Consider the following 188,339-nt stretch of genomic DNA (forward strand, 5'->3'; position numbering starts at 1 on the left):
CGCACCAGCAGCAGGTTGCCGAAGCCGCGCAACTCGTTGCCGGCGTAGACGACCACCCCGTTGTCGGCCGCCAGCACCGGCGTGCCGCGCGCCGCCGCCACGCGGTGGCAAGCGGTTCCTGTGGCCGGTGAAGGGGCAGGTGGTGTCGACCTACGGCGTCAAGCCGGACGGCATGCACAACGACGGCATCAACGTGGCGGCGCCGCGCGGCACGCCGGTGCTGGCGGCCGACAACGGGGTGGTCGTCTACGCCGGCAACGAGTTGCGCGGCTTCGGCAACCTGCTGCTGGTGCGCCACGCCGACGGCTTCATCACCGCCTACGCCCACCTCGACCGCATGGAGGTGGAGCGCGGTGCCACGGTGACGCGTGGCCAGCGCATCGCCACCGTCGGCCAGACCGGTTCGGTGTCGAGCCCGCAGCTCCATTTCGAGCTGCGCAAAGGCAGCCAGGCGGTCGATCCGCGCGGGGAAATGGAGGGGGCCTAGCCCCCTCCCGGCCGGTCAGGCCAGGGGCTTGCCCAGCCGGCCCGCCAGGTCCTGGATGAGCTGCCAGGCGACGCGTCCGGAGCGGCTGCCGCGGGTCACCGACCATTCCACCGCCTCCGCCCGCAGCCGCTCGGCGGGCATGTCGAGGCCGAAATGGGTGGCGTAGGCCTCGACCATCGCGAAGAAGGTCTGCTGGTCGCAGTTGTGGAAGCCCAGCCACAGGCCGAAGCGGTCGGACAGCGACACCTTCTCCTCCACCGCCTCGGCCGGGTTGATGGCGGTGGAGCGCTCGTTGTCGATCATGTCGCGGGGCATGAGGTGGCGGCGGTTGGAGGTGGCGTAGAACACCACGTTGTCCGGGCGCCCCTCGACGCCGCCCTCCAGCACCGCCTTCAGCGACTTGTAGTGGGCGTCGTCGTGGTCGAACGACAGGTCGTCGCAGAACAGCACGAAGCGCCGGTCCAGGCCGCGCAGCCGGGTCAGCAGCCGGGGCAGGGACGGGATGTCCTCGCGGTGGATCTCCACCAGGGCCACCGCCCCCGGCCGCTCGGCCACGACCTCGGCATGCACCGCCTTGACCAGCGAGCTCTTGCCCATGCCGCGCGAGCCCCACAGCAGGGCGTTGTTGGCCGGCAGGCCGGCGGCGAAGCGGCGGGTGTTCTCCAGCAGCGTGTCGCGCTGGCGCTCCACCCCCTGCAGCAGGGCGATGGCGACCCGGTTGATCCGCGCCACCGGCTCCAGCCGGTCGGGATCGGTGTGCCACACGAAGGCGTCGGCGGCGCCGACGTCCACCGCCGGGGCGGCCGGCGGGGCGAGGCGGTCGAGGGCGTCGGCGATGCGCGACAGCAGGGGAAGGAGCGGGGACTCGGACATCTCGGGGCTCGGGTTTTCTGTGGGGTGGCGGGGCGAGAGCGTAGGGGGGCGGCTGCGGAGCGACAAGGAAAACGCGACGCCGGCCCCGCCGCGGCGCGCCCGGCCCGTGCACCGGGGCGTTCCGGAGTGGGAACCCGTTGCATCCCTGCCACGGGCGGCTATAGTCGCCGCGTCCCCATGCCCCGCGGCATCGGCCAACGATTAGGAGCTTCAGGATGTTCGTTTCGACCGCCTACGCCCAGACCGCGGCGCCGGGCGGCGGCGCCGACATGTTCATGTCGATGCTGCCCCTCATCCTTATTTTCGTGGTCTTCTACTTCCTGCTGATCCGTCCGCAGCAGCGCAAGATGAAGGAGCACAAGACGATGCTCGAGGCGGTGCGCCGCGGCGACCGCATCGTCACTGGAGGCGGCATGATCGGCACCGTGACGAAGGTCGGCCCGGAAGACGAACTGACCGTCGAGATCGCCGAGAACGTCCGCGTGCGGGTGCTGCGCTCCACCGTGAACCTGGTCCTGGCCAAGGGCGAGCCGGCCAAGGGCGAGGCGGCCAAGGCCGGCGAGGGCGCCGCCACCGCGACCGTCGAGGCCGGCAAGCCCGAGGGCGCCGCCAAGACCCTGGGCCGGATGTTCGGCCGCAAATAGGCGGCGATCGGACGCTGCGGGCGCCGCGGCCGCGCGCCGCGGCGTCCATCGGTTCAAGTGCAACGAACGGGACAACCGGCCAAGGCCATGGTCTATTTCGCCAAGTGGAAGATCGTCCTCGTCCTGGTGCTGTGCGCACTGGGCGTGATCTACGCCGCGCCGAACCTGCTCAGCCGCGAGACGGCGCAGGAGCTTCAGGCCAGCCTGCCGTCGTGGGCGCCGAACCGCACGGTCAACCTCGGCCTCGACCTGCAGGGCGGCTCGCATCTGCTGCTGGAGGTGGACGTCCGCACCGTCCTCCAGGACCGCCTGAACGCCCTGCTGGACAGCGCCCGCAGCGAGCTTCGCTCGGCCAACATCGGCTATCTCGACCTGTCGGTCGAGGACACCGCCATCGCCTTCACCGTGCGCGACGCCGACCGGGTCGACGAGGCGCGCGAGGCGGTCCGCCAGGTCGACCCGCAGGCGCTGGAGACCTCGGTGGGCGAGGGCAACCGGATTCGCGTCGGCCTGACGCCGGAGGCGATCACCGCCCGCAACACCCAGGCCATCGAGCAGTCGATCGAGATCGTGCGCCGCCGCGTCGACGAGACCGGGACCAAGGAGCCGACCATCCAGCGCCAGGGCGAGGACCGCATCCTGGTCCAGCTGCCCGGCATCGACGACCCGGAACGGGTCAAGCGCCTGATCGGCCAGACCGCCAAGCTGACCTTCCAGATGGTCGACGAGACGGTGGCCCCGGCTGAGGCGCTGGCCGGCCGCATCCCGCCGGGGACCGAGCGACTGGCGATGGTCGAGCAGCCCGGGCAGCACCTGGTGGTCAAGCGCCGGGTCATGGTCAGCGGCGACACGCTGACCGATGCCCAGGCCACCTTCCAGGACGGCCGGCCGGTGGTCAGCTTCCGATTCGATTCGGTGGGCGCCAAGCGGTTCGGCGACGCCACCCGGGAGAACGTCGGGCGCCTGTTCGCCATCGTGCTGGACAACCGCATCATCTCCGCGCCGGTGATCCGCGAGCCGATCCTCGGCGGGGCCGGCGTCATCTCCGGCAACTTCACGGTCCAGTCCGCCAGCGACCTGGCGCTGCTGCTGCGCGCCGGCGCGCTGCCCGCCCCCCTCAACGTGATCGAGGAGCGCACCGTCGGCCCCGGCCTGGGCGCCGATTCCATCGAGGCGGGAAAGATCGCCGCCTATGGCGGCCTGGCCATGGTGGTGGCGTTCATCCTGGCGTCCTATGGGCTGTTCGGGGTCTTCGCGGTGGCGGCGCTGCTGATCAACATCGTGCTGATCTTCGCCGCGCTGTCCGCTTTCCAGGCGACCCTGACACTGCCGGGCATCGCCGGCATCGTGCTCACCATCGGCATGGCGGTGGACGCCAACGTGCTGATCTTCGAGCGCATCCGCGAGGAGCAGGCGGCCGGCCGGTCGGTGATCTCGGCGATCGACGCCGGCTACAACCGGGCGCTGACGACCATCATCGACAGCCAGCTGACGACGCTGATCGCCGCGGCGCTCCTCTACATCTTCGGCTCCGGACCGATCCGCGGCTTCGCGGTGACCTTGACCATCGGCATCGTCACCTCGCTGTTCACGGCGATCTGGGTCACCCGGCTCATGGTGGTGACCTGGCTGCGGCGGACAAAGCCCAAACTCGTCCCCATCTGAGGCGTTCGGGCCGAACCGCCCATCCGGGGAACAAGGACAGGCTATGGACATCACCCCGCTCATCCCCCACGACCGCTGCGTCATCGACGGCTACGGCGAGGGGCAGATCAGCGTCGCCGGCACGTGGCGCAGCGGGCCGGTCATCGTCTTCCCCCACCGCGCCGTCGAGTGGCCGGTGCGGGGCTTCGAGGGGCTGACGGTGGCGAGCTTCGAGGCCGTACTCACCGAGGAGCCCAGGGTCGAGGTGCTGCTGCTGGGCTGCGGCCTGCGCGCCCAGTTCCCGCCCAAGGAGGTGCGCCAGGGCCTGCGCGGGCGCGGCGTGACCCTGGAGCCGATGGACACTGGCGCCGCCTGCCGCACCTACAACGTGCTGATGGCCGAGGGGCGCCGGGTCGCGGCGGCCCTGTTCCCGGTGTGACCCGCCGGGGAGGGGGGCCGGGGCGTTCGTCGCCGGCGGGCCGGCCGCGACGCCCCGCGGGGGCCATCGCGGCGGTGGAACATCCGGATATCCATGCTATGAATCGGACGTCCTTTGCGCCGCAGCATGGAGTGATGCGATGTTCACCAACCCCTTCCTCGTCGACCCCGCGGACGCCCTGATGACGACCACGACGGCCCAGTTCGACAAGCTCCTGGAGAACGGGGTCGCCGGCGCCGCCATCACCGTCGGCGCGTACACCGCCGTTCCGCTCTACATCACCACCTTCGGAGTCGGTGCCGGCGGTGGATCGATGCTGGGCGAGGCCGTCGGTGGCGGCGGCGGTGGCGGCGTGATTCCCTGCGCCGTGCTGGTCTTCGGTCCGGACGGAGTCGAGCTGAAGCCGATGCCCCACGAGGCGACGGCGGCGGCGTCCCAGGCGGTGTCGCGGATGGTGTCCGAGGCGGCCACCCGGCACAAACGCACGCACACCGTCGGGGTGGTCGAGACGGTGGACTAGGCGCCCGGCGCCGCGCCGCCGAAGCCCCGCCGTTGGTGCCGGCATGCCTCGTCGGGAAGGTATATTCCAAGTTTTGGCTTGACACAATCCTTCCGGATATTTTTTGGGTTTTGGCTTGACATGATCCTTCGCCCTACTTTTAAAGAGTGGGCTTGGAAATCGTGAGGCGATTGTTGAACACAACCGCCTCGGCAAATGCAGCAAAAAGGATCTGCGGAATGGCTTTCGAACTGCCCTCGCTGTCGTACTCCTATAACGCGCTTTCCGAACGCGGCATGTGCCAAGAGACGCTCGAGCTGCATCACGGCAAGCACCACCAGGCCTACGTCACCGCGCTGAACGGCTTTGTCGAAAAGAACGCCGATCTTCAGGGGAAGAGCCTCGAAGAGATCATCGCCTTCTCCAACGGCAAGGCCGATCTCGCGCCGGTCTTCAACAACGCCGGCCAGCATTGGAATCACATCCATTTCTGGAACGCCCTGTCGCCGACGGGCGGCGCCATGCCGACCAGCCTGGAGCAGAAGATCGTCAGCGACTTCGGCTCCGTCGACGCCTTCAAGGACGCCTTCAAGGCCGCCGCGACGACCCAGTTCGGTTCGGGCTGGGCCTGGCTGGTCCAGGGCAGCGACGGCAAGCTCAAGGTCACCAAGACCCCCAACGGCTCCAACCCGATCGCCTCGGCGGAGGGCAAGCCGCTGCTCGGCCTCGACGTCTGGGAGCACGCCTACTACCTCGACTTCCGCAACCGGCGCCCGGACTACGTGACCAACTTCCTGGAGAAGCTGGCCAACTACGAGTTCGCCGCGGCCAACCTCGGCTGATCCGTCGTGTCCCTCCCCCGCCCATGGCGGGGGAGGGACACCGGCCTCAGGCCGTCGCCAGCGCCAGGCGCTCGGCCACGAACGCCCAGTTCACCAGCTTGTCGACGAAGATGTGCACGTAGTCGGCGCGGCGGTTCTGGTAGTCGACATAATAGGCGTGTTCCCACACGTCGATGGTCAGCAGCGGCCAATGGCCGTGGGCCAGCGGGCTGTCGGCGTTGGCGGTCCCGGTGACCTTCAGACGGCCGTTCACGATGCTCAGCCAGGCCCAGCCGGCGCCGAACTGGGCGATGGCGGCCCGCCGGAACTCCTCCTTGAAGCTCTCGACGCTGCCGAAGTCCGAGACGATGCGCCGCTCCAGCGCCTCGGGCAGCGCCCCCCCGCCATCCGTCCTCATGCACTGCCAAAAGAACGTGTGGTTCCACGCCTGACCGGCGTTGTTGAACAGCGCGGCCCGGCTGGCGTCGCCGGCGCTCTCCTTGATGAGGTCCTCCAGGCTGGCCTCGGCCAGCGGGCTGTCCTTCAGCAGGGTGTTCAAGGTGGTGACATAGGTCTGGTGATGCTTGCCGTGGTGCAGGTGCAGGCTCTGCGCCGACAGGTACGGCTCCAGGGCGTCGTGCGCGTAGGGGAGCGGCGGCAGTTGGAACGCCATCGGTCGGTGCCCTCTTCGTCGGTGGTCTGGTGGGGGTGGGCCTCGACCTCCAGGCGCCGGCCCGGGGGGCGGACCCCCATCTGGTCACATATGATGGCCGGTGCGGAAAGGGAAGGCGCGCCTGCGGCCGAGCACGGCGCGCGCCGCCGCGTCGCCCGAACGGATCGCCCCCTCCAGGGTCGCCGGCAGCCCGGTGTCGGTCCAGTCGCCGGCCAGGAACAGGTTGCGCAGCCGGGTCCGCGTCGCTGGTCGGCCGGCGGCGTGGGCAGGCGACTGGTCGAAGGTGGCGCGGTGCTCCTTCACCACCCGCGCCGGCGGCATGGGCCCGGCGCGGCCGAGGATGGCGGCGCAATCCGCCCACACCGCCGCCGCCACCTCGGCCGCCGGGCGGGCGGCCAGGGCGTCGGCGGCGCTGACGGTCACCGACAGCACGTCGCGGCGGGCGAACAGCCACTCCGCCGTGGCGCCGATCACCCCGAGGAAGGGCAGGCCGCCCGGCAGCGCCACCGGAGCGTCCAGGCGGAAGTGGGCGTTGACGATGGCGCGCCCCGGCGGCGGCGCGGCGAGGCCGGGCAGCAGGCGGGCGGCCGCCCAGGGCGGCACGGCCAGGACCAGCGACTCGCCGGCGCGAAGGGCGACCCGCCCGGCGCCGGAGGTGAACGCCGCGGCGCGGCCGTCCTCCTCCTCCAGCCCGTCGACCCGGCTGCCCACGCGCAGTTCCGCCCCCAGCGCGGCGAGCCGGTCGAGCGCCGGCTCGACCAGGGCGGCGGACAACCCGTCCGGCGCCATCAGCGCCCGGCAGGCGGCCTCGCCGCGCAGCAGGGTGTTCCGGAGGATGGCGCCGAACAGGCGGGCCGACACGCTGTCCGGCGCGCCGTTGAGGCCGGCGATGGCCAGGGGCGCCCACAGGCGCTCGTGGAGGGGGTCGCCGGGCGGCAGCACGTCGGCGACGCTGGCACCGGGGCGGGCCGCCAGGGTGCGCAGCGCCGCGGCGTGGGCCGCGGCGCCGCTTCCCGGCACCCGTCGCGCGGGGTCGAACAGCCAGAGGCCACCGGGGCGCAGGGTCCAGGCCTCGCCGGTGCGGCGGTCGACAAAGGGAAAGGCGGCCGGGCGGACGGGCGTCATGCGCCCGCCGGTGCGCGCCAGGAAGGCGACCAGCGCCCGGTTGCCGGTCAGCGCGAGATGGCTGCCGTTGTCGAGGGTGCGGTCGAGCCCGCGGTCGAAGAAGGAGCGGCAGCGGCCGCCGGCCTGCGGCGCCGCCTCGTGAACCACCACGCGCCGGCCGGCCTCGGCGACGCCGAGGGCGCAGGCAAGCCCGGCCAGGCCGGCGCCGACGACGTGAACGGTGCCCACCGCGGCGCCGGTCAGCGCGCCGGCGGCCAGCCGACCATGCAGCGCAGCGCCACCCAGGCGCACTCCCGCTTGCGCAGGCGCACCGGGCGGGCGGGCCGCGCCCAGCCGCGGGCGGTCAGGGCCGACAGCAGCCGCCGGTACAGCACCATCATGGCCACCGCGGCCCAGAGCGGGCCGCGGTCGCAGCGCGCGAGGTGGCGCTCGGCGTCGGCGAACGCCGCGCGCGCCCGCGCGGCGACCGCGTCGCAGGCCTGCGGCAGCGCCGGGTGGGCGAGCACGGCGGCGGGGTCGCGCTCCGCAATCCCCGCCGCGTCCAGCACCTCGGCCGGCAGGTAGAGGCGCCCCAGACCGGCGTCCTCGTCGAGGTCCCGCAGGATGTTGGTGAGCTGCAGGGCCTCGCCCAGCGCCAGGGCGAAGGCCTCGCTGGCCGGGTAGGCGCGGTCGAAGACGCGGATCGCCAGCAACCCCACGGCGCCCGCCACGCGGCGGCAGTAGAGGCGCTGGGAGGCCAGGTCGGGGCCGCGCATGGCGCCGCTGAGATCCATCGCCATGCCGTCGATCACCGCCTCCAATTCGGCCAGCGGCAGGCCGTAGCGGTCGATGGCGCCCTTCAACGAGGCGGCCAGGGGCGTCGCCGGCGGCGCGCCGGCATCGAGCCCGCGCACGGTGCGGCGCCAGGCATCGAGCTGCCGCCGTTTCTCCACGGGGTCGCCGGGCTCGTCGACGATGTCGTCGACCTGACGGCAGAAGGCGTAGACGGCGAACATCGCCTGCCGCTTGGCGCGCGGCAGCAGGAGCATGGGCCAATAGAAGGTGCTGCCCGACCGCCCGGCGACCGTGGCCGGCGTCTCGGCGGCTGCGCCCACGGCCGGGTCGGGCGGCGGGGGGGCGTCGCGCAGGGGCGCGTCGAGCAGCGGGGCGGTCATGGCGGAAGGCTCCTTGCACGCGCGGGGGCCGGGGCGGTGGGAACCGCCCCGGCCGGCCAACGCATAGCACAGGCCGCCCCGCCGGGTCAGCCGGCGATGCCGCGCGCGATGCCCCGGGCCATGGCGTACATCTTCTGGTGCGCGCCGAGCGCCACCCGCTTCTTCATGGGGTCGCGGGTGCGCAGGCGGGCGGCCAGGGACTCGGCCAGGCTGAGGATGACCGCCGATTCCATGCGCAGGCCGCGGTGCTTGACCAGGCCGGGCAGGGGGGCGGCGCGTTCCAGGAGCTGTTCGGTGTGGTCGACCACCCGGTCGAAGACGCCGCGCAGCTTGGGATCGGCCTGGGTCTCGACCAGCCGCTCGACGCTCAGTCCGGCTTCCTCGAACCAGCCCAACGGGATGTAGCAGCGCCCCAGGCCCACCCAGTCGTCGCGGGCGTCCTGGAGATGGTTGAGGATCTGCAGGGCCGAGCACAGGGCGTCGGCGGCCGGGCCGGCGTCCGGCCCCTCGCCGTGCAGCTCCAGCAGGTAGCGGCCGACCGGGTTGGCGGAGAACCGGCAATAGAGCAGGAGGTCGCTCCAGGTGTGGCAGCGCGCCCCCACCGAATCGCGGCGGAACGCGCGCAGCACCTGCCGGGCGTGGCGGTCGGAGACGCCCGTCACCTGCAGGCTGGCGCGCAGCTCCATCGCGGGCTTGAGGTAGGCGTGCTTGGCCTGGCCGGACGTCAGCGCGCGTTCAAGGGCGTCCAGGTAGGCGAGCTTGCTCTCCGCCTCCAGGTCCGGATCGTCGGCGATGTCGTCGCCGAGCCTGAGGAACTTGTAGAACGCCAGCACGTGCGGCCGCAGATGGCGCGGCAGCAGGCGGGAGGCGACCGGGAAATTCTCCCCGCTCGCGTCCTTGCGGGCAAAGGGGCCGGTCTTGGGCGTGGCGGTCGGCGCGATGTTGAACTCGGTCATGGCGGTTTGGCCTGCTCTGCTGCGCAACGGGGCTGGCGCGGTGACCTCTCCTGCCTAATATAAGGCGCGTCACGGCCTTGGCTTCTCCCCAACAGCATCCTCCACGAATTTTCCCGGCGAACCCCGATGGCGAATACGGCGACCGACCTGTCCTATTGCGGACAGGAGGTGCGGAAGTACGACAATGACCGGTTTCTGACCTGCCTGTTCGCACCGGCGGATCGGCGGGAAGGCCTGTTCGCGCTCTATGCCTTCAACCTCGAGGTGGCCAAGACGCGCGAGGTGGTGAGCGAGCCGATGCTGGGGCAGATGCGCCTCCAGTGGTGGCGCGACGCGGTGTCGGCGGCCTATGGCGAGGGCACCCTGCCGGACCATGCCGTGGCCCGCCCGCTGGCGGAGACGGTGGCGGCGCGCGGCCTCTCGCGCGACCATTTCGACCGGCTGATCGACGGCCGCGAGGCCGACCTCGACGACGAGACGCCGGCCAGTGCGGTGTGCCTGGAGAACTACGCCGAGGTGACCGCGGTTCCGCTGGTCCGCCTGGCGATGGAGGCGATGGGCGCCCATGGCGCGGCGGCCGGGCCGGTGGCCCGCCACGTCGGCGTCGCCTACGCGCTCGCCGGGCTGTTGCGCGCGGTCCCCCACCACGCCCGCCAGCGCCGCCTGATGCTGCCGGCGGACCGCCTGTCGGCCCACGGGGTGCGGGCGCGTGACGTGCTGGAGTTGCGCCCGGTGGCGGAGCTTCGCCCGGTCGCCCGGGAGGTGGCGGAGCTGGCGCGCGGCCATCTGGCAACCGCCCGCGCGCTGCGCCGCGAGGTTCCCCGATCCGCGTTGCCGGCGCTGCTGCCGGCGGTGGTGGCGGCGACCCACTTGGACGCGCTGGCCCGCGCCGGGCACGACGTCTTCGCCGTCAAGGTCCAGCTTCCCAACCCGCTGCGCCAGATCCGCCTGGCCTGGGCGGCCCTGCGCGGGCGGTATTGACCGGACCCGCGCCGACCGGGCGGCGGGCGGCTCAGAGGGCCGAGCCCGCCCAGCCCGCCAGGTCCGCCAGGGCGCGCTGCGAATAGAGGCGCTTGCGCTCCTTGCCCTTGATCCGGCCCTCGACCGGCGGGAACAGGCCGAAGTTGACGTTCATCGGCTGGAAGGTCTCCGCCTCGGCGCCGCCGGTGATGTGGCCGAGCAGGGCGCCCATGGCGGTCGTCGCGGGCGGCGGCGCCAGCGCCGTCCCGGCCCGCTCGGCGGCGGCGAAGCGCCCGGCCATGAGGCCGACGGCGGCGCTCTCCACATAGCCCTCGCAGCCCGTGACCTGGCCGGCGAAGCGCAGGCGCGGCAGCGCCTTGAGGCGCAGCGTGCCGTCGAGCAGGCGCGGGCTGTTGAGGAAGGTGTTGCGGTGCAGACCGCCCAGCCGGGCGAACTCCGCGCCCTCCAGCCCCGGGATCATGCGGAAGATGCGGCTCTGCTCGCCGTATTTCAGCTTGGTCTGGAAGCCGACGAGGTTGTAGAGCGTGCCCAGCGCGTTGTCCTGGCGAAGCTGGACCACGGCGTGGGAGCGGCGGCCGCTGTGCGGGTCGGTCAGACCGACCGGCTTCATCGGCCCGAAGCGCAGGGTGTCGCGGCCGCGCTCGGCCATCACCTCGATGGGCAGGCACCCCTCGAAGTAGGGCGTGTCCTTCTCCCAGTCCTTGAACTCCACCGTCTCGCCGGCCAGCAGGGCGTCGATGAAGGCCTCGTACTGGTCGCGGTCGAAGGCGCAGTTGATGTAGTCCTTGCCGGTGCCGCCGGGGCCGGCCTTGTCGTAGCGCGACTGGAACCATGCCTTGGACAGGTCGATGCTGTCGAAATGGACGATCGGCGCGATGGCGTCGAAGAAGGCCAGCGACTCCTCGCCGGTCACGCCGCGAATCGCCTCGGCCAGCGCCGGCGAGGTGAGGGGGCCGGTGGCGACGATGACGCTGTCCCAGTCGTCCGGCGGCAGGCCGGCGACTTCCTCCCGTGCCACGGTGACCAGGGGGTGTGCCGCCAACGCGGCGCCCACGGCCGCGGCGAAGCCGTCCCGGTCGACCGCCAGCGCCCCGCCGGCCGGCACCTTGTGCGCGTCGGCGCACCGCAGGATCAGCGAGCGGCAGCGCCGCATCTCCTCGTGCAGCAGCCCGACGGCGTTGTACTCCGCGTCGTCGGAGCGGAAGGAGTTGGAACACACCAGTTCGGCGAGCTGGTCGGTCTGGTGCGCCTCGGTGCGGCGCACCGGACGCATCTCGTGCAACACCACCGGGACGCCGGCCTCGGCGAGCTGCCAGGCCGCCTCGCTGCCGGCGAGGCCGCCGCCGACGACGTGGACGGGGCGGGGCGAATCGGTGGTGTGACGTCCGGTCATGCGGTCGGGTCCGTTGGCAGTGGGCGGGTGCGGCGCGGGAGCCGAAGACATAGACTCCGCGGCCCCACCGGGCAAGGCCGGGCAGGGGCGCCGCCCTTGCCGCGGCGCCACCCGCGCCTGTATATGAGGAACACCTCATGATCGGAGGCGGGGCGATGGACGACACGGTGCTGACGGTGGTGTTGGTTGGGGCGGCGGTGGCGGTCCTTCTGCTGCCGGCCCTTCGGGCGCGCCTCACCGGCGTGGCATCGGTGACGGCGCCGCAGGTCCAGGCGCGCCTTGCCGGTGGCGACGACATGCTGGTGCTGGACGTGCGCACCGCCGCCGAGTTCGCCGGCGGCCATATTCCCGGCGCCGTTCATGTGCCGTTGGCGGAGGTCTCCGGCCGCATCGCCGCGATGGGCGACGCCCTCGCCGCCCATCGCGACGCCGCGGTCGTCGTGGTGTGCCAGGGCGGGCCGCGGGCGGTGTCCGCCGCCACGGTGCTGAAGCGCCGCGGTCTTTGCCACGTCGCCATTCTGCGCGGCGGCATGGGCGCCTGGACGGCGGCCGGGCTGCCGACGCAGGGCGGCGCCTGACGCTCCCCCATCGGCGGACGCCGCCTATGGGGCGCTGGCCAGCGTGCGCACCGTGCCGTCGTCGGCGAAGGCGGGCGCGTCGGCCAGATCGGCGGCGCTGACGTCCAGGATCACGATCAGCGACGCCGCCTCGCCGGGGCCCGGCACTTCGGTCGCCGCGCCGATCCGCAGGCGGTCGACCGGCACCAGGACCAGCGTGGCGCCGAGGCCGAGCAGGCCGCCGCTGCCGATGACCGCGTGGTCGACGGTGCCGCCCGGACCGCCGAGGGTGAAATCCTCGATGGCGCCGGCGCCCTGGCGGTCGCGGGTGACGACGCTCCGGCCCAGCAGCGCCTTGGCTTCCGCGGCCCCCAGAGGGCGCCCGGCCGCCGGGGCCACCTCGGTGTGGTGGGGCGACGGCGTGGCCGGGGCCTGGGCCGCGGCGGTGCCCGCCGCCACGGCGCGCGCGGCGGTGCCCGCCGCCAGGGTGAGTGCGGCGGCCATCAGGAGGGCGGGGGCGTGGCGGTGGCACGGCATGGACGGGTTCCCGGATGGGCGATGCCCGAACAACACCGCACCCCGGGCCAGGGTTGCGCAGGGTGCGCCGATGCGGCGTTTTTCTACTGTCGCCGGGGCGTCCGGGTGGGAACCAAGCTTCCGAGGTCTCAACGTTTTCTTTGATTTTGCGACAAGCGCGGACTACTACTATCCGGCTCCGCATGACACGGTTTGGGCCAGATGCCGTCCTCCCACGCCTCCCTCGAAGACCTGCGCCGCGAGATCGACCAGATCGACGATGCGATCCACGACCTGCTGATGCGGCGTGCTCGCGTGGTCGAGCGGGTCGGCGTCACCAAGGAGCCCGACCGCAGCTACCTGCGGCCCGGGCGCGAGGCGGTGATCCTGCGCCGGCTGGCGGCGCGGCACACCGGGTCGTTCCCGCTGCCCGTGCTGATGCGCATGTGGCGCGAGATGATCACGGCGCTGACCCGCCTGCAGGGACCCTTCGCCGTCGCCGTCTACGCGCCGGAGGACCGGCGCGGCTTCTGGGACGTGGCCCGGGACCATTTCGGCAGCGTCGTGCCGATGACCGCGGTCAACACGCCGGTGGCCGCAGTGCGCGCGGTCAGCGACGGGACGGCGACGGTGGGGGTGGTGCCCTATCCCGCCGAGGACGACACCGACCCGTGGTGGCGCTACCTCGCCAACGACGATCTGCGGACGCCGCGGGTGGTGGCCCGGTTGCCCTTCGGCGGGCGCGGCAACGCCCGGGGGGAGGACCGCGACGCGCTGGTGATCGCCCAGGTCCCCCACGAGCCGACCGGCGAGGATCGCACCCTGCTGGCGGTCGAACTGGGCCAGGATCTCAGCCGCGGCCGGCTCAAGGACGCGCTGGAAGGCGCCGGCCTGCCGCCGACGGGGTTCTGCACCTGGCACGCCCGCGACGCCGGCGGCCCGTCGCTCCACCTCGTCGAGGTCGCCGACTACGTCGACCCGCACGACCCGCGCCTGGGCAACGTCGTCGGGCACCTGCCCGAGATGCCGGTGCGGGTCAACACCCTGGGCGGCTACGCCGTGCCCCTCCAGATCACCGCGGACGTCCGCAGACCGTAAGAACCCCGCCATGACCACGCCGAACGCACCGATTCCCCGCCCCGGCATCCTCGACATCGCCCCCTACGTGGGCGGAGAGGCGGCCGGGACGGCCCGCCTCGCCTCCAACGAGGGCGCCCTGGGCCCCAGCCCCCGCGCCGTCGAGGCCTTCCGCCGGATGGCCGGCGAGATCCATCGCTACCCCGACGGCGGCTCCCACGCCCTGCGCGCCGCCATCGCCGCGCGCTTCGGGGTCGACGCCGCGCGCCTGGTGTGCGGCAGCGGCTCCGACGAGCTGATCAGCCTGCTGGTGCGCGCCTACGCCGGCCCCGGCGACGAGGTGCTGTACAGCGAGCACGGCTTCCTGATGTACCCGATCGCCGCCAAGACGGTGGGAGCGACCCCGGTTACGGCGCCGGAGACCGGGCTGAGGACCGACGTCGACGCCATGCTGGCCCGGGTCACCCCGCGCACCAAGCTGGTGTTCATCGCCAACCCCAACAACCCGACCGGCAGCTATCTCTCGGCCGAGGAGCTGGCCCGGCTGCACGCCGGCCTGCCCGCGACCACGCTGCTGGTGGTCGACGCGGCTTACGCCGAGTACGTCAGCCGCAACGACTACGCCAGCGGCCAGGACCTGGCGGAACGGTTCGACAACGTGGTGATGACCCGCACCTTCTCCAAGATCTTCGCGCTGGGCTCGCTGCGCCTGGGCTGGGCCTATGCGTCGCCGGCGGTGACCGACGTGCTGAACCGGGTGCGCGGCCCCTTCAACGTGTCGGGGGCGGCGCAGGCGGCCGGTGTCGCGGCGCTGGAGGACACCGAGTTCCTGGAGCGCTCGCGCGTCCACAACGACGCCTGGCGGGGGTGGCTGTCCGACGCCCTGCGGGCGCTCGGTCTCACCGTCCACCCATCGATCGCCAACTTCGTCCTGGTCGACTTCGCCGGCCAGGCGGCGGACAAGGGCGGGGCCGAGGCCGCCCGCCTCTTCCTGAAGGAGCGCGGCATCCTGGTGCGCCAGATGCAGGCCTACGGGCTGCCGAGCTGCCTGCGCGTCTCGATCGGCACGGAGCCCGAGATGAAGGCGGTGGCGACGGCGTTGCAGGACTTCCTGCGCGGCTGACGCCGGCGGTGGCGGCGGCGTTTTCCCCTTGGTGCGATCCGGCGGTGGTGGTTTAAAGGCGGTCCCCGCGTCCTGACCTTCCGCTTCGGGTGCCGCCATGACCGAGACCGCCGCCCCCCTGTTCGACCGAGTCGCCATCATCGGCATCGGCCTCATCGGCTCGTCGCTGGCGCGGGCGCTGCGGCGCGGCGGCCTGGCCGGCACGGTGGTGTGCGCCGACCGGAGCGACGCGGCCTGCGCCAAGGCCGTCGAGCTGGGAATCGTCGACACCGCGACCACCGAGGTGGCGATCGCCGTCGAGGGCTGCGACCTGGTCGTCCTGTGCACGCCGGTCGGCGCCTACGCCGCCGTCGCCGAGGCGATGGCCGACCACCTCAAGCCCGGCGCCATCGTCAGCGATGTGGGATCGGTCAAGCAGACGGTGGTGCGCGACGTCGGCCCATCGCTGCCCGCCGGGGTGCATTTCGTGCCCGCCCATCCGGTGGCGGGCACCGAGCATTCCGGGCCCGAGTCCGGGTTCGCCGAGCTGTTCGAGGGGCGGTGGTGCATCGTCACGCCGCCGCCCGGCGCCCAGGAGGAGGCCGTCGCGGCGGTCGTCGCCCTGTGGCAGGCGGTGGGCTCGCGGGTCGAGGTGATGGAGCCCGGCCGCCACGACCGCATCCTCGCCATCACCTCGCACCTGCCGCACCTGATCGCCTACACCATCGTCGGCACCGCCGCCGACCTGGAGGAGGAGACGAAGTCGGCGGTGATCCAGTTCTCCGCCGGCGGCTTCCGCGACTTCACCCGCATCGCCGCCTCCGACCCGGTGATGTGGCGCGACATCTTCCTCAACAACCGCGAGGCGGTTCTCGAGGTGCTGCAGCGCTTCACCGAGGATCTGACCGCCTTGCAGCGCGCCATCCGCTGGGGCGAGGCCGACACCCTGCAGGACCGCTTCACCAAGACCCGGGTGATCCGCCGCGGCATCATCGACGCCAACCAGGCCTGACCCGGCCGGCGGCGTCGCCGGGCGGGCGTCCCTAGTGGGCCTCCGCCCAGCTGTCGCCGATGCCGGCTTCGGCGACCAGGGGAACGCCCAGGGAGGCCGCCCCCTCCATGGTCTCCTTGACGACCGCCGCCGTCGCCTCCGCCTCCGCCGCGGGGACCTCGAACAGCAGTTCGTCGTGGACCTGGAGCAGCAGCCGGGCGCCCGACCCGGCGCGGGCGAGCGCGCCGGGCACCCGGACCATGGCGCGCTTCATGATGTCGGCGGCGGTGCCCTGGATCGGGGCGTTGATGGCCTGGCGCTCGGCGAAGGCACGCCGGGCCGGGTTCTTGTCGTGGATGTTGGCCATGAAGCAGCGGCGCCCGAACAGGGTCTCGACATAGCCGTGGGTGCGGGCGAACGTCTTGACCCCTTCCATCCACGCCTTCAACTCGTGGAAGCGCTCCAGATAGGCCTTGATGAAGGTGTTGGCCTCCCCCGGGGGAATGCCGAGCTGGCGGCCCAGCCCGAAGCCGGAGATGCCGTAGATGATGCCGAAGTTGATGGCCTTGGCCTTGCGCCGGATGTCGGAGGTCATCCGCTCCAGCGGCACGCCGAAGACCTGCGAGGCGGTCATGGCGTGGATGTCGATGCCGTCGCGGAACGCCGCCTTCAGGGCCTCGATTCCGGCCATCTCGGCGACCAGGCGCAGCTCGATCTGGGAGTAGTCGACCGACAGCAGCCTGGCCCCCGGCGCGGCGACGAAGGCACGGCGGATCTTGCGGCCCTCCTCGGTGCGCACGGGGATGTTCTGAAGGTTGGGGTCGGTCGAGCTGAGGCGGCCGGTGTTGGTCAGCGCCATGGAGAAGGAGGTGTGGATGCGCGCCTCGGCGTCCGCCAACTCCTGCAGGGCGTCGGTGTAGGTGCTCTTCAGCTTGGCGAGCTGGCGCCAGTCCAGGACCTTCTGGGCGATTTCCGCGCCCTGCTCGGCCAGCCCCTCGAGCACGCTGGAATCGGTGGACCAGGCGCCGGTCTTGCCCTTCTTGGCGCCCTGCAGGCCCATCTCGCCGAACAGGATGTCGCCCAGCTGCTTGGGCGAGCCGACGTTGAAGGGGCGCGGCGCCAGCCGGTGCACCTCCGCCTCGATCTGGATCAGGCGTTCCGCGAAGTCCTGGGACAGGCGGCGCAGCTCGGCGCGGTCGATGCGCACCCCGGCGCGCTCCATGTCGGCGACGATCGGCACCAGGGGGCGCTCGAGGGTTTCGTAGACGGTGACCATGCGGGCGTCGACCAGGCGCGGCTTGAGCACCCGCCACAGCCGCAGCGTGACGTCGGCGTCCTCGGCGGCGTAGGCCAGCGCCTTGTCCAGGGGCACCCGGTCGAAGGTGATGCGCGCCTTGCCGGTGCCGCACACCTCCTCGTACTTCACGGTGGTGTGGCCGAGGTGCAGGTCGGCCAGCTCGTCCATGCCGTGGCCATGGACGCCGCCCTCCAGGACGTAGGAGATCAGCATGGTGTCGTCGACCGGGGCGACGCGCACGCCGTGGCGGGCGAAGAGCTGGTGGTCGAACTTGAAATTGTGGCCGATCTTCAGGATGTCGGGCCGCTCCAGCACGTCCTTCAGGGCTGCCATGGCGGCCGCGGCGGTGAGCTGCGTCGGGCCGTCGCCGCCCAGCGCCAGCTGCCCGGCCCCGTTGGGGTCGACGTGGCCGACCGGGACGTAGCAGGCGCGCCCCGCCGCGGTGGCCAGCGACAGGCCGCACAGCTTGGCGGTGGCCGGGGTGAGGCTGTCGGTCTCGGTGTCGACGGCGAGCACGCCGGTCTCCTCGACCTCGGCGAGCCATGCCGCCAGCGCGTCCACGTCCTGGATCAGCGTGTAGCGGGTCTCCGCCACGGCGGGAAGGGGACGCTCGGCCCGGGCGGCGGCCGCGGCCGGGGCGTCCGGCGGCGCGCTGGCGGCTGTGAGGCCGTGCGGGGGCGCGGCCCCGGACGCGGTGGCGCCGCCGTCGACCAGGGCGCCGTCCTTCTGCAACTCCGCCTCGACCCGGGTGACGATGGAGCGGAAGCCCTGGAAGCGCAGGAAGTCGATGAGCTTGCGGTGGTCGGGCTCGCGCACCCGCAGCTCGTCGATGGGGGTGGGCACCGGGACGGCGGCGTCGAGCTGCACCAGCCGCTTCGACACCCGGGCCTGGTCGGCGAAGTCGATCAGCTTCTGACGGCGCGCCGGCTGCTTGATCTCGCCGGCGCGGCCCAGCAGGGTCTCCAGGTCGCCGTACTCACCGATCAGCTGGGCGGCCGTCTTCACGCCGATGCCCGGCACGCCCGGCACGTTGTCGACGCTGTCGCCGGCCAGCGCCTGAACGTCCACCACCTTCTCCGGCGGCACGCCGAACTTCTCCATCACCTCGTCCGGCCCGATCATCCGGTTCTTCATGGGGTCGAGCATGCGCACACCCGGACCGACGAGCTGCATCAGGTCCTTGTCGGAGGAGACGATGGTCACCTCGCGCCCGGCCTCGCGGGCGAGGCGGGCGTAGGTGGCGATGAGGTCGTCGGCCTCGAATCCCTCCAGTTCCAGGCAGGGCAGGCAGAAGGCGTGGGTGGCCTCGCGGATCAGGGCGAACTGGGGCTTCAGCTCCTCCGGCGGCTCCGGCCGCTGCGCCTTGTAGGCCTCGTAGATGGCGTTGCGGAAGGTGACGCCGGAGGCGTCGAAGACCACCGCCACCGCCTCGGCGTGGAGATCGGCCAGCAGCTTCAGCAGCATGTTGGAGAAGCCGAGCACCGCGTTGACCGGCGTGCCGTCGGGCCGGGTCAGCATGGGCAGGGCGTGGAAGGCGCGGAAGATGAAGCCCGATCCGTCCACCAGGTAGAGCGGGGCGCCGGTGGGCCCGGGCGTGGCGGCTCCGGGGACGGCGGCCTCGGGAGCGGCTTGCGGTGCGGCGGCGGTGTCGGCGGTCATGGCTGTCTGGTCCCGTCCCTGGTTTGGGGGTAACTTGGCGGAAGGCGGGGGCGGAGTCGAGAGAGCGGGGGACCATGCCAGGCATCTGCCACGTCTTCGTGTGCGTCGAGCCGGAAAGCCCCGGGGTGGCCGGCCTGTCCGTCTCCTTTCGCCGCGACCACCCGGGGCAGGGGACGGCGAACCTGTGCCACGTCTTCGACAACGCCTATCTGGAACTGCTGTGGGCGACCGACCCGGCCGCTCTGGCCAGCCCGCCGGTCGCACCCACCGGATTGGCGCAGCGGCTGGCGTGGCGGGACACCGGCGCCTGTCCCTTCGGCATCGCCCTGCGCGGGCCGGAGCCGCCGCCCTTCGCGACGTGGGACTACCGGGCGCCGTTCCTTCCCGACGGCATGGCGATCCCGGTGGCCGAGGAGTCGCGGGATCCGGCGGTGCCGTTCCTGTTCCTCTCGCCGGGAACCACCCGTCCCGACGCCTGGACCGACGGTCGGGCGGGGGAGCGCCAAGGCGCCCGCGGATTCGCCGAGATCGTCCGGGTGCGGATCGCCGGACCGCACCTCGGGCCGGCGCTGTCGGCCCTTGAGGCCACCGGCGCGCTGGAGCTGGAGGCGGCGGCGCGGTGGCGCATGACGCTCACCCTGTCGCGCCGCGACGGCACCCCGCCGCACTCTCTCGTTTTGCCGATGGCAGACGGCGGCCGGCGGGACCACGTCTGTGTCGGGATCGATTCGCGGCCAAGGAGGCGGGGGGCATGCGCGACACGGTGAAGTTCGGCATTCTGATCGGCGCGGCCCTGGCCCTGGCGGTGATCGCCGTCGCCGAAGCGACGAGCCGCCGCGCCGCCCCCCTGACCTCGGTCGGCGACTGCCCGGCGGTGGCCGTCGCCCCGCCGGACGGCGATCCGGCGCTGCTGAGCGCGCCGGCGGCTCCGGGCTGCTAGGGCGCTGCGCGGCTGACGGTGGCGGGAGCGATGGCCGCCATCGGCCGGAACACCACGTCCTGGGGCAACTCGGGATGTTCGGCCAGGGCGGCCCTGGCCGCCGCGTCGTCACGGGTGATGGAGGCGATGCGTGGGGCAAAGGGCTGCGGTCCCCCGTATCCCCGCTCCAGCGACGAGGAGCCGCAGGCCGCCAGCTGCAGCGCGGCGCCGGCCGCGACCAGACGCGGGGGACGGATGGCCGGCCGGCGGCGCAGGGAGCGGGACGGCGTCAACCGGGCATCCTCGGCGCACGCCGCGGCTTGGCGGCCTTGGCCGCGCGGGCGCGCAGGGCGGCGTCCAGGGCCGGGCGGGCCCAGGCCAGCATCTCCACCCCGTCCTCCAGCGCCGCGTCGGGGGCGCGGTGGTAGGGCATGCGCATGGGCTTGTCGGGGAACGGCTGGAACACCGGCAACCCGGCCTGTTCGAACGCGGGCCGGGTGGTGTCGTCGGTGCGCAGGTGGAGAACCTCGTCCCGGGTGATCAGCGCGACCATCACGCCGTCGGCGTAGACGCCATACCCACCGAACATCCGGCGCGGCCGCACATCACCCAAGGGGGCCAGCAACTCGCAGACCATGGCGGCGAAGTCGCTGGTCCGGGCCGCCACGGGGCGCCTACTTCTTGCGGAACGCGTCGAGCGCCACGACCTCGCCCCGCTTCTCCTCGGCCGGGGCGCTGTCGGCCTCGTCCTTGCGGGCGGGCATCGCCTCGACCTCGGCGCCGTCCGCCGGCGGCGCCGGCTGGAACTGCAGCGCGAAGTTGACCGAGGGATCGGCGAAGGTGGCGATCGCCGCGAAGGGGATCACCAGGGTCTCGTGGTTGTTGTTGAAGCTCAACGTCACCGAGAATCCCGTCTCCGTCACCTCCAGCCCGTAGAACTGGAACTGCAGGACGATGGTCATTTCGTTGGGGTACTGGGCCCGGAGGTAATCGGGGACCTGCACGCCGGGAAAGCTGGTGCGGAATGTCAGGTAGAAATGGTGGTTTCCAGGCAGCCCGTTCTCGGCCACCTGCGACACGGCGTCGCGGACCACGCTGCGCAGGGCGGCTTCGACCATCCTGTCATAACGAAGCTGCTCTTTCGGCATCTGCGACGCGACTCCCGAGGCAATGTCCCAAACGAAGGAAGTGTGGGCCTTCTGTTGCTAGGCGGCCCACGAACCCCACCTTGAAGTGCTACCCCCAAGGGATTTGATTTCGATCACCTTACCGCATTACGCGGCGACGGCAACCGGAGCAACGTTGTCATTGGCAACTATTGCAATGGCCCGATAACGGCGGAACCATGCCGAGCGAAAATCCTGCCTTTACCACGCACGTCGATCCTGTTTCGCCCCCTCGAGGACCCTGCCGCCGTGCCGGAAGGCCGGCGGACGCGGGGTTTGGTGGAGGCGCCGGGTACCGCCCCCGGGTCCGTAACGCTTATTCCACAGAACGTTTATCGCCATAGTCGGTGCAACCGACGTCTAGGAATATAGAGCGGTGCGCAGCGCGATGAAAGGGGGGCGTCGCCACGCACCACGGAATTTTCGCTTCAGCGCCGTGGCGGACGGGGTAGAGTGCGCGCCGTCGAAGAGCGGAGTCCCCATGCCCATCACCCCCGAACAGCGCGCCGACATCGACCGGCTGCGCAGCGTCGAGAGCCCGACCCGGCGTGCCACCGTGCCGGCGCTCGAGGAGATCCTGTACGAGCCGCTGCCGGTGCTCGATCACGGCTTCGTGCGAGTCATCGACTACATGGGCGACGACGCCGCCGTGGTCCAGGCGGCGCGGGTGTCGTACGGCCGGGGCACCAAGCAGGTCAGCGAGGACGCCGGCCTCATCCGCTACCTGATGCGGCACCGCCATTCGACGCCGTTTGAGATGTGCGAGATCAAGTTCCACGTCAAGCTGCCGATCTTCGTGGCGCGGCAGTGGATCCGCCATCGCACGGCCAACGTCAACGAGTATTCGGCCCGCTATTCCATTCTCGACCGCGAGTTCTACGTGCCGGCGCCGGAACACCTCGGCGCCCAGGCGGTCAGCAACCGCCAGGGGCGCGGCGACGTGCTGGAGGGGGCCGAGGCGGAGCGGGTGCTGTCCTTGCTGCGCCAGGACGCCGAACAGTGCTACGCCCACTACGAGGAGATGCTGAACCTCGGCGCGGACGGCGCCCCTCTGGACCCGGCGCGCCAGGGCCTGGCGCGCGAGCTGGCGCGCATGAACCTGCCGCTCAACTACTACACGCAGTGGTACTGGAAGGTGGACCTGCACAACCTTCTGCACTTCCTGTCCCTGCGCGCCGACAGCCATGCCCAGTACGAGATCCGGGTCTACGCCGAGGCGATGCTGGAGGTCGCCCGGCGCTGGGTGCCGGCGGTCTATGACGCGTTCAGCGCGTACCGGATGGGCGGTGCCCATCTCTCCGAGGCCGGGCTGGCCACGGTGCGGCGGCTGCTCGCCGGCGAGGCGGTGACCCAGGAGGACAGCGGCCTGTCGAAGCGCGAGTGGCGCGAGCTGATGGACTCCCTCGGACGCGGGGGCTGATCGGCGTCTGAACCGCCGCCCCGGCCGGGGCGCGAGACGAACGGCAGGGGAGGGCGGCGATGACCGGCTCGGACGACACCCTTCACCGCCGGGGACTGGCCGCGGCCCAGCAGGGGCGCCTGGGAGAGGCGCGCGTCCTTCTGGAGCGGGCGGTCGCGTCGGGCGGGGCGGCATCCTGGCACGCCAACCTGGGGCTGGTCTGCGAATCCCTTGGGGATCGGCCGGCGGCCGCGCGCGCCTTCGCCGCGGCGCTGGTCCGCGCCCCGGAGCTTCAGGCGGCGCGCGAGGGGCTGCTGGAGGCGGCGGCGGCGCTGCGCTCGTCCGCGGCCTTCCGGGTGGCCTTGGCGGTGCACCCCGGCGACGCCGCGGCGTGGGCCAACCTGGGCGTGGTGCTGCGGGCCGAGGCGCGCCGGGACGCGGCGGCGGCCGGCTTCCGCCGCGCCATGGCACTGGACCCGACCTCCTGGGTGCACCCTTACAACCTCGGCAACGCGCTGGCCGAGTCCAACCGGCTCGAGGCGGCGGACGCCGCCTACCGCGCCGCCCTGGTGCGGGATCCGGCGCGCGCCGAGGCCCTCGCCAACCACGCCGCCAAGGCCCTGGCCCAGCAGGCCCGGATCGGCGAGGCGGTGGCCGCCGTCGACCGCGCCCTGGCCCTCCACCCCGCCGCCGACTCCCTTCACGCCATGCGGCTCTCGCTGCTGCAGTATGCCGACGGCACGACGGCCGACGCGATCGCCCGGGCGCACGCGGCGTGGGGCCGCCGACACCCGCGGCCGTCCGTCCCGGCGGTCGCGGCACCGGCGCCGCGGCTGAAGGTGGGCCTGGTGTCGCCGGACTTCCGGGCCCATCCCGTGGGCTACTTCGTCGAGCCGGTGCTGGCGGCGCTCGACCGCGCCGGAATCGCCCTGACCTGCTACGCCCACACCGCCAACCCCGACGCGACGACGGAACGGCTGCGCGGCCTCGCCGAGCGCTGGGTGTGGACGGCCGGGATGGACGACGACGCCCTCGACCGGGCGATCCGCGCCGACGGCATCCACGTGCTGGTCGACCTCGCGGGGCACACCTTCGGCAACCGGCTGCCGGTGTTCGCCCGCCGCCCGGCCCCGGTGCAGGCGACCTGGGCCGGGTACGTCGGCACCACCGGCCTGCCGGCCATCGACTATCTGATCTCGGATTCCCGCCAGAGCCCGCCGGGCGCCGAAGCCCTGGGGACCGAGGCCATCGCCCGGCTGCCCGACGCCTATGTGGTGTGGGCGCCGCCGGAGGCCGCGCCGCCGGTGGCGGCATCGCCGGCCGGCCGCCGCGGGCACGTCGCCTTCGGCTCCTTCAACGCCCTGCCCAAGCTGAGCGACGCGACCGTGGCGCTGTGGGCCGGCGTGCTGGCGGCGGTGCCCGGGGCGCGGCTGGCCCTGCGCACGCCGCCGCTCGGCGACCCCGCCACCGCGGCCCGGGTGACCGCCCGCTTCGCCGCCCGGGGCGTCGAGCCGCACCGCCTCGACCTGGCGGGAGGCGTGCCGCGCCAGGATCTTCTGGCGGCCTACGGCGGGGTCGACGTCGCCCTGGACCCGACGCCCTACGCCGGCGGGCTGACGACCCTGGAGGCCTTGTGGATGGGGGTGCCGGTGGTGACGCTGGCGGGAGAGCGGTTCTGTGGCCGCCACGCCCTCACCCATCTGGAGGCGGTCGGCCTCGGCGAGCTGGTGGCGGCGGACGCCGCCGGCTACGTGGCGCGCGCCGTGGCCCTGGCCGGCGACCCCGAACGGCTCGCCGCGCTGCGCGCCGGCCTGCGCGACCGGGTCATCGGGTCGCCGCTGTGCGACGGGGTGCGCTTCACCCGGGCCCTGGAGGCGGCGTGGCGGACCATGTGGCAGCGCCACGCCGAGGGCCTGCCGCCGGCCTCCTTCACGCTGGCCTTCGGCTAGGCTCGCGTTCGGCCAGGCCGGCGTTCGGTCAGGTTCCCGCCTCCTTCGCGCCGGTGGCCCACAGCAGGCCGAGGATGATCCCCTTGCAGCGCGGCAGCAGCAGCAGGGTCAGCACCAGCGCCAGGCTCGGCCACAGGGTGTAGTGCAGCCACATCGGCGGCGAATAGCTCTGCTCCACCGACAGCAGCAGGGGGATGACGATGTGGCCGACGATGAAGATCGTCATCCACGGTGGCGCGTCGTCGGCGCGCAGGTGGCCGTAGGCCTCGCCGCAGTGGGCGCAGCGCTCCACCGGCTTCAGGTAGCGGTGCAGCAGGCGGCCGCGGCCGCAGCACGGGCACTGCCCGGCGAAGCCGCGCAGCACGGCGCTGACCTTGGACCGCGGCTGGGTGATGGTGGTGGTGGTCATCGAAGCTCCCCTCGCACCGGCCGCGCGTCGGCCGGCCATCGCACAGCGGCACTGTAGGGTATTCGCGCATCGGCCGCACCCCCCGCGCGCGCGACGCTGCCGCGCCGGCGATGCGCGGCCTTGACGGGCCGTGTGACGGCGTCTAGGCCTGTCCGAATCGTCACGGCGCGCGCACCGCCGCCGGACCCGGCAACGAAAACGCTTCAAGAGGACGTGACATGCGGATTTCGCGCATCGTGCTGGCGGCGGCGCTCGGCGGCGCGCTGGCCGCGCCGGCCGTTCCGGCGATGGCCGACGACAAGGCCAAGACGGTGGCCATCACCGCCATCGTCGAGCACCCGGCGCTCGACGCCACCCGCGACGGCGTGATCGAGGCCCTGAAGGAGGCCGGGTTCACCCCCGGCGAAACCCTGACGGTCGCGTACCAGAGCGCCCAGGGCAACCCGGCGACGGCGGCGCAGATCGCCCGCAAGTTCATCGGCGAGCGGCCCGACGTCATCGTTCCCATCTCCACCCCCTCGGCCCAGGCCGTGGTCGCCGCCACCCGCGACGTCCCGGTGGTGTTCACCGCCGTCACCGACCCGGTCGGCGCCCAGCTCGTGCGCTCCATGGAGGCGCCGGGCGGCAACGTGACCGGGCTGTCGGACATGGCGCCGGTGGCCGAGCACGTCGCCCTCATCGCCGAGATCCTGCCGGGGGCGCGGACGCTGGCGGTGATCTACAACCCCGGCGAGCCGAACTCCGTCACCATGGTCGGCGCCTTCAAGGAGGCGGCGGTCGCCAAGGGGTTGGCGGTGGTCGAGGCGACCGCGACGAAGTCGGCGGACGTGCAGGCCGCCGGGCGCAGCCTGGTCGGCAAGGCCGACGCCGTCTACATCCCGCTCGACAACACCGTCGTCTCGGCCCTCGAGGCGCTGGTCCAGGTCGGCGTCCAGGCCGACCTGCCGGTGTTCTCCGCCGACACCGACAGCGTGGAGCGCGGCACCGCCGCCAGCCTGGGATTCGATTATTTCGAGCTGGGCAGGCAGACCGGCGCCGTGGTGGCGCGGGTCCTGAAGGGCGAGAAGCCGGGCGACATCGCGGTGCGCGTCGCCAGCGGCACCAACCTGGTGGTCAACCCGAAGGCGGCGGCGGCGATGGGCTTCACCATCCCGCAGAGCGTGATGGGCCGCGCCACCAAGGTGGTCGGGGAGTAAGCCGCGCACCATGAGCGAGATCGCCTTCTTCGGCGCGGTCGAGATCGGCCTCGTCTACGCCCTGGTGGCGCTGGGCGTCTTCCTGTCGTTCCGGGTGCTCGACTTCCCGGACCTCACGGTGGACGGAAGCTTTCCGCTGGGCGCCGCGGTGGCGGCGACCCTGATCGTCGCCGGCGCCGATCCCTGGCTGTCCAGCCTGCTGGCGGCGGTGGCCGGGGCCGCCGCCGGGCTGGTGACGGCGACGCTCAACGTGCGCTTCCGCATCCTCCACCTGCTGGCCTCGATCCTCACCATGATCGCGCTGTTCTCGGTCAATCTGCGGGTCATGGGGCGGCCCAACGTCGCCATCATCATGCAGGACACGGTGCTGACCCCGTTCTACGGGCTGGGCCTGCCCGATCACCTGCTGCGGCCGCTGTTCGTGGCCGTGGTGGTGGCGGTCGTGGTGGCGCTGCTGGCCCGCTTCCTGTCCAGCGAGTTCGGGCTGGCGATGCGCGCCACCGGCGTCAACGCCCGCATGGCGCGCGCCCAGGGCGTCGACACCGACCGGCACATCTACGCCGGCATGGCGCTGTCCAACGGGCTGGTCGGGCTGGCCGGGGCGCTGTTCGCCCAGACCAACGGCTTCGCCGACGTGACGACCGGGATCGGCACCATCGTGGTCGGGCTGGCCGCGGTGATCGTCGGCGAGACGGTGCTGCCGCTGCGCGGCCTGGCCTGGGCGTTGGTGGCCTGCGTGGTGGGGTCGATCCTCTACCGCCTGGCCGTGCAGCTCGCCTTGACCGCCGACGTGATCGGCCTCCAGGCCTCCGATCTGAACCTGGTCACCGCGGTGCTGGTGGCGGTGGCGCTGATCCTGCCGCAGATGCGCCTGCGCGCCGGCCGCGGCCGGGCGGGGAGGGCGAAATGATCGAGGTGACGGACCTCCACGTCCTGTTCGGCCGCGGCACGGCGCTGGAGAAGCACGCGCTGCGCGGCGTCGATCTGGTCATTCCCGAGGGCCAGTTCGTCACGGTGATCGGCTCGAACGGGGCCGGCAAGTCGACGCTGCTGGCGGCCCTGGCCGGGGATGCGCCGGCCGAGGCGGGGCGTGTCGCCATCGACGGGATCGACGTCACCCGCTGGCCGACGCCGCGGCGGGCGGCCCACGTCGCCCGGGTGTTCCAGGATCCGCTGGTGGGCAGCTGCGCGGCGTTGACCATCGAGGAGAACATGGCCCTGGCGGCGTCCCGTGGCCGCCGGCGTGGCCTGGGGGCGGCCCTGGGGCACGACCGCCGGGCCCGCTTCCGCGAGCGCATCGCCGGGCTGGGGCTGGGGCTGGAAAGCCGCCTGGGCGACCGCATGGGGTTGCTGTCGGGCGGGCAGCGCCAGGCGGTCAGCCTGCTGATGGCGACCCTGGCGGGCTGCAAGATCCTGCTGCTGGACGAGCACACCGCCGCCCTCGACCCGGCGACGGCCGATTTCGTGCTGGACCTGACGCGGCGAATCGTCGCGGAGAAGCGGCTGACGGCGCTCATGGTGACCCATTCCATGCGCCAGGCCCTGGACTGCGGCGACCGCACCTTGATGCTGCACGAGGGCCGCGTGGTGCTGGACGTCGCCGGCGACCAGCGCGCCGGCCTCGACGTGCCGCACCTGCTGGCCCTGTTCGCCCGGCAGCGTGGCGGCGGCGAGATCAGCGACGACGCGCTGCTGATCGGGTAGGGGCGGCGGCCGGGTCGGCCACCCCGTGGGGCGCGCGCTGGAGGCGCGGCCCCCCGGCCGTGTCACTGCACCACGAAGCGCGGCGCGCCGCGGCGCTGGCCGCTTGCCTTCTCCCACACCGTGGCGGCGATGGCGCGGTAGACCTTGGCGTGCGCGCCGTCGGGCTGCGAGACGACGATCGGCTGGCCCGCGTCGGAGGTCTCGCGGATGGCGATGTCCAGCGGGATCTCGCCGAGGAAGTCGGTGCCCAGCGCCTCCGCCTCCTTGCGCGCCCCGCCGTGGCTGAAGATGTCGGAGCGGTGGCCGCAGTTGGGGCAGCAGAAATAGCTCATGTTCTCGACGATGCCGAACACCGGCACGTCGACCTTGCGGAACATGTTCAGCCCCTTGCGGGCGTCGAGCAGGGCGATGTCCTGGGGGGTGGAGACGATCACCGCGCCGGCCAGCGGCACTTGCTGGGCCAGGGTGAGCTGGGCGTCGCCGGTGCCCGGCGGCATGTCGACCACCAGCACGTCGAGCTCGCCCCAGTTGACGTCCGCCAGCATCTGCTGGATCGCGCTCATCACCATCGGTCCACGCCAGATCATCGGCGTGTCCTCGGGCACCAGGAACCCCATCGACATCACCTTGATGCCGTAATTCTCCATGGGTTCCAGGATCTTGCCGTCATGGCTGGTGGGCCGGCCCTGGATGCCCATCATGCGCGGCATGGACGGCCCGTAGATGTCGGCGTCGAGGAGGCCCACGGACTGCCCGTTGGCGGCCAGCCCCAGGGCCAGATTCACCGCCGTGGTGGACTTGCCCACGCCGCCCTTGCCCGAGGCGACGGCGACGATCGCCTTGACCCCCGGCACCGGCTTTTTGGCGGGCTGTGCCTGGCCGTGCCCGTGGCCGGGCCCGTGCGCGTGGCCGTGGCCGGCCGGCTGGGCCGGGGGCTGCGCCGCCGGCCCGGCGCGGTGGGCGGTGAGCACGGCGGTGACCGAGGTCACGCCGGGCAGCGCGTTGACCGCCTTCTCCGCGGCGTGGCGCATGGGTTCGGCCTGGGCGCCGCGCGCCGGGTCGACCTCGATGGAAAATGCGACGTTGCCGTCGCGTACTGCCAGGCCGGACAACATGTTCAAGGACACGATATCCGCCCCGCGATCGGGGTCCACGACGGACCGGAGCGCGTCGAGAACCTGTTCCTCAGTGACCTTCGCCATGGTTGAAAACTCCGGCTTCTTCCCGATATTGGCGGATAACCGTCGGAATCGTTGCGAGCGCCAACGGCGGTCGCACTATAGTGCGGGCCGGCGACAATGGTAAAGAGACCGGGTATGCCGGCGATCGAGAGAGCACAAGGGGACTGACAGGAATGCCGTGGAGCAATCAGGGTGGGGGCGGCGGCGGCGGCCCCTGGGGACCGCCACCGGGCGGTGGCGGTGGTGGCCAGAATCCGTGGGGACGGCCGTCAGGCGGCGGTGGCGGCGGGGGGCCCCAGCCCCCCGACCTTGAAGACCTGCTGCGCCGCAGCCAGGACAGACTGAAGCGGGCGATGCCCGGCGGCTTCGGCAGCGGCCGGGGCATCGGCATCGTCGTCGTGGTGCTGGCGGCCATCTGGGGCCTCAGCGGCATCTACCGCGTCGAGCCCGACGAGCAGGGCGTCGTCATGCGCTTCGGCGAATGGGTCGACACCACCCAGCCCGGCCTGCGCTACCACTGGCCGGCCCCCGTCGAGACGGTCTTCACCCCCAAGGTGACGCGCGTCAACCGCATCGAGATCGGCTACCGCTCCGCCGGCAGCGGGCGCAGCGGCGACCGCGACGTCAGCGACGAATCGCTGATGCTGACCGGCGACGAGAACATCGTCGACATCGACTTCACGGTGTTCTGGCTGATCAAGGACGCCGGCGAGTACCTCTTCAAGATCCGCGACCCCGAGGGCACGGTGAAGAAGGCGGCCGAGAGCGCCATGCGCGAGGTGATCGGCCGCACCGACCTCCAGCCGGCCCTGACCGAGGCCCGCCAGCAGATCGAGCAGCAGACCGAGCAGCTCCTGCAGGCCATGCTCGACGAGTACCAGTCGGGCATCGAGGTCACCCAGGTCCAGCTCCAGAAGTCCGATCCGCCGGGGCCGGTCATCGACGCCTTCAACGACGTGCAGCGCGCCCGCGCCGACCGCGAGCGCCTGCGCAACGAGGCCGAAGCGTACCGCAACGACATCATCCCGCGCGCCCGAGGCGAGGCCGAGCGACTGATCCAGGAGGCGTCGGCCTACCGCGAGGAGACGGTCAGCCTGGCCCAGGGTGACGCCCAGCGCTTCTCGAAGGTCTACGACGCCTATTCCCGGGCCAAGGACGTGACGGCGCGCCGCCTCTACCTGGAGACGATGGAACAGATCCTGAGCGGCGCCAACAAGGTGATCATCGACTCCGACGTCCAGGGCGGGCAGGGGGTCGTGCCGTACCTGCCGCTCAGCCAGTTGCAGCCGCCCGGCGCCGCGCCGGCGGTGCCCAAAGCGTCGCCGCGCACGCAGTGAGGAGCACATCATGAACCGGAACCTCCTCATCGCCGGCATCGTCGTCATCGTGCTGGCCATCATCGCCTCGGCGTCGCTGTTCACCGTCAACGAGGCCGAGCAGGGCCTGGTGGTCCGCCTCGGCGAGCCGCGCCGGGTGATCCAGGAGCCGGGCCTCAAGGCCAAGGTGCCCTTCATCGAGAACGTGGTGATGATGGACCGCCGCGTGCTCGATCTCGACCCGCCCGTCGAGCAGGTGATCCTGGCCGACCAGAAGCGCCTCGACGTCGACGCCTTCGCGCGCTACCGCATCGTCGATCCCCTGAAGTTCTTCCAGACCGCCGGGTCGGAGGCGGTGGCCGAGACGCGGCTCAACACCATCGTCAACTCGTCGCTGCGCCGGGTGCTCGGCAGCGTCACCCTGCTCGCCATCCTGTCCGACGAGCGCGCCCGCGTGATGAACGACATCCGCGACCAGGTGAATGACGAGGCCCAGCGCTTCGGGCTGCTGATCGTCGACGTGCGCATCCGGCGTGCCGACCTGCCGGAGGAGACCAGCCAGGCGATCTTCGCCCGGATGCGCTCCGAACGCGAACGCGAAGCTTCGGAAGCCCGCGCCCAGGGTCAGGAGCAGGCCCAGCAGATCCGGTCGCGGGCCGAGCGCGAGCGCACGGTGATCCTCGCCGAGGCGCAGCGCGACTCGCAGATCCTGCGCGGCGAGGGCGACAACCAGGCGTTCCAGATCATCGCCGAGGCGACCTCGGCGGATCCGGAGTTCTACGCCTTCTACCGCTCGCTCGAGGCCTACCGGAAGGCGCTGAACCAGGACGACACCACGCTGGTGCTGTCGCCCAAGGGGGATTTCTTCCGCTTCTTCGGCAACGGCACCGTGGGCATCGGGGCGAACGAGTCGCCGCGCTCCGCCGAGGCGCCGGCGGCCGTCCCGGCGGCCCCCGCGGCGTCCACCGCTGCGGCTTCCGAGACGCCGGCCTCCGGGCCGGCCGGCAGCCCGGCGGCGCCCGCTTCGGCCGCGGCCTCCCCGGCGCCGGTGGCCCCGGCGGCGGCCACGGAGGCCGACGCTCCGGCGGCGGCGACCTCGGCGGATGACGCCGCCGCCGGTGGCACGCCCGACGCCGCCCCGGCGACCGCCGTGCGCTGATCGGACGGCCGGCGCGCCGTGGCGCGCCGATCCGGCGCCCGCCCGCCCCTCGCCGCGCGAGGGGCGGGCGGGCGCCGCCCGTTTCCCGCCACCCCCACGCTGAGACCGGTCGACCATGAACGATCTGTGGACGGCACTGGCCCTGCTGCTGGTGATCGAGGGCACGCTGTACGCCCTTTTTCCCGGTCCGATGCGCCGGGTCATCGCCGAGGCGCTGACCCGGTCCGAAGGGCAGCTGCGCACCGGCGGGCTGCTGGCGGTGGTCGCGGGGGTGGCGATGGTGTGGATGCTGCGCGGGGCATAGCGGCCGCGCCTTTTTTCGACCATACTCGTCTCCGCATACTCGGCACACCCAACCTGGGGCGGAGCGGTGGGCAAGCCACGCTTGAAGCGGCGAGCGCCGCGCCCCGCATCCGCTCTCCGGGCCGGATCACCGATCCGGTGTGGGGGTGCCGCGACCGCGCCCCGAGGGGGTGCGGCGGCGTACGAGGCAGGGAGACGAGCCCAGTGAACCGCATACGACAGTTCGTGAACGCCGCCGCCGGGGCGGCCCACGTTGCCACCCGGGGCCGGCGGGTGGGCCCCGTGGGTCGGGCGGCGATTCTTCCGGTCGCCGCCGCCCTCCTGTGGGCCGCGGCGGGGGCGCTCAGCGCCCCGGCCATGGCGCAGGCCCAGCCCGCTCCGGCGAGCTTCGCGGACTTGGCCGAGCGGCTGCTGCCGGCGGTCGTCAACATCTCCACCAGCCAGACCGCGCCGCAGAACGGCCCCGGCGGCGCCCCGGGCGCGCGCCCGGAGATCCCGCAGTTCCCGCCGGGCTCGCCGTTCGAGGAGTTCTTCAAGGACTTCTTCGACCGCAACCAGCAGCCCGACGCGCCGCCGCGGCGCGCCACGTCGCTCGGCTCCGGCTTCGTCATCGACGCCACCGACGGCTACGTCGTCACCAACAACCACGTCATCCAGGACGCCGACGAGATCACCGTCATCCTCCAGGACGACACCAACATCAAGGCGGAGCTGGTCGGCCGCGACCCCAAGACCGACCTCGCGCTGCTGAAGATCGCGACGTCGCACCCGCTCACCGCCGTTCCCTTCGGCGACAGCGACGCGATGCGGGTCGGCGACTGGGTGGTGGCGATCGGCAACCCGTTCGGCCTGGGCGGGACGGTCACCGCCGGCATCATCTCGGCGCGCCAGCGCGACATCAACGCGGGCCCCTACGACGACTTCCTGCAGACCGACGCCTCGATCAACCGCGGCAATTCGGGCGGGCCGATGTTCAACCTGAACGGCGAGGTCATCGGCATCAACACGGCGATCTTCTCGCCGTCGGGCGGCTCGGTCGGCATCGGCTTCGCCATTCCCGCCAACCTCGCCAAGACCGTCGTCAACCAGCTCAAAGAATACGGCCGCACCCGGCGTGGCTGGCTCGGCGTGCGCATCCAGGCGGTCACCCCGGAGATCGCCGAGAGCCTGGGCCTGAGCGAGGCTCACGGCGCCCTGGTCGCGTCGGTCACGCCGGGCGGGCCGGCGGCCGCGTCCGGGATCGAGGCGGGCGACGTCATCACCACCTTCAACGGCCGCAAGATCGAGGAGATGCGCCGTCTGCCGCGGGTCGTGGCGGAGACGCCGATCGACCGCGACGTGCCGGTCGAGGTGTGGCGCCGGGGCAAGGCGGAGCAGTTCCAGGTCAAGGTGGGCGAACTCGAGGCGGCCGAGGAATCGGGGCTGCTGGCGGCGACCCCGGGGGAATCCCCGTCCGACGCCCCGGCGGCGGCCAGCAGCGAGGCGCTGGGGCTGACGCTCTCCGGCATCTCGCCGGAGCTGCGCCAGCAATACGGCCTCAAGCCGGAGCTGAACGGCGTGGTCGTCACCGACGTCAAGGCCGGCTCGGCCGCCGCGGAGAAGGAGCTGCGCCCCGGCGACGTCATCGTCGAGGTGGGCCAGGAGGAGGTCACCGACCCGGCGGCGCTGACCGCCAAGGTCCAGCAGGCCCGCGAGCAGGGCAAGAAGTCGGTGCTGCTGCTGATCGACCGCCAGGGCGACCTGCGCTTCGTGGCGTTGCCGCTGGGCCAGGGCTGATCGGGCGCAACGCGACAAAGGCCCCGGCGAGGCGCGTCGCCGGGGCCTTTTTGCGTGCAACCGCCGCGCGGAACGGGGGGATGGCGGGGATCAGGCGCCGCGCAGCTTGCGCCAGGCCATGCCACCGACCAGCAGCGTGACGCCGGCCCCCTCGACGAGGCGGAACAGCAGGCCGGCGTCGGCCACCGTCTGCAGCGCCGGGTGGGCCCGCACCTCCTCCGCGGTGGCGGCGACCGAGGTGGCGAGGCGCTCGGCCTGGACCCGGGCGTCGATGGCGAGGAGTTCGGCTTCGCTCCAGACGCGGTCGGCGCCCGCGCCGACCCGGGTCAGCGTCGGCTCGGCCATCGCCGACACCGCCGCCGCGGTCGGGCCGAGCGCGTCGGCCGCCGCCTCTGTCGCCGCGTCCACCGCCGGTGCCACTGCGTCGGTGAGATCGCGCACCACCGGCGCCACCACGGAGCCCGCCGCCGCCGCGGCGGCGTCGGCACCGTCGGAGAGCGTCCGCCAGGCGTCGACCGCGTGGTCGGCGGCGCGTTCCCGCAAGCTCGGCTGCGGCACGTAGATCTCGTCCTCGAGCGGGATGAGGTGGCCGTGGGCGAAGTCGCCGTCCTGGGCCAGGGCGGGCAGCGCGCTCAGGCCGAGGGCGCCGGCGGCGAGAAGCGCGGGCAGGCGGATGGGACGGCGCATGAGGATCTCCATCGCGCGGACGAGCGGATCAAGCCCGGACCCTACCACCGCGGGGGGAGGGGCGGTCAATCCGCGGCGCGGGAAAACAGCCTCATGACTCCACAATGTCCGCGCTGCGGTAGCCTTGGGCGTAGAGCAGGGCGGTGAGGTCGCCGTGGTCCACCCGGGCGCGCGCCTCCGCCGCCACCGCCGGCTTGGCGTGGAAGGCGACGCCGAGCCCGGCCGCCAGCAGCATCGGCAGGTCGTTGGCGCCGTCGCCGACGGCCAGGCTGGCGCTCACCGGCACCCTCCGGGCCGCGGCGTAGCGGACCAGCGCCTGCAGCTTGCTGTCCTTGTCCAGGATCGGCTCGGCGGGGCGCCCGGTGAGCACGCCCTCTTCCACCTCCAGGTCGTTGCCCTGGTCGTCGTCGAAGCCGATCCAGTCGCGCACCCGCCCCGTGAAGCAGCGGAATCCCCCCGACACCAGGACGCAGTGGGCGCCGTCGGCGCGCATGGTGGCGACCAGCGCCCGGGCGCCCGGCATCAGTTCGGCCCGCGCCCACACGTCGTCGAGGACGGCGGCCGGCAGGCCCTTCAGCAGGGCGACCCGCTCCCGCAAGGCCTCCTTGAAATCGATCTCGCCGTTCATGGCGCGGGCGGTGATGGCGGCGATGCGGTCCTTCATGCCGACGTAGTCGCCCAGCTCGTCCAGCATCTCCTGGCGGATGATGGTGGATTCCATGTCGGCGACCAGCAGGCGCTTGCGGCGGTCGGCGAGGCCCTGGGCGATGGTGTCCACCGGGCGCCCGGCCAGGGCGTGGCGGGCGGCCGCGTCCGCCTGTTCCGGCACCAGGCCGGCGAAGGCGAGATCGCAGGCGGTGGCCGGGGCGAGCCAGTCGGGCGGGGCGACGTCGGCGCCGATGCCTTCGAGGGCGGCGCGAACCGCGTGCACCGCCGCGTCGTCCAGCGGCGTGGCGGGGGCGGCGATCAGGGTGAGGACGGCGTTCATCGGCAGGCTTCCGGCGGGGGTGGGACGCGCTGCTCCCTACCACAGCCCCGCGGCCGGGGCCAACGGTGCTGCGCGCCGCTGGCGGGGCGGGGCTGTTCGCCCTGGAAGGGGCCCACCAGACTCCGTACAAACGCCCTGCCGACGGCGGCACACGAAGGAGGGCAGCATGGGGACGGGCGCCGACGCCCCGGTCATCGTCATCGGCGGACCCACCGCATCAGGCAAGTCGGCCATGGCCGTCGATCTGGCGCGGGAGTTCGGCGGCGGCGTGGTGAACGCCGACAGCATGCAGCTCTACCGGGAGCTGGACGTGCTCACCGCGCGCCCCGGCGCCGAGGAGCTGGCGCGGGCGCCCCACGCGCTCTACGGCGTGCTGGGCGCGGCCGAACGGGGCACGGCGGCACGCTGGCGCGACCTGGCGCTGGACGCCATCGCCGCCGTCCACGCCCGCGGTGGCGTGCCCGTGGTGGTCGGCGGCACCGGATTCTATCTGCGCACCCTGATGGAAGGGCTGTGCGCGGTGCCGGCGGTCCCCGACGCGGTGCGGGCCGCGGCCCGCGCCCGGCTGCGCGCGCTGGGGGGGGAGGCGTTCCGGGCCGAGCTGGTGGGCCGCGACCCCGCCGCGGCGCGACTCAGCGCCGGCGACACGACGCGCCTGACCCGCGCCTGGGAGGTCGTCGAGGCCACGGGCCGCGCGCTCTCCGACTGGCAGAGCGAGGCCGCCGAAGGGGCACCGCCCGGGCTGTCGTTCCTGGTGATCACCATCGACCCGCCGCGGCCCGACCTCTACGCCGCCGGTGACGGGCGTTTCCTGGCGATGATGGAGCGCGGCGCGCTCGACGAGGTCCGGGGCCTCGAGGCGCTGGGCCTCGACCCGGAGCTGCCGGCGATGAAGGCGCTGGGGGTGCCAGAGCTGCGCCGCCTCCTGCACGGCGACCTCGACCACGCGGCCGCCGTGGCGTTGGCCCAGCGGGCGACGCGCCGCTACGCCAAGCGGCAGGTGACCTGGTTCCGTCACCAGCTCGCCGAGCGCCCGCCCCCCTCCGCACGGCATGGCAGCCATACCATTTCTTCCCTCTATTTTCCGCAGCGGCGCGATGACATTCTTCGCTTGGCCGCACGGTCGTTGCGCGGTTGACCCTCAGGAGGAAGCAAAGTGACGTTTGAGTGGGGTGATCTCTTCGCCGGGCGCATCGCCGGCATGGCGGCCTCGGAAATCCGGGAATTGCTGAAGTTGATCGAGCGGCCCGAGATCATCTCGTTCGCCGGCGGGATTCCCGACCCCGACCTGTTTCCCTCCGCGGCCATCGCGCGCGCCTACGAGACGATCTTCCAGTCCAACGCCGGCGCCGGCGGGGCGCTGCAGTACACCATCAGCGAAGGCTACACGCCGCTGCGCGAATGGATTATCGGCCACATGGCGCGCAAGGGTGTGCCGGTCGCGCTCGACGAGGTGCTGGTGACCAGCGGCTCGCAGCAGGCCCTCGACTTCGTCGGAAAGCTGCTGATCGGCCCGGGCGACCTGGTGGCGGTGACCAAGCCGACCTATCTCGGCGCGCTGCAGGCGTTCTCCCCCTACGAGCCGTGCTACGTCTCCATCGCCATGGACGACGAGGGGCCGGTGCTGGACGACCTCGAGGCGGCCCTGGTGGCACGCCCGAAGTTCCTCTACCTCGTCCCCGATTTCCAGAACCCCAACGGCATCACCGTGTCGGCGGCGCGGCGCGAGGCCATCGTCGCCCTGTGCGCCGCCGCCGGGGTGCCGGTCGTCGAGGACGCGGCCTACAGCGAGCTGCGCTACGACGGCGACCCGCTGCCCTCCCTGGCGGCGATCGACGCGGCGCGCAACGGCGGGGCGCCGGCGGCCGTCATCCACTGCGGCTCCTTCTCGAAGACCGTGGTTCCGGCGCTGCGGGTGGGCTGGGTGTCGGCGCCGCGCGAGGTCGTCAACCGGCTGGTGCTGATGAAGCAGGCGGCCGACCTCCACACCTCGACCATCAACCAGATCGTCATGCACGACGTGGTGTCGCAGATCTACGACGCCCATGTGAAGCGCCTGCGCGTCGCCTACAAGGAGCGCCGCGACGCCATGCTGGAGGCGCTCGAGGCGCACATGCCCCCGGGCATCCGCTGGACGCGGCCCCAGGGTGGCATGTTCGTGTGGATCGAGCTGCCGGAGGGGCAGTGCGGCGTCGCCCTGCTGGACCGCGCCATCCGCGAGGCCAACGTCGCCTTCGTTCCCGGCGCGGCCTTCTTCGCCGACCGGTCCGGCGCCAACACCATCCGCCTCAGCTTTTCCGCCAGCAAGCCCGAGCGCATCCGCGAGGGCGTGCGCCGCATCGCCGGCCTGCTGGAGACGGTGGCCGTCTGAGATGTTGCCGAGGATGCGTAATATGTGCAAAGGGTGCGGCAAGAATCCTTTGCGATAATTCGCAAAAACGGTTGACCGCACCGCCGCACATCCACTAGGGTCTCGCTCCCGGCCCTGCGGAAGGGGGTAACCCTTTGTTTTCCCTGCCAACAGGTCGCGGAGCGGAACGGAGCGAATGGGCCGCCTGAGACACGCGGCCAGCAACGAAGGTCGAAACCGATGCCCGAACAGAAGCTGACCGGCGCGCAGATCGTCATCAAGGCCCTGAAGGACCAGGGTGTGGACGTCATCTTCGGCTATCCCGGCGGCGCCGTACTTCCCATCTACGATGCCCTGTTCCAGCAGAACGACCTTCGCCACGTCCTGGTACGTCACGAGCAGGCGGCCGTCCACGCCGCCGAGGGCTACGCCCGCTCCACCGGCAAGGTGGGGGTGGTGCTGGTGACCTCGGGCCCCGGGGCCACCAACGCGGTGACCGGCCTGCTCGACGCCCTGTGCGATTCCATTCCCATCGTCTGCCTGTCCGGCCAGGTGCCCACCCACCTCATCGGCAACGACGCCTTCCAGGAGGCGGACACCACCGGCATCACCCGGCCCTGCACCAAGCACAACTACCTGGTGAAGGACCCGGACAAGCTGGCGCGTACCCTGCACGAGGCGTTCTACGTCGCCCGCACCGGGCGGCCCGGCCCGGTGGTGGTCGACCTGCCCAAGGACGTGCAGTTCGCCGACGGCGTCTACGAGCCGCCGACCGAGGTGAAGCACAAGACCTACCGCCCGCAGGTGACGCCCGACCTCGCCCGGATCGAGGAGGCGGTGGAGCTGATGGCCGGCGCCAGGCGGCCGGTGTTCTACACCGGCGGCGGTGTCGTCAACGCCGGGCCGGCGGCGGCCGCGCGGCTGACCGAGTTGGTGCGGCTGACCGGGTTCCCGATCACCTCGACGCTGATGGGGCTGGGCGCGTTCCCCGCCTCCGACGAGCGGTGGCTCGGCATGCTCGGCATGCACGGCACCTACGAGGCCAACCTCGCGATGTACAATTGCGATGTGATGATCAACCTGGGCGCCCGCTTCGACGACCGCGTCACCGGCAAGCTGTCGGAGTTCGCGCCGGGCTCCAAGAAGATCCACGTCGACATCGACCCGTCCTCGATCAACAAGAACGTGGCGGTGGACATCCCCATCATCGGCGACTGCGGCCATGCCCTGGAGGCGATGATCCGGGTGTGGACGGACAAGCGCAAGCAGGCCGACGCCGCCGCCTTGAAGCAGTGGTGGGGGCAGATCGCCGAATGGCGGGCCCGCAACTGCCTCAACTACAACCGCACCGAGACGGTGATCAAGCCGCAGTACGCGCTGGAGCGGCTGCGCGAATACCTCAAGGGCAAGGACTTCTACATCACCACCGAGGTGGGCCAGCACCAGATGTGGGCGGCCCAGTTCCTGCCCTTCGACCAGCCCAACCGCTGGATGACGTCCGGCGGCCTCGGCACCATGGGCTACGGCCTGCCGGCGGCGATCGGTGCCCAGATCGCCCACCCCGACTCCATCGTGGTCGACATCTCCGGCGAGGCGTCGTTCCTCATGAACATGCAGGAGATCGGCACCGCCGTGCAGTACCGCGCGCCGGTCAAGATCTTCATCCTGAACAACAAGTACATGGGCATGGTGCGGCAGTGGCAGGAGCTGCTGCACGGCTCGCGCTACTCCGAGAGCTACTCCGAGGCGCTGCCGGACTTCGTCAAGCTGGCGGAGGCCTGGGGCTGTGTCGGGCTGCGCGCCGAGACGGTGGCCGACGTCGACCGCGTCATCGAGCAGATGATGGCGGTCCGCGACAAGCCGGTGATCGTCGACGTCTGCGTCGATCCCAAGGAGAACTGCTTCCCGATGATCCCGGGCGGCAAGGCGCACAACGAGATTCTCTTCGGACCGGAGGAGAACCCGGCCGACGCCACGCCGGAAGACGGCATGGTGCTGGTGTAAGACCAAGATTCTGGCGGAGATCCGTGTCGTGGAAGAGAGAATCGAAAAGCACACCATCGCCGTGCTGGTGGACAACGAACCGGGCGTGCTGGCCCGCGTCATCGGCCTGTTCTCGGGGCGCGGCTACAACATCGAAAGCCTGACGGTGGCCGAGGTGGACAACGCGAGCCACCTCTCGCGCATCACCCTGGTGACCTCGGGCACCCGGATGATCATCGAGCAGATCAAGGCCCAGCTCGACCGCCTGGTGCCGATCCACCGGGTCCGCGACCTCACCGACGAGGGGCCGTGCGTCGAGCGCGAGCTGGCCCTGGTGAAGGTGGGCGGGACCGGGGAGCGCCGCATCGAGGCGCTGCGCCTGGCCGACATCTTCAAGGCGGAGGTGGTCGACGCCACCCTCACCTCCTTCGTCTTCGAGCTGACCGGCACCACCGGCGAGGTCGACGAGTTCATCGGCCTGATGAGCCAGCTCGGCCTCGTGGAGACCAGCCGCACCGGTGTGCTCGCCATGTCGAAGGGCCAGGGCGGCTTCTGAGCGCCCCCGCGGCGGTCCGTTGCGGACCGCCGCCGGCCCGCGTGGCCGCGGCATGCGCCGGGTCGGCGGCACCATTGTCCCGGCGGTCAACGGAAGCGGCGGCGAACCGCTTGACGCGGCGCCGCCGCCGACGGATTAATGCGGCCGAGCCCGCCAACCGGCAAGAACCGAACCAGCAATCCAGCAATCCCCTAAGGAACCACCACCATGCGCGTCTACTACGATCGTGATGCCGACGTGAACCTGATCAAGGGCAAGAAGGTCGTCATCGTCGGCTACGGCAGCCAGGGTCACGCCCACGCCAACAACCTCCGCGACAGCGGCATCAAGGACGTGCGGGTGGCGTTGCGTCCCGGTTCGGCCAGCGCGCAGAAGGCCGAGGGCGCCGGATTCACGGTCATGAACCCGGCCGAGGCGGCGGCCTGGGCCGACGTGGTGATGATCCTCACCCCCGACGAACTGCAGGCCGACCTCTACCGCGACAGCCTCGCCGCGAACCTCAAGGAGGGTGCGGCGCTGGTCTTCGCCCACGGCCTGAACGTCCACTTCAACCTGATCGAGCCGCGCGCCGACCTCGACGTGTTCATGATCGCGCCCAAGGGCCCGGGCCACACCGTGCGCGGCGAGTACCAGCGCGGCGGCGGCGTTCCCTGCCTGGTGGCGGTCCACCAGAACGCCTCGGGCAACGCGCTCGACATCGCGCTGTCCTATGCCTCGGCGATCGGCGGCGGCCGCGCCGGCGTCATCGAGACGACCTTCAAGGAGGAGTGCGAGACCGACCTGTTCGGCGAGCAGGCGGTGCTGTGCGGCGGCCTGACCCACCTGATCCAGGCCGGCTACGAGACGCTGGTGGAAGCCGGCTACGCCCCGGAGATGGCCTATTTCGAGTGCCTGCACGAGGTGAAGCTGATCGTCGACCTCATGTACGAGGGCGGCATGGCCAACATGCGCTACTCCATCTCCAACACCGCCGAGTTCGGCGACTACAAGACCGGCCCGCGGGTCATCACCGCGGAGACGAAGGCCGAGATGAAGCGCGTGCTGGACGACATCCAGTCCGGCCGCTTCACGCGCGACTGGATGCTCGAGTGCAAGGCCGGCCAGCCGAGCTTCAAGGCGATCCGCCGCCGCCATGCCGAGCACTCCATCGAGCAGGTCGGCGAGAAGCTGCGCGCCATGATGCCGTGGATCGCCGAGCGCCGCCTGGTCGACAAGGCCAAGAACTGAGTGATGCGGTCCGCCGCCCTCCGCCGCGCCGAGCGGGGCGGGGAGGGCGGCGCGTTGCGGACCGGCGGCCGCCCCGGGGGCGTCAGCACCCGGAGCGAGGCAGCGCCTCCAACTGGTCCAGAACGGCGTCGACGGTGAAGTCGCCGTAGTCGATCTGCATCGATTCGGCGACCCCGTTGCCCAGCAGGCGCAGGCTCATCTCGTACTCCGGCTGCGCCGCCTCGCTGCCCAGCGGGAAGAACGCCATACGCACGGGCCACCCGCCGACCCCCTTCAACAGGTTGTCCGCCACCGCCGAGGTGGCCGTGGTCGGCTTGCCGATCACCGCGCTGACCTCGGTGGCGCCCTCCGCGTCGGCCCCGTCGAACACCGGCCGGTTCAGCAGCACGTCGCCCGCCGAGGCGTGCTCCATGAGGGCGATGGTGTGGGCGGTGGGGAACATGGTTCCCGGCGGCAGCGTCATCTCCTGCTCCTCGGGCGCGTTGAAGGTGGCGGTGCCGCCAGCGGGGATGTCCAGGCGTGCGGACCCCCGGACCTCCTCGTCCAGCTCGCCGTTGATCAGCTTGCGCACGCTGAAGCGATAGCGGGAGCCGTCCTTGGTTTCCCAGGTGGTGTAGGTCGTCGCCATCGTCGTCTCGTCGCCTTCGGCGTAGACGAAGCGGAGCTGGAAGCGCTGCTGGGTCGTCCACCCCTCGCAGGCGTCGGCCCATTCGAACATCATGACGCCGCTGACGTCCGCGACCTTGCTGCTGTTGCGCGCCTTGAGCAGCGACATCTTGTAGAGCGCGCGGTGCGGCAGGATCTCGGGCGCGGCCTGGGCGGCGGTCGCCAGCGTGCCGGCGGTCGCGGGCAGGCCAAGCGCGGCGAGGACGGCGACGGCGGCGGCCCGGGCGAGCGGGCGCGGGCGGCAGGCGGGGCGGCGGTTCGTCGGGGTGGCATCCACGGTCGGTGCGGCCTATGAATCGAGATCGGGTCTTCGGGATAATGGGCGCTTTCGCGGTCGAGCGAAAGCGTTGGCGACGCCGTTGCGGCCAGCAGGGGGACGATCATGGGATGTGGTGCGGGGACGGCGAGGCCGGTTCTGGTGGTGACGCGGCGACTTCCCGACGCCGTCGAGGCGCGGGCGGCGCGCGACTTCGACGCTCGTCTCAACCCCGACGACGCGCCGCAGACGCCGGAGACGCTGGCGACCCGGACGGCCGGGGCCGACGCGGTCCTGTGCTGCCCCGCCGACCGCGTGGACGCGGCGGCGATCGCCGCCCTGCCGGCCAGCGTGCGCGTCATCGCCACCTTCTCCGTCGGCACCGATCACATCGACCTGGCGGCGGCCACGGCGCGGGGCATCCGGGTCACCAACACCCCGGACGTGCTGACCGAGGCCACGGCCGACCTGGCCATGCTGCTGATGCTGGGCGCGGCGCGGCGCGCCTCGGAGGGGGAGCGGCTGCTGCGCGGCGGCGGCTGGACGGGATGGACGCCGACCCAGCTCATGGGAACCCACCTCGGCGGCAAGCGGCTCGGCATCTTCGGCATGGGGCGGATCGGCCGGGCGGTGGCTCTGCGGGCCCGCGCCTTTGGCATGGACGTCCACTACGCCGGGCGCGGCCGGCTGCCGCCCGATCTGGAGCGGGGAGCCGTCCACCACGCCGACGCCAACGCCATGCTCGCGGTGGCCGACGTGCTCTCGCTCCATTGCCCGGCGACTCCGGACACGCGGCGCTGGCTCGATGCCGGGCGCATCGCGCGGCTGCCGCCGGGGGCGATCGTGGTCAACACGGCCCGCGGCGCCATCGTCGACGACGACGCGCTGATCGGCGCCCTGCGCAGCGGCCGGGTGGCCGCGGCCGGTCTGGACGTCTTCGCCAACGAACCCGACCTCCACCCGGGCTACCGGAGCCTCGACAACACGTTCCTGTTGCCGCACCTCGGCAGCGCCACCGTGGAGACCCGCACCGCCATGGGGTTCCGGGCCCTCGACAACCTCGACGCGTTCTTCGCCGGGCGGCCCCTGCCGGACCCCGTCGCCTGAGCGGCGACGGATTTTCCTAGCGCGACCGCCAACCCCGGCAGTTCCTGCCGGGTCGGCCACGCATCCCGGCGCATCCCGGCCGGGCGGTCCGGCCGCAAGGCCTTGGAATCCTTGGGAACAGCGGGTGGCATGGGCGTTGCTAATCCTTGGTCGTGAGAGCGTGCACCCGCCACGTCCGCCGAGGAGCCGAGCCATGACCGTCCAAGCCCCCATCCGCGTCGTCCTGGAGGGTATCCCCGTCGCCACCGCCAGCCTGCGGTCGCCGGGATTGGCGCGGCTGGCCGACGGCGAGGCCTGGCAGCTCCACGATGCGCTGGCCCGGCTGGCCGAGGCCAAGGACCTGATCGAGCAGCAGCAGGAGCGCATCGCGTTCCTCGAAGGCCTGACCATGACCGACGAGCTGACCGGCCTGCTCAACCGCCGGGGGTTCTACAGCCACCTGCGGCGGGAGCTGGCGGCGGCACGGCGCCGGGGCACCGGCGGCGTCCTGCTGATCATCGATCTCGACGGCTTCAAGGCGGTGAACGACACCCACGGCCACCTCGCTGGCGACGCCTATCTGCGCGAGGTCGCGCGCTTCCTTCAGACGCAGGTGCGGGCGCAGGACGTGGTGGCGCGCCTCGGCGGTGACGAGTTCGCCGTCCTGCTGACCGACACCGACGCGGACGCCGGTGCCGGCCGTGCGGCGCAGCTTGCCGCCGCCGCCACCGCCGCCCACGTCGACTGGAACGGCCGGACCCTGCCCCTGCGCTTCTCGCTCGGCATGCAGCCCTACACCGGGCACGACCGCGAGGACGAGGTGGTGCGCCAGGCCGACGTGCGGATGTACCGCCACAAGGGCGAGCGCCGCGCCGCCCGCCGCGCCGCCTGACTGTCGGCGGCCGGGCTCGACGGCCCGCCGCGCATCCGCGATGACCGCGTTGGCCGCGATGACCGCGCTAACCACAATTTAACCGTCGCCGACCCATAGAGAAGGCGGTATACCGGCCCCTTGGCGATACCGCGCAAGTGGCTTTCTCTTGGAGTGGCTGTGTTCGGCAGCGGCGGACGCCAGGGGGCGCTTTGATGTCATCGGACGCGAAAGGTCTCGGCCGGTCTGCTGTGGCGGCGAAGCGTGTCCTGATCGTGGAGGACAATGAGCTGAACATGAAGCTCTTCCACGATCTTCTGGAAGCGCACGGCTACGAGACGCTGCAGACGCGCGACGGCATGGACGCGCTGACCATGGCGCGCCAGCACCGTCCCGACCTGATCCTCATGGACATCCAGCTTCCCGAGATCTCCGGGCTCGAGGTGACCAAGTGGATCAAGGACGACGATGATCTCAAGTCCATTCCGATCATCGCCGTCACCGCCTTCGCCATGAAGGGGGACGAGGAAAAAATTCGGGAAGGCGGCTGCGAGGACTACATTGCGAAGCCCATTTCCGTCGTCAAGTTCCTGGAAACGGTTAGAAAGTATCTTGGCTGACCGCCCTTGCGGCGACGGCGATGTCCACGGCTTTTTAAATAAAGGCTCAAAATGTCTGCGCGCGTTCTCGTCGTCGACGACGTATTGCCGAATGTGAAGCTTTTGGCGGCGAAGCTGACGCGCGAGTATTTCGACGTCATCAGCGCCCACAACGGCCCGGAAGCCTTGGAGCTGGTGAAGAAGGAATCACCGGATATCGTTCTGTTGGACGTGATGATGCCGGGAATGGACGGGTTCGAGGTGTGCGAGCGCATCCGTTCCGACCCGGCGACGATGCACATCCCGGTGGTCATGGTCACGGCGCTGTCGGACGTGGCCGACCGCGTGCGCGGGCTGGAGGCTGGCGCCGACGACTTCCTGACCAAGCCGGTCAACGACATCGCGCTGTTCGCCCGGGTGCGCTCCCTGGTCCGCCTGAAGATGATGATGGACGAGTGGCGGATGCGCGAGAACACCTCCGGCCAGTTCGGGGTGTTCGAGCCGACCGGCACCCTGCAGTCGGAATCGCCGGAGAAGGCGCGTGTGCTGGTGTTGGAGGACTCCGCGCTCGACCTCGACAAGATCGTCGAGACGCTTCAGCGCGACAGCGATCACGTGGTCGCCGCCGACACCTGCGGGCGCGCCCTCGAGCGGGCGCTGCAGGACGACTTCGAGCTCGTCATCGTCAGCCTCACCCTGCTGAACGAGGACGGCTTGCGCCTGTGCTCCCAGCTGCGCTCCCACGAACGGACGCGGCAGGTGCCGATACTGCTGGTGGTCGACGAGGGGGACCTCAACCGGGTCGCCAAGGGGCTGGAACTCGGCGCCAACGACTACGTGATCAAGCCGCTGGACCGCAACGAGCTGCTCGCCCGGGTGCGCACCCAGATCCGGCGCAAACGCTATCAGGACCGCCTTCGGTCGAACTACGAGCACAGCCTGTCGATGGCGCTGACCGACAGCCTGACGGGCGTGTTCAACCGCCGCTACGTCAACGCGCACCTGCCCCGGCTCATCGAACGGGCCATCGACAGCCACAAGCCGGTCGCGGTGCTGATGTTCGACATCGACCACTTCAAGGTGGTCAACGACACCTACGGCCACGACGTCGGCGACGGCGTGTTGAAGGAGGTGGCCGATCGCGCCAGCCGCAACCTGCGGACCTTCGACCTGGTGGCGCGGCTGGGCGGCGAGGAGTTCCTGGTGGTGCTGCCGGACACCGACGGCGATGCGGCGATGATCGTGGCCGAGCGTTTGCGCGGCCGCATCGGCGATGCGCCCTTCGTCATCCCGGCCCCGGCCGGGTCGATCGGGGTGACGGTGTCCGTCGGCATCGCCGTGGGCGGGCGCATCGGCGACACCGCGGAGGGGCTGATCAAGCGTGCCGACGATTCGCTCTACGCCGCCAAGGATCGCGGGCGCAACCGCGTGGTCGGCGACCCGGCCGCCGGCGACGCCGACCTGCGGCGGCCGCCGCCCCGCTGAGTGCCGGCGGCTCCGGTCCCTTGCCCCGGTCCCTTGCCCCTGCCGCGATCGCCCCGGGGTGGCCCGAGATCCAGTAAACGCAAAAGGCCGCCCCCGGGGGCGGCCTTATCCGTGCACGTCGCTGCCGGTCCGTCTTACTTGATCTTCGATTCCTTGAACTCGACGTGCTTGCGCGCCACCGGGTCGTACTTGTTGAACGACAGCTTCTCGGTGGTCTTCTTCGGATTCTTCTTCTTGACGTAGAAGAACCCGGTATCGGCCGTGCTCACGAGCTTGATGAGGACGGTGTTTTGCTTGGCCATGATCGAGATCCCGACAAATATCCGCAACCCGCCTGCCCGGCGGGGCGGCGACGTAGAGGCGCAACATACGCCCCTCGCACGCCATGTCAAGCCCCGCTGTCCACGTGAAAGTCAGCAGAGAGGTGCGTCGTGCCCCGATGCCGCGGGCCCCTATGACAACTGGAGGTGACGGAATGTGCGGAAGACCTGCTAGAATGCGGACGACCGGGACTGTGCGTCGGGATCAGTTGTGGACACGCCGCCTGTTGCGATGACTCACGGCACCGCCGGGACCCCCCTGCCGGTTGGTGAAGGCGCGATTCTGGGCGTGCTTCTGGCGCGCATCGACGCGGCGGTGTGCCTGTACGACGCCGACGATCGTGTCGTCCTGTGGAACCCCGCCTACCTCCGCTACTTCCCCGAGGAGGCCGACCTGTTGCGGGTCGGGGTGTCCTACGAGGAGACGCTGCGGCGGTACTTCTCGGTGAATCTGGCGCCCGACGAGTTGGCGTCCTGGGAACGCCACGTGTCCGCCGGTCTGCGCCGTCACCGCGCACCCTCCGGGCCCTACGTCTACCAGCGTCGCGACGGCCGGTGGTTCCGCGTGGAATCCCATCGTTTTCCCGAAGGCGGCCTGTTGAAGATCTGGACCGACGTGTCCGCCGAGAAGGCCTTGGTGGCCGACCGCGCGCTGGGGCGCGACACGGCGGCGGCGATGCGCGTGGGGTTCGCCCGGATCGGCGCGGACGGTCGCTTCGTGATGGCCAACCGGGCGTTGGGCGACCTGCTGCCCGACGCGGTGGACCTGTTCCAGCCGGGGGTGCCCTATGCGACGCTGCTGGCCGCGGTCGGCGACCGGTTGCTGGCTCCCGGGGAGGAGGCGCGCCTGACGCCGTTGCTGGCCCGTGACGACGCGGTCGTGCGGCCCGCCACGGTGCCGCTGACGCTGCACCTCCGTGACGGGAGCTGGTTGCGGTTCGAGGAGCGGGTGGGGGAGGACGGCGACCTCTACAGCCTGTGGACCGACGTCACCGCCCAGGTCCGTGCCGACGAGGCGGCCCGGCGCGCCCAACGCCAGCTCTCGGTCGCCGTGGAGAGCCTGCCGGAGGGGTTCGCCCTCTTCGACGACGACGACCGGCTGGTCGAATGCAACGCGCTCTACCGGGCGCTGATGGGGCCGGGCTGCACCGCTGGAACGACCTACGAGGACATCCTGGAGGCGGGGATGGGGGCGGGGCATTTCCCCGATGCGGCGGAGCTGCGGCCGGCGGAACGGCGGCGCTGGCGCGAATCCATGCGGGTCGCCCACCGCTTCCCCGGCGGTCCGCTGGACCTTCCGGTCGCCGGTGGGCGGTTCGTCCGCATCGCCGAGCGACCGACGCCGGACGGCGGCATCGTCAGCGTCGTGCGCGACGTCACCACGGAGAAGCAGAGGGAGGGCGAGCGGGAGGCGCGGTCGGCGGCGGAGATCGCGGTCAAGAACGCCGTGCTCGAGGCGACCCTGGAGAACATGGGGCAGGGCATCGCCATGGTCGACGCGGACCTGCGGGTGCTCGCCGTCAACCGCCGGCTGTTCGCCCTCTACGACCTGCCTCCCGAGCTGGCGCGGCCGGGCATGCGCTTCGAAGACCTGATCCGTGCCACCGCCCGGCAGGGCGAGTACGGCGAGGGGGTCGACGTCGAGGAGGTGGTGCGCCAGCGCGTCGCCTTCGCCCGGTCCGCCGACGTTCCCGTCTATGAGCACGTCCGCCCCAACGGCCTCATCGTCGAGGTGCGCACCACCCGGCTTCCCGACGGCGGATTCGTGCGCACCTACACCGACGTCACCGCGCGGCAGACCGCGGAGACCGAGCTGGCGCTCAAGACGCACACCCTGGAAGCGTTGCTGGAGCACATGGACCAGGGCGTCATCATGTACGATGCGGACGGGCGCGTCGTCGCCCGCAACCGCCGCGTCCAGCACCTCCTGGACCTGCCGGACTCGGTGTTCGCCGGCGAGCCCACCGAGGACGCCATCGTCGCCCATCAGCTGGCCGCCGGGGAGTTCGGTCCCGGGCTGGAGCAGTTGCCCGCCGCGCTGCGCCCGGGCGGCCGTCCCGCCCGGGTCGACGAGCATCCGCCGGCGATCGCCTACGAACGCCGCCGCCCCAACGGCGCGGTGCTGGAGATTCGCGCCAACGTCCTGCCCGGCGGCGGCCTGGTGCGCACCTACACCGACATGACCCGGCGCAAGCAGACCGAGGACGAGCTGGCCCGCAAATCGGCGCTGCTGCAGGCGGTGCTGGAGAGCATCGGGCAGGGGCTGTGCGCCTTCGACGGCGACCTGCGCATGATCGCCTGGAACAAGCGCTTCATCGACCTGCTGCAGTTCCCGGTCGAGTTCAACCTGGAGGGGCGGCCGTTCGCCGACTTCATGCGCCACAACGCCGAGCGCGGCGAGTACGGCCCCGGCGACATCGAGGAGCAGGTCCGCGTCCGGGTCGAGCGGGCGCGCACCCCGACCCCGCACCGCTTCGAGCGGGCGCTGGGCGACGGCACGGTGATCGAGGTGTATGGCCTGCCCATGGACGGCGGCGGCTTCGTCTCCACCTTCACCGACGTCAGCGAGCGCCGGCGGGCCGAGGAGGAACTGCGCGCCGCGAAGAACCGGGCGGAGCGGGCGCTGGCGGAGCTGCAGCACGCCCAGGAGAGCCTCATCCAGGCCGAGAAGCTGGCGTCCCTGGCGCAGCTCGTCGCGGGTGTCGCCCACGAGATCAACACCCCGGTCGGGGTCGCCCTCACGGCCATCTCGCACCTCGGCGAGGAGGTGGGGAAGATCACCGCCGCCTTCCACGACAACCGCCTGCGCCGCAGCGATCTGGCCGGCTTCCTGGCGCTGTCCTCGGAAACGGCGCAGATGATCATGAGCAACATCGACCGCGCGTCGGACCTGATCCAGAGCTTCAAGCAGGTGGCGGTGGACCAGGCAAGCGCGGAACGCCGGATCTTCAACCTGAGGAGCTACGTGCACGAGGTGCTGCTGAGCCTCCGGCCGCGGTTCAAGAAGACGCGGGTGACGGTGAAGACCGACATCGCCGCGGCGATCGTCATCGACGGCTACCCCGGCGCCCTGTCGCAGGTGCTGTCCAACTTGCTCATCAACGCCCTGGTCCACGCCTACGACGAGGGGCAGGCGGGGACCATCCGCATCAGCGCCTGCGAAACCGATCCCGGGTTGGTGGAACTGCGCCACGGCGACGACGGGCGGGGAATCGCGCCGGAGAACCTGGCGCGGATCTTCGACCCCTTCTTCACCACCAAGCGGGGGCAGGGGGCCAGTGGGCTCGGCCTCAACATCGTCTACAACATCGTCACCGGCACCCTGCGCGGCAGCATCGCGGTGTCCAGCGAGACCGGCAAGGGCACGGTGTTCACGCTGCGCTTTCCGACACGCGCACCGTCGTCCGACGCGGCCCCCTGACGGCCGGCTGGCCGGCCCGGACGCCGCCGCCCGGTCACAGGGCGCTGGCGGTGAGCACCGGCTCGCTGCCGCGGTTGCGCCGGACGACCGAGCGGGCCTCCACCGTCAGGTCGTCCAATCCCATCAGGCCGCGGAACACCGCGTGCACCCGTGCGCTGGCGCGCACCACGAGGGTGCCGCTGGCGCGGTCCTCGGCGATGGTCAAGGGCGCCGGCTCGGAGCCGAGGAAGCCGTCGGGGAAGGACTGCCGGAAGAAGGTCCGCACGTGGCCGTCGCGTTGCTCGTCCACGTGCACCCGTCCGCCGGCGAGGGCGGCGGCATCGAGCGCGCGCGCCAGGCGGGCCTCGACGATGCAGCCGCGGGCGAGGTCGAAGCCGAATCCGATGCCGCAGGCGGTGGCGGCGATGACGAGGGCCGCCAGGGCGATGCCGGCCCGGTGGCGCGCCGGCCGCGTCGTCCCGCGACCGGACGCCCGCGCCGTTCCGAACTCGATCATGGTCATGGGCAAACCCGCTGCGACCCACCCAATGGAAGCGACCGGACGACCACTGGATCGGTTGTTTCTAACCCAACGTTGATTACTTTTGTACTACCTCCACCAAAAGATCAAGTCGGTTCTCCATGAAGACAACAAAGGAAAAATTCTAAACGAACATGCATGGAATTCGCCGCGACCGGGTCCGAAGGAGCGGCGTTGTCAATCCGACCTTGGCCGAGGCGGCCTCGGTCGGACCGCTTGCGGCCTTCGTCCAGTCCGAGGCCGGGCACCCGCTCGGCCCGGCCGATCCCGGACGCGCTGCGGCCGCCGTCCAGCGCTACCGGGACGGCGACGAACGGCCGTTGACACGGGAATCCACCCGCGGCGGGGCGTCGGGAGGGCCGTGACTGGGCGGGCGGGCAGGGGCCTGCCCGCCCGTCACCGGACGAGCAGCGCGCTCGCCACGGCCAGGGCGGCCGGCAGGGACAGGACCATGGTGCCGGCGAGCCACAGGCGCAGGCCGGTCGTGTCGTCGCCGCCCCCCGGGGCAAGGCGTTCATAGACCGCCACGGGCAGCCCGGCCACCAGCACGGTCAGGGCGGCGAGCACCAGCGGCGTCAGGAAGAACACCATTCCCGGCACCGCCAGCAGGAAGCCGGGCAGCCACACCACGGCGGTGCGCCAGAGCACGCCCACGGCCGGCGACAGGAACCCGTTGGCCAGCGCGACGGTGGCCAGCACCAGCAGCAGGCGCCGGTTCCGGCGCCGCAACGCGCCGTCGCCCGGGGTCATGGCGCGCCGGCCCCCAGGACACCCATCAGCAACACCACCGAAAGCGTGCCGCGGACGACGAACACCCATGCCGCCGCGACCGCGGCCAGCGTCCAGCGAGGCACGGCGCGCGGGGTGACCAGCGCCGTCGCCGCCACCAGCCCGTCGGTGGCCAGTCGCAGGACCTGGCTCACCGGGTGGGGGGAGTCCGCCGGAACGAACCGTTCCCACGCAAACCGCGCGATGCACAGCCAGCCCAACGCGGCCAGCGCGTAGGTCAACAGCCAGAAGGGGAGATAGGCGGCGGGCATGGCCGCGATCATACCCGGTCCCCGGCGGCAACGCGACCGTCGTGACGGTCCGCTCCGGAGCACTCCCGCCGCGCTCTTCTCGGCCGGCCGTCGCGGCGCTACCATCGGGGTCTCGGGCAAGGGATGGGGAGAGCGTATGGGCGGCACATGGCGGACGGCGCTGTGGGGGTTGGCGGTGGCGGCGATGGCGATCGCCTTCCTCGGCGCCGACGTCGCGCAGCGCACCGGCGGCGACGTCCGGGCCTTCGTTGCCGACATGGGTGCGGCCGGCCTCGGCGTGCTGGCCCTGTGGTTCGTCTTCAGCCGCCTGTCGCGGCATTTCCGCGACATCGACCGGCTGCGCGACGACCTCGCGACCCTGCGCCATCATCCCGGGGCCCCGGGATCGTGGGATGGCGGGCGCATGGACGAGCTCGGACGGCTGGCCGATTCGGTGGCCGAGGCGTTCCGTCGCGAGCGGCGCGCCGGCGGCCGCGCCGGCGATCGCCTGGCCGCCATCGCCAAGACCTTGGAGGAGCCCGTGCTGATGCTGGGCGACACGGGCCGCATCACCACGTTGAACGCCGCCGCCGCGCGCCTTCTCGGGGCGACCGCGGCCGAGGGCATGGACATCTACGACTTCATCGACCGCCCCGGCCTGTTCCGCGCGATCGAGCAGGCGCGCGGCGACGGGGGGACGGTTTCGGCGGTCTTGACGCGCCACGACGGGGCGGAGTTTCCGGCGCGGGTCGCCGACCTCGGACTCGGCGCCGGGGTGGCGGTCGTCTTTCCGGTCCGCCTGCCGGAGTACCGGCCGCGCCGCGCCGTGGCGGCCGGGGCGCATGGCCACGTCCACGGCGACGACCGGGAGCCGATCGGCGCCCTGCCGATGGTCGCCCTGTGGCTGGCAACCGTCACCCCGGCCGCCACCCCGGCCGCCACCCCGGCCGCCACCCCGGATGGCGCCCGGGATGGCGCCCCGGATGGTGCCCCGGATGGCGCCCGGGATGGCGGGGCCGGGCGGGTGTTCGCCGTCGCCACCGTGCGCCTGTCCGGCGCGCGGGTGTTCCGCACCGTGTCCCTGGACCTGCTGGTGAACCCCGACGAGCCGGTGCCGCCGGCGGCCGCCGCCGCCCACGCCATCGCCCCGGCGGACATCGCCGCGGCCCGGTCGTTCGCCGACGCGTGGCCGGTGGTGGCCGGCGCGGTGCGCGGGTGCCTGGTGGTCGGCGTCGGGATCGACGCGGCGCTGGCGGCCCTGAGCGCGGAGGCGGAGCGGGCCGGGGTGGAGGATGTCACGCTGCCGCCCAGCCTCGACCTGGGGCGGCTCGCCGCCGCCCTCGATCCGGCGCTGGCGGGATTGCCGCTGCCCGACCTCGCCACCGCCCTCGGCGTCGAGCATCGCGACGGGCCCCGCGGCAGCCCCCACGCGCTGCTCACCGCCGAGGTCGCGGCGGCGCTGATGCGCCGCCTGGACCAGCGGGGCATCGCCACGCTGGGCGAGGCGCGGGCCCTGATGGCGGCATGAGCGGCCCCGCCGTCACCGCCAGAGCGGCATGCGCCCCCGCTTGAGCGCCTGCACCGCCTGGTCGAGGGTCTGCAGGAACCGCGAGCGGTCCTGCGCGGCCATCGGGCGCGGCCCCCCCGCGGCCACGCCCATGTCGCGCAGATCGCTCATCAGGGCGCGTCCGGCCAGGGCCTGGCCGATGTTGTCGGCGGTGAAGGGCTTGCCGGTGGAGCCGAGGACCACCGCGCCCTTCTTCAACACGCGGTCGGCCAGGGGAATGTCGGCGGTCACCACGATGTCCATCGCCCCCGCCTGGTCGGCGATCCAGTCGTCGGCGGCGTCGAAGCCGGACCCGACCACGACAAGCTCCGCCCGGCAGTCGCTGGGCAGGCGCAGAGGCTGGTTGCTGACCAGCAGCACCTTGAGGTCGTACCGGCCGGCGACGCGGTAGATCTCGGCCTTCACCGGGCAGGCGTCGGCGTCCACGTAGATGTCCAGCATCGCTCCGTTCCGTGGTGGGCTCCAGGCTTGATAATGCGGCGGCGGCCGGCGATTGTCAGCCCACGCGTCACATGCGGGCAGAGGAGAGGGCGGCATGGCGGGCCAGACCATCGAGTACAGCGGCGGCGTCGTCGCCTGCGAGGGGTACGTGACCGTGCCGGCCACGGCGGGGGGGCGGCGTCCCTGCGTGCTGATCGCCCCGCAATGGGCCGGTCCGTCCGACCACGAGCGCCAGGTCGCCGATCGCCTGGCCGGCCTCGGCTACGTTGGCTTCGTGCTGGACTATTACGGCAAGGGCGTGCGGGGCGTGCCCGGCGGCGACAACGGTGCGCTGGTGGCGCCGCTGCGCGCCGACCGCGGCCTGCTGCGCCGCCGCCTGCTGGCCGCTGTCGAGGCGGCCAAGGCCCACCCCGCCGTCGAGCCTGAGCGGATCGCCATGATCGGCTACTGCTTCGGCGGGCTGTGCGCGCTCGATGTGGCCCGCAGCGCCACACCCGACGTGAAGGGCGTGGTCAGCCTGCACGGCGTGTTCGCGCCGCCGAACCTGGGCGCGCAGCCGCCGATCACCGCCAAGGTGCTGATGCTGCACGGGTGGGAGGACCCCCTGGCGCCACCCCCGGACGTCCTGGCGGTGGCGCGGGAGCTGACCGAGGCCGGCGCCGACTGGCAGCTCCATGCGTACGGCCACGCCATGCACGCGTTCACCGCCAGCGGCCTCGACCGGCCGGAGCACGGCCTGCGCCACGACGCCGCGGCCGATCGGCGGTCGTGGGCCGCCCTGGTGGCGTTCCTGGCCGAGGTCTTCACCTAGGACGAGGCCGGGGACGGGGCGGGGGGCGCCGCGGCGTCGTCGATGGCGCGGGCCCGCACCGCGGCCGGGCGTCCGGTCAGCGCCTGGGCGTACCGCACCAGGGACGGCCGCCGGTCGATCATGCCGAACTGGAGCAGCCAGCCGAGCTGCCCGCCGAGGCAGAGGTCGGCGGCGGTGAACCGGTCGCCGACGAGGAACGCGCGGTCCCCGATCGCCTGGTCGAGGGTGTCGGTCACGTCGGCGATCGACCCGTATCCCACCGCCCGCTCGCGCTCCGGCGGCACCGTGAAGCCGAAGGCCCGGTTGGTCGTCGCCGCCTCCAGTGGGCCGGCGGCGAAGAACATCCAGCGGTAGTAGGGACCGCGCAGCGGCGACTCCGCCGGTGGCGCCAGCCCGGCCTCGGGGAACGCGTCGGCGAGGTAGGCGCAGATCGCCGCCCCCTCGGTCACCACGGTGTCGCCGTGACGGATCGCCGGCACCTTGCCCATGGCGTTGATGGCGCGGTAGGCCGGCCCCTTCATCGTCGTGCCGTAGTCCAGCAGCTCCGTCCGGTAGGGCTGGCCGATCTCCTCCAGCATCCAGCGGACGAGCCGCCCGCGGGACAAGGGATTGGTGTAGAACACGAGTTCGGCTGTCATCGGGGTCCGTCCTCCACGCCCGGCGTCTAGAGGCCGTCGAACAGAAGCTGCGTGGCGCCGGCCCGGGGGGATGGCCTGGCCGCGCTGGTGCGCGGCGCCGGGGTTGCCGTGTTCTTGCGCGGCGCCGGCGGTGCGGCGCTTTTGGCCGGTGCCGGTGCCGGTGCCGGTGCGCGGCGCTCGGCCGGCCTGGACGGCGGGGCCGCGACGGCGGCCGCAGCGCGGGGGGGCTGTGGGGTGATGCCGACGCCCGCCTTGGCCCGTTCCACGGCGCGGTCGCGGGCCACCGCCTCCGGTGCGCCGGGATCGCCGTCGAGCCATTTGCCGCGCTTGATCACCTCGTTCACCCGGCCCTGGTTCACGCCGAGCTGGAAGGCGATCTCCTGCTGCGTCATCTCGGTGGCGCGGTGGAGGCGAAGGACCTCGGCCGCCAGCTCCGGCGTCATCTTGCGCCCGGTCACGCGCCGCGCCGGGCGGATCGCCCGGGTGGCGCGGTCGCGGTCGCGCAGGGAATCGAGAACCGCCAGCGCCGCGGTGTTGCCCGCCGCCCGCAGCGCGTCCTCGAACTCCTTCAGCGTCGCCATGGGATTCTCCCGATGAAGTGCGGTGTGCCGTACGAATGGAGAACATTTAACAACAGGTGGGGCATGAGACAACATATTGAAAGACGGGACCGGCGCATTTCTCCGTGACATGCCGCTCCGGACCGGGATTCGCACGGCCCGACATCGCCGATCGAAGGAGCCGGCGGGGCTGGTCGCCGGCGGGACTTGCCGCCTGCCGGTCGAACGCGGGGGCGCGCGGGGGCGGGGCGGGGCGGGGCGGGCGCCGGCGCGGGGGGCGGGGTGCCGCGACCCTTCCAACCCACCGCCCGATGCGTTAAAACCCTGCCCGGTCCGGTCGGCGCGGCGCGCGCCCCGATCGTGTTTTCCCTCGCAAAGGGTCGGAGAGGCGCATGGCGTCCTACCAGTATGTCTATGTCATGAAGGGCCTGTCCAAGGTCTATCCCGGCGGCAAGAAGGTGCTGGAGAACATCTGGCTCAGCTTCCTGCCCGGGGCGAAGATCGGCGTGCTCGGCGTGAACGGCTCCGGCAAATCGACGCTGATGAAGATCATGGCCGGGCTCGACAAGGACTACTCGGGCGAGGCCTGGGTGGCGCAGGGGGCGACGGTCGGCTACCTCCCCCAGGAACCGCAGCTCGACCCCGGCAAGACGGTCCAGGAGAACGTGCTGGACGCCCTGGCCGAGACCAAGGGCCTGGTCGACCGCTTCAACGCGGTGTCCGAGGCCATGGGCGACCCCGATGCCGACTTCGACGCGCTGATGGCCGAGCAGGCGGAGCTGCAGGAGAAGATCGACGCCGCCGACGCCTGGGACCTCGACCGCACGGTGGAGATCGCGATGGACGCGCTGCGCTGCCCGCCGGGCGACGCCGACGTGACCAAGCTGTCGGGCGGCGAGAAGCGCCGGGTGGCGCTGTGCAAGCTGCTGCTGGAGAAGCCCGACCTGCTGCTGCTCGACGAGCCGACCAACCACCTCGACGCCGAATCGGTGGCCTGGCTGGAGCGGCACCTGCAGGAGTACAAGGGCACGGTCGTTCTGGTGACCCACGACCGCTACTTCCTCGACAACGTCACCGGCTGGATCCTCGAGCTGGACCGCGGCCAGGGCTTCCCCTACGAGGGCGCCTACTCGTCCTGGCTGGAGCAGAAGCAGAAGCGGCTGGAGCAGGAAGGCAAGCAGGAGCAGAACCGCCAGAAGCAGCTCGCCGCCGAGCTGGAGTGGATCCGTCAGAGCCCGAAGGCCCGCCAGGCCAAGTCGAAGGCGCGCATTTCCGCCTACGAAACGATGCTGGCTGATGCCGGCAAGGAGGCGGTGGGCGAGGCCAAGATCGTTATCCCCGCCCCGCCGCGTCTGGGCAACGTGGTGATCGAGGCGGAGAAGATCGCCAAGGGCTTCGGCGACCGCCTGCTGATCGACGACCTGACGTTCAACCTGCCGCCGGGCGGCATCGTCGGGGTGATCGGCCCCAACGGCGCCGGCAAGACCACGCTGTTCCGCATGATCACCGGGCAGGACGCCCCCGACGACGGTGCGTTCCGCGTCGGCGAGACGGTCAAGCTGGGCTACGTCGACCAGAGCCGCGACAGCCTCGACTCGAAGAAGACGGTGTGGGAGGAGATCTCCGACGGCCTGGACGTCGTCGATCTCGGCAAGAAGACCATGCCGAGCCGGGCCTACGTGTCCTCCTTCAATTTCCGCGGCCCCGACCAGCAGAAGAAGGTCGGCCAGCTCTCGGGCGGGGAGCGCAACCGTGTCCACCTCGCCAAGATGCTGAAATCCGGGGCCAACGTCCTGCTGCTCGACGAGCCGACCAACGACCTCGACGTCGACACGCTGCGCGCGCTCGAGGACGCCCTGGAGAGTTTCCCGGGCTGCGCCGTGGTGATCAGCCACGATCGCTGGTTCCTCGACCGCATCGCCACCCACATCCTGTCCTTCGAGGGCGACAGCCACGTCGAATGGTTCGAGGGCAACTTCCAGGATTACGAGGCGGACAAGAAGCGCCGTCTCGGCGACGAGGCGGTCGAGCCGCACCGCATCAAGTACAGGCCGCTGGTCCGCGGCTGACCGCCAGGACCGGAGCCCCGGCCGGACGGGCCGGGGTGTCGGGCTCTCAGCGCCGGGAGGCGGCCTCTCCGGCATCCGACGGGGCGACCCGGACCGCGACCTTGCGGTCGCCCAGCAGGCGGCAGTCCACTTCGACCCGGTCGCCTGCGGCGACGTTCACCCGGTCGCCTGCGGCGACATTCACCGGATCGGTCGCCTGCGGCGACATTCACCGGATCGGTCGCCTGCGGCGACGGTGCCCACCACCACCGAGTGACCGACGGCGAATCGCCGGCCGTCGCGCTGCAGCCGCGTTCCCGTCCCACGGTCGCCCCCGGCGGGGGAGGGGCATGGCGCCGCTGCGCGGGGGGCGAAAAGTTTTCACCACAACCGTGGCACCACCAGGGGGGGTCCCGCGTTACACCTCCGGCCATCGGTCATCCCCCGAAGCGGAAGCTTGGCGGTGGGGGGTTTCGAGGGCACACTGTCCCTGCTGCCGGTCCTTCCCTCGGCGGCGGGCCCCGCTTTCCGGAACGGCGGCCGCAACGGAACGGCGACCGTTCTGTTCACCCTCCTGGCAACAGCAACCGACCCGACTGAACATGATCGATCGGCAGGAATCCCAGTGGTACAAAGACGCCATCATCTATCAGCTGCATGTGAAGGCGTTCTTCGATGCCAACAACGACGGCATCGGCGACTTCGCTGGCCTGACGCAGAAGCTTGATTACATTCAGGATCTTGGGGTTACGGCGCTGTGGCTGTTGCCGTTCTACCCCAGTCCGCTGCGCGACGACGGCTACGACATCGCCGACTACCGGCAGGTCAACCCGCATTACGGCAACGTGCAGGACTTCAAGCGGTTCATGCGCGCCTGCCACGACCGCGGCCTGCGCGTCATCACCGAGCTGGTGGTGAACCACACCTCGGACCAGCATCCCTGGTTCCAGCGCGCCAGGCAGTCCAAGGCGGGTTCCAACCATCGCAATTACTACGTCTGGTCGGACAGCGACCAGAAGTACCAGGGCACCCGGATCATTTTCTGCGATACGGAAAAATCCAACTGGACGTGGGATTCCGAGGCCCAGGCGTATTTCTGGCACCGCTTCTATTCCCACCAGCCCGACCTGAACTTCGACAACCCGCGGGTGCTGTACGAAGTGCTCAACGTGATGCGTTACTGGCTGGACATGGGGGTCGACGGGCTGCGGCTCGACGCCGTGCCCTACCTGAAGGAGCGCGAGGGCACCAACAACGAGAACCTTCCGGAAACCCACGACGTGCTGCGGCAGATCCGGGCGGCGATCGACGAGCGCTACGCCGACCGCATGCTGCTGGCCGAGGCCAACCAGTGGCCGGAGGACGTGCTGCCCTATTTCGGCGACCCGGAGAACGGGGCCGGGGAATGCCACATGGCGTTCCACTTTCCGCTGATGCCGCGCATCTACATGGCCGTGGCGATCGAGGACCGGCACCCCATCGCCGACATCATGCGCCAGACCCCGGACATTCCCGAGGGCTCGCAGTGGGCGGTGTTCCTGCGCAACCACGACGAGCTGACCCTGGAGATGGTCACCGACCGTGAGCGCGACTACCTCTGGAACTTCTACGCCGCCGACCGGCGCATGCGGATCAACCTCGGCATCCGCCGCCGGCTGGCCACCCTGCTCGACAACGACCGCCGCAAGATCGAGCTGCTCAACAGCCTGCTGATGTCGATGCCGGGGACGCCGGTGCTCTATTACGGCGACGAGATCGGCATGGGCGACAACGTGTTCCTGGGCGATCGCGACGGGGTGCGCACGCCCATGCAATGGTCGCCCGACCGCAATGGCGGGTTCTCCAAGGCCGATCCCGCCCGCCTCTACCTGCCGCCCATCATGGACCCGATCTACGGCTTCGACGCGGTCAACGTCGAGGCGCAGACCCGCAGCCCGTCCTCCCTGCTCAACTGGATGAAGCGGCTGATCGCGGTGCGCCAGCAGCGCAAGGCGTTCGGGCGCGGCTCGCTGCGCTTCCTCTACCCGGGCAACCGCAAGATCCTCGCCTACCTCCGGCTCTACGAGCACGAGGGCACGGAGGAGGTGGTGCTGTGCGTGGCGAACCTGTCGCGCTCGGCCCAGGCGGTGGAGCTCGACCTCAAGGAGTGGAAGGCGCGGGTGCCGGTGGAGATGCTGGGGCGCACCGCGTTTCCGCCGGTGGGCGATCTCCCCTACCTGCTGACCCTGCCCGGCTACGGCTTCTACTGGTTCGCCCTGACGTCGGAGGCGGAGCTGCCGAGCTGGCACGAGACGACGCCGGAGCCGATGCCCGATCTGGTGACCCTGGTGGTGCGCGACGGCTGGAACAGCCTGACCTCGGGCCGCACCGCGCAGGAGATCGACAACGACATCCTGCCGGCCTACCTGCCCAACCAGCGCTGGTTCGGCGCAAAGGACCGGGCCGTGAAGGGCACCCACATCGGCATGCACGCGACCCTGCCGGGCGCGGGCGACGGGTTCCTGGTGGCGCGTGTCGACGTGCTGCTGGGCGGCGGGGATGAGCCGCAATCCTACTTCCTGCCGCTCGCCATGAGCTGGGAGGAGAACGCCGGCGGCCCGGGCTGGCCGCTGCTTCCCTACACCCTGGCCAAGGTGCGACGCGGCGCCCGGGCCGGTGCGCTGTTCGATGGCGGCCAGTCCGGGGACTTCGCGCTGGCGCTCATGGACGGGCTGCGCCGGGGCGCCACCATCCCGGCATCGTCCGGCACCATCCGGTTCGACGCCACCTCGGCCATGGCGTCGATCGAGCTGTCCGAGGCACCGGTCGTCCGCACGCTGGGCGTGGAACAGAGCAACACGTCGGTGCTGGTCGACGACCAGGCCATCGTCAAGGTCCTGCGCCGCCTCTCGTCCGGGGTCCATCCGGAGCTGGAGGTCGGCCGGTTCCTGACCGAGAAGGCCGGGTTCGCCAACACCCCGCCGCTGCTGGGGGCCGTCGAGCACGTCGATCCCCACGGAACGGTGACGACCCTGGCCGTGGCCCAGGGCTTCGTGCGCAACCAGGGTGACGGCTGGACCACCACCATCGAGTACCTGGAGCGCGAGTTCGAGGAGATCCGCCTGGGCGTCAACCACGTCGACGACGAGACCGACGGCGGCGTGCCCTTCGGCATGTATCTCCACCTCGCCGGAACCCTCGGTCAGCGCACGGCGGAGATGCACCGCGCCTTCGCCCTGCGGACGGGCGACCCCGCGTTCGACCCGGAGCCGGTGACGGGCGACGACGTCGCGGGGTGGATCGCCCGCGCCCGCGCCCAGGCGGAGACGGCGTTCAACGCGCTCAGCGGGGCGGTCGACCGGCTGGGCGGCGAAACCCGGGAGGACGCCGAGGCGCTGCTGACCCGCCGCGCCGAGGTCATGGAACGCCTGGGCGAGATGGCCGACCAGCCGCTGCAGGCGGTCAAGACCCGCATCCACGGCGACTACCACCTCGGCCAGGTGCTGCGGGCGCAGAACGATTTCTACATCATCGACTTCGAGGGCGAGCCGGCAAAGCCGCTGGACGAACGCCGGGCCAAGCGGTCGCCGCTGGTGGACGTCGCCGGCATGCTGCGGTCCTTCAACTACGCGGCGTGGTCGGCGATCTTCCGCCTCGACGACCAGGCGCTGGAGCAAGGCTCCGGCCCGTCGCGGCTGCGGGACGGGGCGCGCGACTGGGAGCGCCGGACGGTGGTCTCGTTCCTCAGCGCCTACCGCGCCACCATCGAGGGGTGCCCGAGCTGGCCGACCGACGAGGCGTCGGGGCAGCGGTTGCTCGGGCTGTTCCTGATGGAGAAGGCGCTCTACGAAATCGCCTACGAAGCCGCCAATCGCCCGGCCTGGCTGTGCATCCCGGTGAAGGGCGTGCTTCAGTTGCTGGATGATGGTGCCATATGAGCCCGAAGGCGGCGGGCGGTCCTGGCCCGGCGGTCCGATCGGGATGACCGGGCCGGACCGGCGCCACCGCGTTGACCAGAGTGGAAATGGGAGCAGATCCGATGCCGAATGACGTCCGCAACACGGCGACGGCGCTGCAGGAAGGTATCGACGCCATCGTCCGCGCCGACCACGGCGATCCCTTCGGCATCCTCGGCATGCACCAGGAGGAGCCGGGGGCGCCGGTGGAGGTCCGCACCTTTCTGCCCGGGGCCGACCGGATCGAGGTGATCGACAGCACCACCGGCGACGCCGCCGGGGTGATGGAGCGCCGGCACGACGAAGGATTCTTCGTAGCCGTGCTGCCCGACCGCCGCGAGAGGTTCCGCTACCGCTTCCGCGTGCACTATCCGCTGGCCACCCGGGAGTTCGAGGACGTCTATCGCTTCGGCGCGGTGCTGGGCGAGCTGGACGTCCACCTGCTGGCCGAGGGAAACCACCTCAAGGCGTACGAACGCCTCGGGGCGCACCCCCGCGAGATGGACGGCGTTTCCGGCGTGGCGTTTTCGGTCTGGGCGCCCAACGCCCGGCGGGTCAGCGTCGTCGGCGAGTTCTGCGACTGGGATGGCCGGCGCCTGCCCATGCGCAAGCGGGTGGAGGCCGGCGTCTGGGAGATTTTCGTCCCCTACGTCGACGTCGGCCAGCGCTACAAGTTCGAGATCAAGGGGCCGGATGGCAACCTCCTGCCGCTGAAGGCCGATCCCTACGCCTTCCAGAGCGAGATGCGGCCGCAGACGGCCTCGGTGGTGCACGGGCTGGCGCCGTTCGACTGGAGCGACGGCGAGTGGATGAACCGGCGCGCCAGCGCCCAGGTGCGCGAGGCGCCGATGAGCGTCTACGAGGTCCATCTCGGCTCGTGGGCGCGGGTGCCGGAGGACGCAAACCGCTTCCTCACCTACGACGAGCTGGCCGAACGGCTGGTGCCCTACGTCCGCGACCTCGGATTCACCCACATCGAGCTGCTGCCGATCACCGAACATCCCTTCGACGGCTCGTGGGGATACCAGCCGATCGGCCTCTACGCCCCGACCAGCCGCCACGGCGGACCGGAGGACTTCAAGCGCTTCGTGGACACCTGCCACCGCGCCGGCGTCGGCGTGATCCTCGACTGGGTGCCCGGCCATTTTCCCACCGACCAGCACGGCCTGGCCCTGTTCGACGGCACCCATCTTTACGAGCACGCCGACCCGCGCCAGGGATTCCACATGGACTGGAACACCCTGATCTACAACTTCGGGCGGCGCGAGGTGCAGAACTTCCTGCTGGGCAACGCCTTGTTCTGGCTGGAGCAGTACCACCTCGACGGGCTGCGGGTCGACGCGGTGGCGTCCATGCTCTACCTCGACTATTCGCGCAAGGAGGGGGAGTGGATCCCCAACCAGTTCGGCGGCCGCGAGAACCTGGAATCGATCGCGTTCCTGAAGCGCATGAACGAGCTGGCGTTCGGCAGCCTGCCCGGCGTGACCACCATCGCGGAGGAATCCACCGCATGGCCGGGCGTGTCGCGCCCGGTCTATCTGGGCGGGCTTGGCTTCGGCTACAAGTGGAACATGGGCTGGATGCATGACACCCTCGACTACATGTCGAAGGACCCGATCCACCGGCGTTACCATCACCACGAGCTGACCTTCGGCCTTCTGTACCAGTATTCGGAAAACTTCGTTCTCCCGCTCAGCCATGACGAGGTGGTGCATGGCAAGGGGTCGCTGATTCAGAAGATGCCGGGCGACGATTGGCAGAAGTTCGCGAACCTGCGCGCCTACTACGGCTTCATGTTCACCCATCCCGGCAAAAAGCTGCTGTTCATGGGCGGCGAGATCGCGCAGTGGCGGGAATGGAACTACGCCGAGAGTCTCGACTGGCATCTGCTGGACCAGCCCTTCCACAAGGGAGTCCACGACCTGATCGCCGATCTCAACAGCCTCTACCGCGACGAGACGGCGCTGCACGGCCTGGATTGCGAGCCCGGCGGGTTCGAGTGGATCGAGGCGAACGACAGCGACAACTCGGTGCTGGCGTTCCTGCGCAAGGGGAAGGACCCGGAGCACGTGTTCGTGGTGGTCTGCAGCTTCACGCCGATCCCGCGGGAGGGATACCGGGTCGGCGTGACGTTGCCCGGGCACTACGCCGAGCGCCTCAACACCGATGACGGGCGGTACGGCGGCAGCGGTGTCGGCAACCGCGAGGGCTATTCCAGCGAGGACACCCCCTGGCATGGCCGGCCCCATTCCGTCAGCCTGACGCTGCCGCCGCTGGGGACGGTGGTTCTGGAGCGGCGGGGCTAGGCCAGGGCCGGCGGTCCGGGCCGCCTCACACCCCCTTCGCCCCCCGTGTGTCGGCGCCGTCCCATTTGGCGCCGCCACGCTGGGCGCCCTCCAGGGTGGCGTTCATCAGGCAGGCACCCGACAGCTTCGTGCCGGTGAGGTCGGCGTCGGTGAGATCGGCGCCGGTGAGCTTGGCCTTGGCGAAGTCGGCCCCGGCCAGCACGGCCTTGCGCAGCCGGGCGCGGGCGAGATCGGCGGGCCAGTCGTGGCCGCCGGCGATGGCCAGGGGGCCGACCCGCGCGGCCGTCAGGTCGGCCCCGTCGAGGGCCGCCCGCGCCAGGCACACCCCGCGCAGGTCGGCCGACCGCAGCAAGGCGCCCCGCAGGTCGGCCAGGGCGAGGTCCGCGGTGATCAGCGCCGCACCGGACAGGTCCGCGCCGACCAGACGGGCGTGCTTCAACACGGCGGCCGAGAGGTTCACGCCGCTGAGGTCGGCGCCCGACAGGTCCCGTTCCGACAGGTCGGCCCGGCTGCCGCGGCGGCCCTGGCTGGCGATCCACAAGTCGTGGCGCTCGATGATCTCGGCCAGTTCGTCGCCCAGCATGAGGCGGGCCTCCGCCAGGCGGGCGCCGGTCGTCCGGGCCAGCGACAGATCGACGCCGTCCATCAGGGCGCCCAGCATGTTGGCGCCTTCCAGCCGGGTGTGGCGCATCACGGTGCGGCTGAGGTTGGCCCCTTCCAGGTTGGCGCCGCCGAGGTTGGCCTCTGACAGGTCGGCGCCCTCGAGGTCGCAGCCGGTGAGATTGGCGTTGCGCAGGTCGGCGCGCACCAGACGGCTGCCGCGCATCACCGTGTCGCGCAGGTCCGTCTGCAGCACGAAGGAATCGGAGATCTTCGCCTGGCTGAGGTCGGAGCGCGCCAGCACCGCGGCCGAGAGATCGGACTTGGCGCAGGCGCGCACCAGCGGCCGCAGGTCGCCGCCGGACTGGGTCATCAGCAGGCCGTTGCGAAGATCGGCGAAGGACAGGTTGCAGCCGGCCATCATCGCGCCGCGGAACAGCGCGCCGCGCATGTCCGCCTGGCGGAAATCGGTGCGCAGCATCGAGGCGCGCCGCAGGTCGGCGCCGAACAGGGACGCCCCGCGCAGGTCCGCCGCGTTCATCCTCGCCCCCACCAGCCGGGCCCCGGTGAGGTCGGCCCCGGCCAGCCGCCGCCCGGAGAGATCGAGGAAGGACAGGTCCATGAGCTTCAGGATGGCGCGCGCGCCGGCCGGCCGCGACTCGACGAAGGCTTCGTGGCGGCTGAGGAACAGATCCAGCTCCTGTTGCGAGAGCCGCCGCCGGTCCGGCGGCGGGGCCACCGGGGTCTCGGTCGCGAGGGGGGCCGCCTCTGCCATGGGGTGCTCCGGAATACGAGAAAATCGTCGCAGGTCCCGATTGATATTTGACAGGAAATTGACACTCGTACAGCGTTTTGAGAGAGCCCTTGCGACAGCGGTTCGCGCCGACCGCCATGTGTGGCCGCGAAGCCGCGACGGCTTGACGCTGGGCGATTGCTTCCCCCAAATGATCCCCCGCCCCGTTGGCACCGCGACTTCGCCGAGCCTCCATGCCCCACACCCGCGACGGCCAGCTTCCGATCGCCCAGGCGCATCTTCGGTGCCCCTGATGGGGAATGGCGCCGTGCGCATGACCGTCTGGCCCGGACGGCCGTACCCGCTGGGCGCGGACTGGGACGGCTTCGGCGTCAACTTCGCCCTGTTCTCCGCGAACGCGGAGAAGGTGGAGCTCTGCCTGTTCGACATGGCCAGCCAGCGCGAGGTGGAGCGCATCGTCATGCCGGAGCAGACCGACGAGGTCTGGCACTGCTATCTTCCCGACGCCCGGCCGGGTCTGCTCTACGGCTACCGCGTCCACGGGCCCTACGATCCGGCCAACGGTCATCGCTTCAACCACCACAAGCTGCTGCTGGACCCCTACGCGAAGGCGCTGTACGGCAGCATCCGCTGGTCCGATGCCCATCATGGCTACCGCGTGGGGTCGACCCGCGAGGATCTCTCCTTCGACCGGCGCGACAACGCCCGCTCGATGCCCAAATGCCGGGTGGTCGACCGCGCCTTCACCTGGGGCGGCGAGCGCCGGCCCAACGTGGCCTGGTCGGAATCGGTCGTCTACGAAGCCCATGTCCGCGGCTTCACCATGCGCAACCCGGCGGTGCCGAAGTCGCTGCGGGGAACCTTCGCAGCGATGTCCACCCAGGGGGTGATCGACTACCTGCGTGCGCTCGGCGTCACGGCGGTGGAACTCCTGCCGGTGCACACCCACACCAACGACCGCTATCTCGTGAACCAGGGGCTGAACAACTACTGGGGCTACAACACCATCGGCTTCTTCGCCCCGGAACCCCGCTTCATGTCGTCGGGCGCGCTGTCGGAGTTCAAGACCATGGTGTCGCGCCTGCACGAGGCCGGCATCGAGGTCATCCTCGACGTGGTGTACAACCACACCGGCGAGGGCAACCACCTCGGCCCGACGCTGAGCTTCCGCGGCATCGACAACGCCAGCTACTATCGGCTGATGCCGGACGACCGGCGCTACTACATCGACGACACGGGCACGGGGAACACCTTGAACCTGTCGCACCCCCGGGTGCTGCAGATGGTGATGGACAGCCTGCGCTACTGGGTCACCGACATGCACGTCGACGGGTTCCGCTTCGACCTCGCGACGGTGCTCGGGCGGGAATCCTACGGCTACGACCCGGGGTCCGGCTTCCTCGACGCGGTCCGCCAGGACCCCGTCCTGGCGGGGGTGAAGCTGATCGCCGAGCCCTGGGACATCGGCCCCGGCGGCTACCAGGTCGGCAACTTTCCGCCGGGCTGGGCGGAGTGGAACGACCGCTACCGCGACACCGTGCGGGCGTTCTGGCGCGGCGACGAAGGCAAGCTGCCGGAACTGGCGGGGCGCATCGCCGGCTCGGCCGACCTGTTCGAGAAGCGCGGCCGCAAGGCGTGGTCGTCGGTCAACTTCGTCACCGCCCATGACGGATTCACCCTGGAGGACCTCGTCTCCTACAACGACAAGCACAATTGGGCCAATGGCGAAGGCAACCGGGACGGGCATTCCGCCAACTACTCCAGCAACTACGGGGCCGAGGGCGAGACCGACGATCTGCGCATCCGGCACCTGCGCGAGCGGCAGAAGCGCAACCTCCTGGCCACCTTGATGCTGTCGCAGGGCACGCCGATGATGCTGGCGGGAGACGAGATCGGCCACAGCCAGAGCGGCAACAACAACGCCTATTGCCAGGACAACGACCTGACCTGGATCGACTGGGCCCGCCGCAGCGCCGAATCCGCCGACCTGCTGGCGTTCACGCAGCGGCTGATCGCCTTGCGCAAGGCCCATCCGGCGTTGCGCCGGCCGACCTTCCTGCATGGCATGGCGTCGTCGGCGAACGGGCTGAAGGACATCGTCTGGTACACGCCGCTCGGCAACGAGAAGACCGCCGAGCAATGGCGCAACCCGCACGCCCGCTGCATCGGCGTGCTGTTGAACGGGCACGCCGGCGAATTCCTGTCGGCCGAGGGACGGCGGGTCGACGATGGCGTGCTGCTGATCGTCCTCAACGCCCACCACGACACGGTGTCGTTCGTGCTGCCGGCGGTGCCGGGGGGGCGGGGCTGGCGCTGCGTCCTCGACACCCGGGTGGCCGATGGCGCCGGTGACGGCCGCATGAATCTGTCGGGCCGCCCCGTCCCGGTGGATGGGCGGAGCACACTGGTGTTCCAACTCGTCGAAAGTCCCGGCAGCGATGTTGTTTCTGTCCGGTAACAATTAACCTGTGGTAGAGTGTCGGAGTGCGAACGGTCCAGCGTTGAGTGCTCGCCATGCCCGACTATGACTTTTCCCTTGTCGACGCGGCTGTCATCGATGGCCAATACGCCACCCAGCGCCTCTTTCGCGATGTGCTGAGCCGGCTCGGCCTGAAGTCGGTGGCGACCTTCGGGTCGACCGGCGATGCGGCGGTGGTGCTCACCTCGGCGACCCCGGACATCGTCCTGGTCGACGCCGATGGCGACGAGGCGGCGGCGTTCCAGTTCATCCGGGCCCTGCGCAACGAGCCGACAACCCCCAACCCGTACGCAGCCCTGATCGTTACGACATGGCAACCGACGCCGGCCCTCCTGCTGCGGGTGACCAACAGCGGAGCCGACGACCTCGTGGTGAAGCCGGTGTCGCCGAAGCAGGTCCAGGATCGCATCGCCACCCTGATCGAATCGCGCAAGCCGTTCGTGGTGACCGCCGATTACACCGGGCCCGACCGCCGCAAGTCGCCGCGGGAGGGCGCCCAGGTGCCGCTCATCGACGCCCCCAACACCCTGCGCCTCAAGGCGATGGGGCAGTGGTCGAGCATCAACCCCCGCCAGCGGATCGCCCAGACCAACACCCAGGTCAACAAGCAGAAGCGTCTGCGCGCGAGCGTCCAGGCGGCCTTCCTGGTCGAGTTCGCGGTGCCCGGGCTGGGGCGCGAGCCGCCGGACCGCATGGCGCTCGACCATCTCGCCCGCGTGCCGGGCGTGGTCGGCGACCTGCACCGCCGCCTGTCGGAGGGGGACGGCGGTAGCCGCAGCACCGTCGGCGGCCTGTGCCGCGCGTTGCGCGACGCGGTGGAGCAGCTCCGGTCCACCGCCGACAGCGGTGCCCTGGACGCCGCCGAGGTGTCGCGCATCCAGTCCTTGAGCCGGAGCCTGCTGCAGGCGGTCGACCCCGACCGTTCCCTGGAGGCGATGACGCAGGAGGTGGCGACCGCGGTCGCCGGCTACCGCCATCGCCTGGACCAGATCACCCAGGCGAAGGCGACGGAGGCCGCGCGCAGCGCCGCCGCCGGCGCCAAGGTCGCGACCGCGGAGTGACGCGGGCGTGTCAGCTGTTCATGGCGTGGAGGCGCCGCAGGTCCGTCAGGGTCAGCGCGGCGAAATCGGGCAGCACCGCGCGCGCCCCGGTGAAATCGTCGCCGTCGGTGAACACGCTTGTGCCGACCACCACGGCGATGCCGGCGGCCACCGCGGCGCGCACGCCGTTGGTGGAATCCTCCAGCGCGAGGCAGGCGGCGGCGGGAAGGCCGAGCCGCTCCAGCGCCACCCGGTAGACCATGGGGTCCGGCTTCTTGGACGGGGCGTCCTCGGCGCAGGCGAGGGTGGCGAACCAGCCATGACCCTCGCCGCCGGTGGCGCCGTCGAACAGGGCCTCCACGTTCGCCCGGGTCGTGGTGGTCGCCACCGCCACCCGCAGGCCGGCCGCTCCGGCTTCGGCGATGAGCCGGGCCACGCCGGGGCGCAGCGGCACGCCGCCGCGGCGCACGGACGCGGTGTAGTGCTCCGTCTTGCGGGCGTGCAGGCGCGCCACCAGCCCGTTCAGGTCGGGACCGAGGCGGGACGGGTCGTGGGCGGCGACGAAGGCGCGGATGCGCTCCTTGCCGCCCGACACTGCCAGCAGATCGCGGTACAACGCGCGCGCCCAGACCCAGGGCAGGCCGTGTTCGGCGAACGCCCGGTTGAACGCCGCACGGTGCGCCTCCTCGGTCTCGGCAAGGGTGCCGTCGACGTCGAAGATCAGGGCGCGCAGCGTGTCGGTCATCGGCTCGGCCCCTTCCGGTGTGCCGGCCATCCTTACCACCGCGGCCGGCCTCACGCCACCGCCCGGTCGGGCAGGGCCCGCGCCGGGCGCGGGTGCCCTCGCGCCGCCCGGGAGCCGCTGGGATGACCGCCTACGTCGTCGGGGTGTTCGCCGTCACCTATCTCGGCATGGCCCTCGGCCGCTTTCCAGGGGTGCGCGTCGACCGCACGGGCATCGCCCTCGTCGCGGCGATCCTGCTGCTCGCCGCGGGCGCCGTGTCCGCCGACCAGGCGGTCGACGCCATCGATTTCCCGACGCTGTTCGTGCTGTTCGGCCTGATGGTGCTGTCCGCGCAGTACGCGGCCAGCGGCTTCTACGACTGGGCGGCGTGGCGGATCGCCGCCGGGCGCGGCGCGCCGGAACGCCTTCTGGCGCTCACCGTGCTCGTCGCCGGGGTGCTGTCGGCGGTTCTCGCCAACGACGTCGTCGTCTTCGCGATGGTCCCCATGCTGTGCCACGGCCTGCGGCGGCGCGGCCTCGCCCCACAGCCGTACCTGATCGCGCTGGCCGGGGCCGCCAACGCGGGCTCCGCTGCGACGGTCATCGGCAACCCGCAGAACATCCTGATCGCCCAGTCCGGCGACCTGGGCTTCTGGCCGTTCCTGGCGGTGTGCGGCGTGCCGGCCCTGCTGGGCATGGCCTGCGTCCACGCCGTGGTGTGGTGGCAATGGCGCGGACGCTGGTGGACGGCGCCGGCCCAGGGGGAGGCCGGCCCCTCGCCGGCCCTGGCCCGCTGGCCGATGGCCAAGGCGATGGCCGCGACCGTCGGGCTGCTGGCGCTCTTCGCCACGCCGCTTCCCCAGGTCACGGGCGTGCTGATCGTCGCCGGGGCCATGCTGGTCAGCCGCAGCCTGGCCAGCCGCACCATGCTGGGCATGGTCGACTGGCACCTGCTGGTGCTGTTCGCGGGGCTGTTCGTGGTCACCCAGGCGCTGGCCGACACCGGGCTGCCGGCCGGCGTGGTGGACGCGCTGGCGGCGCGCGGGCACCTGCCGGACTCGCTGGCCGTGCTGGCGCCCCTGGCGCTGGTCGCCAGCAACACCGTCGGCAACGTGCCGGCGGTCCTCCTCCTGCTCGCGGCCTGGCCGGGGCCGCCGGAGGGGGCGCTTCTCGGGCTGGCGGTGCTGTCGACCCTGGCCGGCAACCTGGCGCTTCCCGGAAGCCTGGCGAACATCATCATGGCGGAACGCGCCGCCGCCCTGGGCGTGCGGGTCGGCCTGGCCGAGCACGCCCGGTGCGGCGTTCCGATCACGCTGGCGTCGATGGCGCTCGCCAGCGCCTGGCTGTGGGGGCTGGGGCTGCTGCCGGCGTGGTGACGCCGGGGGGCGCCGGACCGGCCGGCGCGCGGCCGGTCAGTCGGCGGTCTGGTGCTGCGGAACCTTGCCGCCGGGAGCGGGCAGGGCGGTGTCCTCGTGGGGATCGCGCAGCACGTAGCCGCGGCCCCACACCGTTTCGATGTAGTTGTCGCCCTGGGTCGCCGCCGCCAGCTTCTTGCGGAGCTTGCAGACGAAGACGTCGATGATCTTCAGCTCCGGCTCGTCCATGCCGCCGTAGAGATGGTTGAGGAACATCTCCTTGGTCAGGGTGGTGCCCTTGCGCAGGGAGAGCAGCTCCAGGATGCCGTACTCCTTGCCCGTGAGATGCAGGGGCTGGGTGTCCACTTCGACCGTGCGGGTGTCCAGGTTAACGGTCAGGCGGCCGGTGCGGATGAGGCTGTCGGAGTGGCCCTTGGACCGGCGGACGATCGCCTGGATGCGGGCGATCAGCTCGCGCTTGTCGAAGGGCTTGGTCAGGTAATCGTCGGCGCCGAAGCCCAGCCCCTTGATCTTGTTGTCCATTTCCGACAGGCCGGAGAGGATCAGGATGGGGGTGGTGACCCGCGCCGCGCGCAACCGGCGCAGCACCTCGTAGCCGTCGATGTCCGGCAGCATGAGGTCGAGGATGATGATGTCGTAGTCGTAGAGCTTTCCGATTTCGAGCCCATCTTCGCCCAAGTCCGTGGAATCGACGATGTACCCTTCCGATTGAAGCATCAGCTCGATGCTCTTCGCGATGGACGAATCGTCCTCGACCAGCAGTACCCTCATGGCCTTTTCCCAACCTGTGGCAAGGTGCCGTTCCGTACCCGAGCCCGAACCGGATCGGGGCTGTCCGGGAGCGGACGACCTGCCACCCCAACAGCCCACATCCTCATGTTTACACAAGTTAACAGACGATTCAGCTTAACGCCAGCCTCGAGTTGGTTCACGACTCGTTAAGCATTCCGGACGATCATGGCGGAGCCGACCGGTCTGGTGGCCGGCCGCCGTGCCGCTGAGGGCACCCCCGGTTCGCCCGGTCCCTTTTCGAGACAACCGCGAACGCACGCCCGTGCCCGCCGACGTAGCCCGCCTCCTCGACGACATCGACGCGCTGCCCGACCACCGGCGGTTCGGCCGGGTGACGGCCGTGCTCGGCCTGCTGGCGGAGGTCGGCGGGATCGAGAAGGAGCTGTCCATCGGCGGCCGCTGCGTCATCGAATCCCGCGACGGCCGCCGCATCCCGTGCGAGGTGGTGGGTTTCCGCCAGGCGCGCGCCCTGCTGATGCCGTTCGGCTCGCTCGATGGCGTCGGGCTCGGGTGCCGGGCGCTGGTGTCGGACGGCCAGCCGGTCATCTATCCCTGCCACGCCTGGCTCGGCCGCGTCATCAACGCCCTGGGCGAGCCGGTGGACGGCAAGGGGCCGCTGCCCCGCGGCACCCGGCCGGTGCCGATCCGCAACAGCCCGCCGTCGGCCCACACCCGCCAGCGGGTGGGGGGGAAGATCGACCTCGGCGTGCGGGCGATCAACACCTTCCTCACCTGCTGCCTCGGCCAGCGCATGGGCATCTTCGCCGGATCCGGCGTCGGCAAGTCGTCGCTGATGTCGATGCTCGCGCGCTACTCCAGCGCCCAGGTCGCGGTGATCGGCCTGCTGGGGGAGCGCGGGCGCGAACTCCAGGAGTTCATCAGCGAGGACCTCGGCGACGAGGGGTTGGGACGCAGCGTCGTCGTCTGCGCCACCTCCGACGAGCCGCCGCTGATGCGCCGCCAGGCCGCCTACATGACCATGGCGGTGGCCGAGTACTTCCGTGACGAGGCGATGGACGTGCTGTGCATGATGGACAGCGTGACCCGTTTCGCCATGGCGCAGCGCGAGATCGGGCTGTCGGCCGGCGAGCCGCCGACCACCAAGGGCTACCCGCCCACCGTGTTCGCCGAGTTGCCCCGCCTGCTGGAGCGGGCCGGGCCGGGGGCGGCGGGGGCGGGCACCATCACCGGGCTGTTCACGGTCCTGGTCGAGGGCGACGACCACAACGAACCGATCGCCGACGCGGTGCGCGGCATCCTCGACGGGCACATCGTGCTGGACCGGCAGATCGGCGAGCGCGGGCGCTATCCCGCCATCAACATCCTGCGCAGCGTGTCGCGGACCATGCCGGGATGCAACTCCGAGGCGGAGAACCAGATCGTCGCCGCGGCCCGCCAGTTGCTGGCGTCCTACGACAACATGGCCGAGATGATCCGCCTCGGCGCGTACCGGCGCGGCTCCGACCAGGAGGTCGACCTCGCCATCCACTTCCAGCCGGCCTTGGAGGCCTTCCTGCGCCAGAGCAAGCGGGACAACACGAGCCTTGCCACCGGGTACTCGATGCTGGCTGAGATTCTAGGGGTGCCCTGGCAGTGAATTCGCTGAAGACCGTGATCCGCCTGCACAAGTGGCAGCTCGACGAGAAGCGCCGCGCGCTGGTCGAGTTGCAGACGCTGGGCGACCGGCTGCGCAGCGAGGCGGAGAAGCTGGAGCAGGAGATCGTCCACGAGCAGGAGACCGCGCTGGCCGACGGCGAGGTGGCGTTCGGCTATGCCAGCTTCGCCCGCGCCGCCCGCGACCGCCGCCAGCGCCTTGCCGATTCCATCGATCAGGTCGAGAGCCAGATCGCCGCGGCCACCGAGGCCATGGCCGAGGCCTTCCAGGAGCTGAAGCGCTTCGAACTGGCGGAGGAGGAGCGGGTCCGCCGCGAGGCGGACAAGCTGAAGCGGCGCGAGGCGGCGGTGCTCGACGAGACCGCCCTGGTCGGCTTCCGCCGCCGCCAGCAGGAAAGCGGCACCGGGGTGTGACAGCCGGCGGGGGCCGGCAATCGGGGAGATGGCATGGCGGGAGCGGCGTCGCGCTTCAAATGGTCGGACTTCATGGTGCGCTGGTTGTTCGTGTTCGCCTTGCTTCAGGCGACCTACAACCCCACCGGCTACCACTACGTCGCCTGGCTGACCGAGCCGGGCTGGGCCCATCTCCCGTTGAAGGCCTTCGTGGGGGTGGTGCTGCTGATCGTCATCATCTTCATCGCGGGCATGGCGCTGCGCACGCTGACGCCGATCGGCGTGCTGTCCGCCGTGGTCTTCTTTTCCGGCCTGAGCTGGGCCGGCTACAGCCTCGGGGTGCGGTTGCCGACCACCGCGCTGACGGTGATGTGGGTGCAGGTGGCGACCGCCACGGCGTTGACCGGGGGCATGAGCCTGGGCTTGTTCCGCCAGGCGCTTTCCGGTCTCATCACGCCGTCGGAGAACCACTGATCACAATCAGGCCCGGGATCGCGCGGGACCAGGGAGCGAGCATGAGCGGACACGGCGCCGGTCGCCTCTACCGGGTGACCGGGTTGGGCGGCCACATCGACGTCTACGAGGACCGGGTGGAGATCCACCGCGGCGGGGCCCTGCAGTTCTTCCTGGAGGTCTTCAATCTCTACGACGGGGACACCGAGACGGTGATCGCGCGGGACAAGATCACCGCCGTCACCCTGGTCGAACCCTGGTTCTGGCCGGGCTATGTCCGGTTCTCCTACGACGGGGCGACCGACCGCTGGCCCGACTACTGGCAGGACGCGATGACCCCGAACGCCCTGATGATGGGCTACATCGACAACCGGGGCTTCCATCGCCTAAAGAAGTTGCTGGACGCGCGCGCCTAGGGCGTGGTCGAGTCCGCGCGGGATTGCCGGGGGAGTCTGCATGGCCGGGGCGGTGCCTCGTTTCAAATGGTCGGATTTCGTGGTCCGGTGGTTGTTCGTGTTCGCCCTGGAGGAGGCCACCTACAACCCCACCGGCTACCACTACGTGGCCTGGCTGACCGCGCCCGACGACGGGCTGTTCCCGGTGAAGGTGTTCGTCGGGGCGGCGCTGCTGATCCTCCACGTCTTCGTCACCGCGATCGCGCTGCGCACGCTGACCCCCATCGGCGTGCTGTCGGCGATCGCCTTCTTCTCGGCCCTGAGCTGGGCCGGCTACAGCGTCGGCGTGCGCCTGCCGACCACCGATCTGACGATCATGTGGGTTCAGGCGGCGGTGGCCACGGCCTTGACCGGCGGCGTCTGCCTCGCCCTGTTCCGCCAGCACGTGTCGGGGCTGATCACGCCGTCGGAGGAGGGCGGGCATGTCTAGGCGCGGTCGGCCTGGTGACGGGGCGTAGGCGGGGGCGGCATGGTCGAAGAGCTGATCCCCGCCCTGTGGCGGACCGCCGAACTGGCGGGGTTGGTGCTGCTGCCGCTCCTCGCCTGGTCGATGGGCCGCAGGGTGCTGCACGCCATCGACACCATCGAGTACTTCGCGGTGCCCGGCATGATGCGCTTCAGCTTCCTGTCCGGCGCCATCACCGGCCTGCTGCTGCTGGTGGTCAACCACGACCCGGCGTATTACGAGTTCGAATCGGTGTTCCACGCCGGCGGCCCTTGGGACGTCAGCTTTGCCGAGCTGTTCACCTTCTGGCTCGACCCGGCCCGCTACCCGCCCCACGCGCTGTGGCTGCGCGTCCGGGGCCTCGACACCGGTGATCCCGTCACCGTGTTCGCCCTGATGGCCGCCACCCTGGCCGCCCTGGTGGTGCTGGGCAGCGTGCGCTTCTTCGGGTCCGGTGCGCCGCGCGCCCTGGTGGAGAGCGTGGTCATCTGGTTCTGGGGCCTGGGCATGGCGGTGTACGTGGTGTGCGCCGCGACCTGGACGCTCCACGTGCTGAACTTCTGGGCCCTGGTGCTGGCCTTCTTCCTCTACCGCTACTTCAATCTGAAGGCGGGCCATTGAGGCGGGTTGGGGCCGCCGCCACCAGCGCCAGGGCCGCCACCGCCATGCCGGCCATCCACCAGGCCTGCCACACGCCGTAGGCGGTGCTGAGCATGGCGAGGGCGGCGGCGAACACGGCCAGGGCGTAGGGTTGGGCCGACGGCTCCAGCCGCCGGCTGGCGGCCAGCAGGGCCGCCGCCACGGCCCACGCGGCCAGGGCGCCGAGGGCCCCCAGTTCCAGCCAGATCTGCAGCATGGCGTCGTGGGGGTGGAGGGGAAGCAGGGTGTCCGCCCCGCCGGAGAAGCGGGACACCGCACCGTCCGCCGCCAGCGCCCGCGAGGCGTCGATGCCGTGGCCCAGGAGCGGGGCCTCGAGCGCCCGGTCGGCGGCGGCGATCCAGATCTCGACGCGGTGGCGGGCGGAGCGGAACAACCAGTCGGCGTCGACGAGCCCGGCACCGTCGAGGACGCTTGCCAGGGGAAGGACGCCGGCGAACGCCGCGGTGACGAGCAGCGCGAGGGCGGCGCGGGTCACCGCCGCGGACCACAGGGCGACGGCGAAGGCGAGGGCCGCCGCCGCCATGCCGAGCACCGCGGACCGGCTGGTGGACACCAGGGCGAGACCGGCGTACGCCGCGGGAACCGCCAGTGCCCAGCGGCCCCAGAGCTGGCGCAGGGCGAGCGCGGCCGGCCAGCTCACCAGCGCCAGCAGGGCGGCGGCGCGTTTGGGCACGTTGCCGCCGGCGACCGCGACCTCCGCCGGCACCCCGTTCCAGCTGCGGTGGATGGGAAAGTCGAAGGCGAGTTCCACCGCGAAGATCAGCATCCCGGTGACCGCCCCCAACGCCATGGCGACGGCGACCCGCCGGACGGACGCCGCGGGCATGGCGGCCAGGGCCGTTGCGCCGAGCACCGCGGCCCCGGCGACGTACGCGATCTCCAGCACGGTGGCGGCGGCGCGGCCGGAGGGGCTCCACGCGACGCTGGCGGCGGCCACCGCGACCAGGGCGGCCAGAGCGCCCGCGATCGCGGTGCGCGGCCAGACGGCGCGGTGCCACAGCGCGGCGAGGGCCGCCAGCAACACGACGATGGTCCACGCCGCCATCCCGCGTGGCGCCACCGCGGCCAGCGGCCCGGCGAGGAACGCCAGGGCGACCGCGGCCGCGACCGCCCTGCGGTCTGACGGCGGCGCGTCCGTCGGGGCGGAGCGGGCGGCGTGTTCGGTCATGTCGGCTCGTCGGGCGATGAAAGGCGGCGGGCCTGCTTATCAGGGGCCGGGGGTGAATTCAACGCGGCCGATCCGGCCTCTACAGCGGGCCCAGGCGGGCCATCAGCACCGGGTTGTCCCAGCCGGGCTGACGGTCCTCGACGACCACGCGGTGGCCGGGGGCGCCGTCGCGCGCCACGCGCACCTCGAGCCAGCGCGGCACCACCTCGTTGTTGAGGTCCTCGAGCACGCCCAGGGCCAGCGCCTCGGGCTCCGCCGGACCCTCGGCAAGGGCGTCGAGGTAGGCGGAAAAGCCGTCGGCCGTCAGCACCCAGCGGTCGGGAACGTAGCGGATCTCCAGGTGGAGCCCGGGCCGGGCCGGGCCGTCGAGCGACACCATGTAGTCGTGCCGGGCGTCGGGGTTGCCGGCGATGGCGAGGCGCGCGCGGCGCTGCCGGCCGGTCATGCGGTGACCGTCGTCGAGCGGCCCGACCGGGCCAGCTTCACCCAGGCCTTGGCACCGACCTGGAAGGACAGGCCGCCGCCGTAGCCGACCGCTTCGAGGCTGTCGGTGAACACCGCGAGCAGGTCGCCCCGCAGCGATGACGGGAGCGGGTTGGGGCTGCGCAGGATCAGGTCGAACCGGCGCTCCCGCACCATGCCGTCGAGCTGGAGAGGCCCGAGGCGGCTGAGCTCCACCTCGATGAGGAAGCGGCTGCCGCGCTCCTTCTCGCCGCCGCCGCCGCCGCCCGCCTCGTCCTGGTGGAGCGGCCGGACGTGCAACTGGAGCGGTGCCAGCGCCTGGCCGTCGAACATCGGCACCGTGTAGGGCCGCCAGTCGCCGGGGGCGGGCTCCGCCGCCTGGGTGCGCAGGCCGCGGAACTCACGGTCGAGGCGGGCCAGGAGATCGCCGCGACCGCCCCGTTCCAGCGCCGTCGCGGCCTCGTCGCCCAGCCAGCCGCGGGCGCTGCCGCCGCGCACCGCGGCCAGGAAGAAACTGAGCGCGGCGCCCAGCTTGCGGTTGGGCTGCGGCACGACGCTGTTCATCACCGTGCGGGCGATCCCCGGGTCGAGGGCGGCCAGGGCCGCCAACGCCTCGCGCAGGGTCGGCCATTCGCGGCCGGGCAGGGCGGCCTCGCCCTCCGCGGAGAGGCCGGCGAGCGCCGCGGCCGGGTCGCTCACCACGGCGGTGATCTGGGTGCCGGGCGGCAGAGTCGCGCGCGTGTTGAGGGCGAGCATGCCCTGCGGCGTCGCCAGGATCGGTTGGCCGCGGGAGGTCGCGCCGGCCACCGTCCCGCCGACCGTCGGCTCGTCGGCCGACAGCGCCGCGGCGATTCCGGCACTGGGGTCCCCGCCGGGCGGCGTCACGGAGAGCACGCGCAACGCCACGGTGGCGCCCTGGGTCAGCAGCGGCACCGCTGTGGAGGGCGGCGTGGGCGCGGACGGTGCCGGCGGCCCTGACCTGCCGGCGACCGGATTGGCTGCCACGGGCTCGGTGGCGACGCCTGCGCCCGACGGCGGCGCAGTGCCCGTCTGCGTTGCGGTGCCTGTCTGCGTTGCGGTGCCTGTCTGCGTTGCGGTGCCTGTCTGCGTTGCGGTGCCCGACGGCGTTGCGGCGGATGGCGTCGCGGCGGTGCCCGGCAGCGGGATCGGCCGGCTGGCGGCACCGGCGTCCTGCGGCAGGACCGGCGCGGGCTGGCCGGCGGCGGGCGGGGTGGTCGCGCCGGGCGCCGCCGGCGGGGAGGCCCCGGCCGGGGTGCCCGCGGAGGGCGGGGGCAGGGCGCCGGTTGCCGGCGGGGCGGCGGCGGGGTGTGCCGCACCGGGCATCGTCGGGACGGCCCCGGCCGCCGGGGGCGGCACCGCCGCGGTCATGCCGGGAGTGGGAGGGGCGCCCGGGAGCGTGTTCGGCGCCGTGGCGACCGGCGCCGCGGCTCCCCCCGGACCGACGACCGGCGGTGCCGGGGGCGGGGTGGGCGATGCTGTCGCCGTCGCCGCGGCGATCACGGTGGCCGGCACGAGGGCCCCCGCGACCAGGGTCGGGCGCGTCGCCAGCGGGGCGCCGGCCAGGGTCAGGGCGTTGGTCAGCAGGCTCAGCACCACGCCGGGCTGCGGCGCGGGCGCGGCGGGCGGGGCTTGGGGGGCGCCGGCGGCGGCGGCCGGGGCGGCGTACACCACCGCACGCCCCGGCGGCTGGCCGGCGGCGATCTGCAGCGTCACCGGCTTGTCGGCGGGCAGGGGGACGGGCGATCGCACCTGGATCTCGCCGGCCTGGGTGCGCACGCGCACCAGCCCGTCGGCGCCGGTGCCGGCCACCGTCCCGCTCACCACCACCGGGCGTGGCAGGTTGGCCAGGCGGTCCGGCACCTTGGCGATGGAAACCTCGGCCAGCGTCGCCGGCGCCGGGCCGGCCGGTGCGGCCGCGGCCGGCGTCGGCGCCGGGGGTGGAACGCTGCCGCTCATGGCCGGCGTTCCCCGCCGCGCTCAGTCGCGCAGCAGGCGCTGGGCGATCGCCTGGACATCGCCCGCGGCGTCGCTGCCGGGGGACCGGGTGAGCAGCGGGATCTGGTTGCGGATCGCGTCGCGCACCTTGAGGTCGCGGCGCACGATGCCGGCCAGCGGCGGCTTGAACTTCAGGAAATTGGTGCAGGCCTTGAGGATCGTGTTGTAGGTGCGTTCACCCTCCTTGAGGCTCTGGGCGACGTTGACGACGATGCGCAGGTCGGCGTTGGGGTTGGTGGCGTGGGTGAGCTTGATGAACGCGTAGGCGTCGGTCAGCGACGTCGGCTCGTCCGTGGTGACGACCAGGGTCACCCCGGCCGGTCCGCACAGGGTGCGGACCGTGCGGTCGACGCCGGCGCCCATGTCCATCACCACGTTGTCGTACTTGCGCGCGAGGTCGAGGAGGTCGTTGCGCAGCGACGACAGGCGCTGGCTGGGCAGGGTGGCGAGCGTGCCCGAGCCGGAGCGGCCGGCGATGATGTCGAATCCGCCGTCGGGAAAGCGCTGCGCCGCGCGCTGCAGGGTCACCGATCCGTCGATCACCTGGCCGAGGTCGTGCTTGGGCGCGAACCCCAGTTGGATGTCGACGTTGGCGAGTCCGAGGTCGCCATCGAACAGCAGGGTGTTGCGCCCCAGGCGGGCCAGGGCGTGGACCAGCGTGATCGAGAACCACGTCTTGCCGACCCCGCCTTTCCCGCTCGCGACGGCGATCACGTTGGCGCCGCGCAACGGCCGGACATTGCTGGAGGCGGTGGCCTGGAAAACCGGTTCGGTCATGGGAGGGTCCTCGACGACGGGGAACTCAGCGCGTGGGCGGATGCGGCGGCCTTGGTCTTCTTCGGCTTGGCGGGGGGCGGCTGCGCCGCCTTCTTCTCCTCCCCCGGCATCATCATGCGGGCGAGCGCCACGGGGTTGAGCGTGGTCAGGCCCTCGGCCACCTTCGGCGCCACAGTGCAGTCGCACAGCGCAAGACGGGCACGGAAGGCGGCGGTGAGGATGCTGCCCAGCCGGCGTGTCGCGTCGAGCCGGGTCACCAGCATACGGCGCACGCCGAGCGCGCGGAAGATCTGGCCGATCTCCGACGCCTCCATGGCGTCGATGCCGGCGGGAAGGACCAGCACCGGTTCCACCGCCTCGGCCGCGATCAGCGCCTTGAGGTCGGCCATGTCCTCGGCGTCGAACGGGTTGCGGCCGGCGGTGTCGACCAGGATCAGGTCGGTCTCGCGGCTCATGGCGATCGCGCCGTGCAGCGCCTCGGGGTCTTCCACGGTGTGCAGGCGCACCTTCATCAGACGCATGAAGGCGGCGAGCTGGTCGACGCCGCCGGCGCGCACCGTGTCGGTGGTGATCACGCTGACGCTGCGGCTCTTGAAGACGGCGCGCGCCGCCAGCTTGGCCACCGTCAGGGTCTTCCCCGACCCGGGCGGGCCGACCAGCACCAGCGGCTTCTGCCCGGGCCGGCCTTCGGCCAGGGGGTGGAAGGTGAAGACCGCGTCGAGCGCGGCGCCCAGCGCCAGGGTCGGGTCGTCGGTGTCGAGCCCGGCCGCGGCGTCGATCAACTGCTCGGCCAGCGCGGCCGGCACGCCGTGGCGATGGAGCGCGTCGGCCACCGCCTCGCTGACGTCCACCTCCGGCTCGACCGGGGCGGCGGGGGCGGTGACGGTGCGGCCCTGGCCGTGCGGGTGGTCGTCCTCCTCCACCGCCGCGGTGACGCGCACGCCGCCGCCTTCCTCCTCGCGCGTCGCGACGATGATGGCGTCGTCGCCGAGCGTCTGGCGGACCTGGCGCATCGCCTCCGACATGGACTTGGCGTGGAAGGATTTCAGCCGCATCGGCGCACCTCCGTCCGGCGGTCACCGATCACGGCGGCGGCGGTGCGGTGCGGCAGCGGACGGCCCATCAGATCACCCCCAGGGTCTTGATCTTCGCCTTGGGATGGATCTCGTTCTGCGACATGACCACGGTCGACGGACGGAACCGCTCGACGATGGAGCGGACGTAGGGCCGGATCAGCGGACTGGTCAGCAGTACGGGGGTCTCGCCCATCATCGCGTGTCGCTCGAAGGTCTGGCGCACCGAGGTGATGAACTGCTGCAGCCGGCTTGGCGCCATCGTCAGCTGCCGTTCGTCGCCGTCGCCCATGAGCGACTCCGCGAACGCATTCTCCCATTCCGGCGACAGGGTGACCAGCGGAATGAATCCCATCTCGTTGGCGCAGGAGTCGCAGATCTGCCGGGCGAGACGCGACCGCACGTGTTCGGTGATCTGGGTGATGGACCGCGTCTGGCCGGCGGCCTCGGAAATCCCTTCCAGGATGGTGGGAAGATCGCGAATCGACACGCGCTCGCCCAGCAGGTTCTGGAGCACGCGCTGCAGCCCGCCCACCGTGATCTGCTGCGGCACCACGTCGGCGACCAGCTTCTGGTGCTCCTTGTCCATCTCGTCCAGGAGCTTCTGGGTCTCGGTGAAGGACAGCAGCTCCGGCATGTTGTCCTTGATGGTCTCGGTGAGATGGGTGGTGATGACGGTCGACGGGTCGACCACCGTGTAGCCGCGGAACAGGGCCTCCTCGCGGTAGCCCGGTTCGATCCAGATGGCCGGCAGGCCGAAGGTCGGCTCCACCGTCTGCTCGCCGGGAAGGCTCATGGCCTCGCCGCGGGGGTCCATCACCAGCAGCATGTTGGGCCGGATGTCGCCGCGCCCGGCCTCGATCTCCTTGACCCGGATGACGTAGACGTTGGGCGGGAGCTGCAGGTTGTCCTGGATGCGCACCGCCGGCATGACGAAGCCGACCTCGCCGGCGATCTGGCGGCGCAGCCCCTTGATCTGGTCGGTCAGGCGGTGGCTTCCCGCCTGGGGCTGGTTGATCAGCGACAGCAGGCCGTAGCCCAGTTCCAGCCGGATCAGGTCGATCGCCAGGGCGGTGGCGATCGGTTCGTCGGCCACCGGGGCCGGGCCGCCGCCCGGGCCGGCGCCCGCCGCCTCGGCCTCGGCCACCTCGCGCTCGGCGTCCGCCTGCTCCTTGCGGGCCCGCATCTTCGGCAGGAAGTAGGCGGCCGCCCCGACCAGCCCGATGACCGGCAGGAAGGTGAAGATGGGCATTCCCGGCAGCAGGGCCAGCGACACGATGGCCAGGGTCGACAGGCCGAGCGCTGCGGGATGGCCGGTGAGCTGCCCGACCACCGCCTTGTCGGTGGAGCCGCCGGCGCCCGCCTTGGACACCAGGAAGCCGGCGGAGATCGAGATCACCAGGGCCGGGATCTGCGACACCAGGCCGTCGCCGACCGTCAGCTTCGTGAAGGTGTCGAGCGCCTCCATGACCGGCATGTCGTAGCGCAGCACCGCCACGGTGACGCCGCCGATGACGTTGATGAACATGATCATCAGGCCGGCGACGGCGTCGCCCTTCACGAACTTGGAGGCGCCGTCCATCGAGCCGAAGAAGGCGCTCTCGTCCTCCAGCTCCTTGCGGCGCGCCCGCGCCGTGGCCTCGTCGATCATGCCGGCGGACAGGTCGGCGTCGATCGCCATCTGCTTGCCGGGCATGGCGTCCAGGGTGAACCGGGCGGCGACTTCGGCGATGCGCCCGGAACCGGCGGTGATCACCTTGAAGTTCACGATCGTCAGAATGCCGTAGACGATCACGCCGATGACGAAGTCGCCGCCCATCACGAAGCCGGCGAAGGCCTGGATGACCTGTCCGGCGGCGTCCGTGCCCTCGGAGCCGTGCTGCAGGATGAGCCGGGTCGACGCCATGTTCAGCGACAGCCGCAGCAGGGTCGTGATCAGCAGGATCGTCGGGTAGGACGACAGGTCCAGCGGCTTCTCGATGAACAGCACGACCATCAGGATCAGGATCGAGATGGTGATGTTGAAGGCCAGCATCATGTCGAGGACGATGGCCGGCATCGGCATGATGAGGCCGACGACGATCAGCACGATGCCGAACGCCATCACCAAGTCGCCGCGCTTCAGCTGCCGCTTGGCGAATCCCAGCATGTCGCCGAGGGCGGCGGCATTGCCACGCCCGCCGCCTCCTCCGCCGCCTTCGGGTTCCGTGTGTTCGGTGAGCGCCATCGCCGCTGCCGTGCCCCGTGCCTGCCGCCGTTACGAACGTCCGTCTAACACCGACCGCCGGTTCACACCATCGCCCGTTCCTCGGAGCCGGGCGGCGGCACCGGGACGCCCTCCTCGTTGTACTGCTTGAGCTTGTTGCGCAGGGTGCGGATCGAGATGCCGAGGATGGTGGCCGCGTGGGTGCGGTTGCCGAAGCAGTGGCTCAGCGTTTCGATGATCAGGTCCCGCTCCACGTCGGCCACGGTGCGGCCGACCAGCGACGCCAGCGGCGCCCCTCCCGCCGCGCCCTGGGGGGCCGTGGCGGGCGGGGCCGGCCGGGCGGACTGGCCCGGCGGCGGCGCGTGGTTGGCGTAGGCGGCGTAGGGGTTGCCCGCCGGCATGGGGCGGGCCGGCGGCACCGTTCCCGAGGGGTAGGCGAAGGGGTTGGCCACCGGCGACCCCGACGGGATGGACGCCTGGGCGGAGCCTTCCGGGGCCAGCAACTGACCCGACAGCATGATCGCGTCGGGAACGATGACGTCGCCCCGCGACAGCAGGACGGCGCGGTGCACGGTGTTCTCCAGCTCGCGCACGTTGCCGCGCCAGTGGTGGCCCTGCAGCTTGGCCATGGACTCCGCCGACAGCGACTTTTCCGGCACGCTGTTGGCCTCGGAGTACTTTTTCACGAAGTGCTCGGCGATGGTCGGGATGTCGAGCGGCCGCTCGCGCAGCGCCGGCAACGGGATCGAGAGCACGTTGAGCCGGAAGAACAGGTCCTCGCGGAAGTTGCCGGCCTGGACCTCGGCCTCCAGGTTGCGGTTCGAGGTGGCGATCAGGCGGACGTTGATCTTGACCGGCTGGGAGGAGCCGATGCGGTCGATCTCCCGCTCCTGGATGGCGCGCAGCAGCTTGGCCTGCAGGCGCGGGTGCATCTCCGACAGCTCGTCCAGCAGCAAGGTGCCGCCGTTGGCCTCCTCGAACTTGCCGATGCGCCGGGCCACGGCGCCGGTGAAGGCACCCTTCTCGTGGCCGAACAGCTCCGATTCCAGGAGGTTCTCGGGGATCGCCGCGCAGTTCACGGCGACGAACGGCTCGTTGGCGCGTCGGCTCTTGCGATGGATGTAGCGGGCCATCAGCTCCTTGCCGGTGCCGGACTCGCCGGTGATCAGCACGGAGGCGTCGGAGGGGGCGATCTGTTCGGCGAGTTGGAGCACCGCATGCATCGCCGGGTCGCGGCAGACGATGGCGTGGCTCTCCTCGGCGACCGCCGACAGGACCGCGGCGATCAGCTCGGCGTCCGGCGGCAGGGGGATGTACTCCTTGGCCCCGGCCCGGATGGCCCGCACCGCGGCGGCGGCGTCGGTGCCGATGCCGCAGGCCACCACCGGGATGGTGATGCGCTCGGCCTTCAGGCAGTCGACGAAGCGGGCGATGTCCAGCTTGACGTCGATCATCACCAGATCGGCCCCGGCGGCGGCGCGCAGGGCGTTGAGCGCACCCTCGATGCTGTCGGTGTGGGACACCTTGGCGCCGCGCTGCATGGCGATCTTGCCGGCGGCGGTGATGTACCCTTCCAACGTTCCAACGATCAACAGACGCATCGCTTTACGCTCCCCTCGGGAGTTCCCGGTCGAAGTACTGGATCCGCCGCGACGGCGGCAGGACGGTGTTGAGCAGCATTTCCAGGCGGCGAGGATTCTCCTGGCGCGCCATGGACACCGCTCCGATGGTGTAGAGGGTCTTGACCAGCGCCTCCTCCTCGGAGGCGCGTTCGACCTTGCCGGCCAGCGGCGTCAGCACGACGCTGCCCAGCACCGCTCCGTAGAAGGTGGTCAGCAGGGCCAGCGCCATGGCCGGGCCGATGCTGCTGGGGTCGTTCAGGTTTCCCAGCATCTGCACGAGGCCGACCAGGGTGCCGATCAGGCCCATGGCCGGCGCCACCTCGGCTGCCCGGCGCAGCACCGCGGCGCTGCGCGCCCGGCCGGCCGCCGCGGCCTCGGCCTCGCCGCCGAGGACGCGCTCCAGGTCGTCGGCGGGATGCCCCTCGACGATCAGCGACACGCAGCGGTGCAGGAACGGCTCGCCGCGCAGGTCGGGAAGGACGCCCTGGAGCATCTCCGGCCCGGCCCGGCGCACCGCCTCGGCCAGCAGCAGCACCCGGCGCGCCACCGCCCGCGGGTCGTGTGTCTTCTGGACCAGCACCAGCAGCCCGTCGCGCCAGGCCGCCGCGACGTCGCCCAGCGCGTAGCCGGCGGTGGTCACCGCCACGGTGCCGCCCAGCACGATCAGCATCGACGGGGCGTCGACGAACGCCCCGGGCGCGCCACCCAGGACGACGGCGGCGACGATGACGCCGACCGCCGCGGTCAGCCCGACCAGGGTCGCCGCGTCGAGCCCGCCGCGCGGGCGCACGCCACCGCCCGTCGCCGGAGCGGCGGCGGGGCGGCCGGTGTCGGCGGTGTCGCGCGCGATGGTCATCCCCGGTCCGATTTGATGATTTCGGTCATGGTCACGCCCAGCCGGTCCTCGACGACGACGACCTCGCCGCGCGCCACCAGGCGGTTGTTCACGTAGATGTCGATGGCCTCGCCGACCTTGCGGTCCAATTCGACCACCGCGCCGCGGCCGAGCTTCAGGAGCTGGCTGACCTGCATGGTCGACTTGCCGAGCACGGCCGAGATCTGCACCGGGATGTCGTAGACCGCCTCCAGGTCCTTGGTCGGGCCGAGGCCGGTCTCGTATTCGGCGAGATCGCTGCGCGCCGCCGCGTCCAGCTCGTCGAGGGAAAAGTTGTCCTTGGCCATTCAGCTCTCCGAAGCGCCGGTTTCAGGCAGGGGGCGCGACGAGAAGCCGCGCCGCGCAATGTTCGATGTCGGCCAGCAGGCGGGCGGTGTCGCGCTCCACCCCGCCCTCGGCCCATTCGATGCGGCAGTCGCCCGGCGCCACCGCGGGATCGGCCACCACCATCAGCTTGGCGCCGAAGCCGCGGCTGTCCGACAGCGCGCCGAGCTGCTCGCCGACCGCCGCCTGGACGTCGCCGGCGACGCGGACGATCAGGCGCGGCTCGTCGATCAGCTCCATCACACAGCCGCGCACCAGCGCCTCCACCTCGGCCAATCCGCCGCGCCGCGCCAGTTCGGGCATCAGCTTGCGGACCATGGCCAGGGCGATGTGCACCGGCTGGTCGCGGCGCATCGCGTTGGTCGCGTCGCGCTCGCTCAACAGGCGGTCGACCCCGGCGGCGACGCGCTGCAGCGCGTCGGCGACCTTCGCCTCGGTCGTCGTCGCCATCTCCGCCCGGCCGGCCTGGAGTCCGTCGTTGCGTCCGGCGGCGTGCCCCTCAGCGAAGCCCTTGCCGTAGCCGGCGGAGCTTCCCGCCGTCTGGCCCTCGGCGAAGCCGGCGGCGCGGGCGGCCGCCACGTCCTGCTCGGTGAACACCGGGGGCGGCGGCGCCTCGGGTTCCGCCTCGGGCTCGGGCTCCTCCGGAAGATAGTCGTCCGGCTCGGCGCGGCTCCGCCCGCCGTCGACGTCGAAGGATTCGTCGAACAGGAACTTGCGGACCGACGTCATGCGGTCACCCGGTCAGGCAGCGGGACGGGCGGAGCGCGGTGCGGCGCGGGGCGTGCGGAGCGGTCCATGGCTCAGCTCTCCTGGTACAGCCAGTTGCGCAGGATCGACACCGCTTCCTCGGGGTGCTTCTCGACGATCTCGCCGACCTTGCGCAGGGAGGAGGCGCGGACCCGCCCCTCGACGCGGTTGATGTCGATCATCTGCTCCAGCTCCTCGTCGGCCTGCGCGGCCTCCAGCGCGAGGTCCTGGGCCAGCGCGCCGGTGGGACCGGCCAGCGCCGCGGGCATGCCGGACTGGTCGGTCAGCAGGCGGTCCATCTCGTCGTCGTCGTCGGCCTCGGCCTTCTCGAAGGCGCGGGTGATCAGGGGACGGATGACCAGAAGGATGATGAGGACGGCGACGATGCCCAGCACCACCATCTCGGCGATGCGGAAGATGTCGTCCTTGGTCAGGCCCATGAACAGCTCTTCGGGCTTGGGAAACTCGTCCTCCGGCGTCGAGAACCGCATGTTGATGACTTCGAGGCTGTCGCCCCGCACGGCGTCGATGCCGACCGCCGAGCGGACCAGCGCGCGGATGTTGTCCATCTCCTGCTCGCTGCGCGGCTGGAAGGCCGGCGCCCCGCCGGCCTCGGCCGGCTGGTAGGTGCCGTCGACCAGCACCGCGACGGAGAGGCGGCGCACCTGGCCGGTCTCGCGCACATGGCTCTTGGTCGTGCGGCTGATCTCGTAGTTGACGGTCTCCTCGCTGCGCTCCTGCCGGTTGGACGAGATCGGGCCGGCGCTGTCGGAGCCGGTCTGCGCCGTCGGCAGGTTCTGGTCGACGGTCACCGGGGCCAGCGGGTCGCGGTCCTGGCTCTCGTTGTTCTCCGTGACGGTCTGGGTGGATCGCACCACCTGGCTTTCCGGATCGTAGATCTCGGACTGGGTGGTGATGCGGTCGTAGTCGAGGTCGGCGGACACCTCGGCGCGCACCTTGCCGTAGCCGACGGTGCGCCCCACCAGCTCCTCGATGGTGCGGGCGAGGCGGCCCTCGTAGGCCAGCTTCTTCTCCTCGGCGGTGGCCATGAGCAGCTCTTCGCTGTTCTGGCCCATGCCGCGGGCGAGCAGGTTGCCGCCGTCGTCGACGATGGACACCTGGGTCGGCTCCAGATTCGGCACCGACGCGGCGATCAGGTGCTGGATCGCCAGGATGTTCTCGCGCGACGGCTTGGCCCCCGGCTTCATCTTCAAGAAGACGCTGGCGGTCGCCGGGTTCTGGGCGCGCGCGAACAGCTCCCGCTTGGGCAGCACCAGGTGGACCCGGGCGGTCTGCACCCCGGCCAGGGTCGACACGGTGCGCGCCATCTCCCCCTCCAGCGCGCGGAGGTGGTTGATGTTCTGGATGAAGGCGGTGGCGCCGAAGCCCTCGGACTTGTCGAACAGCTCGTAGCCGACCGACCCCCCCGACGGCAGGCCGGCCTCGGCCATGCGCATGCGCACCGGCCCGACCTGCTCGGCCGGGACCATGATCTTGGTGCCGCTCTTGTCGACCTCGTAGGGGATCTTGGCGTCGTCCAGCATCTTGCCGATGGCCGCCGCGTCGGAGGCCGCGAGCTCGCCGTACAGCAGCTCCATGTCGGTGGTCGACAGACGGGTCGTCAGGTAGATGAAGAATCCGATCAGCAGGAGGCCGACGCCGCCGATCGCCGCGAGGCGCGTCGGCCCGAGATTGCGCAAGGTCTGCAGCAGGTTGTTCACGCGTCGTCCCCGATCGGGTGGCTCCGGCCCCCCGCGATCGGGGTTCGCAACCGATGGTCCCAAAGATGGGAGCCGAGCGGACTGCAAGTTCTGCGCCGGAGGGCAATGTCCGGTGCATGCTAGTAAAGTCTTGATGAATGGAAGGTTAATTCATGGGCAGAATTTGCCGGGCGCCCGGCAAAATCTGCCTACCGGGGGACCATCCTGCCGCTGGCCTGCCGCCGGCCTGCCGCTGGCCTGTGGCCGGGGCGCGGCGGTGCGGGGACCCCGGGCAAGCGCGCTCGTCCGGCGCGGCGCCCGGATGGAAGGCTACGGATCAAAGGGTGTATCCGCAAGGGCGCCGGTTGACAGCTTACCGGACCGGGCATAGCTCATTTTCAACGACCGGGTGAAGCCGAATCCGGTTGCCCGCTGTTTTGGCGTTCAAGCGCGTGCCGACCGGCCGCATCCCGCGCGCCCGAGCACCAATCGTCTCTCGCCGGGCGGTGTCGGGCCCGGCTTTCCCGGATACGGGGGATATTGTGAAAAAACGCGGACGTGAGAAGAAGGAAGGCCTCAACGATGTCGACGTCTTCGTCGGGCAGCGGCTGCGCGAGCTGCGCATGCTGGCCGGCCTGTCGCAGAGCGACGTGGCGTCGTCCCTGGGCCTGACGTTCCAGCAGCTCCAGAAATACGAGCGCGGTTTCAACCGCGTCTCGGCCAGCCGGCTCTACAAGCTGGCGCAGTTCTTCAAGGTGCCGGTGTCGGTGTTCTTCGAAGGGCTGGAAGAGCGCACCCTGGCGCGGGAGGCCGCGGCGGCCGGCCGGCCGGAAGAGGCCGCGGCGGAGGCGGAAGGCACGTTGCAATCGCGCGAGGCGCTCATGCTCGCCCGCTACTTCCAGCACATCCGCAATCCCGAGATCCGCGGCGCCATCCGCGAGCTGGCGGAGCGCTGCGCCGGGGAGGCCGACGGTGGCGACACGCCGGGCATGGGGCTCGGCGTGGGAAAGCGCGGCGGCCGCGGTGACGGCGACCACACCGGCGGCCGCGCCTGACGTTCAGCCCTGGGGCCGCAGGTCGCGGTAGCGCGCGAGGAAGGCGGCCATGGCGTCCTCCGGCCCGAGCGGGACGATGGGGTCGGGGGAGGGGGCCGGCAGGTCCTGCCAGTTGACCCGGTGCGGAGCGCAGAGGTCGCGCAGTTCCGTCGCCAGCGCCCGCTGGTCGGACAGCTTCACCGCCTTCGGTTCCGGATAGCGGAAGCCGAACCGCTTGGCCAAGGCCTGCTTGATCGGCGCGATCGCGGCGCGGATGGTGTCGCGCCCGATGCGCACCTTCCAGGGCGTCGGCCAGTCGCCGGTGAACGCTTCCTCGCAGTCGTGCATGAGGGCGTCGTAGGCGTAGCCGGGCGGGGCCACGTGGCTGGCCAGCACGCAGTGCTGGGCCACGCTGAAATAGGCCACGGTGTTGCCGACGAAGCGGCACTGATAGGCCAGCGGGCGGGCGATGTCCTCGATCTCGAAATGGCGGAAATCGGGGCGTTCCAGATCGACCGTGCGTCCGGAATAGGTGATGAGGACCGCCGTCGGCTCGGGATAGTCGAGCAGATCGAACTGGTCGGGGTCGGCGACCCGGCGGGATCCGGTGCGGCGGCGGGGTGTGGGCATCACCAACATGTAGCAGACGGCACGCCCCGTCGACAACGCGGCGGGCCGCAGACGTGGCATGCCACCGCGGTTTCACGATGCGGTGGCGCGCCAGGGCGGCCTTGACACCCATGGGACGGCTTGCGACTGTTCCTCACCGAACGGCTGGGGTGCCCGCACAGGCGGGCTGAGAAACACCCATCGAACCTGATCCGGGTCATGCCGGCGAAGGGAGCCGTGCGACGGCCGGGTGCAGCCCCGCCGCGCCGCACAGCACCCCCTCCGGCGAAGAGGAGACTGTCATGCGGCGGAACCGTGCGTGCGTCCTACTCCTGAGCGTCGCCTGCGCCGGCGCCGTGCGGGCCGAGACGCTCACCTTCCCCGTCCTCGTTCCGCTCACCGGTTTCCTCTCGCTGGAGGGCACGAGCCAGCGCAACGGGGCCGTGCTGGCGCTGCAGGACTCGTCGCCGGCGGGCGTCACCGTGGCATCGGATGTGGCCGACACGGGAACCTCCCCGGAGGCGGCGGTGACCGCGCTGGAGCGCGCCGTCGGGTCCGGCGACACGGTCGGCGCGGTGGCCGCCAGCATGCTGGGGACGCAGATGCTGGCGATGCTTCCGCTGGCCCGCGACTACGGCGTGCCGCTGGTGACGGTGTCCGGCACCGCCGCCATCACCGAGCAGGGCAACCCCTGGGTCTTCCGGTTCTTCCCGGGCGACGCGGTGACCAAGCGGGCCCACGCCCGCTACGTGGTGGAGGAGCTGGGCCGCACGCGCCCGGCCATCATCTATCAGACCACCGCCTACGGTCAGAGCGGCAAGGCCCACCTCGACGAGCAGTTCGCCCGCCTCGGCGCCGAGGTGGTCTACGAGGAGGGGGTGGATCCCGCCGCCAAGGACCTGCTGCCGGCCATCAGCAAGGCGCTCGCCGCCAAGCCCGACGCCCTGGTCCTGCATCTCCATTCCGGACCGACCGCACTCTTCATCCGGCAGGCCGCGGCGCACGGCGTCGATCTGCCCATCGTGGCCGGGTCCGCCATGCATCAGCCGAGCACGGCCGCCCTGCTGCGGCCGGCCGAGCTGAAGGGCGTGTGCGCGGAGACCGCGGCGTCGCCGGTGTCCGGCGGCTCGCCTGCGATGGAGCGATTCACCGCCGCGTACCGCGCCGCCTTCGACGCCGAGCCCGACGCCTTCGCGCTGGGCCAGTACGACGGCATGCGCATGGTGCTGGACGCGGTGGCCGGCGGCGCCCGCACCGCCGAGGCGGTCCGTGCGGCGCTGGCGCGCGGCACCCACGAGGGGCTGGCCATGACCTACCGCTCGGACGGGACGGGCAACATGGCGCACACCGCCATCATCGTGTGCTACGACGGCGCCTCGCGGGTGCCGGCGGTGGCCAAGCGGTACGACGGCCTGACCACCGCCGCGAACTAGCCGCCATGCTGGCCCTGCAGCTGCTGCTCAACGGCGTCGCCCTTGGCGCGGCCTACGCCCTGGTGGCGCTGGGCTTCGTCCTGGTGCTCAACGCCACCGGCGCGGTGAACTTCGCGCAGGGCGACCTGGTGATGGCCGGCGGCATGCTCGGCGCGGCCCTGGCGCCGCACCTGCCGGTGCCGGGACTGGTCCTGCTGCCGGTGGTGCTGGCGCTGATGGCGGCGCTGGGGCTCCTGGTGTCGCTGGCCGCCTACCTGCCGCTGCGCGACCGGCCGCCGGTGTCGGTGTTCATCTCGACCATCGCGGTCGGCATCATGCTGCAGAACGGGGCCACCGTTCTGTTCGGTCCAGAGCCGCGCGCCGCGCCGCCGCTGCTGGGCGGCGGGACGCTCGACCTGGGCGGGCTGGTGGTGCCGCAGCAGTCGCTGGCGATCATCGCCGTGGCGGCGGTTCTCATCGCCGCCCAGCACTGGGGGTTGGCCCGCACCCAGTTCGGGCGGCGCCTGCGCGCCACCGCCCAGGACGCCGAGATGGCGCGGGCCTGCGGCATCCCGGTGACGGCCATGGTGATGGCCACCTTCGCGCTGGGCACGGCCTATGCCGGCGCCGCGGGGCTGCTGCTGGCGAACCAGTTCTTCGTCACCCCGACCGCCGGCGGCGACCTCATCCTCAAGGCCTACATCGCGGTGACGGTGGGCGGCTGGGGCTCGATCCCCGGCGCCGTGGCCGGGGCGCTGCTGATCGCCCTGTTCGAGGTCGGGGTGTCCGCGGTGCTGTCCTATCCCGTCGCCCTGGGGGCGCTGTACCTCACCCTGCTGGCGATCCTGATCCTGCGCCCCCAGGGCCTGTTCGGGGAGGCGGCGCGGCGCCGTGCGTAGGGGGGGCATCCGAAGGCCGCGCGCCGGCACCGTGCTGGGCCTGGCCGGCGCCCTTCTGGCCGCCTACGCCGCCGGCCTGGCGACGCCGTACGAGCTGCGGGTGCTGACCGTGGCCGGGGTGTACGCGCTGGCCGCCATGGGGTTCCAGATCGTGTTCGGCCTGGGCGGGGCGCTGTCCCTGGCGCAGGGCGCCTTCTTCGGCATCGGCGCCTACGTCACCGGCATCCTGGGGAGCCGCTACGGCTGGACCTTTCCGGCGACCTTCCCGCTGTCGCTGCTGGTCCCGCCGCTGCTGGCCCTTCCGGTCGGGCTGGCGGTGCTGCGCCTGGAATCGCACTACTTCGCGCTGGCCACCCTGGGCGTCGCCCAGGTCGTGCTTCTGCTGGCGGTCAACGCGCCCGACCTCACCGGGGGGGCCAACGGACTGGCCGGGGTGCCGGGCATCGTGGTGCTGGGCGCGGAGGTGCCGCGGGGCCGGCCGCTGGCGGCGGCGGTGTGGCTGGCGGTCGCGGCGGGCGGCGTCGCCGCCTGGTACCTGGCCCGCGGCCGGTGGGGGCGGGCACTGACGATGGTGCGCGACGACCCGCTCGCCGCGGCGACCCTCGGGCTCGACGTCGGGCGGCTGCGCCTGGGCGCCTTCGTGGTGAGCGCGCTCTACGGCGGCGCGGCCGGCGCGCTGGCGGTCCACACCCAGCGCGTGGTGTCGCCGGAGGTGCTCGAATTTCCGGTGATGGTCGCCGTGCTGACCATTGCCGTGGTCGGCGGCCGTGGCCGCGTCGCCGGGGCGGTGGTGGGCGCCATCCTGCTCCAGCATCTGCCGGAGTGGTTCCGCTTCCTCGAACAGAGCTGGCTCCTGCTCTACGGGGCGGCGCTGCTCGCCGCCGTCGTGCTCGCCCCCTACGGCCTGGTCGGGGCGCTGGAGCGGCTGTTTCCGCCGCCGCCGCCGGCGCCGCCGCCGGCCCGGCCCTGGGCCGCCGCCGCGCCCCTTCCGGTCGGGACCGCGCTGGCGGTGGACGGGGTGAGCAAGGCCTTCGGCGGCGTCCACGCCCTCGACGGTGTCTCGCTGGCGCTGGAGGCCGGCCGGGTGACCGGGCTGATCGGCCCCAACGGGTCGGGAAAGACGACCCTGATCAACATCGTAAGCGGGGTCGAGCGGCCCGACGCGGGGCGCGTTCTCGTCGGCGGCCGCGACACCGCGGGATGGCGGCCCGACCGCCTGGCCCGCGCCGGCATCGCCCGCACCTTCCAGGCGGCGAGCCTGCCGGCGACCAGCGTCCTCGAGGCCGTGGCCGCGGCGCGCCTGGACCGGGATTCCGGAATCGCCGCGGCCCACGCCCACGCCCTCCATGCCCTGGACCGGGTCGGCGCCGCGGACCTCGCCCTGCGCCCGGCGGACTCGCTGCCGGCGGCCCTGCGCCGCCGGGTCGAGCTGGCCCGGGCCCTGGCCCGCCAGCCCGCGGTGCTGCTGCTGGACGAGCCCGCGGCCGGACTGACCGACGTCGAAAAGGCGGAGCTGGCGGGCCAGGTGGCCGCCGTGGCGGCGTCGGGCGTGGCCGTGCTGGTGGTGGAGCACGACATGGCGTTCCTGCTGCCGCTGGCCGACCGGGTGGTCTGCCTCGACCAGGGGCGCGTGCTCTACGACGGCCCGCCCGGCGCGGTGGCCGAGGATCCGGCGGTGGTCGCGGCCTATCTGGGGGACGGGGCATGAGTGGCCCCCCCGCGGCCGGGACGGTGCTCGACGTCGAGGGCGCGGCGGCCGGGTATGGCGGCGTGGCCGCGCTGGCCGGCGCCTCCTTGAGCGTCGGGCGGGGCGAGACGGTGGCCCTGCTCGGCGCCAACGGGGCCGGCAAGTCGACCCTGCTGCGGGCCGTGCTGGGGCTGGTCCCGCTGTCGGCCGGCCGGGTCCGGCTCGACGGAACCGACCTCGCCGGTCTGGCGCCGGAGCGGCGGGTCCGGCTCGGCCTCGGCTATGTGCCGGAGGGGCGGCGCGTGTTCGCGGGGATGAGCGTGCGCGACAACCTGGAGGTTGCCAGCTTCACCGCCGCCGCCGGGCGGGCCGACGACCTGGAACGGGTGTTCACACTCTTTCCACAGCTGCGCGCCAAGGCGGCGGACGCCGCCTGGCGGCTGTCGGGCGGCCAGCAGCAGATGCTGGCGATCGGCCGGGCGCTGATGGGGCGCCCGCGCCTGCTGCTGCTGGACGAGCCGTCCCTCGGGCTGTCCCCGAAGCTGGCGTCCGAGGTCGTCGCCACCATCGCCGCGGTCGCCGCCGCCGGCACCGCGGTTCTGCTGGCCGAGCAGAGCGCGGCGCTCGCCCTCCGCGCAGCCCGGCGGGTGGTTCTGCTGCGGGTGGGCCGGGTGGTCCACGAGGGGGCGGCGGACGCGGTGACCCCCCAGGCGCTGCGCGCCGCCTTCCTCGGCGGCGGGGCCGACCTCGGCCTTGCTGGCGGGGCGGAGGATCGCTAGGGTCGCGCACGAACCCCCGGCCGCGCCCGCCGCCGCCCCCCTGGTCGACGAGAGCCCCATGTCCCGAGTGTGCTTCGCCCTTGCCCTGGCCGGCTGCGTGCTGGCGGTGGCACCCGTCCTGGCGGCCGATCCGGTCGCGGGGCCCGTGCTCGCCCCGCCGGTCAAGCCGGCGCCGCCGCTGCAATCGGTGGCGCCGGGCGCCGGAGACGGGGCGCCGTTGGCGGCCCCGGGGGCCGCGGACGACCCGGGCGCGGCGGCGCCGGCGGTCGCCGCGTCGCCGACGGGGGAGTGGTACGGCGGCCCGGTGAACGGCGCCGACGGCGCCTTTTCCTATTGCGTCACCGAGAACCGGTTCGACACCGGGCACCTGCTTCTGCTGGCCCTGAGCAACCGTCAGGAGATCAACATCGCCGTGCAGATTCCCGGCGCCAGCCTGCCCAAGGACACCCAATGGTCGGTGTCGCTCAGCGTCGACGGCGGCGCGGAGCGCACGCGCACGGCGGTGGCCACCCAGGGCGACCTGCTGGTGATCCCCCAGGGCAAGGACGAGACCCTGTTCGACCGGCTGGCGAACGGCAACGAGTTGGTGATCCGGTCCGACACCGACCGGGTGGCGTTCCAGCTCAAGGGCACCAAGAAGGCGCTCACCACCCTTCGCGAGTGCGTGGCCCGGGACGGCGACGTGCCGGGGACCCGCCCCGCCGCCCGCGAGGCGGGGCCGCTTCCCGACGAGCTGCTGGCGTTGCTGGGCGAGGCGGGCATCCGTGACATCACGCCGGTGCCGCTGGACAACCTCCCGGCCGACCGCCGGCCCGACTTCCTGTGGAGGGCGGGGCCGGTGACCGCAAGCGTGCGCCAGCACATGGTCGACGAGACGGCCACCCTGTCGGAGATCAGCGACGTCTACCGCACCGCCATGGTCAAGGCGTGCAACGGCGGCGACGCCAGCTACGGCGACGTCGAGGTGATGATCGGCGTGGCCCTGCGCACCGGCAACCTGACCTGCCCCTCGGCCAAGGGGCCGCTCCACGTGGCGCTGCTGCTCTATCTCACCGACGCCAAGCTGTTCACGCTCTTCACCCACGAGGCCCCGCAGCGCGACGCGGCGCTGGCCGACCGGCTCCGCGACCGCCTGGCCGCGGCGGTGCGCGCCCTGGCGGCGCGGGAGTTCAGCATCGAGCGCGCCTTCCCGTCGACGGGCAGCCGGAAGGCGCCGTGAGGTGGCGGCCCGGGCCGGGCACTGCGACGGCTGCACGCTGTGCTGCGTCGTCTTCGCCATCGACGCCCTGGGCAAGCCCCCCTTCCAGCCGTGCCGCCACATCGGCGGGGGGGGGTGCGCCATTCACGGCACGCCGGCGCGCCCGGCCGTGTGCGGCGGCTTCACCTGCCGCCACATCGACGCCCACCGTCACGGCTCCGCCGAGCGCGCGGTGGTGCCGCACCCCAAGGAGGCCGGCGCCTACGTGTTCCAGACACCGGGCCGGCGGGCCATGGTGATGTGCGTCGACCCGGCGCGGCCCCAGGCGTGGCGGGCATCCACCCTGCCGGACTTCCTGCGCGCCGCCATCGACGGCGGGTTCGCCGTGGCCATCTACGACCGCGGCTACAGCTTCTCCATCGTCGCCCGCGACCATCTCGACGCGGTGATCGCCGAGGACTGCGTGGCGGCGGCGCAGGCCATGGGGTTCGCCCCCAACGGCCTGGGGGACGGGGAATGCGCAACACCAACATGACGGGGATCGCGCTGGCGGTGGCGGGATTCGCGCTGTTCTCGTCGGCGGACGCGTTGATCAAGCATCTCAGCGGCCGCTATCCGCTGGTCGAGGTGGCGTTCTTCAACACGGTGTTCTCGCTGGCGCCGATCGGCCTGGTGGCGCTGGCGTGGGGCGGCCCGGCCATGCTGGCGACCCGCCGGCCGGCGGTCCACGCGCTGCGCGGCCTGTGCGGCCTGGCGGCCGGCTACGGCGCGTTCTTCGGGTTCAGCCACCTGCCGATGGCCGACGTCTACGCCATCCTGTTCTCCTCCCCCCTGATCATCGCCGCCGCCTCCGCGGTGTGGCTGGGCGAGCGCATCGACGGCGCGCGCTGGGCGGCCATCCTCGTCGGCTTCGCCGGGGTGCTGATCATGCTCCGCCCCGGCGGCGGGGCGGTCAACCTGGGCGTCGTCGGCGCCCTGGTCGGCGCGCTCGGCTATTCGGCCTCGGCCCTGGTGGTGCGCCGCTACGGCCCGGGCGAGACGCCGTTTTCCTTCCCGTTCTTCGGCAACATCCTGATCGCGGCGATCCTGGCGGTCCCGCAGCCCTTCGTGTTCGTCCCGCCCTCGCCGCACGACCTCGCGCTGATGGCGCTGGCCGGGCTGCTGGGCGGGCTGGCGCTGACCTGCGCGCTGGCCGCCTTCCGCATCGCCCCGGCGCCGGTGGTGGCGCCGTTCCAGTACACCCAGATGATCTGGGGCGTCGGCTTCGGGCTTCTGGTCTTCGGCGACCGGCCGAGCCCCTGGCTGGCGCTCGGCGGCACCCTGGTGGTGGCCAGCGGCCTCTACCTCCTGCTGCGCGAGCGCCGCCGCGGCTCCGCGGCGGTGTGAACCGCCCCGTCCGACAGTCATACCCCCCTTGCGCGCAGCGTTCTTGGTTCTGACCTGTTGACGGCACCACCCGGCATCGTCCCCAATCGATGACCGGACGGTTTCTCCATGCCACCACGGACAGGCCCGCCATGACCGCCCGTTTCGCCCATTCCATGCCGTTCGGCGCCGCGCTGCTTCCCGATGGCCAGGTCCGGTTCCGTCTGTGGGCGCCCTCGGTGCCCGCGGTCGCGGTGGCGATCGACGATGCGGAGCCGGTCGCCATGGACGCGCAGGACGGCGGCTGGTTCGAGCGGGTCACCGACCGCGCCGGCGCCGGCAGCCGGTACTGCTTCGTGCTGCCCGACGGCCTGCGCGTGCCCGACCCGGCGTCGCGCCACCAGCCCGGCGACGTCAACGGCCACAGCGTCGTCGTCGACCCCGCCGCCTATCCCTGGCGCAGCGGCGCCTGGCGCGGCCGCCCCTGGCACGAGACGGTGCTCTACGAGCTACACGTCGGCACCTTCACGCCGGAGGGCACGTTCCGTGCTGCGATCGCCAGGCTCGACCATCTGGTGGACACCGGCGTCACCGCGGTCGAGCTGATGCCGCTGGCCGACTTCGCCGGCACCCGCAATTGGGGCTACGACGGCGTTCTCCACTTCGCGCCCGATTCCTCCTACGGCACCCCGGACGACCTGAAGGCCCTGGTGGACGCGGCGCACGAGCGCGGCCTGATGGTGTTCCTGGATGTCGTCTACAACCACTTCGGGCCCGAGGGGAACTACCTCCACGCCTACGCCGACCGCTTCTTCACCGAGCGCCACCACACGCCCTGGGGGGCGGCCATCAATTTCGACGGCGCCGACGCCCGGCCGGTGCGCGACTTCTTCATCAACAACACGCTGTACTGGCTCAACGAGTACTGCATCGACGGGCTGCGCTTCGACGCGGTGCACGCCATCATCGACGACAGCGACCCGGACATCCTGACCGAGCTGGCCGACACGGTGCGGGCCGTCATCGGCCCCGACCGCCACGTGCACCTGGTGCTGGAGAACGACGCCAACACCGCCCGCCACCTGGAGCGCGACTCCGCCGGCTGCGCACGCCGCTACGACGCCCAGTGGAACGACGACTACCACCACGTCGCCCATGTCCTGGCGACCGGCGAGGAGGGCGGGTACTACCGCGACTTCGCCGAGGACCCCATCGACATGGTGCAGCGCGCCCTGACCGAGGGGTTCATCTACCAGGGGGAGGAATCCGCCCACCGCGGCGGCGAGGAGCGGGGCGAGTCGAGCTCCCACCTGCCCGCCAACGCCTTCGTCAACTTCCTGCAGAACCACGACCAGGTGGGCAACCGGGCGTTCGGCGAGCGGCTCACGGCGCTGGCGCCGGCACGCCGGCTGCGGGCGCTGGCGACGGTCACCCTGCTGGCGCCGGCCGTGCCCATGCTGTTCATGGGCGAGGAATGGGGCGAGACCCGTCCCTTCAACTTCTTCTGCGACTTCGAGGGAGGGCTGGCGGACGCCGTGCGGGAGGGCCGGCGGCGCGAGTTCGCGGCCTTTCCGGAGTTCGCCGACGACGCGGCGCGCGCCCGCATCCCCGACCCCAACGCCCCGTCCACCTTCGAGGGCTCGAAGCTGGACTGGGACGCGCCCGGGCGGGAGCCGCACGCCGGCTGGCTGGCCTTGACACGGTCCTTGCTGCGCACCCGCGCCGCGACGCTGATGCCCCGCCTGGCCGGGGTGCGCGATCCGCGCACGGTGTGGCGCAACGGGGCCGCGTTCGCCATCGCCTGGACGCTGGGGGACGGCGCCGTGCTGGTGGTGCTGGCCAACCTCGGCGACGTCGACGCGCCCGGCGTGATCCGGCCGGAGGGCCGGCTCATCGCCGAGAGCGAGCCCGGGCTGCTCGGCCCCCTGTCCGGCGGTGCGCTTGCGGGCTGGTCGGCTTTGTGGTTCCTGGAAGAGGCGGGGAACGCCACGTGACGCCACGGGGAGAGGGCATGAACGCGCTGGATCGGCTGGCCGAACGGGTCGGCATCGAACCCTTCTACCACGACATCTGGGGCAACCGGCGCGACACCACCGACACCACGAAACGCTCGCTGATCGCCGCCATGGGCCTGCCCGCCGACGACGACGCGGCGGTCGAGGACAGCCTGCGCTCGGCCGAGGAGGCGGGGTGGCGCCGCATGCTGCCGCCGGTCCTGGTGGCCGGCGTCGGGGCGACCGTTGCCGTCCCCGTCAGCGTCCCCGCCGGCCTGTCCGACGGAACGGTGCGGTGGACCCTGCACGACGAGACCGGCGCCGTCCACCGCGGCGAGGCGGCGGTGGGCTCGCTCGACCCGCTGGCCAGCGCCACCGTCGACGGGCTGGCGTACGAGCGGCGGGCGCTGCCGGTCGCGGCGCCGGCGCCGATGGGCTACCACCGGCTGGAGGTGGAGGTCCGTCCCCCGGGCATCGCCGGCGCCCTGCACGGGGAGACCCGGCTGATCCTGGCGCCGGAGCGCTGCCGGCTGCCGGAAGAGGTGGTGCCGGGCGGCCGGCTGTGGGGCATCGGGCTGCAGCTCTACGCGCTGCGCAGCGCCACCGATTGGGGCATGGGCGATTTCGACGGCCTCGGCGGCTTCGCCGAGCTGGCGGCCCGGCTCGGCGCCGGCGTGGTCGGGCTGAACCCGTTGCACGCGCTGTTCCCCGCCGATCCCAATCATTTCAGCCCCTATTCCCCGTCCAGCCGCCGCTTTCTCGACGTCTTCTACATCGACGTCGAGGCCGTTCCGGAGCTGGACGGGTGCGGCGAGGCCCGCGCCCTGATCGCCGAGGCGGGATTCCAGGCGGAGCTGACGGCGGCCCGGGCGGCGGAGCTGGTGGACTATCCGGCCGTCGCCCGCCTGAAGCTGCCGGTTCTGGAGCGGCTCTACGCCGCGTTCCGCCGTCGTCACCTGGGGCCTGCGGGAGAGAGCGCGCGGGGCGCCTCCTTCCGTGCCTTCCAGCGCGAGTTCGGCGCGCCGTTGCGCCGGCACGCCGCGTTCGAGGCGTTGCACGAACGGTTCTACGGCGGCGACCCGCGCCTGTGGTCCTGGCGGTCCTGGCCCGAGCCGTTCCAGGACTGCCGCAGCGCCGCCGTGGCGGACTACGTCCGCGACAACGAGGAGCGGGTCGAGTTCTTCGAGTTCCTGCAATGGGAGGCCGACCGCCAGCTCGCGGTGGCGGCGGCGCGGGGCCGGGCGGCCGGGCTCGGCCTCGGCTTCTACCGCGACCTCGCGGTCGCCGCCGCGCCGGGCGGTGCGGCGGCCTGGGCCGACCCCGACACCCTGGTGCAGGGCGCCAACGTCGGCGCACCGCCCGACGCCTTCAACATGAAGGGGCAGAACTGGGGGTTGGCGCCGCTGTCGCCGGTCGGCCTGGTCGAGGCCGCCTACGAGCCCTTCATCGCCGCGGTTCGGGCCAACATGCGCCACGCCGGAGCCCTGCGGATCGACCACGTGATGGCGCTGAAGCACCTGTTCTGGATCCCCTCGGACGGTGGCGACGGGGCCTACGTGGCATACCCGTTCGACGATCTTGTGCGCATCATCGCTCTGGAATCCCACCGCCAGGGCTGCGTGGTCATCGGCGAGGACCTGGGCACCGTGCCCGAGGGCTTCCGGCCGGCCATGGAGCGGGCGGGCGTGCTGAGCTACCGCGTCCTCTACTTCGAGCGCGCCGCCGATGGCGCCTTCATCCCCCCCGCGGCGTTTCCCCGGCGCGCGATGGTCACCATCACCACCCACGACCTGCCCACCTTCCGGGGTTACTGGACCGGCCACGACATGGAGTGGCGGCGGCGCCTCGACCTCTACCCCGACGCGGCCGCCGCGGAGCGGGACGCCTGGGACCGCGGCACCGACCGCTGGCGCCTGCTCCAGGCCCTGGGCGACGGCGGGCTGCGCCCCGACACCCATCCCACCGACGACGGCGACCAGCCCTGGTCGGAGCCGCTGGTCGAGGCGGTGCACCGCCACCTCGGCCGCACGCCCGGGCAGATCGTCATGGTCCAGATCGAGGACGCCTTGGCCGACATCGAGCAACCGAACCTGCCCGGCACCACCGACCAGCACCCCAATTGGCGGCGCCGGCTCGGCGAAACCCTGGACGGCATGGAAAACCACCGGCTGCTCCGCGCGGTCGCCGCGGCCGTCACCACCGGGCGGGGCGAGCGATGACCGACGCGCCCCTGGTTCCCCGCGCCACGCTGCGCCTGCAGTTCCACGCCGGGTTCACCTTCGACCAGGCGACGGCGATCGTCCCGTACGCCGCCCGGCTCGGCGTCAGCCATGTCTACGCCTCGCCCTTCCTCAAGGCCCGCGGCGGCTCGACCCACGGCTACGACATCACCGACCACAGCCAGTTCAACCCCGAGGTCGGGGACGCCGCGTCCTTCGACCGCTTCGTCGCGGCGCTGCACGGCCACGGCATCGGCCTCATCCTCGACTTCGTCCCCAACCACATGGGGGTGGGCGGCAACGACAATCCCTGGTGGCTCGATGTGCTGGAATGGGGACCGGCGTCGCCCTTCGCCCCCTTCTTCGACATCGCCTGGGAGCCGCTGCAGCCCGGGCTCCAGGGCAAGGTCCTGCTTCCCTTCCTCGGCGATCACTATGGCAACGTCCTCGAACGGGGCGAGCTGCAGCTCCGCTTCGACGTCGAGCGCGGCTCCTTCAGCGTGTGGTACCACAACCACCGGTTCCCCATCGCCGTCCGCCACTACCCGCGCCTGCTGCGGCTGGCCCGCGACCGCCTCGGTGCGGACGGGGTGGTGCTCGACGCGCTCATCGCGGCCTTCGCCGGGATCGGCGCGGCCAAGTCGGTGCAGCGTCAGACCACCATCCACCGCGAGGCGGAGGAGCTGCGGACCCAGCTGGCCGCCACCGTGTCCGGTGACGGCGCGGTGGCCGGTGCCATCGAGCAGTCCCTGACCGCCATCAACGGCACCCCCGGTGACCCCGACAGCTTCCAGGAGATGCACCGGCTGCTGGAGGACCAGCATTACCGGGTCGCGTACTGGCGGGTCGCCTCCGACGAGATCAACTACCGCCGGTTCTTCGACATCAACGACCTGGCCGGGCTGCGCATCGACCGCCCCGAACTGTTCGAGCTGGCCCACCAGCTCGTCTTCCGGCTGATCGGCGAGGGCAAGCTGCAGGGCATCCGGCTCGACCACGTCGACGGGCTCTACGACCCGCTGGAGTATTTCGAGAAACTGCAGGATCGCGCCGCCTATCTCACCCTTCAGGCCGGGCCCTCCACCGTCGACCCGCCGGGGCTGCGCCTGAAGGAGCCGTTCTACGTGGTGGTGGAGAAGATCCTCGCCCACCACGAGAACCTGCGCGACGACTGGCCGGTGGCGGGCACCACCGGCTACGAGTTCATGAACCTCGTCGCCGGCCTGTTCATCGATGCCAGTGCCGAAGAGGCGATGACGGCGATCTATCACGGCTTCATCCGCCGCGAGGTCGATTTGGATCGCCTCGTGGTGGAGACCAAGCGCCGGATCATGGGCACCAGCCTGTCCAGCGAGCTGCACGTGCTCGCCTCGTCGCTCTACCGGCTGGCGCAGGGGGGCTGGAACACCCGTGACTTCACCCTGGCCGGCGTCCACCGGGCGCTGATCGACGTGGTGGCCTGCCTGCCGGTCTACCGTACCTATGTCACCGAAGGCCATGTCGACGACACCGACCGCCGCTACCTCGACTGGGCGGTCGGGCGGGCGCGCAAGCTGCCGGGCGCCGTCGATCCCTCCCTGTTCGATTTCCTTCACGCGGTCCTCAGCACGGAGCTGGCGACCCGTCATGCCCCCGGCGACGCGGCGATGGGGCGGCACGGCTTCGATCCCGCCGACGTCGTGCAGATCGCCATGCGGTTCCAGCAGTTCTCCGGTCCGGTGATGGCGAAGTCGCTGGAGGACACGGTGTTCTACCGCTATTTCCGGCTGGTCGCGCTGAACGAGGTGGGCGGGGAGCCGGGGCGCTTCGGGACCTCGGTCAGCGCCTTCCACCACGTCAACCAGGACCGCCTGAAGCGCTGGCCCTTCAACATGCTGGCCACCGCCACCCACGACCACAAGCGGGGTGAGGACACCCGTCTGCGCATCGCCGTCCTGTCGGAGATGGCGGACACCTGGGACGCCCGGGTGCGGCGGTGGAACCGCATGAACCGCTTCAAGAAGCGCGAGATCGACGGGGCGGCGGCGCCCGGGCGCAACGACGAGTATCTGCTCTACCAGACCCTGCTGGGCACCTGGCCGTTCGAGCTGGAGTGGCCGTCGGGTCCGGCGCTGGAGGCCTACGCCGACCGGGTCGTCGCCTACATGGTCAAGGCGGTGCGCGAGGCCAAGGTGCGCTCCTCCTGGACCGCGCCCAACCAGGACTACGAGGACGCCCTGGACCGCTTCGTGCGGGGCATCCTCGACCCGGTGCGCGGCGCCACCTTCATGGCCGAGCTGCTCGACCTTCTGGAGACGGTGGCGCCGGTGGCCGCCGTGCACGGGCTGGCGCAGACCCTTCTGAAGCTGACCGTTCCGGGGGTGCCGGACATCTACCAGGGCACCGAATTCTGGGACCTCAGCCTGGTCGACCCCGACAACCGCCGGCCGGTGGACTATGACGCGCGCGCCGCCGCGCTCGACGCCGCCGCGGCGCCGGACGGGCAGGGCGGCGGCCCGGCGCTGGCGGGCGCCCTGCTCGACGGCTGGCGGGACGGGCGGGTCAAGCAGTTCGTGATCGCCCGCACGCTCGACCTGCGGCGGCGCGACCCGCAGCTGTTCGCCACCGGGGAGTATCGGCCCGTCGACGTCGTCGGCGCCCACGCCGACCGGGTCGTCGCCTTCCTGCGCCGCAGCGACACGGGCTGCGCGCTGGTGGTGGTGCCACGCCTGGTGGTGCCGCTGCTGGGGGAGGAGCCGCGGCCGCTGCCGCCCGTCGCCGCCTGGGGCGACACCGCGCTGATGCTGCCGGAGCTGCCGGGCGGCGCGGCGCGGGACGTGCTGACCGGTGCGGCGGTGGCTCTGCCGGCCGACGGTCGGCTGGCGCTGGCCGACCTGCTCGCCACCTTCCCGGTGGCGCTGGTACAGTCGTCACGCGGCGACGCCTGACGGCGGCGCTGCCGGCCTCAACCAGGGAAGAGTCCATGAAAGGCGATCCGGCGATCATCGACCACCTCAACACCATCCTCACCAACGAGCTGACGGCGATCCACCAGTACCTCCTGCACGCCCGCATGCTGAAGCACGGGGGGCTGACGCGGATCGGCCAGACGGTCCATGACGAAGCCATGGGCGAGATGGAGCACGCGGACAAGCTGACCGAGCGCATCCTCTTCCTCGGCGGTCTGCCGAACTACCAGGATCTGCACACGGTGACGGTGGGCGACGACCTGCCGGAGATGCTGGCCGGCGACCTCGGCGTCGAGAGCCACAACCGCACCTGCCTGATCGCGGCCATCACCGCCAGTGAGGCGGCGCGCGACCACGACAGCCGCCGGGTGTTCGAGGAGATCCTGGCCGACACCGAGGAGCACATCGACTGGCTGGAAACCCAGCTCGGCCTGATCCAGCGGATCGGCTTGAAGGCCTATGAGCAGGAGCAGATGCAAGGGCCGTCCTGACCCGGCGGGAGCGCCCGCCTACACGCTCAGGCGGCTGACCAGCGGCATCGACGGGCCGCTGTCGGCGCGGCGGTAGGCAGCGAGCGCGGCGCCCCAGGGTTCGATGTGGAGCCCGGTCCCCATGGCCTCCTGGGCGATGGTCTGGGCGACGTAGCCGGCGGTCGGGCCGGACGACAGCGGCGTCAGGCCGCCGGACACCGGGCCGCGCTCGTCGCCACCGCCGGCCGGGCGGGTGCCGGCTCCGGTGTCGCCGCTGCCGCCGGTGCGGCGGCGCGACTCGGCCGTTGCGGACCGTGCGCCACGGCTTGCGGACTCCTCCGCGCCCTCCACCTCGCTCTGCTGGCGGCGGCGCTGCTGCTCGCCCGGGATGGGCTGGACCGGGGTGACCGGGATCGTGTCCGACCCCAGCAGCGCCTTCAGCCGCGCTGCCCCCGGGGGGGAGGCGGTCGCACCGAAGGCCGAGGGGGGCGGAAGGGCGGCGATCGAGGTCAAGGGCGCGGTCCGGTGTGCGATGGTCCGAGTCATGGAGACGCGAACACAGGCTACCAACCGATCGTTCCTGGAATCTTAATGGGACACCCGGATAGAACGTATTTTATGTTAATGTGTCACAAGCGGTATCCCTGTATGCTGCGGCTCCGATCACGGGGGGCCGGATCATGAGCGAAAGGTCCAATGCGGCGACGGTGCTGGCTGCGGCCGCGGCTGCGTCCGGAGACATCGCCTATGTCTGGGACCTGCGCGCCGACACCGTCGCCTGGGCCGGCGCCATCGCGGCGCTGTTCGGCCCCGCCGCGGCGGGCGCCCCTCCCGACGAGTCCCCCGGCGATCCCTGTGGCGGCCGGTTGCGCGAGCGGGTCGCCACGGCCGACCGCCGTGGCCGGCGCCGGGCGCTGGCCGGCGGGCGGACCACCCGGGACGGCCGGTACGACTGCGTCTATCGGCTGCGGCTGGCCGACGGCGCGCACCACTGGGTTCAGGACCGCGGCATCATCGAGCGGGACACCGACGGTGCGGTGCGGCGGGCGTGTGGCATGCTGCGGGTGATCGGGGCCGGGGTGGGTCTCGACGCGGCGGTCGATGCGGCGAGGGAGCGGCGGGCCGCCACCGACCCGTTGGCCGGGCTGCCTAACCGCCGTGGCCTGCGCGGCGGGCTCGCCGTCGCTATGGCGACGGCACCGGCCACCTATCTCACCATCGGCATCGACGCGCTGAGCCTGCTCAACGACGCCTTCGGCCACGCGGCGGCCGACGCGGTGGTCGCCGAAACGGCGCGGCGCGTGAAGGGATCACTGCCGGCGGGCGCGGTGGTGGGACGGTCGGGCGGCGACGTCTTCGGCGCGGTGTTGCCGGGATGCCGGGATGGTGCGGACGCGGCGGAGGCGGTGCTGGCAGCGGTGCGCACCGACCCGGTCGGCACGCCGGCCGGCCCCATCCACGTGACCGTGTCCATCGGCGGGGCCGCGTCCGGCGCGGCGGCACCCGCCGGACCGGCGCTGGCCGGCGCCCAGGCGGTGATGATCAACGCCGAGGCGGCGATGGCCGAGGCGAAGCGCCAGGGCCGCGATCGGTACTGGCCGCACGACGGCGAAAGCCCCGGCCGGCGCACGTTGTTGGCGTGCGTCGCCACGGGGCAGCGGGTCAGGACCGCGCTGGGCGACGGCAGCCTGCGCGTGGTCTACCAGCCCGTGGTCGACCGCTCCGGCGCGGTCGCCTACCACGAAGGCCTGGCCCGCATCGCCGTCGGCGACGCGCTCGTGCCCGCCGGGGATTTCATGCCGGCGGTGGAGCGGCTTTCCATGGCGCGCCGCCTCGACCACCATACCCTTGGCCTGGTGCTGGCGGACCTGCGGGCCGATCCGGCCGGAACCCTGGCGATGAACCTGTCGGCGGGGACGACCACCGACCGGACGTGGCTGGCGGCGCTCCACGCCGGCGTCGCCGGGCGGCAGGACGTCGCGCGCCGGCTGATCGTCGAGATCACGGAAACCGCGGCCATCGCCGACCTCGACGAAACCGCCCGGTTCATCGCGGCGGTGCGACGGCTGGGCTGCCGGGTCGCCCTCGACGATTTCGGTGCCGGCTACCTGTCGCACCGCCACGCCCGCGCGCTGCCGGTGGACATTGTCAAGATCGACGCCTCGTTCGTCGCCGATCTCGGTGCCTGCCCGGACGCCCTGCTGTTCATCCGCACCGTGGTCGGCATGGCCAGGGCCAACGGCCTGACGACCGTCGCCGAGGGGGTGGAGAGCGCCGGCCAGGCGGCGACCCTGTTCCGCGAAGGGGTGGATCTGATCCAGGGCTTCCATGTCGGCCGACCCCTGCCGGTGCGGGCGTGGGGCAGGGCGTCGGATCAGCGCTCCGCCACGGTGGTCGAGGCGATGGCCAGGGCGCGGGAGTAGAGGCCCGGCTCGGTCAGCAGTTCGCGAGCCACGTCGACGTCCACGTCGGGCTCATGCTCCTTCCAGGGGCAGGCCTCGCGCAGATGCGCCAGAGCGGCTTCGTCATCGGCCGCGGCGGCGCGCCATGACGCGATCTCCACCGGCAGACGGGCATGCCCGCCGCGCAGGTCGGCCAGCAGCGCGTGGGCGTCGTTCTGGTCGCGGCTGGTGCAGATGACGGGCTGCACGCCCTGGCGGTGCAGGGTGTAGCCGGCCGGCGTGTAGATGCGGCTCCAGGTCAGGAACAGCTCGCCGTCGTTGGGCAGGCGGGTGACCGTCTGGACGCTGCCCTTCCCATAGGACGACGCGCCGACGACGACCGCCCGGCCGCTGTCCTGCAGCGCCGCGGCCACCACCTCGGCCGAGGAGGCGGAGCGGCCGTCCACCAGCACCACCAGGGGCAGCCCGCCGGAGACGTCGTCGTCCGCCGCGTCGAAGCGCTGGCGGCTGTCGGGATGGCGGCCCTCGGTGGTGATGATCCGCCCGTTGGCGATGAACAGGTCGGCCACCGCCACCGCCTGGTCGAGCAGGCCGCCGGGGTTGCCGCGCAGGTCGAGGATCAGCCCGCGGACCGCCCCGCCGGCGCCGCGCAGGACGCCGGAGACGGCGTCGCGCAGCCGGCCCGCGGTGGCGGCGTTGAACCGGTCCACCTTGAGAATGGCGATTCCCTCGGCGTGGGCCACCGAGACGGTGTTGGGCACCACCCGTTCCCGCCGCACGGTGATCCGCCGGATCGAATGGTCGTCGTCGCGGCGCAGGGTCAGCGCCACCGCCGTGCCGGCCGGGCCGCGCAGCCGCTCGCGCAACGCGGTCTCGTCGATGTCGGCGGTGGGCACGTCGTCGACGGCGACCACCACGTCGCCGGTGCGGACACCGCCGCGCGCGGCGGGACCCTTGTCGATGACGGTGCGGACGGCATGCCGTCCGCCCAGGCTGTCGATCACCAGTCCGACACCGCCATACCCCTCGCGCTGCGCCCGCTCGTTGGTGGCACGCTCCGCGCCGGCGTAGCGGGAATAGCCGTCGAGATCGGCGGTCACCGCGTCGAAGACCGCCTGGTAGATGCGTTCCGCCGGTGCGTCGCGCAGCGGCAGGGAGCGGCTGCGCAGGCGGTCCACCGCGGCCGCCGTCAGCATCGCCCAGCCGCCGGCGGTGACCGGGAGGGGGGATGCATACACGGCGTCCGGCCCGTGTGACGCGTACACGCGGACGGCACCGGAATCGCGCTCGACGGTGACCGCCGGATCGATGCGGGTGAGGGCCTGGAGGCCGTCCATGCCGAGGCGGAGCATGTCGACGGGCTGGATGTACGCGTCGGCGATCCGACTGTAGCCGACGGCGAAGACGTGCTCGCTGACGTGGGGCAGGGCGGGGTCGCCGGCTGTGGCCGGACCGCCGGCCAGGCAGGCGACCGCCACGGCGGCGGTGCGCAGGGTGAGCGCGGCGCCCAGGGCGCGGGTGGTCCGTGCAAGCCCCTTGATCATGGCGCGCCGAGCGAACTCCCTTCGTTCCAATGGCGAAGAGATACCACTTTCGTTTGGAGAAGGGGTGGGACAACTTAGGACAAATTGCCCCGTTGTGTTCTACTTCCCACGGCCTGTTGCGCGTCTGCCACGATGGCCGCGGCGTGGCCCGGATGGCGGGGCGGTCCCCGCCCCGACGTCGTCACGCAGCCGGAACAGAGTGCTGCCGGTCAGCGGATCGGCCTCCACCACGACGACCTTGACGGCGGCGCCCAGACGGTAGGTCCGGCCGCCGCGCTGGCCGACCAGGGCGTGGGCGCGCTCGTCGTGCTCGTAGCGGTCGTCGGGCAGGGTCGAGGCGGGAATCAGCCCGTCGGCCCCGCTCTCGTCGAGACGCACGAACAGACCGAAGCGGGTGACACCGGTGACCCGCCCGCTGAAGGTGGCGCCGACATGCCCCGACAGGTAGGCCGCGGTGAAGCGGTCCACCGCATCGCGTTCCGCCGTCGCTGCCCGCCGCTCGGTCATGGTGATGTGTTCGGCGGCGTCGTCCAGCCCGGCCAGGGTGGCGTCGTCGAGCCCGCCGACCCCCAGCCCATGGGCACGGATCAGCGCGCGGTGCACCAGAAGGTCGGCGTAGCGGCGGATCGGCGAGGTGAAATGGGCGTAGCGGGCGAGCGCCAGGCCGAAATGCCCGATGTTCTCGGGGCTGTAGACCGCCTGGGCCTGGGCGCGCAGCACCAGTTCGCTGATGATCTGCGACTCCGCCGCCCCCTCGGCCCGGCGCAGCAGACGGGTGAAGTGCTCGGGCGTCGGGGCCTGGCCGCGGGCGAAGGCGTGCCCGGTGCCCTCCAGGAACTCCCGCAGCGCCTCCAGCTTCTCCACCGCGGGGCGGTCGTGCACCCGGTAGACGCAGGGGACTCCCGCGGCCTCCAGGCTCTCCGCCGCGGCGACGTTGGCGCAGATCATGAACTCCTCGATCAGCCGGTGGCTGTCGAGGCGCTCGCGCACCGCGATCGCGGCGACCCGGCCGTCCCCGTCCAGGCGCACCTGCCGCTCCGGCAGGTCCAGCTCGAGGGTGCCGCGCGCCGCCCGGGCCTTCCACAGGCAGGCGAAGGCGCCGTAGAGCGGGGCCAGAACCGGTTCCACCAGAGGGCCGGTGGCATCGTCCGGCCGGCCGTCGCGCGCCGCCTGCACCTGCTCGTAGGTGAGCCGCGCCGCCGAGCGCATCAGCGCCCGCTCGAAGCGATGGCGTCTCAGGACGCCGGCGGCGTCGATCCAGAGATGGACGGCGAGGCACCCGCGTTCCTCGCCGGGCCGAAGCGAGCACAGGTCGTTGGACAGCGCCTCCGGCAGCATCGGCACGACGCGGTCGGGAAAATAGGCGGAGTTGCCGCGCTCGAACGCGGCGCGGTCGAGCGGCGCGCCCGGGCGGACGTAGTAGGCCACGTCGGCGATCGCCACCAGCAGGTGCCAGCCGCCGGGATTTCCCGGATCCGGGTCGGCCTCCGCCCACACGGCGTCGTCGAAATCGCGGGCGTCGGCGCCGTCGATGGTGACCAGCGGCACGTCGCGCAGGTCACTCCGGCCACGCAGCGGCGGCACCTTGGCGAGCCGTGCCTCGGTGTCCGCGGCGTGGGGGAAGACGGTGGGAAGGCCGTGGGTGTGGATGGCGATGAGGCTGACCGCCCGCGGCTCGGAACTCGGGCCGATGCGTTCCACCACCCGCCCCAGGGCGCGGCCGAGGCGGCTGGCCGGCAGAACCTCGGCCAGCACCAGGTCGCCGTCCTGCGCACCCTCGGCGTTGGCGGGCAGCACCGCCAGCTCGGCCGGGTTGCGCCGGTCCGTGGGCACGATCCGGGCGCCGTCGGCGCCCAGCCGGTAGACCCCGAGCACCCGGCCGACCGTGCCATCGAGGCGCCGGATGGTGCGCGCCTGGTAGAGCCGCTCATTGATGCGCTTCAGGCGGGCCAGCACCCGGTCGCCGGGGCGGAGTGCCGGCTGCCCCGTCTTATCCGGCATCATGAAGATGCGCGGCGGGTCGCCGTCGCCGCTCCAGGTCAGCGGGCGGGCCAGCACCTCGCCGTCGGTGTCGATCGCCGTCGCTTCCAGCACGGTGACTTCGGGCAGGGACTGCGGCGGCGCCATCCGTTTGCCGCGCCCGCGCTCCACGGCACCCTCGGCCTCGAGCCCGCGCATCACCTCCTTCAGGCGTTCGCGTTCGGCCGACCCGGACAGCTTGAACGCCCGCGCCACCTCCCGCTTGCCGACGGGAACCGGGCTGTTGCGGATGAAGGCGAGGATGGCGTCGCGGGTCGGGAAGGGGCGCGGCGGCGGCGGCATGGCGCTCCGGAAATGGAGGGGGGCTCCCCACCCCCGTGGACGCCCCGCGTGGGCGGGCCCGGGGGTGGGGCGGGCGCGTTACGCCCGCTTGCGCGATGGGGCCGGCTTGTCGCCGGCCGGTTCCTCGGCGGTGGCGGCGGACCCGGCCTTGCCCGCCGCGGCCTTGGCCGGCGCGGCCTTCTTCTTGGCCGGCGCCTTCTTCGGCTTGGCCGCGGCCGCGGCGGCGGTGGGGTCCCCGGCGGCGCTCGCGCTGGCCGTCTCGCTGGCCGTCCCGCTGGCCGCCTCTGTGGCCGGCGGTGCGGCCTTGCCCTTCTTGGCGGCGTCCTTGGCGGCCTTGGCGTCGAGCAGTTCCAGCGCCTGCTCCAGGGTCACCGACTCCGGCTCGGTCCCCTTGGGGATCGAGGCGTAGAGGGAGGCGTGCTTGACATAGGGCCCGAACCGCCCGGCGCCGACGGTGATCGGCTTGCCGGTCTTGGGATGGTCGCCCAGCGTGCGGCCCGGCGTCGCCGCCTTCTTGGCCGCCTCGCCCAGCAGCACCACGGCGCGGTTCAGTCCGATGGTCAGCACGTCGTCGTCCGGCGGCAGGGACTTGTAGGCCGGGCCGTGCTTGAGGTACGGGCCGAACCGCCCGATTCCGGCCTGGATCTCCTGCCCCGTTTCCGGGTGCACGCCGACCGGGCGCGGCAGCGCCAGGAGGCGCAGCGCGGTGTCCCGATCGACCTCGGTCGCCGCGAGGTTCTTGGGCAGCGACACCCGCTTGGGCTTCGGCGCGTCGTCCTTCGCCTTCTTGCCCTTCTTGGGCTTGTCGGCGGCGGGCGGTGGCGGCGCCTCCTCGCTGCCGCGCGGCGGGCCGAGCTGGATGTAGGCCCCGTACGGGCCGCGGCGCACCGTCACGGGCAGGCCGGTCTCGGGATCGTCGCCCAGGTCGCGGGGGCCGTCCAGGGCGTCCGGCGCGTCGTCGTTGGCGACCGTCAGCGGCCGGGTGTACCGGCATTCCGGGTAGTTGGAGCAGCCGATGAAGGCGCCCATCTTGCCCAGCTTGAGGCCGAGGCGGCCCTGCTGGCACTTGGGGCAGACGCGCGCCGTCGCCGCGTCCTGGCCGTCCGCCGGGGTGGGGAAGAAGTGGGCCCCCAGCTCCTCGTCCAGGGTGGTGAGGACCTGGGTGATGGTCAGGTCCTTGGTGCCCTCCACCGCCTGGATGAACGCCTGCCAGAACTCCCGCAGCACCGTCTTCCAGTCGATGGCGCCGCCGGAAATGTCGTCGAGCTGGTTCTCCAGGTCGGCGGTGAAATTGTACTCGACGTAGCGATTGAAGAAGTTCTTGAGGAACGCGGTGACCAGCCGGCCACGATCCTCCGGCTGGAAGCGGCGCTTCTCCAGCTTCACGTAGTCGCGGTCCTGCAGCACCTGCAGGATCGAGGCGTAGGTGGAGGGGCGGCCGATCCCCAGCTCCTCCAGCTTCTTCACTAGGCTGGCCTCGGTGTAGCGGGGTGGCGGCTGGGTGAAGTGCTGGGACGGGGTGACCGCACGCCGCTCCACGCCGTCGCCCTCGGCCATCGCCGGCAGGCGGCGGTCCTGGTCGTCGGCGGGACCGGAGGCGTCCTCGTCTTGCTCCTGGTAGACGCGCATGAAGCCGTCGAAGACGACCATCGAGCCGGTCGCCCGCATCACCACGTCCCTGGAGGGCGAGGCGAGGTCGACGGCCACCTGGTCGAGCACGGCGCTCTCCATCTGGCTGGCCACCGTGCGCTTCCAGACGAGGTCGTAGAGGCGCAGCTCGTCGCTTTCCAGATAGGCGGCGACGCTCTCCGGCTTGCGGTAGAGGTCGGTGGGACGGATCGCCTCGTGGGCCTCCTGGGCGTTCTTGGCGGCGGTCTTGTAGACCCGCGGCGCGTCCGGCACGTAGCTGTCGCCCCACAGCGAGCCGATCAGGCCGCGGGCCGCGCCGATCGCCTCCTGGGACAGGGTGACGCCGTCGGTTCGCATGTAGGTGATCAGGCCGACGGTCTCGCCGCCGATGTCGACGCCTTCGTAAAGGCGCTGGGCGACGCGCATGGTGCGGGTGGCGCCGAAGCCCAGCTTGCGCGACGCCTCCTGCTGCAGGGTCGAGGTGGTGAAGGGCGGGTAGGGGTTGCGCCGCACCTGGCGGCGCTCCACCGCCGCCACCGCCACATCGCTGGCGAGGATGCGGGCGACCGCGGCCTCGGCCGCCTCCCGGGTGGCGATCGCCATGCGGTCGAGGCGCTTGCCGTCGAGCTGGGTGAGGTGGGCGGTGAAGGTGGCCCCGGCGGCGGTCGCGTACAGCCCCTCGATCGACCAGTATTCCTGGGCCCGGAAGATCTCGATGTCGGCTTCGCGCTCGCACACCAGGCGCAGCGCCACCGACTGCACCCGCCCGGCCGAGCGGGAACCCGGGAGCTTGCGCCACAGCACCGGCGACAGGGTGAAGCCGACGAGGTAGTCCAGCGCGCGCCGCGCCAGATAGGCGTCCACCAGCTCGCGGCTGACCTGGCGCGGACTGGCGATGGCGGCCTGCACCGCGCTCTTGGTGATCTCGTTGAAGGTGATGCGCTGGACGTCGACCTTGTCCAGCAGATTCTTGTCCCGCAGCACCTCGGTGAGGTGCCAGGCGATGGCCTCACCCTCGCGATCCGGGTCGGTGGCGAGGTAGACGCGCGTGGCCCCGCGCACCGCCTTGGCGATCTCGTCGATGTGGCGCCGGGAACGCTCCCCCAGCTCCCACTCCATCGAGAAATCGTCGTCCGGGCGCACCGATCCGTCGCGCGCCGGCAGGTCCCGGACATGGCCGAAGCTTGCCACGACCGTGTAGTCGGACCCGAGATACTTGTTGATGGTCTTCGCCTTGGCCGGCGATTCCACGATGACGACGTTGCTGCCCGGCAAGTGACCCTCGCCCTTCCTGTGCGGCGGAAACTGGAGAGACCGCGGTCAGATCACATTGATCCGATGGCCTGGTTGGCGCTGCACGCGCCCGGCCAGTTCCAGCTCCAGCACGACGGTCAACACCACGGGTGGTGACAATTGGCACCCGCGGACCAGTTCGTCAATGCCAACCGGTGTCGGGCTGAGGTTTTCCAGCACGATGCGGCGCGCGTGTTCCAGTTCGCTGTCGTCGGGAGGCATGGGCGTGGCGGCGGTGAAGAGGTCGCGGTCACGCTCGCCGAGGCTCGGCGGGCGCAGGTGGGCGAAGACGCGCAGCACGTCCTCGGCGGTCTCCACCAGGGTGGCGCCCTGGCGAATCAGGTTGTTCGGCCCCTGGCAGCGGGGGTCGCGGGGCGACCCGGGAACGGCGAACACCTCGCGGCCCTGCTCCAGCGCCATCCGGGCGGTGATCAGCGAGCCCGACCGGGGCGCCGCCTCGACCACCAGGACGCCCAGCGACAACCCGGAGATCAGCCGGTTGCGGCGCGGGAAATGGCGGGCCTGGGGCGTCGTGCCCACGGGGGATTCGGCGACGATCGCGCCCTGGGCGGCGATCGCCTGCTGGAGCGCCCGGTTCTCCTCGGGGTAGACCACGTCGATGCCGCCGGCCACCACCGCCACCGTGCCGCTGGCAAGCGCCCCGTCATGGGCCGCCGCGTCGATGCCGCGGGCCAGCCCGGACGCCACCACCAGGCCGGCGGCGCCGAGGTCGCGCGCCACCTCCCGGGCGAAGGTGCGGCCGTTGAGCGAGGCGTTGCGCGCCCCGACCACGCCGATGCACCGCCGCTCCAGCAGATGCGGATGGCCGAGCACCGAGAGCACCGGCGGGGCGTCGTCGATCGCCGCGAGCGGCTCGGGATAGCCCGGCTCACCGGTGAACAGAAGGCGTGCGCCGGCCCGGGCGACGGCATCGATCTCCCGCTCCGCCTCGGCCCGCGAGGTGACCCGCAGCGGCTTGGCCCGGCCGCCGCGCCGCGCCAGCTCGGGCAGGGCCTGGATGGCCGCGCCGCCGCTGCCGTAGCGCTCCAGCAGCCGGTGGAAGGTGATCGGGCCGACGTTCTCGGTCCGGATCAGGCGGAGCCGGTCCAGGCGTTCGGTGTCGGACAGGGGACGGCGCGGGTGCGTCATGCCCCTCACTATCCGCAACCGGGAAGCGCCCGTCCAGCGGCGAATGCGCGCGACGGGCGCCTCAGGCCGGCGCGGTGGCGCCCGTCGCGCCGGAGCCGCGGCGAACCTGAACCAGTTCGGCGAGGATCGAGACCGCGATCTCGGCCTGCGAGACGGCGCCGATCCGCAGGCCGACCGGGGCGTGCAGGCGCCCCAGGTCGGCGTCGCCCAGGCCCTCGGCGCGCAGCCGCTCGCAGCGCAGCGCGTGGGTGCGCCGGCTGCCCAGCGCGCCGACATAGAAGGCGGGCGAGCGCAGCGCCGCGGCGAGCGCCGGATCGTCCAGCTTGGGGTCGTGGGTGAGGGTCACGACCGCCGTGCGGGTGTCCGGGGCCAGCGCCGCCAGCGCCTCGTCGGGCCAGTCGTCGCGTAGCGCGACGCCGGGAAAGCGCTCGGCCGTGGCGAAGGCGCCGCGCGGATCGACCACGGTGACGGCGTAGCCGGCCAGCGCCGCCATCGGCACCAGCGACTGGGCGATGTGCACGGCGCCGACGACGATCAGGCGCAGCGGCGGGTTGAAGACGGTGACGAACAGCCGGACATCGTCGTCCTCGTCACCGAGCCGTCCGCTGCGGTCGGCGGCCACCAGCGCCCGCACCGCGGCGGCGCGGGCGTCGTCCAGGGCGAAGGCGCCGTGCACCGCCGCCTCGCTCACCAGGGACTGCAGGCCGGTGGTCAGGTCGGTGACCAGGGCGACCGGCACCTTCGCCGCGCGCACCTCGAGCAGGCGGTCGAGCAGGGGGCGTTTCATTCCACCGCCTCCACATACACCCGCACGGTGCCGCCGCAGGCGAGGCCGACCTCCCACGCCCGCTCGTCGCTGACGCCGAAGGTCAGGATCCGCACCTCGCCGGAGTCCATCACCGCGCGCGCCGCGTCGACCACCGCGCCCTCGATGCAGCCGCCCGACACCGACCCGACCATCGCCCCGTCCTCGGCGACCGCCAGTTGGCTGCCCACCGGGCGCGGCGAGGAGCCCCAGGTGTCCACGACGGTGGCCAGCGCCACCTTGCGGCCCGCGGCGTGCCAGGCCGCCGCCTGGGCCAGCACGTCGGCGGTTGTGGCTTCGATCTCAGGCATCGGACGACTCCTCGGCTCGCCGGACCGGCGCGACGCTCGCGCCTCCCCCGTTCCAAGCATAGCGGCGGGCGTCGGGGCGCGGTCAAGCGGGCTTCAGGTGAACAGCGCCAAAAGCAGCAGCGTGGCGGCGATCACCAGGGGGATCCACAGGGTCGGCGGCATGACGGTGGCTCGGCGGGGCGGTGGAGGGGGGCGGCGGGCGAGGGTGGCGCGGCGCGGGCCGGCGGGTTACAGTCGTCCGCACCATCTCCTGTTGACCATACGAACAAAACAACGAAGGGGGGCAAGCGATGAAGCGTTTCCTTGCGGCCGTCGGGATCTGCCTGGCCGCCACCGTGCCGGCCCGCGCCGAGGAGTTCATCACCGTGCTGACCGGCGGCACCAGCGGCGTCTACTACCCGCTCGGCGTGGCGCTGACGACGATCTACGGGGAAACCATCCCCGAGGCCAAGGTGACGGTGCAATCGACCAAGGCGTCGGTCGAGAACCTGAACCTGCTGCAGGCCGGCCGCGGCGAGATCGCCTTCACCCTCGGCGATTCGCTGGGCGACGCCTGGAAGGGCAACGAGGAGGTCGGCTTCAAGCAGAAGCTGGACAAGCTGCGCTCGATCAGCGCGATCTATCCCAACTTCATCCAGGTCGTGGCCACCAAGGACAGCGGCATCGCCTCCCTGGCCGACCTCAAGGGCAAGCGCGTCTCCGTCGGCCCGCCCAAGTCGGGGACGGAGCTCAACGCCCGCGCCATCTTCGGCGCCGCAGGCTTCGCCTACGACGCGTTCGCCAAGACCGAATACCTGCCGTTCGGCGAATCCGTCGACCTGATGAAGAACCGGCAGCTCGACGCCGCGGTGATCTCCGCGGGCCTGGGCGTCGCCGCGATCAAGGACCTCGCTTCGTCGGTCGCCATCACCATCGTGCCGGTCCCGGCCGACGTGGTGGCGACGGTCGGCGATGCCGCCTACGTCGCCGAGACGGTGCCGGCCGGCACCTACCAGGGCCAGGAGCAGGCGGTGCCCACGGCGGCGGTGCGCAACTACCTGGTCACCCATTCCGGGGTGTCCGACGACGTCGCCTACGCCATGGCGAAGGGGTTGTTCGACCATCTCGACCAGATGGTGGCAGCCCACGCCGCGGCGAAGCGCATCAACCTCGACGCCGGCGCGGCCAAGGGGCCGGTGCCGTTGCACCCCGGCGCGGAGCGGTTCTTCAAGGAGAAGGGTCTCCTCTGACCCTGCGGCGGCACCGCCCTCCGCCACCGGCGTCCGGTGGTGGAGGGGCTTCGCCGCCGGTCGCGACCCCGCCTCCGTTCCCGCCTCCCGCACGCCAGGGCCGCTCCCCATGACCACCGCCCCCGACCGAGAGCCCGGCGCGCCCGCACGGCCCGCCGTGGTCGACCGGGAGTCGCCCGGCAGCCTCGCCGCTTTCGAAGGCGGCGACGGCCGGGTGCTGTTCGCGATCGCCATCGCCTTCTCGGTGTTCCAGATCTGGACGGCGGCGTTCAACCCGCTGTCCAGCCTGGTGGTCCGGTCGATCCACGTGGGCTTCCTGCTGCTGCTGACCTACACCCTGTTCGGCTTCCGTGCCGGCGACCGGCGGCGGGTGCCGTGGCATGGCTGGCTGCTGGGGGCGTTGGGCTTCACCATCGGGCTCTACCACTGGTATTTCGAGCACGACCTGATCCTGCGCGCCGGCGACCCCAGCGACCTCGACCTGGTGGTCGGCAGCGTCGGCATCGTTCTCGTGTTCGAGGCGGCGCGGCGCCTGATGGGGTGGGCGCTGCCGCTGCTGTGCGGCGTCTTCATCCCCTACGCCTATTTCGGGCGGTCCCTGCCGTCGGGCCTGGCCCACCGCGGCTACGGGCCGGACCAAATCGTCGACACCCTGTTCTTTTCCACCGAGGGGATCTTCGGCACGCCGATCTTCGTCTCGGCCACCTTCATCTTCCTGTTCATCCTGTTCGGCGCCTTCCTGGAGCGCGCCGGCATGATCAAGCTGTTCAACGACGTCGCCCTGGGGCTGGTCGGCCGGGCGAAGGGCGGGCCGGCCAAGGTGGCGGTGATCTCCTCGGGCTTCATGGGAACCATCAACGGCTCCGGCGTGGCCAACGTGCTGACCACCGGACAGTTCACGATTCCCCTGATGAAGCGCTTCGGCTACCGCCCGGCCTTCGCCGGCGCGGTCGAGGCCACCTCGAGCATGGGCGGCCAGCTCATGCCGCCGGTGATGGGGGCGGCCGCCTTCATCATGGCCGAGACCATCGGCGTGCCGTTCAGCGACATCGCCATCGCCGCCGCCATTCCCGCGCTGCTCTATTTCGGCAGCGCCTTCTGGATGGTCCACCTGGAGGCCGGCCGGAAGAACCTGGTCGGGCTGCCGGCCGAGGAATGCCCCAGCGCGCTGCGCGCCGTGGTCGATGGCTGGTACCTGCTGCTGCCGCTGGTGGCGCTGGTCTACCTGCTGTTCTCGGGCTTCACGCCGCTGTTCGCCGGGGTGATCGGCCTGGCGACCACGGCGGCGCTGATCCTGGGGATGCGGATCACCGCGGCGACGGCGTCGCTGGCCGTGCGGACGGTGTTCTGGGTGGCGGTCGGGCTGGCCGCCGCCGCCCTGTGGCGGCTGGGATTCCGCACCGAGGAGCTCGCCTTCATCGTGGTGGCCGGCCTGGTGGTGCCGTGCCTGGCGGTCCGCGGCGGGCGGGCGACGGTGGTGATGCTGGTCCACAGCCTTGCCGAGGGGGCCAAGAACGCGCTCGGCGTCGGCATCGCCTGCGCCCTGGTGGGCGTCCTGATCGGGGTGCTGTCGCTCACCGGCCTGGCGTCGGGCATCGCCGCGCTGATCGTCCAGCTCTCCGGCGGCCACCTGCTTCTGGCGCTGCTGCTGACGATGGTCGCCTGCATCGCGCTGGGCACCGGACTGCCGACCACCGCCAACTACATCGTCACCAGCGCCATCGCGGCCCCCGCGCTGCTGCAGATGGGCGTGCCGCTGATCGTCAGCCACATGTTCGTCTTCTATTTCGGCATCATGGCCGACCTGACGCCGCCGGTGGCCCTGGCCGCCCTGGCGGCGTCCTCGATCGCCCGCGCCGGGCATCTGGAGATCGGCTTCCTGGCCACCCGAATCGCCATGGCCGGCTACGTCGTGCCGCTGATGGCGGTCTACAACCCGGCCCTGATGCTGCAATCGCCGGACGTGATCGACACCCTCTACATGCTGGTCAAGGCCAGCCTGGGGATCATGCTGTGGGGCGGGGCGGCGATCGGCTATTTCTGGACCCCGTTGGGCTGGGTGGCGCGGATCGCCGCCGCCGGCTCGGCCTTCCTCTTCGTCCTCGCCCTGCCGGTCACCGACGAGGCGGCGTTCGCCGCCACGGCCCTGTTCATGGGCTGGCAGCGCTGGGCGCTGCTCCGCCAGCGCGCGCGCGCCGCCGCACCGGCGCCGGGCACCCCATGAGCGCGGCTCTGTGCATCATGGCGCTGGGCGGGGCGGTGCTCGCCACGATTCCCGGCGATCGCTTCACCTTGTCCTGGACCCACTCCATCGAGAAGACGGGCTGGCGGGAGGACTGGCGCCTCACCGACGGGCGCCTGGTGCTGGACGAGGCGCGGGTGCAGGGCAGCGGCGCCGGCATGGAGGCGGGGGAGGGGGCGCGGCTGGTCGGCGGCTGGTGGCGCTGGGTCCCGGCGGTGCCGCCCCAGGACCGCATCGTGCTGGCGGCGTCCGCCTTCACCGACGATCACCGGTTGTGTTCGCGGGGCGACTGCCGACCCCTGCACGCATGGCTGGACGTGGTTCCCGGCAACAGCCCTCTGGCGCTGCGAGCCTGCCCATAGGTGGCACCACCATGGGGCGCTTTCGGCTTGGCTTAAGGTGCCCCGATACGCATACTGCGGGCCCTGCCGACAATACCGCCTGCACAATGACCTCTGTCGACGATTGGCGCCACCGCGCCCGCCTTCTCGTGTCCCGCACGCTCGCGGGTGCGCTCGCCCTGATGCTGGTGCCGCTGCCGGCGGTCGCCGCCGCGGTCGCGGAGGGGGGGGCGCACGCGCTTCCCCATCTCGATGGCGCCGACCTCGGCCTGGCCTGGGTGATTCCGTTCGCCGGCATCCTGCTGTCCATCGCCATCATGCCGCTGGCCGCGCCGAACCTCTGGCATCACCATTTCGGCAAGATCGCCGCGGCCTGGGGGATCGCCTTCATGGCGCCGTTCGCCGTGGTGTTCGGCGTGCCGCTCGCCGTCTACGAGCTGCTGCACGTGGCGCTGCTGGAGTACATCCCCTTCATCGTCCTGCTCACCGCGCTGTTCACGGTGGCCGGGGGCGTGCGCCTCAAGGGGAAGCTGGTGGGCACCCCCGTGGTCAACACCATGACCCTGCTGCTCGGCACGATGCTCGCCAGCTTCATGGGGACGACCGGGGCGGCGATGCTGCTGATCCGCCCGCTCATCCGCGCCAACGAGCACCGCAAGCACAAGGTGCACACGCTGGTCTTCTTCATCTTCCTGGTGGCCAACATCGGCGGCTCCCTGACGCCGCTGGGCGACCCGCCGCTGTTCCTCGGCTTCCTCAAGGGCGTGTCGTTCTTCTGGCCGACCACCCACATGTTCCTGCCGATGATGATGATGGCGGCGATCCTGCTGGCCATCTACTTCGCGCTCGACACCTGGTACCACGGCCGCGAGCCCGGCCCGGCGCCGCAGGTCGACGGCCAGGCGGAGCCGCTGGCCCTGGAGGGCAAGGTCAACCTGCTGCTGCTGCTGGGCGTCATGGGCGCGGTGCTGCTGAGCGGCGTCTGGCACCCCGGCACCTTCGAGATCTATCATGTGACGGTGCCGTGGGAGAGCGTGGCCAGCCAGATCCTGCTGCTCGCCATCACCGGCCTGTCGCTCAAGCTCACCAGCGACCAGAGCCGCCGCCTCAACGGCTTCACCTGGGGACCCATCGTCGAGGTGGCGAAGCTGTTCGCGGCGATCTTCCTGACCATCATCCCGGCCATAGCCATCCTGCGCTCCGGCTCCGCCGGTGCGCTGGGCGTCGTCATCGACGCCGTCAACACCCCCGACGGGCAGCCGATCCCGGCCATGTATTTCTGGGCCACCGGGGTGCTCTCCAGCTTCCTCGACAACGCCCCGACCTACCTCATCTTCTTCAACACCGCCGGCGGCGACGCGGTCCACCTGATGACCGACCTCGCCGTCACCCTGGCCGCCATCTCCTGCGGCGCGGTGTTCATGGGGGCCAACACCTACATCGGCAACGCCCCGAACTTCATGGTCAAGGCGATCGCCGAGGAGCGGGGCGTGCCGATGCCCAGCTTCTTCGGCTACATGGCCTGGTCCTGCGCCTTCCTGGTGCCGCTGTTCGCCCTGGTGACCCTGGTGTTCTTCCTCTGACCGCCGTGCAGCGGGGCGGCTCTCCGCCCCGCTCGGGCGCTCACGACACGTCGGTCATCAGCTCCGCCGGGAAGCCGGCGGCGCCCAGGCGGTCGACGATCTGCTGGACATGGCGGCGGTCGCGGGTCTCCAGGATCACGTCGATCTCGGCCATCTTCACCGGGACGTCGTGGAACAGACGCTGGTGGTGGATCTCCACGATGTTGGCGCCGGCCGCCCCGACCAGGGTGGTGACCCGGGCCAACGCTCCGGGCACGTCGGTCAGCCCGATGCGCAGGCGCACGACGCGCCCGTCGACGACCAGGCCGCGCATCAGCACCTGGGCCAGAAGGCGGGCGTCGATGTTGCCGCCCGAGACCACCAGCCCGACGCGGCGGCCGCGCAGGCGCCCGCCCGCCGCCGCCGCCGCCGCCAGGGCGGCGGCCCCCGCCCCCTCGGCCACCAGCTTCTGCACCGTCACCATCTCGTAGACCGCGGCCTCCAGGGCCGGCTCGTCGACCACGAGGATGTCGTCGACGAGGCGCTCGACCAGCGTCCGGGTCAGCGCGCCCGGCGCCTTCACGGCGATGCCCTCGGCCAGGGTGGCGCCGCCGCAGGCGACGGGCTCGCCGCGCAGCACCTGGCGCATCGACGGGTAAAGCGCGCACTCCACCCCCAGCACCAGGATGTCCGGCTTGAGCGCGCGCGCCGCCACCGCCATGCCGGCGATCAGCCCGCCGCCGCCGATCGGCACGATCAGCGTGTCCAGGCCGGGGACGGCGGCCAGGAACTCCAGGGCCACCGTGCCCTGCCCGGCGATCACCCGCGGGTCGTCGTAGGGGTGGACGAAGCACAGCCCGTCGCGGTCGGCCAGGTCGTGGGCGTAGCGCTCGGCCTCGCTCAGGCTGTCGCCCTCCAGCACGACGGTCGCGCCGAAGGATTCGGTGCGCTCCACCTTGGTGAAGGGGGTGAACTGGGGCATGACGATGGTGGCGCGGATGCCGAGGCGCGCGGCATGGCAGGCCACGGCCTGGGCGTGGTTGCCGGCGGACATGGCGACGACGCCGGCCCGCCGCTCCGCCTCGGTGAGGGAGAGCAGGGTGTTGAGGGCACCGCGCTCCTTGAACGAGCCGGTGCGGTGCTGGTTCTCCAGCTTCAGGAAGACCTCGCAGCCCAGCCGCTCCGTCAGCCGGGGCGCCGCCTCGGCCGGGGTGACGGCGATGTGGCCGGCCAGGCGGTCGGCCGCGGCGCGGACGTCCTCGACGGTCACCACGCCGGGAGCGGCGGACGGTGCGGCGGACGGTGCGGCGCTTGGCATCACGAGGGGCCTCCGGTGGCGGGTTGCAGCGTCAGGTGGGCGGCTCCGGCCGCCTCCAGGGCCGGGCGGTCGCCGGCCAGGGTCACGGTGGCGCCGTCCCGCCACCGCTCGACGAAATCCCCCCAATGGGGGGAGAGCGGGTTTCCGGACTGGCCGGTGGCGATGACGAAGCGGGAGTTGTCCAGGTCGGCGAGGTCGTAGACCGCACGATAGCCGGCACCGTGGGTGTGCGCGAAGGGGCGTTCGCCGTCGGCGATGCGGCTGCCGCCGCGATTGACCGTGGTGCCGCTGCCGTCCGTCGCCACGCCGAGGCCGAACAGGGCGTCGAATCCGGGGACGCGGCTCAGCACCCGGTGCTCCAGCGGGGCACGGTGCGCGTCACCCCAGCGCCACCCGGCGGGGTCGTCGCCGTAGCGCTCGGCGATGCGGGCCAGCGCGCCGTCGAGCGACGCGGCCAAGGCGTCGCCGCAGGTCTCCGCCACCGGCGTGGTGACGTCGTCGCACCAGTGGCGGCGGTCGGAGAGGGCATGGCGCACCGTCTCGTTCTGCTGGTAGAGGTGTTCGCCGAACAGATCGCCGAGGTCGTCGGCGAAGAGGGTCCGCTTCAGCTCGCGCAGCCACCATTCATAGACCAGAGGCTCCGGCCGGGTGCGGTCCATGGTGGCGTCCCACCCGCGCAGGCCCTCCACCGCCGCCGCCGCCCGGGCGGTGCGCGGCACCACCTCCAGCATCAACGGCAGCAGGCGCTGCGCCGCCAGCGACACGGCGTCCATCTGCTGCGCCACCACCTCGGCGACTCCGTGGCGCCCGTCGCCCAGCAACGCGGTGATGCGGTCGGCGCGGTAGGCCTCGGGCCAGTCGGTGGTCAGCAGGTGGGGATAGCCGGGACCGACCACGGCGTTGTTGGCGTTGACGATCCGGCCGTCCGGCGGGTCCATCGTCTGCGGCAGGTCCTCGAAGGGCACGAAGCCCTCCCAGTCGAAGGCGCCGGTCCAGCCCGGCACCGGCACCGTGCCGTCGCCCGAGCGGCGGATCGGAACCAGGCCCGGACTGACGAAGCCGATGGTTCCCGCGGTGTCGGCGAAGACCACGTTCTGCTGCGGTGCGCGGTGCAGGCGCAGGGCCTCGCGGGCCTCCGCCGCCGAGGTCGCGCGGTTGAGGCGGTGCAGGGCCTCCGCGGTCGTGTCGGCGCCGTCGAAGCCGGCGAAGGACAGGGCCAGGACATGGCCGGCCGGCGTCAGGCCGCCGTCCTCCCCCGGCAGATCGGAGATGACCGGACCGTGCCGGGTGCGCCGCACCGTCAGCGTGACCGCGGCGTCGCCGGCGACGGCGATCGTCTCGGTGGCGGTGGCGATGGGCTCGCTGCCGTCCGGCGTCAGGTAGCGGCCGGGGTCGGCGGGGTCCAGGCGCTCCACGAAGAGGTCCTGGGTGTCGCTGTGGGTGGTGGTGAAGCCCCACGCCACGTCGTCGTTGCGGCCCAGCACCACCATCGGCACCCCGGGCACCGTCGCCCCGGCCAGCGTGCGGTCCGGCGTGACGATGCGCGCGAGGTACCAGAGGATCGGTGCCTCGAGCGCGAGGTGGGGGTCGTTGGCGAGGATCGGCTTGCCGGTGGTCGTCCGCGCCCCGGACAGCGCCCACTCGTTGGAGGCGAGCTCCGGTCCGAGCGGCGGAGGCAGCGCGGCCGCCGCGTGGTCGAACCGGAGCGCGCCGAGCCCGGCGGCCAGTGTCACCGCGGAGCCGGCGGGCGGGTCGGGGAACAGCTCGGCCACCCGCCCGGCCGGCAGCCGCTCAAGCAGGCGCGCCCGCTGCAGTTCCTGCCGGTGGTTGCCGGAGAGCTGCATGGCCATCAGCTTGCCCCACACCAGGCTGTCGGCGGGGGCCCACCGCTCGGGCGCCAGGCCCAGCAGCTGGAATTCCACCGGCAGGGCGACGGCCCGCCGTTCCAGCCAGGCGTTTACGCCGGCGGCGTAGGCATCGAGGTCGCGGCGCACCGGCGCGGACAGGGCGGCGTAGCTCTCCACCGCAGCGCGGTGAACCCCCATGGTGCGCATCATCCGGTCCAGGGTCACCGGCCAGTCGCCGAAGCGGCGGCCGAACACCTCGGCCAGCCGGCCGGAGCCGATGCGGCGCATCAGTTCCATCTGCCACAACCGGTCCTGGGCGTGGACGTAGCCCAGGGCGAAGGCGGCGTCGGCGTCGCCCTCGGCGAAGATGTGGGGGACGCCGTCGCGGTCGCGCAGCACCTCCACCGGCCGCTCCAGGCCCGGCAGGGCCACCGTGCCGGTCACCGTCGGCTGCTGGGCGCGCAGCCACAGGTAGCCCCCGCCGGCCGCCGCCAGCGCCAACGCCACCAGCCCGGTCAGGGCCGCCGCCACGATCGCCAATCCCCGTCCCATGCCACCCGCTCCGCTGCCGCGTGTCCCCCCGGCCACTCAAATGGGGACGGGCGCGGAAAAACGAAGGCGCCGGTGGAACCTCCGCGACGCGCGACTCCGGGGCGTGCTTGCCGATTGCGGCGACCATCCCCATAATCGGCCTGGCCGCAGGAGGGAACCATGCGCACAGTCCACACGCCGCTCGCGACCGCGTGCGCGATCCTGCTTGCGCTCTTGCTGGCAGGACCGGCCCTGGCCGCCGGCGAGACGACGGCGCGCCGCGTCGAGAACGGGGTCGTGGTGCTGCGCGGCCCGACAGCCAAGCCGGTGACCGCGGCCAAGCCGGTGAGCCCGGCCAGGGCGGGGGCCACGGCAGGGGCCGCCGCGAGGGCCGCCGCGGAGACCAAGGGCACGGGGCGCAGCGTCGAGAACGGCGTGGTCGTCGTGCGCGGCGTCGCCGCCAGGCCGCGGCCCGGCACCTTCGCCGCGGACTGCGAGGCGGCCGAGGCCGGCGACCCCAAGGCCGCCTACCGGGTCGCCCGGCGCTTCCTGTTCGGCAACGGTGTCGGCAAGAACCAGCGCCTGGGCACCGCGTGGCTGCGCGCCGCCGCCAGCCTCGGCCATGGCGAGGCGCGGCGCCTGGTCCGCTGGGTTCCGGGCCGGATGGGCCACAACCGGCCGTGGTGCCGGCCCGGTGACCGTCCGATGCGCGGCACGACCGCCCCGCCGGCGGAGATCGTCGCCCTGGTGAAGAAGCTGGCGCCCGACTACGGCCTGGACCCCGACCTGGTGCTGGCGGTGATCCGGGTGGAAAGCGCCTTCCGCACCGACGCGGTGTCGCCCAAATCGGCGGCCGGCCTGATGCAGCTCATCCCCGAGACGGCGGCGCGCTTCGCCGTGAAGGATGTCTTCGACGCCGAGGACAACATCAAGGGCGGGATGCGGTACCTGCGGTGGCTGCTGGCCTATTTCAGCGGCGACGTGTCGCTGGCCCTCGCCGCCTACAACGCCGGCGAGGGCGCGGTCGACCGCTACGGCGGCGTTCCGCCCTACCGCGAGACGCAAGGCTATGTGCAGTTGATCCGGCGCTATTTCGCCGACGAGACCCACCCCTTCGACCCGGCGGCGGCCAGCCCGTCGCCGAACTTCGACCGGACCGCCGCCGAACTTCCGGGGTGACCAGCAGGAGGGCCGCCGCCGCCATGCCGATGTCCGAACGCGTCTGCCTCGGCCTCAGCGCCGCCGGCTTCCACCGCATCGCCTACACCCAGTGGGGGCGCGACGATGCGGCGCGCACCGTGGTGTGCGCGCACGGGCTGACCCGCAACGGCCGCGACTTCGACCGGCTCGCCCTCGCCCTCGCCGACCACGCCCGGGTGGCCTGCCCGGACGTGGTCGGCCGCGGCCGCAGCGACTGGCTCGCCAACCCGGACCTCTACGGCTATCCCCAGTACCTGGCGGACATGACGGCGCTGTTGGCCCGCCTCGACGTGGCCGCCGTCGACTGGGTCGGCACGTCGATGGGCGGTCTGATCGGCCTGCTTCTGGCGGCCCAGCCCAACACGCCCATCCGGCGCCTGGTTCTGAACGACGTCGGCCCCTTCGTCGCCAAGGGCGGGCTGGAGCGCATCGCCGACTACGTGGCCAAGGACCCGGTGTTCGAGGACGTCGAGGCGGTGGAGGCCTACCTGCGGTTCGTGCTGATGGGATTCGGCGCGCTGCCGGACGCGCAGTGGCGCCACATGGCCGAGACCAGCGCTCGCCCGCGGCCCGACGGGCGACTCGGTCTGGCCTACGACCCCGGCATCGGCAAGGCGTTCGTCGCCCAGCCCATCGGCGACGTCGACCTGTGGACGGTGTGGGACCGGGTGCGGTGCCCGGTGCTGGTGCTGCGCGGCGCCGAGTCCGACATCCTGCTGCCCGGGACGGCCCAGGAGATGGCGCGGCGCGGCCCCGGGGCGCGGGTGGTCGAGTTTCCCCACGTCGGCCACGCGCCGTCGCTGATGGTCGAGGATCAGATCGCCGTGGTCCGCGCCTTCCTCCTGGAGGGGTGAGCGCGGACGCGGGCGTGACGCCCGTCGCGGGGCGCACTATAACGGCGCCATGACCGACGCCGCCTTCGACCCCCACAGCCTGCCGCCCCTGCGCGAGGTGATCGCCCGCTTCGGGCTCGACGCCCGCAAGGCGCTGGGGCAGAACTTCCTGCTCGACCTCAACCTCACCGGCCGCATCGCCCGCGCCGCGGGTCCGCTGGACGGGGTCACGGTGGTGGAGATCGGTCCCGGCCCGGGCGGCCTGACCCGCGCCCTGCTGGCGACGCCGGCCCGCGCGGTGGTGGCGGTGGAGCGGGACCGCCGTTTCGTCGACGCGCTGCAGGACGTGGTGGCGGCCGCGTCCGGCCGCCTGACCATCGTCGAGGCCGACGCCCTGACGGTCGACGCCACGGCGCTGGCGCCGGCACCGCGCGCGGTGGTCGCCAATCTGCCCTACAACGTGGCGACGCCGTTGCTGATCGGCTGGCTGCGGCGGATCCGCGAGTTCACCAGCCTGACCTTGATGTTCCAGAAGGAGGTCGCCGACCGCCTGGTCGCGAAGCCTGGCAGCAAGGCCTACGGCCGGCTGTCGGTGATCACCCAGTGGCAGGCCGACGCGCGGGTGCTGTTCAACCTGCCGGCCGCCGCCTTCACCCCACCGCCCAAGGTGGCATCGGCGGTGGTCCACCTGACGCCGCGGGCGGCGCCGGACGCGGCGGAGTGGTCGGCGATGGAGACGGTGACCGCCGCCGCCTTCGGGCAGCGCCGCAAGATGCTGCGCCAGAGCCTGAAGGCCTTGGGTGACGCCGAGGCCCTGCTGGGCGCCGCCGGCATCGCCCCGACGGCGCGGGCGGAGGAGGTCGACGTGGCCGGCTTCGCCACACTGGCGCGCCTGTGGCGCGACGGCACCGGCCGCGCCTGACCGCCCGGCCCCGCCCGTCGACGCTCACGCCGGGCCGGGCGGTCGACGTATTGCGGGGTGGTGCCGGATGTTCTCCATCCCGACGCCACCGGTTTCCGCATGCGCTGTCACCGGTGTGCAGCAAAATGCCAATGCTTCGGCAATAACATGCCGATTCTTCATTTGGCGCCGTCCCCTTTTTTGTACGGGCACCGGGTCGATCGCCTATTCCAACCGCGCGTGGCCCGTATTACCGTCGATCGAGGCCGGCGCGGCAGCGAAGAGGACTCCACATGGCATCGGCCACCCGGGCGGCGGCGACCGGCGATCCCAAGGTCGACACCCTGCTCGAAGGGGCGGCGTGGGCGCAGTCGACGCTCACCTACGGCTTCCCCACCGCCGCCTCGGAGTGGGACGGCTACGTGGTGGGCGGCGAGCCCTACAGCGGCTTGACCACCCTGACCGCCGCCCAGCAGACGGCGGTGGTGGCGGCGTTGGGGGCGTGGGCCGCCGTCGCCGACCTGTCCTTCGTGCCGGTGGCGGAGCCGGCGACCGCGGCCGTCCTGCGGTTCGCCGGGACGACGGCGACGACGACGGCCCACGCCTATCTGCCCTCCGGCTCGGAGCGCGCCGGCGACGTCTGGTTCAGCCCGCGCTACACCGGGATCGCCACCTGGGAACCCGGCCGGTTCGAGCACTTCACCGCCCTGCACGAGATCGGCCACACGCTGGGGCTGAAGCACCCCCACGACACCGGCGACATCAGCGGCGCGGCGGACACCGCCATCGATTCCGTCGAGTTCACGGTGATGAGCTACCGCTCCTACGTCGGCGCACCGCTCGAGGCCGGCATGGTCGTGGAGTCCGGCTCCTATCCCACCGCGCCGATGGCCCATGACATCGCCGCGATCCAGGCGCTGTACGGCCCCAACTACGCCACCGCGGCCGGCGACACGGTCTACCGCTTCGCGCCCGACAGCGGCGTCGTCTTCCAGGCGGTGTGGGATGGCGGCGGGGTCGACACCTACGACCTCTCGGCCTATGGCGGCGGCGTCCAGGTCACCCTGGCGCCGGGCGGGTGGAGCCTGCTCTCCGCCGACCAGTTGGCCGCCCTGAACGCCGGCGATCCCGGCACGGTCGCCCGTGGCAACGTCGCCAACGCCTACCTGCACGAGGGCGACGCGCGGGCGCTGATCGAGAACGCGGTCGGCGGCGCCGGGGCCGACCGGCTGGCCGGAAACCAGGCGGCCAACACGCTGGTCGGCAACGGCGGCGCGGACACCCTGTCCGGCGACTCCGGTGGCGACGTCCTCTATGGCAACACCGGCGCCGACCAGCTCTACGGCAACACCGGCGGGGACACCCTGTTCGGCGGGCAGGACGGCGACAGCCTGTTCGGCGGCCAGGACGACGATTTCCTCTATGGCCAGCTCGCCACTGATGCGCTCTATGGGCAGTTGGGGGCCGACACGGTGTTCGGCGGGCAGGGCGCCGATCTCCTGTTCGGCGGGCAGGGCGGCGACCTAATGTTCGGCAATCTCGGGGACGACGTGCTGGTCGGCAACCTCGGCGACGACACGATGACCGGGGGCGGCGGCGCCGACCGCTTCCTGTGCGCGGGGCAGGACGTGATCACCGACTTCAGCCTGGCCGACGGCGACCGCCTGGTGGTCGCGGCGGGCACCGTGCTGGGCGTCGAGGGCGCCGCGGACCAGGCGATCGTCCGCTTCGCCGACGGCGGCAGCGTGGCCCTGGCCGGCGTTGCACCGGGGGCGGTGACCGCGGACTTCTTCATCACGTGAGCGCGGCGGGCCGGGCGTCTGCGCCACGCGGACGCGCGCCCGGCCCGGTGCGGGGTCAGGCCTTCCAGTAGGCCCAGACGGACGCCGGCGGGATGTTGAGCGGGGTGAAGCCGACCCGCTTGCCCTTGAGGCCCAGGGCCTTCTGGTTGAGCGGCGAGTGGATCATGTAGGTGTAGAGGAGGAAGCGGCTGCCCTCGGGCATGACGCTGAAGGTGGCGGCGACGATCTCGCGCTGCAGCGCCATGGGCAGGGTGATCATGGGGATGCCGATGATCACCGTGCCCACCTTGCCGACCCGCTCCGGACCGAGGATCTCCGCGACCTTGCGGCAGTCGTCGTGGATTACGTGGATGTCCGGGTAGAAGCCTTCGAGGTAGCCGGCCAGCTCCTTGTCGATCTCGAAGGAATAGATGCGGTCGCCGGGCAGTCCGGATTCCAGCATGGCCTTGGTGATCGCGCCGGTGCCGCCGCCGAATTCGGCCACCACCTGGTCGGGGCCGCAGACGATGTTGTCGCGCACGATCTTGCGCAGCGCGGCCGAGGACGGCGTGATGGAACCCATCGCCAAGGGGTTGGCCAGCCAGCGCTGGAAGAACAACCACGCCGGCGAACCCGGCTGGTTCCGCTTTTCCTTGTCGACGGTCGCTTCGGTGGGAGTCATGACCGGCCTTTCTCGCCGCTGATGGTGAACCAGAGCGCGGGGGGGCAGACGTTCCGGGCACCCGCAGGCCGCCCCTCTCCGGGCGGCCCGGGCATGGGTTATGCGGCAATCCCGGGGCGGATTCAACCGCCGCTGGGGTACGATTCTTGTCCGGCGCCCTCTTTAATCAAAAGTTCATGGCCCGCGTAGGACAGGCCGCTGACCAGCACGACGGCGAAGGCGACGGCACCGAACCCCACCAACAGCCCGGCGCCCACGGCGTTGCCGTCGCGCTCGATAAGACCCAGCGCCAGCAGGACCAGCGCGAATCCCGGCAGCCAGCCCATCAGCGGAACCGGCACGAAGGCGATGAAGGCGAGAACGAAGACCAGCGCGCCGAACCAGCGGCCGCCATCGATCGCCGCCAGCGCCGGGCGGCGCGGCCGCAGCATCCGCTCGATCCAGCGCAGGCGCGGCAACGCCGCGTCGATCATCCGCTCGGCCGTCCGGCGCTGCACCGAGCGGCGCAGCAGCCACCCCGGCAGCGCCCCGCCGCGGCCGCCGAACAGCAGGGTCAGCGAGAACAGCAGGACCGGCAGGTTGAACAGCACCGACACGCCCAGCGGCACCGGCGCCACCGTGGGCAGCGACAGCGCCAGGAGGATGGTGCCGACGGAGCGGTCGCCAAGCGCGGCGATGAGGTCGCCGATGGTGACCCGGTCCCCGGGAAGGCGCCGGCGGAATCCCGCCAGCACGTCCGAGGTGCGCTCCGGCCCCGACCGGCTGCTCGGCGCCGGGCAGGCCACCAGGGTGGGATACCCGTCGCCGGGCAGGGGGGCATTCATGCGGCGACGCCCGCGTCGGTGGCCGCCGCCTCGTACGCCTCCGCGGCCTCCAGCCACGCCTCTTCGGCGGTGGCCAGGCGCTTCTCGACGGTGCCGAGGTCCTTCTGCAGGGCGGTGAGGGCTTCGGTCGGGCCGCCGTACAGGCCGGGATCGGCCAGCCGGTCCTGCAGCCGGGCCTTCTCCGCGCTCAGCTTGGCGACCAGCGCCTCGGCCGCGGTGGCCTTGCGCTTCAGGGGGGCCAGGGCGGCCCGCGCCTCGGCCGAGGCGCGGCGCTGGTCCTTGCGCGACGGACCCGTGTCGCGGCCGGACTCGCCCGAGCTCCGGTCGGCCCGCGCCTTGTCCAGCAGCAGGCGGCGGTAGTCGTCGAGATCGCCGTCGAAGGCCTGGCACGTGCCGTCGCCGACCAGCAGCAGGCGGTCGGCGGTCAGCTCGATCAGATGGGGGTCGTGGCTGATCAGGATGACCGCGCCCTCGAAGGCGTTGATCGCCTGGATCAGCGCCTCGCGGCTGTCCACGTCCAGGTGGTTGGTCGGTTCGTCGAGCATCAGGATGTGCGGAGCCTCGCGACTCATCAACGCGAAGAGAAGTCGGGCCTTCTCGCCGCCGGACAAGTCGGCGATCCGGGTTTCCGCCTTCGTCTGGGGGAACCCGAACCGCCCGAGATGGGCGCGCACCTTCTCCTCAGGCGCCGTCGGCATGGTCTGCTGGACCTGCTGGATCGGGGTGTAGGAGAGGGTCAGCTCCTCGGCCTGATGCTGGGCGAAATACCCGACCCGCAGCTTGGAGGGGCGCCGCATCTCGCCTTCCATGGGCGCCAGGCGGCCGGCCAGCAGCTTGACCAGCGTCGATTTGCCGTTGCCGTTGGCGCCGAGCAGGGCGATGCGGTCGTCCATGTCGATGCGCAGGTTGATGCGCTTGAGCACCGCCCGCTCGCCGTAGCCGACCGAAAGGCCCTCCAGTGCGATCAGCGGCGGCGGCATCGGGTCGGGCTGCGGGAAGACGAAGGCGATGGCCGCCTCGTCCTCCTCGATGCCGACGATCGGCTCCATGCGTTCCAGGGCCTTGATGCGGCTCTGCGCCTGGCGGGCCTTGGTGGCCTTGGCGCGGAAGCGGTCGACGAAGGACTGAAGGTGCTTGCGCGCCGCCTCCTGCTTGGCGGCCAGCGCCTGGAGGCGGTCGATGTTGGCGCGCCGGAGGCGCAGGAACTGGTCGTAGCCGCCGCTGTAGGTGACCAGCTTGCCGTTGTCGACGTGGATGGTCGTGGTCGGGATCGAATTCAGCAGGTCGCGGTCGTGGCTGACCAGGAGCACCGTGTGCGGGTAGTTGCGCAGGTAGCCCTCGAGCCACAGGGTGGCCTCCAGGTCGAGGTGGTTGGTGGGCTCGTCCAGCAGCAGCAGGTCGGGGCGGGCGAACAGCACGCCGGCCAGCGCCACGCGCATGCGCCAGCCGCCGGAGAAGGCGGAGCAGGGCCGCTGCTGGGCGTCGGCGTCGAAGCCGAGGCCGGCGAGGATCTGCGCCGCCCGGGCCGGCGCGGTGTGGGCCTCGATGTCGGCGAGGCGGGTGTGGACCTCGGCGATGCGCTGGGGATCGGTGGCGGTCTCGGCCTCGGCGAGCAGGGCGGTGCGCTCGGTGTCGGCGGCCAGAACGGCGTCGATCAGGGTGGTCTCGCCGGCGGGCGCCTCCTGGGCCACCATGCCGACGCGCAGGCCGCTGGGCAGCGTGATGGACCCGCCGTCGGCCGTGAGCTGGCCGGCGATGAGCTTGAGCAGGGTGCTCTTGCCGGTCCCGTTCCGGCCGATCAGCGCGACGCGGTGGCCCTTGGGCACGACGGCGGTGGCGCTCTCGAACAGCACCCGTCCGCCGAAGCGGAACGTCAGATCATTGATGTGCAGCATGGCGGTTCGCGGTGTACCACGAGCAACCCGCGGTTTGAAGCGGGACAAAAGCGTGACGGGGGGAGGGGGTTGCGCCCCGCGCGGGGGATCCGGCCGACGATGCGGTTGCCGGGGGCGGAAAGCGCGACTATAACGCCGCGAACCGGCGCCCCTGCCCTTCGTCGACGACCGTGTCCATCGACCGCGGGGGGCGCTTGCCGCAAACAAGGAGAATCCTCCCATGGCCGTCGAACGCACGCTCTCGATCATCAAGCCGGACGCCACCCGCCGCAACCTGACGGGCAAGATCAACGCCCGCTTCGAGGACGGCGGCCTGCGCATCGTCGCGCAGAAGCGTGTCCGCCTGACCCGCGAGATGGCCGAGAAGTTCTACGCCGTCCACGCCGAGCGGGCCTTCTTCAAGGACCTCGTCGACTTCATGGTTTCCGGGCCGGTGGTCGTGCAGGTGCTGGAGGGCGAGAACGCCGTCGCCCGCAACCGCGAGATCATGGGCGCCACCAACCCGGCCAACGCCGCCGCCGGCACCATCCGCAAGGACTTCGCCGAATCGATCGAAGCGAACTCGGTGCACGGCTCCGACGCCGCGGAGACGGCCGCGCAGGAGATCCGTTTCTTCTTCTCCGAGCTGGAGGTGGTCGGCTGATCCACGCCCGGCGGTGCCGCGCGTCAAGGGGTCGCCCGCAGGGGCGGCCCCTTTTTTGCATCGTGGCGGTGGCGGTGCTGTTACACTTGGTGACAGGGCGCGCGTAGACAGTGGTCCCGTTTCTGCGCTATTCGGAACGGCAGCGCGCCGCAGCGAAGGAGAGGGCGATGGACTTCCAGGACAATCAGCCGATCGTCGTGTCGCTGCTGCAGCCGATCGCCTCGCAGGTGGATGGCCGCATCGACCTCGGCGACGAACGTGCGGTCGAACTGCTGGTCCGAACCTACGTCGACCGCTGCCTCAACTGCTTCCAGCAGACGGTCGCCGGATCGGCCACCCAGGACGACGCGGTGGACGACATCTACCGTCTGGCCAGCGCGCTCAACACCGTGTTCCTCGGTGCCAGCGGCTTCCAAAGCGTGGTCGCCCACCCCTGGAACAGCGCCGACCAGCTCGGCGTGTTCCTGCACGACACCCTGGACTTCGACTTCCCGGCGGAGGAGTGCGTGCGCGCCACCCTGGTGCACATGGCGACCCACATCATGCAGGCCCTGCAGGGCAACAAGGACGATTGGCGCGAATCGGTCGACGGGCTGGTGATCGAGGTGCGCGACCTGCTGTTGGGCCGCGTCGCCCCCGCCGACGCGGCCGGCGAGCCCCCGCCGGGCATGGCATGAGGTGACGGGCGCCGCCGCCCGGGGTCATCCGGCCGCCACGCCCACCATCAGCCCGCGGTCCCAATAGGGCTCCGGGCCGAAGCGCGCCGCCAGGAAGTCGACGAAGGCGCGCACCTTCGGCGAGAGGTGGCGGTTCTGGGGGTAGATGGCGTAGACCCCGGATTCCGAGAAGTAGCAGTCGTCGAACAGGCAGCGCAGGGCGCCCTCCAGCAGGGCGTCGCCGCACATGAAGGTGGGCACCACGACGATGCCGCGCCCGGCCCGCGCGGCGGCGAGAAGAAGTTCTCCGTTGTTGGCCCGCAGCGCGCCCGTCACCCGCACCGAGCGGGTCTCGCCATCGATGCGGAACTGCCACTGCTCGGCCATCGGCACGTTGGTGTAGATCAGGCAGGCGTGCTCGCTGAGCGCGTCCGGCGTCGCCGGCGTGCCGTGCGCCTCCAGATACGCGGGGCTGGCCGCGACCACCCGCCGGTTCGGCGCAAGGCGCCGGGCGATCAGCGAGCTGTCGCGCAGCCGGCCGATGCGGACCGCCATGTCGTAGCCCTCGTCGATCAGGTCGACGTAGCGGTCGTTGAGATCGATGTCGATCTCGATGCGCGGATGCATCTCCAGGAACGCGGCGATCGCCGGTGCCAGGTGCAGCAGGCCGAAGGAGACCGGGGCGTTGACCTTCAGGCGCCCGCGCGGCGCGGCGTGCAGGTCGGACGCCGCGCGCTCCGCCTCCTCCAGGTCGGCGAGGATGCGGCCGCAGCGTTCGTAGAAAGCCTGCCCGACCTCGGTCAGGCTGAGCCGGCGGGTGGTGCGGTTGAGCAGCCGCGCGCCCAGCCGGTACTCCAGGTCGGCGATGCGGCGCGACACGACGGACTTCGACAGCCCCAGCTTGTCGGCCGCGGCGGTGAAGCTGCGCGCCTCGACCACCTTGATGAAGGCGGCCATGTCGTCGAGCCGGTCCATGGATTGTCTTCCCCTGCGGAACGATGTGGTGTCCGCTTGTTGGATGTACGGCGCGCCCGCGTCGCGCTAGGTCAGTGTGCACGGGGACGCCCCCGCGACACAACTTCGGGAAGGATGCAACGCATGGCCAAGGTTCTGGTGCTCTACTACAGCAGCTACGGTCACACGGCGACCATGGCGGAGGCGGTGGCCGAGGGCGCGCGGTCGGTCGCGGGGACCGAGGTGACGGTGAAGCGCGTGCCCGAACTGGTTCCCCAGGAGGTGCGGGAGACGTCGCACTTCAAGGACCAGCCGGACGTGCCCGTGGCCACCGTCGACGAGCTGGCGGACTACGACGCCATCGTCTTCGGCACGCCGACCCGGTTCGGCAACATGACCGCGCAGATGCGCAACTTCCTGGACCAGACCGGCGGCCTGTGGGCCAAGGGCGCGCTGATCGGCAAGGTCGGCAGCGTCTTCACCTCGACCGCGACCCAGCATGGCGGCCAGGAGAGCACCATCCTCACCACCCAGGTCACGCTGCTGCACCACGGCATGGTGATCGTCGGGCTGCCCTACAGCTTCCAGGGTCAGAGCGGCCTGGGCGAGATCCTCGGCGGCTCGCCCTACGGGGCGGCCACCATCGCCGGCGGCGACGGCTCGCGCCAGCCCAGCGGCACGGAGCTGGACGGCGCCCGTTTCCAGGGTCGCCACGTCGCCGGCATCGCCGGCAAGCTGTTCGGCTGAGAATCGGGAGGGTTTGATATGGGACTGCTCGTCAACGGCCGCTGGACCGATCAGTGGTACGACACCACCGCCACCGGCGGCGCCTTCGTCCGGCCGGAGACGCAGTTCCGCGGCCGGGTGGCGGCGGACGGCTCCACGCCGTTCCCCGCACAGCCCGGGCGCTATCACCTCTACGTGTCCCTGGCCTGCCCGTGGGCGCACCGCACCTTGATCGTGCGGGCGCTCAAGGGGCTCCAGGACGTGGTGTCGGTGTCGGTGGTCGATCCCCTGATGGGCGACAACGGGTGGGAGCTGCCGGAGGGCGCCGACCCGGTCAACGGCAAGCGCCGCCTGTACGAGGTGTACACCGCGGCGCGCCCCGACTACAGCGGGCGGGTGACCGTGCCGGTGCTGTGGGACCGCCGGACCGGGACCATCGTGAACAACGAATCGGCCGAGATCATGCGCATGCTCAACCGGGCGTTCGACGCGTACGGACGGGCCGACGTGGACCTCTGCCCCGACGCCCTGCGGGACGAGATCGACTGCGTCAACGCCTTCGTCTACGACCGCGTCAACAACGGCGTCTACAAGGCTGGATTCGCCACGACCCAGGAGACCTACGAGGCCGCCTTCGACACCCTGTTCGACGCCCTGGACACCCTGGACGCCCGGCTGGCCGGGACCCGCTATCTCGTCGGTGGCCGGCAGACCGAGGCGGACTGGCGGCTGTTCACGACGCTGGTCCGCTTCGATGCGGTGTACGTCGGCCATTTCAAGTGCAACCGCCGGCGGATCGCCGACTATCCCCATCTTTCCGGCTACCTGCGCGACCTGTATCAGGTGCCCGGCGTGGCGGAGACCGTCGATTTCGCGCACATCAAGCGGCACTACTACGGCAGCCATCCCATGATCAACCCGAACGGCATCGTCCCCAGGGGCCCGGACCTGGATCTGACGGCGCCCCATGGCCGTGCCGGGCTGTAGCCCTCGGACGCCTGGGGCGACCGGCCGGCACGAGGCGCCCCGCTACGCGCCGCCGCCGCTCCACGCGGTGCGCAGCCGGTCGCGGTGGCGGGCGAGCCAGCCCAGGGCGATCACCGTGACCGAGTTGTTCAGCTTGTCCTCGTCGAGCAGGCGGATCGCGTCGTCCGCGGGCATGACCAGGATGCGGATGTCCTCGTGCTCCTCGGCCAGGCCGCCGCGTTCCGGCAGGTCGGCGCAGTCGACCCGGCCGCAATAGAGGGTGAGGTGCTCGGTCAGCGCGCCGGGGCTGGGATAGAAGGTGCACACCGGGACGATCTCGCGCACGGTGCAGGCGGCCTCCTCGAAGGCCTCGCGGCGGGCCACCTCTTCCGGCGTCTCCCCGGCGCCGATCATCCCGGCCACGACCTCGATCAGCCAGGGATTGCCCCCCGCCGCGGCCGGCCCGACCCGGAACTGCTCGATCAGCACCACGCTGTCGCGGTCGGGATCGTAGAGAAGGATGCCGATGGCGTGGCCCCGGTCGCAGACCTCGCGGTTCAGCTCCTCGCTCCAACCGCCGTCGAACCGCCGGTGGCGCAGGCGCAGCACGTCCACGGTGAGGAACCCGCGATGGGGGGTGCTCTTGGCGATGACCTCGACGTCGGGGTGATCCATGGCGGCGCTCGTCCGTTGGGCAGGGAGCCCCCGGTGTAACCGATCGGCGATGCCAAGGCGAGGCATCCGCCACGGCCCGGCCCCGTCAGAAGGTCGGGCGCAGGCGCAGATGGCGCAGCCGGTCCGACGACTCCACGGTCACCGGCACCGGGCCGGCACCGCGGAAGACCGTCAGCGGCACGGCGACTCCGGCCGGGCCCAGCGCCCACAGGGCGCGGTAGAACGCGGCAAGCGTCCCGAAGGGGCGCCCGTCGAGCGCGACGATGCGGTCGCCGGCCCGCACCCCGGCGGCGTGGGCCGGCCCGTCGGGTGTCACCCGTTCCACCAGCAGCCAGTTGGCCTGCTCACGAAGCGTAACGCCCAGCCAGGGGCGGGGCGGGTCCTGGCGGCGGCCGAAGGCCAGGAGGTCCGCCAGCACGGCGCGCAGCTCTCCCACCGGAACGAACATGTTGCCGGGCAGCGGCTGGCCCGGCACGGCCTCGGCCACGACCAGCGAGCCGATGCCCACCAACCGTCCGTCGGCGTCGATCAGCGCGGCGCCGTTGAAGGCGGGGTGGGGCGGGGTGGTGAAGATGGCGTCGTCGAGCAGGTATTCCCAGTAACCGGCGAAGTCGCGGCGGCTGACCACGAGCGCCGGCAGCGCGGTGTGCCCGCCGCCCCGGCTGACCACCAGGACCGGCGCCCCTTCGACCACCCCGTCGGAATCCCCGAGCGCCAGCGGCGGTGCGGCGAAGCCGAACCCGGCCCGGACCAGGCCCAGGCCGCTCTCCCCGTCATAGGCCACCAGCTCGGCCGGATGGGCCCGGCCGGCGCCGGTGGTCACGGTGATCGATGCGGCCTCCAGCACGGTGTAGCCGATGGTGACGATCAGCCCGCTCGAATCGATGGCGATTCCGGTGCCCGAGCGTTCCGTGCCGAGCGTGCGCGCGGTCTGCGCGTCCGGCGGCACCACCGCGTCGATGCGGACGATGGCGGCCTCGGGGGCCGGCTGGTCCGCGCGGGCCCCCGCGCTCAGGACCAGAGCGGCGATGCCCAGCACGGCGGCGAGATGGTGATTCAGGCGTCCGGCGGTGCTCATCGCGACCCTCCCACCGATGACATCGGGCAGCACTTGACATCGGCCGGCCGGTGTCGCCGGCAAGGGGATGGCGCGGTTGCCGCATGAGAAACGCAACCTCGGCCGGGCCGGGGTGTTTCAAGGGCAGCGACACGCGAAGGAAGGAACGCGACGATGACCATCAACAGCCAGAGCGAACTGGAGCAGGCCGTGGCCGAGTTCCAGCGCCTTGCCGCGGCGCCCGCGGACTCGCCGGACGGGCGCCGCCGCACCGAACTGGACGCCGAGATCAAGGAGTTCTACGTGCGGTGCGCCAACGACCTGCGGCCGGGCAAGCCGAAGGAGCAGCCGTACTGAACCGGCCGGCCCGGGCCGGCCGGCGCCGGCGCGTCGATGGCGTCACTTCGCCGTCGACGCGAGGCCGCGGGCGGACGATAGTGGCGGCATGAAGCGAACCGACACCTGCTACACCTGCCGTTTCTGGGAAGGCCAGGGGGTGCGCCAGCGCGGCCCCAAGGGAACCTGCCGGCGCTTTCCGCCGGTGGTCACCGCCCGGGCGCCCGAGGGCCGCTTCGCCGTGACCCTGTCGACCGACTGGTGCGGCGAGTGGAAGCGCGACATCGGCGAGGCCCCCCCCACGGATCCCGCCGCCGCTCCCGCCGGCGGTCCCGACGAGCGGACCATCTACGACGACTATGCCCAGGAGTAGGGCCGCCCCGGCCCCCCCCGTCACAGACCGAGCGGCACCATGATCATCGGCCGGCTCTGGAGCGGCAGGGTCAGCGGGTCGTCCGGCAACCCGCCGCCGGCGGACACGAGAAGGACCAGCGCGACGGCCGCCGCCGCGGCGACGGACACCAGCGCCACCAGCGCCGCCGCGCCTTCGCCGTCGAGCCGCCACGACGGGTGGCGCAAAAGGGCGGCGCCGGCCCTGCGAGTCGGAGATCCGTGCGTGAGCATGGTTCGGCCCTCCACCAGGACGGGCGCACGGGGTGCACGCGTCGGCTGAAGAGATGATCGTCTTCGATAATCGAGGCTACACCCGATCGGGCCGTTTGTCGTGCCGCCGTTGGGCAGAGGCGACGGGCGCTTTCGGTCGGTCGCCGCCGCCATCGAAGGCCATAGGCCCGCGGCGGGGATGCCACGCACGAAAAACACCCGCCACGGGCGGCCGGGGCGGGTGTCTCGAATTGGCTCCGGCGGTAGGATTCGAACCTACGACCAACGGATTAACAGTCCGCTGCGCTACCGCTGCGCCACGCCGGATCAGCGCGTGCGGGGGTTTTTAGCGGCCCCCCTGCCGCCCGTCAACACCGAACCGCCCGGCACGTGCCCGGGGGAGCGGAGCCGCGGAGGATGGAGGCACGGGCGGGAATCGAACCCACGTACACGGATTTGCAGTCCGCTGCATAGCCACTCTGCCACCGCGCCATCCCTCACGCACCCCGAAGATCCGGGGCGCCACGAGCGGAGCGGCAGGTATAGCGACCTCGTTCCATGCGGTCAAGCGCGCTTGAGCGGCGCCGCCGGCACCGCCGGGGCGCGCGCCGCGGCGTTGTTTTCGATGGTGGTTCCGGATATATACGGCCAAGGCTGCGGAGCCGCGCGTCGCGGCTTGGCGCCATTGCCGTTTCAACCGACTGATTGCGACAGCCATGCCCGACTACGCCGCCGCCCGCCTTCACATGGTCGAGGGTCAGATCCGTCCCAACAAGGTGACCAACCAACGTCTGGTGGACGCCATGCTCGACGTGCCGCGGGAAGCGTTCGTCCCGAAGGCGTCGCGCGGCATCGCCTATGTCGACGAGGATGTGGCGATCGGCAACGGCCGGTATATGACCGAGCCGATGGTGTTCGCACGGATGCTTCAGGAGGCCGAGATCGGCGAGGCCGACGTGGTCCTCGACGTCGGCTGCGGCACCGGCTACTCGACCGCGGTGATCGCCCGTCTCGCGGCGACCGTGGTCGGCCTGGAGTGCGACGCGGCGCTGGCGGGACGTGCCACGGAGACGATCCAGGAGGTGGGGGCCGACAACGCGCTGGTCGTCACCGGCGCGCTCGGCGACGGCTATGTCGCCCAGGGTCCCTACGACGTCATCGTGTTCGAGGGCGCGGTCGCCGAGGTTCCCGCCGCCGTGTGCGACCAGCTCGCCGAGGGCGGCCGCATGGTGGCGGCCGTCCTGGGTGAGAGCGGCGTCGGGCAGATGCGCCTGTTCCGCCGCGCCGGCGGCCAGATTTCCAGCCGTGTGCTGTTCGAGGCCAGGCCGCACCTGCTGCCGGGGCTCGAGCCGAAACCCAAATTCGTCTTCTAGAGTGTTCGCGATCTGATCGAAGGGGCGCGGCCTTCCAGGCCGCAGCCCCGACAAGGCGGCCGAAGACGCCGTCCCCTACAGGAAGGTCCGACAGACATGACCGATCGAAGCCGTTCCGCGCACCGTTGGCTGGCGACCGTGATGTTCGCCGGGGTGGCGCTCGGGGCCCCCATCGCCGCCTCGGCCCAGTCGCTCGAGCAGGCGCTGGCGCAGGCCTACGCCACCAACCCGGAGCTGGCGGCCGAGCGGGCGCAGCTCCGTGCGGTCGACGAGACCGTCTCCCAGGCGCTGTCGGGCTACCGCCCGACCGTCCAGGCGACCATCGACGCGACCCGCAATTTCAGCAACAGCGAGGTCCAGGGCAGCGGCGGGGTCAACTCGGCCAACACCGCCAAGTCCCTGGGGCTGTCGCTGTCGCAGCCCCTGTACGACGCCTCGGTCGGGCCGTCGGTGCGCCGATCGGAGGCGCTGGTCGAGGCGCAGCGCGCGTCGGTGCTGGCGACCGAGCAGTCCGTCCTGCTGAACGCGGCGACGGTCTACCTCGACGTCGTCCAGGACCAGGCGGTCCTCACCCTGGCCAACAACCAGGAGCAGGTGCTGCGCCGCAACCTCGAGGCGGCTCAGGACCGCTTCCGGGTCGGCGAGTACACCCGCACCGACGTCAGCCAGTCGGAATCCCGCCTCGCCGAATCCACCGCCGACCGCATCGCCTCCGAAGGGGCGCTGCAGGTGTCGCGCGCCAACTACGAGCGGGTGGTCGGCGCCCGCCCCGGCGAGCTCAAGGCGCCGAAGCCGACCTTCAAGCTGCCCCGCAACCTCGACGACGCGGTGGAGATGGCGCGCGGCAACAACCCCGCCGTGCTGGCCGCCAGCTTCAACGAAGAGGCACAGCGCCAGGCCGTCGATCAGCTCTACGGCGGGCTGCTGCCGTCGGCGAACCTGACGGCCCAGGGCGCGCGCACCTACGATCCGTCCTCGTCCAGCACCGCCATCGACCGCACCGACAGCCTGTCGGTGCGTGCCCAGATCGTCATCCCGCTGTACCAGGCGGGGCTGCCCGAAGCGCGGGTGCGCGAGGCCAAGCAGACCGCCAACCAGTACCGCATCCAGATCGAGGACGCCCGGCGCCAGGCCGTGAACTCGGCGATCTCCGCCTGGCAGAGCCTGGCGACGGCGCGCGCCAGCATCTCCTCCTACCGCTCGCAGATCTCGGCCGCGGAGATCGCCCTGGAGGGTGTCCGCCAGGAGGCCCAGGTCGGCTCGCGTACGGTGCTCGACGTCCTGAACCAGGAGCAGGAGCTGCTCAACGCCCGAGTCAACCTCGTGCGCGCCCAGCGCCAGGAGATGGTCGCCGCCTTCACCCTGCTGTCGGCGATCGGCGGCTTGACGGCGCAGCAGCTCAGCCTGCCGGTGGAGTATTACGACATGGACTCCCACTACCAGCAGACCCGCGGCAAGTGGTGGGGCACGGAAATCGCCGAGTGAGGCCAGCGGGAGCGCTTTGCCCGGTGGCTTTTTGTTCAATCCTGCCCTAGGGTTAGGGCGAGGTTGACGTCCCCGGGTTTGCCCTATGAGCGATAAAGGCCAACAAGAACCGTCGATGGAGGAGATTCTCGCCTCCATCAGACGGATCATTTCCGAAGACGGCGAGCCCGGGGCGAAGACCCAGGAGAAGCCGGATTCCGAGCCTCCACCTCCACCGCCGCCTCCCCCCCCGCCACCACCGCCCCCGGCGGCTCCGGTGGAGGACGAGGAGGAGGAGGACGAGGACGTCCTTGAACTCACCCAGGTGGTCGAGGACGAACCGGAGAGCGAGCCGGAGGACGACGGCTGGCCCGCCGAGGAACCGGCGTTCCCGGAACCGGAACCGGAACCGGAGCGGCCGCTCCGCCGGCCGCCGCCGCCACCGCCACCGATGGGGAATTTTGACGACGACCTCACCGAGATGCCGGCCCCGCCGCCCCGGCGGCGGCCCGCCCCGGCGATGGACGACGATGATTTCGAGGGGCTGATCTCGCGCCGCACGGCGCGCGACGCGTCGCAGCATTTCACCCATCTGGCGCGCGAGCTCGGCGACGATCTTTCCGTCGGGCCCATGCCGATCGGCATCCGCACGGTGGAGGACGTGGTGCGCGAACTGCTGCGGCCGCTGTTGAAGGAGTGGCTGGACGAGAACCTGCCCACCGTCGTGGAGCGGCTGGTGCAGCAGGAGATCGACCGCATGATGCGGCGCACCCAGAAATTCTGAACCCGGCGGCCGTCCCCCATGCCGAGGGCGGCCCCGGTCATGCCGTGACCACGCACACCGAAGACGCACACGACAGCGCGAGCGAGAGTACGCCAGAGATGCTGGAAAAGACCTACCGGCCCGCCGAGGTCGAGGAGAAGCACTACCGCCTGTGGGAGGAGTCGGGGGCCTTCGCCGCCGACACGACGTCCAGCGCCCGGCCCTACACCATCATGATGCCGCCGCCCAACGTAACGGGCAGCCTGCACATGGGCCATGCGCTGACCTTCACCTTGCAGGACGTGCTGATCCGCTACCAGCGGATGCGCGGCAAGGACGCGCTCTGGCAGCCGGGCACCGACCACGCCGGCATCGCCACCCAGATGGTGGTGGAGCGCAACCTCGCCAAGGACGGCCAGACCCGCCACGACCTCGGCCGCGAGCGCTTCATCGACAAGGTGTGGGAATGGAAGGCCGAGTCGGGGGGCAAGATCACCCGCCAGCTCCGCCGCCTTGGCGCCTCGCCGGACTGGCCCAGGGAACGCTTCACCATGGACGACGGCCTCAGCAAGGCCGTGCGCAAGGTGTTCGTGGAGCTGCACCGCCAGGGGCTGATCTACAAGGACAAGCGCCTCGTCAACTGGGACCCGAAGCTGCACACGGCGATCTCCGACCTGGAGGTGGAGCAGAAGGAGATCAAGGGCAACCTCTGGCACTTCCGCTACCCCATCGAGGGCGAGGAGGGCCGCTTCATCGTGGTCGCCACGACCCGTCCGGAAACCATGCTGGGCGACACCGGCGTGGCCGTGCATCCCGATGACGAGCGCTACCAGGATCTCATCGGCCGCCACGTGGTGCTGCCGCTGGTCGGCCGCCGCATCCCCATCGTCGCCGACACCTACGCCGACCCGGAGACCGGGTCGGGTGCGGTGAAGATCACCCCCGCCCACGATTTCAACGACTTCGAGGTCGGCAAGCGGTGCGGCCTCGAGGCCATCAACATCATGGACCGCGACGCCCGGCTCACCGACGCCGTGCCCGAGGCCTATCGCGGCCTCGACCGCTACGAGGCGCGCAAGAGGGTGGTGGCCGACCTGGAGGCGCTCGGCCTTCTGGAGACGATCGAGCCGCACGTCCACAAGGTGCCGCACGGCGACCGCTCCGGCGTGGCCATCGAGCCGTGGCTGACCGACCAGTGGTACGTGGACGCCGCCACCCTGGCCAAGCCGGCCATCGCGGCGGTGGAGACCGGCAAGACGGTGTTCGTGCCCCGGCAGTGGGAGAACACCTATTACGAATGGATGCGCAACATCCAGCCGTGGTGCATCAGCCGCCAGATCTGGTGGGGCCACCAGATCCCCGCGTGGTACGGCCCCGACGGCACGGTCTTCGTCGAGGAGAGCGAGGCGGAGGCCCAGCGCAAGGCCGACGCCCATTACGGCCGGCCCACCGCGTTGACCCGCGACTCCGACGTCCTGGACACCTGGTTCTCGTCGGCGCTGTGGCCGTTCTCGACCCTGGGCTGGCCCGACCAGACCGCGGAGCTGGACCGCTATTATCCCGGCGACGTGCTGGTCACCGGCTTCGACATCATCTTCTTCTGGGTGGCCCGGATGATGATGATGGGCATCCATTTCATGGGCGACGTGCCCTTCCGCACCGTCTACATCCACGCCCTGGTCCGCGACGAGAAGGGCCAGAAGATGTCGAAGTCGAAGGGGAACGTGATCGATCCCCTGGAACTGATCGACGCCTACGGCACCGACGCGCTGCGCTTCACCCTGGCGGCCATGGCGGCGCAGGGCCGCGACATCAAGCTGGCGGTCAACCGGGTCGAGGGCTACCGCAACTTCGCCACCAAGCTGTGGAACGCCGCACGGTACTGCCAGATGAACGGCTGCGTGCCGGTGGACGGCTACACGCCCGACGGCCTCGGCCAGACGGTCAACCGCTGGATCGTCGGCGCGCTTGCCGAAACCGGGCACAAGGTCGCCGAGGCGATCGAGGCGTACAAGTTCAACGAGGCCGCCAGCACTCTCTACCAGTTCGCGTGGGGCACGTTCTGCGACTGGTACCTGGAGTTCACCAAACCGATCCTCACCGGCGGAGACGCCACGGCCCAGGCGGAGACGCGGGCGACGACGGCGTGGGTGCTGGACCAGATCCTGCACCTGCTGCACCCGCTCATGCCCTACATCACCGAGGAGCTGTGGGAGCAGCTTGCCGAAGGCCGCGCCAACCGGCTGATTTCCGCCGGCTGGCCCGAGCACGGGCCGGACCTGGTGGACGCCGCGTCCCGCGACGAGATGGACTGGGTGGTGCGGCTGATCACCTCGGTGCGGTCCATGCGCTCGGAGATGAACGTGCCGCCGGCGGTGCAGATCCCGCTGCTGCTCAAGGACGCGTCGTCCGCGTCGCTGGCGCGGCTGGAGACGCACCGGGAGCTGATCGTGCGGCTGGCCCGGCTGTCCACGGTCGAGCCGCTGTCCGGCGCCGTGCCCAAGGGGGCGGTGCAGGCGGTGCTCGACGAGACCACCCTGGTGCTGCCGCTGGAAGGCGTGGTCGATCTCGCCAAGGAGCGGGCGCGACTGGCCAAGGAAATCGAGAAGCTGGCCGGCGAGATCAAGAAGATCGACGCCAAGCTGGGCAACGAGCAGTTCGTCGCCAAGGCCCCCGAGGAGGTCATCGAGGAGCAGCGCGACCGCCGCGACACGGCCGAGCAGGCCCGGTCCAAGTTGCAGAGCGCGTTGGACATGCTGGCGGGCTGACCGCGATCGCGGCCCGCGCGGGACAAAAATACGTCGCGCGGATGTCGATCGCACCGCCGCTCGTTCGTCCTAGGACCACACCGGCCATCCCGGCCGGTGTGGTCACCGAGGGAGAGAGACGATGCGTGTGATGGTCATGGTGAAGTCGACGGCCGACAGCGAAGCGGGGGGCATGCCCTCCACCGAACTGCTGGACGCCATGGGCAAGTACAACGAGGAGTTGGTCAACGCCGGCATCCTGCTGGCCGGCGACGGACTGAAGCCGTCGGCCCAGGGGAAGCGGGTCGCCTTCGACGGCGTCGGCCGGACCGTCATCGACGGCCCGTTCGCCGAGACCCGCGAACTGGTCGCCGGCTACTGGCTGTGGGAGGTCCGCGACATGGACGAGGCCCTGGAGTGGGTGAAGCGCTGCCCCAACCCGATGCCCGGTCCGAGCGAGATCGAGATCCGCCCGCTCTACGGGATGGAGGATTTCGCCGAGGCGATGACCCCGGAGATCGCCGACCTCCACGACCGCACGCGGGCCAAGCTCGGCGACCACTAGGATCCCCGACGGCGGAGCCGGCGCACCATCGCCGCGGCGGTGGCGCCGGCTCCGCCGCACCCTCGCGGTGACACCATGGCGGACGCCGACATCCAGCGCGCGGTCGAAACGGTCTTCCGCATCGAACGGCCCCGGCTCATCGCCGGCCTGGCGCGGCTGGTGCGCGACATCGGCCGGGCGGAGGATCTCGCACAGGACGCCCTGCTCGCCGCCCTTGCCGACTGGCCGAGGAGCGGCGTGCCGGACGCCCCGGGGGCCTGGCTGATGGCGACCGCCCGGCGCCGCGCCATCGACGGCTTTCGTCACGCCCGGATGCAGGCGGACCGGCACGCGGAGATCGCCCGCGTTCTCGACGAGGGCCGGGACGGCGCCGTCGAGCGGATCGACTCCGCCCTCGACGACGACGTCGGCGACGACCTGCTCGGGCTCATCTTCGCCGCCTGCCATCCCGTGCTGCCACACGACGCACGGGTGGCCCTGACCCTGCGCCTGATCGGCGGCCTTTCCACCGGCGAGATCGCGCGTGCCTTCCTGGCCACCGAGTCCGCCGTCGCCCAGCGCATCGTCCGCGCCAAGAGGACACTGGCCGCGGCGGGGCTGACATTCGCGGTGCCACGCGGCGCCGAACGGCGGCAGCGCCTGGCCCCCGTGCTCGAGGTCGTCTACCTCATCTTCAACGAAGGGTACGCCGCCACGGCGGGCGAGGACCTGATCCGTCCGTCGCTGTGCGCCGAGGCCCGGCGGCTGGGCCGGATTCTCGCCGGAATCCTTCCCGACGAGCCGGAGGTGCTCGGCTTGCTGGCGCTGATGGAGCTGCACGCCTCCCGCCTGGCCGCCCGGACCGGCCGGGACGGCGTGCCGATTCCCCTGCCGGAGCAGAACCGCCGGCGATGGGACCGCCTGTTGATCGGGCGTGGCCTCGCCGCGCTGGCCCGGGCGGAGCGTCAGGGCGGCGCCTGTGGGCCATACGCGCTGCAGGCGGCGCTCGCCGCGTGCCATGCCCGGGCGCCGGACCCGGCGCAAACCGACTGGGTTCGCATCGCCGGCCTCTATGACGCGTTGGCCGCGGTGCAGCCGTCGCCGGTGGTCGCGCTGAATCGGGCGGTGGCCCACGGCATGGCGTTCGGCCCCGAGGCCGGGCTGGCCCTGCTGGGGCCGCTCGCGTCCCTTCCGGTGCTGGCCGGCTACGCCCCGCTGCCGGCGGCGATCGGCGACGCCCTCCATCGTGCGGGGCGCCACGCCGAGGCGGCGGAGCAGTTCGAGCGGGCGTCGGGCCTCAGCCGCAACGCCCCGGAGACGGCATTCCTCGCCCGGCGCGCCGCCGCCTGCCGGGCGGCGGCGGGTTAGGCGCGGATCGACGACACGAAGCGGTGGGCGTCGGCCTGGAGCTGCTCGCACTCGTTGGTGAGCTGACCGGCGGAGAAGATCATCTCCACCGCGGACTTGCCGGTTTCCGCGGCGGTCATCGCCATGGTGCTCACGCCGTTCGACACCTCCGTGGAGTTGTCGGAGGCGCGCCCCACCGCGCTGACGATCTCCTGGGTCTGTTCGAGCTGGCGGCCGACGGCGATGGAGACCTCCTGGGACAGGCCGTCGACCTCCTCGATGGTGTGGCGGATCGCGAGAATGGCGTCCACCACGTCGCTGGTCGCGGTCTGGATGGCGGTGACCTGGCCGGCGATGTCCTCGGTGGCGCGCGCCGTCTGGTTGGCCAGCACCTTCACCTCCTGGGCGACGATCGCGAAGCCCCTGCCGGCCTCGCCGGCGCGCGCCGCCTCGATGGTGGCGTTCAGCGCCAGCAGATTGGTCTGGCCGGCGATCTCGTTGATGAGCCGGACGATCTCGCCGATCCGCTGGGAGCTCTCCGACAGCGCCTGGACCGCGGCGTCGCTCTGGCGGGCGCGCTCCACGGCGCGCTGGACAGCGGTGCCGCTGGTGGAGACCCGGCTGCCGATCTCGCCGATCGAGGTGGTGAGGGTGTGGGAGACGGACTGGACGATGCCCACGACCTCGGACGTCTGCGACGCCTTGTCGGAGGTGTCGACCGCCTGCAGGCGCATCTTCTCCGCGGTGTTGCGCAGGATGTGGGCGCCGCCGCGGATCTGTTCGGCCGCCGTGCCGACGGTGTTCAGCACCTTGGCGAAGGCGGCGTCGAAGTCGCGGGCGACCTCGTTGAGCGCGTTCTGGCGCTCCTCCTCGGCCCGCCGCTCGGCGGCGCGCGCCTCGATCTCCAGGTCGTGGGTGCGCTGCAGGCTTTCCTTGAAGACCTGAACCGCGCGGGCCATGGCGCCGATCTCGTCCTTGCGCTCGGTGCCCGGAACCACCGCCGCGCGGTCGCCGGTGGCGAGGCGGGCCATGACCGTTTCGATCGACCCCAGGGGCCGGGTGATGGAGCGGGCCACCAGCAGGCTGATGACGATGAAGGCGACGATCAGCACCGCGCCGGCGGTCACGGCCGTGTGGATCACGTCGTCGGCCACCCGGTTCTGGGTGTCGACGGCGTCGGTCATGCCGGCGCCAGCGGTGTCCAGCAGGGCGTCGAAGCGCGGCCCCAGGGCCTGGAACGCCTCGTTGAAGGTGCCGACATCGGCGCGGAAGGCGTTGGTGGCGTCGACGAACAGGCCGAGATCCTTGCGGTAGGTGCGCGCCAGTTTTTCCAGCTTGGTCTGGGTCGTCGCGTCCAGCCCCTGATCGGCCAGGAAGAAGGTGAACTCGTTGAAGGCTTTGCGGTGGCCCGACAGAAGCGATTCATCGTTGTAGATGATGAAGTCCTTCTCCATCTTCCGCATCGCCTCCATGCGGCTGGTGATCTTGTCGGCGTTCGGCCACATCTTGAGCTCGTCCTCGATGGCGCTCGCCGAGGCGCGCAGCTTGCCGCGCAGCCCCTCCTCGTCGGTCAGCCCCAGCTCACGGGCGCGCTCCACCACGGCGTCGAACCGCTCCGACAGGGTGACGACGCCGGCCGACAGGCTGTCCAGGTCGTCGACGGGGATGGCGCTGCCCGCCGACGCCTTCAGCTCGTCGAGCAGGGCGGCGATCTCCTCGGCGTTGGTGTCGAATGCCTCGGCCGCGGAGGTGTCACGCTCGGTGATGAACCTCAGGGCCTGGAATCGCAGGCGGCTGGCGCGCCGTTCCACGCCGCCGATCCGCTCGCCGACCTCGCGGAAGCCGTTGAGGTCGTCGGCCGCCTGGAACACCCGCTGGGCTCCCATCGTGATCGTCCCGCCCAGCAGGGCGAGCGTGACGAGCGAGGCCAGCACGAGCAGGGCGATTCGCGTACCGATGGGGAGGTTGGAGAGCATGACGGCTGTGCCTTTCGAGACCGGAGCACGGGGACGACCGCGCCCCCCATCAATGGCGACCGCGTCCTTAATCTGTATGTATCTTGCGTTACAGTTTGAGGAATGTTGCGGCACAAAAATGGAGTGCCGGCCGGATCGCGGCGCGGCCTGACCGGCGCGGCGCAGGGGGAGGGGGAGCGACCGTGGACTTCATTCTCTCGAAGGCGCTGTGGGCCCTTGCCGCGCCATCCAACGCGCTGGCCCTGGTCCTGCTTGGCGGAACGGCCCTGCTGTTCGTCCGGAGCGTGCGCTGGCGCGGCATCGGCCGCGCCGCCGTCGCGGCGGCGCTGGCCTGCCTCGTCGCATGCGCCGTGCTTCCCCTGGGACCCTGGGTCGCAGCCCCGCTGGAGAACCGCTTTCCCGCGGGTGCCCTGCCGGCGCGTGTCGACGGGGTGGTGATGCTGGGTGGCGCCGCCGAGCCGGACCTGGCGGCGGCGCGCGGGGCTCCCGCGGTCAACGGCGCGGCGGAACGGCTGTTGGCGCTGGTCGCCCTGGCCCGGCGCTACCCGGCGGCGCGCCTGGTGGCGGCCGGCGGCACCGCCGCACTGTGGGGGAGCCCGCATCGCGAGGCCAGCGTCGCGCGCGCGGTGTTCGAGCAGGCCGGTCTGCCCGCCGGCCGGGTGCTCTTCGAGGACCGCTCCCGCAACACCTGGGAAAACGCCGTGTTCAGCCGGGCGCTGGTCGGACCGCGTCCGGGCGAGGTGTGGCTGCTGGTGACCTCCGCCGCCCACATGCCGCGGGCCGTGGGCGTGTTCCGCCGGCTCGGCTGGCCGGTGGTTGCCCATCCCGTGGACTACCGCACCGCTCCGGAACCGGTCCTGGAGCTCGGCTTCGCGGTGGCGGACGGGCTGGACGCCGTCGACTCCGCGGTGCGTGAATGGGTCGGCCTGGTCGCTTACCGTGTCCTGGGGCGCACCGAATCGCTGTTTCCGGGGCCGTGAGACAACGGATGGCTCCGGCGGGCCGACCCCATTGGCGGGGGGCGTCGGCTCGGCTAGATTGGCGGCGGCCGGGCCGGGCGTGCCGCCGCGGCGCGGCCACACCGCCGCCCGAATCTTCGTGGAATGATCCGCCGACCATGACACCGAAGCGCGTACCGAGGGGAACCAACATGACCGGAGTCCGGAAGCGCCTTGCCATTCTGCTGGTCGGCCTCGTCGCCGCCGCGGGGGCGGCCCTGCCGGCGCGTGCCGCCACCATCGACACGATCGCCCGGCAGGCCGTGCTGATCGACGTGACCAGCGACACGGTGCTGCTCGAGAAGGCCGCCGGCGAGCGCATGCCGACCTCGTCGATGAGCAAGCTGATGACCATGTACATGGTCTTCGAGGCGCTTCACGAGGGGCGGCTGTCGCTCGACGACGAGCTGCCGGTCAGCGAGCGGGCGTGGCGCATGCAGGGCTCCAAGATGTTCGTGGAGCTGCACAACAACATCCGCGTCGAGGACCTGATCCGCGGGGTCATCATCCAGTCCGGCAACGACGCATGCATCGTCCTAGCCGAGGCGCTGGCCGGATCCGAACAGGCCTTCGCCGAGAAGATGACCGAGCGCGCCAAGGAAATCGGCCTGCACGACAGCAACTTCAAGAACGCCACAGGCTGGCCGGATCCCGACCACTACTCCACGGCGCACGACCTGGCGCTGCTGGCGGAGCGGCTGATGGAGGACTTCCCGGAATACTATCATTTCTATTCCGAGCGGGAGTTCACCTACCACGGCATCAAGCAGGGCAACCGCAACCCGCTGCTCTACCGCGACATGGGCGTCGACGGTCTGAAGACCGGCCACACCGACCTCGCCGGCTTCGGCCTGACCGCCTCGGCGCTGCGCGACGGCCGCCGCCTCGTCCTGGTGGTCAACGGCCTGCCCGACATGCAGGCGCGCGCCGACGAGTCCGCCCGCCTGATCGAGTGGGGGTTCCGCGAGTTCGACGCCTATCCCCTGTTCAAGGCGGGCGCCACGATCGACGAGGTTCCGGTGTGGCTGGGCGACCGGGAAACCGTGCCCGCCACCGTCACCGAGGATCTGCAGGTGACCATGGCCCGGGTCGACCGGCCCAGCATGAAGGTCACCCTGGTCACCGATGCGCCGGTCGAGGCCCCCATCGCCAAGGGGGACCCGATCGGCAAGCTGGTGATCGCCGCCCCCGGCCAACCGCCCAAGGAGGTGACGGTGGTCGCCGCGACCGGCGTGGAGAAGCTGGGCTTCTTCGGCCGGGCCCTGGCCGGGGCCAAGTACCTGGTCTTCGGGACCGGCTCGTGACGGCGGACCGCTCGTGAGCGGGCGCGGACGGTTCATCACCCTGGAGGGCGGGGAGGGGGCCGGAAAGTCGACCCAGCTCCGCCTGCTGGCCGACGCGCTGGCCGGGTGCGGCGTGGACGTGACGACCACGCGCGAGCCCGGCGGGTCGCCCGGTGCCGAGGAGATCCGGCGCCTGCTGGTGGCGGGCGACACCGGGCGCTGGGGGGCCGTCACCGAGGCGCTGCTGCACACCGCGGCGCGGCGCGATCATCTGGAGCGCACGGTGTGGCCGGCCCTCGACGCCGGGCGCTGGGTGCTGTGCGACCGCTTCGCCGACAGCACCATGGCCTATCAGGGGTACGGCCTCGGCCTCGGGCGGGAGCCGGTGGAGGCGTTGCAGCGGGTGGCCCTGGGCGGCTTCCTCCCCGACCTGACGGTGATCCTCGACCTCGACGCCGAGCACGGGCTGGGGCGCACGCGTGCCCGCCCTGGCGGAGAGGACCGCTACGAGCGCATGGACCTGGCCTTCCATCGCCGCCTGCGCGACGGCTTCCTCGACATCGCCCGGCGGGAGCCCGGGCGCTGCGTGGTCGTCGACGCCGGCCACCCGGTGGAGCGCGTGCAGGCCGGGATCCTCGACGCGGTGACCCGGCGCCTCGGCGTGGTGCCCCGTTGAGCCGCGCCGCGAGCCGTGGCGGGCGCGCCGCCGTGCCGACGGAGGAGGAGCGGGACCCCTTCGCCCCGCGGCGCAACCCCGACCTGGTCGGCCACGAGGCGGCGGAGCGCCTGCTGCTCGACGCCTGGGCGTCGGGGCGCATGCCCCATGCCTGGCTGATCGGCGGCCCGCCGGGGGTGGGCAAGGCGACCCTGGCGTTCCGCTTCGCCCGCTTCGTGCTCGCCCATGGCCACGGCGACTCCGCCGCGCCCGGCCTGTTCGGCGCGCCGGAGCCGCCGGCGTCCCTGGCCGTGGCGCCGGAGGATCCGACCTTCCGCCGGGTGTCGTCGGGCGGCCACGCCGACCTCATGACCGTGGAGCGGCAGCGCGACGAGAAGAAGGGGCGCCTGAAGCGCGACATCGCCGTCGACGACGTGCGCAGGATCGGCCCGTTCCTGCGCATGACGTCGGCGGAGGGCGGCTGGCGCGTCGCGGTGATCGACGGCGCCGACCGCATGAACCTCAACGGCCTCAACGCCATCTTGAAGATCCTGGAGGAACCGCCGCCGCGCACGCTTCTGCTCCTGGTCAGCGAGAATCCCGGCGGGATGCTGCCGACCATCCGCTCGCGCTGCCGCAAGCTGTCCCTGGGCCCGCTGCCGGAGGACGCGGTTGCCGGCCTGCTGGCCCGCCACCGCCCCGAGGTGGGCGACGCCGACCGGGCGGCGCTGGCGCGGCTGGGGGAGGGGAGCATCGGCCGCGCCGTCGCCCTTGCCGACGCCGGCGGTCTCGGCCTCTACCGCGACCTCATGGGGCTTCTGAGCACCCTGCCGGCCCTCGACGTCGCCGCGGCCTACGCCTTCGGCGACACGCTGACCCGGGGCCAGGACGATGGAACCTACGAAACCGCCACCGATCTCCTGCTGTGGTGGCTCGCCCGCTTCGCCCGGGCGATGGCGCGCGGGGCTTGGCCGGCCGAGGTGGTCGAGGGCGAGGCGGCGCTGATGGGCCGCCTCGCCGCGGCGCGCGGCCTTGATCGCTGGATTGAGGTGTGGGAAAAGGTCGGGCGCCTGTTCGCGCGCGCCCAATCCGCCAACCTCGACCGCAAACAGGTGGTGGTCAACGCCTTGCTCACGCTCGAGGCGGCGTCCACCTGATCCGGGATGGGCGGCGGCGGCGCACCCCGCCGGTCGCCGACCGGCATCTGCACGCCCCGCCGGTCGCCGACCGGCTTCAGCACGCCCCGCCGGTCGCCGACCGGCGGTGGGACCGCACCTCGGGAGACCACCGACCATGTCCGGGTCGAAGACCTACTACCTCACCACGCCCATCTACTACGTCAACGACGTGCCGCACATCGGCCACGCCTACACCACGCTGGCGTGCGACACCCTGGCGCGCTTCATGCGCCTGGACGGTCACGACGTGAAGTTCCTCACGGGAACCGACGAGCACGGGCAGAAGGTTGAGAAGTCGGCCCTGGCGGCCGGGGTCGCCCCCCAGGCATTCACCGACCGGGTGTCGCAGAACTTCCGCGACCTCGTGACCCTGATGAACTTCTCAAACGACGACTTCATCCGCACCACCGAGCCGCGCCACGTCGCCGCGGTTCAGGCCCTGTGGACGCGGCTTCAGGACAGGGGCGAGATCTACCTCGGCTCCTACGCCGGCTGGTACTCGGTGCGCGACGAGGCGTTCTACGGCGAGGACGAGCTCACCGACGGTCCCGATGGCAAGAAGATCGCGCCGACCGGCGCCGAGTGCGACTGGGTGGAGGAGCCGTCCTACTTCTTCCGGCTGTCGGCCTGGCAGGACCGCCTGCTGGCGTTCTACGACGCCCATCCCGACTTCATCCTGCCGCCGGGGCGCCGCAACGAGGTCATCTCCTTCGTCAAGAGCGGGCTCAAGGACCTCTCCATCAGCCGCACCGCCTTCTCCTGGGGCATCCCGGTGCCGGGCGACGACAAGCACATCATGTATGTGTGGCTGGACGCCCTGACCAACTACATCACCGCCGTCGGCTATCCCGACACCGCCGAGGGCGGCGCCTACGAGCGGTATTGGCCGGCCGACCTGCACATGGTGGGCAAGGACATCCTGCGCTTCCACGCGGTCTACTGGCCGGCGTTCCTGATGGGGGCCGGGCTGGAGCCGCCCAGGCGTGTCTTCGCCCATGGCTGGTGGACCATCGAGGGACAGAAGATGTCCAAGTCCCTGGGGAACGTCATTGCCCCGGAGACGCTGGTCGGCACCTACGGGCTCGACCAGACGCGCTACTTCCTGCTGCGCGAGGTGGCCTTCGGCAAGGACGGCGACTTCTCGCACGCCGCCATGGTCCAGCGGATCAACAGCGAACTGGCCAACGGCTACGGCAACCTGGTGCAGCGGTCGCTGTCGATGATCGCCAAGAACTGCGGCGCCGCCGTGCCGCAACCGCAACCCTTCACCGGCGCCGACACGGCGCTGCTGGCCGCCGCCCACGGGCTGCTCGGCGCGGTGCGCGCGGAAATGCGGGAGCAGGCGTTCCACCGCGCGCTGGACGCCATCTGGCGGGTCGTCGACGACGCCAACCGCTACATCGACGAGCAGGCGCCGTGGGCGCTGAAGAAGACCGACCCGCCGCGTATGGCGACGGTACTGTATGTGCTGGCGGAAACCATCCGCCACCTGGCGATCATCACCCAGGCGGTGATGCCGGACGCCTCGGCGCGCATTCTGGACCAGCTGGGGCAGGGCGCCGATGCCCGCGGCTTCGATCGCCTGGGGCAGGGCGGGGCGCTGGTTCCCGGCACCGCGCTGCCGCCGCCCCAGGGCGTGTTCCCCCGTTACGTGGAGGAGGCGAAGAGCTGACATGCTGGTCGACAGCCACTGCCATCTGGATTTTCCCGATTTCGCCGGGGACGTCGACGAGATCGTGGCGCGCGCCCGGCGCGCCGGGGTGGGACGGATGGTCACCATCTGCACCCACCTGTCCCGCTTCGACCGCGTGTGCGCGGTGGCGGAGCGTTTCGACGACGTCATGTGCACCGTCGGCGTCCACCCCCACAACGCCGGCGAGGAACTGGCGGGGGCGACGGTGGAGCGCCTGGTGGCCCTGTCCGCCCATCCCAAGGTCGTCGGCCTCGGCGAGACCGGGCTGGACTACCACTACGACAAGAGCCCGCGCGGCGACCAGGAGGAGTGCTTCCGTCGTCATGTCCTGGCGGCGCAGGAGACCGGGCTGCCGCTGATCGTCCACACCCGCGAGGCCGACGCCGACACCATGCGGGTGGTCCGCGACACCGCGGCCGGCGCGCCGGTGAAGGGCCTGCTCCACTGCTTCAGCTCGGGCCGGGCCCTGGCCGAGGAGGCGCTGGCGTACGGATTCCACATCTCGCTGTCGGGCATCGTCACCTTCAAGAAGTCCGACGACCTGCGGGCCATCGTGGCGGACGTGCCGCTGGACCGCATCCTGGTGGAGACAGACGCCCCCTATCTGGCGCCGACCCCGTTCCGTGGAAAGCGCAACGAGCCGGCATACGTGGTGAACACCGCGCGCGTCGTCGCCGAGGTCAAGGGCGTCGATCCGGCGGAACTGGCCCGGCGCTCCACCGAGAACTTCTTCCGCCTGTTCGAGCGCGCCGCCACCGCGGCCCGCGACGTCGCGGCGTAGGCGCCCGTGCGCGTCACCGTCCTGGGCTGCGGCGGCTCGTCGGGGGTGCCGGTGGTCGGCGGCCTGTGGGGGCGGTGCGATCCGGCCGAGCCACGCAACCGGCGCCTGCGGCCGTCGGCGCTGGTGGACGCGGGCGGGGCGGCGCTGCTGATCGACACCACGCCCGACCTGCGCCAGCAGTTGCTGGACGCCGACGTGCGCCGCCTCGACGCCGTCCTCTACACCCACCAGCACGCCGACCATTGCCACGGCATCGACGAGCTGCGGGAGATCTGCCGGCTGATGCAGGCGGCGGTCCCGGCCTACGGCATGGCCGAGCACCTGGAGGAGCTGCGCCGTCGCTTCGCCTATTGCTTCGAGCCGCTGCCCGAGGGGCACATGTATTACCGGCCCGTCCTGCGGGCGGAGCCGATCCGCGGCCCCTTCACGGTGGCCGGTGTGACGGTCGTGCCGTTCGTCCAGGATCACGGCTACACCCTCACCAGCGGTTTCCGCATCGGCCGCTTCGCGTACTCCACCGACGTGGTCCGCCTGGACGAGGCGGCCTTCGCGGCGCTGGAGGGCATCGACACCTGGATCGTCGATTGCACCCGCGAAGCGCCGCACGCGGTGCACGCCCACCTGGCCCTGACCCTCGAATGGATCGCCCGGGTGCGGCCACGGCGCGCCGTCTTTACCCACATGAGCAACGACCTCGACTACCAGACCTTGAAGGACACGCTGCCGGCGGGCGTCGAGCCAGGGTATGACGGCCTGGTGCTGGAGGTGCCCGAGGGCTGAGGCCGTGGGAGCGGACCGGGCACCCTGCTCCATCATCTGTTGATTTTCCATAATGTGCCTTATGTGACTTTTTCGTGCCGGCGCAGAGCGCGGTGCGCAGGCCCACCCCGGCGCAGCCCACGCATTTCTGGCTTGCCGACCGCCCTGGCCCATCAACTATGGGGCGCGCTGTGATGTCCGCACGGGCCACCCTTGGCGTACTGGTCCGAAAGGCTTATACCGGAAGAGTCGAGCGCGTCGGCATCGGCGCGACGCACGAACGGCAGCCAACCGGCCAGGACCCTGCGTGAGCGACCAGCAGCCCGATCAACGCAGCGACGCGGACGGCCGAGGGGGTGGCCAAGGGAAGGCTGGCCGGTCGGCCGGTGCGGCGGACATGCCCACCCGGCCCCTCGCCGGGGCCGTGACCCTGGCGATCCTCGTCGCTCTGGTGGGCGTGGCGGTCGGCTGGATCGTCCTGGACGGCGCGGACGGGCCCACGGAGGACCACGCGCCCGCCCCCACCACCGTTCCCGCCGGTCCGGCCGTTCCCGGGGGCGCCGTTTCCCGGGCCATCACCGCTCCCGCGCCTCTCCCTGCCCCACCCCCGCCCTCGCCCGTGCCCTCGGCGGCGCCGGCGACGGATGTCTCGCCGGCCGCCGGCGGGCGGTCGGAGGCGGCGATGGAACCGGCATCCCCGGTGGAGGCGCCACCGCCTCCGGCTCCCAAACCCGCGGTTCCGGAACCGGCGATTGCGGAACCCGCGGTTCCGGAGCCGGTGGCGGACGGCCGTGGGCCGTCGGCCTTTCCGCCGCCGCTGCCGGAGCCGGAGCCGGAGGTGACGGTGGCGGTGCTGCCGGCCGATCCCGTGCCGCCGCCGGTGGAGAAGCCCGCGCCCACCGCCGATCCGGTGGAGCCGCCACCCGCCAAGCCGCCCGTTCCGCCGCCCCTCCCTCCCCTGCAGGCCGAGCTGGAACGGGTGCGTACGGGGCTGGGGGACCTGCGCTGCGCCGCGGTTCGGGTCGCGGTCGCGGGCGATGTGCTGTCCGTGTCGGGGACCGTCACCAGCGAAGCCGACCGCGTCCAGATCGTTTCCCTGGTCGACAGGGGCCGCAAGGAGGTGGCACGCCAAGTCGACGTGGTCGTCGCGCCACGCACGCTGTGCGAACCGCTGGCCCTGGTCGAGGGGCTCCAGGCGGCCAACGCCGCGCGCGCCGTGCCGTTGGCCGTCGCCCCGGCCGTGGCCGGCGGGCGCTTCCGCAGCGGCGACGCCCTCGTCCTCGACCTTCGGCTGCCGGACTTCGACGCCCACCTCTACGTCGACTACTTCACCGCCGACGGCATGGTCGTGCATCTCCTGCCCAACCCCGCGGAGCCGGTGGCGCGCCTGGCCGCGCGCGGCACGCGCCGCCTCGGCGGGCGCGGCACGGGCGAGCGGTTCTGGACGATCGGCCCGCCGTTCGGCCACGAACTGGTGGTGGTGCTGGCGTCGCCGACGGCCCTGTTCACCGCACCGCGACCGGAAGCCGAAGACGCCGGGCGCTACCTCGCCGATCTTCGCCGCGGCCTGTCCCAAGCGCCCGACGCCGTCGCGGACGCGGTGTTCCTGACCACGCTGGCGCGCTGACCGGTGGGTCAGGGCGCGTCGACGCAGGTGACCACGACGGTGATGTTGTCTTGGCCGCCCGCCTCGTTGGCGAGGGCCACCAGGCGCGCACAGGCGCCGGCGGGGTCGCGCCGGCCCTGCTCGGCCAGCACCCCGGCGATCACGGCGTCGTCCAGCATTCCCGTCAATCCGTCGGAGCACAGCAGGTAGAGGTCCCCGGCGCGAAGATCCGTCGCCGTCAGGTCGACCTCCGTGTCCTGGGCGGTGCCCAAGGCGCGGACGATGATGTTGCGCTGGGGCGCCGGCCCCTTCGACCCGGTGTCGAGCCACATCTGGTAGAGGCTGTGGTCGCGGGTGACCTGCCGAAGATCGCCACCGCGCAGCCGGTAGAGCCGGCTGTCTCCGGCGTGGAAGACCAACGCCGTGTCGGTGCCCTCCACCCGCCACAGGCCCACCAGGGTGGTGCCCATGCCGCGCCCCTCGGCGAACCCGCGTTCCTGGTTCAAGGCGGCAAGACGCCGGTTGGCGAGCCGCACCGCGGAACGGACGAGGGTGCCGGCGTTCTCCACCCCCGTCGCGCCGCCCCGCGGCGCGGTCACCGTCCGGGTGACGTCCGACGGCGCCCCCCTGGACGACGCCCCCTTGGACGACGCCGCCCCCGGCGGCGGCTCCCCGGACCGCGGTGGGGTCGGCGCGAACTCGGCGAGGAAATCGCTGATCACCTCCGTGACGGTGCGGCTGGCGATGTCGCCGCCGGCGTGTCCCCCCATGCCGTCGCACACCACCGCCAGCCCGATCGTCTCGCTGACCCCGAAGCTGTCCTCGTTGCGCGCCCGCGCCCGCCCCACGTCGGTGAGGCCGGCGAATGTCAGGTGCAAGGCGGGCTGGGGCATCGGCAGGGTTTCCCTGGCGCACGGGTGCGCGGTGATCGGCGCCGGTCGGCTGCGTGTCCCATGTGCCAGCCGGCGCGCCGATCATGGCCCAACCAACCACCGTCTGGCAACGGCGTCACCCCGTGGCGTCACCCCGTGGCGTCACCCCACGGCATCACCCAACGGCCGCCGGATCGGCGGCTGCCGCGGCCGTCCCCGCCGAGCTATGCCGGTGCTGCGCCGCGACGATCAGGTCGGCGACCGCGTCCAAGGACGCAAAGCGGTCGGTGTTGATGACGAGGTCGTACTGCAGGGGATCGTTGTTCGACACGTTGAACAGTTCGGCATGGAACGCCGCGCGCTGCCGGTTCAGCCTCCGCACCGTCTCCAGGCAGGCGCGGACGTCGTCGCCGCCCTCCGCCGCCAGGCGCCGGGCGCACAGATCCTCGGACCCGACGATTCGCACCCGCACGCACGGGACGTCCTGCAGCATGAGGTGGGCGCCGCGCCCGACGATGACGCCGCCGCCGCGGGCGATGCCCCGCACCACACGGGCCAGGGTCTGCTGGTATTCCGGCAGCGGATCGGTCAAGCCCAGCATGCTGGCGAACATGAAGGCGCTGCCACGCGCCGGCACCTTTTCGTCGAGCGTGCGCATCACCGCCTTGTCCGAGCGGGCCTCGGCGACGACGCCTTCGATGAGCTCGCGGTCGTAACAGCGCACGCCCAGCGCCTCGGCGACGCGGCGCGCGATGCCCTCGCCTCCCGCCCCGTGGTCACGGGCGATGGTGACCACGGGCGCCGCGTGTTTCCCGGCATGCGCGGAGCGGTAGTCGTCGGCGGCGAGGAAGGCGAGAACGGAGCGCAGGGTTTCCCTGGACATGGCCGGCCTCCTTTCGGGTGGTGCCCCCTTGTGTGGGCTGCCGGCCCGACGCCCCCCCCTCCGACCGCGGTCGGAGGGGGGGGCGCCGGGCCGGCCGGTGGCTGTCTCTGTCCCTCCCCCCGGGCGTTGTTCGCCCGTTGATCCGGGTTCCCGGCGCGTCAGTGCGTGGCGTCGGACTGCGTCAGCTCGGCGTAGAGCAGCAGTGTCTGGTGCAGGGCACGCGATGCCTCCGCCACATCCCGTTCACCGGTCCGGTAGAAACGGAAGGTGTCGATGATGTCGTCGACCGCGTGCAGGCACCGGCGGCGCCGCGGATCGAGCGGGGCCGGGCCAGCGTCGGCGATGGCATCCCGCAGCAGGATGAGATGCGAGAGCGCCGTCTCGCGGTCGCGCCCGGCGTTGGACAGGAAACGGTGAACCAGAACTTTCGCTTCCATAGCGTTCCACCCCAGTTGTGCATTGGCGTTGTTTGTTGCTGCCATTCGTTGGACTTTGTTGTGCGTCGCCAACTCGTCGCATGCCCCCGGGACGCAGGCGCAGGGCGGAGTTCGGAGCAGGGATCGATCCCCACCCGAGTGCGGCGGCCCTGTCCCGGACCCGTTCTGCGGCACGCCGTCGTCGGCGTTGAGCGGGTCCGAACCGGCCTCGTATTAGTTAACGCTAAGGGAATGCTACGCTTCCCGGCCCGTTGCGTCAACGCACCGAGGGAGGTAGGCCGGTGCCGCCCGACGCCGGTCGGTGCGGCACTTTGACCGGGGGGCATCGGCCATTGGTCAGAGGTCGACGGTGCCGATCACGGCGATGCAGTCGCCCGCCTGCACCAGACCCGGGAAATGCCGGGCGGCGAGGATGCCGTCCAGCGCCGCCCGGTATTCCGCCGGGGCGCGGCCGGTGCGGCCGACGGGATGGATGCGCGCCACCACCTCGCCCCGGCGCACCGGGTCGCCGAGGTCCCGGCAGGTTTCGAAGAGGCCGTCGTCCTCGGCGAAATGAAAACACTGGCCGTCCGGCATGTCGAGCCAGCGCGACCCCTCCCCGACCTCCGGCGGTCCCTCCAGCACGCCGGCGTGCTTGAGCAGGTTGCGCACGCCCCGCTTGGCGACGGTGATGGTGGAGGCGCGGGCCGTCCCGCCGCCGCCCAGCTCGGTGGTGACGAAGGTCTTGCCCATGGACTCCGCCGTGGTGTCGAGCATGCCCAGGGCGTCGATCTCCAGCATCCGCATGGCGTAGGGCGCGCCGAACGCGTCGACGGCGGCGAAGCAGCGCGCCTCCTGGCCCTTGTCGGCCAGGACGTGGGCCGCGGCGTACGGGACGAAGTCCAGGGTCTTGCCGCCGGAATGGATGTCCAGCACCAGGTCGGCCAGGGGCAGCAGGTGGCGGGTGACATAGTCGGCGATCTTCTGGGTCACCGTGCCGTCGGGGCGGCCGGGGAAGGTCCGGTTGAGGTTGCCGCGGTCGATCGGCGAGGTGCGGGTGCCGGCGCGGAACGCCGGATAGTTCATCGCCGGGACGATGATCACCCGGCCCTGGATCTCCTCGCAGCGCAGGGTGCGGGCGAGGTCGAACAGGGCCACCGGCCCCTCGTACTCGTCGCCGTGGTTGCCGCCGGCCAGCAGAACCGTCGGCCCCTCCCCGTTGCGGATCACCGCGATGGGGATCATCACCGATCCCCACGCCGACTCGTCGCGGCTGTAAGGAAGGCGAAGGACGCCGTGCTGCGCCCCCTCGGCGTTGAAGTCCACCGTCGGCACCACGGGCGACGGCGGCAGGGTGTCGGCGAGCATGGCTAGTCCTTCACGAACAGGCGGCGCGGCACGTCGGCGAGGCACTCCACCCCGGTGTCGGTGATGGCGATGCTCTCGGTGATCTCCAGCCCCATGTCGGGCAGCCACAGCCCGGTCATGAAGTGGAAGGTCATGCCCGGTTCCAGCACCGTGCGGTCGCCGGGGCGCAGGCTCATGGTGCGCTCGCCCCAATCCGGCGGGTAGCTGAGGCCGATGGGATAGCCGGTGCGGTTGTCCTTGACGATGCCGTGCCGCTTCAGCACGGCGAAGAAGGCGTTGGCGATGTCCTCGCAGGTGTTGCCGGGCCGGGCCGCCGCCAGGCCGGCCTCCATCCCCTCCAGCACCGCCGCCTCGGCGTCGCGGAAGGCCTGGGTCGGGGTGCCCAGGAACAGGGTGCGCGACAGCGGGCAGTGGTAGCGCTTGTAGCAGCCGGCCACCTCGAAGAACGTCCCCTCCCCCCGCTTCAGCGGGCGGTCGTCCCAGGTGAGGTGGGGCGCCGAGGCCTCCTCCCCCGACGGCAGCAGCGGCACGATGGCCGGGTAGTCGCCGCCATAGCCGTCGACGCCGCGGATGCCGGCGTCGTAGATCTCGGCCACCAGGTCGCATTTGCGCAGGCCCACCTCGGCCGTGTCGAGGATGCGGGCGTGCATCGCCTCGACGATGCGCGCCGCCTTGCGCATATACGCCAGCTCCTGCTGGCTCTTCACCGCGCGCTGCCAGTTCACCAGGGCGGTGGCGTCGTGGAAGCGGGCGTTGGGCAGGTGGCTCTGGAGCGACGCGAAGGCCGCCGCGGAAAACCAGTAATTGTCCATCTCGACGCCGATCCGCAGCGCCCCCCAGCCGCGGTCGGCGAGGATCTGCGCCAGCCGGTCCATGGGGTGCCGTTCGGTCGACTGCACGTAGTGGTCGGGGTAGCCGAGGATGCGGTCCTCGGCCAGGTAGGCGGTGCGCCGGGCGCCGTTGGCGTCCTGGCCGCGGCCGTACCACAGGGGGTCGCCATGGGGCGGCACGACCACGCACTGGTGGACGTAGAACGACCAGCCGTCGTAGCCGGTCAGCCACGCCATGTTGGACGGGTCGCTGACGACCAGCAGGTCGATCCCGGCCCTGTCCATGGCGGTCCGGGTCTTGGCAAGGCGCTGGGCGTATTCGGCGCGGGTGAAGTTCAGGGTCGGCTCGGTCATCGTGGGATGGTGTCCCTGCCAGGGGTTCAGGTGGGGCCGAAGGGATCAGGTGGAAAAGGCGGTGCCGGCCCCCGCCGCCGCGGCGCGGCGGCGGGCCAGGGTGGCGATGGCGGTGTCCTGCACGCCGGTGCCGGTGAGATCGCAGACGGTCAGGGCGGCGGCCGACGGGCGGCCCGGCGCGGTGCCGGCGATCACCGCGCCCAGCTCCGCCAGGGCGGCGGCCGGCGACACCGCGCCGGCGGCGAGCGCGTGGTGCAGTTCGCCCAGCCGGCGGGTCTGGGCCAGGCTGTCGGCGACGTAGAGGTCGGCGGCGGCGAGCACCCGCGGGTCCAGTTCGTTCTTGTGCTCGGCGTCGGAGCCCATGGCGGTGACGTGCTGGCCCGGGGACAGCCACCCGGCCATCAGGATCGGCGCCGCGGCGGGGGTGGTGGTGACGACGATGTCGGCGCCGGCGACGGCGGCGTGCGGATCCGATTCCGCGCGCACGGGAATGCCCAGGTGCCGGGTGAGGTCGCCGGCCGCCGCCGCCGCCGCGTCCCCGCGCCGGGCCCACAGCCGGGCCTCGCGGATCGGCCGCACCAGGGTCAGCGCCTCCAGCTGCAGGCGCGCCTGCACGCCGGCCCCGAACACCGCCGCCACCGAGGAGTCGGGCCGTGACAGGTGCCGGGCAGCCACCGCCCCGGCGGCGGCGGTGCGCACGTCGGTGAGGTAGCCGTTGTCGAGCAGAAGCGCCTCGACCAGCCCGGTGCGGGCGCTGAGCAGCACCATCAGGCCGTTGACGCTGGGCAGGCCGAGCCGCGGGTTGTCGAAGAAGCCGGGGCTGATCTTGATGGCGAACCCGTCCAGGCCCGGCACATAGGCGGTCTTCACGTCGACCTCGCCGTTCGCCTCGGCGACGTCGAGGCGCAGGATCGGCGGCATCACCACGGGCCGGGTCGCCAGCGCCCGGAAGGCGTCCTCGACGCAGGCCACCGCGTCCAGGTCCAGCGGCACGATCCGCCGCAGCTCCGCCTCGGTGAGGATGGTCATGGTGGGCATGGGCGCGGCGCTTCCCTTCTTATGCGGTACAGACGATGCGGCGGTGCTGGTCCATGGCGATGTTGCGGCCGGACAGCACGGCCACCGTCGGGCCGCGCAGCTCCACCCGGCCGGCGAGCAGGGCGGCGATGCCCACCGCCCCCGCCCCCTCGACGATTTCCTGCTCCACGGCGTAGGCGTGGCGGATGCCGGCGGCGATCTCGTCCTCGCCCAGCAGAACCACCCCGTCCAGCAGGTCGCGCACCAGGGCGAAGGTGTGGCGGTTGGCGAGGCCGATGCCGCCGCCCAGGGAGTCGGCCAGGGTCTCCACCTCCTCCACCGCCACCGGCCGGCCGGCGGCGAGGCTGGCGTGCATGGCGGCCCCGCGCGCCATGCTGACGCCGATCACCCGCGCCGCGGGACGCCGGGCCTTGACGGCCAGCGCCACCCCGGCGGCGAGCCCGCCGCCGGACAGCTGGATCAGCACGAGGTCGAGGTCCGGCACGTCCTCGGCGATCTGCAGGCCCAGCGTGCCCTGGCCGGCGATGACGGCGGCATCGTCGAAGGGCGGGACCATGGTCATCCCCTCCTCGCGCACCAGGCGGTCTACCTCCACCTGGGCGTCGTCCTGGGATCGGCCGACGATGCGGATCTCCGCCCCGAGCGCGCGGATGGCGTCGACCTTGTTGGCGGGCACCAGCGCCGACATGCAGACGACGCAGCGCGCCCCGGCGCTGGCCGCGGCGTGGGCCAGGGCGCGGCCGTGGTTGCCGGTCGACGCCGCGACCAGACCGCGCCCCCGCGCCGCCGCGTCGAGCGCGAGCACGGCGTTGCTGGCGCCGCGCAGCTTGAAGCTGCCGGTGGTCTGGCGGTGCTCCAGGCTCAGCCACACCGGCACGCCGCAGCGTGCGGTGAGGCTCGGCGACGGCACGGTCGGGGTGCGGACCACCGCCGTGGCGATGCGCGCGCCGGCCGCCGCGACGTCGGCCGGCGTGATGGTGTGGGTCATGGCGGCGCTCCTTCCGGCGCGTCGTGCGGCAGCGGCAGCGCCATCAGGCGGCCCAGCGCCGGTTGGGGTTCGGTGTCGCCGCACAGGCGCCGGCACATCCAGGCGGTGGCCAGGTTGCTGGTGACCACCGGCCGGCCCAGCGCTGCCTCCATGGCCGGCACCAGCGCGGCGGCGCGCAGGGCGGTGCAGGAGACGAACAGCGCCTCGGCGTCGTCCGGCGTGGCCTCAAGGGCAGCCTGGAGCAGGGAGTCCGGCGCGATCCGGGCCATCTCCCGGTCGTCGTCCAGCCCGAAGCAGGTGACCGCCGGCAGTGCGTGGCCGCGGTCGCGGAAGTAGCGGGCCAGTGGCGCGGTGGTGTCCTCGGTGTAGGGGGTCAGGACGGCGACCCGCCGGACGTCCAGCGCCGCCAGCCCCCGCAGCGCCGCCGCCGGCGGCGTTACCACGGGAACGCCGGGCTTGGCGCCGCGGATCGCCGCCTCCACCGCCGCGTCGCCGATCACCGCGGAGGCCGAGGTGCAGGAGTAGCAGACCGCGTCCAGCGCCTCGTCGGGCAGCAGCAGCCCCGCGGCATCGGCGAGGTGCGGTTCCATGCGGCGCAGGTTCTCCGCGGTCGTGGGGTTGCGGTAGGCGACGCGGGCGGTGTGGACGGCGATGTCGCGCGGCGCGACCAGCCGGGCGAAGTCGGGCTCGGTGGTGTGGTCGGTGGCCAGCACCACCAGACCGATCCGCCGCGCCACGGCGCGCCCGTCGAAGCGGAGCGGCGTGCGGGAGCGACCGATGACGGGGGTGTCCATGATGCCGCCGGCCGCCTCAGTGCAGGCGCCCGTAGCGCCGTTCCAGCGCCCGCAGGGCCAGCACCGACACCAGGCTGATGAGGAGGAAGAAGACGCCCACCAGGGTCATCGGCTCCAGGTAGCGGTAATGGAAATTGGCGACGCTGCGCGCCTGATTCATCAGCTCCAGCACGGTGATGGCGGAGAGCAACGGCGTCTCCTTGAACATGGCCACGAAGTAGTTGGCCAGCGCCGGGATCATCGGCCGCACCGCCTGGGGCAGGACGATGTGGACCCAGGTCTGGCGGGCGCTCAGATTGCAGGCCTTGGCGGCCTCCCACTGGCCCTTGGGCACGTTGTCGATGCCGGCCCGGTAGACCTCGGCGGTGTAGGTGGCGTAGTGCAGGCCCAGCCCGATCACCCCCGCCACCATCGGCGCCAGCGTCAGCCCCAGGTCGGGCAGGATGTAGAAGAGGAAGTAGAGCTGCACCAGCAGCGGCGTGCCGCGCACGAACTCCACCACCGCGGCGGTGGGGCGCGCCACCGCCTTGGTGGACGACCGCCGCAGCAGGGCGAACGCCAGCCCCAGCCCGGTGGCGAGGATCGAGCCGAGAAGGGTGGCGAGGATGGTGATCTTCACCCCCTCCACCAGCGTCGGCAGGATCTCCAGGACGAATTCCCAGCTCCAGTCCATGGCTCCCCCTCAGCTCCGCACGCCGTCGAGGCCGCGGGCCAGATGCCGTTCCAGGGCCCGCACCCCCAGCGAGATCACCATGGCGATGGCGAAGTACAGGACCAGGATGGTGAGGAACGGCATGGCCGTGCTGCCGGTCTGCGCCCGCACCACCTGGGCCTGGAAGGTCAGGTCGGTCAACGAGATGAGCGAGACCACCGCGGTCCCCTTCAGCAGTTCGATGGCGTTGTTGCCAAAGGTCGGCAGCATGATCACGAAGGCCTGGGGCACGATCACGTGGCGCAGGGACTGGACGCGGGTGAGGTTGAGGGCCACGCACGCCTCGTGCTGTTCGCGGCCGATCGACTGGATGGCGCCGCGCACCACCTCCGCCCCGTAGGCGCCGACGTTGAGGCCGAGCGCGAGCACCCCCGCCTGCAGCGGGCTGAGGGTGATCCCCAGCAGCGGCAGCACGAAATACGCCCAGAACAGCTGGACGAAGATCGAGGTGCCGCGGAAGAACTCGATGTAGGTGGTGGCCAGCGCACGCACCCAGACGCGTGGCGACAACCGCCCGAGCCCGCCGAGAAAGGCCATGACCAGCGCCAGAACGCACCCCATCAGGGTGAGCTCGATGGTCACCACGGCGCCGTGCAGGATGAGGTTGAGGTAGCCGGACCACTCGCCCATGGTCGATCCCGTTCCCGATGTGGCACCCGTTCCCCGCCGCCCGCGGGGAACGGGTCACGCGCGCGTCAGCCCTTGCAGAGCTCGTCGCGGCTGGTCGACATGGCCGCCGCGGCGGAGAAGCCGTAGGGCTCGACGATCTTGGCGAACTCGCCGGACTCCTTCAGTTCCGCCAGGGCCGCGTCGTAGGCGTCGCGCAGCGCCGTCTGGTCCTTGGGGAAGGCGACGCCGGCGCAGTAGACCGGGGCACCCTTGACCGGGGCCACCACCTCGAGGTTCGGATCGTCGGCCTTGGTCATCAGGTCGTTGATCGACAGCACCGGCAGCGAATAGGCGTCGATCCGCCCGTCCTGCAGCATCTTGATGCCGCTCTGCCCGTCGGGCACCACGATCACCCGGTCGCGCGGCACCCCGGCCTGGAGCGCCAGCCGCTCCTCGGTGCCGCCGCCGGGCGCGCCGATCTTCGCGCTCTCGTTCTTGGCCACGTCCTCGTAGCTCTGCAGGCCCAGCGGGTTGCCCTTCTTCACCGCCATCGCCTCGGCGTCGCACAGGTCGGGCTCGGAATAGGCGACCGCACGGCAGCGCTCCGGCTTCATGAACAGCCCGGCGGCGACCATGTCGAAGCGGCCGGCCTGCAGGCCGGGGATCATCGCCCCGTATTCGGAGATCGAGGCGACCACCTCCGGCACCCCCATCTTCGCAAGCACCGCGCGGGCCACGTCCGGCCCGGCGCCCGACACCTTGCCGTCCGCCCCGACCGCGGTGTAGGGCGGCTCGTTGGCGATGGCGATGCGGGCGAAGCCCTGCTCCTTCAGCTCCTCCAGCCCGTCCGCGGCGGCGGCCGGAGCGGGACGGCCTGCCGCCCCCAAAACCATGAGGGCCGCGGCGGCGAGGCCGAGGCCGGGGCGGGCGAGATGACGGATCGTCGACATGGTCTGAACCTCCCGTGAGCGCGTCAGTCGAAATGGGAAAAGCGGACCGCCGGGTCCGTCGGCGTCACAGCCGCTGGCCGGCGGCGAGGATCTTCTTGAGGAACGTCTGGGTGCGTTCCTCGCGGGGGTCGGTGAAGATCTGCTCGGGCGGCCCCTCCTCGACGATGCGCCCGCCGTCGAAGAACAGCACGCGGTCGGCGAAGGAATGGGCGAAGCTCATCTCGTGGGTGACCAGCAGCATGGTCATGTCGGTCTCGGCGGCGAGGCGCTGCATGACGGTCAGCACCTCCTCCACCAGCTCCGGGTCGAGCGCCGAGGTCACCTCGTCGAACAGCATGATGCGCGGCTGCAGGGCCAGCGCGCGGGCGATGGCGACCCGCTGCTTCTGGCCGCCCGACAGCTGCCCCGGCATCGCCCTGGCCTTGTCGGCCAGGCCGACCATGTCGAGGAGCGCCATCGCCCGCGCCTCGGCGTCGGCGCGCGCCACCCCTTTGGTCAGCATCGGCGCCAGGGTCACGTTGTCGAGGACGCACTTGTGCGGGAACAGGTTGAACAGCTGGAACACCATGCCGATCTTGGTCCGCATCCTGTGCAGGTGATTCTCGTCGGCCGGGACCAACTGGTTGCCCCGCATCATGTGGTAGAGGTGGTCGCCGTCGACCTTGATCGTTCCGCCGCTGATCGTCTCCAGCGTCATGAGGATGCGCAGGATCGTCGTCTTGCCGGATCCCGAGGGACCGATCAGCGCCAGCTTCTCACCGGGCTGCACCGTGAACGACAGCTCGTTCAGCACCCGGATGGACCCGAAGCTCTTTGAAATGCGGTCGACCTCGATGATCGGTTCGGTCACGGCGCGTCCCCCCGCCCAAGCAGAATGCTACGGTGGAAGACGTCAAAGATCATGTCAATGCAATAAAATGACTCATGACAATATTGACCCGTGACAGCCCCGTTGGCGGGCAGACTGCCCAGGACGCGGGCGCCGCCGGCGCGCCGGCGGTCAGGACAGGAAGCCGGTCTCGTTGACCGGTGGCAGCTGATGGAAGGTGGAACGCACCGTCTCCACGGCGTGGCGCAGGTCGGCATGGGTCATCCGGCCGCCGATCGACAGGCGCATGCCGCGGTGGCGTTTGGCGGGGTCGACCGCGAACGGCTCCGACGGGGTGGCCGCCACCCCGCGGTCGCGCAGCACCCGGATCAGCGTCTCTTCGTTCCAATGGGCGGGCACCGGGAGCCAGGCCCCCAGGGAGAGCGGGTGGCAGGTCCCGCACAGCGGCCCCAGCACCTCGGCGACGATGCCCTGCCGCGCCCGCACCTCGGCCCGCTGCACCGCCAGCAGCGCATCGGCGGTGCCGTCCTCGATCCAGCGCGCGGCCATCTCCGCCACCGCGACGGTGCCGCTCCAGCCGGTGACCCGCAGGATGCTGGCGGCGCGGATGCTGAGCTGGGGCGGCACCACCAGGTACCCGGTGCGCAGCCCGGTCATCACCGACTTGGTGAAGCTGGTGGCGAAGAACCCGATCTCCGGCACGAGGTCGGCGATGGACGGCAGCGCCTCGTCGAGGAGCGGCTTGTACACCTCGTCCTCGATGACGAAGACGCCGTGGCGGCGCGCCACCGCGGCGATCGCCTGGCGGCGGTCCGCCCCGGCGAGGTGGCCGGTGGGGTTGGTGAAGGTGGGGATGCACACCAGCGCCCGCACCGGCCCGGCCCGACAGGCCTCGTCGAAGGCGTCGGGCAGGATGCCCTCGGCGTCGGTGGGCAGGCCGCGCAGGGTGAAGCCCAGCACGCTGGCCATGCCGATGACGCCGTGGTCGGTGAGATCCTCCGTCAGCACCACGTCGCCCGGCTGGACCACGGTCGCCACCGCCAGGAAGATGCCCTGGGCGGCGCCGTTGGTGATCAGGATGCGGTCGATCCCGGCGTCCACGCCGAGGCGGCGCAGCCAGCCGCGGCCGATCTCGCGGTGACCGTCGAGCCCGGCGACCGGCCGGCAGGGCCGCATCCAGGCCTGGTTGTCGGCCTCGGCCATGGCCGCCATCAGGGCCCGCGCGGCGCGCTCGTGAGCGTCGGTGTAGGCGCAGCGCACGATCGACATGTCGAGGATGTCGTTGGGGCTGCGGTCGAGCATGAAGCGGTCGGCGCGGTCGGTGACCCGGCGCTTCACGAAGGTGCCCCGGCCGACCTCGCTGCTGAGATAGCCCAGCCGCTCCACCTCCTTGTAGCTGAGGCTGACCGTCTGCACCGACACGCCGATCGTCAGCGCCAGGTCGCGGTGCGGCGGCAGGCGCTGGCCGTGGCGCAGCCGCCCGCTCTCGATGTCGGCGACGATGGCGTCGGCGAGTTGCTTGTGCTTGGTCACGCCGCGGCGGGTCAAGGGGGCGGCGGGTTGCCAGTCCGTCATGCGCTTTCCTCCCGGCCCGGTGTGCGGAGCCGCTTTCATGACAATGCTTGGATTGCTATGGTCCAATCGTCAACTGAATTCATGCCGCAGCGGGGATGGGGCGCCGGGATGCAGAAGCTCGACGAACTGGACGTGAAGATCCTCGCGGCCCTCCAGCGTGACGGCCGGATGACCAAGCTGAAGCTGGCGGAAACCATCAACCGCTCGCCGACGCCCTGCTGGGAGCGCCTGCGGCGGCTGGAACAGGCCGGAGTCATCGCCGGCTACCATGCCCGCGTCAACCTCGACGCCCTGGGGCCGACCACCATGGTGCTGGTGGAGATCACCTTGAAGAGCCACCGCCATGCCGATTTCCAGCGCTTCGAGGACGCGGTGCGGGCGGAGCCGGACGTCATCGACTGCTACGCCACCGGCGGCGGCATCGACTACGTGGCGAAGGTGGTGGCCCGCGACATCGACACCTACCAGCGCCTGATGGACCGCCTGCTGATCGCCGAGATCGGCATCGACCGCTACTTCTCCTACATCGTCACCAAGCCGGTGAAGGAAGCCGGGCCGCTGCCGCTGGAGCGCCTGCTGACCCCGTGACGGGACCGACCGGCTGCGCCCTGGACACCGCGGCAGCGGCCGCCCTACCCTCGTCGCCGTCCCCTGCCGAAGGCCCGCGCCCATGCTGATCCGCCCCGCCACCGGTCCGCTGGCCGCAGCCGTCGACCTGCTGTGGGTCGGCGGCGGCGTGGGCGGGGCCGATCCGCGCCGCGAGATCCACCTGCCGACCGGCGCCGTCCATCTCTGCCTGCGCCTCGACGGCCCGCCACCGCGTCTCCTCGGCGCCGCCGGGGAGGGCGGCGCCCCCCCCTTCCGGCCGCGCTGGTCGGCGGCCTTCGCGTCGCGCCCTGCATCAAGGCGATGGGGGCGCTTCGCCCGCGTCCTGCGCTTCGCGCGGGCCGTGGCCCGCACCCACGAGGCCCCCTCCGCCGCCCTGGCCGACGTCGCCGCGGCCGAGGGGTACGCCGACCAGTCCCATCTCACCCGCGACGTCGCGGCGCTCGCCGGGCTCACCCCCGGCCAGTACCGGCGCACCGCGCCACGCCACGCCCATCACGTCCCGCTGCCGCCGTCGCCGCCGGCCTCGCCACGCCAGGGCCGTTTCGTTCAAGACAGCGCCACGCCGCCCCTGGTGTGATGGGGCCGGCCACCAACAGGAGGGGGGATCATGGCGATCCACGAGGTCTTCATCTATCTGCGGGCCCGCGACGCGAACGCCGCCGTCGCGTTCTACACCGCGGCGTTCGACGCCGAGGAGCTGTTCCGCCTGGTCGAACCCAGTGGGCGGGTCGGCCATGCGGAACTGCGCATCGGCCCCACCACCGTCATGCTGTCCGACGCCTTCCCGGAATTCGGCATCGACGCCCCGGCGGAGGGGGAGACGGTGGCCGCCGGCATCCATCTGCACGTGGATAACGCCGACGCCCTGATCGAGCGCGCGGTGGCCGCAGGGGCCACCCTGCTCAGCCCGGCCCAGGACCACTTCCACGGGGAGCGCAGCGGCAAGGTGCGCGATCCCTTCGGCTATGTCTGGATGATCGGCCACGCCCTGGAGACGCTGTCGCCCGAAGAGATGCAGCGGCGCTACACCGCCCTTCTGGCCGGCGGCTGAGCGCGGGCGGCGGCAGAGAGAGTCTCTGCCGGACGGCCTCTCTTCAAAAACACTCTCCCCCGCCGCCGCTGTTAGCGTGACCTCCGAACCGATGGAGAGGAGGCCACGCCCATGCGGACCAACCCGCTGCATCCCACCGAAAACCTGCTGCGCCGGCTGACCGACCCGCGCCTGTTCCGTGAACAGGCCTACATCGGCGGCAAATGGTGCTCGGCCCGGGACGGCGCCGTGCTGCCCGTCAGCAACCCGTCGACCGCCGCGACGATCGGCCATGTGCCGGACCTCGGCGCGGCCGACGCTGACGCGGCCATCGCCGCCGCCCACGCCGCCCTGCCCGCCTGGAGCGGCGCCCTGCCCCAGGAGCGCGCGGCCACCTTGCGGCGCTGGCACGACCAGATCGTCGCCAACCGCGAGGACCTGGCGATCCTGATGACGGCCGAGCAGGGCAAGCCGTTGGCCGAGGCGCGCGGCGAGATCGACTACGCCGCCTCCTTTGTGGAGTGGTTCGCCGAGGAGGCGCGGCGCCTCAACGTGGAGTCGGTCACCCCGCATCTGCCGGACTGCACCATGAGCGTGCGCCGCGTCCCCGTGGGGGTGAGTGCCGCCATCACGCCGTGGAACTTCCCGTCGGCCATGATCACCCGCAAGGCCGCCGCGGCGCTCGCCGCCGGGTGCCCCATGGTGGTCCGGCCGGCCAGCGAGACGCCCTACTCGGCCCTGGCGCTGGCCGAGCTGGCCGACCGCGCCGGCGTGCCGCCCGGCGTGTTCTCGGTCGTCACCGGCGCGCCGGAGCCCATCGTCGACGCCTTGATCGCAAGCCCTGTGGTGCGCGCCGTCAGCTTCACCGGTTCCACCGCCGTCGGCCGGCGGCTGCTCGCCGCCAGCGCCGCGACGGTGAAGCGGGTGACGATGGAGCTGGGCGGGCACGCCCCGTTCATCCTGTTTCCCGACGTGCCGCTGGCCGAGGCGGTGGCCGGTGCTGTGGCGGCGAAGTTCGCAACCTCCGGCCAGGACTGCCTGGCGGCCAACCGCATCTATGTCCACCGCGGCGCCTATGACCGCTTCGTCCATGCCTTCGCCCAGGCGGTGGCCGGATTGGCCGTCGGCGACGGCTTCGACCCGGGGACCGAGATCGGGCCGCTGATGCACGAGCGCGCCGTCGCCAAGTGCGAGGAGCACGTGGCCGACGCCGTCGCCAAGGGGGCGCGCCTGATCACCGGGGGCAAGCGCCTGGGGGGCCTGTTCTACCAGCCGGCCGTGCTGGCCGACGTGACCCCGCAGATGCGCATCTACCGCGAGGAGACCTTCGGCCCGGTCGCCCCGGTCATCCCCTTCGACGACGGCGACGACATCGCCGCCATGGCCAACGACAGCGAGTACGGTCTGGCCGCCTATCTGTTCACCAACGACGCCCGCCGCATCCAGCGCCTGACCGCGGCGCTGGACTACGGGATGGTGGCCGTCAACCGCGTGAAGATGACCGGGGCACCGGTGCCGTTCGGCGGCGTGAAGCAGTCCGGCCTCGGCCGCGAGGGCTCCCGCCACGGCATCGAGGCGTTCACCGAGATCAAATACGTCTGCATGGCCGCGTGAAGCGCGGCCGAGATTGCATGGCCGCGTGAAGCGCGGCCGAGATTGCATGGCCGCGTGAAGCGCGGCCGAGATTGCATGGCCGCGTGAAGCGCGGCCGAGATTGCATGGCCGCGTGAGCCGCGGCAGAGGAGGACCGCACCCCATGACCACGACCACCGAGCTGTCGGCGTCCGACCGCGCCCACGTCTTCCACCCGTCCACCAACTTGCGCCAGCACGCCCATGGCGAGACGCCCAACCGCATCATCGTCGGCGGCAAGGGCATCAGCATCGTCGACAGCGAGGGGCGGGAGACCCTCGACGCCTTCGCCGGCCTCTACTGCGTCAATGTCGGCTACGGCCGCACCGAGATTGCCGACGCCATCGCCGCCCAGGCCCACAAGCTGGCCTACTACCACACCTATGTCGGCCACTCGAACGAGCCGATCATCCGCCTGTCCCAGCGCATCGTGGAGAAGGCGCCGGCCGGCATGTGCCGGGTCTACTACGGGCTGTCGGGCACCGACGCCAACGAGACGCAGATCAAGCTGGTCTGGTACTACAACAACGTGCTCGGCCGGCCGGAGAAGAAGAAGATCATCTCGCGCTGGCGGGGCTATCACGGCTCCGGGATCATGACCGGCAGCCTGACCGGGCTGGAGCCGTTCCACAAGGCGTTCGACCTGCCGCGCGCGCCGATCCTGCACACCACCACGCCGCACCACTACTGGCAGGCCGCCGAGGGCGAGAGCGAGCGGGCCTTCTCCCGGCGCTGCGCCGCCGACCTCGACGCCCTGATCCGGGCCGAGGGGCCGGACACGGTGGCCGCCTTCATCGGCGAGCCGGTGCTGGGCACCGGCGGCATCGTCCCGCCGCCCGAAGGCTACTGGGAGGAGATCCAGGCGGTCCTGAAGCGCCACGACGTGCTGCTGATCGCCGACGAGGTGGTGACCGCCTTCGGGCGCACCGGAGCCTATTTCGGCTCCCAGCTCTACGGCATGGCCCCCGACCTCATCACCATCGCCAAGGGCGTGTCCAGCGGCTACCTGCCCCTGTCCGGCGTCATCGTCGGCGAGAAGGTGTGGTCGGTGCTGGAGCAGGGCTCCGACAAGTACGGGCCGCTCGGCCATGGCTGGACCTACTCCGCCCACCCGGTCTGCGCGGCGGCGGCCAACGCCAACCTCGACATCGTCGACCGCGAGGACCTGACCGGCAACGCGCGGGAGACCGGCGCCTATTTCCTCAACCGCCTGCACGAGGCGCTGGGCGACCACCCGATCGTCGGCGAGGTGCGGGGTGTCGGCCTGCTGGCGGCGCTGGAGTTCGTGGCGGACCGCACGGACAAGGTGCGCTTCGACCCGTCGCTCAAGGTCGGGCCGCGGATCTCGGCGGCCTGCCTGGAGAACGGGATGATCGCCCGGGCCATGCCCCAGGGCGACATCCTGGGATTCGCGCCGCCCCTGGTGCTGGCCCGGGACGAGGCCGACCGCATCGTCGCCATCGCCCGCCGCGCGGTCGACGCGGTGGCCGCCGAGCTGCGCTGACCACCACGCCGCCGGCGAGGGGGCCGGAGAGAGGGATGGGTCAGGCCCCGGCCGATGCGGGCCGGGGCCGGCGCACGACGCGCAGGCGGCCGCTGGACCCGCCGCCGCAGAAGAAGCCGTCGGCGCCGTCGGATTCCAGGCCGCTGACGAAGACGTCGCGCGGCATGGGCACCGCCTCCAGGGTCGCGCCGGTGCCCGGGTCGACGCGCAGCAGCGCGGCGCCGTCGTCGTCGTCGAAGGTGCCGTGCCACAGCTCGTCGCCGGCCCAGGTGACGCCGGTGACGAAGCGGCTGGTTTCCAGCGTGCGCAGGATGGCGCCGGTCCCGGGATCCACCTGGTGGACCCTGCGGGCGCGGTACTGCCCGACCCACAGGCACCCCTCCGCCCAGGCCATGCCGGAGTTGCTCCCCTCCGGGGCCGGGATCGTTGCCAGCACCGCGCCGCTGGCCGGGTCGATCTTCTGGATGCGCTCCCCGGCGATTTGGAACAGGTGGCGGCCGTCGAAGGCGGTGCCGGCCTGTGCCACGACATGGAGGGTGCGGACGATGGCGCCGCCGTGCGGGTCCATGGCGACCAGGCGGTCGCCCGTCGCAGCCCAGATGTGGCGGCCGTCGAAGGTCACGCCGTGGATGTGCGTGATGCCGGGGAAAGGCCCGAGATCCCGCAGGATGATCGCGTCGGTCTGTGTCATGGGCCGATCCTAAACCCCGGGCAGCGCCCCCGGGAGCAACAAGGGTGTCGCGAAGCACGCCACCGGTGCGGCCGCCCAGCGGCGCGCCCTGCCCTGCCCGAGCGCCCGCACCCGGCCGGACGCCGCCAGCGCCTCCAAGGCCCGCTGCACGGTGCGCTGGCCGCTGCCCAGGGCCAGCGCCAGCGCCGAGCTGGACCAGGCCTCGCCGTCCGCCAGCAGGGCCAGCACCGCCGCGTTGGCGTCGTCGACCGGCGGGGCGAGCACGACCACCTCGCCGGCCGACCGCGGCACCAGGGCGAACCCCGCCGGCGTGGCGCGGACCGTGCCGAGGGGGCGCAGGCACGCGCGCAGCCGCCCGATCTCCACCCGCAGCCGTGCCCGGTGGGAGTCGTCGGCGTGACGGGCCCGGAAGACGCGGGACAGCAGCGCCTCGCGCGCCGCGTCGCCCGGCCACGCCTCGGCCAGGGCGCGGGCCAGCCCGAAGAGGACCGGCCGGCCGCCGAGGTCGACCGTCCGCCCGCCCTCGCGCAGCATCCGGCGGCACGCGTCGACAACGAGGCATGGCGACGCCAGCAGAGCCTCCACCGCGGCCAGGTCCAGCACACGCTCCTCGCCGCGCGCGATGCTCCGGGCCGCGGGCGCGGCCAGGGCGGCGGCCACGCCCTCGACCTCGCGGGTCAGGGCGGCGATGCCCGCGGCCGCCGCGGCGCGGCGCGCCCGGGCCAGCGCCTGCCGGGCCGGGAGGGCACGGATGCGGCGCATCGCCAGCTCCACCGCCACCAGCTCGTGAATCGCCCGCACCGCCGGCGGCAGCGCCGCGGCGTCGGCGGCGGCGGCGGCGCGCTCCGCCCCATCCAGCCGGCCGAGAAGCAGCAGCCACCGGGCCTGCAGCGTGCGCGCGTGGGCCGCGTTCGCGTGGTCGCCGTGACGCTCCAGGGTCGCCCCGGCCGCCTCCAGCTCGGCGGCGGCGCCGTCCGGCCCGCGTCCATCGAGATCGCGCTGGGCCAGCGCGATCTCGGCTTCCGCCACCACGCAGCGGGCCCGCGCCACCGCCTCGCGGTCGCCGGGCGGGCCGTCACCGAACGGGCCGTCACCGAAGACGCGGGCGGCGCGGAGCAGCAGGGCGCGGCCGCGCGCGAGGTCGCCGAGGCGGGCGAGCGCGATGCCGCGCACCGCCAGCCCCGCCCCGTCCTCGCGCAGGGCGACGCGGTTGAGCGCGCCCAGGACGTCGCCCGACGCCAGCGCGCGGGCGGCCTCCGCGATCACCGCGTCCATGGAAATCCCGTCACCCTTGTCACTCCCGCGCCGCCGGCCGACCCGCCCACTCTACCCGAAGCGCAACGAACGCAAAGGACCACAGACCATGGACGTCCCCACCATCGGAACCCGCGACGCGTGGCTGACCGCCCGGCTGGAGCTTCTGGAGGCCGAGAAGGCGCTGACGCGGGCCAGCGACGACCTGGCCCGGCAACGCCAGCGCCTGCCCTGGGTGCCGGTCGGCCGCGACTACCGGTTCGACACCGAGGACGGACCGGACACCCTGGCCGGGCTGTTCCGCGGCCGCTCGCAGCTCCTCGTCTACCACTTCATGTTCGGGCCGGACTACGCGGCGGGGTGCCCGTCCTGCTCGATGATTGCCGACGGTTTCAATGGGTTCGCCGTTCACCTCGCCAACCACGACGTGATGCTGTGGGCGGTGTCGCGCGCTCCGCTGGAGACTTTGCACCGCTACCGCAGCCGCATGGGCTGGAGCTTTCCCTGGGCATCGGCACCCGACGGCACCTTCAATGCCGATTTCGGTGTCTGGTTCACGCCCGAGCAGCAGCGCCACGGCACCATCGACTACAACTACCGGCGCGAGCCGCCGCTTGCGGGGGACGGGGACACCAGTGCCGGCGATGGCGGGCCGGTCGGGGAGCACGCGGCCGCCTGTGGCACCGACCCCGTCACCTACCTGCGCGACCGTCCGGGCCTGAGCGCCTTCGTCCTCGCCGACGGTGTGGTGCACCACACCTACTCCGCCTACGCGCGCGGCCTGGACGCCCTGTGGGGTGGTCTGCAATGGCTGGACCGGGCGCCGCGGGGACGCAACGAGACGGGACTGTGGTGGCGGCGCCGCGACGAGTACGGCGGTGCGTGAGGGCACCCCGGCGCAGGGTGGTTGGCCCGGGGCGGTGGCGGCGGCCCTGCGCCTCGCCGCCGCACCGGGCTTTGCGGTGATGGCGCTGATGGTCGCCCTGGGGCCGCCGGATCCATTGTGCGGCGCCCGCCCGCTGACCGGGATGACCACCATGTACGCCCTGATGGCGGTGGTTCACGCCGGGCCGTGGCTGGGCGTTGCCGGGGGAACGGGGCGTGGCGGCAGGGGCGTCAGGCGGCGATGGCGTTCAACCCGCGGCACTTGGCCTCGAAGCCGTCGGAGATGAACTCCGGCCGCTTGTAGAAGCCGGCGATCCAGCTGGTCAGGAGGCACAGCTCCTCCAGCCGGACAATTTCGTCAAGGGCGCCGTCGGGGAGGCGGATGGCGAAGGACTCGCAGATGATCTCGACGATCTCCTCCACCTGCTCGATCGACAGGCCGAGGTCGGTTTCGAGCACCGCGGTGCGGGTCAATTTGCCCTCGTCGATGCCGTACTCGTCGCGGATGAGCTTCACCACCCAGCGGAAGCAATTCATCCAATTCTTCACGTCTTCGACCGAACGGGCCATTCGCACCACCGCCTTCGAGATCGCCTCACCCGCCCTAAATGACGCGAAGGGGCTTTTCGGTCAAGGACAAGACGGAACAGCGGATCGCATGCGACATGCGATCCGCTGTGATTTCTCAGCTTTGCATTTTTATTGCGCCGCGCGGGGCGCACTCCTGTCTCTTTATGGAAAAGAACGACAGCCGGTGGCGCAATGAACGCAATGGATGCGCGGATGGACGCCCATCGTCAGAACCGCAGACTCTTGGCCAGCACCACGCCGGGCAGGCTGGCGATGGCGCCGAGCAGCGCCCCGTCCACCGGCTGGTCGACCGACACCAGGGCGATGGCGTTTTCGCCCGGCGCCGTGCGGCCGAGGTGGAAGGAGGCGATGTTGACGCCCGCGTCGCCGAGGGTGACGCCGAGACGGCCGATGAAGCCCGGCTTGTCCTCGTTGCGCACGAACAGCATGCGGGGCGACAGTTCGGCCTCGATCGGCACCTCGTCGACCAGGACCAGGCGCGGCCGTTCGCCGCCGAACAGCGAACCGGCCACGCAGCGCCGGCGCTGGTCGGTGTCGACCACCACGCGGATCAGGGTGTGGTAGTCGCCCTCGCTCTCGCGCTTCACCTCGGTGATGGCGATGTTGCGCTCCCGCGCCATGGCCGGAGCGTTGACCATGTTGACGGAGTCGAGGAGCGGGGTCAGCAGCCCCTTCAGCACGATGCCGGTCAGCGGCTTGGTGTTCAGCTCGGCGACGGCGCCTTCGTACTCGATGGTGACGCCGCACAGCCCGGACTGGGTGATCTGCCCGGCGAAGCTGCCGAGCTGTTCGGCCAGCTCCATGTAGGGGCGCAGCCGGGGCGCGTCCTCGGCCGACACCGAGGCCATGTTGAGGGCGTTGATCACCGCGCCGGTCAGCAGGAAGTCCGACATCTGCTCGGCGACCTGGAGCGCCACCTTCTCCTGGGCCTCGCTGGTGGAGGCGCCGAGATGGGGGGTGCAGATCACCTTGTCGTGGCCGAACAGGATGTTCTCCTTCGCCGGCTCGGCGGCGAAGACGTCGAGGGCGGCGCCGGCCACCTGTCCGGAGTCGAGCGCCGCCTTCAGCGCCTCCTCGACGATCAGCCCGCCGCGGGCGCAGTTGACGATGCGGACGCCCGGCTTGCAGCGCGCCAGGGTGTCGGCGTTCAGGATGTTGCGGGTCTGGTCGGTCAGCGGCGTGTGCAGGGTGATGAAATCGGCCCGCGCGAGCAGCGCGTCCAGCTCCACCTTCTCCACGCCGAGGTCGGCGGCGCGCTCGCCCGACAGGAAGGGATCGTAGGCGACGACCTTCATGCGCAGGCCGAGCGCGCGTTCGGCGACGATGGAGCCGATGTTGCCGCAACCGACCAGCCCCAGCGTCTTGCCGGTGACCTCGACGCCCATGAAGCGGTTCTTCTCCCACTTCCCGGCGTGGGTGGAGGCGTTGGCCTGGGGAATCTCCCGGGCCAGCGCGAACATCAGGGCGACCGCGTGCTCGGCGGTCGTGATCGAATTGCCGTAGGGCGTGTTCATGACGACCACCCCGCGGTGGGTGGCGGCCGGCACGTCCACGTTGTCGACGCCGATGCCGGCGCGGCCGACCACCTTGAGGTTGGCCGCCGCCGCCAGCACGTCGGCGGTGACCTTGGTGGCGGAGCGGATGGCCAGCCCGTCGTAGTCGCCGATGACGGCCTTCAGCTCATCCGGCGTCAGGCCGGTGCGCACGTCGGCCGCGATGCCGCGCGCGCGGAAGATGTCCACGGCGCGCGGGCTGAGCGTGTCGGAAATCAGCACCTTGGGCATGCGTGTCCCCAGATTCGTCTTGTTCTTCGGGTCTCGGCCTCCCGCCCGCCGCCGCCCGTCGGGGGGCGGCGGGCGGGAGGCCGCGGATGCGGGCGTGCCTTACGCCTTGGCCAGCTCGCTCTTCACCGTGGCGAAGGCCCAGTCGAGCCAGGGCAGCAGCGCCGCGACGTCGGATTCCTCCACCGTGGCGCCGCCCCACACGCGCAGGCCCGGCGGGGCGTCGCGGTAGCCGGCGATGTCGTAGGCGACGCCCTCCTTCTCCAGCAGGCCGGCCAGCCTCTTGGCGGCATCGGCCTGCCCGGCGGGGTCGAGGCCGGTGATCGCGGGGTCGACGATCTTCAGGCAGATCGAGGTGCAGGACCGCGTCGCCGGGTCCTCGGCCAGGAAACCCGCCCAGGACGATTCCGTCTGCCACGCCTCGATGCACGCCAGGTTCGCCTGCGACCGCCGCACCAGCTCGGGCAGGCCGCCGATGGACCTGGCCCAGGTGAGCGCGTCGATCTGGTCCTCCACGCACAGCATCGAGGGGGTGTTGATGGTCTCGCCCTTGAAGATCCCCTCGATCAGCTTGCCGCCCTTGGTCAGGCGGAAGATCTTGGGCAGGGGGCGGCCGGCGTCGAAGCTCTCCAGCCGCGCGACGGCGCGTGGGCTCAGCACCAGCATGCCGTGGGCGGCCTCGCCCCCCAGCACCTTCTGCCAGGACCAGGTGACCACGTCCAGCTTGTCCCAGGGCAGGTCCATGGCGAACACCGCGGAGGTCGCGTCGCAGATCGCCAGCCCGGCGCGGTCGGCGGGGATCCAGTCGCCGTCGGGCAGGCGCACGCCCGACGTCGTTCCGTTCCAGGCGAAGACCACGTCGCGCGACCAGTCGGCGGCGCCGAGGTCGGGCAGCGCGCCATAGGGGGCCTCCAGCACCCGGGCGTCGGGCAGCTTGAGCTGCTTGGTGACGTCGGTCGCCCATTCCTTCGAGAAGCTCTCCCACACCAGGACGTCGACGCCGCGCGCCCCCAGCAGCGACCACAGCGCCATCTCCACCGCCCCGGTGTCGGAGCCCGGGACGATGCCGATGCGGTGGTCGTCCGGAATGCCCAGCACGGCCCGGCTGAGCGCGATCACCTCCTGCAGCTTGCCCTTGCCCAGCTTGGAGCGGTGGGAGCGGCCGAGGCACGCGTCACTCAAAGCCTCCAGCGACCAGCCCGGCCTTTTGGCGCAGGGGCCGGAGGAGAAGTTCGGGGTGTTCGGCCGGTTGGTCGGCTTCATGGGATGCGAATTCCTTCCAGACAAGGCAGCCGGTTGGGCGGCTGCGGCCCGCACCGACGATAGGCCGGGCGCAACAGGCGGTCAATCCACGCCCCGGCACCGGGTCTTTTGTTGCCCGCGCATGCGACGATTGGTGCCAGGCCCGTCAATTAACACTTCATGTAGGTTGTTTTCTGCATTTCACACCCCGTTTGTTGACTTCTGTCGGTGCGGCGCCATAATCGGCCCGCAGAATCGTATCGAACAGGGCAGAGAGAGACACACCATGGACGTCCGTGACGGGTTCGTCGGCTCCATCGGCAACACGCCGCTCATCCGGCTCGATGGGCCGTCGCGGGCCACGGGATGCGAGATCCTGGGCAAGGCGGAGTTCCTGAATCCCGGCGGCTCGGTCAAGGACCGTGCGGCGCTGGCGATCATCCGCGACGCCGAGCGGCGCGGCGCCCTGCGCCCCGGCGGCACCATCGTCGAGGGCACGGCCGGCAACACCGGGATCGGGCTGGCGCTGGTGGGCAACGCGCTCGGCTACCGCACCGTGATCGTCATGCCGGACACCCAGAGCCAGGAGAAGAAGGACATGCTCCGGCTCATCGGCGCCGACCTGCGCCTGGTGCCGGCAGTCCCCTACAAGGACCCCAACAACTACGTCCGCTATTCCGGCCGCCTCGCCGAGGAGCTGGCGCTGAGCGAGCCCAACGGCGCGGTGTGGGCCAACCAGTTCGACAACGTCGCCAACCGCGAGGGCCACCGTCTGACCACCGGTCCGGAGATCTGGGAGCAGACCGGCGGGCGCATCGACGCCTTCACCTGCGCGGTGGGCTCCGGCGGGACGCTGGCCGGCGTCGGCCTCGCCTTGAAGGCGCGCAACGCCGGCGTCCGCATCGTGCTGGCCGATCCCATGGGGGCCGCCCTTTACAGCTACTACACCACGGGCCAGTTGGCGTCCGAGGGCTCCTCGATCACCGAAGGGATCGGCCAGGGCCGCATCACCGCCAACCTGGAGGGAGCGCCGGTCGACGGCGCCATCCAGGTGCGCGACGAGGACGCCCTGCCGGTGATCTTCGATCTGCTGAAGAACGAAGGGCTGGTGCTGGGCGGGTCGTCGGGCATCAACGTCGCCGCCGCCATGCGCGTGGCCTGCGACCTCGGCCCCGGCCACACGGTGGTGACCATCCTGTGCGACGGCGGCCAGCGCTACCAGTCCAAGCTCTTCAATCCGGACTTCCTGCGCGAGAAGGGGCTGCCGGTCCCCGACTGGCTGGGGTGATGGGGACGCCGCCCATCCTGCCCCTCGCCCGCGGCGGCGCGACGGGGTAGGCTTGCCGGCGACATCCCCGCACGACCGCGAGAGCCGAGCATGGACCCGATCTTCCGACAGGACGCCTACGCGCGCACCTGCACCGCCACCGTGACGGCGGTCGACGAGCGCGGCATCCGCCTGGACCGCACCGTCTTCTACCCCACCGGCGGCGGCCAGCCCGGCGACAGCGGCGTGCTGCGCCACGCCGGCGGTGCCCTGCGCATCGTCGACGCGGTGAAGGGCGACGCGCCCGACGAGGTGATCCACGTTCCCGAGTCGGGAGCCGACCGGCCGGCGGTCGGCACGGCGGTGTCGGCGGAGATCGATTGGGAGCGCCGGCACCGCCACATGCGCATGCACACCGCCCTGCACCTGCTGTGCGCGGTGGTGCCCGGCTCGGTCACCGGCGGGCAGATCGCCGCGGACAAGAGCCGGCTGGACTTCAACGTTCCCGCGGCCAGTCTCGACAAGGAGGCCCTGACGGCGGAGCTGAACCGCCTGATCGCCGCCGACACCCCCGTCCACACCCGCTGGATCGCCGACGCGGAGCTGGAGGCCAACCCGGACCTGGTCCGCACCATGTCGGTGAAGCCGCCGACCGGCAGCGGCCGCGTGCGCCTGCTCGACATCGCCGGGGTGGATCTGCAACCCTGCGGCGGAACCCACGTCGCCCGCACCGGCGAGATCGGCGCGGTCGACGTGGTGAAGATCGAGAACAAGGGCAAGCAGAACCGGCGGGTCGTGGTCGCCCTCAGGGACTGACCGCCCACGCCGGCAACCGGAGGACCTGCCATGACCGACACGCCCAGCGACGCGCTGGTGGACACCCGCTGGCTCGCCGCGCGCCTCGACGATCCCCATGTGAAGGTGGTCGACGCCACCTGGGCCATGCCCGGAACGCCGGGGCCGCACCCCCGGGACGCGTTCGCCGGGGGGCACATTCCCGGCGCCGTCTTCTTCGACATCGACGCCATCGCGCGCCCCGGCACCGCGCCGCTGCCCCACATGCTGCCCTCGGCCGACGCCTTCGCGGCGCAGGTCGGGGCGCTCGGCATCGGCAGCGACGATGTGGTGATCGTCTACGACACCCACGGCCTGCAGACGGCGGCGCGGGCGTGGTGGATGTTCCGTGTCTTCGGCCACGACGCGGTGGCGGTGCTGGACGGCGGGCTGCCGCGCTGGACCGCCGACGGACAGCCGTTGGAGGAGGGGCCGGCCCGGCCGGTGCCCGCCACCTTCGCGGCACGGCTGCGGCCGGAGTTGGTGCGCAGCGTCGACGACATCCGCGCCAACCTGGAACGCCGGGCCGAGACCGTGGTGGACGCCCGCAGCCAGGCCCGCTTCGAGGGGACGGTCGACGACCCGTGGACCGGGTCGCGCCGCGGCCACATCCCCGGCAGCCTCAGCCTGCCCTTCACCGAGCTGCTCGATCCCGTCACCCGGACGGTGCTGCCGCGCCCGGCCCTGCTGGCCGCGTTCGAGCGGGCCGGGGTGCCGCACGACGGGCCGCTGGTGATGTCGTGCGGCAGCGGCGTCACCGCCTGCGTCCTGGCGCTCGGCTTGCACCGGCTCGGACGCACCGACGTGGCGGTTTACGACGGCTCCTGGGCGGAGTGGGGGCTGACCGCCGACACCCCGGTCGAAACCGGGCCGGCACGGCGGTGAGCGGTTCCGCGGCCTTCGCCGTCCGCCCGATCGCCGAGGGCGAGGCGCCGCCGGTGGCGGCGCTGTGGCAGGATTGCGGGCTGGTGGTGCCGTGGAACGACCCCCTGGCCGACATCGCGCTCTGCCGGGCCAGCGCCAACGCCGTTCTGCTGCTGGGCACCCGCGGTGCGGCGATCGTGGCGAGCGTGATGGCCGGCCATGACGGGCACCGCGGCTGGCTCTACTATCTTGCCGTCACCCCCGCCGAGCGCGGCCGGGGGCATGGCCGCCGCATGGTGGAGGCGGCGGAGTCCTGGCTGCGCGCCGCCGGCATGCCCAAGGCGCAGCTGATGGTCCGTGATTCCAACGCCGCGGTCCGGGCCTTCTACGAGGCACTGGGCTACACCCCCTCCCCCGTCACCGTGATGCAGAAATGGCTCGTCGCGCCCCGCTGACCCCTTCCGCCACGGCGGTCTCGCCGGGCCACCTTTCGGTCATCGTCACCTATCTGGAGATGAGGGCCCCGCCCACCCACGCCCCGGTGCCGCACCCGGAGGGAGACGTCCGGGTGGTGCGCGCCGACCCGCCCACCGTGTCGTTCTACCGCTACCTCTACAACACGGTGGGCGAGCCCTGGCTGTGGCAGGAGCGGCGGCGGATGGCCGACGCCGAGCTGGCGCGGATCGTTCACGACCCGCGCGTGGAGGTGCACGTGCTCCACGTCGACGGGACTCCGGCGGGCTATGCCGAACTCGACCGGCGCGGTGGCGGCACCACCGACCTCGGCTACTTCGGCCTCGTTCCCGATTTCATCGGCCGGCGGCTCGGCCCCTGGCTGCTCGACCAGGCGATCCGGATGGCCTGGTCGGACGGCACGCGACGGCTGACCGTGAACACCTGCACCTTCGACCACCCCAAGGCCCTGCCCCTCTACCAGAGCATGGGCTACGCACCCTACCGCCACGTCTCCCGGGTGGTCGAAGACCCGCGGGTGGACGGTTGCCTGCCCCGCGCGGCCGCGCCGCACATCCCGATCGTCGGGTAGACGGTCGCCGTCAGACGAGGATCTCCGACAGGGCGGCGACCAGGGCGCGGTTCTCGTCCTCATGGCCGACGGTGATGCGCAGGCAGTCGGGCATGCCGTACTCCGACACCGACTTGACGACGATGCTGCGCCGGGCGAGGTGCTCGATCACCGCCGCCACCCCCAGCGACGGGTCGGTCGGCACCCGCACGAGGATGAAGTTGCACACGCTGGGGTAGACCCGCAGCCCGAGTTGCTGCAGCTCCGCGGTGAGCCACGGCAGCCATGCCGCGTTGTGGTCCAGCGAGCGCGCCTCGTGCTCCTCGTCGGCCAGCGTGGCGATGGCGGCGGCCTGGGCCGGAACCGACACGTTGAACGCGCCGCGCACGCTGTTGAGGGTGTCGACCACGGCCAGCGGGCCGTAGCCCCAGCCGACCCGCAGCCCGGCCAGCCCGTGCATCTTGGAGAAGGTCCGCACCATGAGAACGTTGTCGGCCTTCTCCACGAGGTCGATGCCGCTGGCGTAGTTGGTGCGCCGGACATAGTCCGCGTAGGCCGAATCGATCACCAGCAGGGTGTGGGCCGGCAGGCCGGCCCGCAACCGCTCCACCGCGTCGATCGGGATGTAGGTGCCGGTCGGGTTGTTGGGATTGGCGAGGTAGCAGATGCGGGTGCGCTCGCTCGCCAGCTCGATCATCGCCTCGACGTCGACCACCATGTCGCGCTCCATGGCGACCACCGGCGTGGCGCCGGCGACCCGCGCCGCCTTCTGGAACCCCTGGTAGCCGTTCTCGTGGCACAGGATCTCGTCACCGGGGCCGGCGTAGGCCAGGCAGACCAGCTGGATCAGCTCGTCCGACCCGGCGGCGCAGATGATCCGTTGCGGATCCAGGTCGTAGCGGCGGGCCAGGGCCCGGCGCAACCCCTGCTGCAGGGCGTCGGGGTAGCGGTGGATCTGCGCGGCCGCGTGGCGGTAGGCGTTGACCGCCTTCGCGCTGGGGCCCAGAGGGTTCACCGTGAGCGACAGGTCGATCCAGGGGCGGCCGTCACCTTCGGGCTGGGCCGGTCGGTAGGGCTTGATCTGGACCACGCCGGACCGGGGGGACAGCAGCTCCATGGGCGAACTCCGAGGCACGTGCGACGCCGCCCCCTTGGGAACGGCGCGCCATTCAACCCCAAAACCCCGGTCGATCGCCAGCATTCTATGGCAATGCCGGTCAATGGCTGAGGATCTGGCTGAGGAACAGCCTGGTGCGCTCCGAGCGCGGGTTGGTGAAGAACTCCTCGGGGGTGTTCTGCTCGACGATCTCGCCGCGGTCCATGAAGATCACCCGGTCGGCCACCGACTTGGCGAAGCCCATCTCGTGGGTCACGCACAGCATGGTCATGCCCGAC

The 188,339-nt window shown here is 71.9% G+C and carries 173 protein-coding genes, 2 tRNA genes, 1 other RNA gene, 2 pseudogenes and 1 riboswitch; of the genes and pseudogenes, 99 read left to right on the forward strand and 79 right to left on the reverse strand.

The genetic code is table 11. From position 1 onward, the window contains the following. Positions 1-142: 142 nt before the first annotated feature. Positions 143-487 carry a murein hydrolase activator EnvC family protein gene (locus AC6H2I_RS08340; protein ID WP_497500138.1) on the forward strand — a complete coding sequence of 115 codons (345 nt, stop codon included), beginning with the start codon at positions 143-145 and terminating at the stop codon, positions 485-487. A gap of 15 nt (positions 488-502) precedes the next feature. On the opposite strand, the gene AC6H2I_RS08345 is transcribed toward AC6H2I_RS08340, so the two are convergent. Then, positions 503-1,360: an ATP-binding protein gene (locus tag AC6H2I_RS08345; protein WP_497500139.1), complete on the reverse strand. Its 858-nt coding sequence runs from the start codon at positions 1,358-1,360 to the stop codon at positions 503-505. 215 nt (positions 1,361-1,575) lie between these two features. On the opposite strand from AC6H2I_RS08345, the gene yajC reads away from it, so the two are divergent. From yajC to AC6H2I_RS08370, 5 genes are all read left to right on the forward strand, one after another. Continuing rightward, on the forward strand, positions 1,576-2,004 hold the full coding sequence (gene yajC / locus AC6H2I_RS08350; protein ID WP_497500140.1) for a preprotein translocase subunit YajC: 429 nt from the start codon (positions 1,576-1,578) through the stop codon (positions 2,002-2,004). Between the two features lie 87 nt (positions 2,005-2,091). Next, complete coding sequence (secD, locus tag AC6H2I_RS08355; protein ID WP_497500141.1) at positions 2,092-3,669, forward strand: protein translocase subunit SecD; 1,578 nt, start codon at positions 2,092-2,094, stop codon at positions 3,667-3,669. Between the two features lie 43 nt (positions 3,670-3,712). After that, positions 3,713-4,087, forward strand: coding sequence for an Mth938-like domain-containing protein (locus AC6H2I_RS08360; protein ID WP_497500142.1), 375 nt, complete (start codon positions 3,713-3,715; stop codon positions 4,085-4,087). Between the two features lie 139 nt (positions 4,088-4,226). Next, entirely contained in the window at positions 4,227-4,607 is a 381-nt protein-coding gene (locus tag AC6H2I_RS08365) for a GerW family sporulation protein (RefSeq protein ID WP_497500144.1), read from the forward strand. Positions 4,608-4,825: 218 nt separating this feature from the next. Next, positions 4,826-5,428 carry a superoxide dismutase gene (locus tag AC6H2I_RS08370; protein ID WP_497500145.1) on the forward strand — a complete coding sequence of 201 codons (603 nt, stop codon included), beginning with the start codon at positions 4,826-4,828 and terminating at the stop codon, positions 5,426-5,428. 46 nt (positions 5,429-5,474) lie between these two features. On the opposite strand, the gene AC6H2I_RS08375 is transcribed toward AC6H2I_RS08370, so the two are convergent. From AC6H2I_RS08375 to AC6H2I_RS08390, 4 genes are all read right to left on the reverse strand, one after another. Continuing rightward, positions 5,475-6,080, reverse strand: coding sequence for a superoxide dismutase (locus tag AC6H2I_RS08375; RefSeq protein WP_497500146.1), 606 nt, complete (start codon positions 6,078-6,080; stop codon positions 5,475-5,477). Between the two features lie 84 nt (positions 6,081-6,164). Then, positions 6,165-7,496, reverse strand: a complete 1,332-nt coding sequence (gene hpnE, locus AC6H2I_RS08380) for a hydroxysqualene dehydroxylase HpnE (RefSeq protein WP_497500147.1) — start codon at positions 7,494-7,496, stop codon at positions 6,165-6,167. Then, positions 7,445-8,359: a presqualene diphosphate synthase HpnD gene (hpnD, locus tag AC6H2I_RS08385; protein ID WP_497500148.1), complete on the reverse strand. Its 915-nt coding sequence runs from the start codon at positions 8,357-8,359 to the stop codon at positions 7,445-7,447. Before hpnD ends, hpnE begins: the two co-directional genes overlap by 52 nt. An 86-nt stretch (positions 8,360-8,445) precedes the next feature. After that, positions 8,446-9,315, reverse strand: a complete 870-nt coding sequence (locus AC6H2I_RS08390; RefSeq protein WP_497500149.1) for a squalene/phytoene synthase family protein — start codon at positions 9,313-9,315, stop codon at positions 8,446-8,448. A gap of 126 nt (positions 9,316-9,441) precedes the next feature. On the opposite strand from AC6H2I_RS08390, the gene AC6H2I_RS08395 reads away from it, so the two are divergent. Next, entirely contained in the window at positions 9,442-10,296 is an 855-nt protein-coding gene (locus tag AC6H2I_RS08395; protein WP_497500150.1) for a phytoene/squalene synthase family protein, read from the forward strand. 31 nt (positions 10,297-10,327) lie between these two features. Here the strand turns inward: AC6H2I_RS08395 and trmFO are convergent, their stop codons facing one another. Further along, positions 10,328-11,689: a methylenetetrahydrofolate--tRNA-(uracil(54)-C(5))-methyltransferase (FADH(2)-oxidizing) TrmFO gene (trmFO, locus tag AC6H2I_RS08400; RefSeq protein ID WP_497500151.1), complete on the reverse strand. Its 1,362-nt coding sequence runs from the start codon at positions 11,687-11,689 to the stop codon at positions 10,328-10,330. Between the two features lie 137 nt (positions 11,690-11,826). On the opposite strand from trmFO, the gene AC6H2I_RS08405 reads away from it, so the two are divergent. Further along, a complete protein-coding gene (locus AC6H2I_RS08405; protein WP_497500152.1) occupies positions 11,827-12,267 on the forward strand; it encodes a rhodanese-like domain-containing protein in 441 nt (146 codons plus the stop codon). A gap of 24 nt (positions 12,268-12,291) precedes the next feature. On the opposite strand, the gene AC6H2I_RS08410 is transcribed toward AC6H2I_RS08405, so the two are convergent. Beyond that, entirely contained in the window at positions 12,292-12,783 is a 492-nt protein-coding gene (locus AC6H2I_RS08410) for a PRC-barrel domain-containing protein (RefSeq protein WP_497500153.1), read from the reverse strand. Positions 12,784-12,984: 201 nt separating this feature from the next. Here AC6H2I_RS08410 and AC6H2I_RS08415 point away from each other — a divergent pair, with 201 nt between their 5' ends. From AC6H2I_RS08415 to AC6H2I_RS08425, 3 genes are all read left to right on the forward strand, one after another. Beyond that, positions 12,985-13,860: a chorismate mutase gene (locus AC6H2I_RS08415; protein WP_497500154.1), complete on the forward strand. Its 876-nt coding sequence runs from the start codon at positions 12,985-12,987 to the stop codon at positions 13,858-13,860. A gap of 10 nt (positions 13,861-13,870) precedes the next feature. Next, on the forward strand, positions 13,871-14,962 hold the full coding sequence (hisC, locus tag AC6H2I_RS08420) for a histidinol-phosphate transaminase (RefSeq protein WP_497500155.1): 1,092 nt from the start codon (positions 13,871-13,873) through the stop codon (positions 14,960-14,962). A gap of 97 nt (positions 14,963-15,059) precedes the next feature. Beyond that, positions 15,060-15,953 carry a prephenate/arogenate dehydrogenase family protein gene (locus tag AC6H2I_RS08425; protein ID WP_497500156.1) on the forward strand — a complete coding sequence of 298 codons (894 nt, stop codon included), beginning with the start codon at positions 15,060-15,062 and terminating at the stop codon, positions 15,951-15,953. Between the two features lie 31 nt (positions 15,954-15,984). On the opposite strand, the gene polA is transcribed toward AC6H2I_RS08425, so the two are convergent. Further along, a complete protein-coding gene (gene polA / locus AC6H2I_RS08430) occupies positions 15,985-18,888 on the reverse strand; it encodes a DNA polymerase I (protein WP_497500157.1) in 2,904 nt (967 codons plus the stop codon). 74 nt (positions 18,889-18,962) lie between these two features. Here polA and AC6H2I_RS08435 point away from each other — a divergent pair, with 74 nt between their 5' ends. Both AC6H2I_RS08435 and AC6H2I_RS08440 read left to right on the forward strand, forming a co-directional pair. Further along, positions 18,963-19,655, forward strand: coding sequence for a VOC family protein (locus AC6H2I_RS08435; RefSeq protein WP_497500158.1), 693 nt, complete (start codon positions 18,963-18,965; stop codon positions 19,653-19,655). Then, on the forward strand, positions 19,640-19,828 hold the full coding sequence (locus AC6H2I_RS08440) for a hypothetical protein (RefSeq protein WP_497500159.1): 189 nt from the start codon (positions 19,640-19,642) through the stop codon (positions 19,826-19,828). The genes AC6H2I_RS08435 and AC6H2I_RS08440 overlap by 16 nt, the downstream gene beginning before the upstream one ends. Here the strand turns inward: AC6H2I_RS08440 and AC6H2I_RS08445 are convergent. From AC6H2I_RS08445 to ssrA, 4 genes are all read right to left on the reverse strand, one after another. Further along, positions 19,825-20,100, reverse strand: a complete 276-nt coding sequence (locus AC6H2I_RS08445; RefSeq protein WP_497500160.1) for a hypothetical protein — start codon at positions 20,098-20,100, stop codon at positions 19,825-19,827. The two genes, AC6H2I_RS08440 and AC6H2I_RS08445, sit on opposite strands and share 4 nt — an antisense overlap. Beyond that, positions 20,097-20,474, reverse strand: a complete 378-nt coding sequence (locus AC6H2I_RS08450) for a TfoX/Sxy family protein (protein ID WP_497500161.1) — start codon at positions 20,472-20,474, stop codon at positions 20,097-20,099. Before AC6H2I_RS08450 ends, AC6H2I_RS08445 begins: the two co-directional genes overlap by 4 nt. Positions 20,475-20,481: 7 nt before the next feature. After that, a complete protein-coding gene (locus AC6H2I_RS08455) occupies positions 20,482-20,955 on the reverse strand; it encodes an SspB family protein (RefSeq protein ID WP_497500162.1) in 474 nt (157 codons plus the stop codon). 39 nt (positions 20,956-20,994) lie between these two features. Then, positions 20,995-21,371: a transfer-messenger RNA gene (ssrA, locus tag AC6H2I_RS08460) on the reverse strand. Positions 21,372-21,454: 83 nt separating this feature from the next. Between ssrA and thyX the strand changes: the two genes are divergently transcribed. Beyond that, the gene (gene thyX / locus AC6H2I_RS08465; RefSeq protein WP_497500163.1) at positions 21,455-22,393 is read left to right on the forward strand and encodes an FAD-dependent thymidylate synthase; all 939 of its coding nucleotides are present in this window, start codon (positions 21,455-21,457) and stop codon (positions 22,391-22,393) included. A gap of 59 nt (positions 22,394-22,452) precedes the next feature. Next, on the forward strand, positions 22,453-24,321 hold the full coding sequence (locus AC6H2I_RS08470) for an O-linked N-acetylglucosamine transferase, SPINDLY family protein (protein ID WP_497500164.1): 1,869 nt from the start codon (positions 22,453-22,455) through the stop codon (positions 24,319-24,321). Positions 24,322-24,349: 28 nt separating this feature from the next. Here the strand turns inward: AC6H2I_RS08470 and AC6H2I_RS08475 are convergent, their stop codons facing one another. Continuing rightward, positions 24,350-24,730, reverse strand: coding sequence for a DUF983 domain-containing protein (locus tag AC6H2I_RS08475; RefSeq protein ID WP_497500165.1), 381 nt, complete (start codon positions 24,728-24,730; stop codon positions 24,350-24,352). Positions 24,731-24,948: 218 nt separating this feature from the next. On the opposite strand from AC6H2I_RS08475, the gene AC6H2I_RS08480 reads away from it, so the two are divergent. From AC6H2I_RS08480 to AC6H2I_RS08490, 3 genes are read left to right on the forward strand one after another with little or no spacing between them, the layout of a single operon-like run. Beyond that, positions 24,949-25,926, forward strand: a complete 978-nt coding sequence (locus AC6H2I_RS08480) for an ABC transporter substrate-binding protein (protein ID WP_497500166.1) — start codon at positions 24,949-24,951, stop codon at positions 25,924-25,926. 10 nt (positions 25,927-25,936) lie between these two features. Then, positions 25,937-26,836 carry an ABC transporter permease gene (locus AC6H2I_RS08485; protein WP_497500167.1) on the forward strand — a complete coding sequence of 300 codons (900 nt, stop codon included), beginning with the start codon at positions 25,937-25,939 and terminating at the stop codon, positions 26,834-26,836. Continuing rightward, positions 26,833-27,630 (forward strand): ABC transporter ATP-binding protein, encoded by a 798-nt coding sequence (locus tag AC6H2I_RS08490; RefSeq protein WP_497500168.1) that lies wholly within the window; start codon positions 26,833-26,835, stop codon positions 27,628-27,630. The genes AC6H2I_RS08485 and AC6H2I_RS08490 overlap by 4 nt, the downstream gene beginning before the upstream one ends. Before the next feature lie 62 nt (positions 27,631-27,692). Here the strand turns inward: AC6H2I_RS08490 and apbC are convergent, their stop codons facing one another. After that, positions 27,693-28,832, reverse strand: a complete 1,140-nt coding sequence (apbC, locus tag AC6H2I_RS08495) for an iron-sulfur cluster carrier protein ApbC (RefSeq protein WP_497500169.1) — start codon at positions 28,830-28,832, stop codon at positions 27,693-27,695. A gap of 152 nt (positions 28,833-28,984) precedes the next feature. Between apbC and hflK the strand changes: the two genes are divergently transcribed. The 4 genes and pseudogenes from hflK to AC6H2I_RS08515 all read left to right on the forward strand — a co-directional run bounded on the left by hflK (position 28,985) and on the right by AC6H2I_RS08515 (position 33,365). Further along, positions 28,985-30,148, forward strand: a complete 1,164-nt coding sequence (gene hflK / locus AC6H2I_RS08500; protein WP_497500170.1) for an FtsH protease activity modulator HflK — start codon at positions 28,985-28,987, stop codon at positions 30,146-30,148. Positions 30,149-30,158: 10 nt separating this feature from the next. Continuing rightward, positions 30,159-31,097 (forward strand): annotated as a pseudogene (hflC, locus tag AC6H2I_RS08505) (protease modulator HflC); the annotation flags it as partial. A 304-nt stretch (positions 31,098-31,401) separates the two neighbouring features. Continuing rightward, positions 31,402-31,590 carry a DUF2065 domain-containing protein gene (locus AC6H2I_RS08510; protein WP_497500171.1) on the forward strand — a complete coding sequence of 63 codons (189 nt, stop codon included), beginning with the start codon at positions 31,402-31,404 and terminating at the stop codon, positions 31,588-31,590. A 203-nt stretch (positions 31,591-31,793) separates the two neighbouring features. Beyond that, on the forward strand, positions 31,794-33,365 hold the full coding sequence (locus AC6H2I_RS08515) for a DegQ family serine endoprotease (RefSeq protein WP_497500172.1): 1,572 nt from the start codon (positions 31,794-31,796) through the stop codon (positions 33,363-33,365). Between the two features lie 90 nt (positions 33,366-33,455). Here AC6H2I_RS08515 and AC6H2I_RS08520 read toward each other — a convergent pair whose 3' ends face one another. Together AC6H2I_RS08520 and serB are read right to left on the reverse strand one after the other, a co-directional pair. Beyond that, a complete protein-coding gene (locus AC6H2I_RS08520) occupies positions 33,456-34,052 on the reverse strand; it encodes a hypothetical protein (protein WP_497500173.1) in 597 nt (198 codons plus the stop codon). 91 nt (positions 34,053-34,143) lie between these two features. Next, the gene (serB, locus tag AC6H2I_RS08525; RefSeq protein WP_497500174.1) at positions 34,144-35,040 is read right to left on the reverse strand and encodes a phosphoserine phosphatase SerB; all 897 of its coding nucleotides are present in this window, start codon (positions 35,038-35,040) and stop codon (positions 34,144-34,146) included. A gap of 166 nt (positions 35,041-35,206) precedes the next feature. On the opposite strand from serB, the gene miaA reads away from it, so the two are divergent. The 5 genes from miaA (at position 35,207) to ilvC (ending at position 41,156) form a co-directional block, all read left to right on the forward strand. Continuing rightward, positions 35,207-36,178 carry a tRNA (adenosine(37)-N6)-dimethylallyltransferase MiaA gene (gene miaA, locus AC6H2I_RS08530; RefSeq protein WP_497500175.1) on the forward strand — a complete coding sequence of 324 codons (972 nt, stop codon included), beginning with the start codon at positions 35,207-35,209 and terminating at the stop codon, positions 36,176-36,178. 18 nt (positions 36,179-36,196) lie between these two features. After that, the gene (locus tag AC6H2I_RS08535; protein WP_497500176.1) at positions 36,197-37,411 is read left to right on the forward strand and encodes an aminotransferase-like domain-containing protein; all 1,215 of its coding nucleotides are present in this window, start codon (positions 36,197-36,199) and stop codon (positions 37,409-37,411) included. A 219-nt stretch (positions 37,412-37,630) separates the two neighbouring features. Beyond that, a complete protein-coding gene (locus AC6H2I_RS08540) occupies positions 37,631-39,394 on the forward strand; it encodes an acetolactate synthase 3 large subunit (protein WP_497500177.1) in 1,764 nt (587 codons plus the stop codon). 28 nt (positions 39,395-39,422) lie between these two features. Then, the gene (gene ilvN / locus AC6H2I_RS08545) at positions 39,423-39,929 is read left to right on the forward strand and encodes an acetolactate synthase small subunit (RefSeq protein ID WP_497500178.1); all 507 of its coding nucleotides are present in this window, start codon (positions 39,423-39,425) and stop codon (positions 39,927-39,929) included. A gap of 207 nt (positions 39,930-40,136) precedes the next feature. Next, the gene (gene ilvC / locus AC6H2I_RS08550) at positions 40,137-41,156 is read left to right on the forward strand and encodes a ketol-acid reductoisomerase (RefSeq protein WP_497500179.1); all 1,020 of its coding nucleotides are present in this window, start codon (positions 40,137-40,139) and stop codon (positions 41,154-41,156) included. 82 nt (positions 41,157-41,238) lie between these two features. On the opposite strand, the gene AC6H2I_RS08555 is transcribed toward ilvC, so the two are convergent. Next, positions 41,239-42,099, reverse strand: a complete 861-nt coding sequence (locus tag AC6H2I_RS08555; RefSeq protein WP_497500180.1) for a cell envelope integrity EipB family protein — start codon at positions 42,097-42,099, stop codon at positions 41,239-41,241. Positions 42,100-42,204: 105 nt separating this feature from the next. On the opposite strand from AC6H2I_RS08555, the gene AC6H2I_RS08560 reads away from it, so the two are divergent. The 4 genes from AC6H2I_RS08560 (at position 42,205) to AC6H2I_RS08575 (ending at position 46,119) form a co-directional block, all read left to right on the forward strand. Beyond that, on the forward strand, positions 42,205-43,185 hold the full coding sequence (locus AC6H2I_RS08560) for a 2-hydroxyacid dehydrogenase (RefSeq protein ID WP_497500181.1): 981 nt from the start codon (positions 42,205-42,207) through the stop codon (positions 43,183-43,185). Between the two features lie 193 nt (positions 43,186-43,378). Further along, on the forward strand, positions 43,379-44,056 hold the full coding sequence (locus tag AC6H2I_RS08565; RefSeq protein ID WP_497500182.1) for a GGDEF domain-containing protein: 678 nt from the start codon (positions 43,379-43,381) through the stop codon (positions 44,054-44,056). 194 nt (positions 44,057-44,250) lie between these two features. Further along, complete coding sequence (locus AC6H2I_RS08570) at positions 44,251-44,655, forward strand: response regulator (RefSeq protein WP_497500183.1); 405 nt, start codon at positions 44,251-44,253, stop codon at positions 44,653-44,655. A gap of 51 nt (positions 44,656-44,706) precedes the next feature. Then, positions 44,707-46,119, forward strand: a complete 1,413-nt coding sequence (locus AC6H2I_RS08575; protein ID WP_497500184.1) for a PleD family two-component system response regulator — start codon at positions 44,707-44,709, stop codon at positions 46,117-46,119. 134 nt (positions 46,120-46,253) lie between these two features. Here AC6H2I_RS08575 and rpmG read toward each other — a convergent pair whose 3' ends face one another. Next, positions 46,254-46,421, reverse strand: a complete 168-nt coding sequence (gene rpmG, locus AC6H2I_RS08580) for a 50S ribosomal protein L33 (RefSeq protein WP_029007077.1) — start codon at positions 46,419-46,421, stop codon at positions 46,254-46,256. Positions 46,422-46,728: 307 nt separating this feature from the next. Between rpmG and AC6H2I_RS08585 the strand changes: the two genes are divergently transcribed. After that, entirely contained in the window at positions 46,729-49,860 is a 3,132-nt protein-coding gene (locus tag AC6H2I_RS08585) for a PAS-domain containing protein (protein WP_497500185.1), read from the forward strand. A gap of 34 nt (positions 49,861-49,894) precedes the next feature. Here AC6H2I_RS08585 and AC6H2I_RS08590 read toward each other — a convergent pair whose 3' ends face one another. The 3 genes from AC6H2I_RS08590 to AC6H2I_RS08600 all read right to left on the reverse strand — a co-directional run bounded on the left by AC6H2I_RS08590 (position 49,895) and on the right by AC6H2I_RS08600 (position 51,432). Continuing rightward, positions 49,895-50,362, reverse strand: a complete 468-nt coding sequence (locus AC6H2I_RS08590) for a hypothetical protein (protein WP_497500186.1) — start codon at positions 50,360-50,362, stop codon at positions 49,895-49,897. A gap of 414 nt (positions 50,363-50,776) precedes the next feature. Further along, complete coding sequence (locus AC6H2I_RS08595; RefSeq protein ID WP_497500187.1) at positions 50,777-51,130, reverse strand: hypothetical protein; 354 nt, start codon at positions 51,128-51,130, stop codon at positions 50,777-50,779. After that, positions 51,127-51,432: a hypothetical protein gene (locus AC6H2I_RS08600; RefSeq protein ID WP_497500188.1), complete on the reverse strand. Its 306-nt coding sequence runs from the start codon at positions 51,430-51,432 to the stop codon at positions 51,127-51,129. The genes AC6H2I_RS08595 and AC6H2I_RS08600 overlap by 4 nt, the downstream gene beginning before the upstream one ends. 124 nt (positions 51,433-51,556) lie before the next feature. Between AC6H2I_RS08600 and AC6H2I_RS08605 the strand changes: the two genes are divergently transcribed. Next, positions 51,557-52,927 (forward strand): exonuclease domain-containing protein, encoded by a 1,371-nt coding sequence (locus AC6H2I_RS08605; protein ID WP_497500189.1) that lies wholly within the window; start codon positions 51,557-51,559, stop codon positions 52,925-52,927. Positions 52,928-52,939: 12 nt separating this feature from the next. On the opposite strand, the gene AC6H2I_RS08610 is transcribed toward AC6H2I_RS08605, so the two are convergent. Then, entirely contained in the window at positions 52,940-53,404 is a 465-nt protein-coding gene (locus AC6H2I_RS08610) for a YaiI/YqxD family protein (protein ID WP_497500315.1), read from the reverse strand. Between the two features lie 97 nt (positions 53,405-53,501). On the opposite strand from AC6H2I_RS08610, the gene AC6H2I_RS08615 reads away from it, so the two are divergent. Further along, a complete protein-coding gene (locus AC6H2I_RS08615) occupies positions 53,502-54,218 on the forward strand; it encodes a dienelactone hydrolase family protein (protein ID WP_497500190.1) in 717 nt (238 codons plus the stop codon). Here AC6H2I_RS08615 and AC6H2I_RS08620 read toward each other — a convergent pair. Together AC6H2I_RS08620 and AC6H2I_RS08625 are read right to left on the reverse strand one after the other, a co-directional pair. Further along, a complete protein-coding gene (locus tag AC6H2I_RS08620) occupies positions 54,215-54,856 on the reverse strand; it encodes a glutathione S-transferase family protein (RefSeq protein ID WP_497500191.1) in 642 nt (213 codons plus the stop codon). The genes AC6H2I_RS08615 and AC6H2I_RS08620 overlap by 4 nt on opposite strands. Before the next feature lie 26 nt (positions 54,857-54,882). After that, the gene (locus AC6H2I_RS08625; protein ID WP_497500192.1) at positions 54,883-55,437 is read right to left on the reverse strand and encodes a sigma factor-like helix-turn-helix DNA-binding protein; all 555 of its coding nucleotides are present in this window, start codon (positions 55,435-55,437) and stop codon (positions 54,883-54,885) included. Positions 55,438-55,808: 371 nt separating this feature from the next. Here AC6H2I_RS08625 and ettA point away from each other — a divergent pair, with 371 nt between their 5' ends. Continuing rightward, positions 55,809-57,485: an energy-dependent translational throttle protein EttA gene (ettA, locus tag AC6H2I_RS08630; protein ID WP_497500193.1), complete on the forward strand. Its 1,677-nt coding sequence runs from the start codon at positions 55,809-55,811 to the stop codon at positions 57,483-57,485. 46 nt (positions 57,486-57,531) lie between these two features. Here the strand turns inward: ettA and AC6H2I_RS08635 are convergent, their stop codons facing one another. Continuing rightward, positions 57,532-57,693 carry a hypothetical protein gene (locus AC6H2I_RS08635; protein ID WP_497500194.1) on the reverse strand — a complete coding sequence of 54 codons (162 nt, stop codon included), beginning with the start codon at positions 57,691-57,693 and terminating at the stop codon, positions 57,532-57,534. A 373-nt stretch (positions 57,694-58,066) separates the two neighbouring features. Here AC6H2I_RS08635 and treS point away from each other — a divergent pair, with 373 nt between their 5' ends. Both treS and glgB read left to right on the forward strand, forming a co-directional pair. Next, positions 58,067-61,381 (forward strand): maltose alpha-D-glucosyltransferase, encoded by a 3,315-nt coding sequence (gene treS, locus AC6H2I_RS08640; protein ID WP_497500195.1) that lies wholly within the window; start codon positions 58,067-58,069, stop codon positions 61,379-61,381. A gap of 101 nt (positions 61,382-61,482) precedes the next feature. Then, complete coding sequence (gene glgB, locus AC6H2I_RS08645; protein ID WP_497500196.1) at positions 61,483-63,705, forward strand: 1,4-alpha-glucan branching protein GlgB; 2,223 nt, start codon at positions 61,483-61,485, stop codon at positions 63,703-63,705. A 25-nt stretch (positions 63,706-63,730) separates the two neighbouring features. Here the strand turns inward: glgB and AC6H2I_RS08650 are convergent, their stop codons facing one another. Further along, positions 63,731-65,080: a pentapeptide repeat-containing protein gene (locus AC6H2I_RS08650; RefSeq protein ID WP_497500197.1), complete on the reverse strand. Its 1,350-nt coding sequence runs from the start codon at positions 65,078-65,080 to the stop codon at positions 63,731-63,733. A gap of 292 nt (positions 65,081-65,372) precedes the next feature. On the opposite strand from AC6H2I_RS08650, the gene glgX reads away from it, so the two are divergent. Further along, positions 65,373-67,517: a glycogen debranching protein GlgX gene (gene glgX / locus AC6H2I_RS08655; RefSeq protein WP_497500198.1), complete on the forward strand. Its 2,145-nt coding sequence runs from the start codon at positions 65,373-65,375 to the stop codon at positions 67,515-67,517. Between the two features lie 56 nt (positions 67,518-67,573). Continuing rightward, positions 67,574-68,599, forward strand: coding sequence for a response regulator (locus AC6H2I_RS08660; RefSeq protein WP_497500199.1), 1,026 nt, complete (start codon positions 67,574-67,576; stop codon positions 68,597-68,599). A 10-nt stretch (positions 68,600-68,609) separates the two neighbouring features. Here AC6H2I_RS08660 and AC6H2I_RS08665 read toward each other — a convergent pair whose 3' ends face one another. Next, positions 68,610-69,353 (reverse strand): HAD-IA family hydrolase, encoded by a 744-nt coding sequence (locus AC6H2I_RS08665; RefSeq protein WP_497500200.1) that lies wholly within the window; start codon positions 69,351-69,353, stop codon positions 68,610-68,612. A 92-nt stretch (positions 69,354-69,445) separates the two neighbouring features. Here AC6H2I_RS08665 and AC6H2I_RS08670 point away from each other — a divergent pair, with 92 nt between their 5' ends. Further along, positions 69,446-70,678, forward strand: a complete 1,233-nt coding sequence (locus AC6H2I_RS08670; protein WP_497500201.1) for an SLC13 family permease — start codon at positions 69,446-69,448, stop codon at positions 70,676-70,678. 36 nt (positions 70,679-70,714) lie between these two features. Here AC6H2I_RS08670 and ctrA read toward each other — a convergent pair whose 3' ends face one another. After that, the gene (gene ctrA / locus AC6H2I_RS08675; RefSeq protein WP_497500202.1) at positions 70,715-71,449 is read right to left on the reverse strand and encodes a response regulator transcription factor CtrA; all 735 of its coding nucleotides are present in this window, start codon (positions 71,447-71,449) and stop codon (positions 70,715-70,717) included. Positions 71,450-71,732: 283 nt separating this feature from the next. On the opposite strand from ctrA, the gene fliI reads away from it, so the two are divergent. The 6 genes from fliI (at position 71,733) to AC6H2I_RS08705 (ending at position 75,451) form a co-directional block, all read left to right on the forward strand. After that, positions 71,733-73,067 carry a flagellar protein export ATPase FliI gene (gene fliI / locus AC6H2I_RS08680; protein ID WP_497500203.1) on the forward strand — a complete coding sequence of 445 codons (1,335 nt, stop codon included), beginning with the start codon at positions 71,733-71,735 and terminating at the stop codon, positions 73,065-73,067. Next, the gene (locus AC6H2I_RS08685; RefSeq protein WP_497500204.1) at positions 73,064-73,498 is read left to right on the forward strand and encodes a flagellar FliJ family protein; all 435 of its coding nucleotides are present in this window, start codon (positions 73,064-73,066) and stop codon (positions 73,496-73,498) included. The genes fliI and AC6H2I_RS08685 overlap by 4 nt, the downstream gene beginning before the upstream one ends. A 33-nt stretch (positions 73,499-73,531) precedes the next feature. Beyond that, positions 73,532-73,951, forward strand: a complete 420-nt coding sequence (locus AC6H2I_RS08690; RefSeq protein WP_497500205.1) for a DUF6524 family protein — start codon at positions 73,532-73,534, stop codon at positions 73,949-73,951. Between the two features lie 41 nt (positions 73,952-73,992). After that, positions 73,993-74,346 carry a hypothetical protein gene (locus tag AC6H2I_RS08695; RefSeq protein WP_497500206.1) on the forward strand — a complete coding sequence of 118 codons (354 nt, stop codon included), beginning with the start codon at positions 73,993-73,995 and terminating at the stop codon, positions 74,344-74,346. A 79-nt stretch (positions 74,347-74,425) separates the two neighbouring features. Next, positions 74,426-74,815, forward strand: a complete 390-nt coding sequence (locus tag AC6H2I_RS08700) for a DUF6524 family protein (RefSeq protein ID WP_497500207.1) — start codon at positions 74,426-74,428, stop codon at positions 74,813-74,815. Between the two features lie 39 nt (positions 74,816-74,854). After that, positions 74,855-75,451, forward strand: a complete 597-nt coding sequence (locus AC6H2I_RS08705) for a hypothetical protein (protein ID WP_497500208.1) — start codon at positions 74,855-74,857, stop codon at positions 75,449-75,451. Here the strand turns inward: AC6H2I_RS08705 and AC6H2I_RS08710 are convergent. From AC6H2I_RS08710 to fliF, 11 genes are all read right to left on the reverse strand, one after another. Then, positions 75,429-76,658, reverse strand: coding sequence for an O-antigen ligase family protein (locus AC6H2I_RS08710; RefSeq protein WP_497500210.1), 1,230 nt, complete (start codon positions 76,656-76,658; stop codon positions 75,429-75,431). The two genes, AC6H2I_RS08705 and AC6H2I_RS08710, sit on opposite strands and share 23 nt — an antisense overlap. A 79-nt stretch (positions 76,659-76,737) precedes the next feature. Continuing rightward, complete coding sequence (locus AC6H2I_RS08715) at positions 76,738-77,103, reverse strand: hypothetical protein (protein ID WP_497500212.1); 366 nt, start codon at positions 77,101-77,103, stop codon at positions 76,738-76,740. After that, positions 77,100-79,097 carry a hypothetical protein gene (locus tag AC6H2I_RS08720; RefSeq protein WP_497500214.1) on the reverse strand — a complete coding sequence of 666 codons (1,998 nt, stop codon included), beginning with the start codon at positions 79,095-79,097 and terminating at the stop codon, positions 77,100-77,102. Before AC6H2I_RS08720 ends, AC6H2I_RS08715 begins: the two co-directional genes overlap by 4 nt. 21 nt (positions 79,098-79,118) lie before the next feature. Further along, a complete protein-coding gene (locus AC6H2I_RS08725; RefSeq protein WP_497500215.1) occupies positions 79,119-79,913 on the reverse strand; it encodes a MinD/ParA family protein in 795 nt (264 codons plus the stop codon). Beyond that, on the reverse strand, positions 79,910-80,968 hold the full coding sequence (locus tag AC6H2I_RS08730) for a flagellar biosynthesis protein FlhF (protein ID WP_497500216.1): 1,059 nt from the start codon (positions 80,966-80,968) through the stop codon (positions 79,910-79,912). The genes AC6H2I_RS08725 and AC6H2I_RS08730 overlap by 4 nt, the downstream gene beginning before the upstream one ends. 67 nt (positions 80,969-81,035) lie before the next feature. Continuing rightward, the gene (gene flhA, locus AC6H2I_RS08735; RefSeq protein WP_497500218.1) at positions 81,036-83,213 is read right to left on the reverse strand and encodes a flagellar biosynthesis protein FlhA; all 2,178 of its coding nucleotides are present in this window, start codon (positions 83,211-83,213) and stop codon (positions 81,036-81,038) included. A 62-nt stretch (positions 83,214-83,275) separates the two neighbouring features. Further along, a complete protein-coding gene (locus AC6H2I_RS08740; protein WP_497500219.1) occupies positions 83,276-84,793 on the reverse strand; it encodes a sigma-54-dependent transcriptional regulator in 1,518 nt (505 codons plus the stop codon). A gap of 4 nt (positions 84,794-84,797) precedes the next feature. Then, entirely contained in the window at positions 84,798-85,670 is an 873-nt protein-coding gene (locus AC6H2I_RS08745) for a motility protein A (protein ID WP_497500221.1), read from the reverse strand. Next, positions 85,667-85,996, reverse strand: coding sequence for a flagellar motor switch protein FliN (fliN, locus tag AC6H2I_RS08750; RefSeq protein ID WP_497500222.1), 330 nt, complete (start codon positions 85,994-85,996; stop codon positions 85,667-85,669). The genes AC6H2I_RS08745 and fliN overlap by 4 nt, the downstream gene beginning before the upstream one ends. 22 nt (positions 85,997-86,018) lie before the next feature. Next, positions 86,019-86,762 carry a FliH/SctL family protein gene (locus AC6H2I_RS08755; protein WP_497500223.1) on the reverse strand — a complete coding sequence of 248 codons (744 nt, stop codon included), beginning with the start codon at positions 86,760-86,762 and terminating at the stop codon, positions 86,019-86,021. A 71-nt stretch (positions 86,763-86,833) separates the two neighbouring features. Then, positions 86,834-88,501, reverse strand: coding sequence for a flagellar basal-body MS-ring/collar protein FliF (gene fliF, locus AC6H2I_RS08760; RefSeq protein WP_497500224.1), 1,668 nt, complete (start codon positions 88,499-88,501; stop codon positions 86,834-86,836). 521 nt (positions 88,502-89,022) lie between these two features. Between fliF and AC6H2I_RS08765 the strand changes: the two genes are divergently transcribed. Continuing rightward, positions 89,023-89,535: a helix-turn-helix domain-containing protein gene (locus AC6H2I_RS08765; RefSeq protein WP_497500225.1), complete on the forward strand. Its 513-nt coding sequence runs from the start codon at positions 89,023-89,025 to the stop codon at positions 89,533-89,535. Between the two features lie 3 nt (positions 89,536-89,538). Here AC6H2I_RS08765 and AC6H2I_RS08770 read toward each other — a convergent pair whose 3' ends face one another. Next, complete coding sequence (locus AC6H2I_RS08770; protein ID WP_497500226.1) at positions 89,539-90,144, reverse strand: transcriptional regulator; 606 nt, start codon at positions 90,142-90,144, stop codon at positions 89,539-89,541. A gap of 135 nt (positions 90,145-90,279) precedes the next feature. After that, positions 90,280-90,374: riboswitch (TPP riboswitch) on the forward strand. Positions 90,375-90,425: 51 nt separating this feature from the next. Between AC6H2I_RS08770 and AC6H2I_RS08775 the strand changes: the two genes are divergently transcribed. From AC6H2I_RS08775 to bfr, 11 genes are all read left to right on the forward strand, one after another. Then, complete coding sequence (locus AC6H2I_RS08775) at positions 90,426-91,556, forward strand: ABC transporter substrate-binding protein (RefSeq protein ID WP_497500227.1); 1,131 nt, start codon at positions 90,426-90,428, stop codon at positions 91,554-91,556. Between the two features lie 5 nt (positions 91,557-91,561). Next, positions 91,562-92,434: a branched-chain amino acid ABC transporter permease gene (locus AC6H2I_RS08780; protein ID WP_497500228.1), complete on the forward strand. Its 873-nt coding sequence runs from the start codon at positions 91,562-91,564 to the stop codon at positions 92,432-92,434. After that, a complete protein-coding gene (locus AC6H2I_RS08785; RefSeq protein WP_497500229.1) occupies positions 92,427-94,142 on the forward strand; it encodes a branched-chain amino acid ABC transporter ATP-binding protein/permease in 1,716 nt (571 codons plus the stop codon). Before AC6H2I_RS08780 ends, AC6H2I_RS08785 begins: the two co-directional genes overlap by 8 nt. Beyond that, positions 94,139-94,900 carry an ABC transporter ATP-binding protein gene (locus AC6H2I_RS08790; RefSeq protein ID WP_497500230.1) on the forward strand — a complete coding sequence of 254 codons (762 nt, stop codon included), beginning with the start codon at positions 94,139-94,141 and terminating at the stop codon, positions 94,898-94,900. The genes AC6H2I_RS08785 and AC6H2I_RS08790 overlap by 4 nt, the downstream gene beginning before the upstream one ends. 58 nt (positions 94,901-94,958) lie before the next feature. Beyond that, entirely contained in the window at positions 94,959-96,119 is a 1,161-nt protein-coding gene (locus tag AC6H2I_RS08795) for a hypothetical protein (RefSeq protein WP_497500231.1), read from the forward strand. A gap of 1 nt (position 96,120) precedes the next feature. Beyond that, positions 96,121-96,633: a hypothetical protein gene (locus AC6H2I_RS08800; protein WP_497500232.1), complete on the forward strand. Its 513-nt coding sequence runs from the start codon at positions 96,121-96,123 to the stop codon at positions 96,631-96,633. After that, entirely contained in the window at positions 96,615-97,484 is an 870-nt protein-coding gene (locus AC6H2I_RS08805) for a DMT family transporter (protein ID WP_497500233.1), read from the forward strand. The genes AC6H2I_RS08800 and AC6H2I_RS08805 overlap by 19 nt, the downstream gene beginning before the upstream one ends. Positions 97,485-97,615: 131 nt before the next feature. After that, positions 97,616-99,457 carry a malto-oligosyltrehalose trehalohydrolase gene (treZ, locus tag AC6H2I_RS08810; protein ID WP_497500234.1) on the forward strand — a complete coding sequence of 614 codons (1,842 nt, stop codon included), beginning with the start codon at positions 97,616-97,618 and terminating at the stop codon, positions 99,455-99,457. A 17-nt stretch (positions 99,458-99,474) separates the two neighbouring features. After that, entirely contained in the window at positions 99,475-101,676 is a 2,202-nt protein-coding gene (gene malQ, locus AC6H2I_RS08815; protein WP_497500235.1) for a 4-alpha-glucanotransferase, read from the forward strand. Next, the gene (treY, locus tag AC6H2I_RS08820; protein ID WP_497500236.1) at positions 101,673-104,603 is read left to right on the forward strand and encodes a malto-oligosyltrehalose synthase; all 2,931 of its coding nucleotides are present in this window, start codon (positions 101,673-101,675) and stop codon (positions 104,601-104,603) included. Before malQ ends, treY begins: the two co-directional genes overlap by 4 nt. A 35-nt stretch (positions 104,604-104,638) precedes the next feature. After that, on the forward strand, positions 104,639-105,115 hold the full coding sequence (bfr, locus tag AC6H2I_RS08825) for a bacterioferritin (RefSeq protein WP_497500237.1): 477 nt from the start codon (positions 104,639-104,641) through the stop codon (positions 105,113-105,115). Between the two features lie 18 nt (positions 105,116-105,133). Here bfr and AC6H2I_RS08830 read toward each other — a convergent pair whose 3' ends face one another. Further along, a complete protein-coding gene (locus AC6H2I_RS08830) occupies positions 105,134-105,607 on the reverse strand; it encodes a hypothetical protein (RefSeq protein WP_497500238.1) in 474 nt (157 codons plus the stop codon). Between the two features lie 167 nt (positions 105,608-105,774). Between AC6H2I_RS08830 and AC6H2I_RS08835 the strand changes: the two genes are divergently transcribed. Next, a complete protein-coding gene (locus AC6H2I_RS08835) occupies positions 105,775-107,517 on the forward strand; it encodes an EAL domain-containing protein (RefSeq protein WP_497500239.1) in 1,743 nt (580 codons plus the stop codon). On the opposite strand, the gene AC6H2I_RS08840 is transcribed toward AC6H2I_RS08835, so the two are convergent. From AC6H2I_RS08840 to AC6H2I_RS08865, 6 genes are all read right to left on the reverse strand, one after another. Further along, a complete protein-coding gene (locus tag AC6H2I_RS08840; RefSeq protein WP_497500240.1) occupies positions 107,469-109,040 on the reverse strand; it encodes a S41 family peptidase in 1,572 nt (523 codons plus the stop codon). The two genes, AC6H2I_RS08835 and AC6H2I_RS08840, sit on opposite strands and share 49 nt — an antisense overlap. Positions 109,041-109,139: 99 nt before the next feature. Next, positions 109,140-111,362: a ribonuclease R gene (gene rnr / locus AC6H2I_RS08845; RefSeq protein ID WP_497500241.1), complete on the reverse strand. Its 2,223-nt coding sequence runs from the start codon at positions 111,360-111,362 to the stop codon at positions 109,140-109,142. 78 nt (positions 111,363-111,440) lie between these two features. After that, positions 111,441-114,266, reverse strand: coding sequence for a type I DNA topoisomerase (gene topA / locus AC6H2I_RS08850; RefSeq protein WP_497500242.1), 2,826 nt, complete (start codon positions 114,264-114,266; stop codon positions 111,441-111,443). Between the two features lie 45 nt (positions 114,267-114,311). After that, the gene (gene dprA / locus AC6H2I_RS08855) at positions 114,312-115,433 is read right to left on the reverse strand and encodes a DNA-processing protein DprA (protein ID WP_497500243.1); all 1,122 of its coding nucleotides are present in this window, start codon (positions 115,431-115,433) and stop codon (positions 114,312-114,314) included. Positions 115,434-115,494: 61 nt separating this feature from the next. Then, a complete protein-coding gene (locus tag AC6H2I_RS08860) occupies positions 115,495-116,220 on the reverse strand; it encodes an XdhC family protein (protein ID WP_497500244.1) in 726 nt (241 codons plus the stop codon). Next, on the reverse strand, positions 116,217-116,549 hold the full coding sequence (locus tag AC6H2I_RS08865) for an XdhC family protein (RefSeq protein WP_497500245.1): 333 nt from the start codon (positions 116,547-116,549) through the stop codon (positions 116,217-116,219). Before AC6H2I_RS08865 ends, AC6H2I_RS08860 begins: the two co-directional genes overlap by 4 nt. A 290-nt stretch (positions 116,550-116,839) precedes the next feature. On the opposite strand from AC6H2I_RS08865, the gene AC6H2I_RS08870 reads away from it, so the two are divergent. From AC6H2I_RS08870 to AC6H2I_RS08885, 4 genes are all read left to right on the forward strand, one after another. After that, on the forward strand, positions 116,840-117,778 hold the full coding sequence (locus AC6H2I_RS08870; protein WP_497500246.1) for a TAXI family TRAP transporter solute-binding subunit: 939 nt from the start codon (positions 116,840-116,842) through the stop codon (positions 117,776-117,778). A gap of 109 nt (positions 117,779-117,887) precedes the next feature. Further along, positions 117,888-120,002 carry a TRAP transporter permease gene (locus AC6H2I_RS08875; RefSeq protein ID WP_497500247.1) on the forward strand — a complete coding sequence of 705 codons (2,115 nt, stop codon included), beginning with the start codon at positions 117,888-117,890 and terminating at the stop codon, positions 120,000-120,002. Next, the gene (locus AC6H2I_RS08880; protein ID WP_497500248.1) at positions 119,999-120,382 is read left to right on the forward strand and encodes a DUF1850 domain-containing protein; all 384 of its coding nucleotides are present in this window, start codon (positions 119,999-120,001) and stop codon (positions 120,380-120,382) included. The genes AC6H2I_RS08875 and AC6H2I_RS08880 overlap by 4 nt, the downstream gene beginning before the upstream one ends. Before the next feature lie 86 nt (positions 120,383-120,468). Beyond that, positions 120,469-121,944 (forward strand): sodium:proton antiporter, encoded by a 1,476-nt coding sequence (locus AC6H2I_RS08885; RefSeq protein ID WP_497500249.1) that lies wholly within the window; start codon positions 120,469-120,471, stop codon positions 121,942-121,944. A 40-nt stretch (positions 121,945-121,984) separates the two neighbouring features. Here the strand turns inward: AC6H2I_RS08885 and AC6H2I_RS08890 are convergent, their stop codons facing one another. Together AC6H2I_RS08890 and AC6H2I_RS08895 are read right to left on the reverse strand one after the other, a co-directional pair. Beyond that, positions 121,985-123,241 (reverse strand): threonine ammonia-lyase, encoded by a 1,257-nt coding sequence (locus AC6H2I_RS08890; RefSeq protein ID WP_497500250.1) that lies wholly within the window; start codon positions 123,239-123,241, stop codon positions 121,985-121,987. Then, positions 123,241-125,640, reverse strand: a complete 2,400-nt coding sequence (locus AC6H2I_RS08895; RefSeq protein WP_497500251.1) for a penicillin acylase family protein — start codon at positions 125,638-125,640, stop codon at positions 123,241-123,243. Before AC6H2I_RS08895 ends, AC6H2I_RS08890 begins: the two co-directional genes overlap by 1 nt. 159 nt (positions 125,641-125,799) lie before the next feature. Here AC6H2I_RS08895 and AC6H2I_RS08900 point away from each other — a divergent pair, with 159 nt between their 5' ends. From AC6H2I_RS08900 to AC6H2I_RS08915, 4 genes are all read left to right on the forward strand, one after another. After that, positions 125,800-126,798 (forward strand): lytic transglycosylase domain-containing protein, encoded by a 999-nt coding sequence (locus tag AC6H2I_RS08900; RefSeq protein ID WP_497500252.1) that lies wholly within the window; start codon positions 125,800-125,802, stop codon positions 126,796-126,798. A gap of 23 nt (positions 126,799-126,821) precedes the next feature. After that, positions 126,822-127,673, forward strand: coding sequence for an alpha/beta fold hydrolase (locus AC6H2I_RS08905; protein WP_497500253.1), 852 nt, complete (start codon positions 126,822-126,824; stop codon positions 127,671-127,673). 49 nt (positions 127,674-127,722) lie between these two features. After that, complete coding sequence (rsmA, locus tag AC6H2I_RS08910) at positions 127,723-128,574, forward strand: 16S rRNA (adenine(1518)-N(6)/adenine(1519)-N(6))-dimethyltransferase RsmA (protein WP_497500254.1); 852 nt, start codon at positions 127,723-127,725, stop codon at positions 128,572-128,574. 272 nt (positions 128,575-128,846) lie between these two features. Further along, entirely contained in the window at positions 128,847-130,355 is a 1,509-nt protein-coding gene (locus AC6H2I_RS08915; RefSeq protein WP_497500255.1) for a M10 family metallopeptidase C-terminal domain-containing protein, read from the forward strand. 55 nt (positions 130,356-130,410) lie between these two features. Here the strand turns inward: AC6H2I_RS08915 and AC6H2I_RS08920 are convergent, their stop codons facing one another. The 3 genes from AC6H2I_RS08920 to AC6H2I_RS08930 form a co-directional block, all read right to left on the reverse strand. Further along, a complete protein-coding gene (locus tag AC6H2I_RS08920; protein ID WP_497500256.1) occupies positions 130,411-131,016 on the reverse strand; it encodes a class I SAM-dependent methyltransferase in 606 nt (201 codons plus the stop codon). A gap of 122 nt (positions 131,017-131,138) precedes the next feature. After that, positions 131,139-131,840, reverse strand: a complete 702-nt coding sequence (locus AC6H2I_RS08925; RefSeq protein ID WP_497500257.1) for an exopolysaccharide biosynthesis protein — start codon at positions 131,838-131,840, stop codon at positions 131,139-131,141. Continuing rightward, positions 131,837-133,735: an ABC-F family ATP-binding cassette domain-containing protein gene (locus AC6H2I_RS08930; RefSeq protein ID WP_497500258.1), complete on the reverse strand. Its 1,899-nt coding sequence runs from the start codon at positions 133,733-133,735 to the stop codon at positions 131,837-131,839. Before AC6H2I_RS08930 ends, AC6H2I_RS08925 begins: the two co-directional genes overlap by 4 nt. A 220-nt stretch (positions 133,736-133,955) precedes the next feature. Here AC6H2I_RS08930 and ndk point away from each other — a divergent pair, with 220 nt between their 5' ends. Both ndk and AC6H2I_RS08940 read left to right on the forward strand, forming a co-directional pair. Continuing rightward, complete coding sequence (gene ndk / locus AC6H2I_RS08935; protein WP_497500259.1) at positions 133,956-134,378, forward strand: nucleoside-diphosphate kinase; 423 nt, start codon at positions 133,956-133,958, stop codon at positions 134,376-134,378. A 167-nt stretch (positions 134,379-134,545) separates the two neighbouring features. Beyond that, a complete protein-coding gene (locus tag AC6H2I_RS08940; RefSeq protein WP_497500260.1) occupies positions 134,546-135,055 on the forward strand; it encodes a hypothetical protein in 510 nt (169 codons plus the stop codon). Between the two features lie 24 nt (positions 135,056-135,079). On the opposite strand, the gene AC6H2I_RS08945 is transcribed toward AC6H2I_RS08940, so the two are convergent. Further along, entirely contained in the window at positions 135,080-136,009 is a 930-nt protein-coding gene (locus tag AC6H2I_RS08945; RefSeq protein ID WP_497500261.1) for a LysR family transcriptional regulator, read from the reverse strand. Between the two features lie 123 nt (positions 136,010-136,132). Between AC6H2I_RS08945 and wrbA the strand changes: the two genes are divergently transcribed. Further along, on the forward strand, positions 136,133-136,735 hold the full coding sequence (wrbA, locus tag AC6H2I_RS08950) for an NAD(P)H:quinone oxidoreductase (RefSeq protein WP_497500262.1): 603 nt from the start codon (positions 136,133-136,135) through the stop codon (positions 136,733-136,735). An 18-nt stretch (positions 136,736-136,753) separates the two neighbouring features. Further along, positions 136,754-137,701, forward strand: a complete 948-nt coding sequence (locus AC6H2I_RS08955) for a glutathione S-transferase family protein (protein WP_497500263.1) — start codon at positions 136,754-136,756, stop codon at positions 137,699-137,701. A gap of 42 nt (positions 137,702-137,743) precedes the next feature. Here AC6H2I_RS08955 and AC6H2I_RS08960 read toward each other — a convergent pair whose 3' ends face one another. Continuing rightward, on the reverse strand, positions 137,744-138,355 hold the full coding sequence (locus AC6H2I_RS08960; protein WP_497500264.1) for an NUDIX domain-containing protein: 612 nt from the start codon (positions 138,353-138,355) through the stop codon (positions 137,744-137,746). Positions 138,356-138,440: 85 nt separating this feature from the next. Beyond that, positions 138,441-139,433: a S1C family serine protease gene (locus AC6H2I_RS08965; RefSeq protein ID WP_497500265.1), complete on the reverse strand. Its 993-nt coding sequence runs from the start codon at positions 139,431-139,433 to the stop codon at positions 138,441-138,443. Positions 139,434-139,586: 153 nt separating this feature from the next. Between AC6H2I_RS08965 and AC6H2I_RS08970 the strand changes: the two genes are divergently transcribed. Next, positions 139,587-139,769, forward strand: a complete 183-nt coding sequence (locus AC6H2I_RS08970; RefSeq protein WP_497500266.1) for a hypothetical protein — start codon at positions 139,587-139,589, stop codon at positions 139,767-139,769. Between the two features lie 88 nt (positions 139,770-139,857). After that, positions 139,858-140,121: a hypothetical protein gene (locus AC6H2I_RS08975; RefSeq protein WP_497500267.1), complete on the forward strand. Its 264-nt coding sequence runs from the start codon at positions 139,858-139,860 to the stop codon at positions 140,119-140,121. 20 nt (positions 140,122-140,141) lie between these two features. Here the strand turns inward: AC6H2I_RS08975 and AC6H2I_RS08980 are convergent, their stop codons facing one another. The 3 genes from AC6H2I_RS08980 to AC6H2I_RS08990 all read right to left on the reverse strand — a co-directional run bounded on the left by AC6H2I_RS08980 (position 140,142) and on the right by AC6H2I_RS08990 (position 140,843). Further along, positions 140,142-140,372 (reverse strand): hypothetical protein, encoded by a 231-nt coding sequence (locus AC6H2I_RS08980; RefSeq protein ID WP_497500268.1) that lies wholly within the window; start codon positions 140,370-140,372, stop codon positions 140,142-140,144. A 231-nt stretch (positions 140,373-140,603) separates the two neighbouring features. Then, positions 140,604-140,678: transfer RNA gene (locus tag AC6H2I_RS08985), tRNA-Asn, on the reverse strand. A 91-nt stretch (positions 140,679-140,769) separates the two neighbouring features. After that, positions 140,770-140,843: transfer RNA gene (locus AC6H2I_RS08990), tRNA-Cys, on the reverse strand. Between the two features lie 224 nt (positions 140,844-141,067). On the opposite strand from AC6H2I_RS08990, the gene AC6H2I_RS08995 reads away from it, so the two are divergent. The 6 genes from AC6H2I_RS08995 (at position 141,068) to AC6H2I_RS09020 (ending at position 148,610) form a co-directional block, all read left to right on the forward strand. Beyond that, positions 141,068-141,724 carry a protein-L-isoaspartate O-methyltransferase family protein gene (locus AC6H2I_RS08995; RefSeq protein ID WP_497500269.1) on the forward strand — a complete coding sequence of 219 codons (657 nt, stop codon included), beginning with the start codon at positions 141,068-141,070 and terminating at the stop codon, positions 141,722-141,724. Positions 141,725-141,820: 96 nt separating this feature from the next. Continuing rightward, on the forward strand, positions 141,821-143,209 hold the full coding sequence (locus tag AC6H2I_RS09000; protein WP_497500270.1) for a TolC family outer membrane protein: 1,389 nt from the start codon (positions 141,821-141,823) through the stop codon (positions 143,207-143,209). Between the two features lie 115 nt (positions 143,210-143,324). After that, a complete protein-coding gene (locus AC6H2I_RS09005) occupies positions 143,325-143,972 on the forward strand; it encodes a DUF2497 domain-containing protein (protein ID WP_497500271.1) in 648 nt (215 codons plus the stop codon). A gap of 98 nt (positions 143,973-144,070) precedes the next feature. Beyond that, entirely contained in the window at positions 144,071-146,719 is a 2,649-nt protein-coding gene (locus tag AC6H2I_RS09010) for a valine--tRNA ligase (protein ID WP_497500272.1), read from the forward strand. A gap of 121 nt (positions 146,720-146,840) precedes the next feature. Next, entirely contained in the window at positions 146,841-147,263 is a 423-nt protein-coding gene (locus AC6H2I_RS09015) for a YciI family protein (protein ID WP_497500273.1), read from the forward strand. Positions 147,264-147,338: 75 nt separating this feature from the next. Next, positions 147,339-148,610, forward strand: coding sequence for an RNA polymerase sigma factor (locus AC6H2I_RS09020; RefSeq protein WP_497500274.1), 1,272 nt, complete (start codon positions 147,339-147,341; stop codon positions 148,608-148,610). Here the strand turns inward: AC6H2I_RS09020 and AC6H2I_RS09025 are convergent. After that, positions 148,607-150,565, reverse strand: coding sequence for a methyl-accepting chemotaxis protein (locus tag AC6H2I_RS09025; RefSeq protein ID WP_497500275.1), 1,959 nt, complete (start codon positions 150,563-150,565; stop codon positions 148,607-148,609). The genes AC6H2I_RS09020 and AC6H2I_RS09025 overlap by 4 nt on opposite strands. Before the next feature lie 182 nt (positions 150,566-150,747). Here AC6H2I_RS09025 and AC6H2I_RS09030 point away from each other — a divergent pair, with 182 nt between their 5' ends. From AC6H2I_RS09030 to AC6H2I_RS09065, 8 genes are all read left to right on the forward strand, one after another. Continuing rightward, on the forward strand, positions 150,748-151,545 hold the full coding sequence (locus AC6H2I_RS09030; RefSeq protein ID WP_497500276.1) for a YdcF family protein: 798 nt from the start codon (positions 150,748-150,750) through the stop codon (positions 151,543-151,545). Positions 151,546-151,715: 170 nt separating this feature from the next. Continuing rightward, positions 151,716-152,867, forward strand: a complete 1,152-nt coding sequence (locus AC6H2I_RS09035; RefSeq protein ID WP_497500277.1) for a D-alanyl-D-alanine carboxypeptidase family protein — start codon at positions 151,716-151,718, stop codon at positions 152,865-152,867. A gap of 13 nt (positions 152,868-152,880) precedes the next feature. Then, the gene (gene tmk, locus AC6H2I_RS09040; RefSeq protein WP_497500278.1) at positions 152,881-153,522 is read left to right on the forward strand and encodes a dTMP kinase; all 642 of its coding nucleotides are present in this window, start codon (positions 152,881-152,883) and stop codon (positions 153,520-153,522) included. Next, complete coding sequence (locus AC6H2I_RS09045; protein WP_497500279.1) at positions 153,519-154,658, forward strand: DNA polymerase III subunit delta'; 1,140 nt, start codon at positions 153,519-153,521, stop codon at positions 154,656-154,658. The genes tmk and AC6H2I_RS09045 overlap by 4 nt, the downstream gene beginning before the upstream one ends. Before the next feature lie 136 nt (positions 154,659-154,794). After that, positions 154,795-156,351, forward strand: a complete 1,557-nt coding sequence (metG, locus tag AC6H2I_RS09050; RefSeq protein WP_497500280.1) for a methionine--tRNA ligase — start codon at positions 154,795-154,797, stop codon at positions 156,349-156,351. 1 nt (position 156,352) lies between these two features. After that, the gene (locus tag AC6H2I_RS09055; RefSeq protein WP_497500281.1) at positions 156,353-157,153 is read left to right on the forward strand and encodes a TatD family hydrolase; all 801 of its coding nucleotides are present in this window, start codon (positions 156,353-156,355) and stop codon (positions 157,151-157,153) included. 6 nt (positions 157,154-157,159) lie between these two features. Then, on the forward strand, positions 157,160-157,933 hold the full coding sequence (locus tag AC6H2I_RS09060) for an MBL fold metallo-hydrolase (protein ID WP_497500282.1): 774 nt from the start codon (positions 157,160-157,162) through the stop codon (positions 157,931-157,933). Positions 157,934-158,690: 757 nt separating this feature from the next. Beyond that, positions 158,691-159,539 carry a DUF4384 domain-containing protein gene (locus tag AC6H2I_RS09065; RefSeq protein ID WP_497500283.1) on the forward strand — a complete coding sequence of 283 codons (849 nt, stop codon included), beginning with the start codon at positions 158,691-158,693 and terminating at the stop codon, positions 159,537-159,539. A gap of 8 nt (positions 159,540-159,547) precedes the next feature. Here the strand turns inward: AC6H2I_RS09065 and AC6H2I_RS09070 are convergent, their stop codons facing one another. The 13 genes from AC6H2I_RS09070 to ehuR all read right to left on the reverse strand — a co-directional run bounded on the left by AC6H2I_RS09070 (position 159,548) and on the right by ehuR (position 171,736). Continuing rightward, positions 159,548-160,411, reverse strand: coding sequence for a PP2C family protein-serine/threonine phosphatase (locus AC6H2I_RS09070; protein WP_497500284.1), 864 nt, complete (start codon positions 160,409-160,411; stop codon positions 159,548-159,550). A gap of 154 nt (positions 160,412-160,565) precedes the next feature. After that, on the reverse strand, positions 160,566-161,273 hold the full coding sequence (locus AC6H2I_RS09075; RefSeq protein ID WP_497500285.1) for a cytidylate kinase-like family protein: 708 nt from the start codon (positions 161,271-161,273) through the stop codon (positions 160,566-160,568). Positions 161,274-161,431: 158 nt separating this feature from the next. Next, complete coding sequence (locus tag AC6H2I_RS09080; RefSeq protein WP_497500286.1) at positions 161,432-161,710, reverse strand: hypothetical protein; 279 nt, start codon at positions 161,708-161,710, stop codon at positions 161,432-161,434. Positions 161,711-162,046: 336 nt separating this feature from the next. Beyond that, on the reverse strand, positions 162,047-163,057 hold the full coding sequence (gene doeB / locus AC6H2I_RS09085; RefSeq protein ID WP_497500287.1) for a N(2)-acetyl-L-2,4-diaminobutanoate deacetylase DoeB: 1,011 nt from the start codon (positions 163,055-163,057) through the stop codon (positions 162,047-162,049). 2 nt (positions 163,058-163,059) lie between these two features. Beyond that, positions 163,060-164,241 (reverse strand): ectoine hydrolase DoeA, encoded by a 1,182-nt coding sequence (gene doeA / locus AC6H2I_RS09090; protein ID WP_497500288.1) that lies wholly within the window; start codon positions 164,239-164,241, stop codon positions 163,060-163,062. A 45-nt stretch (positions 164,242-164,286) separates the two neighbouring features. Beyond that, entirely contained in the window at positions 164,287-165,279 is a 993-nt protein-coding gene (eutC, locus tag AC6H2I_RS09095) for an ectoine utilization protein EutC (protein ID WP_497500289.1), read from the reverse strand. 19 nt (positions 165,280-165,298) lie between these two features. Next, positions 165,299-166,267, reverse strand: coding sequence for a hydroxyectoine utilization dehydratase EutB (gene eutB / locus AC6H2I_RS09100; RefSeq protein WP_497500290.1), 969 nt, complete (start codon positions 166,265-166,267; stop codon positions 165,299-165,301). Beyond that, the gene (eutA, locus tag AC6H2I_RS09105; protein WP_497500291.1) at positions 166,264-167,061 is read right to left on the reverse strand and encodes an ectoine utilization protein EutA; all 798 of its coding nucleotides are present in this window, start codon (positions 167,059-167,061) and stop codon (positions 166,264-166,266) included. Before eutA ends, eutB begins: the two co-directional genes overlap by 4 nt. Positions 167,062-167,077: 16 nt before the next feature. Then, a complete protein-coding gene (gene ehuD / locus AC6H2I_RS09110) occupies positions 167,078-167,734 on the reverse strand; it encodes an ectoine/hydroxyectoine ABC transporter permease subunit EhuD (RefSeq protein ID WP_497500292.1) in 657 nt (218 codons plus the stop codon). 9 nt (positions 167,735-167,743) lie between these two features. Further along, positions 167,744-168,403 (reverse strand): ectoine/hydroxyectoine ABC transporter permease subunit EhuC, encoded by a 660-nt coding sequence (gene ehuC / locus AC6H2I_RS09115; RefSeq protein ID WP_497500293.1) that lies wholly within the window; start codon positions 168,401-168,403, stop codon positions 167,744-167,746. A 65-nt stretch (positions 168,404-168,468) separates the two neighbouring features. Then, entirely contained in the window at positions 168,469-169,332 is an 864-nt protein-coding gene (gene ehuB / locus AC6H2I_RS09120; RefSeq protein ID WP_497500294.1) for an ectoine/hydroxyectoine ABC transporter substrate-binding protein EhuB, read from the reverse strand. 64 nt (positions 169,333-169,396) lie between these two features. Then, positions 169,397-170,182, reverse strand: a complete 786-nt coding sequence (gene ehuA / locus AC6H2I_RS09125; protein ID WP_497500295.1) for an ectoine/hydroxyectoine ABC transporter ATP-binding protein EhuA — start codon at positions 170,180-170,182, stop codon at positions 169,397-169,399. Between the two features lie 150 nt (positions 170,183-170,332). Next, positions 170,333-171,736 carry a MocR-like ectoine utilization transcription factor EhuR gene (ehuR, locus tag AC6H2I_RS09130; protein WP_497500296.1) on the reverse strand — a complete coding sequence of 468 codons (1,404 nt, stop codon included), beginning with the start codon at positions 171,734-171,736 and terminating at the stop codon, positions 170,333-170,335. 108 nt (positions 171,737-171,844) lie between these two features. Here ehuR and AC6H2I_RS09135 point away from each other — a divergent pair, with 108 nt between their 5' ends. The 5 genes from AC6H2I_RS09135 (at position 171,845) to AC6H2I_RS09155 (ending at position 176,511) form a co-directional block, all read left to right on the forward strand. Beyond that, complete coding sequence (locus AC6H2I_RS09135) at positions 171,845-172,324, forward strand: Lrp/AsnC family transcriptional regulator (RefSeq protein WP_497500297.1); 480 nt, start codon at positions 171,845-171,847, stop codon at positions 172,322-172,324. An 82-nt stretch (positions 172,325-172,406) separates the two neighbouring features. After that, entirely contained in the window at positions 172,407-172,922 is a 516-nt protein-coding gene (locus tag AC6H2I_RS09140) for a helix-turn-helix domain-containing protein (protein WP_497500298.1), read from the forward strand. A 30-nt stretch (positions 172,923-172,952) separates the two neighbouring features. Then, a complete protein-coding gene (locus tag AC6H2I_RS09145; RefSeq protein ID WP_497500299.1) occupies positions 172,953-173,396 on the forward strand; it encodes a VOC family protein in 444 nt (147 codons plus the stop codon). 111 nt (positions 173,397-173,507) lie between these two features. Next, complete coding sequence (locus AC6H2I_RS09150) at positions 173,508-174,989, forward strand: NAD-dependent succinate-semialdehyde dehydrogenase (RefSeq protein ID WP_497500300.1); 1,482 nt, start codon at positions 173,508-173,510, stop codon at positions 174,987-174,989. 142 nt (positions 174,990-175,131) lie between these two features. Beyond that, positions 175,132-176,511 (forward strand): aspartate aminotransferase family protein, encoded by a 1,380-nt coding sequence (locus tag AC6H2I_RS09155; protein WP_497500301.1) that lies wholly within the window; start codon positions 175,132-175,134, stop codon positions 176,509-176,511. 40 nt (positions 176,512-176,551) lie between these two features. Here AC6H2I_RS09155 and AC6H2I_RS09160 read toward each other — a convergent pair whose 3' ends face one another. Together AC6H2I_RS09160 and AC6H2I_RS09165 are read right to left on the reverse strand one after the other, a co-directional pair. After that, positions 176,552-177,202: an NHL repeat-containing protein gene (locus AC6H2I_RS09160; protein WP_497500302.1), complete on the reverse strand. Its 651-nt coding sequence runs from the start codon at positions 177,200-177,202 to the stop codon at positions 176,552-176,554. Between the two features lie 9 nt (positions 177,203-177,211). Continuing rightward, the gene (locus AC6H2I_RS09165) at positions 177,212-178,477 is read right to left on the reverse strand and encodes a hypothetical protein (RefSeq protein WP_497500303.1); all 1,266 of its coding nucleotides are present in this window, start codon (positions 178,475-178,477) and stop codon (positions 177,212-177,214) included. A gap of 88 nt (positions 178,478-178,565) precedes the next feature. On the opposite strand from AC6H2I_RS09165, the gene AC6H2I_RS09170 reads away from it, so the two are divergent. Continuing rightward, a complete protein-coding gene (locus tag AC6H2I_RS09170) occupies positions 178,566-179,342 on the forward strand; it encodes a DUF899 domain-containing protein (RefSeq protein WP_497500304.1) in 777 nt (258 codons plus the stop codon). Positions 179,343-179,572: 230 nt separating this feature from the next. Here AC6H2I_RS09170 and AC6H2I_RS09175 read toward each other — a convergent pair whose 3' ends face one another. Then, the gene (locus tag AC6H2I_RS09175; RefSeq protein WP_497500305.1) at positions 179,573-179,860 is read right to left on the reverse strand and encodes an acyl carrier protein; all 288 of its coding nucleotides are present in this window, start codon (positions 179,858-179,860) and stop codon (positions 179,573-179,575) included. On the opposite strand from AC6H2I_RS09175, the gene AC6H2I_RS09180 reads away from it, so the two are divergent. Further along, positions 179,847-180,107: a hypothetical protein gene (locus AC6H2I_RS09180; protein ID WP_497500306.1), complete on the forward strand. Its 261-nt coding sequence runs from the start codon at positions 179,847-179,849 to the stop codon at positions 180,105-180,107. The genes AC6H2I_RS09175 and AC6H2I_RS09180 overlap by 14 nt on opposite strands. A gap of 31 nt (positions 180,108-180,138) precedes the next feature. Here AC6H2I_RS09180 and serA read toward each other — a convergent pair whose 3' ends face one another. Continuing rightward, positions 180,139-181,716, reverse strand: a complete 1,578-nt coding sequence (serA, locus tag AC6H2I_RS09185; protein WP_497500307.1) for a phosphoglycerate dehydrogenase — start codon at positions 181,714-181,716, stop codon at positions 180,139-180,141. 99 nt (positions 181,717-181,815) lie between these two features. Continuing rightward, a complete protein-coding gene (locus tag AC6H2I_RS09190; RefSeq protein ID WP_497500308.1) occupies positions 181,816-182,976 on the reverse strand; it encodes a phosphoserine transaminase in 1,161 nt (386 codons plus the stop codon). Positions 182,977-183,241: 265 nt separating this feature from the next. Between AC6H2I_RS09190 and AC6H2I_RS09195 the strand changes: the two genes are divergently transcribed. From AC6H2I_RS09195 to AC6H2I_RS09215, 5 genes are all read left to right on the forward strand, one after another. Then, a complete protein-coding gene (locus AC6H2I_RS09195) occupies positions 183,242-184,243 on the forward strand; it encodes a cysteine synthase A (protein ID WP_497500309.1) in 1,002 nt (333 codons plus the stop codon). A gap of 90 nt (positions 184,244-184,333) precedes the next feature. Further along, positions 184,334-185,038, forward strand: coding sequence for an alanyl-tRNA editing protein (locus tag AC6H2I_RS09200; protein ID WP_497500310.1), 705 nt, complete (start codon positions 184,334-184,336; stop codon positions 185,036-185,038). Between the two features lie 30 nt (positions 185,039-185,068). Then, positions 185,069-185,941 carry a 3-mercaptopyruvate sulfurtransferase gene (gene sseA / locus AC6H2I_RS09205; RefSeq protein WP_497500311.1) on the forward strand — a complete coding sequence of 291 codons (873 nt, stop codon included), beginning with the start codon at positions 185,069-185,071 and terminating at the stop codon, positions 185,939-185,941. After that, a complete protein-coding gene (locus AC6H2I_RS09210; RefSeq protein ID WP_497500312.1) occupies positions 185,938-186,375 on the forward strand; it encodes a GNAT family acetyltransferase in 438 nt (145 codons plus the stop codon). Before sseA ends, AC6H2I_RS09210 begins: the two co-directional genes overlap by 4 nt. Further along, positions 186,354-186,965, forward strand: coding sequence for a GNAT family N-acetyltransferase (locus AC6H2I_RS09215; protein WP_497500313.1), 612 nt, complete (start codon positions 186,354-186,356; stop codon positions 186,963-186,965). Before AC6H2I_RS09210 ends, AC6H2I_RS09215 begins: the two co-directional genes overlap by 22 nt. 10 nt (positions 186,966-186,975) lie before the next feature. Here the strand turns inward: AC6H2I_RS09215 and hisC (AC6H2I_RS09220) are convergent, their stop codons facing one another. Together hisC (AC6H2I_RS09220) and AC6H2I_RS09225 are read right to left on the reverse strand one after the other, a co-directional pair. Then, positions 186,976-188,061, reverse strand: coding sequence for a histidinol-phosphate transaminase (hisC, locus tag AC6H2I_RS09220; protein WP_497500314.1), 1,086 nt, complete (start codon positions 188,059-188,061; stop codon positions 186,976-186,978). A 100-nt stretch (positions 188,062-188,161) separates the two neighbouring features. Continuing rightward, positions 188,162-188,339 (reverse strand): annotated as a pseudogene (locus tag AC6H2I_RS09225) (amino acid ABC transporter ATP-binding protein); the annotation flags it as partial.

Source organism: Azospirillum sp. NS33 (genome assembly GCF_059703765.1).

Bases quoted from the DNA above. Each gene is read 5' to 3' on its own strand.
- AC6H2I_RS08595 (WP_497500187.1), bottom strand. From the start codon at position 51,130: ATGACCCCGGGCGACGGCGCGTTGCGGCGCCGGAACCGGCGCCTGCTG.
- AC6H2I_RS08770 (WP_497500226.1), bottom strand. From the start codon at position 90,144: ATGCCCACACCCCGCCGCCGCACCGGATCCCGCCGGGTCGCCGACCCC.
- hisC (WP_497500155.1), top strand. From the start codon at position 13,871: ATGACCACGCCGAACGCACCGATTCCCCGCCCCGGCATCCTCGACATC.
- AC6H2I_RS08475 (WP_497500165.1), bottom strand. From the start codon at position 24,730: ATGACCACCACCACCATCACCCAGCCGCGGTCCAAGGTCAGCGCCGTG.
- AC6H2I_RS08940 (WP_497500260.1), top strand. From the start codon at position 134,546: ATGGACTTCCAGGACAATCAGCCGATCGTCGTGTCGCTGCTGCAGCCG.
- treS (WP_497500195.1), top strand. From the start codon at position 58,067: ATGATCGATCGGCAGGAATCCCAGTGGTACAAAGACGCCATCATCTAT.
- AC6H2I_RS08860 (WP_497500244.1), bottom strand. From the start codon at position 116,220: ATGAAACGCCCCCTGCTCGACCGCCTGCTCGAGGTGCGCGCGGCGAAG.
- AC6H2I_RS08775 (WP_497500227.1), top strand. From the start codon at position 90,426: ATGCGGCGGAACCGTGCGTGCGTCCTACTCCTGAGCGTCGCCTGCGCC.
- AC6H2I_RS08620 (WP_497500191.1), bottom strand. From the start codon at position 54,856: ATGACAGCCGAACTCGTGTTCTACACCAATCCCTTGTCCCGCGGGCGG.
- AC6H2I_RS09165 (WP_497500303.1), bottom strand. From the start codon at position 178,477: ATGGACGCGGTGATCGCGGAGGCCGCCCGCGCGCTGGCGTCGGGCGAC.
- AC6H2I_RS08905 (WP_497500253.1), top strand. From the start codon at position 126,822: ATGCCGATGTCCGAACGCGTCTGCCTCGGCCTCAGCGCCGCCGGCTTC.
- AC6H2I_RS08930 (WP_497500258.1), bottom strand. From the start codon at position 133,735: ATGCTGCACATCAATGATCTGACGTTCCGCTTCGGCGGACGGGTGCTG.
- flhA (WP_497500218.1), bottom strand. From the start codon at position 83,213: ATGGCGCTCACCGAACACACGGAACCCGAAGGCGGCGGAGGAGGCGGC.
- AC6H2I_RS08345 (WP_497500139.1), bottom strand. From the start codon at position 1,360: ATGTCCGAGTCCCCGCTCCTTCCCCTGCTGTCGCGCATCGCCGACGCC.
- AC6H2I_RS08375 (WP_497500146.1), bottom strand. From the start codon at position 6,080: ATGGCGTTCCAACTGCCGCCGCTCCCCTACGCGCACGACGCCCTGGAG.
- AC6H2I_RS08470 (WP_497500164.1), top strand. From the start codon at position 22,453: ATGACCGGCTCGGACGACACCCTTCACCGCCGGGGACTGGCCGCGGCC.
- AC6H2I_RS08570 (WP_497500183.1), top strand. From the start codon at position 44,251: ATGTCATCGGACGCGAAAGGTCTCGGCCGGTCTGCTGTGGCGGCGAAG.
- AC6H2I_RS08485 (WP_497500167.1), top strand. From the start codon at position 25,937: ATGAGCGAGATCGCCTTCTTCGGCGCGGTCGAGATCGGCCTCGTCTAC.
- ctrA (WP_497500202.1), bottom strand. From the start codon at position 71,449: ATGAGGGTACTGCTGGTCGAGGACGATTCGTCCATCGCGAAGAGCATC.
- ettA (WP_497500193.1), top strand. From the start codon at position 55,809: ATGGCGTCCTACCAGTATGTCTATGTCATGAAGGGCCTGTCCAAGGTC.
- AC6H2I_RS09170 (WP_497500304.1), top strand. From the start codon at position 178,566: ATGGACGTCCCCACCATCGGAACCCGCGACGCGTGGCTGACCGCCCGG.
- rnr (WP_497500241.1), bottom strand. From the start codon at position 111,362: ATGCCGCCGCCGCCGCGCCCCTTCCCGACCCGCGACGCCATCCTCGCC.
- AC6H2I_RS08780 (WP_497500228.1), top strand. From the start codon at position 91,562: ATGCTGGCCCTGCAGCTGCTGCTCAACGGCGTCGCCCTTGGCGCGGCC.
- ehuR (WP_497500296.1), bottom strand. From the start codon at position 171,736: ATGACGGACTGGCAACCCGCCGCCCCCTTGACCCGCCGCGGCGTGACC.
- AC6H2I_RS08715 (WP_497500212.1), bottom strand. From the start codon at position 77,103: ATGACCGGCCGGCAGCGCCGCGCGCGCCTCGCCATCGCCGGCAACCCC.
- AC6H2I_RS08975 (WP_497500267.1), top strand. From the start codon at position 139,858: ATGAAGCGAACCGACACCTGCTACACCTGCCGTTTCTGGGAAGGCCAG.
- treZ (WP_497500234.1), top strand. From the start codon at position 97,616: ATGACCGCCCGTTTCGCCCATTCCATGCCGTTCGGCGCCGCGCTGCTT.
- AC6H2I_RS08690 (WP_497500205.1), top strand. From the start codon at position 73,532: ATGGCGGGAGCGGCGTCGCGCTTCAAATGGTCGGACTTCATGGTGCGC.
- AC6H2I_RS08395 (WP_497500150.1), top strand. From the start codon at position 9,442: ATGGCGAATACGGCGACCGACCTGTCCTATTGCGGACAGGAGGTGCGG.
- AC6H2I_RS08720 (WP_497500214.1), bottom strand. From the start codon at position 79,097: ATGAGCGGCAGCGTTCCACCCCCGGCGCCGACGCCGGCCGCGGCCGCA.
- AC6H2I_RS09155 (WP_497500301.1), top strand. From the start codon at position 175,132: ATGACCACGACCACCGAGCTGTCGGCGTCCGACCGCGCCCACGTCTTC.
- AC6H2I_RS09135 (WP_497500297.1), top strand. From the start codon at position 171,845: ATGCAGAAGCTCGACGAACTGGACGTGAAGATCCTCGCGGCCCTCCAG.
- malQ (WP_497500235.1), top strand. From the start codon at position 99,475: ATGAACGCGCTGGATCGGCTGGCCGAACGGGTCGGCATCGAACCCTTC.
- AC6H2I_RS08965 (WP_497500265.1), bottom strand. From the start codon at position 139,433: ATGAGCACCGCCGGACGCCTGAATCACCATCTCGCCGCCGTGCTGGGC.
- AC6H2I_RS09190 (WP_497500308.1), bottom strand. From the start codon at position 182,976: ATGAAGCCGACCAACCGGCCGAACACCCCGAACTTCTCCTCCGGCCCC.
- AC6H2I_RS09015 (WP_497500273.1), top strand. From the start codon at position 146,841: ATGCGTGTGATGGTCATGGTGAAGTCGACGGCCGACAGCGAAGCGGGG.
- secD (WP_497500141.1), top strand. From the start codon at position 2,092: ATGGTCTATTTCGCCAAGTGGAAGATCGTCCTCGTCCTGGTGCTGTGC.
- AC6H2I_RS08805 (WP_497500233.1), top strand. From the start codon at position 96,615: ATGCGCAACACCAACATGACGGGGATCGCGCTGGCGGTGGCGGGATTC.
- hisC (WP_497500314.1), bottom strand. From the start codon at position 188,061: ATGGAGCTGCTGTCCCCCCGGTCCGGCGTGGTCCAGATCAAGCCCTAC.
- wrbA (WP_497500262.1), top strand. From the start codon at position 136,133: ATGGCCAAGGTTCTGGTGCTCTACTACAGCAGCTACGGTCACACGGCG.
- AC6H2I_RS08425 (WP_497500156.1), top strand. From the start codon at position 15,060: ATGACCGAGACCGCCGCCCCCCTGTTCGACCGAGTCGCCATCATCGGC.
- AC6H2I_RS08740 (WP_497500219.1), bottom strand. From the start codon at position 84,793: ATGCGTCTGTTGATCGTTGGAACGTTGGAAGGGTACATCACCGCCGCC.
- AC6H2I_RS08745 (WP_497500221.1), bottom strand. From the start codon at position 85,670: ATGACCATCGCGCGCGACACCGCCGACACCGGCCGCCCCGCCGCCGCT.
- AC6H2I_RS08410 (WP_497500153.1), bottom strand. From the start codon at position 12,783: ATGCCGTGCCACCGCCACGCCCCCGCCCTCCTGATGGCCGCCGCACTC.
- eutC (WP_497500289.1), bottom strand. From the start codon at position 165,279: ATGCCCACCATGACCATCCTCACCGAGGCGGAGCTGCGGCGGATCGTG.
- thyX (WP_497500163.1), top strand. From the start codon at position 21,455: ATGCCCATCACCCCCGAACAGCGCGCCGACATCGACCGGCTGCGCAGC.
- ehuC (WP_497500293.1), bottom strand. From the start codon at position 168,403: ATGGGCGAGTGGTCCGGCTACCTCAACCTCATCCTGCACGGCGCCGTG.
- ehuD (WP_497500292.1), bottom strand. From the start codon at position 167,734: ATGGACTGGAGCTGGGAATTCGTCCTGGAGATCCTGCCGACGCTGGTG.
- AC6H2I_RS08590 (WP_497500186.1), bottom strand. From the start codon at position 50,362: ATGACCATGATCGAGTTCGGAACGGCGCGGGCGTCCGGTCGCGGGACG.
- AC6H2I_RS08670 (WP_497500201.1), top strand. From the start codon at position 69,446: ATGACCGCCTACGTCGTCGGGGTGTTCGCCGTCACCTATCTCGGCATG.
- trmFO (WP_497500151.1), bottom strand. From the start codon at position 11,689: ATGACCGGACGTCACACCACCGATTCGCCCCGCCCCGTCCACGTCGTC.
- AC6H2I_RS09035 (WP_497500277.1), top strand. From the start codon at position 151,716: ATGACCGGAGTCCGGAAGCGCCTTGCCATTCTGCTGGTCGGCCTCGTC.
- serA (WP_497500307.1), bottom strand. From the start codon at position 181,716: ATGCCCAAGGTGCTGATTTCCGACACGCTCAGCCCGCGCGCCGTGGAC.
- AC6H2I_RS09140 (WP_497500298.1), top strand. From the start codon at position 172,407: ATGCTGATCCGCCCCGCCACCGGTCCGCTGGCCGCAGCCGTCGACCTG.
- AC6H2I_RS08865 (WP_497500245.1), bottom strand. From the start codon at position 116,549: ATGCCTGAGATCGAAGCCACAACCGCCGACGTGCTGGCCCAGGCGGCG.
- dprA (WP_497500243.1), bottom strand. From the start codon at position 115,433: ATGACGCACCCGCGCCGTCCCCTGTCCGACACCGAACGCCTGGACCGG.
- AC6H2I_RS08695 (WP_497500206.1), top strand. From the start codon at position 73,993: ATGAGCGGACACGGCGCCGGTCGCCTCTACCGGGTGACCGGGTTGGGC.
- AC6H2I_RS09020 (WP_497500274.1), top strand. From the start codon at position 147,339: ATGGCGGACGCCGACATCCAGCGCGCGGTCGAAACGGTCTTCCGCATC.
- ilvC (WP_497500179.1), top strand. From the start codon at position 40,137: ATGCGCGTCTACTACGATCGTGATGCCGACGTGAACCTGATCAAGGGC.
- AC6H2I_RS08835 (WP_497500239.1), top strand. From the start codon at position 105,775: ATGAGCGAAAGGTCCAATGCGGCGACGGTGCTGGCTGCGGCCGCGGCT.
- yajC (WP_497500140.1), top strand. From the start codon at position 1,576: ATGTTCGTTTCGACCGCCTACGCCCAGACCGCGGCGCCGGGCGGCGGC.
- ndk (WP_497500259.1), top strand. From the start codon at position 133,956: ATGGCCGTCGAACGCACGCTCTCGATCATCAAGCCGGACGCCACCCGC.
- AC6H2I_RS08900 (WP_497500252.1), top strand. From the start codon at position 125,800: ATGCGCACAGTCCACACGCCGCTCGCGACCGCGTGCGCGATCCTGCTT.
- glgX (WP_497500198.1), top strand. From the start codon at position 65,373: ATGACCGTCTGGCCCGGACGGCCGTACCCGCTGGGCGCGGACTGGGAC.
- hflK (WP_497500170.1), top strand. From the start codon at position 28,985: ATGCCGTGGAGCAATCAGGGTGGGGGCGGCGGCGGCGGCCCCTGGGGA.
- AC6H2I_RS08615 (WP_497500190.1), top strand. From the start codon at position 53,502: ATGGCGGGCCAGACCATCGAGTACAGCGGCGGCGTCGTCGCCTGCGAG.
- AC6H2I_RS09145 (WP_497500299.1), top strand. From the start codon at position 172,953: ATGGCGATCCACGAGGTCTTCATCTATCTGCGGGCCCGCGACGCGAAC.
- AC6H2I_RS09005 (WP_497500271.1), top strand. From the start codon at position 143,325: ATGGAGGAGATTCTCGCCTCCATCAGACGGATCATTTCCGAAGACGGC.
- AC6H2I_RS08440 (WP_497500159.1), top strand. From the start codon at position 19,640: ATGCGCGACACGGTGAAGTTCGGCATTCTGATCGGCGCGGCCCTGGCC.
- rsmA (WP_497500254.1), top strand. From the start codon at position 127,723: ATGACCGACGCCGCCTTCGACCCCCACAGCCTGCCGCCCCTGCGCGAG.
- AC6H2I_RS08490 (WP_497500168.1), top strand. From the start codon at position 26,833: ATGATCGAGGTGACGGACCTCCACGTCCTGTTCGGCCGCGGCACGGCG.
- AC6H2I_RS08365 (WP_497500144.1), top strand. From the start codon at position 4,227: ATGTTCACCAACCCCTTCCTCGTCGACCCCGCGGACGCCCTGATGACG.
- AC6H2I_RS08635 (WP_497500194.1), bottom strand. From the start codon at position 57,693: ATGTCGCCGCAGGCGACCGATCCGGTGAATGTCGCCGCAGGCGACCGG.
- AC6H2I_RS09025 (WP_497500275.1), bottom strand. From the start codon at position 150,565: ATGCTCTCCAACCTCCCCATCGGTACGCGAATCGCCCTGCTCGTGCTG.
- AC6H2I_RS08415 (WP_497500154.1), top strand. From the start codon at position 12,985: ATGCCGTCCTCCCACGCCTCCCTCGAAGACCTGCGCCGCGAGATCGAC.
- AC6H2I_RS08915 (WP_497500255.1), top strand. From the start codon at position 128,847: ATGGCATCGGCCACCCGGGCGGCGGCGACCGGCGATCCCAAGGTCGAC.
- AC6H2I_RS08605 (WP_497500189.1), top strand. From the start codon at position 51,557: ATGGGCGGCACATGGCGGACGGCGCTGTGGGGGTTGGCGGTGGCGGCG.
- AC6H2I_RS08370 (WP_497500145.1), top strand. From the start codon at position 4,826: ATGGCTTTCGAACTGCCCTCGCTGTCGTACTCCTATAACGCGCTTTCC.
- AC6H2I_RS08980 (WP_497500268.1), bottom strand. From the start codon at position 140,372: ATGCTCACGCACGGATCTCCGACTCGCAGGGCCGGCGCCGCCCTTTTG.
- serB (WP_497500174.1), bottom strand. From the start codon at position 35,040: ATGAACGCCGTCCTCACCCTGATCGCCGCCCCCGCCACGCCGCTGGAC.
- AC6H2I_RS08895 (WP_497500251.1), bottom strand. From the start codon at position 125,640: ATGGGACGGGGATTGGCGATCGTGGCGGCGGCCCTGACCGGGCTGGTG.
- AC6H2I_RS08390 (WP_497500149.1), bottom strand. From the start codon at position 9,315: ATGACCGAGTTCAACATCGCGCCGACCGCCACGCCCAAGACCGGCCCC.
- AC6H2I_RS09010 (WP_497500272.1), top strand. From the start codon at position 144,071: ATGCTGGAAAAGACCTACCGGCCCGCCGAGGTCGAGGAGAAGCACTAC.
- sseA (WP_497500311.1), top strand. From the start codon at position 185,069: ATGACCGACACGCCCAGCGACGCGCTGGTGGACACCCGCTGGCTCGCC.
- AC6H2I_RS08705 (WP_497500208.1), top strand. From the start codon at position 74,855: ATGGTCGAAGAGCTGATCCCCGCCCTGTGGCGGACCGCCGAACTGGCG.
- AC6H2I_RS08840 (WP_497500240.1), bottom strand. From the start codon at position 109,040: ATGATCAAGGGGCTTGCACGGACCACCCGCGCCCTGGGCGCCGCGCTC.
- AC6H2I_RS08795 (WP_497500231.1), top strand. From the start codon at position 94,959: ATGTCCCGAGTGTGCTTCGCCCTTGCCCTGGCCGGCTGCGTGCTGGCG.
- doeB (WP_497500287.1), bottom strand. From the start codon at position 163,057: ATGCTCGCCGACACCCTGCCGCCGTCGCCCGTGGTGCCGACGGTGGAC.
- AC6H2I_RS08575 (WP_497500184.1), top strand. From the start codon at position 44,707: ATGTCTGCGCGCGTTCTCGTCGTCGACGACGTATTGCCGAATGTGAAG.
- apbC (WP_497500169.1), bottom strand. From the start codon at position 28,832: ATGGCGAAGGTCACTGAGGAACAGGTTCTCGACGCGCTCCGGTCCGTC.
- AC6H2I_RS09150 (WP_497500300.1), top strand. From the start codon at position 173,508: ATGCGGACCAACCCGCTGCATCCCACCGAAAACCTGCTGCGCCGGCTG.
- treY (WP_497500236.1), top strand. From the start codon at position 101,673: ATGACCGACGCGCCCCTGGTTCCCCGCGCCACGCTGCGCCTGCAGTTC.
- polA (WP_497500157.1), bottom strand. From the start codon at position 18,888: ATGACCGCCGACACCGCCGCCGCACCGCAAGCCGCTCCCGAGGCCGCC.
- AC6H2I_RS08925 (WP_497500257.1), bottom strand. From the start codon at position 131,840: ATGAATGCCCCCCTGCCCGGCGACGGGTATCCCACCCTGGTGGCCTGC.
- eutB (WP_497500290.1), bottom strand. From the start codon at position 166,267: ATGACCCACACCATCACGCCGGCCGACGTCGCGGCGGCCGGCGCGCGC.
- AC6H2I_RS08725 (WP_497500215.1), bottom strand. From the start codon at position 79,913: ATGACCGAACCGGTTTTCCAGGCCACCGCCTCCAGCAATGTCCGGCCG.
- miaA (WP_497500175.1), top strand. From the start codon at position 35,207: ATGGGGACGGGCGCCGACGCCCCGGTCATCGTCATCGGCGGACCCACC.
- doeA (WP_497500288.1), bottom strand. From the start codon at position 164,241: ATGACCGAGCCGACCCTGAACTTCACCCGCGCCGAATACGCCCAGCGC.
- AC6H2I_RS08790 (WP_497500230.1), top strand. From the start codon at position 94,139: ATGAGTGGCCCCCCCGCGGCCGGGACGGTGCTCGACGTCGAGGGCGCG.
- bfr (WP_497500237.1), top strand. From the start codon at position 104,639: ATGAAAGGCGATCCGGCGATCATCGACCACCTCAACACCATCCTCACC.
- AC6H2I_RS08600 (WP_497500188.1), bottom strand. From the start codon at position 51,432: ATGATCGCGGCCATGCCCGCCGCCTATCTCCCCTTCTGGCTGTTGACC.
- AC6H2I_RS08890 (WP_497500250.1), bottom strand. From the start codon at position 123,241: ATGCCAAGCGCCGCACCGTCCGCCGCACCGTCCGCCGCTCCCGGCGTG.
- AC6H2I_RS08970 (WP_497500266.1), top strand. From the start codon at position 139,587: ATGACCATCAACAGCCAGAGCGAACTGGAGCAGGCCGTGGCCGAGTTC.
- AC6H2I_RS08875 (WP_497500247.1), top strand. From the start codon at position 117,888: ATGACCACCGCCCCCGACCGAGAGCCCGGCGCGCCCGCACGGCCCGCC.
- AC6H2I_RS08665 (WP_497500200.1), bottom strand. From the start codon at position 69,353: ATGGCCGGCACACCGGAAGGGGCCGAGCCGATGACCGACACGCTGCGC.
- AC6H2I_RS09080 (WP_497500286.1), bottom strand. From the start codon at position 161,710: ATGGAAGCGAAAGTTCTGGTTCACCGTTTCCTGTCCAACGCCGGGCGC.
- AC6H2I_RS08920 (WP_497500256.1), bottom strand. From the start codon at position 131,016: ATGACTCCCACCGAAGCGACCGTCGACAAGGAAAAGCGGAACCAGCCG.
- AC6H2I_RS09160 (WP_497500302.1), bottom strand. From the start codon at position 177,202: ATGACACAGACCGACGCGATCATCCTGCGGGATCTCGGGCCTTTCCCC.
- AC6H2I_RS09075 (WP_497500285.1), bottom strand. From the start codon at position 161,273: ATGTCCAGGGAAACCCTGCGCTCCGTTCTCGCCTTCCTCGCCGCCGAC.
- AC6H2I_RS08360 (WP_497500142.1), top strand. From the start codon at position 3,713: ATGGACATCACCCCGCTCATCCCCCACGACCGCTGCGTCATCGACGGC.
- AC6H2I_RS08455 (WP_497500162.1), bottom strand. From the start codon at position 20,955: ATGCCGAAAGAGCAGCTTCGTTATGACAGGATGGTCGAAGCCGCCCTG.
- AC6H2I_RS09070 (WP_497500284.1), bottom strand. From the start codon at position 160,411: ATGCCCCAGCCCGCCTTGCACCTGACATTCGCCGGCCTCACCGACGTG.
- glgB (WP_497500196.1), top strand. From the start codon at position 61,483: ATGCCGAATGACGTCCGCAACACGGCGACGGCGCTGCAGGAAGGTATC.
- metG (WP_497500280.1), top strand. From the start codon at position 154,795: ATGTCCGGGTCGAAGACCTACTACCTCACCACGCCCATCTACTACGTC.
- AC6H2I_RS09055 (WP_497500281.1), top strand. From the start codon at position 156,353: ATGCTGGTCGACAGCCACTGCCATCTGGATTTTCCCGATTTCGCCGGG.
- AC6H2I_RS08660 (WP_497500199.1), top strand. From the start codon at position 67,574: ATGCCCGACTATGACTTTTCCCTTGTCGACGCGGCTGTCATCGATGGC.
- AC6H2I_RS09200 (WP_497500310.1), top strand. From the start codon at position 184,334: ATGGACCCGATCTTCCGACAGGACGCCTACGCGCGCACCTGCACCGCC.
- AC6H2I_RS08510 (WP_497500171.1), top strand. From the start codon at position 31,402: ATGAACGATCTGTGGACGGCACTGGCCCTGCTGCTGGTGATCGAGGGC.
- AC6H2I_RS08520 (WP_497500173.1), bottom strand. From the start codon at position 34,052: ATGCGCCGTCCCATCCGCCTGCCCGCGCTTCTCGCCGCCGGCGCCCTC.
- AC6H2I_RS08995 (WP_497500269.1), top strand. From the start codon at position 141,068: ATGCCCGACTACGCCGCCGCCCGCCTTCACATGGTCGAGGGTCAGATC.
- AC6H2I_RS08560 (WP_497500181.1), top strand. From the start codon at position 42,205: ATGGGATGTGGTGCGGGGACGGCGAGGCCGGTTCTGGTGGTGACGCGG.
- AC6H2I_RS08435 (WP_497500158.1), top strand. From the start codon at position 18,963: ATGCCAGGCATCTGCCACGTCTTCGTGTGCGTCGAGCCGGAAAGCCCC.
- AC6H2I_RS08405 (WP_497500152.1), top strand. From the start codon at position 11,827: ATGATCGGAGGCGGGGCGATGGACGACACGGTGCTGACGGTGGTGTTG.
- AC6H2I_RS08885 (WP_497500249.1), top strand. From the start codon at position 120,469: ATGACCTCTGTCGACGATTGGCGCCACCGCGCCCGCCTTCTCGTGTCC.
- AC6H2I_RS08945 (WP_497500261.1), bottom strand. From the start codon at position 136,009: ATGGACCGGCTCGACGACATGGCCGCCTTCATCAAGGTGGTCGAGGCG.
- AC6H2I_RS09195 (WP_497500309.1), top strand. From the start codon at position 183,242: ATGGACGTCCGTGACGGGTTCGTCGGCTCCATCGGCAACACGCCGCTC.
- fliN (WP_497500222.1), bottom strand. From the start codon at position 85,996: ATGGCCAAGGACAACTTTTCCCTCGACGAGCTGGACGCGGCGGCGCGC.
- AC6H2I_RS09180 (WP_497500306.1), top strand. From the start codon at position 179,847: ATGAGCTTCACCACCCAGCGGAAGCAATTCATCCAATTCTTCACGTCT.
- hpnD (WP_497500148.1), bottom strand. From the start codon at position 8,359: ATGACCGCCCCGCTGCTCGACGCGCCCCTGCGCGACGCCCCCCCGCCG.
- AC6H2I_RS08480 (WP_497500166.1), top strand. From the start codon at position 24,949: ATGCGGATTTCGCGCATCGTGCTGGCGGCGGCGCTCGGCGGCGCGCTG.
- eutA (WP_497500291.1), bottom strand. From the start codon at position 167,061: ATGGACACCCCCGTCATCGGTCGCTCCCGCACGCCGCTCCGCTTCGAC.
- AC6H2I_RS08870 (WP_497500246.1), top strand. From the start codon at position 116,840: ATGAAGCGTTTCCTTGCGGCCGTCGGGATCTGCCTGGCCGCCACCGTG.
- AC6H2I_RS08625 (WP_497500192.1), bottom strand. From the start codon at position 55,437: ATGGCGACGCTGAAGGAGTTCGAGGACGCGCTGCGGGCGGCGGGCAAC.
- AC6H2I_RS08755 (WP_497500223.1), bottom strand. From the start codon at position 86,762: ATGACGTCGGTCCGCAAGTTCCTGTTCGACGAATCCTTCGACGTCGAC.
- AC6H2I_RS08565 (WP_497500182.1), top strand. From the start codon at position 43,379: ATGACCGTCCAAGCCCCCATCCGCGTCGTCCTGGAGGGTATCCCCGTC.
- AC6H2I_RS08955 (WP_497500263.1), top strand. From the start codon at position 136,754: ATGGGACTGCTCGTCAACGGCCGCTGGACCGATCAGTGGTACGACACC.
- AC6H2I_RS09000 (WP_497500270.1), top strand. From the start codon at position 141,821: ATGACCGATCGAAGCCGTTCCGCGCACCGTTGGCTGGCGACCGTGATG.
- AC6H2I_RS08730 (WP_497500216.1), bottom strand. From the start codon at position 80,968: ATGCGGCTGAAATCCTTCCACGCCAAGTCCATGTCGGAGGCGATGCGC.
- AC6H2I_RS08650 (WP_497500197.1), bottom strand. From the start codon at position 65,080: ATGGCAGAGGCGGCCCCCCTCGCGACCGAGACCCCGGTGGCCCCGCCG.
- ehuB (WP_497500294.1), bottom strand. From the start codon at position 169,332: ATGTCGACGATCCGTCATCTCGCCCGCCCCGGCCTCGGCCTCGCCGCC.
- AC6H2I_RS08540 (WP_497500177.1), top strand. From the start codon at position 37,631: ATGCCCGAACAGAAGCTGACCGGCGCGCAGATCGTCATCAAGGCCCTG.
- AC6H2I_RS08960 (WP_497500264.1), bottom strand. From the start codon at position 138,355: ATGGATCACCCCGACGTCGAGGTCATCGCCAAGAGCACCCCCCATCGC.
- AC6H2I_RS08710 (WP_497500210.1), bottom strand. From the start codon at position 76,658: ATGACCGAACACGCCGCCCGCTCCGCCCCGACGGACGCGCCGCCGTCA.
- AC6H2I_RS09215 (WP_497500313.1), top strand. From the start codon at position 186,354: ATGGCTCGTCGCGCCCCGCTGACCCCTTCCGCCACGGCGGTCTCGCCG.
- AC6H2I_RS08880 (WP_497500248.1), top strand. From the start codon at position 119,999: ATGAGCGCGGCTCTGTGCATCATGGCGCTGGGCGGGGCGGTGCTCGCC.
- rpmG (WP_029007077.1), bottom strand. From the start codon at position 46,421: ATGGCCAAGCAAAACACCGTCCTCATCAAGCTCGTGAGCACGGCCGAT.